The organism is Dechloromonas sp. ARDL1 (assembly GCF_051122455.1).
Classification (GTDB): domain Bacteria; phylum Pseudomonadota; class Gammaproteobacteria; order Burkholderiales; family Rhodocyclaceae; genus Azonexus.
The window spans coordinates 169704-399591 of sequence record NZ_CP168939.1 but is presented as its reverse complement, the minus strand read 5'-3'; the positions used below and the strand labels follow the sequence as shown (position 1 = coordinate 399591).

The following is a 229888-nucleotide window of genomic DNA, read 5'->3' as shown; positions in this document are numbered from 1 at the left end:
TTACTGACTTAGGGAAAAAACTTCTTTCCGGCCTTAGAAAGTTCCGTCTCAAGCAGGCAAAGACCAAAGAAACAGAGGCCCCGTCAGAGCATCCATCAACAACAGGCGAGTAAGCCACGATCTTAACTTAGTGCCATTCGGGTCAGCCCCCATTTTCTCTACCGCTTTCGACTAGGTCTTTCCCGATGCGTTCTGGTTGCTGGCCCTAGGTTCATCCAGCATGTGAGGTGCCCCCCGTAATCAGTGCCACCGGCAATTTAGTAAAGTCCGTTTTCGAGAAGGAGAATGGACTTGAAGAAGCGGTTTTCAGAAGAGCAGATCATCGGTTTTTTGCAGCAGGCGGAAGCCGGCGTGGCGATCAAGGAACTGTGCCGGCAACACGGCTTCAGTGACGCCTCGTTCTACAACTGGCGGGCGAAATTCGGCGGCATGTCAGTTCCGGATGCGAAGCGCCTGAAGGAACTGGAAGCCGAGAACGCCAAGCTCAAACGCCTACTGGCCGAATCGATCCTTGATGCCGAAGCTCTCAAAGCGGCCTTGGGCCGAAAGCGCTGAGCCCCCAGCAAAAGCGTGAGTCAGTCATGGTGATGCGGAAAGCGACAGCAATTTCCCAACGCCGTGCCTGCCAGCTGGTGGGTTTGTCACGCACGGTCCTGCATTACGTATCGAAGGCGCAGCCGGAGAACGAGCAGTTGCAAGCCAGGCTGGTCGAACTGGCCGGCGAGCGCCGCCGGTTCGGCTATCGCCGCTTGCATGCGCTGGTTCGGCGAGAGGGCGTTCGAGCCAATCACAAACGGATTTATCGGCTCTACAGTGATGCCGGTCTGTCAGTTCGGCGCCGCAAAAAGCGACATGGTGTGGCTGTTGAGCGGCAGGCACTGGAACGCCCTACCGAGCCCAACCAAGTTTGGTCGATGGATTTTGTCAGTGACGCGCTGGCCAATGGCCGCCGGATCAAGGTGCTGACCATCGTCGATGATTTCAGCAAGGAGGCCATCGATCTCGCGGTCGACTTCGGCATTTCAGGCCATTACGTTACGCGTGTTCTTGATCAGGCGGCTCGCTTCCGGGGCTACCCCAAGGCCATTCGAACTGACCAGGGACCAGAATTTACCGGCAAAGCGCTCGACCAGTGGGCCTGCCAGCATGGCGTTCAGCTCAAACTGATCCAGGCCGGGAAACCCACGCAGAACGCGTTCATCGAGAGCTTCAACGGACGCTTCCGAGATGAGTGCCTGAATGACTATTGGTTTACGAGCTTGCCACAGGCTCGTATCCTGATCGCCGCCTGGCGCCGGGACTACAACCAGCATCGGCCGCACAGCGCATTGAATTATCAAACCCCGGCAGAGTTCGCGGCCGAGCATCGGGCAACCACCTCTGCCCAGCCAGCCGCCGAAGAATGTCTTTAACGGTACAACCCAAGGACTTTTACTAAAACGCCCTTGGCACTAAAACCGGGGGCACCTCACATGAGCCAGCCTTCCGGCGAAACCGGTCAGGCAAATTGCCCGGCAACCCAGCCGGATGACCAGGCCCACTGGAAGTTATAGCCGCCCAGCCAGCCGGTGACGTCGACCACTTCCCCGATGAAGTAGAGGTGGGACGATCCCTTGGTTTCCATCGTCTTTGACGAGAGGACCGCAGTCGACACGCCGCCCAGGGTGACTTCTGCTTTGGCGAAGCCGAGCGTACCGGATGGCATCAATGGCCAGACGTTGAGCGCCCGGGCGATGGCATCGAGATCGTGATTCGACAGTTCGCTGATCGGCCGGCTCTGGTGTTTTTTTTCCCTCTTGCAGCAGGCACCATTCCCGCGAAACGGCGCGGCAGGTGTTCGGAGAGCAGGCTGCATAACATTAGGGGTCTGCCCCCTATTGATCACTGCAGACCACCGCCACCCAGATGGCCCCCGCCACGCGCGGTACTGCCGTCTCGCTGTTCGCCCCCCGCTTCTTCCTCGGCCAGTCGCTCGGGGTCATGGGCGCAACGCACATCCTCGCCACGGCTGGCATCGTTCCGATGCTGCTAATTGCTGCCGTGGCGACACCCGCGATTGGCCTTACGCTGGCCTGGCTGCTGGCACTACATCGGCGCAAGACGGCTACTTGATAGCGTAGTGTTTCGCCATACCGAGGGCGAATGCAGGTGAGAGTCAGCCACTCAATCTCGGGAGATCACCTCAACATCAGGCTTGAGCCTTGTTATTCCACATGGTTCACGGCACGATGACATGAGTATTCTTTTCTCGCGCTTCATGAGCGACTCCCCCAGCGGTTCGCACCTTCGACATCAATGGAGACCCTATGCAGAAACCTGTGGCCTATTTCGTAGCTTTTCTGATCATCATCGGTTTGTACGGCTGCGCCGCAAAAGTGACCAAGGAAGAAGATTCGGGCATGCCGCGCGCCGAGAAAAAACTTGGACTCAGTCCTTCCGCCACCAACAAAGTGGTATTCCTTATCGACGGAAATGACTCCGTGAAATCAGGAAAGCACTGGGAACTCTTTCTTGAAGACTGGAACAGTTCGATGACTGCTGCAACAGCGGAAGCAAACATCGGTTTCATGAAGATCGGCAGTGAGGAAAAGATACCTTCAGAAGTGGCAACCCTTGTTCGTGTCACCGTAAACGACTATCGCTATATGGCTCAATGGGCAAGGTACCTGGTGGGGGTTATGGCGGGCAATGCGTTCATGGACGTAACTGTAGAGTTTCTTGAACTACCATCGCACAAACAGCGGGGGACACGCAGCTACAAAACCTCAACCAGCGGCGGTCAAGGAATCTTCTCAGCGGCGTCACCAAAGCAAATTGAAGCAGTTTCAGTCGAGATCGTCAGCGAAATCAAGGGCGCCAGCGCCCGGCAATAACTAGGTAGCAAAACCGTGGTCCGTCCCCGAATATTCGATGGAGAAAATCCATGCCATTTCCACCAGAAGAACGCGAGGCATTACTGGGCGTAAAGGGGGTTGGCCCTACCGTGGTGGCTCGCCTTGAACAAATGGGGGTTGAATCATTGCTCCAACTCAGCAAAGCCAATGTAATGGATATCGTGTCTCAAGCCTCGACGATCGTCGGTTCCACTTGCTGGAAAAACAGTCCACAAGCTCGTGCCGCCATTCAGGCCGCAATAGTGCTGGCGCAGTCGCATCATGCGCGATAGTGGCCTGAACCCGGCTTTCATCCCGGGTGGCTTCGGCTTTTGGCGATGCGCTTGCCGAACCGTGGCCTATACAGCCTGATTCCGCCCTCTGAAAAACACTTCAGGCAAACTGCCCGGCAACCCAGCCGGATGACCAGGCCCACTGGAAGTTGTAGCCGCCCAGCCAGCCGGTGACATCAACGACTTCGCCGATGAAGTAGAGGCCGGGCGCTCCCTTGGCTTCCATCGTCTTTGACGAGAGGGCCGCAGTCGACACGCCGCCTAGGGTGACTTCGGCCTTCGCGAACCCCAGCGTGCCGGAGGGCATCAGCGGCCAGGCGTTGAGCGCCCGGGCGACGGCATCCAGATCGCGATTCGACAGTTCGCTGATCGGCCGGGTCTGGAATTTTTCGCCCCCCTGCAGGAGACACCACTCCTGGGCGAAGCGGCGTGGCAGGTGTTCGGCGAGCAGATTGGGCAGGTGAATGCGGCCCTGACGGTGCTCGGCCAGCCATTCACCGGCATCGCGACCGGGCAGCAGGTCGATTTCCACCGGCAGTTTCTTGCCCCCGCCGTACTCCTGCATTTGCCAGTAGCTCGACACCTGCAGGATGGCCGGGCCGGAAAGGCCGCGGTGGGTGATCAGCACGTTTTCGCGGAAGGCCGCGCCTTCGAAGCAGGCGGCGGCATCGAGCGTGGCGCCGGCCATCGGCTTGAGCGGGGCGAGCAGTTCCGGCCCCAGCGCCAGCGGCACAAGCGCCGGTTTCGGGGCGATGACAGGAATGCCGAATTGCTCGGCCAGCTTGTAGCCGAAGGGACTGGCACCGATCTGTGGAATCGACAGCCCGCCCGTGGCGACAACCAGCGACTGGCAGGAAAAAGTCCCGCTCGCCGTGCGCAGGGTGTAACGCTTGTGCTCGACATCCGGGTGGCGCTCGACGCCGTGCACCGCGCAGTCAAGCGCCCAGCGCACCTGCACGGCATCGCAGGCATCGCGCAGCATGTCGATGATTTCAACCGCCGAGTCATCGCAGAACAACTGCCCGTGTTCGCGCTCGTGATAGGGGATTCGCCGCTTCTCGACCATGGCGATGAAGTCGTACTGGCTGAAGCGGGCGAGCGCCGAACGGCAGAAATGCGGGTTCTGCGACAGATAATTGTCGGCGCTGACTGTCCGGTTGGTGAAGTTGCAGCGCCCGCCGCCGGAGATGCGGATACGCTCGCCGATTTTTGCTGCGTGATCGACCAGCAAGACCCGCCTTCCCCGCGCACCGGCCTGGGCCGCGCACATCATGCCGGCTGCGCCGGAACCAATGATGATGACGTCGAAATGCATGGGGAAATCCGATCGGAAAGAGGCGCTGGATAATAAGGCAATCGGGATGTCCATCATAGGGGAGACGCCTGCTTGCCGCTGCCTTGCACCGAAAAGCCCCCCTTCTCTTCACGCTCGCTTCACACGCCTTCACCGGCACTTCGGAACCCGTTCACACCCGCCGCCCACACTGACGCCCAATTCAACCCAGGGAGCCAGAAATGGACAAGAAACTGCTCTTCAAGTTGGCGGCGATTTTCTTCATGTCGCTGCTATTGCTGGTGCCGCTCGGCCTGATCGAGGGCCAGATCCGCGAGCGCAGCCAGCGTCAGAACGAGGTGCAGGCGAGCATCGCCAACAGCGCGGCGGGCGAGCAATTGCTGGTGGCGCCGGTGATCGCCGTCTCGTACCGCGAACAGGTCGATGTCGCCATGCCCCGCGAGGGCAACCCGGAACAGACGACGGTGCGCACCCGCATCGTCGAGCGCACGCTGCTCGTGCCGCCGGAAAAACTGGAAATGCTCGGCGAGACGGCGGTGGAAACGCGTAACCGGGGCATCTACCAGGCGCGGCTGTTCCGCCTCGGCCTCGGCACCAGCGGGCGTTTCCTGCTCAAGCCGCTGGCCGAACTGCCCAGCGGCGGGCGCATCGTGTCGGCTCGGGCCCGGCTGTTGCTCGGCATCGCCGACCCGCGCGGCGTCAATAACGACCCGGAAGTGACGATCAACGGCAAGATGCATCGCTTCGCTTCGGCGAGCAGCAAGAATGAGCCGCCGGCTACGGCCACCGCCCCCGACAGCACCGCCGCTCAGGCCGCGCCGACCAACCGACTGGCCATCGACCTCGGGCCGCTTGATCTGCAGCGCGAAAGCCGCTTCGATTTCAGCTTCCCGCTGCAGCTGACCGGCACCACCCGGCTAGCCATTGCACCGACCGGCGAGGCCAACCACATCGAACTGAAATCCGCCTGGCCGCACCCGAATTTCGGCGGTCGCTTCCTGCCCACCGCGCGTAGCGTCGGCAAGGACGGCTTCACCGCCCGCTGGGACATCTCGCATCTGGCCCGCAATTTCGAGGCGACGCAGAAGCCGGGTAGCGGCGAGGTGCTGAGCATCGATTTCGTCGATCCGGTGAATGTCTATCTGCAATCGGAGCGCGCGGTGAAGTACGGCGTGCTGTTCATCGTGCTGACCTTCGCCGGCTTCTTCCTGACCGAAATCCTGCGCCGGGCGCCGATCCACCCCATGCAATACCTGCTGGTCGGGCTGGCGCTGGCCATCTTCTTCCTGCTGCTGATCGCGCTGTCCGAACACCTCAGTTTCGTGCTCGCCTACGCGGCATCGGCGGCGGCGTGCATCGGGCTGATCGCCTTCTACCTCGCCGGGGCGCTGGGCGGCGCACGCCAGGGTTTTGCCTTCGGCGCCGGGCTGAGCGGCCTGTACGGTGTACTCTACGGCGTGCTGCTTTCCGAGGACAACTCGCTGCTCATGGGCAGCCTGCTGCTTTTCCTTGCCTTGGGCGCCACCATGCTCGCCACCCGCCGCGTCGACTGGTATCGCCTGAGTGGCCAGATCAGCGGCCCGGACCAGGCATGAGCGCCGCGTTCCGCCGGGTGGCCACAACCGCCGCCCGGCTTGCGGGCTGGCTGGTGCCTCCGCTGCTGCTGATCCACGCCTGGCACCTCAAGCACCCGCTGCTGTTCTGGCTGCGCGACTGGGAAACCGGGCTGCTGCTCGGTACGGCGCTGCTCGGGTTGATCTGGCGGCGGCACCTGCCGCGGCACATGGTCTGGGTGCTGGTCGCAGTGCTGGCCGTGACGCTGTGGCGCGAAGCCGAGTACCGCGCCCAGCGCGATGCGGTGCTCGACGCCGGAGAAGCGATGCAGGCGGTGGGCCGGCATTTCATCGTCGGCTATACCGACTTCGAGGAGGTCAAGCTGCTCGCCGCACGCGGCCTCATCGGCGGCATCTACCTCGCCCGGCGCAACCTGCGCGGCCGCGAACTGGCCGAGGTGGCGGCCGAGATCGAAGCCCTGCAGGCCATTCGTCGGCGGGCCGAACTGCCGCCGCTGATCGTGGCCGGCGACCAGGAAGGCGGGCCGGTGTCGCACCTGTCGCCGCTGCTCGAAGCGATGCCGCCGCTGGCCAGCGTGGCCGGCCACGGCGATGACGCCGGCTATCGCTACGGGCTACAACAGGCAGCAGGGCTGGCGGCGCTGGGGGTGAATCTCAACTTCGGCCCGGTGGTGGACCTGCGTCCGCCCGGTGCCGACAACCCGCACGACCGCCTGACCCGACTTTCGGCACGCGCCATCTCGAACGATCCGGCCACCGTCAGCATCGTGGCCGGCGGCTATATCGACGGCCTCAATGAAAGCGGCGTGCGGGCAACGATCAAACACTTCCCCGGCCTGGCGCGCGTCCGAGCCGATACCCACCTGTTCGCCGCGCGGCTCGACGACACACCCGACGAACTGGCCGCCGACTGGCAACCCTTCCGGACCCTCGCCCACCACCCCGGTACGGCGATGATGCTCGGCCACGTCACGCTAGCCGCCATCGACCCCGAGCGCGCCGCCTCGCATTCGAGCGCCGTCGTCGACGGCCTGCTGCGCGGCGACTGGGGTTACGAGGGGGTGCTGGTCACCGACGACCTGAACATGGGCGCCGTGTTCGACCTCGGCATCGGCCGGGTGGCGGCCGAGGCACTCGCTGCCGGCGTCGATCTGGTACTGGTCTCCTACGACCCGCGCCAGGTCTATCGTGCCCTCCACGGTGCGGCGCAGGCTTTGAAGGACGGGAAAATTGGCCGGCCCAAGCTGGACCGCAGCGCAAGGCGCCTGGACGATTTCGCAGTCCGGCCACGCCCTCCATTACGCCACGCCGGCAATGCCAAACTCATCGAAACGGGGTCGTTTCGTGCGCAGGAGGCCCCGGCCGATTCCTGATCCGCAACCATGAACTCACCCGGTGACCGCATGCAGCCGATCCCCTTGTCCGGCACGCCCCCGCTGACCGGCCCAGACCCCGAGCAGAAACGGCGCGGGATTCTCGACTGCTTCCACGCCACCTTCGACCGCTACGAGCAGTTGTTCGAAGTCCTGAGCTGCGACGAGGCCTACTAGCGCAAGCCGATTTCGCTGCGCCACCTGCTGATCTTCTATTTCGGCCACACGGCGACCTTCTTCATCAACAAGCTGTTGCTCGCCGGGCAGATCGAGCAGCGCATCAACCCCCATTTCGAGTCAATGTTCGCCATCGGCGTCGATGAAATGAGCTGGGACGACCTGCTGTGTGCCAATAGGCACCGTGCATACCCGCCTCAACCCCGGCGGTCTGCTCGTGCTCGCCTCGCCCAACACCTGGCTGGAGGAACATACAAAGCACGAGGACTGGATCGGCGGTTTCAAGAAGGACGGCGAGAACTTCACCACGCAGGATGGCTTGAAGGCGCTGCTCGGCCAGCATTTTCGCCTGCCCTCCGGCCCCGAATCGCTGCCCTTCGTGATCCGCGAGACCAAGTACAAGTTCCAGCACACGCTGTCGGAAGTAACGAGCTGGGAACGCCGCTGAGCGGGGATTCGGCGTGGCAGCTGGCTGCGCGGTGCTAAAATCCCCGCTCAGCCCATTTGCCAATTGATTTCGCTCGATGCGCCAGCTCACCCTCGACCTGCTGCCGGAAAGTCCGCCCTCGCTGGACAACTTCGTCCCCGGCACCAACGCCGAGACCGTCGCGGCGCTGACCGAATGGCTGGCCGGCGGGCGTCCGGATACCTCGTTCTGCCTTTACGGCGAATCGGGCTGTGGCCGTTCCCATCTATTGCTGGCTACCGGCTTCGCCTACGTCGATGCCGCGCTCAATCCTTCGCTGGCCGGGATTAGCGCCGGCGAAACGCTGGCCGTGGACAACGTCGACCAGCTCGATGCCGACGGGCAGGTGGCACTGTTTGCGCTGTTCAACCAGATGAAGATGGACGGCGGACGGCTGCTCACCGCCGCCCCCCAGCCTCCGGCCCACCTGGCGCTGCGCGAAGACCTGCGTACCCGCCTCGGTTCCGGCCTGATCTACCGCCTGCAACCCTTGTCCGATGCCGAAAAGGCGGATGCCATCGCCACCCTGGCCAAGGAAAGGGCGCTCAAGCTGTCGCCGGAAATGATCGGCTACCTGCTGCGCCATGTCTCGCGCGACATGCGCACCCTGGCCATGCTGGTCGTCGCCCTAGACCAATACACCCTTGAACAAAAACGCCCGGTCACGCTGCCCCTGCTGCGCGAACTGCTTTCCCTGGAACACGACGCATGAATCTCGCCCTTTTCGACCTCGACAACACCCTCCTCGCCGGCGACTCGGATTTCGAGTGGGCGCAATTCCTGATCTCCAAAGGCGTCGTCGACCGCGAGGTGCAGGAAGCCAAGAACATCCAGTTCTACGAGGACTATAAGGCCGGCACGCTCGACATCTACGAATTCCTGGCCTTCCAGCTGGCCCCGCTGGCCCGCCACAACCGCGCCGAACTCGACGCCTGGCACAAGGAATACGTCGAACGCCACATCCGGCCGATCATGACCGTCAAGGCGCGCACGCTGGTCCTCGAGCACCTGGCCGCCGGCGATCTGTGCGCCATTGTCACCGCCACCAATAGCTTCGTCACCGGGCCCATCGCCCGCGAATTCGGCATCCACCACCTGATCGGCACCATCCCGGCAGTCGATGTCGCAACCGGCGCCTTCACCGGCCAGCCGACCGGCACGCCGTCATTCCAGGGCGGCAAGATCACCCGCGTCGAGGGCTGGCTTGAATCGTTGGGCCTGTGGTGGGGCGCTTTCGACAACAGCTATTTCTACAGCGACTCGCACAACGACCTGCCGCTGATGCAGAAAGTGACCAAGCCGGTGGCCGTCGATCCCGACGAAAAGCTGCGTACCCACGCCGAGGCCAACGGCTGGAGCATCCTGAGCCTGCGCTGAGATCATGCTGCGCATCCCCTTCCTGAGCGCGGAGGCGCCTTACGCGATCATCGCGATGGCCCTGCTGCTGATGGTCATCCTCCGCCCGCTCCGGGCGATGCGCCCCTCGCTGATCAACACCAGCGTCTTCTTCCTCGCCTGCCTGATCGGCGACGTGCTGGCCGGCCTGGTTTCCGGCGGCTCCACCAGCAGGGCCGCAGCCGGTTGGCTACGCCAGCTGGCCGTCTTCGGCGAAGGCCTGGCGGTCATCCGTTTCGCCGGCCTGGCCTTCTTCAATGTCGCGCTGCCCCGGATGAACCTGCGGATTTCGGGCATCCTCGGCGACATCCTGGTCATCATCGCCTACATCGGCTGGGCCTTCTTCCGCCTCAATCTCGCCGGCGTCGAACTCAACCACCTGTTTGCCAGCACCGCCATTCTCACCGCCGTGCTGGCCATTTCCATGCAGGACACCCTGGGTAACCTGCTCGGCGGCGTCGCCCTGCAAATGGACAATTCGCTGGAAATCGGCGACTGGATCCGCATCGACGACCTCTCCGGCCAGGTCACCGACATCCAGTGGCGTTTTACGGCGCTGGTGACACGCAACGGCGAAAAGGTCGTTGTGCCCAACAGCCAGCTGATGAAGGGCCGTTACTACGTGCTCTGCGACAAGCACCAGCCCCAGCCCGGCTGGCGCCGCAGCATCGGTTTCAACGTAGACCTCGCCGTCCCGCCCGGCAAGGTCATCGACCTGATTCAAACCGACATTGCCGATGCCAACATCCCCAACATCGCGCTCGACCCCGCCCCGAATTGCGTGCTGATGGATTTCGGCCCCGGCTACGCCCACTACGTGCTGCGCTACTGGCTGCTCAACCCGAAACTCGACGACCCGACGGACTCCGACGTCCGGGTGCATATCCTGGCCACCCTGCAGCGCAACGGTATCCGCCTGGCCACCGACGACCACACCATCCATCTCGTCGAAGAAGGCGCCAAGCACCGCAAGGAAGTGGAAAGCCGCGAAATGCGGCGCCGCCTGCTGGCCATCGACGGCATCGAGTTGTTCGCCCGGCTGGCCGATACGGAAAAGCAACACCTCGCCGAACACCTGGTCAAGGCTCCCTTCGCGCGTGGCGACATCATCACCCGCCAGGGCGCCATCGCCCACTGGCTGTACATCATGGTCAGCGGCGAGGCCGAAGCCTGGTGGCAGCCGCCGGAAGGCCCCCGCCGCCTGCTGGAAAAGCGCGGCCCGGGCAGCGTCTTCGGCGAAATCGGCCTGATGACCGGCGCACCGCGCCGCGCCACCGTCATCGCCAGCACCAACGTCGAAGCCTACCGACTGGACAAGGCCGGCTTCCAGTCCATCATCGAGCAACGGCCGGAACTGGCCGATATGCTGTCGAGCATCCTCGAACGCCGCCTGCAGCGCTTTGCCGAACTGGAACAGGGCTATTCCCAGGGACAGAACGAACTGGTCCGCAATACCCCGGGTAGCGCCGACATCGGCCGCAAGATCCGCGACTTCTTCGGGCTCGGCTGATGGCGCATCGGAAAAATCCGTGAATAATCACCGGCTTCCGGTAAAATCTCATCTTTTTGCAGCGCCTTCACGCTGCCCGAACGGTAATACGTGATCCGCAAACTCATTTCCCGCGTCTTCAGCGGCAAAAAACCCAGGGCCAACCGCCACGAGCCGGCCGTCATCCCCGTCTCCAGCCACGGCATCACCCGCGACCGCATCAGCAGCGGCAGCCGCCGCGTCTGCGAGACGCTGCAGAGCCACGGCCACAAGGCCTACGTCGTCGGCGGTGCCGTGCGCGACCTGCTGATCGGCGCCGACCCCAAGGACTTCGACGTCGCCACCGATGCCACGCCCGAGGAAGTGCGGCGCTACTTCCGCCGCTCGCGCATCATCGGCCGCCGCTTCCAGATCGTGCACGTCATGATGGGCCAGGAAACGCTGGAGGTGACCACCTTCCGTGGCGCACTCGGTGACGACGTGAAGAAGGACGAACACGGTCGCGTGCTGCACGACAACGTTTTCGGCTCGCAGGCCGAGGATGCGGCCCGCCGCGACTTCACCGCCAACGCCCTGTACTACGACCCGGCCACCGAAGCGGTGATCGATTACCACCACGGCGTCGGCGACCTCAAGCAGAAAACCCTGCGCATGATCGGCGAGCCGCGCGCCCGCTACCGCGAAGACCCGGTACGCATGCTGCGCGCCGTCCGCCTGGCGGCCAAGCTCGGCCTGTCCATCGATCCGGAAGCGAAAAAGCCGATCCGCGAAATGGCCGTCCTGCTCGAAAACGTGCCGCCCGCCCGCCTGTTCGACGAAATGCTCAAGCTGTTGACCTCGGGCCACTCGGTCAAGTGCCTGACCCAGTTGCGCGACGAGGGCCTGCACCATGGCCTGTTGCCCCTGCTCGACGTCATCCTCGAACAGCCGCTGGGCGAGAAGTTCGTCATGCTGTCGCTGGCCAACACCGACGACCGCGTGCGGCGCGGCAAGGGAACCTCCCCCGGCTTTCTGTTCGCCACGCTGCTCTGGCACGAGGTGCTGGCGCACTGGGAAAAGCTCAAGGCCAAGGGCGAGCCGAAGATTCCTGCCCTCTATTCAGCGATGGACACCGTGCTCGACGTGCAGGGCGAAAAACTCGCCATCACCCGCCGCATTGCCGGGGATATCAAGGACATCTGGGCGCTGCAGCCGCGCTTCGAACAACGTGCCGGCAAGCGCCCGTACGCCCTGCTCGAACAGCCGCGCTTCCGCGCCGGCTACGATTTCCTGGTGCTACGCGCCCAGGCCGGCGAACTTGACATGGAGATCGCCGAATGGTGGACGCGCTTCCAGAACGTCGAGGGCGACAAGCGCGCCGACATGCTGCTGCCCGAACAGGCCGGCGACAAGAAGAAGCGCCGGCGCCGCAAGAAACCGGCCAACACCGGCGCTTCCAGTCACCCCGCGAGCGAATGAATACCGCCTACATCGCACTCGGAGCCAACCTCGACGATCCGGCCGCGACCGTCCGCGCGGCCTTTGCCGCGCTGGCCAACCTGCCGGACAGCCGCATCGTCCACTGCTCCTCGCTGTACCGCACTGCCCCAGTCGGTATTGCCGACCAGCCGGAATTCATCAACGCCGTCGCCGAGCTGGAAACCAGCCTGGCGCCGGAGGCCCTGCTCGATGCCCTGCTCGAGATCGAACAGCGCTTCGGCCGCATCCGCGCCGAACGCAACGGGCCGCGCACGCTCGACCTCGACCTGCTGCTCTACAACGACCAGTACCTCGACCTGCCGCGCCTGACCCTGCCGCATCCCCGCCTGCACCTGCGCGCCTTCGTGCTCCAGCCGCTGGCGGAAATCGCCCCCGATCTCGTCATTCCCGGGCGCGGCACCGTCGCCGCCTGGCTGCCGGCCGTCGCCAATCAGGGCATCGTCAAGTTGTGAGCTTGTTCGGCCTGCACATCCCCGTGCTGTGGCAGACGGTGATGCTGCTCACCTTGTCGAACGTTTTCATGACCTTCGCCTGGTACGCCCACCTCAAGAATCTCAATGACAAGCCCTGGTGGATCGCCGCGCTGTTTTCATGGGGCATCGCGCTGTTCGAGTACCTGATTCAGGTGCCGGCCAACCGCATCGGCCATACCGAACTCGACCTCGGCCAGCTCAAGATCCTGCAGGAAATCATCACCCTTACGGTGTTCGTTCCCTTCGTTGTCTTTTACATGAATCAGCCACTCAAGCTCGACTACTTGTGGGCGGCTCTGTGCATCCTGGGCGCCGTTTATTTTGTTTTCAGGTCATAAAGCCCGCCAACCGACGCAACCGCTCATATCGGCCAGACGACCGCACACCGGTGCCGGGCGACCGCTGGCCTGAAGACCGAAAAGCAAGCGACGAATCTTTCTAGAATGAACGTCGAGCGCGCGGGACACTCTCCAGCTTCTGCTTTTTATGCTCCCAGGCGCCAGATTTGCCACCAAGACCAACATCGCCAGGAGTTTCGCCATGCTTACCCTATCGGAAGACGCCTTGGCGTTGATCGCCGAGCGCAAACAGCCGGTCCTCATTGACATGCCGCAAAGCATCGAAGGCTGCTGCCTGGAGATAACGCCCTGCCCTTCCGTGCGTTTCGGCACGCCACGCAACCGAAGCGGATATACGCTGAGGGAAATTCGGAATACTCAAGTTTTCGTACCGGACAGCCTCCCGAACACGCGACCGCTCACCATACGCACGCGCAACCTGCTCGGCCTCAGACTGCTCTTCCTCGATGGCTGGAGGCTCGTTTAGGATTCACCCGAGTCGCCACGGCGAGCAGCCTACAAGCCGAGCTTTTCCTTGAATTCGCCCAGTAGGCGCCGACTGACCGGTATCCGGTGATTGTTGCGCGTGACGATTTCGACTGCGCCAGCCTCAAGAAAATTGAGTTCCTTGATCTGATCCGGATTGACCAGATACTGGCGATGGCAGCGCAAAAACGGGGTTTTCTCTTCCAGCGTGCGCAACGTCAACTCGGTGAAATGCTCCGCCCCCTGATTGGTCGTGACATAGACTCCAGCCGTCTTCGAGGTCACATATTCGATATCGTCGATCTTGATCAACAGCACCCGATGATGCCCGGGACAGGGAATCTGCTTGAGCGGGGCGGCCGCGTCGAAAAGAAGCGGGCTGGGCGTGCGGTCATGACGCAGGCGCTTGAGTGTCAGCGCCAGGCGGGCCGGGTCGACCGGCTTCAACAGATAGTCGAACGCATTCTGGTCGAAAGCCTGCAGGGCATATTCGTCATAGGCGGTAAGAAAAACAACGCGCGGCATGCGCTCGGGGTCGAGCATACCCAGCATTTCCAGGCCACTGACGCGTGGCATCTGGATATCGAGAAAAACCACCTCCGGCTTGAGTTGGTTGATCGCCGAAATCCCCTCGATCGCATTCGAACACTGCCCAACGATACGGATATCTTTTTCCTGGCCCAGCAGGCGAGCAATTTCCTCGCGTGCCAGCTGTTCGTCGTCAACGATTAATACATTCATGCTTGATCCCCCTCGATTGTGGCAACGCTGTCACACGGCACGAGCGGCAAAATGAGCGTAATCCGGGTCAGCACCTCGGGTTCGCACACCACCTCCAGCCCGTAGGCGGAACCGTAGCGGTTGGCAATGCGCCGCCGGACCAGATTCATACCCAAGCCAGTGGCATTTGGATTGTCAGCATATAGCCCGGCATTGTCCTCCACACTCAGCAACAGTGCATTGTCGCGCGTCGTCGCCGAAATGCGAATGCGGCCAACCCCGAGCAATTGCGAGGTGCCGTGCTTGATCGCGTTTTCGACAATCGGCTGTAACAGGAAACCTGGCATGCGCACATGGCGCAACGGCTCGGGAATATCGAAATCGACCACGAGATTATCCAGGAAACGGGCTTGCTCGATTTCGAGATAAGCCGTGACGTGCTCGATCTCCTCGCTGAGGCACGCCTCCTCGCTCGGTCGCTTGAGGTTGTTGCGAAAGAAGGTGGAAAGATTCAGCACCAGCTGGCAGGCCCGCTCCGGGTCGCGCCGGATAACCGCGTAAAGCGTATTGAGGGCATTGAACAGGAAATGCGGATTGACCTGCGCGTGCAACAACTTGATCTCCGACTGAGCCAGCAGTTCGCGCTGCTGCATGTAGCGCCCGGCCAGTATCTGATTCGACAGCAGGCGCGCAATCCCCTCGCCCAAGGCCCGGTTGATGGTCGAAAACAGACGCGTCCTCGGCTCGTAGAGCTTGATGGTACCGATCACCCGCTTCTCCTCACCCACCAGCGGGATGATCAGCGAGGAAGCCAGCGGACATCGCGGACTGATCGAACAATGGTAGGCAAGCTCGTTGCCGTCGGCGTAAACGACTTCATTGTTCTCGATCGCCTTGCGGGTTAACGTCGAGTTGATCACCCTTCCCGGCAGATGATGGTCGTCGCCGATGCCGATAAATGCCAGCAGATTCTGCGTATCGGTAATCGCAACGGCACCGACACCGGTTTCTTCATAGATGATGCGGGCCACCCGGGCACTGGTATCGCTATTGAAGCCGCTGCGCAGCAAGCCTTCGACACGGGCGGCAATGGCCAGCGCCTTGGTCGAAAAGACACTGGACTGCTGCTCGTACAGATTGCGCCGTTCAAGGACGATGCTCATGAACATGCCCGCCCCCAGCACATTGGCAACCAGCATCGGCATGGCGATTTGCTCGACCAGATGCTTGGCCGCCGAAAAAGGCTCGACCAGAAGCAGAAGCACCAGCATTTGCGTGATTTCGGCGACCAAGGTCACCAGGGCGACGGGAACCGGATTGAACAACGTGCCGAAGCGCCCGCGCTGCATCATGTAGCGATGGAAAAGTCCGCCGATCAAGCCTTCAATCACCGTCGACACCATGCAGGCGAATGCCGACGGACCACCCAGCGTATAACGATGCAGACCGCCGGTAAAACCGACCGCCAGGCCGACCGACGGCCCGCCGAGCAACCCGCCGAGGACAGCTCCGATGGCGCGGGTATTGGCGATCGAGTCGTCAATCCACAGGCCGAGATACGTCCCCATGATGCAAAAGATGGAGAACACCACATAGCAGGTCAGCCGGTGCGGTAGCCGGATGGTGACGTGCATCAACGGAATGAAAACCCGGGTGCGGCTCAGCAGGTAGGCAATCACCAGGTAAACACAAGTCTGCTGCAACAGCGCCAGGGTGAGTTCAATCGAGTCGAAGATCATTTTCATATTCTACTGGCCTCCCGGTTCGGCAAAGCGGCTGCTCGCGCTGCTACAGCCGCGATCCCGAAGGTCAGCCCAAACGTACCGAGCAAGCATGCATTGCCTCCAGCAAGGCACGGGTCGCCGGCTTCAGTGCCGGGAAGCCGTTGTCGAAGCCAGCCCGATTCGCCAATTTCATCAGCAGCAGTGCAAGGCCGAGCATATCCGAATGGCGCAAGGAGCGATAACGCAGCGCTGTTGCCGACAGGTTTCGTTCAAATAACTGCCGAACAGCCATGTCGTCATTCACACCAATACCGATCAGGCTGAGGCGGCGCAGCAACTCCGCTTCGACGCGCCCAGCCTCTCTACCGTGGTTTCTCAACAAACCGGCCGCCGCGTCGACTCCATCGTTCACCGCGTATCTTCCCTGCATCCAGCCAACCTCTCAGCGCCGCATCGTACGAACAGCGAAAACCGGCCAACCAGCGCAGGCAGACCGCTCAACAACCACCATCGATTTGGCCCCGGCCAGCACCGACGGCTCAGGCGAACTCGACCAGAACGTCGCCGCTCTGGACAGCCTGGGTCGCAACGACTTTGATCGCGGCGACGACCCCGTCCCGCGGCGCCGTAATGTTCGTTTCCATCTTCATGGCCTCCAGGAGAAGCAGGGAATCGCCGGCCCGGAGGGTATCGCCTTCCTTTGCGAAGACTTTGACGACAACGCCGGAGACCGGGCTGCGGCAGAGCTTTTCATCGTCGGCCAGCGGCCGGTTGGGCGACTTGGCCGTCAGTACGCCCGGCGGCATCGCAGCACGCCCCGTCATGCTTGTCGAACCGACGGGATAGGCGGGCGGCAAGCTCGCGTTGTCGGCTTCGGCGACGTCGACATCGACCTCGTAGGTCTTGTCGTCGATGGTGATTCTGAGTTTCACGATGACTCCCGATCAATTGAGGCGGTGCGAAGCATGCGCCCCGATTCGCCCGACCTGCGCCCAGGCTGTGGAATGCACGACACGTACCTGGCGAATGCGCGCACGCACCCCCAGGAAAGCGGCGACGGCAGCGGCAATGACCAGCAGGGTTTCCTCGCTGGGCGCTGCACCTGCCGCCTCGCCCGACGCCGCCAGGCGTTGTTCGAGTTCATCGACCCGCCGGGCGAGTCTTCCGATCTCGGCGCGCATTTGCGCAATCAGTGCCGGCAGGTCGCCTTCGATAGGACTCTCTGTCATGCCGTTACCCTAAAGCGGCACCAGGCCGTGTTTCTTGTGCGGTCGCGGAAGGCGCTTGATCCGCAAGTACTCGAGGGCCTGGGCGATGTGGCGGCGGGTCAGCGCAGGTTCGATGACGGCGTCGACCAAACGCTGCTCCGCGGCGACATACGGATTGGAAAAGGTTTCGCGATAGTTGGCGATCAACTCGGCGCGACGTGCCTCCGGATTGGCGGCTTCGGCGATTTCCTTGCGAAAAACGATTTCTGCCGCTCCTTCGGCCCCCATCACGGCAATTTCGGCGCTCGGCCAGGCGAACACCCGATCGGCACCGAGATCCTTGCCGCACATGGCCAGGTAAGCGCCGCCGTAGCTCTTGCGCAGGATGACGGTGATCTTGGGTACGGTCGCCGCCGAATAGGCAAAAAGCAACTTGGCCCCATGCCGGATGATGCCCCCGTACTCCTGTTCGACGCCGGGCATGAAACCGGGCACATCGACAAAGGTGACGAGCGGAATGTTGAATGCGTTGCAGAAGCGGATGAAGCGCGCGGCTTTGGTCGAAGCATTGATGTCGAGCGCCCCGGCCATGACCGAGGGCTGATTGGCGACAATCCCCACCGTCGCGCCGCAAATCCGGGCGAAGCCGACCACGATATTGGTCGCATGACCGGACTGAACCTCGAGAAAATCGGCGAAATCGACGACCGCCTCGATGATTGCGCGGACATCGTAGCCCTGCTTGCCCTCGTCGGGCAGGATGCTTTCGAGCGCCGCGTTGGCTTCGATGGAACGGTCGCCCTCGACGATCGGCGGATCTTCCAGATTGTTCGCAGGCAGGAAACCGAGCAGCTTATGGCACAACGCAATGGCGTGGCGGTCGTCGTCGGCAATGAAATGGATCAGGCCGGAATGAACCATGTGCGCGTCCGCTCCGCCGAGGCTTTCCGCCGAGACGGTTTCGCCGGTGACCTGCTTGATGACCTGCGGCCCGGTAATGAACATCCGGGCCTGGCGGGTCTGGATGATGAAATCGGTCAGGGCCGGGCTGTAGGCGGCGCCGCCGGCGCAGGGGCCGCAAATCAGCGAAATTTGCGGCACCGCGCCGGACAACATCACGTTGGCATGGAAGACCTTGCCATAGCCAGACAGCGCGGCAATGCCTTCCTGGACACGCGCCCCGCCGGAATCGTTGATGAATACGAAGGGGGAGCCGGTTTTCAGGGAGGCCAGCATGATGTCCGCAACCTTGACCGAGTGCGTCTCGCCAGCCGACCCACCGGCCACCGTAAAGTCCTGGCTGGCCAGGTGCACGGGGCGACCGGCAATGGTTGCCGCGCCCGTAATCACACCATCGGCTGCGAACACCTTGCCCTGCATGCCAAACAAGGTTGCGCGGTGCGCCGCAAACTGGCCGATTTCCTCGAAGCTGTCGCGGTCGACCAACGCGGCAACCCGTTCACGCGCCGTCAGGCAGCCGGATTGCCGCTGGCTGGCCTGCTTTTCGGCACCGCCGCCGAGACACGAAACGGCCTGCCGCCGGCGAAGTTCTTCAATTTTTTCCTGCATGCGCTTCATGGTGCCCCCTTGTTTACGCACCGACCGGGGTCACCACAACCCGGTGGGAGTGCCCGTTCAATTTGACGTCGTAGGCCACGGGAGTGCGCAGCGGTACTGCCGCCCCGGGTACGGCGCCCGTCCCGGATGGCGCAACGTCGGGGGCGACCCCGAGATTCTTCGGCCCAAGCACGCGACTCGTGAAAAAGGCGGGCGCAACCTGTGGAAACATCGCGTAGGTCAGCACATCCTCGGCGCTGCCATTGCACCCGGCGAGCGCCGTCGCGGCAGCTGAAAGCGCCTCCCACTCCGGTTGCAGCAGATCGGCCGGACGCTGCACGATGGCTTTCTTGTGCGCGTGCTGCTCTGCCAGCGCCAGCACGGCCGGGTCGCGTTCGCCGGGGGCCTTGCCGTAATAACCGAGCATCAAATCGGCGAATTCGCTCGACATCACCTTGTAGCGCCCCATCAGGACATTGAATACCGCCTGCGTCCCGACGATCTGGCTGGAAGGCGTCACCAGCGGCGGAAAACCCGCATCCTCGCGGACTCGCGGCACTTCAAGCAGGACTTCGGCAAGGCGACTCTCTGCCTTTTGCTGCTTGAGCTGGCTTTCCATGTTGGAAATCATGCCTCCCGGAATCTGGCTGTCGAAGATATCGGTGTCGACGCCGTGGATGTTCGACATGAAAGCCTGATAGCGTGGCCGCAAGGCAGCAAAATGGTCCTTGATGCGCTGCAGGCGGGATTTGTTCAAGCGGGCCTCGTAGCCGCTGCCCTCAAGCATGGCGACCAGGCTTTCCGTCGGATTGTGGCCGGGCCCGAGGCTGAGGGAACTGATAGCGGTATCGACGCAGTCGGCACCGGCTTCGATGGCCTTCATCAGGGAAACCAGGGTAACGCCGGTCGTCGAATGCGTGTGTACATGGATGCGGACGGCCTCACCGCATCGTGTCTTGATGCCCTTGACGATATCGTAGGCAGCTTGTGGCCTGAGCAGCGCCGCCATGTCCTTCAGGCAGATCGAGTCGCAGCCGAGCTCGACCAGCCGTTCGCCCATGTCGACAAAGGTTTCGCTCGTGTGCAACGGACTGACGGTGTAGCAGATCGTTCCCTGGGCATGCTTGCCATTGCGCCGTACCGCGCCGACCGAGTGCCTGATGTTGCGGATGTCGTTCAGGGCATCGAAGATACGAAAGACATCCATGCCGTTTTCAGCCGCCTTGTCGACGAATCGATCGACGATCCCATCTTCATAGTGGCGATAGCCCAGCAGATTCTGTCCCCGCAACAACATCTGCAAGCGCGAATTGGGCAGCAAGCGGCGGAAGGTCCGCAGGCGCTCCCAGGGGTCTTCGTTCAGAAAGCGGATGCAGGCATCGAAAGTCGCTCCGCCCCAGCATTCGACCGACCAGTAGCCGGCTTGGTCAATGTCGGCACAGGCCGGCACCATGTCTTCCAGCGCCAGGCGGGTTGCGAGCAGACTCTGGTGCGCATCGCGCAAGGCCAGTTCGGTGACATCGATGATTTTGTTCATAGGCTTTTGCAGGACACCTCTTTAACGGACTCACCGCTTGCCTTGACTCGGCAACGAAAGAGCAGCCAATACACGGCACCGACCAGCAAGGCTCCGCCAACCCAGTTGCCCAGCGTTACAGCGGCCAGGTTGATCGCGAACTGATCGAGCGGAATCTCCGGTTGAACACCGCCATGCGCCGCCAGATCTTCCCAGAACGAAGCCGGGGCCCACCACTTGATGAACAGGCCGAAAGGAATGAAGTACATATTGGCAACGCAGTGTTCAAAGCCGGCCGCTACGAAGGCGGTAATCGGCATGAACATCGCCAGGATCTTGTCGGTTATGCTGCGCGCCGCCATCGCCACCCAGGCCGCCAGGCAAACCAGCACGTTGCAGAGGATGCCGAGGAAGAAAGCCCTGTCCGCAGCCAGCGTGCTTTTTGCAGTCGCCAGATAGAGCGCGCTGGCCCCGACCTCGCCGTGCCCGAACATGTACTGGCCGGAGAGGAAAACGAGAGCTGCCGCCCCCAGCGCACCGACGAAATTGCCGCACCATACGGTCGTCCACACCCGCAGCATGCGCCCGGTTTGCAAACGGCCGCTGGCCCAGGCCATGACCATCAGCGCATCGCTGGTAAACAATTGCGCACCGGCGACGACGACCAGCATCAGGCCGAGGGAGAAAGTGGCGCCCATCAGGAGCCGCGTGACCCCGTAGGGCAAATGGCCGGCCGCACCCGAGATGGTCACCGTGGCGAACAGGCCGCCGAGGGCGATGAATGCCCCGCCCAACACAGCCAGCCCGAAGATCAGCCACAGGCTTTGTCCGGCTTTTTTTGCGCCGAGATTCTCGGCGGCCAGGGCAATCGCCTCGGGCATCAAGGGGTCGATCGAAAACCCGGCAGCCGGCTCGGCGGCTGGCGAATTTGCCTGACTGTTTTCGACAACCCTCACTCCCGGGCTACCCGCTATCTTTTGCAACATCTGCATGCACTCCGCTTGCGCGAGCCGGGCGGCTCCCCACCCGGCACCGTCGCCCGACCGTCTAAGCGATCAGGCATTCCCCATCATCTGTCCAAGCACCTTGATCGTGTGCTTGGCGATCATCATTTCTTCGTTGGTGGGCAGCACGAAGACCGGTACGCTGGAATCGGCGTGCGCAATATCGTCGGCGTTTCCAGCATTCGCCCCGGCATCGATCTTCACGCCCAGCCATGCCAGCCGTTCGCCCACCCGGGCGCGAATCTGCGGCGAGTTCTCGCCGATGCCGGCAGTAAATACCAGGGCATCGAACCCGCCCATCGAGGCTGCCAACGCGGCCACCTCCTTGGCGACGCGGAAGCAGAACAGGTCGACCGCCCTAGCCGCCTGCGGCGACTCCGCCTCCTGCAGCACTTTCATGTCATTCGACAGCCCGGAAACGCCGAGCAAGCCGGATTGCTTGTAGAGCAGGTCTTCGAGTGCCTCCAGTCCCATCTGTTTTTCACGCATCAGATAGAGGATCACGCCCGGATCGATGCTGCCGCTGCGCGTTCCCATCGGCAGCCCGTCAAGTGCCGAGAAGCCCATCGACGTATCGATGCTCTGCCCGCCCTTGACCGCGCAAACACTCGACCCGTTGCCGAGATGGCAGATGACGATGTGTTTGTCAGCCAGATCGGGCCGGCGCGCCAGCAACTGCCCGGTCACGTACTCATAGGACAATCCGTGGAAACCGTAGCTGCACACGCCTTCGTCGGTCAATGCCTGCGGCAGCGCGTAGGTCCGCGCCAACCATGGCTGGGTGCTGTGAAAAGCGGTATCGAAACAAGCGACCTGCTCCAGGTCGGGAAACCGCTTGGCCAGAATGCGGATCGGAGCCAGATTATGCGGCTGGTGAAGCGGCGCCAGCGGAATCAGGCGATCAAGTTCATCGAGCAGGCAGGGACTGACACGCATCGGCTTGCCGAGAGCACGACCGCCGTGCACGACACGATGGCCGACCGCCACGATCTCGTCATCGACCAGGGTCGTTCGAATCCAGTGCAGCACGTATTGCAGCAAGGTATCGCGGCACCGGGAATCCTGCTCGTCCCAGACATGCTCGGCCAGCCGGCGGCGATCCGCCCCCCTCGCTTCGAACCTGGCCGTGCCGCCGATCCCCGAAACCTGGCCGGAGAGCAGCGTTTCCAGTTCGTCGCTGCTCGAATGTTGACGGAATGCCGAAAACTTCAGGCTGGAAGAGCCTGCGTTCAAGACAAGAAATGCGGCTTGTTTGGTCATGCTGATTCCTTTTGTATAGCAGCGTGCGCGGCTTGCGTTTTCCGATTGGCCCAAGCAGAAACGGGGTTCACGGTCACGACTCAATGGGCCAGCAAGCCGGCCTCGTGAAATATGCCGCGCACCCGCGCCAGTAACGCTTCGGAAGGCGGCTGAACGTGCTCCAGCCGGTAATTCAGGCCAAGATCGCGCCATTTGTGTTCGCCCAGCTTGTGGAACGGCAGCACATCGACGCGCTCGACATTGCCCAGGCCAGCGGCAAAGGTGGCCAGTGCCGTAATTTCGTTGGGGTTGTCGGTCAGCCCCGGCACCAGGACATAACGCAGCCAGACCGGTTTGTTGATGGCCGCGAGGTCTTCGGCGAAGCGAATCGTCGGCGCGATCTCGACGCCGGTCAGTTTGTGAAAGAGCCGCCCACTGGCTGCCTTGATATCGAGCAGGACCAGATCAAGATCGGACAGCAATTCGCTATCGGCCAGACTGCCCAGATAACCCGAAGTATCCAGTGCCGTATGCAGCCCCATCGCCTTGCAGCCATGCAGGATGGATTTGCAGAACCGAGCCTGGACCAGGGGTTCGCCGCCGCTCAAGGTGACTCCGCCACGCTGGCGGATGAAGCCCCGGTAGCTGGCGATATCGGCCAGCACATCCTCTACCGGCGTCAGGGTGCCATCCTGGCGATGCCAGGTATCCGGGTTATGGCAGTACAGACAGCGCATCGGACAACCGGAGAGGAAAAGCACGTAGCGAACACCGGGGCCATCCGCCGTGCCGAAAGTCTCGGTGGAATGCACCCAGCCCTCCAGGCTGGCCGGCCCGGCCGCTACCCCCGCAGGGGCAGCGGCAGCACGGCGCATGTTTGCGTTAATGGCTGGCATGGAAAGTACGGTTGATGACGTCAAGCTGCTGCTCGCGGGTCAGCTTGATGAAATTCACCGCATACCCCGAGACGCGAATCGTCAGTTGCGGGTATAGCTCGGGGTGATCCATCGCATGCAGCAGGGTTTCGCGATCGAATACATTCACGTTCACGTGATGCCCGTTGCTGGCGAAGTAGCCGTCGAGCATCGCCGCCAGATTGGCCACCCGCTCACCTTCGGTCGGTCCCAGCGCACGAGGCACGATGGTGAAGGTATAGGAAATGCCATCCTGCGAGCAGTCGTAGGGCAACTTGCAGACCGACGCCATGGAAGCCAGCGCCCCCTTGTGGTCGCGGCCGTGCATCGGGTTGGCGCCCGGCGCGAAGGGTTGTCCGGTCTTGCGACCGTCCGGCGTATTGCCGGTCTTCTTGCCATAGACCACGTTGGACGTAATGGTCAGTACCGACATGGTGGGAACGGCATCGCGATAGGTGCGCTGCCCTTTCAGGTAACCCATGAAGGTTTCGACCACCCAGGTGGCGATGGCATCGACCCGGTCGTCGTTGTTGCCGTAAGTCGGGAAATCGCCGTCAATCGCGAAATCGGTCGCCAGGCCGCGTTCGTCGCGGATGACTGAAACTCGGGCGTAACGCATCGCCGACAGCGAGTCGGCCACCACCGACAAGCCGGCAATGCCGCAGGCCATCGTGCGCAGGATGTCGCGGTCGTGCAGCGCCATCTCAATCCGCTCGTAAGCGTACTTGTCGTGCATGTAATGAATGGCGTTGAGCGACTTCATATACACGCCGGAGAGCCATTCCATCATCGGCAGGAACTTGCCGACGACTTCATCGTACTCCAGCACGTCACCGGAAATCGGCGCGAATTCCGGGCCGATCTGCTCGCCGGTCAGTTCGTCGCGACCGCCATTGATGGCGTACAGCAGGGTTTTCGCCAGATTGGCGCGAGCGCCGAAGAACTGCATCTGCTTGCCGATGCGCATGGCCGAGACGCAACAGGCGATACCGTAGTCGTCGCCCCAGAGCGGCCGCATCAGGTCGTCGTTCTCGTACTGGACGGAACAGGTATCGATCGAGGTCTTGGCGCAAAACTCCTTGAAGCCTTGCGGCAGCTTCTCCGACCACAGGACCGTCAGGTTCGGTTCCGGCGCCGGGCCGAGGTTGTAAAGGGTATGCAGGACGCGGAAGCTGTTCTTGGTCACCAGCGGGCGGCCATCTTCGCCGACGCCGCCAATCGATTCGGTGACCCAGGTCGGGTCGCCGGAAAACAGTTGGTCATACTCCGGCGTACGCAGGAAGCGGACGATGCGTAGCTTGATCACCAGGTCGTCCATCAGTTCCTGCGCTTGCGCCTCGTCGAGCAGGCCGGCGGCCAGGTCGCGCTCGATGTAGATGTCGAGGAAGGTCGAGATGCGGCCAATCGACATGGCGGCACCGTTCTGTTCCTTGACCGCGGCGAGATAGGCCAGGTAGGTCCATTGCACCGCTTCCCGCGCATTGGCTGCCGGGCGACCGATGTCGCAACCGTATTTGGCGGCCATCTGCTTCAACTCGTCGAGGGCGCGGAACTGCTCGGAAATTTCCTCGCGCTGGCGAATCACGCTCTCGGTAAATTCGACATTGTCGAGTTCGTGAAACTCCTGCTTCTTGAAGGCGCGCAACGCGTCAATCCCGTACAGCGCTACCCGGCGGTAGTCGCCGATGATGCGGCCACGCCCGTAAGCGTCGGGCAGACCGGTCAGGATGGCCGACTTGCGGGCCTTCATGATTTCCGGCGAATAGACATCGAAAACGCCGCTGTTGTGGTCCTTGCGGTACTTGGTCCAGATTTCGCTGACTGCCGGATCGCTCTTGAAACCGAAGGCTTCGAGACCGCCTTCGACCATGCGCAAACCGCCATTGGGCATGATGGCGCGCTTGAGCGGCGCATCGGTTTGCAAACCGACGATGATTTCGTTGGCCTGGTCGATATAGCCGGCGTCATGCGCCAAGATGCTGGAAGGACGATCGACCGAGACGTCGAGCACGCCCTTCTTCTGTTCCTGCTTCAACAGTTCCTGCATTTTTGCCCAAAGGGCGGTGGTACGCGCCGTGGGTGCAGCGAGGAAGGAACCGTAGCCGGCGTAAGGAGTGTAGTTGGCCTGAATGAAGCCCCGAACATCAACCTTAGTGGTCCATTCGCCCTGGGTAAAACCTTCCCACGGTTCCTGGCGGCTGCCGATCTTGAATAGTGCGTTCATGAGTTGCTCCTTGAAAGTAATCTGCTTGTGGCATGCGGATGCCCGACTGATTCAGGCGAGACACCCGGTCATTCCGGAAACGGCCGGGTCGGCCGTTTCCCTTTCATTCGGCGCTCAGTGGCGGTAACCACGGCGAGCGTTGTTCAGACTGCTTGGGTCAGCATGGCAGGCGGGATCGCCGAAGACTCGCCGCGGGCTTTCCACAGAACTGCCCAACGCTTCAACGATGCGACCAGGATGACGAAGCCGAGAATCAGCATCGACGAGGCGATCACCGCGTTGAACAGGCTGTACCCCTTGCCGGCGGCGTTGAGATAGACATTGCTGATCATCCAGTAGCCGGCGTAATTCACCGTCACGAAGAGATAGGCCAGCGGAATCAGGCAGGTCAGCGCGTAAATCCGCTTCTTCGAGAGGCGCATGACGATGGTGGCACCGATCATCAGGCCAACCGAGGCCATCAACTGGTTCGATACGCCGAACAGGGCCCACACCGAGCTGATGTCACCGGAGAGCAGGAGGTAGCCCCACAGGACGCAGGCGATGATGCTGGCGGTGATGCCGGCCGGCAGGGAGTTGAGATTCTTCATGGCCGGGAACAGGTCGCCCAGCAGGTCCTGGATCAGGTAACGCGAGACACGGGTTCCGGAATCGACGGCAGTCAGGATGAAGACGGCTTCGAACATGATGACGAACTGGAAGAAATACGCTGCCAGGTCGGAAAACCACGAGATCTTGGTGAAGATATAGGTCATGCCGACCGCCAGGGTCACTGCACCGCCGGTACGGCCATAAAGATCGAGGCCCATCTTTTCGCTCAATTCGGGCAGATCCACAACCTGCATACCCAGGGTCTTGAAGACTTCGGGCGTCGAGTTGATGGCGAAGTAATCGGCCGGATGCAGCGAGGTCGCGGCGATCATTGCCATGACGGCAACCATGCACTCAGCCAACATGGCACCAAAAGCAACCGGGCGAATGTCGGTCCATTTATCAACCAGCTTCGGCGTCGTTCCGGAACCGATGAAAGCATGGAAACCGGAGATGGCACCGCAGGCGATGGTGATCGAAATGAACGGCCAAACCGAACCCTTGAGGATCGGGCCACCGCCATGAATGAACTCGGTCAGCGCCGGGAACTGGATGGTCGGATTGATGAAGACAACACCGACGACCAGGGCAGCAAAAACGCCGATTTTCATGAAGCTGGAGAGGTAGCCGCGCGGCGTCAGCAGCATCCACACCGGCAAAGCGGTCGCGAAGAAGGCGTAGATCGGCAGCAGCCAACACACGGTCGTCTTGTGCAGCGTCAGCCAGTCGCCAAGAGCGGTCCCCTGCAAATGCGGGCCGGCCGCCACTGAAGCAACCACGGCGGCAACGCCGAGGTAGGTAGCCCACTTCGACGAGCCGAAGAAACGCTCATACAAGCCGAGGGCAATGGCGATCGGCACGGTCATGAAGACCGCGAAGGTTCCCCAGGCATTGCGCTCCAGTGCGTGCACCACGACGATGGACAAGCCGGCCATCGTGATGGTGATGATGAACAGCATCGCCAGGCCGGTACTCCAGCCGGCCACCGGTCCGAGTTCGGCCTTGGCCACTTCCGACAGCGATTTGCCCTGATGCTTCATGGACGCGAAGAGCACGACCGTATCGTGCACCGCGCCGCCGATCACGGCCCCGACCAGCAACCAGATGAACCCGGGCAGATAGCCGAATTGCGCCGCGAGAACCGGACCTACCAGCGGCCCCGCAGCGGCAATGGCTGCAAAGTGCTGCCCGGCGTTAACCCACTTTTTGGTGGGGACGTAGTTTTTCCCATCCTGCAATACGTGCGACGGTGTTACTTCGTTGTCATCCGCAGCCAAAACCTTGTTGACGAAGAATATCCCGTAAAAGCGATACGCCAGCGCAAGGACACAGACTGTGACGATGACAAAATAGATCGCTTGGTCCATTTTAATCTCCTCAATATGTCGTGAACAGTTATTCACAAGCGACATACTAGGAGTCGAAAAATCACCCTTTCCGGTTTTCGGGAGAACGGTAATTAATCGGGAGCCAACGGCAAAATTCCGCATCCGAAAGGCGCCATACTTTTCGCCGCCTCAAGCTACTCCTGACGCGGAATGTCTCGCGCCCTTCACCATCTTTTACATGAAACAGCCGCTCAAGCTTGACTACTTGTGGGCGGCTCTGTGTATCCTAGGCGCCGTTTACTTCGTCTTCAGGACCTGAATGTCTACTCAAGTCGTCACCCGCCGCCTGACCCAGGGCGACCTCGCCAAGCTTTATGCGGCTGGCGAGAAGATCGTCATGTTCACCGCCTACGATGCCAGCTTCGCCCGCCTGCTCGACGGCGCCGGCGTCGAGTCCCTGTTGATCGGCGACTCGCTGGGCAACGTGATCCAGGGGCACGACACCACGCTGCCGGTCACCGTCGCCGACATCGCCTACCACACGGCCGCCGTCAAACGCGGCTCTGACCGCGCTTTCATCATTGCCGACATGCCCTTCGGCAGCTACCAGGAATCGCCGGAACAGGCTTTCCGCAACGCCGTCACGCTGATGGCGGCCGGCGCCCAAATGGTCAAGCTGGAGGGCGGCGGCGATATGGCGAAGACTGTCAAATTCCTCGTCGACCGCGGCATCCCCGTCTGCGGCCATCTCGGCCTGACGCCGCAATCCGTGCACGTCATGGGCGGCTACAAGGTCCAGGGCAAGGGCGAAGCCGCCGCCCAGCGCCTGAAGGACGATGCGCTGGCGCTGCAGGAAGCCGGCGCGACCATGATCGTCCTTGAAGCGATTCCCGCCGTATTGGCCGCCGAAGTGACGGCCATGCTGCACATCATCACCATCGGCATCGGCGCCGGCAAGGATTGCTCGGGCCAGGTGCTCGTCGTGCACGACGCCTTCGACATCCCGCCCGGCAAGAAAGCCAAGTTCGTCCGCAATTTCATGGAAGGCGCTTCGTCCGTCCATGACGCAGCCTGCCGTGCCGTCGCGGCCGTCAAGGATGGCACCTACCCCGGCCCGGAACACACCTACGCGGCCTGATCCCGGATAGCCGGGCACCAGACCCGGCCTTTCGACGCAAGAGACCTCAACATGCACATTCATTCCAGCATCGCCGACCTGCGTTCGGCCTTGAAGAACCGCGGCCGCATCGTTTTCGTGCCGACCATGGGCAACCTGCACGCCGGCCACATCAGCCTGATGGAACAGGCCCGCGCCCACGGCGACACGGTCGTCGCCTCGATCTTCGTCAACCGACTGCAATTTGGCCCGAACGAGGACTTCGACAAGTACCCGCGCACCTTCCAGGCCGACTGCGACAAGCTGGCCGCCGCCGGCGTCGACGTGCTGTTTGCGCCGACCGAAGCCGATCTCTATCCGGAACCGCAAGAGTACGTCGTCGAACCGCCGGCCATCCAGCACGTGCTCGACGGCGAATTCCGTCCGGGTCATTTCCGTGGCGTCGCCACCGTGGTACTCAAGCTGTTCAACATCGTCCGGCCTGACACCGCGCTGTTCGGCAAGAAGGACTACCAGCAGCTGATGGTCATCCGCAACATGACCCGCCAACTGGCCTTGCCGATCGACATCATCGGCGGCGAAACGGTCCGCGCTGCCGACGGACTGGCCCTGTCGTCGCGCAATGGCTACCTCAGCGACGCCGAGCGTGCCGAAGCGCCGCGCCTGTATCGTCTGCTGAATGAAATCCGCGAGGCAGTGCGCCACGGTGAAACCGATACCGGCAAACTGGAGCGATCTGCCGTTGCTGCGCTCGATGCGGCCGGCTGGAAGACCGACTATGTTGCCATCCGACAACAGTCGGACCTGGCTGTCCCCAAAGGCGTAAACGCCCCGCTGGTGGTGCTTGCCGCCAGCCGCCTGGGAGGCACCCGGCTCATTGATAACATTGAGATTTGATGCGGGCTGAATATCCATAATTATGCCCGTTGACAGAGGGGCTATTGTCGTTACAATGCGCTTCCCCCAACCTTCTGGATGAGTGAAACCATGCAGAGAACGATGCTGAAATCCAAGTTGCACCGCGTGACGGCGACCCATGCCGACCTGCACTACGAGGGTTCCTGCGCCATTGATGAAGACCTGCTCGAAGCGGCCAACATCAAGGAATACGAACAGATCGACATCTGGAACGTAAATAACGGTGAGCGTTTCACGACCTACGCCATTCGCGCCGAGCGCGGATCGGGCGTCATCTCGGTCAATGGTTCCGCAGCCCGCCGCGCTGCCCCGGGCGACATCCTGATCATCGCCACTTTCGCCGTGTACAACGAAGTCGAACTGGCCAAGCATGAGCCGGACCTAATCTACGTCGATTCGCAGAACCGCATCGTACGTCGCGGGCACAAGATTCCGGTCCAGGCCGCCGCCTGATCGCGAATTTATTCACGCCCCAGAGAAAACCCGCCGCATGGCGGGTTTTTCTTTTCTGTACAATGCCCTACAAAAATTTACACACCAAAGTTGGAGACAAACAATGGGCGTTGTTTTCGCAAAGACCCAAAAAGGGCATGACGAAATCGCCACGAAGGCCGGAGGGCTGTCGCCGCGCGTGCGACGAATCCTGATCTTCGTCGATGGGAAGCGGTCAGTCGAGGAGTTGCGCAGCATGCTCCTTGCCGATGACCTCCAGCACACGCTGGGCATGCTCGAGGAAGAAGGCTATATCGAGTTCCACGATCTGAAAGCCTCCCCGCAGGCAGCCACATCGCCGGTGCCGGCCGCACTGCCGTCGATCACGGCCTTCGGCGACCTACCGGCCGAGCCGGACCCTGTTCGTCTGCAGATGGCGCGCAATTTCATGACCAATACGCTCAATGCCTTCGTCGGTTCGCTGGGTACCAGCGGCCTGCTCGACCGCATCGACAAGAGCGATGGCCACCAGGCACTGCGCGACCTGTACGACGAGTGGTATCACGCCATCGTGATGTCGCGCGACGGCAAGCGCGAAGCCGAGTCGCTGCGCGCCAAGCTGCTCAACGTCATCTAGACGCCAGCTACCCCCGAAAAAAAAGGCAGCCGAGGCTGCCTTTCCGTGTTCGCTCAGCTTTCCGTCGTAGCAGCGGCTTTCGGCTTGCGCGGCCGCGCCGGTCGCTTGGCCTTGGCCGGCTTGCCTTCGTCGGCAGCCTCTACAGGCTGCGCTGCCTCGGCCGGGGCATCGGCCGCTTCGGATGAGGCGCTCTTGCGCGGGCGACGGCCAGCGCGGCTCGGCTTGCTTTCCGCCTCGGGTGTGGCGACCTCGGGTGCGGGCATCGCCTCCGCCACCGCTGCCGGCTCGGCCGCTTTCGCTTGCTCCTTGTTCCGGCCACCGCGACCGCGCCGGGTATCGCGACGTGGCTTGGTATCGACGGCATCGGTTGCCGGAACGACTACGGCTGCGGGCGCTGCGTCGACAGCCGGCTCGGGCTCGCTGACAGGAGCGGCAACGGAAGCGGGCTCGATCGCCGCTTCGCTGGCCGGCGCACGTTCGCGATCCCGGCCGTTGCGCCCGCGGCGTCCGCCCCGGCGGCGCTGGCCGCCGCCGGCCTCCGCTTCGGAAGCAGGGCCTTCGGTTTGCACCGGTGGCTCTTCGGTGGCTTCAACCACAACCGGCTCGACGGAGGCCGTTTCCACCGATACGTCGCCTTCGATGGCCACTGCCGGCCGCACCGGCGCCCGGAAGACGAAGGCGCCCTTCTCGTCGCGTCCAAAACCGAGCAGGCCACGGCTTGCCGCCTCTTCCAGCAGATTACCGAAGCTGCGGAAACCGTAGTAGCTCTCGTTGAATCCCGGATTGCGGCGCTTGACCACTTCCTTGAGCACGGACGCCCAGATGCGTTCGCTCTCGCCACGGTCGGCAATGAGATCGACAAAGGTTGTCGTCACCAGCTCGACGGCCTTGGCCTTGCGCTCCTCCTGCTTTTCGCGGCGCTTGGCTTCCTCCTCCGGCGAACGCTTCTCGCGCTCGCGGCGCTGGCCGCCACGGCTGGCCTCGCGGTCGCGGACCAGGTCGTCGTAATAGATGAATTCGTCGCAATTGGTGATCAGCAGATCGGAGCAGCTTTGCTTGACGCCGACGCCGATGACTTTCTTGGCGTTCTCGCGCAGCTTGGAGACCAGCGGCGAGAAGTCGGAATCGCCGGAAATGATGACAAAGGTATCGACGTGCGACTTGGTATAGCACAGGTCGAGCGCATCGACGACCATGCGGATGTCGGCCGAATTCTTGCCCGACTGGCGGACGTGCGGGATTTCGATCAGTTCGAAATTGGCCTCGTGCATCGCGGCCTTGAACCCCTTGTAGCGCTCCCAGTCGCAGTAGGCCTTCTTGACGACGATGCTGCCCTTGGCGAGCAGGCGCTCGAGCACGGGGCGGATGTCGAATTTTTCGTATTGTGCGTCGCGCACGCCGAGGGCAATGTTCTCGAAATCACAGAAGAGCGCCATGCTGGCGGTGTCGTTGGATGCGGCCATGAAATGCTTTCAACTTGAGGAGGACGAAGTATACCGCCGATGGCCCTCCCGGCAGCGTGGAATACCCTGCCACGATGCGGAACAAGAGCCCATTCCAACGGCAAGTTTCGGGCGTATGATGAAGTTGCTGCAACGCAGCACCCGCAGCACTGCAGCAAGCCGGCGGAGAACCGGCAACCGTCTCAGGGGTTTCGCATGAACAGCATGCTCACCATTGACGGCAATGAAGCCGTCGCCAACGTGGCCTACCGCGTTTCCGAAGTGATCGCCATTTACCCGATCACACCCTCGTCCGGCATGGGCGAACTCTCCGACGAATGGGCCGCCCAGGGCCGCAGGAACCTCTGGGGCACCGTCCCCACCGTCGTCGAGTTGCAATCCGAAGGCGGCGCCGCCGGCGCCGTCCATGGCGCGCTGCAGACCGGCGCCCTGGCCACTACCTTCACGGCATCGCAAGGCCTGCTGTCGATGATTCCCAACATGTACAAGATCGCCGGCGAACTGACGCCGACGGTTTTCCATGTCGCCGCCCGCGCCGTGGCCACGCATGCGCTGTCCATCTTCGGCGACCATTCCGACGCGATGGCGACGCGCGGCACCGGCTTCGCGCTGCTCGCCTCGAATTCGGTACAGGAAGCGCAGGACATGGCAGCCATCGCCTCGGCTGCCACGCTGGCCGGGCGCATCCCGGTGCTCCACTTCTTCGACGGCTTCCGCACCTCGCACGAAGTCGCCAAGATCGCGCCGCTGGCGGATGACACGCTCAAGGCCCTGTTCGAGCCATCGCAGATCGACGCCCAGCGTCGCCGTGCCCTGTCGCCGGAACATCCGGTGCTACGCGGCACGGCGCAGAACCCGGATACCTTCTTCCAGTGCCGCGAGGCGCAGAATCCATGGTTCGACGCCTTCCCCGGCATCGTGCAGCAGACCATGGACCGCTTCGCCGGGCTGACCGGGCGCACCTATCGGTTGTTCGATTACGTCGGTGCGCCGGATGCCGGGCGCGTCATCGTCATCATGGGTTCGGGCGCCGAAACCGTTGAGGAAACCGTCGACGACATGAATCGGCGCGGCGAAAAGGTCGGCCTGCTCAAGGTCCGCCTCTATCGGCCGTGGGCGCCGGAGGCCCTGCTCGCCGCCCTGCCGCCCTCGGTCTTCGCCGTCGCCGTGCTCGACCGCTGCAAGGAGGCCGGCGCCGACGGCGAACCGCTGTTCAAGGACGTGCTGGTTGCGCTGGCCGAGGATGCGGCTGGCGAGACACCCCACTTCGGGCGCATGCCGAAAGTGATCGGCGGCCGCTATGGGCTGGGCTCCAAGGAGTTCACGCCGGCCATGGTCGTTTCCATCTACGCCGCCTGTGCGCTAGCCTCGCCGAAGCGCCGTTTCACGGTCGGCATCGATGACGACGTCAGCCACCTGTCGCTGACTGTTGATCCGAGCTTTCGCACCATGGCCGCCCGCGAGCATTTCGCCGCCGTCTTCTACGGTCTCGGCTCGGATGGCACGGTGTCGGCGAACAAAAATTCGATCAAGATCATCGGCGACGAAACCGAACGCTACGCGCAGGGCTATTTCGTCTACGACTCCAAGAAGTCCGGCGCGATGACCGTATCGCACCTGCGTTTCGGGCCGCAGCCGATCCGCTCGGCCTACCTGACCGCTGACGGGGACGCACGCTTCGTCGCCTGCCATCAGGCGCACTTTCTCGAACAGCATGATCTGTTGGCGCACGCCGCGCCGGAAGCCGTCTTCCTGCTCAACACCGACGTACCGCCCGAGCAAGTCTGGGATCGTCTGCCGGCCCGCATCCAGCAGCAGATGATCGCCAAGCGCATCCGCTTCTACGTGATCGACGCCTACAAGGTGGCGCAGGAAGCCGACATGGGGCGGCGCATCAATACCGTGATGCAGACCTGCTTCTTCGCCATTTCCGGCATCCTTCCCCAGGAACAGGCCATTGCCGCGATCAAGCACGCCGTCGAAAAAACCTATGGCCGCAAGGGCCGACGTATCGCCGAGTTCAATTACCGCGCCATCGACAGGACCGTCGCCTGCCTGCATCGCGTAGCACTGCCCGAGCCAGCCAGCCCGGCAGCTGAGCCCGCCAGGGGAAAGGCCGCCGACGATTTCATCCACCGCGTCACACTGCCGCTGATCGCCGGCCACGGCGACCGGCTGCCGGTTTCGCTGTTCCCGGTGGACGGAACCTGGCCGACCGGTACCGCACGCCACGAAAAGCGCAATTTGGCGCTGGAAATCCCGGTCTGGGACGAAACATTGTGCACGCAATGCGGCAAGTGCGTTTTCGTCTGTCCGCATTCGGCGATTCGCGCCAAGGTTTTCACCGCCGACCGGACGACCGGTGCACCGCCCAGCTTCAAGCACGTTCCCGCACGCAGCAAGGACTACCCGGCCGGCACCCGCATGAGCTACCAAGTGGCCCCCGAGGATTGCACCGGCTGCACGCTGTGCGTCGAGGCCTGCCCGATCCGCGACAAGTCGAACATCGCGCACAAGGCGCTCAACATGGCCGCCCAGCCCCCCTTGCGCGCCGCCGAGGTCGCCAACTGGGAATTCTTCCTCACCCTGCCCGACCTCGAGCGACAGATCGCCAAACGCACTGCCCTGCCCGGCGCCATGCAGCTGCAACCGCTGTTCGAGTTCTCCGGCGCCTGCGTCGGCTGCGGCGAGACACCGTACATCCGGCTGGCCACGCAGCTGTTCGGCGACCGGATGCTGGTCGCCAACGCCACCGGCTGCTCGTCGATCTACGGCGGCAACCTGCCGACCACGCCGTATTGCAAGGACGCCGACGGCCGCGGCCCGGCGTGGAGCAACTCGCTGTTCGAAGACAACGCCGAGTTCGGCCTCGGCATGCGCCTGGCCACCGACAAGCTGGCCGATGCGGCACGCACGCAATTGCAGGCGCTGGCGCCGCAACTCGATCCGGCGCTGGTGAGCGCGCTTCTCGACACCGAGCAGCGCAGCGAAGCCGGCATCCACGCACAGCGCGAACGGGTCGCCGAACTGCTCGCCGCGCTGCAGACCATCGCCACGCCCGAGGCGACCCAACTGGCCGCGCTGGCGGAATACCTGGTCCGGCGCAGCGTGTGGATCATCGGCGGCGACGGCTGGGCCTACGACATCGGCTTCGGCGGTCTCGACCATGTGCTGGCTTCCGGCCAGGATGTAAATATCCTCGTGCTCGACACCGAGGTCTATTCCAACACCGGCGGCCAGAACTCCAAGGCAACGCCGCTCGGAGCGGTCGCCAAGTTCGCTGCCGGCGGCAAGCCGAACCGCAAGAAGGATCTGGCGCGCATCGCCATGGACTACGAAAACGTCTTCGTCGCCCAGGTCGCCTACGGCGCCAAGGATGTACACACGCTGAAGGCTTTCCTCGATGCCGAAAGCTACCCCGGCGTATCGATCATCATCGCCTACAGCCCCTGCATCGCCCATGGCGTCGATCTGTCCTGCAACCTGCGCCAGCAGGATCTGGCGGTGAAGTCCGGCCACTGGCCCCTGCTCCGCTACGACCCGCGTCTGCGCCAACAAGGGCGCAACCCGCTGTCGGTGGATAGCGCGGCGCCGTCAATTCCGTATCGCGACTTTGCCCAGCACGAAGCCCGTTTCACGGTGCTGGAGCGGCTGCGCCCGGAGGCGGCCGAGCGCTTGATGAACGAAGCCGAAACGGTAGCCCGCAACCGCCACCGGGAATATGCCGACCTCGCCGCACTGGCGCTGCCCGGTGCCGAAAAGCCTGCCACGGAGGAGAACAAGAATGCCTGACCTGAGCACCCGATACCTCGGCCTGCACCTGAAGAACCCGATCGTTCCATCCTCCACGCCACTGACGCGCGATGCGGCCGCGCCGCTCCATTTGGAGGATGCAGGCGCCGCCGCCATCGTCATGCACTCGCTGTTCGAGGAGGATGTGCGCAACGACGAAAGGATGATCGACCGCTTCCTGATCCACCCGGAACCCTCCGGCGAAGCGAGCGGCCACTTACCTGGCCGCCAGGACTACGAAAGCAAGCTCGACCGTTATCTGGCGCAGATCGGCTACCTCAAGGAGCGCCTGGATATTCCGGTCATCGCCAGCCTGAACGGCGACTCGCTGTCCGGCTGGGTGGAACTCGGCCGCGAACTGGAGGCCGCCGGGGCCGACGCACTGGAGCTCAATGCCTGGCATCTGCCGGGAACGGTGTTCGAGACGGCCGGCGGCGTTGAGGACCGCTACATCGCCTTGCTCGCCGAGTTGAAAGCCGTCGTCCGGATACCCGTCTGCCTCAAGCTCTCGCCTTTCTTCTCGGCCCTGCCCAATTTCGTCCGCCGCGCGGAAAAGGCCGGAGTCGCCGGCGTCTCGCTGTTCAACCGCTTTTTCCAGCCGGACATCGACCTGGCCAGCCTGACGGTAGTCGACCGGGTCCAGCTATCGACCTCGGCCGACAGTTTGCTGGCCATGCGCTGGATCGCCATCCTGCGCGGCCAGACGCCGATCACGCTGGCTGCGTCGGGCGGCATCCACAACGCAGCCGACACGCTGAAGATGCTATTCGCCGGTGCCGATGTCACCCACGTGGCGAGCGGCATCCTGCTCAAAGGCCCGACGCTGATCGGGCAGATGCTGAAGGACATCGAACGCTGGCTCGCCGAGCATGACTACGATTCGGTCGCGCAACTCCAGGGATCGATGAGCCAGCGCAATCACCCCAATCCTTCGGCCTATGCGCGGAGCGCCTATCTAAACGCCATCGACAGCTTCACGCCGCCCGCCGGAGTCCGCTACTGAGCAGGATTTAGACACATTCTTGCCGCATTTTTAGCAGGCATCAAAGCAGCAAGTCACTCCCCCACCTACCATCGACCCGCCAAACAATTTCCGAAAGGGGGAAAGACAATGAGTGGCGCTTTCACTAAGTCGATGGCGCGGAACATTTTCTACGGGGGGACGATTTTCTTCTTCCTGTTGTTCCTAGCGCTGTCATTCGATACTCATTCGCAACTGCCGAAGCGCGACATGCGGGCCAACATCACGCCGCAAATCGCCGAAGGCAAGAAGCTGTGGGAAGTTAACAACTGCATCGGCTGCCACACCCTGATGGGTGAAGGTGCCTACTTCGCTCCGGAACTGGGCAACGTCGTCGTCCGCTATGGCGACGAAGGCGTCAAGGCATTCATCAAGAGCCGTCCGAAGGAAGGCATCCCGGGCCGCCGCAGCATGCCGCAGTTCAATTTCACCGACGAGCAGCTGGACGCCATCGTGGCCTTCCTGAAGCACGTCAATTCGATCAACGACGCAAACTGGCCGCCTAACAGCCAGGGCTGATCGAGAGGAGAACTGAACATGCAATTTAAATCCCAAGCGGTTGCAAAACCCTATTTCATCGCGGCTATCGGCCTGTTTGTCGGTCAAATCCTGTTCGGCCTGATCCTTGGCCTGCAGTATGTGCTCGGCGACTTCCTGTTCCCCGCCATTCCGTTCAACGTGGCCCGCATGGTCCACACCAACCTGCTGATCGTGTGGCTGCTGTTCGGCTTCATGGGCGGCGCGTACTACATGATCCCGGAAGAATCCGAGACCGAACTGTTCAGCCCCAAGCTGGCGCTGGCCATGTTCTGGATCTTCCTGGTCGCCGGCGCGCTGACCATCGTCGGTTACCTGGCGGTTCCGTACGCCACGCTGGCCGAACTGACCGGCAACAACCTGCTCGAAACGATGGGTCGCGAGTTCCTCGAACAGCCGCTGCCGACCAAGCTCGGTATCGTGGTCGTCGCGCTGGCCTTCCTGTTCAACATCACCCTGACGGTGCTGAAGGGCAAGAAGACCTCCATCTCGATCGTGCTGCTGCTCGGCTTGTGGGGCCTCGCCGTCTTCTTCCTATTCTCCTTCTACAACCCGGTGAACGTCGTTCTCGACAAGTTCTTCTGGTGGTGGACGGTGCACCTCTGGGTGGAAGGCGTATGGGAACTGATCCTCGGTTCGTTCCTGGCCTTCGTGCTGATCAAGACGACCGGTGTTGACCGTGAAGTGATCGAAAAGTGGCTGTACGTCATCGTCACCCTGACGCTGATCACCGGCATCATCGGTACGGGTCACCACTACTTCTGGATCGGTACGCCGGAATACTGGCAGTGGTGGGGTTCCATCTTCTCCGCACTGGAACCGATCCCGTTCTTCGCCATGACCGTCTTCGCCTTCAACATGGTGAACCGTCGTCGTCGCGAGCACCCGAACAAGGCCGCCGTCCTGTGGGCCCTGGGTACCGGTGTGATGGCTTTCCTGGGTGCTGGCGTGTGGGGCTTCCTGCACACCCTGGCTCCGGTCAATTACTACACGCACGGCACGCAGATCACCGCCGCTCACGGCCACATGGCTTTCTATGGCGCCTACGCCATGGTCAACCTGATGATGATCTCCTACGCCATGCCCATCCTGCGCGGCCGTGCTGCCAACAGCAACAAGTCGCAAGTGCTGGAAATGTGGTCGTTCTGGCTGATGACCGTCGCCATCGTGTTCATCACCCTGTTCCTGACCGCCGCCGGTATCCTGCAAGTCTGGCTGCAGCGCGTCTCCGACGCTCCGCTGCCCTTCATGGTGGCCCAGGACAAGATCGCCCTGTTCTACTGGATGCGTGAATGGGCAGGCGTTGCCTTCCTGATCGGCCTGATTGTCTACATCGCCAGCTTCTTCGTCGGCGGTGACGAGAAGGAAGCCGCGTAAGCGACGATACCTCCAGGTAGCACCCCAAAGGCGCGGCTCTTCGGACCGCGCCTTTTTTCTTTGGGCCATATCAAGGTTTGGCCCGGCAGCGGCGGCTACGATGGCGGCCATGACGAATACACAGGCAGCATCCCCTCCCGAGGCTCCACCCGGCCGCCGCCTGCCCGGCGACCTGGCCATCTGGTTCTTCATCCTGGCCGAGATGCTGGCTTTCGCCGTGTTCTTCGCTGCCTATGCCTTCGCCCGGGCCAGCAATGTCGAGGAGTTCAACCTCTACCAGCACACCCTGGACCGCAACCTCGGTGCGCTGAACACCTTCCTGCTGATCACCGGCTCGTGGTTCGTCGTGCTCGCCGTGCAGGCAGCGCACAAGGACAACCGGGGGGCCATCGCACGCAATCTCCTGCTCGGCTGGCTGTGCGGCGGCGGTTTCCTGGTCGTCAAGGTCATCGAATATGCCGCCAAGTTCGGGGCCGGCATTTCGATGTCGACCAACACCTTCTACATGTTCTATATCTCGCTGACCTTCTTCCACTTCATGCACGTCATCCTCGGCATGGTCATCCTGACCGTACTCTGGGTGCAGGCACGCAAGGGCGTCTATGGCAGCCACGACGCGCACGGCCTGGAAAGCGGCGCCGCTTATTGGCACATGGTTGATCTGCTGTGGATCGTGCTTTTCCCGCTCGTTTATGTGATGCGCTGACATGGAACTGCTCAAGAACCCCGCCCATCGCGCCTGGATCATCCTGATGGTCGCCACCGTCGTCACCTGGTACCTGGGTGAAGTCGGAGCCGCCGGGACTGCGTCGATCATCGCCATGCTGCTCATTGCCTTCGTCAAGGGCCGACTGGTCATCCTCGATTTCATGGAGCTTCGCGAAGCACCGCGGATGTGGCGCATCCTGCTCGAAGGCTGGCTTATACTCGTCTCCAGCTTGATTCTGCTTGCTTACTGGATTTCCCTCAAATGACCGAACTGCCCTTCTACGAACCTTCCGGCAACGAAATTTCCCTGTTCGAACACGCCTTCAACCAGCACCTGCCGCTGCTCATCAAGGGCCCGACCGGCTGCGGCAAGACGCGCTTCGTCGCCCACATGGCGGCGCGCCTGAAGCTGCCGCTGTACACCGTGGCCTGCCACGACGACCTGACCGCCGCCGACCTGGTCGGCCGCCACCTGATTTCCGACAAGGGCACCTACTGGAGCGACGGCCCGCTGACCCGCGCCGTACGCGAAGGCGGCATCTGCTATCTCGACGAAGTGGTCGAAGCACGCAAGGACACGACCGTCGTACTGCACCCGCTGGCCGACGACCGCCGCATCCTGCCCATTGACCGTACCGGCGAGACGCTGGAAGCGCCGCCCAACTTCATGCTGGTGGTGTCGTACAACCCGGGCTACCAGAACCTGCTCAAGGGCCTGAAACCCTCGACCCGCCAGCGTTTCGTGTCGATGAGCTTCGATTTCCCGAGCGCCGAGCGCGAAACCTCGATCCTGATCGGCGAAACCGGTTGCGACGCCGATCTGGCCAAGCGCCTGGTTGGCATCGCCAAGGCTTTCCGCGCCCTCAAGGACCGTGATCTGGAAGAAGTCGCCAGCACCCGCCTGCTGGTCTATGCCGCGACGCTGATCAAGTCCGGCTTCGATGTCTCCGCCGCCTGCCGCGCCGCGCTGGTTGAAACACTGACCGACGAGCCGGAGACGGTCGAGGCGCTGATGGAAATCGTCAATGCCACGTTCGGACGCTGATACCGGTTTCGAGGAGCGGATTCCCGGCCAGAACCTGGCCGTGATCGCCGAGTCGCTGTTCCTCGGCAACCTGCTGGTCGCGCCCGGTGTTTGCTTCGCCATCCTGCTCTGGCTGTGGATGCGCAACAAGGATGACGCCCCGGCCCTGGCCCGCCATCACCTCAAGCAGGCCACCTACGTCAGCCTGTGGGGCGGCCTGCTGATCGTCACGCTGAGCGCGCTGTTCATCGCCTTTGGCGGTTTGCAGTGGGAATGGACGTGGGTGCTGGTGATCATGTATTTCACCTGCATCCACTCGACACTGGTCTGCTTTGGCGCCTATGCACTCTCCAAGGCACTGGCCGGCCAATTCTGGTGCTATCCACTGATCGGCCTGGCCATCGACCACGACCCGGCATGAAGAAGCCAGCCTTGCAACGCGCCCGGCTGCTGGCGCAGATGGGCTTTTTCGCGCTGTTTGCCGTCACCCCGATATTCGACCTCTTTCGTTACGACCTGACGGAAAAGCACGCCTATTTCCTGACCATGCCGTGGCACCTCGGCATCGATGAGCTCATCGCCGGCACGGGCGACCCGAAAATAGCCGCCGTCAATATCATCCTCTTCCTGTTCTTACCCGTCCTCGGCACGCTCGCCCTGATCATCGGCGTCGCCTGGAAATGGGGGCGCCTGTACTGCGGTTGGCTGTGCCCGCATTTTTCCGTAGTCGAAACCATCAACCGCCTGATGCTGTTTGCTACAGGCAAGCATTCAGTCTGGGACAAAAAGCAGACCCCACCCTGGGAACCAGACGGTACGCCGATGCCACGCGACTGGCGCTACTGGTTCGCCGTCGTGCCGGCGGCAATCGGCTTCGCCTTCGCCTGGGCCGTCGTCGGCCTGACCTACCTGATGCCGCCCTTTCAGGTCTATGGTGGTCTGCTGAATTTCACGCTTTTGCGCGGCGAGGTGATATTCCTGTGCGCAGCGACAACAGTCCTGACTCTGGAATTTCTCTTCGCTCGCCACCTGTTTTGCCGATTCGGCTGCGCCATCGGGATTTTCCAGAGTTTTGCGTGGATCGTGAACAAGAAGGCGATGGTCGTCGGCTTCGACCGTCAACGCATCACCGATTGCGCCAACTGCATGAAGGGCTGCGGCACGGCAGCCAATACCACGCTGGCCCGCCAGGGCCTTCACGCGATCAAGGATGCGGAGCCTGGTCCGCCTTCCGGCAGCGCCTGCGATGCGGTCTGTCCCATGCGTCTGAAGCCACGTAACGTCAAGCGCTGGATGTTCGCCTGCACGCAATGCGGTCAATGCATTTCGGCCTGTGCAACGACCAATCGCGACAACCCTAAAGGCCAATTGCTGCGCTGGGTGAGCAACGATGCGGCACGGCGCAACGAGGCCGGTTTTTCAGCCCTATCAAATACAGACGAGGATGCTGGAGGCAAAATGGAGCAACCTACTTCGCAATGATTGAAACATGAAAGCTTGTCTTTACGCCGCTGGTGGTGTTGCTCATCCTCATGATAGTACCCGCCATCACTCCGGTTCGCGCCTAGCCAACGACGCATATCCGGCGCTTTCATCTTGCTCCAAGCATCGCGAAACAGGTCGCTGACATGGAAGAATTCATCGGCAAAATCTGGCATAACTGGGTGACCAAGGCCGCCGGGGGACATTACCCGCAAGCCGCGGTCAAACTGGTTGATGTCGAAAAGACGGCGGGCATCCTGTTCCGCGCTTTCGGCGGCGACCCGGGGCTCAAGGTCGCGGCTGCGACGGCCGAGCAGCACGGTGCCCGCCGACGCTGGCTGGAGCGCCTCGCCGGCAGTAACGAAAAAATCACCCAGGGCCGACGCGATGCCGAAACCTTGCGCCTACCGCCCGAAATTGCCGCCTTCCCGGAAAAGTCGCTGAACCGCGACCTCTACCTCTGGCTTTCGGCCATTGCCGCCTGCGATATCGCCCAGAACCAGCCGTGGTTCCTGCGCAACCAGATTGCCGCCCAAACCACGCTGCAGCGCTACCCTGGACTGCGCCCACGCTACGAGCGGCTGGTCGAGGCGCATATCGCCGGCCGCATCCCGCCCGCCGACTTGCTGCCTGACGAGGCCGCGCAGGAAGAAGCCCTGCGCCAGGCACTGCGTACGCCGGGCAGCGTGGAAGGCCTGCCGCCGCTCAATTCAAAGAAATCCCGCCCACCGCAGCCGGTGCTGCTCTGGCTGATTGCTGCCGAGGAGCGCGTAGCCGGCCGGGTTGCCGACCCCAACGGGGAACTCCCACCGGAAGGCAGTGGCAATACCGAAGCCACTAAGGAAGCGCACAAGGCCGAGCAAGTCGATACCCCGGACAACAAGGCGCCCATGCTTGCCATGTTCCGCGCCGAAAGCCTGCCAACCTGGGCGGAATACGTGCGCGTCAACCGTGCCTTCGATGAGGATGAAGATCCGAATGCCAAGGATGCCGCCAAGGATCTCGATCAACTATCGCTGACCCGCGATGGACAGACTGCCAAATCGCGCGTCAAGTTCGACCTTGACCTGCCTTCGGCCGCCGAGGACGACACGCCAATCGGCCCGGGCATCGCCCTTCCGGAATGGGACTACCGCAAATCGCTGATGCAGGAGAAGCATTGCCTGATCCAGCCGATGATCGCCCACGATGCCGAACCCGCCGCCTTGCCGCAGGAACTGGCAGCGACGGCGAAGAAGCTGCGCGGCCAGTTTGCCGCCCTCGCCCCGCAACGGCGCTGGCTGAAGGGGCAACCCGACGGCCCGGAACTTGATGTCGATGCCTGCGTGCGCAACCATGCGGACCGCGCTTCGGGGCATACGCCGGAATCCGGCGGCTATCTCGCCCAAGCCCGATGCGAACGCGACCTGGCCTGCCTGCTGCTTGCTGACCTGTCGATGTCCACCGATGCGCCGATCTCGGACAGTCACCGCATCGTCGACGTCATTCGCGATTCGCTGCTGCTGTTTTCCGAGGCGCTGACCGCCACTGGCGACCGCTTCGGCATCTACGGTTTTTCCTCGCTGCGCCGCCAGAACATCCGCTTTCATCTGCTCAAGGACTTCGGCAAGCGCTACGACGCTGCGGCACGCGGTCGCATCCTGGCCATCAAGCCCGGCTACTACACCCGGATGGGTGCAGCCATCCGCCAATCGGCCAATATCCTGGCCGAACAGCCGGCCAGCCGTCGCCTGCTGCTGATCATCACCGACGGCAAACCGAATGACCTCGATCTGTACGACTCTCGCTACGGCATAGAAGACACCCGCCTGGCAGTCCACGAAGCGCGCGCCATGGGCCTGACGCCGTTCTGCGTCACCATCGACCGCGAAGCGGGCGCCTATCTGCCCTACCTCTTCGGCCCGGCCGGATTCTGCGTCATTCGCAAACCCGAGGAACTGCCACGGCGACTCCCTTTGCTGTACGTACAGCTGACTCGCCACTGAATCCATAGTCACTAAGAAGTATTGCCAAAGTATTAGCTCGGTGCCACCATCGACTGTCCTCCTTCAGGCAAGATTGATCATGCATGGAAATCACCCCATCAATATCGAAGCGCTACTGACCCACGTACCGCTGTTCAACAGCCTGGCTCCGGAAGAGATTTCGCGGATCGCCAGGAGCACGCGTGAAATCCACGCCAGCAAGGGCGACATTCTTTTTCACAAGGGCGATCCCTGCTCGGGCTTTCACCTGCTGGTCTATGGCCAGATCAAGCTGGCCTTCACGTCGCAGCAGGGCAGCGAAAAGGTCGTCGAAATCCTGACCCAGGGGCAAAGTTTCGGCGAAGCCATCATGTTCATGGACAAGCCCTACATCGTCTTCGCCCAGGCCCTGACCGACTCGTTGCTGCTGCACGTTTCCAAGGCAGCGGTCTACGAAGAACTGCAGCGCGACCACAACCTCTGCCGCAAGATGCTGGCCGGCATGGCCATGCGCCTGCACCAGCTGATGACCGACGTTGAGTCGTATTCGCTGCACTCTGGCAAGCAGCGGATCATCGGCTATCTCCTCCGCGAGCTTCCCGAAGCGGACCACGACGGCATCAACGTCGCCGTTACCCTGCCGACCAACAAGGGCGTCATCGCCTCCCGCCTTAACCTGACCCAGGAGCACTTCTCGCGCATCCTGCACGAACTGACCGAACTCGGCCTGATTGTCGTCGAGGGCCGGAAGATCCATATTCCGAGCGTGGTCAAGTTGCGCAAGCACGAGGGCTGAGTAGCGCCTTACCCGGGCGCCGAATCACGATCCGGGTTCAAAGCAAAAGGGGCAACCGAAGTTGCCCCTTTTTCATTGCTCAATGGCGAGAATCAGTCGGTAACCAACTTGTTATTGGTCAGCAGCTGCTGGATGATCTGCTGATCCGTGCCACTCAGGGCCACGCCCTGCAGCGTGATCTGCTGATCGACCTGGGCTGCGCTGTAGCCACTGGAGAACCCTCCGGTCGAACTGATCCGGACGATGGTATTCGCACCCGATGCCTCGAAATGCAGGTAGTTCGCCAGGTTGCCGACATTGGTGCCGCTGTGTAGTTCGCCGACCAACAGATCGCGCAGGTCCAGCTTGTCCCCTGCATTTTCGTTGAAATCGGTGACCACGTCGGAAGCAGGCGCACCCGGCGTTCCCCGGTCTGCCAGCACCCAGGCAAAGGTATCGGCACCGGTACCGCCGGTCAGCGTATCGTTGCCCGCGCCTCCGATCAGCACATCGTTGCCGGCACCGCCACGCAAGGTATCATTCCCGACCCCGCCATCCAGCACGTCGTTCCCGCCCGTACCCAGCGTTCCTCCCAAACGATCGTCACCTGCCCCGCCCTTGATCAGATCGTTGCCCGAGGTGCCGTCCAGCACAGTCGTATCGTTACCGGTCGTCCCCAAGATGTCGGTGTAGCCATTGACCTCGTCATACAACGTATCGGTAGACGAGAACTTCGGTCGAACCTCCAGGTTGAGCGTCTGCGATGCCGAAGTCGCCTGATCACCGTTGGCGGTTTCAGTCGCAATGGCGGTCACACCAATACTCAGGGAACCTGTAACCGAATCGGCAAACCGCAATTGCGCACTCGCCAGTTCATTGGCACTGATCGTGATCACGCCGCCAACCGCAGCATAGGTCCCCGACCCGGTAACGATGGTAGCCCCCGCCGGAACACCTGCAAAGGCAAGGCTGAGCGTCTCCGAACCATCCGTATCGACCAGCCCGGCGGTCACGTAATTCGCCAGCGCAACGGATGTAATGCCACCACCCGCGTTACCGGCACTCACCCCTTGGAAGGCAATCATCTTCAGATCATCAATAAATGCCCCACGGCCACTGGTATGGAACTGAGAGGCATCGGTCTTGATCATCACCGTGTGGTTTGCGCCATCGCCGGTAAAGCTGAAAGTCAAATTCTTCCAGTCAATCGATGACTGGGGGCTGGTGGCGGCATACTGCTGGACCAGAACACCATCAACATACATGCCAATGCGCGTGTAATCGACACCAAAGCCCGGCCGACCAGCGTAATCGAAGGACAACTCGTAGACCGTACCGGCAACCGTACTGACCGAGCGGCTGATACCCAGCGTCTGAACCAGGGCTCCGTTGTTGTCGGCATTGTTGAGTTCCAGGAAATTATTGCCATTACCCGGGGCCGCGTGCACCGTATTGTTTCCGCCGTCCTGACGCTGCTGCGAATCGCGATCGGCCCAAACCTCGAAAACGTTGGTGCCGCCGGCGAACGAATCGGGGGTCGTAACCAGCGTCCAGCCCTCAAGCGTCGTCGATGCAACCGCCTCACTCGTCGCATCGCCGTTTGCGACTGTTTCCCAACTGTTCTCAAAGACCAGCAGCGACGACGGTGCCTTGACTGTCAGCGAGGGCACATCCGCAACCGGTTGAATATTGACCTGCAGGGAGGTCGAGGCGGAGGACTGGGCGCCAGTAGAGGTTTCCGTGGCCGTCGCGGTTGCCGTCAGGGTAATCGAGCCACTGGCATGGGTTGGCGCCGTCAGCTGCAAGGCTGACAGATTCCAACTGCTGACATTGACACTGCTTGCCCCCACGCTGCCGGTAAAGCTGTGGACACCATCCGTCAGGGTATAGCCAGCCGGAACACCGCTGATTGTCGTCGAAAGGCTTTCCGATCCATCCAGATCGGTTCTCGCCGAAGTCACGTTCAAAGGAACGGCCTGATCTTCACGAACGGTTACCGTCGAGGTTGAACTGACTGTGCGCTCGAACGCGATGGAATTGATCAGATAATCATCGTTAAGCCCCGGTGCTTTGAAACGCACCTCGTCGAACATTCCACCACCTGACGGCTGTAGCAAGATCGCCGGGTCGACTCCATCCGACCCACCCTGGTAAGTATTTGAACCGATCAGTACACCATTCCTGTAAAACTCCACCAACGCCGTCTCAGCGGGAGCCTTCCAGGCAAACGAGACATCGATTGACGACACCGCATTATCGAAGCGTACGACAATCGCCTCGCTGTTGTTTCCGCCGATCTCAGCTGGAGCGCCATCGCCAGAGCCGGATGGATTCCCCGCCACTCCAAAGCCGGAAGGTGCACCGTTCATACTGATCGTTCCCGGCCCGCCTGCACTCAACGCGCTGACCTGGAAGCCGTTCGTAGTCGTTGAGATATTTCCTGCAGTAATCGACTGCACGACAAAACCGGTACCGCTCATGCTGATGAGCGGCGTATCGACGACCGGAGCAATATTGACGCTGACGGTCCCTGTCGCACTCGCACCGCTGCTGTCCGTCGCCGAAATCTGGAAGCTTGCGTAAGTGCTACGCTGATCCCCCAAGCCTGCAGTCGGGAACATGCTGCCTCCCGACTCGTTGGCATCCGGAACGAAGCGGATATATCCCGCATCAACATCCGCCTTGCTGATCGCCTGCCCGGCACTCACTGTGGTCCATGTGGAGGTTCCGGTATTGAAGCGTTGCAGCACACCATCCGTCGGCAGAACCGTGACAGTAACCGAGGTGATTGTCGGACTATCGATATCGCTGACCCCGAAATTGCTCCAATTCAGCAACAAGGCCGTGTCTTCGGTACCAGAAACAGTAGCGCCGCTCACAACCGGTGCATCGTTGACCGGGGTCATGCTCAGGGTCAGCGTCGAGGTGTCGGTACCGCCCTTGCCGTCCGAGACGGTGTAGGTGATGACCGGGATGGCACCGGTGTAGTTGGCGACCGGGACGAAGCTGTAGCTGCCGTCGGCGTTGATGGTGATGCTGCCGACGTTGGCGATGGCGACGGCGCTACCGACTGCTTGGGTGCCGCTGATGCCGGCGATGGTGTAGCCGGTGATGCTCAGGCTGTCGCCGTCAACGTCGCTGGCGTTGTTGAGCAGGTCGCCGGCCGCGCCGTTGGCGACCGTCAGCGTCGTGTCTTCGGTGACCGTGTTGGTTTCGTTGCCGTCGACCGGTGCATCGTTGACCGGGGTCATGCTCAGGGTCAGCGTCGAGGTGTCGGTACCGCCCTTGCCGTCCGAGACGGTGTAGGTGATGACCGGGATGGCACCGGTGTAGTTGGCGACCGGGACGAAGCTGTAGCTGCCGTCGGCGTTGATGGTGATGCTGCCGACGTTGGCGATGGCGACGGCGCTACCGACTGCTTGGGTGCCGCTGATGCCGGCGATGGTGTAGCCGGTGATGCTCAGGCTGTCGCCGTCAACGTCGCTGGCGTTGTTGAGCAGGTCGCCGGCCGCGCCGTTGGCGACCGTCAGCGTCGTGTCTTCGGTGACCGTGTTGGTTTCGTTGCCGTCGACCGGTGCATCGTTGACCGGGGTCATGCTCAGGGTCAGCGTCGAGGTGTCGGTACCGCCCTTGCCGTCCGAGACGGTGTAGGTGATGACCGGGATGGCACCGGTGTAGTTGGCGACCGGGACGAAGCTGTAGCTGCCGTCGGCGTTGATGGTGATGCTGCCGACGTTGGCGATGGCGACGGCGCTGCCGACTGCTTGCGTGCCGCTGATGCCGGCGATGGTGTAGCCGGTGATGCTCAGGCTGTCGCCGTCAACGTCGCTGGCGTTGTTGAGCAGGTCGCCGGCCGCGCCGTTGGCAACCGTCAGCGTCGTGTCTTCGGTGACCGTGTTGGTTTCGTTGCCGTCAATCGGGGCATCGTTTTTACCGTTGATGGTGATGGTCAGCGTCGCGGTCGTCGTGCTGCCGTCGCCGTCGGTCAGGGTGTAGGTGAAGCTGTCGGTCAGCGGCGTCGAGTTGTCGTTGAGCGCATTGACCGTCGGGTTGGCGTTGTTCAGCGTGTAGGTGTAGCTGCCGTCCGCGTTCAGCACCAGCGTGCCGTAGCCGTTGGCGCTGACGAAGGTCCCCGCCGTCACCGGCGTGGCGTTGCTGTCGGCACCGACCGCATCGTTCGGCAGGACGTTGCCGCTTACCGTGTTCGGGCTGCTGTCTTCGGTGATGGTGTTGACGTCGGCGACCGCCACCGGCTTCGAGTCGGTGATGGTGATGCCCAGCGTGCCCGCGTTCGACACGCCGTTGGCGTCGGTCAGGGTCAGCGGGAAGTTGGCCAGGACGTTGGCGTTGCTGCTGTGCACGACCGGGTCGAAGGTGTAGCTGACGACGCCGGTGCCAGCGTTGTACCCGGTCAGTCGCAGGGTGCCGTCGGCGGTGGTGATGCTCACCGGGGTGCTACCCAGGGCGTTGAGTTGGGCCAGGGTCAGGACCGTGCCGCCAACGTTCAGGCTGGCGATGCCGGCTTGCGCGCTGATCGTGAAGCTGCCGGCCATCGCGCCGTCGGTTTCGGCAACGGTGAGTTGGCCCGGGGTGACGCCGTTCGCATCCGGTACCGTGATCACCGGCGTGCCGTCGGTGTGGCCGTTGATGGTGATGGTCAGCGTCGCGGTCGTCGTGCTGCCGTCGCCGTCGGTCAGGGTGTAGGTGAAGCTGTCGGTCAGCGGCGTCGAGTTGTCGTTGAGCGCATTGACCGTCGGGTTGGCGTTGTTCAGCGTGTAGGTGTAGCTGCCGTCCGCGTTCAGCACCAGCGTGCCGTAGCCGTTGGCGCTGACGAAGGTCCCCGCCGTCACCGGCGTGGCGTTGCTGTCGGCACCGACCGCATCGTTCGGCAGGACGTTGCCGCTTACCGTGTTCGGGCTGCTGTCTTCGGTGATGGTGTTGACGTCGGCGACCGCCACCGGCTTCGAGTCGGTGATGGTGATGCCCAGCGTGCCCGCGTTCGACACGCCGTTGGCGTCGGTCAGGGTCAGCGGGAAGTTGGCCAGGACGTTGGCGTTGCTGCTGTGCACGACCGGGTCGAAGGTGTAGCTGACGACGCCGGTGCCAGCGTTGTACCCGGTCAGTCGCAGGGTGCCGTCGGCGGTGGTGATGCTCACCGGGGTGCTACCCAGGGCGTTGAGTTGGGCCAGGGTCAGGACCGTGCCGCCAACGTTCAGGCTGGCGATGCCGGCTTGCGCGCTGATCGTGAAGCTGCCGGCCATCGCGCCGTCGGTTTCGGCAACGGTGAGTTGGCCCGGGGTGACGCCGTTCGCATCCGGTACCGTGATCACCGGCGTGCCGTCGGTGTGGCCGTTGATGGTGATGGTCAGCGTCGCGGTCGTCGTGCTGCCGTCGCCGTCGGTCAGGGTGTAGGTGAAGCTGTCGGTCAGCGGCGTCGAGTTGTCGTTGAGCGCATTGACCGTCGGGTTGGCGTTGTTCAGCGTGTAGGTGTAGCTGCCGTCCGCGTTCAGCACCAGCGTGCCGTAGCCGTTGGCGCTGACGAAGGTCCCCGCCGTCACCGGCGTGGCGTTGCTGTCGGCACCGACCGCATCGTTCGGCAGGACGTTGCCGCTTACCGTGTTCGGGCTGCTGTCTTCGGTGATGGTGTTGACGTCGGCGACCGCCACCGGCTTCGAGTCGGTGATGGTGATGCCCAGCGTGCCCGCGTTCGACACGCCGTTGGCGTCGGTCAGGGTCAGCGGGAAGTTGGCCAGGACGTTGGCGTTGCTGCTGTGCACGACCGGGTCGAAGGTGTAGCTGACGACGCCGGTGCCAGCGTTGTACCCGGTCAGTCGCAGGGTGCCGTCGGCGGTGGTGATGCTCACCGGGGTGCTACCCAGGGCGTTGAGTTGGGCCAGGGTCAGGACCGTGCCGCCAACGTTCAGGCTGGCGATGCCGGCTTGCGCGCTGATCGTGAAGCTGCCGGCCATCGCGCCGTCGGTTTCGGCAACGGTGAGTTGGCCCGGGGTGACGCCGTTCGCATCCGGTACCGTGATCACCGGCGTGCCGTCGGTGTGGCCGTTGATGGTGATGGTCAGCGTCGCGGTCGTCGTGCTGCCGTCGCCGTCGGTCAGGGTGTAGGTGAAGCTGTCGGTCAGCGGCGTCGAGTTGTCGTTGAGCGCATTGACCGTCGGGTTGGCGTTGTTCAGCGTGTAGGTGTAGCTGCCGTCCGCGTTCAGCACCAGCGTGCCGTAGCCGTTGGCGCTGACGAAGGTCCCCGCCGTCACCGGCGTGGCGTTGCTGTCGGCACCGACCGCATCGTTCGGCAGGACGTTGCCGCTTACCGTGTTCGGGCTGCTGTCTTCGGTGATGGTGTTGACGTCGGCGACCGCCACCGGCTTCGAGTCGGTGATGGTGATGCCCAGCGTGCCCGCGTTCGACACGCCGTTGGCGTCGGTCAGGGTCAGCGGGAAGTTGGCCAGGACGTTGGCGTTGCTGCTGTGCACGACCGGGTCGAAGGTGTAGCTGACGACGCCGGTGCCAGCGTTGTACCCGGTCAGTCGCAGGGTGCCGTCGGCGGTGGTGATGCTCACCGGGGTGCTACCCAGGGCGTTGAGTTGGGCCAGGGTCAGGACCGTGCCGCCAACGTTCAGGCTGGCGATGCCGGCTTGCGCGCTGATCGTGAAGCTGCCGGCCATCGCGCCGTCGGTTTCGGCAACGGTGAGTTGGCCCGGGGTGACGCCGTTCGCATCCGGTACCGTGATCACCGGCGTGCCGTCGGTGTGGCCGTTGATGGTGATGGTCAGCGTCGCGGTCGTCGTGCTGCCGTCGCCGTCGGTCAGGGTGTAGGTGAAGCTGTCGGTCAGCGGCGTCGAGTTGTCGTTGAGCGCATTGACCGTCGGGTTGGCGTTGTTCAGCGTGTAGGTGTAGCTGCCGTCCGCGTTCAGCACCAGCGTGCCGTAGCCGTTGGCGCTGACGAAGGTCCCCGCCGTCACCGGCGTGGCGTTGCTGTCGGCACCGACCGCATCGTTCGGCAGGACGTTGCCGCTTACCGTGTTCGGGCTGCTGTCTTCGGTGATGGTGTTGACGTCGGCGACCGCCACCGGCTTCGAGTCGGTGATGGTGATGCCCAGCGTGCCCGCGTTCGACACGCCGTTGGCGTCGGTCAGGGTCAGCGGGAAGTTGGCCAGGACGTTGGCGTTGCTGCTGTGCACGACCGGGTCGAAGGTGTAGCTGACGACGCCGGTGCCAGCGTTGTACCCGGTCAGTCGCAGGGTGCCGTCGGCGGTGGTGATGCTCACCGGGGTGCTACCCAGGGCGTTGAGTTGGGCCAGGGTCAGGACCGTGCCGCCAACGTTCAGGCTGGCGATGCCGGCTTGCGCGCTGATCGTGAAGCTGCCGGCCATCGCGCCGTCGGTTTCGGCAACGGTGAGTTGGCCCGGGGTGACGCCGTTCGCATCCGGTACCGTGATCACCGGCGTGCCGTCGGTGTGGCCGTTGATGGTGATGGTCAGCGTCGCGGTCGTCGTGCTGCCGTCGCCGTCGGTCAGGGTGTAGGTGAAGCTGTCGGTCAGCGGCGTCGAGTTGTCGTTGAGCGCATTGACCGTCGGGTTGGCGTTGTTCAGCGTGTAGGTGTAGCTGCCGTCCGCGTTCAGCACCAGCGTGCCGTAGCCGTTGGCGCTGACGAAGGTCCCCGCCGTCACCGGCGTGGCGTTGCTGTCGGCACCGACCGCATCGTTCGGCAGGACGTTGCCGCTTACCGTGTTCGGGCTGCTGTCTTCGGTGATGGTGTTGACGTCGGCGACCGCCACCGGCTTCGAGTCGGTGATGGTGATGCCCAGCGTGCCCGCGTTCGACACGCCGTTGGCGTCGGTCAGGGTCAGCGGGAAGTTGGCCAGGACGTTGGCGTTGCTGCTGTGCACGACCGGGTCGAAGGTGTAGCTGACGACGCCGGTGCCAGCGTTGTACCCGGTCAGTCGCAGGGTGCCGTCGGCGGTGGTGATGCTCACCGGGGTGCTACCCAGGGCGTTGAGTTGGGCCAGGGTCAGGACCGTGCCGCCAACGTTCAGGCTGGCGATGCCGGCTTGCGCGCTGATCGTGAAGCTGCCGGCCATCGCGCCGTCGGTTTCGGCAACGGTGAGTTGGCCCGGGGTGACGCCGTTCGCATCCGGTACCGTGATCACCGGCGTGCCGTCGGTGTGGCCGTTGATGGTGATGGTCAGCGTCGCGGTCGTCGTGCTGCCGTCGCCGTCGGTCAGGGTGTAGGTGAAGCTGTCGGTCAGCGGCGTCGAGTTGTCGTTGAGCGCATTGACCGTCGGGTTGGCGTTGTTCAGCGTGTAGGTGTAGCTGCCGTCCGCGTTCAGCACCAGCGTGCCGTAGCCGTTGGCGCTGACGAAGGTCCCCGCCGTCACCGGCGTGGCGTTGCTGTCGGCACCGACCGCATCGTTCGGCAGGACGTTGCCGCTTACCGTGTTCGGGCTGCTGTCTTCGGTGATGGTGTTGACGTCGGCGACCGCCACCGGCTTCGAGTCGGTGATGGTGATGCCCAGCGTGCCCGCGTTCGACACGCCGTTGGCGTCGGTCAGGGTCAGCGGGAAGTTGGCCAGGACGTTGGCGTTGCTGCTGTGCACGACCGGGTCGAAGGTGTAGCTGACGACGCCGGTGCCAGCGTTGTACCCGGTCAGTCGCAGGGTGCCGTCGGCGGTGGTGATGCTCACCGGGGTGCTACCCAGGGCGTTGAGTTGGGCCAGGGTCAGGACCGTGCCGCCAACGTTCAGGCTGGCGATGCCGGCTTGCGCGCTGATCGTGAAGCTGCCGGCCATCGCGCCGTCGGTTTCGGCAACGGTGAGTTGGCCCGGGGTGACGCCGTTCGCATCCGGTACCGTGATCACCGGCGTGCCGTCGGTGTGGCCGTTGATGGTGATGGTCAGCGTCGCGGTCGTCGTGCTGCCGTCGCCGTCGGTCAGGGTGTAGGTGAAGCTGTCGGTCAGCGGCGTCGAGTTGTCGTTGAGCGCATTGACCGTCGGGTTGGCGTTGTTCAGCGTGTAGGTGTAGCTGCCGTCCGCGTTCAGCACCAGCGTGCCGTAGCCGTTGGCGCTGACGAAGGTCCCCGCCGTCACCGGCGTGGCGTTGCTGTCGGCACCGACCGCATCGTTCGGCAGGACGTTGCCGCTTACCGTGTTCGGGCTGCTGTCTTCGGTGATGGTGTTGACGTCGGCGACCGCCACCGGCTTCGAGTCGGTGATGGTGATGCCCAGCGTGCCCGCGTTCGACACGCCGTTGGCGTCGGTCAGGGTCAGCGGGAAGTTGGCCAGGACGTTGGCGTTGCTGCTGTGCACGACCGGGTCGAAGGTGTAGCTGACGACGCCGGTGCCAGCGTTGTACCCGGTCAGTCGCAGGGTGCCGTCGGCGGTGGTGATGCTCACCGGGGTGCTACCCAGGGCGTTGAGTTGGGCCAGGGTCAGGACCGTGCCGCCAACGTTCAGGCTGGCGATGCCGGCTTGCGCGCTGATCGTGAAGCTGCCGGCCATCGCGCCGTCGGTTTCGGCAACGGTGAGTTGGCCCGGGGTGACGCCGTTCGCATCCGGTACCGTGATCACCGGCGTGCCGTCGGTGTGGCCGTTGATGGTGATGGTCAGCGTCGCGGTCGTCGTGCTGCCGTCGCCGTCGGTCAGGGTGTAGGTGAAGCTGTCGGTCAGCGGCGTCGAGTTGTCGTTGAGCGCATTGACCGTCGGGTTGGCGTTGTTCAGCGTGTAGGTGTAGCTGCCGTCCGCGTTCAGCACCAGCGTGCCGTAGCCGTTGGCGCTGACGAAGGTCCCCGCCGTCACCGGCGTGGCGTTGCTGTCGGCACCGACCGCATCGTTCGGCAGGACGTTGCCGCTTACCGTGTTCGGGCTGCTGTCTTCGGTGATGGTGTTGACGTCGGCGACCGCCACCGGCTTCGAGTCGGTGATGGTGATGCCCAGCGTGCCCGCGTTCGACACGCCGTTGGCGTCGGTCAGGGTCAGCGGGAAGTTGGCCAGGACGTTGGCGTTGCTGCTGTGCACGACCGGGTCGAAGGTGTAGCTGACGACGCCGGTGCCAGCGTTGTACCCGGTCAGTCGCAGGGTGCCGTCGGCGGTGGTGATGCTCACCGGGGTGCTACCCAGGGCGTTGAGTTGGGCCAGGGTCAGGACCGTGCCGCCAACGTTCAGGCTGGCGATGCCGGCTTGCGCGCTGATCGTGAAGCTGCCGGCCATCGCGCCGTCGGTTTCGGCAACGGTGAGTTGGCCCGGGGTGACGCCGTTCGCATCCGGTACCGTGATCACCGGCGTGCCGTCGGTGTGGCCGTTGATGGTGATGGTCAGCGTCGCGGTCGTCGTGCTGCCGTCGCCGTCGGTCAGGGTGTAGGTGAAGCTGTCGGTCAGCGGCGTCGAGTTGTCGTTGAGCGCATTGACCGTCGGGTTGGCGTTGTTCAGCGTGTAGGTGTAGCTGCCGTCCGCGTTCAGCACCAGCGTGCCGTAGCCGTTGGCGCTGACGAAGGTCCCCGCCGTCACCGGCGTGGCGTTGCTGTCGGCACCGACCGCATCGTTCGGCAGGACGTTGCCGCTTACCGTGTTCGGGCTGCTGTCTTCGGTGATGGTGTTGACGTCGGCGACCGCCACCGGCTTCGAGTCGGTGATGGTGATGCCCAGCGTGCCCGCGTTCGACACGCCGTTGGCGTCGGTCAGGGTCAGCGGGAAGTTGGCCAGGACGTTGGCGTTGCTGCTGTGCACGACCGGGTCGAAGGTGTAGCTGACGACGCCGGTGCCAGCGTTGTACCCGGTCAGTCGCAGGGTGCCGTCGGCGGTGGTGATGCTCACCGGGGTGCTACCCAGGGCGTTGAGTTGGGCCAGGGTCAGGACCGTGCCGCCAACGTTCAGGCTGGCGATGCCGGCTTGCGCGCTGATCGTGAAGCTGCCGGCCATCGCGCCGTCGGTTTCGGCAACGGTGAGTTGGCCCGGGGTGACGCCGTTCGCATCCGGTACCGTGATCACCGGCGTGCCGTCGGTGTGGCCGTTGATGGTGATGGTCAGCGTCGCGGTCGTCGTGCTGCCGTCGCCGTCGGTCAGGGTGTAGGTGAAGCTGTCGGTCAGCGGCGTCGAGTTGTCGTTGAGCGCATTGACCGTCGGGTTGGCGTTGTTCAGCGTGTAGGTGTAGCTGCCGTCCGCGTTCAGCACCAGCGTGCCGTAGCCGTTGGCGCTGACGAAGGTCCCCGCCGTCACCGGCGTGGCGTTGCTGTCGGCACCGACCGCATCGTTCGGCAGGACGTTGCCGCTTACCGTGTTCGGGCTGCTGTCTTCGGTGATGGTGTTGACGTCGGCGACCGCCACCGGCTTCGAGTCGGTGATGGTGATGCCCAGCGTGCCCGCGTTCGACACGCCGTTGGCGTCGGTCAGGGTCAGCGGGAAGTTGGCCAGGACGTTGGCGTTGCTGCTGTGCACGACCGGGTCGAAGGTGTAGCTGACGACGCCGGTGCCAGCGTTGTACCCGGTCAGTCGCAGGGTGCCGTCGGCGGTGGTGATGCTCACCGGGGTGCTACCCAGGGCGTTGAGTTGGGCCAGGGTCAGGACCGTGCCGCCAACGTTCAGGCTGGCGATGCCGGCTTGCGCGCTGATCGTGAAGCTGCCGGCCATCGCGCCGTCGGTTTCGGCAACGGTGAGTTGGCCCGGGGTGACGCCGTTCGCATCCGGTACCGTGATCACCGGCGTGCCGTCGGTGTGGCCGTTGATGGTGATGGTCAGCGTCGCGGTCGTCGTGCTGCCGTCGCCGTCGGTCAGGGTGTAGGTGAAGCTGTCGGTCAGCGGCGTCGAGTTGTCGTTGAGCGCATTGACCGTCGGGTTGGCGTTGTTCAGCGTGTAGGTGTAGCTGCCGTCCGCGTTCAGCACCAGCGTGCCGTAGCCGTTGGCGCTGACGAAGGTCCCCGCCGTCACCGGCGTGGCGTTGCTGTCGGCACCGACCGCATCGTTCGGCAGGACGTTGCCGCTTACCGTGTTCGGGCTGCTGTCTTCGGTGATGGTGTTGACGTCGGCGACCGCCACCGGCTTCGAGTCGGTGATGGTGATGCCCAGCGTGCCCGCGTTCGACACGCCGTTGGCGTCGGTCAGGGTCAGCGGGAAGTTGGCCAGGACGTTGGCGTTGCTGCTGTGCACGACCGGGTCGAAGGTGTAGCTGACGACGCCGGTGCCAGCGTTGTACCCGGTCAGTCGCAGGGTGCCGTCGGCGGTGGTGATGCTCACCGGGGTGCTACCCAGGGCGTTGAGTTGGGCCAGGGTCAGGACCGTGCCGCCAACGTTCAGGCTGGCGATGCCGGCTTGCGCGCTGATCGTGAAGCTGCCGGCCATCGCGCCGTCGGTTTCGGCAACGGTGAGTTGGCCCGGGGTGACGCCGTTCGCATCCGGTACCGTGATCACCGGCGTGCCGTCGGTGTGGCCGTTGATGGTGATGGTCAGCGTCGCGGTCGTCGTGCTGCCGTCGCCGTCGGTCAGGGTGTAGGTGAAGCTGTCGGTCAGCGGCGTCGAGTTGTCGTTGAGCGCATTGACCGTCGGGTTGGCGTTGTTCAGCGTGTAGGTGTAGCTGCCGTCCGCGTTCAGCACCAGCGTGCCGTAGCCGTTGGCGCTGACGAAGGTCCCCGCCGTCACCGGCGTGGCGTTGCTGTCGGCACCGACCGCATCGTTCGGCAGGACGTTGCCGCTTACCGTGTTCGGGCTGCTGTCTTCGGTGATGGTGTTGACGTCGGCGACCGCCACCGGCTTCGAGTCGGTGATGGTGATGCCCAGCGTGCCCGCGTTCGACACGCCGTTGGCGTCGGTCAGGGTCAGCGGGAAGTTGGCCAGGACGTTGGCGTTGCTGCTGTGCACGACCGGGTCGAAGGTGTAGCTGACGACGCCGGTGCCAGCGTTGTACCCGGTCAGTCGCAGGGTGCCGTCGGCGGTGGTGATGCTCACCGGGGTGCTACCCAGGGCGTTGAGTTGGGCCAGGGTCAGGACCGTGCCGCCAACGTTCAGGCTGGCGATGCCGGCTTGCGCGCTGATCGTGAAGCTGCCGGCCATCGCGCCGTCGGTTTCGGCAACGGTGAGTTGGCCCGGGGTGACGCCGTTCGCATCCGGTACCGTGATCACCGGCGTGCCGTCGGTGTGGCCGTTGATGGTGATGGTCAGCGTCGCGGTCGTCGTGCTGCCGTCGCCGTCGGTCAGGGTGTAGGTGAAGCTGTCGGTCAGCGGCGTCGAGTTGTCGTTGAGCGCATTGACCGTCGGGTTGGCGTTGTTCAGCGTGTAGGTGTAGCTGCCGTCCGCGTTCAGCACCAGCGTGCCGTAGCCGTTGGCGCTGACGAAGGTCCCCGCCGTCACCGGCGTGGCGTTGCTGTCGGCACCGACCGCATCGTTCGGCAGGACGTTGCCGCTTACCGTGTTCGGGCTGCTGTCTTCGGTGATGGTGTTGACGTCGGCGACCGCCACCGGCTTCGAGTCGGTGATGGTGACGTCGATACTGTCCGGGGCGCTGCGTCCGAGCAAGTCGGTGACCACGACCGGGATATTGTCGACCACCGGACCGTTGTGATTCTGTATGGAGGGATCGTAGGTATAGCTGACGACGCCGGTCAGCGGATCATAGCCCTGCAGCGTGAGCTGACCTCCGCCAGTGTTGACCGGGTGCGCTGCCAGATAAGCTGGATCGGCCAACTGGGCCACCGTAAAGGTCTGGCCGCCGATGGTCAGGCTGCCCAAGCCGGCCGGTGCCGTGATTGTGAAAGTGCCGGGCACAGGGCCACTGGCTTCGGCGACCGTCTTGTCGCCATCGCCCACCCCCGGATTGTTGGTATCGGGAATGCTGACCGTCGGCGTACCAGGAATGGTGGCGGTGGCCGCACTGGAAACCAGCGGAGCACCCTCGATGGTATCGAGCGGACGATCACGATTGGTAGCGAACTGATAGGCCTGCGGATCGACAGTTTCGACGATGCGCAGCAGTTCGACGAAGGTATGCCCTTCATTGCCGCCCTGCGGCCCGGCGCCGGCGGCCGTATCTTCAAGCAGATCGTCGAGGTTGGAACCCGACTTCAGGGCCTGGGTGATTGCCTGGAAGCCCTGCTTGTTGGTGGCGATGCCGCTGTCGGAAGCATCCGGAGGGACGGCGGCGGCGACTTCGGCATCAATCCTGGCGGTTTCACCGGGCCGGACAGTCATTTCACGACCATCGACCAATGCCAGGACGACATTCGCCCCCTGTGCGGCAACCACACTTTCGCCCTCGCGAATGGCATCGCCCACTTTGAGGCGGCGCATGTTACCGGCGCTGTCCTTGGCGTAAGCCTGACCGGACAGGACGGAAACCTTGGCGATGATTTGAGCTTGGGCCATGATCGAACTCCACACACTGATTAGCAATACTCAGAGTGTAGGGAGCGGAATGCCCGGCGCCTATTGAACCAAAGTACAGTTGATGTAAAAAAGCGTGAAGAATTCCACGCTCAACGCTTAGACTTGGACGCCGTTGATGCGCAGGGAGAGTTGCAGCCGGTCCCGCAAGCCTAGCTTTTCGAAGATCGCCGACATGTGCGCCTTGACCGTCCGTTCAGTAATCGACAATTGTTCGGCCACTTCGCGATTACTGGCGCCGCCCGCAACAAGCCGGGCGACCTGAACTTCGCGCTCGGAAAGCACGGTCGACCAATCGACGCGTGGCGGCCTTTCGCTGCGTGTTGCAAGGGCACGCGACGTTCCACCGACCAACCGACGCAGCAAAGACTGGCCTACCCACAACCCGCCGTTTCCAACCACCAGAGCGACCTGCCGCAAAACCTCGGGCGCGGCATGGGTGTTGCAGCAACCGGATGCGCTCCGACTCAGCGCATCGGCCACGATCTCGTCATCCGGCTCATCTGCCAGCAAGACCAGCAATTGCCACGCTTCGAGCGCAGGTGGCATGACCGAGGCGAGCGATTCGCCGCTGCGCAGACGAACCCAGAGCACGACCGGCTCACCCGAAGGGAGCAAGGATAGTTGTTCGCGCCGCATGACCCGGGCCTGGGGAAAGGCGGCAAGCCAAGCCGGCAACGGCAAAGCATCACGATCGACAAAGCAATGGTTCATCAGCGCTCCGTCATCGCCACATTTTTGGCGCGCAGCACCGGTTTCATCAGATAGCTCAGCACGCTCTTCTTACCGGTGAGGATATCCACCTCGGCGACCATGCCGGGGATAATCGGCAGGTTGGCATCGCCAAAGCCCGGCTTGTTAGTTCGCACGCGGACGGTGTAGAAAGCATTGCCCTTCTCGTCCATGACAGAGTCGGCGCCGATATGCTCCAGCGTGCCCTCCAGCCCACCATAGATCGAGAAGTCATAGGCGGTGAATTTCACCATGACTGGCTGCCCCGGCCGCAGAAAGGCGATATCCCGCGGCAGCACCCGCGCCTCGAGCAGCAAGGTATCCTCCAGCGGTACGATCTCGATCATATCCTTGCCCGGCTGAATCACGCCGCCCACGGTATTGACCAGGAGACGTTTAACCGTGCCCTTGACCGGCGAGCGGATCGACGACTGCTTGACGCGGTCGGACAGGGCGACGCTGCCTTCAGCCAGGCTGTTGAGCTTGGCTGTCGTTTCGGAGAGCTCCTTGCTGGCGTCGTTGCGGAAGGTCAACTCGACCTCCTCGATCTTGCGCTGGGCTTCGTTGATCGCGGCCTGGACCCGCGATATCTGGGCCGAAGCCATGTCGCGCTCACCGCGATAGCGCGACACATCGCGCTCGAGACGTAATACCTCGACTTCCGAAATCGCCCCGGAATTGATCAGGGGCTTGGTCACCGCCAGTTCCTTGGAAGTCAGTTCATACCCCTGGCTGGCTTGCGCGCGCCTGGCCTGCACCTCGTTCAGTTCCTGATGGCGCTGAGCCAGCTGCTGCCGGGCGATGGAGACCGACGCATTCATTTCGTCGGTACGTGCCTCGTAATACTGGCGCTCCTGGGCAACGATCTCCGGTGCAACCTTGAGCACATCCGGCGGCGGCACGAACGGCTTACCGTCGGCAATGGCCTTCAGTCGTGCCGACTTGGCGACCAGCCCGAGGTATTGGGCCTGGTTCTCCTTCACCGACGACACGAAGCGCGTCTCGTCGATCTTGATCAGTAACTGGTTCTGCTGGACGATTTCGCCTTCCTTGACTAGGATTTCGGAGACCAGGCCACCGTCGATGCTCTGCAGCACCTGGACTTGGCGCGACGGAATGACCTTGCCGTCACCGCGCGTCACCTCGTCAAGTTGGGCAACGGCAGCCCACAACACGAAAACAGCGAAAACGATGCCAATAGAGCGCAACAACACACGTGCGCGCAAGGGTTCCTGGCGCAGGATGGCGAGATCGGCGTCGGTGGCGAAATCAACGACCTCGACCTCCTCACGGCTGGGCAGCCGGCCGAGCACTTTCTCGACATGCGGAGCGCCGCGCTGAGCGGTCTTCTCCAACCAACCGTGCAGGGCAGCAGCAATATGCTTCAGGAGGCTCATGCAGCCCTCCCCACCCGGCCGCTCTGCAGGGCCTGGATCACCTGGTCGCGCGGCCCGTCGGCGACAATCTTGCCATCATCGACAACGATGACGCGCGTCGCCAGATCGAGCAGGCTGTTGCGATGGGTGACGATCAGCACCGTCTTGTGAGCCGCCATTTTGCGCAGCCGCTCCTTGAATTGCTGCTCGGAACTGAAATCCATCGCGCTGGTCGGTTCGTCGAGCAGCAGGATGGGTGGGTCCATCAGGAAAGCGCGGGCAATCGCTACGCCCTGGCGCTGGCCGCCGGACAAGGAATCACCCCGTTCGCCGATCATCATGTCGAAGCCGTCCGGGTGCCGATTGACAAAATCGGTCAGACCGCCCGCCTCGGCCGCGGCGACGATAGCTGCATCGTCGGCGTAAGGCGCCCCGATGGCGATGTTCTCGCGCAGTGTGCCGTAGAACAACGTCAGATCCTGCGCCACATAACCAATATTGCGCCGCAGGTCGGCCGGGTCGAGCTGCCGTAGGTCGACACCGTCGATGCTGACCGCACCTTCGGTCGGCAAGTACAGCCCGAGCAGGAGTTTCTGCAGGGTAGTCTTGCCCGAACCGACGCGCCCGATAACGACGACTTTCTCACCGGCGCTGATCTTGCAGTTCAAGCCTTTCAAGGCGGCAACCTGAGAATTGGGGTAGCTGAACTGGACATCGCGAAACTCGATATCGCCACGCAACTCCGGCCGATGAACAAAATTGGCTTCGCTCGGCCGCTCGACCGGGTTGTTCATGATCTGTTCCAGCGAGGTCAGCGCAACCTTGGCGTTGTGATACTGCATCAACAAACCCACCATCTGCCCGAGCGGCGCCACCGCACGCGAGGTCAGCATGGTGCAGGCGATCAGGCCGCCCATGCTGAGCTTGCCGTCGGCGATCAGGTAAACCCCGGCAATCACCACCACGACATTGACAATCTGCTGGATTTCCATTGCACCGTTGGTTGCCGCCGCCGACAGGAAGCGCATCTGGTTGTTGACCCGCGCCACGAAGGAAACCGACTTCTCCCACTTGGACTGCATGACGCCTTCCGCCCCCTGGGTTTTGATCGTTTCCAGCGCAGTCAGGCTTTCAATCAGCGTGGCGCTACGCTGGGCAGAAGCCCGATAAGTCGTCTCCGACAGGGCATGCATCTTGTGCTGAAGCACATAGGCATAGACAACGACCACGAGCAATGCCAGCAATACAGGCAGAACCAAAGGCCACGCAATCAAGGCGATGACCAGCACGAACAGCAGGGCAAACGGCAAGTCGATGAAGGCCGTCACCGATGCCGAGGTAATGAAGTCGCGTACCGATTCGAAGGAGCGAAGATTGGACGAGAACGCCCCGACAGCCGCTGGCCGCGCCTCCATGCGTACGCCGAGAACGCGCTCCATGATGCGTGCCGACAACTGCATGTCGATTCGCGCACTGGCCAGATCGATAAAATAACCGCGCAGCAGGCGCAACATCATGTCCACGCCGATGACCAAAATCACGCCCAGCGCCAGGACCCAGAGCGTTTCCATCGCGCGGTTGGGTACCACGCGGTCATAGACGTTCATGGTAAACAAAGGCATGGCCAGCGCCAGCAGGTTGATCAGCAGCGCCGCGCCCAGCACATCCCGATAAACCGGCCACTGCTCGCTCAGCGTACCCCAGAACCAGTGACGCAGCTTGACCTCGCCCACCTGCGGCGTGCGGGTGTCGAAACGGAAATGCGGGCGTGCGAAGATGGCAATGCCGGTGTAACGCGCCGCCAGGGCCTCGCGTGTCATCTGCACCGTACCCTGCCCGGTTTCCGGGAACAGCAGACGGGCATTTTCGCCTGTCTCATCCCAGCCGAGGAGTACGCAAGCCTCTTCGTTGACCAGCAGCAGGACAGCCGGCAGCAGCACCGCATCAATACGTTCAAGGGAACGTCGGCTGACCCTGGCCGACAGCCCGGCACGACCAGCGGCACGGGCAAATAGAGAGGGCGAGAGAACCCCCTTGTCGAGCGGCAATCCGGACACCAAGGCCGCCCGCGTACTGGGTCGGCCATGGATACGGGTCAGTTCGACCAGGCAATCCAGCAGCGGATCATGATGCAGAATGTCTTCCCGCAATCCTGTCGCCCCAATCCCTGCAGACCTGCTTGTATCCTCGCTCATGCCGCTCCCATATCGTTTTCGCGATTCTAGCGTGGCTTCGTGCAACAAACCCAAAGAAATGTAAAAAGGCGGCCGTAGCCGCCTTTTCCTAGAGGCGAAAGGAATCAGGCCATCAACGGCACGATCAGCAGCGCAACCAGGTTGATGATCTTGATTAGCGGGTTGACAGCCGGTCCCGCTGTATCCTTGTACGGATCGCCGACGGTATCGCCGGTCACCGCAGCCTTGTGCGCATCCGAGCCCTTGCCACCGAAATGGCCGTCCTCGATGTACTTCTTGGCGTTATCCCATGCGCCGCCACCCGTCGTCATCGAAATGGCGACGAACAGGCCGGTGACGATGGTTCCCACCAGCAGGCCGCCCAGCGCCTGCGGGCCAAGCGCCAACCCGACCACGATGGGCACGGCGACCGGCAGGATCGACGGAATCATCATTTCCTTGATGGCCGCCACGGTCAGCATGTCGACAGCGCGGGAATAGTCCGGCTTGGCCGTGCCTTCCATGATGCCCGGGATTTCCTTGAACTGGCGGCGCACCTCCAGCACCACGGCGCCAGCGGAGCGACCTACAGCCTCCATGGCCATGGCACCGAACAAATAAGGAATAAGACCGCCGATGAAGAGACCGATAATCACCATGTGGTTCGACAGATCGAAGGTAATGCCGGTCAGACCGGCGGCCTCCAGGCCGTGCGTATAATCAGCGAAAAGCACCAGCGCGGCCAGGCCGGCGGAGCCGATCGCGTAACCCTTGGTCACTGCCTTGGTGGTGTTGCCCACAGCGTCCAGCGGGTCTGTCACGTTGCGTACTTCCTTGGGCAGCTCTGCCATCTCGGCAATGCCGCCGGCGTTGTCGGTGATCGGACCGTAGGCGTCGAGAGCAACGACGATCCCGGCCATCGACAGCATGGAAGTCGCGGCGATGGCGATACCGAACAACCCACCCATGGCGTAGGCCGCGTAGATAGCGATACAAACCGAGAGCACCGGCAGCGCACAGGCTTTCATCGAGATGCCGATGCCGGCAATGATGTTGGTCGCGTGACCAGTCTGGCACGATGAAGCCACGTGCTTCACCGGCGCGTAGTCGGTACCGGTGTAGTACTCGGTGATCCACACCAGCGCCGCCGTCAGCACCAAACCGATGACCGAGCAGCCGAACATCGAGGCCGTGGTGATCTTGGCCGCCGCATCGCCGGCGCCGATCAGCCAGGAGGTAATCGGGTAATAGGCTGCCAATGCCAATACACCGGCGACGATCAGCCCGCGATACAGTGCGGCCATGATCTTGCCGCCTTCGGTCGCCTTGACGAACATGCAGCCAACAATCGACGCGATGATCGACACGCCGCCCAGGGCCAGTGGATAGAGCACCAGGTTCTCGCCGAGGCCGGCGAATTGCTTGATGGTCAGCGCCGCCAGCACCATGGTGGCAACGACGGTGACGGCATAGGTCTCGAACAGGTCGGCTGCCATGCCGGCACAATCGCCGACGTTGTCGCCGACGTTATCGGCGATCACCGCCGGGTTGCGCGGGTCGTCTTCCGGAATACCGGCCTCGACCTTACCCACCAGGTCGGCGCCGACGTCGGCTCCCTTGGTGAAGATGCCGCCGCCGAGACGGGCGAAAATCGAAATCAGCGAGGAACCAAACGCCAGGCCGACCAGCGGCTCAATCACGTGATGCAGATCGGCACCACCCACTGTCGCCTTGAGGAAGGCGTAGTAGCCGGCCACACCGACCAAGCCGAGACCGACCACCAGCATGCCGGTGATCGCGCCCCCCTTGAAAGCCACGGCCAGGGCCGGAGCAATGCCGCCTCGCGCCGCTTCGGCGGTACGCACATTGGCGCGAACGGAGACATTCATGCCGATGAACCCGGCTGCGCCGGAGAGCACGGCGCCGATCAGGAAGCCGAATGCAGTGAGCCACCCCAGCTTGGGCACCAAGCCGATGACGAGGAAGAGGATGACACCGACAATCGCGATGGTCTTGTACTGTCGGCTGAGGTAGGCCGCCGCCCCCTCCTGGACCGCCTTGGCGATTTGCTGCATACGCTCGTTGCCGGCCGGCAACGCGAGGATCTGTTGGCTGGAAATCCAGCCATACAGAACTGCCAACACGGCGCATCCGAGCGCCAGTAACAACGCTGTACTCATTACTCTCCCCTCCGTGGCTTACAAAAAAATCAAACGGCGTATGCCTCCAGCTTCTTCGGCACGGCCATGTTCTTCAAGCGGATGTAATCCGGCAAGCCGTCGCGGTACGGCGGCGGCTCTTCCCCGGCGATCAAGGGCTGCAGGTAGGTGCGGCAGGCCTCGGTGATATGGAAGCCATCCGGCGAAATAAACTCCGGTGGCATCTTGCGTTCGACGTTGGCAACCTCGGCCAGCGGCGCATCGCCAATCTGCCAGCGATACGGCTTGTCGGCCAGACGCTCGACCGTCGCCATCACGGCATTCTTCCCCTGCAAGGCCAGTTGGACGGCAGCGACGCCGAGGGCATGCGCCTGCTCGATGTCGGTCTTCGAGGCGAGGTGGCGGGCTGAGCGCTGCAGGTAGTCAGCCAGCGCCCAATGATATTTGTAGCCCAGCTTGTCCTTGATCAATTGCGCAACGACTTGCCCGACGCCCCCCAGTTGCGAGTGCCCGAAGGCGTCCTTGGTGCCGGACTCGGCGATCAACTTGCCATCGGAATCGGACAGGCCTTCAGAAACGGCAACCGTGCAGTATCCGTATTGTTTGACACATTCGTCGACGCGCGCCAGGAAGCGCTCCGGATCGAACGGCACTTCCGGAAACAGCAGAATGTGCGGCGGCTCGCCGGCGTTGCCGGAAGCCAGACCGCAGGCGGCGGTAATCCAACCAGCGTGGCGCCCCATCACTTCCAGCACGAAAATCTTGGTCGAGGTACGCGCCATCGAGGCAACGTCATAGCCAGCCTCGCGAATCGAGGTTGCGACATATTTGGCAACCGAACCGAAACCGGGACAGCAGTCGGTATGTGGCAGATCGTTGTCGACCGTCTTGGGAACACCAACGCAAACTACCGGATAACCCATCTTCTCGGCAATTTGCGACACCTTCCAGGCGGTATCCATGGAATCGTTGCCGCCGTTGTAGAAGAAGTAGCCGATGTCGTGCGCCTTGAACACTTCGATCAGGCGCTCGTACTGGGTCTTGTGCTGCTCGAGGCTCTTCAGCTTGTAACGGCAGGAACCGAAGGCACCGCCCGGCGTATGGCGCAGGCGAGCAATATCCTCGTCGGTTTCGAGGCTGGTGTCGATCAGATCTTCGGTCAGGGCGCCGATGATGCCATCGCGCCCGGCATAGACTTTCCCGATCCGCTCGGGATGACGGCGCGCTTCCTGGATCAGGCCGCACGCCGTCGAGTTGATCACGGCGGTAACGCCCCCTGACTGTGCGTAGAAGGCATTCTTCACCGCCATGCTCTGCTCCTTATTTCAGCGCGTCGAAAACGCTCTTGGTAATCGCATCGACGCTGCCGACACCGGCAACCTTGCGTACTTTCGGCGCCTTGGCATCGCCTTCGGCAGCCCACTTGCTGTAGAAGTCGACCAGCGGCTTGGTTTGCGAGTGGTAGATTTCCAGGCGCTTCTTGACGGTTTCTTCCTTGTCGTCGTCACGCTGGACCAGCGGCTCGCCGGTCACGTCATCCTTGCCTTCGACCTTCGGCGGGTTGAACACGACGTGGTAGGTGCGGCCGGAAGCCAGGTGGGCACGGCGACCGGCCATGCGGGTGATGATGTCGCTATCGGGAACGTCGATTTCGAGCACGTACTCGATCGGCACGCCGGCATCCTTCATGGCCTGGGCCTGCGGAATGGTGCGCGGGAAGCCATCGAACAGGTAGCCGTTCTTGCAGTCGTCCTGGGTCAGGCGATCCTTGACCATGCCGATGATGACCGCATCCGGCACCAGGCCGCCGGCATCCATGTGCTTCTTGGCTTCGAGGCCGAGCGGGGTGCCGGCCTTGACTTGGGCACGCAGCATGTCGCCGGTCGAGATTTGCGGGATACCGAACTCTTTGCAGATGAAAGTAGCTTGCGTTCCCTTACCGGCGCCCGGAGCGCCCAACAAAATCAACTTCATGAATAGTCCTCTGGTTTTTGACTCGGAATTCTTGTTTTCGGCCGTCGTAGCGGCCGTTCGATGAAATTTGGAAATTACTCGCTATTTCCGGCACGGTCAAACAGTTTGCGCATCCTTTCGGCATCCTCCGGCGTGTCGACGCCAGCTGCCGGCGCGGCATCAATCAGCGTGACGCTGATACGGTAGCCATGCCACAGCGCACGCAATTGTTCGAGCGACTCGAACTGCTCGGTCGGCGCCACGGACAGACCGGCATATGCCTTCAGGAAGCTGGCACGATAGGCATACAGGCCGACGTGGCGATAGGCCGGAAAACCGGCCGGCAAGGTTTTGCCGCCGCCCTCGCGGGCGAAGTGATCACGCGCATAGGGAATCGGCGCCCGGGAAAAATAGGCGGCATCGCCATCGGCCCGGCAGACAACCTTGACCACATTCGGGTTGAAGAAGTCAGCCGCCTCGGTGATCGGGTGCGCCACCGTCGCGATGTCGGCACCGCTGGCCGCCAGTTGGCGCGCCGTCTGCAGGATGACGTCCGGCTCGATCAGCGGCTCGTCGCCCTGCACATTGACGATGATGGTGTCGCTACCCCAGCCGCGTTGCTCGACCACCTCGGCCAGACGGTCGGTGCCCGTAGCATGATCGCTGCGCGTCATCAGTGCGGCCACCTCATGCGCCTCGGCTGCGGCACGGACATCAAGGTGATCAGTTGCCACCCAGATTTCCTCTGCCCCCGAGAGGCGAGCCCGCTCGGCCACCCGGACCACCATCGGCTTGCCGCCGAGATCGAGCAGCGGCTTGGCTGGCAGGCGCGTCGAGGCGTAGCGTGCCGGAATGACGACCTTGAAGGCCAGGCCTGACATTACTGCGCGTCCGCCGGCAGTTGACGGGCCTCGTCCTCGAGCATGATGGGGATGTCGTCGCGAATCGGAAAGGCTAGCTTGCACGGCTTGCAGACCAGTTCCTTCTCGCTCTTGCGGTGTTCGAGATTGCCCTTGCAAATGGGGCAGACGAGAATATCAAGCAACCTGGCGTCCACGGAGTTTCTCCACAATGTAATCAATAAGGGCCGGCGACAACTCGGCCTCGACGGGCAGGACCCATGCCTCGCCCATCGGCAGATTGGTGCATTTTACTGCATCCTTCTCGGTCATCAGCAGGATGCCGCCGTCGGCGAAAGCCAGGTCCGCCGTCGTATAGCGGTGATGATCCGGAAATGGATGCGTTTCGCAATCCAGGCCCAAGGCCTGCAAGGTCGCGAAGAATCGCTGGGGGTTGCCGATGCCGGCCAGCGCATGCAGCTTGCCGCGCGTCCGCAGGGCGGCTGCGCCGCAAGTTTGAGCCGGGTCGTCCAGCCGGTAGAAGTTGCCGGGCCGCAGGCTCATATCGAATCGCGGCACGGGCGACGACAAGGCGCCCGCCGGCAAGCCGTTGGCCACCACCGCATCGACCGAGCCCAGGCGAGAAAGCGGCTCGCGCAAAGGGCCGACCGGCAGGCGCCAGCCGTTGCCGATACCGCGCGCATCGAAGACGGCCAGTTCGACGTCGCGGGCCAGCGCATGGTGCTGCAAGCCGTCGTCGCAGAGCACGACATCGACTTCCGGATGCGCCAGGAGCAAGGCTTCGCCGGCCGCCGCCCGACTGCGCCCGACCCACACCGGGATGCCGCTGCGCCGGGCGATCAGCAGCGGCTCATCGCCCACCTCGGCCGGCGTGGAATCGGCCAGCACCGGACGCACCGCATCGCCGGAGCGCCCATAACCGCGACTGACGACGCCGGGATGCCATCCACGCCGCCGCAGCTGCTCGGCCAGCCACAGGGTCAAGGGGGTTTTCCCGGCCCCGCCGACGGTGATGTTGCCGACCACCACGACCGGCACCGGTAGACGCCTGGGTTTGGCCAACAGGCGATTCAAGCCGCTCAAGCCGGCATAGATGGCAGACAGGGGAGCAAAAAGCCACAACGCCGGCGTCAGCCGGCGTTGTTCAAACCATTGCCGCTGCAACCAGCGCGCAAACATCAGCGATTCTGCGTCGCGAACGAGATATGGGGATACCCCGCCGTTTGCGCCGCCTGCATGACATCGACGACGCTCTGGTGCGTCGCCTTGGCATCGGCATTGATCACGATCAGCGGATCATCCCGGCCGCCCGCGGCGCGGCGCAAGCCATCGGCGATACTCTTGACGTCGGAAGCCGCCAGCGGCGATTTGTTGATCAACACCTGACCATTGGCCGTCACGGCCACACTGACTTCGTTCGGCTGCTCGGCCTGCTTGCTGGCATCGGCCGTCGGCAGATTGATTTCCAGCCCCGAGAATTTGGCGTAGGTGGTGGTCAGCATCAGGAAAATGATGATCACCAACAATACATCGATCAGGGGGATCAGGTTGATTTCCGGCTCTTCCCGGCCACGACCGCGCTGAAAATTCATCGCTCAGGTCCGGTCGCCGTGCATGTACTCGACGAGACGGACAGCCTGCTGCTCCATCTCGACCACGAAACCATCGACCTGAGCACGGAAATGACGCCAGAAGACCAGGCTCGGAATGGCGATGACCAGGCCAAAGCCGGTGTTGTACAGGGCGATCGAAATACCGTGCGCCAACTGCTGCGGATTGGTTCCCGTCGGCGACTGCGAACCGAAGATTTCAATCATGCCGACGACGGTACCGAACAGCCCCATCAGCGGGCTGGTCGAAGCGATGGTGCCGAGCGTAGTCAAGTAGCGATTGAGGTCGTGCGCCACGGCATTGCCGGATTCCTCGATCGACTCCTTCATGATTTCACGGGATGCATTGACATTGCGCAGGCCGGCCGACAGAACGCGCCCAAGCGGCGAATGACGCTCCAACTCCTCCAGCAGCTTGTCGTTATTGGCGCCACGCTTGAATTCGCCCACGGCGCGCTGCAGCAGGCCGGCAGGCACCACCTTGACGCGGCGCAACGCGACCAGGCGCTCGATGATCAGGGCCACGGAGATCACGGATGCCAGCAACAGGGGCCAGATGGGCCAGCCGGCCGCCTTTACGATTTCAATCACTTGTGCCAATCCTCGATGGAAGTTTAGCCTGCAATTCTGCCCTGCCCTCCCGCATCAGGGCAAGCGGCGAACCATCGGGATTCCGCGGCTTATCCCCAAAACCTGTGGATAAGTCTGTGAATCTCTTGTCATCAAGCGCGCTAACTCCCCTGCAGCAAAGGACTTTGCCTGCTCTGCCAAAAAACGAGGCACACCGTTTGTCACGCAGAAAAATCAATTACTTAGATGTTTCTCTTCTATCAAGCCTGAACGCATGCAGCAGGCCAAGCGCTACAATGGCGCAATGTCGATCCCCCCCCCGCCTGCCGGCAGTTCCGTACTCAGCGTTTCCAGCCTCAACCGCCAGGTCCGCGACTGCCTTGAAACCGCCTTTCCGCTCACCTGGGTCGGCGGCGAAATATCCAACCTGACGTATGCGGCATCCGGGCATGTTTATTTCTCCCTGAAGGACGCTTCCGCCCAAGTGCGTTGCGTCATGTGGCGTAACCGTGCGCAGTTGCTCGGCTGGCGACTGGAAAATGGCCAGAAGATCGAAGCCCGGGCGCTGGTTTCCTTTTACGAGCCACGCGGCGAGTTCCAGCTCAATATCGAAGCCGTCCGGCGCGCCGGCCAGGGCGATCTGTTCGAGCGTTTTCTTCGGCTCAAGGCCCAACTCGAGGCCGAGGGCTTGTTCGCCGCCGAGGCCAAACGTCCGCTCCCCGCGTTTCCCCGCCGTGTCGCCATTGTCAGCAGCCTGCAGGCCGCCGCCCTGCGCGACGTGCTGACCACCTTGCACCGTCGGGCACCGCATCTGCGCATCACGCTCTTTCCCACGCCGGTACAGGGCGAAGGCGCGGCGTCCCGGATCGCCGAGGCGCTCGCTCAAGCCAGCGCCAGCGATTGCGATGCCACGATCCTGTGTCGCGGCGGCGGCAGCATCGAAGACCTGTGGTCGTTCAACGAGGAATGCGTCGCCCGTGCCATACGCGCCTCCGCGATCCCGGTCGTCTCCGGTGTCGGCCACGAAACCGACTTCACCATCGCCGATTTCGCGGCCGATCTGCGCGCCCCGACCCCCACCGCCGCAGCCGAGTTGGTCAGCCCCGACCGCGACGGCCTGCTCGCCGACCTGGAACGGCTCGGAAACCGCTTGCAACGACAGACCGAACGCTCCCTGGCCGACCGCCACCAGCAACTGGACTGGCTAGGATCCCGTCTAACCCACCCTGCCGACCGGCTGCGGCAGCGCCAGCAGGAAATCAGCGCACTCGGCACGCAACTGGATCATGCCTGGCGCAACAAAATCGACCGCCTGCGCCTGCTGACCGATACCCTGCAGCAGCGCAGGCAGGGAGCGCGTCCCCGCCTGGATCGCATGGACAAGCAGCTGGAACATGCCCGCTACCGACTCGGCAAACAGATCGCCTGGCGAATTTCCGATTGCTCAGGGAAACTTAATTCGCTCTCCAGCGGTCTGAGACAGCTGGACCCGCATGCCGTACTGCAACGCGGCTATGCGCTGGCCATCGGCCCGGACGGTCGCGCAGTCCGAAATGCCATCGATTTGACCTCCGGCGACACCCTTCGCTTGAGTTTTGCCCGTGGCACCGCCACGGCAAAGGTCGATCAGGTTGTCGCGACACCGGAAGCTGACTAGAATTTTCGTTTCACCCCTCAAATACAACGGAGAATACCAATGGAACATCAACTGCCCCAGCTGCCGTACGCCAAGGACGCCCTGGCTCCGCACATGTCGGCCGAGACCTTCGACTACCACTACAGCAAGCACCACAACGCCTACGTCGTTAACCTGAACAACCTGATCAAGGGCACCGAGTACGAAGCCCTCGACCTCGAAGCCATCGTCAAGAAGGCTCCGGCCGGCGGCATCTACAACAACGCTGCCCAGGTCTGGAACCACACCTTCTTCTGGAACTGCATGAAGCCGAACGGCGGCGGCGCCCCGACCGGTGCCCTGGCCGCTGCCATCGACGCCAAGTGGGGCTCGCTGGATGCCTTCAAGGCCGCCTTCCAAGCCTCTGCCGTCGGCAACTTCGGCTCTGGCTGGACCTGGCTGGTCAAGAAGGCCGACGGCTCGGTCGATATCGTCAACATGGGCGCCGCCGGCACCCCGCTGACCACCGGCGACAAGGCCCTGCTCTGCGTCGACGTCTGGGAACACGCCTACTACATCGACTACCGCAACCTCCGTCCGAAGTTCGTAGAAACCTTCCTGGCCTCGCTGGTCAACTGGTCCTTTGCCGAAGCCAACTTCGCCTGATTGACCCATAAAAGCAATGAAAGGGAGCCGTCGCGCTCCCTTTTTTGTTCCCATCGCTTTGCCGTCCATTTCCCGATGACCTCGCCGAATACCCGCCGCCTTCTCGCCCAAGAACTGGCCGCCGCTGCCGCGGCCTACCAGACCGCCGAGATCATTCCGCACTGCCCGGGCTGTTCGCAGCCTTGCTGCAAACTCGAAACACTGGTTCTCGACCTCGAGTGGAAGCAGATCAAAACCCTCTGGCAGGTGCGCGAATCGCGCCCGGTATTTGACAAGGCACTCTCCTCCGGCAAAGGCCCCGAGGAAATCCGCGAAAGCGGCGGACGTTACTACGTGCACGGCAAACCCTGCCCGGCCTACGATGAGCCCCGGGGGGCATGCCGAATCTACGGGCAACATCTGAAACCTGTTGGTTGCACCGACTTTCCGGTCTATGAAGACCGGGGCGATCTCATCGCCGATCTGCGCTGCGAAGCGGTCGACCTCAAGGCACTGAAAACCTGGATCACCCGCAGCCTCGGCCCCGCCGCTCGAATCACCCAGTCAGCGGACGATGAGTTCCCCTTCCTGGTGACGCTATCCGTGAGAAAACCGCGCAGTACGCGTAACTAACCCCCGCCCCCCTTGCACCCGCCGCATCGGCAATCCCCCCGGAAATGCATTAGCTTCGCAGCATCCCACGCGGCAGCTTCTTGACAGGGGCAGGAGCAATAGATGTCGGCTCAGCCTCCGACTGCGCAAGCTGAATACCCTGTGCACTCATTTCGGCCATCACCTCCGCTTCGCTGCGGCCGGATTCAATGGCGGCCGCACGAACCGGCGCCAGACCATCGGGGTTGCTGTCGAAATGCACCGAACAATCCCTCCGCGAACCGCACATCACTGATTTGGCGAGAACGCCGACATAATTCATCTCGAACGGCACGTTCATCAGGGGAATACTGATACGATCCCCGGCCAGTTGCTCCGGGCTGCCCCAGATCGTCCGCACCAGCGCAGGCAAGCGGCGATCCATGCGATTGGCGACTTCGGCAGCTCGCTGCGTATGACCATTGACCGGCGCACGGGCAAGCAGGCATTGGACCGTCAATTGAGCAGGTGCATACCAGCAAGCCCAGCGCGCACCTTCGTTTGCAGGATCGGCAATATCTGCGGAACTGCTGCCGGAAACTGCGAATAACAGCACCAACACGATGTGGCGAGCAACACGGCGAAAGACGTCCATGAAGAACCTCCGGCAATCCCGCTATCGTGGGGTGAAGCTGAAGCTTCGCCCGGTAGACCGGTGACTTTGCGACCCCGCCTTTCGGTCGGGTGTGCCTTTTTCGGACAAGAGCGAGCACAGCTTGCAACTGAACCCACCCCTTGAATGGTGATTTTGACAAACAAATCACCATTGACGTTATTTTTATGAATTAATTGATTTATGTCAACTTGCTGCCGCAATTTTTTTGGCAGGCCGGCTGCCAAAACCTAGCCGAGGCCAAGTATGTCCGGCAAGAACACTTCGGTAACCAGAACCTGCTGATCATCCAAGCGGTGCAATGACCGTCGCGCCCAGAGATGTCTAGGCGGCGAGCATAGGGCCGCAGCGCGCCGATACAGCGGGTGACGGCCGTCGAGGCGCAGGAATTCGATTCGCCCGCGCGTAAATCCAGGGTAAGCGAAAAGCAGCGACCCCAAGGAACGGGAGCCAAGACGCGCCATCCAGCGTGTCAGACGACCACTTCCCGAGGCCGCCAGCGTCGTGTGCGCAAAGATGACCGGCTTATCGTCACAGACGAGCACGACCTCGCGTACCCAGGCCAAGGCACCGTCGCAGCCGCCATCGATAGCTTCGTCGGCAAGCGCCTGGCCCTTGCCAAAGCGCAAGAGGCGAACACTGAACTGCCGGCTGGATTTCAGGCAGCGCGCCGTAAGCGAACCCGGCTCGGTCAGCCACGAACACAAAACAGGGGATTGCGGCCCGCCGGCAAGGCGCGACCGCCATTTACTACGCTTCATTACTGCGGACGCGGCGCCTTGTCGATGCCATTGATCTTCATGCCAGCCTTGATACCACGCTGCGCGAACCAACCGGCATTCATTTCCAGCGCAAAACGTGCTGGGCGGCGGGCACAGTGGTTGTCCTCGGTCTGCGGCTGCATGTCTTCAATATTGATGATCGTGCCGCTGGCATCCATGAAGGCCACCGACAAGGGCAACAGCGTATTGCGCATCCACATGCAATGCGTGTTTTCGTGACTGAACACGAACAACATGCCGTGCTGCGGCGGCATGCTCTTGCGATTCATCAGACCCAACTGACGGTGCGGGTCGGTCGCGGCGACCTCGGCCTCGATGCGGTACATGCCGCTCGTCAGCTCCAGCACGGGCATCGCTGATTGCGCCATGGCACTTCCGGCGAAGGTCAATACGGCCAGTCCGGCCATCACAATCTTGTTATTCATTCCAAGCGTCCTTGCAAATCCTTGTAGCTGCCATCGATCCGGCGCCATTGCCCGAGCGGCAGGCCGTCCAGGGTAGCCGAGCCAATCGCGGCCCGAACCAGTCGCAGCGTAGGATACCCGATGGCCGCCGTCATCCGCCGAACCTGGCGATTCTTGCCCTCGGAAATCCTGATTTCCAGCCACGCAGTCGGAATCGCAGCCCGGAAACGAATCGGCGGGTCGCGCTCCCATAATCCCGCAGGTTCTTCGATCCGGCGCACCCGGGCAGGCTGCGCCGTGAAATCGGAAAGCGCGATGCCGGCGCGCAGGCGATCCAGCGACACCTCATCCGGAATGCCTTCAACCTGCGCCCAGTAGGTTTTCACCAGTTTATGCTTTGGGTCGGCGATCCGCGCCTGCAACTTCCCATCGTCGGTCAGCAGCAGCAGCCCTTCGCTGTCGGCATCCAGTCGCCCGGCAACATAAACGCCCTTGAGTGAAATGAACTCGTTGAGCGCCCGCCACTTGCCTTCAGGCGTGAACTGGCTGAGAACACCGTAGGGTTTGTTGAACAGTAGCAGGGAGGACAAGGCGCGGGGAGGAAAACCGAAGAAGCTCTGATTTTCGCCGATTTCGACAACGAACAGTATCCGTCGATCATGCTTCGCCAAACGGAAAAAGCATTTGGTGCCTTGGGCGAGACTCGAACTCGCACAGCTTGCGCCACTACCCCCTCAAGATAGCGTGTCTACCAATTTCACCACCAAGGCTGGAATCCGGCTTCGCCGGAATGCGGGATACATCGGAGGGGCGCAATTCTAACCAAAAACGGCGGGCAGGTTAAGCGTTCATTTTGATCCCCCCTGCTCAGGCAGAAAACATCATCTACGCGCTGTGTAACTTTTGCTACATATCTCCGCTCGGCAAGCGTCTACCTTTGGCATCGCTACGCCCCGTAGTGCTCCCAAGGAGGAAACATGAACCCGCTGCGTTATTTCATCGACACCCATGATCGCGCCGATGGCACTTTTCCGGAAAAGCTGAGCCCCGAGGAATTCGAGGTTTTCTTCGTGCAATACCAACAGGCCTGTCAGGCCGAAGGGGTTGTCCCGATCAAGATTCATTTGAGTTACGACGAGGGACGCGCCTTTTGCCTGAATCTTGCCGAGGATGCAGAAGCGATCCAACGTGCCCATCAGCGACTCGGACTTCCATTCGACAGCATCACCGAGATCACCACGGCGACACCCGGCGACACGTTCTTCCGTCGCCCTGCCGCTGCCGGCGAAATACCTCGGAAATACTGAACAAGTTAAACACAGCGCCCCGGCCGGGCGGGTCGCCGAAGACCGCCCAGCAGTAAGGCAAGAAACACGGCGATGCCATGGGCAATTGCCGGCATTGCCAAGCACCCAACGATGCGGGTGCCGCCCCCGCCATCCGGTGGCGCCACGATTGATCGGAGCAAACCATGAAAAGCGGCCTGTCGGATCTCATGACCATCGGCATCCCTGCAATCCTGTTCGGCATGCTGGCTCTCGGAATGATGGTGCACCGGGAGCTTGGCCCCTTTGTCGGCTTGACCCCGGAAGGAAAATGGCTACTGACCGTAGCGCTGGGCATGGGAATACTGGCCTTCGTCCTCAAGCTGGGCGTCGCACAACTTCTCGTCCAATCCCCGGAAAACACCATTGACCGACTAACCCATACCGACTTCTTACATCAGGCTCGAGCGGACAGCGACAAAGGGGACTTTCTCAACCCAGCGCCGAATCGCCCTCGCCAGTATGTTTGGGCGACCTTGCCGACCACGGCCCCGGAACCGGCTGACAATCCCGGCACGCTCGCCAAAATCGCGCTGGGCAAGCACCTATTTAATGAAAAACAGCTCTCGGGCGATGCTTCCTTGTCCTGTGCCTCTTGCCACGACCTCTACGAAAAAGCCGGCAGTGACGCCCGTCGGACAGCCATCGGCATCGCCAACCAAGTTGGTGCGCGGAATGTGCCCACCATCTGGAATGCAGCCTTTCAGTCAGTCCTGTTCTGGGATGGTCGCGTACCTTCGCTGGAAGCGCAGGCCAAGGGTCCCATTCTCAACCCCATCGAAATGGGCATGAGCACACCGGCTGAAGCGGAACGCCGCCTGAATGCGGATCCGACCTACCGCGCCCGGTTTGCCCTGGCTTTCGGCGAAGGGCAGGCCATCACCTTCGAACGAATCGTTCAAGCCATTGCCGCCTATGAGCGCACCTTGATTACAGCCGACACGCCCTATGACCGCTATGTGCGCGGCGAAAGCACGGCCTTGAACCAGGCCCAATTGCGGGGCATGGCCCTCTTCGAGGCAGTCGGCTGCGTGCTCTGCCATCGCGGCCCGAATTTCAGCGACGCGAGTTTGCTCGATGGCGAAACGCCGCTTCGTTTCTTCCCCGCCAACCCCACGCCTTATGACGAAAAATACAAGTTGCTGACCGAATCCGGCGAACGCGGCGTTTGGCGCGTTCCTTCCCTGCGCAACGTCGCGCTAACAGGCCCTTGGCTGCACAACGGATCTGTCGACAAGCTGGATGAGGTCGTCCGCATCATGGCCAGCGCGCAACTCGGACGCTCCACCCAGTTGATGACCTGGTTGAACAAGGATAGTGCGCTGGACAAGGTGGACCGCTCCCCCTTAAGCGACCGGGATATCCACGATATTGTCGCCTTTCTCGAATCATTGAGCAGCGATGGCTTACGCAAAAAAATGGCGCCGACCACGCCATGAGCGCCGATGCAACCATCGGACTCGCGCCCCAAGGATATGCTCACCGCTTGTCGCAGCATGCCAATAAAATGCATGACGATTGGAGGTGCCTATGGAACACCTTGAACATTTCCCCCCCTTTTCCAGCCTGAGCAATGCCGGCAGGAAATTGCTGCGCGATGCGGCGATCAGCCGGCATCATCCTTCGGCGGCACACCTACTGCACAAAGGGCAGCGCACTTCTGGCGCCTATTTCGTACTCACAGGGCGACTGAGGGTATTTTCGATATCGCCCAACGGCACAGAGGCCACGCTCTATTTCATCGACCCCGGTGAAACCTGTGTTTTCGCATTGAACAGCCTGTTCAACGACCTGCTTTACCCGGCCTGGGTGCAAGCGGTCGATGAAACAAGCATCGCGCTGATCCCGGGAAATACGTTCCGCCGCCTGTTCTCCACCGAGCCTGTCATTCGCGACCTGACGGTGAAAACCCTGTCCACACTTGTTTTCCGCCTGATGGCGGAGCTGGAGGAAGTCCACTCCTACAAACTGAACCAGCGCCTTGCCAACCTCATCCTGGTGCACGCCTCGGCTGCCGGCGAACTGCACATGACCCAGCAGCAGATCGCCTTCCACCTGGGCACGACCCGTGAAGTTGTCGCCCGCCTTGTCCGCGAGTTCGTCTCGGCAGGCTTTGTCGAAACCAGGCGCGGCCTGACGTTGATCAAGGACGGCAATGGCTTGGCCGACTTGACTACCGGCCGCTAAGCCGACCCCTCGTCCAAGGAAGAGACGAGCGAACGACTTCAGTGGCTGGTTCCTTCCGACTTGGTGATCTTGTTCCAGATATTGTATTTGCCGACCGGCTTCTTCATCGGCAGGCGTTTCACTTCCTTGAGTGTCACGGCATCGTAGATGATCAGCGCGCCTTCCATTTCCCACAGGCTGGCCAGCACATACTTGCCGTCGCGGGTGAATTCGACGTGGGCGAAGGTCTTGCCCGGCTCCGGCTTCAGCTCGGCGACGACTTCCAGCTTGTCCTTGTCGATGATCTGCATGGTGTCCTTGAACTCGCGGCTCATCATCGAGTCGGTCCACGCATAGCGGCTGTTTTCGTGGCTGCGCATGAAGAAGCCGGGGCCGCGCGTCTTGATCTGCTTGATCGTCTTCCAGGTCTGCATGTCAATGATGCTGATGACACCCTCGTTGAGGTTTGGCGTGGCCATCACCGTGCGCTCCTGGCCGCTCGGGTCCTTCCACTTCCAGCTGATGCCGGAGCCGAGGTGCGGCATGCCGGGCAGTTCCAGATCGGCGACTTTCTTGCGGGCGTCGAGATTGACCACCTGGCCGCTGACAGCACTCTTCGCATCATTGCGCGAAGCACCCATCACTTCGTCGTAACCCTGGGTGAAGTAGAAGTCGTCCAGATAGTCATCGAGCTGGCTGCGCTGCGGATTAAGGAAGCCGGGAACGAAGCTGCCCTCGCGATACTTGAAGTCGTGGATCATGCCGGCCGGAATCTCATCGGCCTTGGGGTTGTACGACACCTCCCAAACCTCCTTCACATCCTTGAGCGCTGCAACGAAGCTCTGGCGCGGCAAGGCGTCATAAACGGCGGAAACACGCGAGCTTGTCTTGCCATCCTTGTCGGTGACCGGCAGGATTTTCTTGAGATTGAGGTCGGCGTCGAGGATGACCAGGCTGTGCGGCAGGTAGTTGGCCACCGCCACCCATTTGCCGTCGCCGGAAACCGCCGCGTTGCGGGTATTGATACCGGCACGCACCTCGGCGACAACCTTGAGGTTCCACAGGTCGTACTTGGTGATCCAGCCATCGCGCGAGGCGAAGAAGACGTAACGCCCGTCCGGCGTGAATTTCGGGCCACCGTGCAGCGCGAAGCGGGACTGGAAGCGGTGGATGGGTTCCAGCTTGTCGCCGTCGAGGATAGAAACGTGATGATCGCCGCTCTCGACCACGACGAACAGGTTGAGCGGGTCGGCCTTGAACACCGGCTTATCAGGCAACGGCTTGGCTTCAAGCACGATGCGCGAGGCAGTGATCTCCTTCTCGCCCCAGGCCGGCATCGGCGTGATCGGCGTATAGGCGTAATCGACCAGCGCCTTGATCTCATCGGCGGACAGGCGGTCGCCAAAACCGAGCATCTGCGTCGCCGGGCGCCCGTCCCTGATCACCTTTTCAGCCTCCCCCTTGCGCAGGCGCGCCAGGTTTTCCGGGATCAGCGCCGGCCCCAGGCCGCCCAGCCGGGCTTCGCCGTGGCAGGAAGCGCAATGCTGCTTGTAGGAAGCCGGCGCGTCGGCCGCCTGCGCCAGGTCGGCCATCGCCAACAGCGTGCAGGCCGCAAAGCCGGCCGGAATGAGCACTTTGCCCACGGTTTTCAGATTCATGCCGAGATCTCCTCGTCGCTCAAGTAGCATCCGGGGTCCTCGGCCCACGGGTTGCCGGTCAGTTGCTGGGCGCGGACGCGGGTATTGCCGTTGCAGATCGGCAGGTAGGCGCAGGTGGCGCAACGCCCCTCGACCGCCCGCGGATAGCGCTTGAGGCCCGCCATCAGGGCATCCGAGGTATCCGGCCAGATCTGCGAGAACGGCCGCTCCTTGACATTGCCCAGGGTGTGGTGCCACCACATGGTGTCGGGATGGACATTGCCGAGGTTGTCGATATTGGCGACGTTGATCCCCGACGAATTGCCGCCCCACTGGCGCAGCTTGGCCTCGACGTGCGCCGCCTTGTCGGGGAAGCGACTGCGCACCCAGTGCAGGAAATAGACGCCGTCGGCATCGTTGTTGCCGGTGGTGAATTCCTTGTCCAGACCGCGCTGCTGGTAGTCCCAGCAGGTATCGAACAGGAGGTCCATCGCCCAGCGCGTCAGCTTGTGCTGCGCATCGTCCTTGCGGTTCTTGTTGCCGCGCCCGGCGTAGTTCAGGTGCGAGAAATAGAAACGGTCGATGCCCTCGTCCTCGACCAGCTTGAGCAGGCCGGGCAGGTCGTGGGCGTTGTCCTGCGTCATCGTGAAGCGGACGCCGATCTTCAGGCCGAGGTCGCGGCACAGGCGGATGCCTTTCAACGAAGCCTCGAACGCCCCATCAAGACGGCGGAATTTGTCGTGGGTGGCACCCAGCCCGTCGAGCGAGACGCCAACATAGTTGAAGTCGCACTCGGCGATCTTGTCGATGTTGTTCTCGTCGATCAGCGTACCGTTCGACGACAACCCGACATAAAAGCCCTGGGCCTTGGCACGCTTGGCAATATCGTAGATATCCGGCCGCAGCAGCGGCTCGCCCCCGGACAGGATGAGCACCGGCACCCGGAAACCCTTGAGGTCGTCCATCACCGTGCACACCTGCTCGTAGGACAGTTCACCCGGGAAGTTGGTATCGGCCGAAATGGAATAGCAGTGCTTGCAGGTCAGGTTGCAACGCCGAATCAGGTTCCAGATCACCACCGGACCGGGCGGATTGCGCTTGGGGCCGAGCGGCGTCGGCGACGCGACTTCCTGCATGTATTGGGAGATGCGAAACATGAAAACCCTTTGTCGAGAATGGCTGCTATTGCATCGCAAGGCCGCGCCGGCAACCTTGACGTGTATCAACGGTATGCCAGCGCGGCGCGTCGCGCAAATCGACAGCACCCGGAATCAGGCCGCCGGTCATCGTAACCTGCGTGAGCGCGTTAACAGGGCTGGAACCATAAGCGGTATACTTTTTTGATGACTTCGAACGTGCAAAGCATTGCCGGCAATGAACCGGCCATCCCGGGTCGCTGGACGACCGACGTGGAATCCCGGCTGGATTCAGGCGAAAAAATTCAGGCCTGCCTGGAAACAGATCTGGACCAAGATTTGAAATTTTCCGACGGGCTGATCGTCATTACCGATCGGCGCCTTCTGGCCTGCCATGCCGGCGGCGGTAACTGGCAGGAATGGCCGCTGCGAGGCGGCCTGAAGCTCGACCACCACGACCACGCCGGCGTCGGCTCGCTGGAACTGATCGACGACAACGGACGCCTCGCCACCTGGCGCTATACGCTGGCCCGCAACCTGGCCGCCTTGCGCGTCATCGCCGAATTCGACCTGCACCGCGACAGCATCGCTTCCGGCAAGCCGGTCGTCCGTCCGAACGAAGAGGCATGCCCGAAGTGCAAGACCCCGCTGCCGCCGGGCGAGGACGAATGCCCGGTCTGCAACCGCGAATCGACCGTCTCTTCGTCGACCTGGACGCTGTTCCGCCTGTGGCGTTTCGCCCGGCCGTATCGCTGGCAGCTGTTCATGGGTTTTGCCCTGACCCTGGCCTCGACCGCCGCGACGCTGGTGCCGCCCTACCTGACCATGCCGCTGATGGACAACGTGCTGATCCCCTTCCAGAACGGCAAGCCGATCGACTGGGAACTGGTCTCGACGTACCTCGGCGGGCTGCTCGGCGCCGCCATCCTGGCCTGGGTCCTGGGCTGGATACGCACCTACATCCTGTCGCTGGTTTCCGAACGTATCGGCCGCGACCTGCGAACGCAGACCTACGAGCACCTGCTTGGCCTGTCGCTGGAATACTTCGGCGGCAAGCGCACCGGCGACCTGATGGCACGCATCGGCAACGAAACCGACCGCATCAACATCTTCCTGTCGCTCGACCTGCTCAACTTCGCCACCGATGTGCTGATGATCACGATGACCGCCGTCATCCTGTTCAGCATCAACCCGTGGCTGGCGCTGGTCACGCTGCTGCCGCTGCCCATCATCGGCTGGCTGATCCATTTCGTGCGCGAGAAGCTGCGCACCGGCTTCGAGAAGATCGACCGCGTGTGGGCCGAGGTGACCAACGTGCTGGCCGATACCATTCCCGGCATCCGCGTCGTCAAGGCCTTCGCCCAGGAAAAGCGCGAGGGCGACCGCTTCCGCGCCGCCAACGAGCACAACCTGCAGATGAACGACAAGCTGAACAAGACCTGGTCGCTGTTCACGCCAACCGTCACCCTGCTCACCGAAGTCGGCCTGCTCGTCGTCTGGGTATTCGGCATCTGGCAGATCGCCAAGGGTGATTCGACGGTCGGCGTGCTCACCGCCTTCCTCGCCTACATCGGCCGCTTCTACACCCGCCTCGACTCGATGAGCCGCATCGTCTCGGCCACCCAGCGCGCCGCATCGAGCACCAAGCGCATCTTCGACATCCTCGACCACGTTTCCAGCGTGCCCGAACCGACCAAGCCGGTACATCTGTCCGGCGTCAAAGGCCAGATCGAGCTCAAGAAGGCCGGCTTCCGCTACGGCACGCGGGCCGTCACCAAGGACGTCGACCTCGTCATCCAGCCGGGCGAGATGATCGGCCTGGTCGGCCACTCCGGCTCGGGCAAATCGACGCTGGTCAACCTGATCTGCCGCTTCTACGACGTCTCCGAAGGCCAGGTGCTGATCGACGGTACCGACGTACGCTCGGTACCGGTCGCCGAATTCCGCCAGCACATCGGCCTGGTGCTGCAGGAGCCCTTCCTGTTCTTCGGCACCATCGCCGACAACATCGCCTACGGCAAGCCGAACGCGACGCGCCAGGAAATCGTCGCCGCCGCCCGCGCCGCGCACGCCCACGAATTCATCCTGCGCCTGCCGCACGGCTACGACTCGCTGGTCGGCGAGCGCGGCCAGGGCCTGTCCGGCGGCGAACGCCAGCGCATCTCGATCGCCCGCGCCCTGTTGATCGACCCGCGCATCCTGATCCTCGACGAGGCCACTTCGGCGGTCGACACCGAGACCGAGAAGGAAATCCAGAAGGCGCTCGACAACCTGGTCAAGGGCCGTACCACCATCGCCATCGCCCACCGCCTGTCCACACTGCGCAAGGCCGACCGCCTGGTCGTCATGGATCGCGGCAAGATTGTCGAGATCGGCAACCACGATCAGTTGATGGAAGCCGAAGGTCACTACCACAAGCTGTACATGGCGCAGGCCCGCAACGTCGATACCGAGGACACGCTGCCGCGAGCGCCCGAACTTCCCAAAGCCCACGCGGAATAAACCATGGCCAACGTCAATTTCCAACTGTATTGCGACAACTTCGGCCGCCTGGTCCTCACCGATGCCCAAGGCGTCCGCCATGAAGGCGTCACCCCGGTACGTGCTTTCCCGATCGCGGCCCCTGACGAAGGCCTGTCGCTGATCAATTTCGAAGGCCACGAGGTCGGCTGGGTCGACCATATCGCCGACCTGCCGCCGGGCATGCGCGAGATCGTCGAAGCCGACCTGCGCAGCCGCGAGTTCGTGCCGGAGATTGAGCGCATCATCGGCGTCTCGGGTTTCGCCTGCCCGAGCACGTGGCAGGTGCAGACCAACCGCGGCCAGGCCGAACTTGTCCTCAAGGGAGAAGAAGACATCCGCCGCCTGTCGCAGACGCGCCTGCTGATCGCCGACGCCAACGGCATCCAGTTTCTGGTCCGCGACCTGACGACGCTCGACAAGCACAGCCGCAAGCTGCTCGACCGCTTCCTGTAGCGGCCTGCTTCGCCATTAGCGCAATAGACCACTGCCCGCCGTGTAACAGCCTGTGCAGAAGTGTGACAATTTTGCACGGGTGTCAGCCGCAAACGGCGTGAAAGCGTTAATAATGTCGAAATAACCTCGTGATCATTGCCGGGCCCACCGGCCAAAGCAGAACACATGAAAAAAAGACAAGACATCGTTTTCAAGGACTCGATCTCGCTCAAGGGGCCGAGCATCTGGACCTACCCGCCGTGCATCGAGACCTGGGTCGACATCGGCGAACTCGAGGACTACCCCTCGGACAAGATTCCCGGCCTCTACGAGCGCCTCGAGGCCTGGTTGCCCGGGCTGATCGAGCACCGCTGCAATTACGATGTCCGTGGCGGGTTCCTGCAGCGCCTCAAGGAAGGCACGTGGACCGGCCACATCCTCGAACACGTCGTGCTTGAATTGATGACCGTTGCCGGCCTGCCCGATGGTTTCGGCCGCACCCGCGAAACAACGACGCGCGGCGTCTATAAGCTGGTGGTCAGCAACTTCCACGAGGAATGCACCCGACTGGCGCTGGACATCGGCCGCGAACTGCTGCTCGCCGCCATCCACGACGACCCGTTCGATGTCGCCGAAGCGATCCGACCACTACGCCGCAAGGTCGACCGCAAGTACCTCGGCCCATCGACCGCCGCCATCGTCAATGCCGCCGAAGCACGCAAGATTCCGCACATCCGCCTACTCGACGACGGCAACCTCGTCCAGCTCGGCTACGGCGCCGCGATGCGCCGCATCTGGACTGCCGAAACAGACAGCACCAGCGCCATCGCCGAAACCATTTCACGCGACAAGGACCTGACCAAGGAACTCATTTCCTCGGTCGGCGTGCCGGTCCCCGAAGGCCGCGAAGTGGACGATGCCGACGATGCCGTCGATGCCGCCGAGGACATCGGCTACCCGGTCGTCGTCAAGCCGACCGACGGCAACCACGGACGCGGCGTGTTCATCGACCTGACCACCGCCGACGATGTCCGCAAGGCTTACGCCATCGCCGTCGAGGAAGGTTCCGGCGTGCTCGTCGAGCGTTCCATCCAGGGCATCGAGCACCGCCTGCTGGTGATCGGCGGCAAGCTGATTGCCGCCAACCGCAGCGACCTGATCACGGTTGCCGGCGACGGCAAGCAGACCGTCCAGGAACTGATCGACACGCAGATCAATACCGATCCGCGCCGCGGCTCGACCGAGTTGCACCCCCTGTCGATCATCCGAATCGACACCGCCGCGCAGATGGAGCTGGATCGCCAGAAGCTGACAGCAAGCAGCGTTCCGGCCGCCGGCCGCGAGGTGCTGATCCAGCGCAACGCCAACCACGCATTCGACTGTACCGACGAAGTCCACCCCGATACCGCCGCAATTGCTTCGCTGGCCGCCCGCGTCGTCGGCCTCGACATCGCCGGCATCGACCTCGTCTGCCAGGATATCGCCAAGCCGCTGGCCGCGCAGGGCGGCGCCATCGTCGAAGTGAACGCCGGCCCCAGCCTGCTCATGCACATCAAGCCCGGCGTCGGCAAACCGCGCCCGGTCGGCCAGGCGATTGTCGACAACCTCTTCTCCACCAGCCAGACCGGCCGCATTCCGCTGGTCGGCGTCTCCGGCACGCACGGCAAGACCGCAGTCGCCAAGCTGGTCGCCCACCTGCTCTACCTGTCCGGCGCCCACACCGGGCTGGCCTGCAGTGATGGCCTGTTCCAGAATCGCCGCCAGGTGCAGAAGACCGATGCCGCCAACTGGTCGGCCGGCCGCCGCCTGCTGCTGAACCGCGCCATCGACGCTGCCGTGATCGAGAATGGCCCTGAGGTGATTCTCGGCCAGGGCCTGGCCTACGACCGCTGTTCGGTGGGCGTCGTCACCAACATCGCTTCCGACGACGAAGACCTGTCGCGCTGGAACGTACAACCGACTGGTGGCGAGTATTACACGACGCCACGCTCCATCTACCGCACTCAGGTCGATGTCGTTCTTCCTTCCGGCTACGCCGTCCTCAACGCTGCCGATCCGTTGGTCGCCGACTTTGCCGAACTCTGCGACGGAGAAGTCATCTTCTTTACCGCCGACCCGTCCTGCCTGAAGCTCGCCGAGCATTTCGCCGCCGGCAAGCGTGGCGTCACCGTCGCCGACGGGCGCATCATCCTGCGCACGGGTGGCGACGAGATTCGCATCTGCCGCCTTGGTGACGTACCGACCATCGGCAAGGCCAAGAAGGCCGAGGACATCGCCAATGTACTGGCTGCCGTGGCAGCAGGCTGGGCGCTCGGCCTGACCCAGGAAGTCATCGCCACCGGCGTCAAGACCTACGGACTCGACCTGCCGGAACCGGAAGCCCTGCTGCCCATCCAGGCCAAGAAGCCGCTGCCGGCGGCCCTGAAGAAATAACAAGGAACATCGCGTCATGGACGTTTCCCGCATTCGTGCCCTGCGCGGCCCCAACCTGTGGAGCCGCCACACCGCCATCCAGGCCATCGCCAACTGCGAAGGCGCCGAAGTCGCCATCGCCGACCTGCCCGGCTTTGAAGTTCGCCTGCGCGAGCGCTTTCCGGAACTCGGCGACCTGATCCCCTCCGACCATCTCGACACCGTGTCGATGGCCCATGCCCTGGAATTCTGCGCACTGGGCCTGCAGGCCCAGGCCGGTTGCCCGGTCACCTTCAGCCGGACGACGCAGACCGTGGACCAAGGCGTCTATCAGGTCGTCGTCGAGTATTCGGAAGAGGATGTCGGCCGCCTGGCGTTTAAATACGCTGAAAAGCTCTGTCTGGCCGCGCTCAACGATACACCCTTCGATCTCGATAGCGTGTTGAAGGAACTGCGCGACCTCGACGAGGATATCCGCCTTGGCCCTTCTACCGGCGCCATCGTCTCGGCCGCTGTCGCTCGCGGCATCCCCTTCCGTCGGCTGACGCAGGGCAGCCTCGTCCAGTTTGGCTGGGGCAGCAAGCAGAAGCGCATCCAGGCCGCCGAAACCAGCTTCACCAGCGCCATCGCAGAATCGATCGCGCAGGACAAGGAACTGACCAAGAACCTGTTGCATGCTTCCGGTGTCGCCGTGCCTTTCGGCCGCCCGGTCGAAGACGAAGACGATGCCTGGGCAGCCGCCCAGGAAGTCGGCCTACCGGTGGTCGTCAAGCCGCAGGATGGCAACCAGGGCAAGGGCATCTCGGTCAACCTGACCAGCGAGGAACAGGTACGCAAGGCTTACCGCGTCGCCATCGAGTTCCGCGACGACATCATGGTCGAAAAATACCTGCCGGGCCACGACTGGCGCCTGCTGGTCATCGGCGACAAGCTGATCGCCGCCGCCCGGCGCGACCCGCCACTGGTCATCGGCGATGGCAAACACACCGTTCGCGAACTCGTCGATATCGTGAATAGCGATCCGCGCCGCTCGGACGGCCACGCCACCTCGTTGACCAAGATCCGCTTCGACGAAATCGCCATCGCCCGCCTGGCCGAGCAGGGTTATACCGCCGAGACCATTCCGCAACGCGGTGCCCGCGTCATCCTGCGCAACAACGCCAACCTCTCCACCGGCGGCACGGCAACCGATGTCACCGACGACGTGCATCCCGACCTCGCCGCCGCCGCCGTCGCGGCAGCGCAGACCGTCGGCCTCGACATCGCCGGCATCGATGTCGTCTGCGACACCATCCTCAAGCCGCTGGAAGACCAGGGCGGCGGCATCGTCGAAGTCAACGCCGCCCCCGGCCTGCGCATGCACCTCGACCCCTCCTTCGGCAAGGGACGCGATGTCGGCAAGGCCATCGTCGACATGATGTTCCCCAACGGCCCCGATGGAAAACCCGATAACGCCCGCATTCCCATCGTCGCCATCGCCGGCACCAACGGCAAGACAACGACCAGCCGCCTGATCGGCCGCATCTTCGAAGCCAACGGCCAGCGCGTCGGCATGACCAGCACCGACGGCGTCTACATCGAAGGCCGGCAGATCGACAACGGCGACTGCTCCGGCCCGCGCAGTGCCCGCAACGTGCTGATGCATCCGGACGTCGACGCCGCGGTGTTCGAAACGGCGCGTGGCGGCGTGCTACGCGAAGGCCTCGGCTTCGACATGTGCGATGTCGCCGTGGTCACCAACATCGGCATCGGCGACCACCTTGGCCTCAACTACATCACCACGGTGGATGAGTTGGCCGTGGTCAAGCGCGTCATCGTCGAAAACGTGGCACCGCACGGCATGGCTGTCCTCAATGCAGCCGACCCGCAGGTAGCCCGGATGGCCGCCCATTGCCCGGGCAACATCATCTTCTTTGCCCGCGACAAGGCCAATCCGGTACTGGCAACCCACAAGGCGCAGAACAAACGCGTCGTCTATGCCAACGACGAGGGCATCGTCTGCCAGGAAGGCCGCAAGAGCTATCGCATTCCGTTCTCCGCCATTCCGCTGACCCGCAACGGCAGCATCGGATTCCAGGTCGAGAATGCGATGGCAGCGACCGCCACCGGCTGGGCGCTGGGGCTGGACTGGGCGGTGATCGAGAAGGCGCTGGCCGGCTTCGTTAGCGATGCCGCCACTGCACCGGGCCGCTTCAACGTCTTCGACTACAGGGGTGCCACGCTGATTGCCGACTACGGCCATAACCCGGATGCCATGCAGGCGCTGGTCCAGGCGGTCGAAGGCATGCCGGCAGTGCGCCGCTCGGTGGTCATTAGCGGCGCTGGCGACCGCCGCGACGAAGACATCCGTCAGCAAACCGAGATTCTCGGCAATGCCTTCGATGATGCCATTCTTTATCAGGATGCCTGCCAGCGCGGCCGCGAGGACGGCGAGGTTGTCGCCCTGTTGCGCGATGGCCTGAAAGGTGCCAAGCGCACCAAGCGCATTGACGAAATTACCGGTGAATTCAATGCCATCGACTTGGCCCTGGAACGCCTGCAGCCGGGCGACCTCTGCCTGGTCCTGATCGATCAGGTCGAAGAAGCGCTGGCGCATATCACCCAGCGCATCGTCGAAACGGCTTGATCCGCCCCCAAGGAAAACAAAAAGCCCGGCAAATGCCGGGCTTTTTGTTTTTCATCAAACCTACCTGGCGCGAGGCGGCGGCGGTGTGCGCCCCTCGATGTGGCGGAAGGTGATGCGTCCCTTGCTCATGTCGTACGGTGACAGTTCGAGGGTAACCTTGTCGCCGGCCAGAATCCGGATGTGGTGCTTGCGCATCTTGCCAGCCGTATACGCAACCAAGGTATGGCCGTTATCCAGCGTGACGAGAAAGCGGGAATCAGGCATGACGTCGGAGACGACGCCTTGCATCTCAAGCAGTTCTTCTTTGGCCATGGCGGCCTCCATTCAGTGAATGAGGCGACCCGACGAAAGCCGGGCCACGGAGGAATGCGGACGCCGAACGGGCCCGCGCCAACGATCAGGCAGCCTGGATATTGCTGGCCTGCTTGCCCTTCGGGCCGGTGGTCACGTCAAAGCTTACGCGCTGCCCTTCGGCCAGGGTCTTGAAACCTTGCGACTGAATGGCCGAGAAATGCGCGAACAGGTCTTCACCGCCGCCATCCGGGGTGATGAAGCCAAAACCTTTGGAATCGTTGAACCACTTGACAGTACCTTGTGCCATATCTTGAATCTCCGAGTAAATTACGGGGCATAGCCCCTTGGGTGGGGCGAGATCAAGACGGCGAGGTAAGAATGGGGGAATGGCGCCGCAGAAAATACGGTAACTAAACCAACGAGACAACTACACTACTTGAAATTCGCTGCAGTGCACAATACGCACTATCCGGGTGGATGGCAAACAAATTCGGACATCACCCCCGAAATAGCACCCAAACTGCTTTCCATCCCGCCGGATTAGCCCGACTCAGGCACCAATACGCAAACCGGTTTTTTTCAGGATGCGCGTCGAATACAGGATATCGCTGCTTCGGCAGGCGGCACCGAGCAAGGCCTGAATATCCTGGGCCTTGGCCGCGCATTCGTCCCGCGAACTGCCATGCACCATGGCAAAAAGATTGTAGGGCCAGGCCGGCAAAGAACGCGGCCGGCGATAGCAATGCGTCACGAAGGGCAACGACCCGACCAGGCCGCCCAGACGATCGATTTCCGCATCGTCGACATCCCAGACCGTCATGCCGTTGGCAGTCCAGCCGATGGCGTAGTGATTGGGCACCGCACCGATCCGCCGGATCAGCCCCTGCGCGAGCATTCTTCCAAGCCGTTCGCTGACCTCGCTGGCCGAAATACCCAAGCCTTCTCCCAGCGCACGATATGGCTCGCTAACCAGCGGCAGGCCGCCTTGCGTGGCAACAATCAGCGCTCGATCGATGTCGTCGCCGATCATACCCGGGTCTCCAGCTGCATCTGCACGAAGTATTCCTTTTCCTTGGGAAAGGCATGAACTGGAAGACCGGTATCGGCCTCGATCTGCGCAATGGCTTCGGCAATCCCCTCCGGCTTCTCGGTCGCCAGCACGAACCACATGTTGAGCAGGTGTTCGCGCCGATAGTTGTGCGCCACCTGCGGCAAGGCATTGACCTGGGCGGCGACCGTCTCATAGCGCTCTTCGGGGACGGCCAGCGCCGCCAGAACGAAGGCGCCGCCCATCCGCTCGATCTGGAACATCGGACCGAAGCGTGTCAGCACCTTGTCGTCAAGCATCCGCTTCAGGCGCGCCAGCAGGTCGGCCTCGACTACGCCCAGGCGCTGGGCGACCTCGGCGTAGGGGCGCTCGCTCAGCGGAAAGTCGCCCTGCAGGGTATCGATGATGGCCCGGTCAATGGCATCGAGTTCAGGCATAACGCGCCCCGTTCTGCTTGAAGCGGGTGAGCGAGAAGAGAATCTCGTGCGCGCAATCATCGAGACCATGTCGCTGACGCAAGCCGGCAATGATGGCCTCGACTTCATCGCGCGCCTTGCCGTGGATCATGCAGAACAGGTTGTATGGCCAATCCGGCAGGCAGCGCGGCCGGCGATAGCACAGCGTCACCGCCGGCTCGTCGGCCAGGGCACGCCCCAGGGCATTAACCCGGTCATCGGGAATGTCGTGCACAAGCATGGCGTTGGCCCGGAAACCGAGTTCGTGATGACGGACGACGACGCCGAAACGTTTGATCGCCCCCTCCTCCAGCCAACTCTTGATACGGCCCAGCACGTCGCTTTCGGAACAACCGATGCGACTGGCGATTAACTGGAAGGGCCGAATGAACATCGGCAGCCCCTCCTGCAGAACGGAAATCAGACGGCGCTCGATCTCACCGATCGGCTGCACGGGGGTTACCGGCAAGACCGCCACTTCGCGCTTGCGCCTGTCGCCATCGAGCGAGAAACCCAGGTCGATGTGGAACTCTTCCAGCAAGGGCAAGGGCATCAGGCGATAGCCGGCAGCCTGCTCGATGGCGCCCAGCGTCGCCTGCAGGCGCCCCTCGCTGGCTGCCGTCACGACAAACCAGAGGTTGTAGCGATGCTCGCGCTCGTAGTTGTGGTTGACCTCCGGAAAACGGTTGACCGCTGCCGCCACCGCCGCCAGTTTTTCAGGCGGCACGGCCATCGCAGCCAGCGTCGAGGCACCGATCCGCTTGGGCGCGAAAACCGCGCCGACCCGGGAGATTTTCCCTTCCCGGCGCAGGTTGTCGAGACGCCCGAGCACCACCTTTTCGGCAACGCCCAAGCGCGACGCCAGTTCGGCGAAGGGGGCCGGACAGAGCGGGAAGTCGCGCTGGAAGTCGTTCAGCAGATGAAAGTCGAGCGTATCGTCCATCAGAAGCCAATGCGCACGGCGCGCGAAGTGAAGAAGATGCCGGAGGGGCTATCCGCCGGAATTTCACCCAGCTTGGCGAAACTCTCGGTGTTGTAGATCACGACCTTGTTGTCGTCGCGTGCCGATAGCCAGACATTCTCTCCGCGCGGGGCAAACTCCATGTGCAGGATGCCCTTGCCCGGCTCCATGTTGTGCACGACCTTGCCCGCCAGCGTATCGATGACATCGATCTTGCCGTTGTCCGGGAAGGCGAAGTTAACCCAGATCTGCCGCCCATCGGGGCGCGCCATCACGAAGACCGGCTGGCCGCGTACCGGAATACGCCCCACTTCCTTCCAGGTACCCACATCGACGACCAGCACTTCGTGCCGCCCGATCGCCGGCAGGTAGGCCTTGCCCTGCGCCACGGACCAGCCGCGCAGGTGCGGCATCTTGAATACGGGCAGCTTTTCCTCGCCGCGACCGTATTTTTCGAGAATCTTGCGGGCGCCCTTTTCCGGCTGCCAGAGGTCGAGCATGGCGACACCATCCTCGCCGAACAGGCCGGCCAGGAAATAGCGACCATCGGGGGTCACCAGGCCATCGTAGGGTTGGTTACCGGCCGGGAAGCGCCGTGTGACCGGTTGCCTCGGATCGCTGAAATCGGTGACCCGGATTTCGCCCCCCTCGAACAAGGCGTAGGCAAATTTGTTGCCCGCCGTGTCGGCCAATCCGACGACCTTGGAAAACTGTCCCGGCGCGTATTCGGCCGGCACCTCGGAGAGCAACTCAAGCGTTTCCGCATCGAAGGCCTTGATTCCACCGGGTGCGTAGTTCTGGGCCACGACGATACGGCCATCCTGCGAGATCGAACCGCCGATGGCATTGCCCGACTGGATGACGCGCTTGACGATTTTCGCTTCGAGCAGATCAATCTTGGTCAGCCCGCCATCGCGCCCGAAAATGAAGGCATAACGACCGTCGCGCGAATAGACGGCGGAGGCATGGGATAGATCGCCCAAGCCGGCGATACGGGCATAGGGCTGGCGCGTGGAGGTGTTGACCAAGGTGACATGGCCGCTCGAACGCTCGATGATCAGCCCCAGATCGCCGGTACCACGCAGTTGTGGCCCAGCGCAGGCAGAAAGCAGGAAAAGGAGGAACAGACTCAGCAACAGGCGCATGGTTATCTCACAGGGACTTATTCAGGGAAGGTAGTCATCAGTTTATTGACGATCCAGGCGGCTTCGGCTTCCGACATGAACTGCTTCCATGGCGGCATGGGTGTTCCCGGACGACCGTAGTAGATCGTTGCCGTCAATCCCTCGGCAGGCTTGTCACGCAACGTCTCCGGCAGCAAGGGAGGACCGAGTCCGCCTTTGAAGGTCATTCCGTGACAGGAGCCGCAATCCTGGCGCACCAGATGCACCAGCTCCTTCTGGCGTGCCGCATCGGGCTCGGCTCCCCAGGAGGCGCACGATAGGGCGAGCAAGACGAGCCCCAGTTTATTCGGAGACAACGACACTCCCTTTCATTTCCGGATGCGGCCCGCAATGATAGTCGTAGCGACCAGGCTTGTCGAAACGGCGCGTCCAGCTCTCTTCCGGGAACAGGCGCTCGGATTCGAGGCTGTTTTCGGCCGGAAAAAGGATGGAATGACTGGTTCGTTTCTCGCGATTCGTCCACCGGACGCTATCGCCGACGCCGATACGAACCTCGGCCGGCTCGAAACGATAGCCTTCGATTTTCACGTCAGCCGTTTGCGCGATTGCCGATGAAAAAAGGAGTGCCAGCACAGCCAGCACTCCCCCGTGACAGAAGCACCCGGATCGCAACGTCAGTCTTCCGGATGGCACGCTCATCTCACTGCTTGGCAGCCTTCACGTCGCCGTCGGCACCGAGACCGATGGTGTGACCGAAGGATACGTGGTGGAAACGGCCAGCGGCATTGTCGGCGTGGATGGCGATACCGAAAGGCACGGCCTTGCCCGGAGCAAGAACGGCGTTACCAGCCAGCTTGCGGGTAAAGGTGACGGTGTAGGTATCGCCCGCCTTGGCGCCTTCGGCCGTGGCACCGGCCTTGCCGCCTTCCATGTTGCGCTTGTCGGCGACGAAACCGTCAACCGATTTGCCGCTGCTCTTCCACTGCATCAAATCCATGGCGCCGGCGGCCACATGCTTGGTCTTGTCCTTTCCCTTCGGCATGCCCTTGACATCTTCATGGCAAGCGGACCAGCAGCCTGCCTGATCGGCCAACGGTACCTTGTCGTTCGGGAACATGACGGTCGCCTTGACCTCGTTGTCCTTGTCCGAATGATCGAAGCCACCGGCTGGCGCCTTGAAGGTCAGGCGGACGTAGAGGTTGCTCGCATCGTAGGCGGCCTGCACGGTAACAGGATAGGTCAGCGTCTTCGGGGCGCCCTTCGGCTCCAGTTCCTTGCTTCCCAAGCGCTTGGTATCCAGGCTGAGCTTGCCATCCTCGACGTGGCAACCGGCACAGGTTTCACCCTTTTTCAGGCCGCTGGCCCCGCTATGTTCGCCCTTGCCTTGAACCCATTCCATCGGCGTGGCGCCCGGGTGGAAAACGTGAATCGTGCTCTTGCCGACCTTGGCCCAGTCCGGGGCGGCGATCGCGGCTTGCGAACCCAGGGCCATGAAGGCACCGGCGACTGCCAGGGAAACGAAATGCTTGTTCATCGTGGTCATCTCCACAAAAGTGATACGAATTCGGCTTATTCAAAACGGCTTCGTTCTGTGCTGCTTCATATGCTACGGGGGCTTGCGCCCCCGTAGCTTTGCCTCAAATCAAACAATCAACAGCCGATCAATAGATGTCGTGCTGGGTGTTGTAGACGTTGAACTTGCCGGTCGGCGTGATCATCTTCGGATCGGTGATGACCTTCTTGACCTTCAGCGTAGCATCATCATAGACCACCACGGCAGACTGGTCGGTCTTGCCGCCCCACAGGGAGATCCAGACTTCCTTGCCGTCCGCCGAGTATTCCGGATGGACAGCGCGCTTGACGGCCTTGGTCGGCGGCAGGCCGGAATCCTTGGCGACGTTCAGGATGGCCTTCGGCTTGGACAGATCGGCCATATCCCAGACGGCAACCGATTCAGCCAGATCCTTGTCCGGGTTCTGCGGAGCGTCGGCCCAGAAGTGCTTGGACTTCGGATGGGTCTTGACGAACAGGTTGCCCGGAACGTGCTTCATTTCCTGGACGACCTTCCAGTTGTACTCCTTGTACTTGGCAAACTTCTTGTCGTCGGACGGCGTCGAGATCAGGGTCACGACATCGGCACCAAGGTGACCCGTCGCCCAGACCGGACCGAACTTCGGATGGACGAAGTTGGCGCCGCGCCCCGGGTGCGGGATCTTGGCGGTATCGACCAGCGCGGCCAGCTTGCCTGTCTTGGTATCGACCGCAGCGATCTTGTTGGAGGCATTCGCTGCCACCAGGAAGTAGCGCTTGGAAGCATCCCAGCCGCCGTCATGCAGGAACTTGGCGGAACCGACGGTAGTCGTCTTCAGGTTTTCGATGTCGGAGTAATCGACCAGCAGGATCTGGCCGGTTTCCTTGATGTTGATGACCCATTCCGGCTTGATGAACGAAGCGACGATGGATGCAACGCGCGGTTCCGGATGGTATTCGCCATCGACGGTCATGCCGCGGGTCGAAACGACCTTGCGCGGCTTCAGGGTATCGCCGTCCATGATCACGAACTGGGGCGGCCAGTAGGAGCCGGCGACCGCGTACTTGTCTTCGAAGCCCTTGAACTTGGAGGTATCGACCGAGCGGGCGTCGAAGCCGATCTTGACTTCAGCCACGACGGCCGGTTTTTCCATCCACAGGTCGATCAGGCTCAGGCGACCATCGCGACCGATGACGTACACATAGCGACCGGAGGCGGAGAGGCGGGAAATGTGAACCGCGTAGCCAGTCTTGACGATGGAGCGGATTTCCTTGGTATCACCATCGATCAGGGCAACTTCACCGGTGTCACGCAGGGTGACCGAGAACATGTTGTTCAGGTTGAAGTTGTTCATCTGCTTCTTCGGACGCTGGTCGACCGGAACGATGACCTTCCAGGAATCCATGGTGTCCTTGAAGCTGTACTCCGGCGGAACGTCCGGGGTGTTCTGGATGTACTTCGACATCAGGCTGATTTCTTCCTTGGTCAGGATGTCGTCGAAGTTCACCATGCCGCCATCGGTACCGTAGCCGATGATCTTTTCCAGACGCTGCTGACCCAGCTTGAGGGTGCCGCCTTCGGTAACGTTACCGTCCTTGTCCTTCTTGGACCAGTGCGGCTCGAGATTCTTGCCGGTGGCGCCCTTGCGCAGCACGCCGTGGCAGCCGGCACAACGTTCAAAGTAAATCTTCTTGGCCTGTTCCTTCTCGGCTGCCGTCATTGCCGGGGCGGCCTTGGCGGCCTCCTGAGCAAAGGCGGAACCCATGGCGGCAGCCATGGCGGTCAATGCAAGCATCCCCACTACAGATTTTTTCATCTTTCCTCTCCTAGAACGAAAACGGGTCGCGTCCATAAATCCCCAAAACGCGATGTCCGCTAGGTTGCGCTTCAGCGCTTTCCCCATCCTTGATACTCATCAATCTTTTTCCCATAAGAAATTCTTTATATTCAAAGACAAATAGTTCTCATGAACTAGTTAACTACACCTTTTGAACTATATTTTCTCAATTCCTTGATCCACGCTATTGGCAGGCACGAACGAGCGCATTAGGATGCCCGCCCAAAGGAAGAGAGAAACCATGAATAATTCGTCACAATTGCAAGGTGGGAAAGTCTGGCTGATAGGTGCCGGGCCAGGCGACCCCGATCTCCTGACCATCAAGGCTGCGCGCCTTATTGCGCTGGCCGATGCCATCGTCTACGACCACCTGGTCGGCAACGGCATCATGGATCTGGCCCGCTCCGACGCCCGCATCATCTACGCCGGGAAGGAGTCCTCCAAGCACACCATGCCGCAGGGTGACATCAACCAGTTGCTGGTCACCCTCGCCCGCGAAGGCTTGTCCGTCGTCCGTCTCAAGGGAGGCGACCCCTTCATTTTCGGGCGTGGCGGCGAAGAACTGGAAACCCTGGTCGCTTCCGACATTCCCTTCGAGGTCGTACCCGGCGTCACCGCGGCTGCCGGCTGTGCCGCCTATTCCGGCTTTCCGCTGACACACCGCGATCATGCGCAGGCCGTCACCTTCGTAACCGGCCACCTCAAGGACGGTACGGTCAACCTCGACTGGCCAGCCCTCGCCCGGCCCAACCAGACGGTGGTTTTCTACATGGGCATAGGCGCTGCCGAGGAAATCTGCAAGCAGATGATCAATCACGGCCTGCCCTCGATGACACCGGCGGCGGTCATCCGTAACGGCACCCAGGCTGACCAGAAGACCGTACTGGCGACGCTGGGCACCCTGCCGCATCGCCTCGCCGAGTCCGGCATCAAGCCGCCGGCCTTGATCGTGGTGGGCAGTGTCGTCGGACTGCACGAAAAACTCAGCTGGTTCGAGAAGCGATGAAATACCTGTTATTGCTGGCCGCGCTGTTTTCAGTCTCCGCGCACGCCTACACGCCGGACGAGTTACGCGGCGACTGTCAGGCCGCCGAGGAGCTGTATGCCAAACAGAAGAACAGCGACCCCCTCCAATCGATACGCAGCGCCCGCTGCATTGCCTACGTCGCCGGCTTTGCCGACGGCTATGCAGTCAGCGACTATCTGGCCGGTCAGGTCGGCATGAAACTCAACGCCATCTGCCTGCCCAACGACCCGGATTTGTCGATGCGTCTCGTCCGCGCCGTCGTCATTCATGTCGAGCGCGTGCCGCCGAACACCACGATGAGCACCGCAACGCTGGTTGCCGGCGCGCTGGCAAAAGCTTTCCCATGTACGGAATCGCTTGAATCGAAGAAGTGATTCAGGGATAATCCGGCCTCCACTCGCCCCGGTGGCGGAATCGGTAGACGCAGCGGATTCAAAATCCGCCGCCGAAAGGTGTGCCAGTTCGAGTCTGGCCCGGGGCACCAGTTTCAAGACAAAGCGGCTTTCCTCCAGGAAGGCCGTTTTTGTTTGTTCTTCCCGATTGATTGGATCGCGCCATGTCGATGACCGTCGACGACTTCGACTTCCACCTCCCTCCCGAGTTGATCGCCCAGCACCCCGCCGCCGAGCGCACGGGCAGCCGCCTGCTGCACGTCAACGGGGCAACGCATGTCGACCGGCGCTTTACCGACCTGCCCTCGCTCCTGCGTGCGGGCGACCTGCTCGTGTTCAACGACACCCGCGTCATCAAGGCACGTTTCTTTGGCGTCAAGGAAAGCGGCGGGCGCGTGGAAATCATGCTCGAACGGATTGTCGATGCGACGCACGCCATTTGCCAGATACGCGCCAGCAAAGCACCCAAGGCGGGCGGCAAGCTGATCCTGGCCGATGCGTTCAGCGTCACGGTGACCGGCCGGGCCGGGGCCGGCGATGACTTTTTCGCGCTGGAACTCAATGACGCCGGCGACTTCTGGGAACTGGCCGAGCAATACGGCAAGCTGCCCCTACCGCCCTACATCGAGCACCCGGCCGAAGGCGCCGACGAAACGCGTTACCAGACCGTCTATGCCCGCGAACCCGGGGCGGTCGCCGCTCCCACCGCCGGCCTGCACTTTGACGAAGCCATGCTGGAAACCTTGCGCCAACAGGGCGTGAACACCGCCTTCCTGACGCTGCACGTCGGCGCCGGCACCTATCGCCCGATGCGCGTCGAGAAGATTGCCGACCACCAGATGCACAGCGAGCGCTTCGAGATTCCCGCAGCCACAGCAGAGGCCGTGGCCGCCACCCGTGCGGCGGGCGGGCGGGTCATCGCCGTCGGCACGACCAGCCTGCGCGCCCTTGAATCGGCCGGCAATCCCGACGGCACGGTGCGCGTTGGCGGGGCCGAAACCGACATTTTCATCACGCCAGGCTACCGTTTCCAGGTGGTCGACCGGCTGATCACCAATTTCCACCTGCCGAAATCGACGCTGATGATGCTGGTCTCGGCCTTTGCCGGCTACGACGCCATTCGTGCCGCCTACGCCCATGCCGTGGCCGAGCGCTACCGTTTTTTCAGCTACGGCGACGCGATGTTGCTCGAACGCACCGGCCAACCCGGTTAACGATAGCTGCCAAAGACCGCTGCCTTGCCGTCGCGGCGCACCAGCAGCACATCGTAGGGATCGCGCCGGCCGCCATAGGCCGGCCCGTCCATGCCCGGTGAGCCGACCGGCATGCCGGGCACAGCCAGGCCGATAGCCTGCGGTTTCTCGGCCAGCAGACGGCGGATGTCGGCCGCCGGCACATGACCTTCGAGCAGGTAATCCCCGACGCGGGCGGTGTGACAGGAGGCATAACGATCGGGCATACCCAGCTTGCGCCGGGCGCCATCGAGGTCGCCGACCTCATTGGCCTGCACGGCGAAGCCCTCGCGTTCGAGATGGGCGATCCAGTCCTTGCAACAGCCGCAGTAAGGGCTTTTCCAGACCTCGACCCGCGGTTTGGCCGGGGCCGCCCAAACGGGAAGGGTGGCGGCAGCGAGCACGGACAGCAACAGGCGACGGCGCGCCAACAGCGGTGATTTCATCATCTTTCCTTTCATCACAGTCGGATCACGGCGCCACGGCACGCGCCTGCAGCGGCTTGCGGCCCGGCCATTCGACGAGAATCAGCAGCTTGGCTCCGCTGGGCAGGCTGCCCGCCCCTTCCAGACGGTTCGGCGCCACCGGGGTGAGCGCCACCTCGCTCTTGGCGCTGCCGGCGAGCACGGTCAGCTTGCCCTTGGCGCCGGCCATATCGACCGGGGCACCGTGGCTGGAGGCATGAACGACGACCTTGTTGCCCTGGCCGACAATTTCGAACTGCGCCTCGCCCGCCTCGGCAACAACGCCACCGAACTGGGGCTTGCCATGCTCGGCGTGGGCATGGGCGGGCAGCGATGCGACATTGAGCGCCAGCAGGGCTGCGACGACGGTCAAGCGGATTTTTTGGCTCATTTGCAAATCTCCTTGCGGTTAGAACGCTTCATGGGAAGCCTGCTGGACCAGTCTCTCAGCCGGTTTTCGGCCGAACAACCAGAACAGGGCGGGGGTTACGAAGGTATCAAGCAGGGTTGAACTGATCAGCCCGGAAAAGATCACCACGGCCACCGGATGCAGGATCTCGGTGCCCGGCTGCTCGGCCTCGAAGAGCAGCGGCGCCAGCGCGAAGGCGGCGACCAGCGCGGTCATCAGCACCGGCGTCAGGCGTTCCAGCGAGCCACGCACGATCATCGGCACGCCGAAGGTCTCGCCCTCGAAGCGCATCAGGTTCAGGTAGTGGCTGATCTTGAGGATGCCGTTGCGGGTGGCGATGCCGGCCAACGTGATGAAGCCGATCAGCGCCGCGACCGACAGCGGCTGCCCGGACAGCCACAGGCCGATGACGCTGCCGACCAGCGCCAGCGGCACGTTGGCCATGATCAGCGCGGCCAGCAGGGCCGAGCGGTAGCGGCTGAAGAGCACCATGAAGATCAGTGCCGTAGAGCCCAGCGCGAGCACAGCGATCAGGCGAGCCGCCTCCTCCTGTGCCTGGAACTGGCCGCCGAGGGTGATGAAATAGCCTTCCGGCAACGGGAATTGGGCAACCGCCGCACGCAGGTCGGCGACCACGTCAGACAGGGCCCGTCCCTGGGCGTTGGCCGAGATGACGATGCGCCGCCGGCCTTCATCGCGCGTGATCTGGTTCGGCCCGTCGGCATCCTCGATGCTCGCCAATTTGGCAAGGGGCACGCGCCCGGCCGGGGTCTCGACCAGCAGGTTGGCCAGCCCATCGAGCGAGCGCGCCGGCTCAGGGAGGCGGACGACCAGGTCGAAGCGGCGGTTGCCCTCGACGATCTGCGTCACCTTCTCGCCATCGACCAAGGTCTGCAACGTGCGCGTCAGTTGTGCCGTCGAGATGCCATAGCGCGCCGCCGCGTCGAAATCGACGCGCACCTTGATCTGCGGCGCCAGTACCTGCTTTTCGATCTCGAGGTCGGCCAGCCCCGGTATCTTCGCCAACCGCGCGCGCAGCAGGCCGGCCTGGGCGCGCAGCGTGTCGAGATCTTCGCCGACGATCTTGATGGCAATCTGCGCCCGCACGCCGGACAGCATGTGGTCGATACGGTGGGCGATCGGCTGGCCGAGGCTGAGGCTGGCCGGCAGCTCTTTCAGGCGCTGGCGAATCTCCGCATAGACCGCCTCCTTGGGTCGCCCGCCCGGCTTGAGCTTGATCTCGAACTCGGTGACATGGACGCCCTCGGCATGCTCGTCGAGTTCGGCCCGGCCGGTGCGCCGGCCCATGTGCTCGATCTCGGGCAGGCCGCGCAGCGCCTGCTCGGCCGCCGTGGCGACGCGAATCGACTCGGACAGCGTGGCGCCCGGATTGAGGCGCAAGCCGAGGGTGATCGAGCCTTCGTTGAACGGCGGCAGGAAGGTGGTCGGAAAGAACGGCACCGCCAGCGTCGCCAGCACGACGGCGACGCCGGCGGCGACGACGGGCAGGCGCGGCGCCGCGAGCACCCGCTCCAGCGCCTGCCGGTAGGCGGCCTTGAGCCGGAGGACCAGCCGCGTTTCGCCGTGATCGTGGCGCACCAGCGCCGGCAGCAGATAGCTCGACAGCACCGGCGTCACCAGCACCGACACCGCCAGCGAGGCCAGGATGGCGACGATATAGGCGATGCCGAGCGGCACGAACAGCCGCCCCTCGATACCGGGCAGGGCAAACAGCGGGACGAAGACCAGCGCGATGATCAGCGTCGCATAGACAATGGCGGTGCGTACCTCCAGCGACGCGGCGATCACCGTCGCGCGCACCGAGTACGGCTGGCCGCTGGCCGCCTTTTCGCGCAGGCGGCGCAGGATGTTCTCGACATCGACGACGGCATCGTCCACCAGCTCGCCGATGGCGATGGCCAGACCGCCCAGGGTCATGGTGTTGATTGACAGCCCGAACCACTTGAAGACCAGCACCGCCGTCAGGATGGAAAGCGGAATCGCCGTCAGCGAAATCAGCATCGTCCGCAGGTTGCCGAGGAAGAAGAACAGCACGCCGGCGACGAAGCAGGCAGCCATCAGCAGCTTGAGCTGCAGGTTGCCGAGCGAGGCCTCGATGAAGTCGGCCTGGCGGAAGATCACCTGCGGCGCGCTCAGGCCCGCCGGCACGCTGCTTTTGAGATCGGCCAGCGCCGCCTCGATGCGCCGGGTGAGGTCGACGGTATCGGCCGTCGGCTGCTTCTGGATACTCAGAATCACCGCCGGGCTGCCCTCGCGGCCGTCGTCGAAGCCGCCGTCGCCACGCTTGATCGCCGCCGCGAAGCCGACATCGGCCACCTGGCGCAACAGGATCGGCTGGTTGCCGGATACGGTCGGGCGCGCCGTGATCGCCAGGTTCTTCAAATCCTCCAGACGCGCGCTGCGACCGAGGTGACGGATCAGGTATTCGCGCCCGTTCAGTTCGAGAAAACCGCCCGACGTATTGGCGGCGAAGCCACGCACCGCCGCCTCGATCTGGTCGAGTCCGATGCCCAGCTCCATCATCCGCCGCGTATCGGGCTGCACCTGGAATTGGCGAACCTCGCCGCCGATCGGGATGACTTGCGAGACGCCGGAAATCGCCATCAGGCGCGGCCGCAGCACCCAGTCTGCGTACTCGCGTGCCGCCTTGGGGTCGGCCCCGTCACCACGGATGGGGATGGCGACAAGCATGATCTCGCCCATGATCGACGACACCGGCCCCATGCGCGGCACGCTGCCCGGCGGCAATGCCGAGTTCATTGCCGACAGTCGCTCGGTCACCATCTGCCGGGCGCGATAGACATCGACATTCCAGTCGAAGGTGAGGTAAACAAAGGACAGGCCGGCGCTGGAAATCGAGCGCACGGTGGCGATGCCCGGCAGGCCGCTCATTGCTGTTTCGAGCGGAAAGCTGATCAACTGCTCGACCTCCTCGGGCGCCATGCCGCCGGCCTCGGTCATCACCGTCACCGTCGGCTTGTTGAGATCGGGAAAGACATCCACCGGCAGGCGCGTCGCCTGCACAGCCCCCCAGATCATCAACGCGGTCGCCGCCACCAGCACGAATAGCCGGCTGCCCAGACTTTTTTCGACAAGCCACTGAAACATGCCGTGCTCCTAACGAATCTGCGCGATCAGGCTGGCGCCCTGGACGACGACCCGGTCGCCCGGCTCCAGGCCACCCGTGACCAGCACCCGCAGCCCGTCCAGCGGCTCGCTGCGGATCGTCCGCGCCGCAAAACGCTCCGGCGCCGTCTTCACCCAGAGAATCACCTGATTCGCCGTGTTGCGTGCCAAGGCCGCTGCCGGCAACGGCAGGCCGGATACTGTTGCCTTGAGCTGCACCTGAACCTTGACCGGCTGCCCGAGCGGCAGGGCCAGACCGGCCCCTGCGGCGTGGTTTTCGAAGATCAGCGGCAGGGCCTGTTCGCGCAGACGGCGCGGCGCGCCGACGAAAGCCAACGGCACCGAGCGACCGGCGACGGCTACCGTTGCCGCCGCTACCTCGCCGAGCGGAACCGACTCGAAGGCCGTCGCCTCGATATGCAGGCTGTCCGGATCGATGACCTCAAAAATCAGCTCCTTCGGCTCGACCACCTGCCCGACCACCGCATTGCTCGCTGCCAGCACTCCGCCGACCGGCGCCACCAGCGCCTCGCGCCCGGATAGGCCACCACCGACCGCCGCCATGCGCCCCTTCAGACTGGCCACCTCGCTCTCGGCGGCATCGATGTCCTTTTTCGGCACCGTATCGGCCAGTTCGTTGAGGCGGGCCAGCCGCCGCTCGGCCAGGCCCAGGGCAGCCTTCAGCTCGGCGAGCAAGGCCGCCTGGTTGGAACGCTCGATGGCGCCGGAAGCCGGCACCACCCAGGCCAGGATGTCGCCCTTCTTCACCCGGCTGCCTGCCGCCGGCAAGCCGTGCGCCCCGGCCGGTTCGATGCGGCCGGGAATCATCGCCTGCACGCGCCCGCCCAGATGCGGGTCCATGATCACGCGCCCCGGCAATTCCAGCGTTTTGGGCAGCGTTTCCGGCTGCACCTTGAGCGTCAGCACGCCCATGCCGCGCTGCGCCGGCTTGGGCACGAAAACCGTGCCGTCCGGCAGACGCTGCGGGGTGTCACCCAGCGGGCGGGCGCTTTTCTTTTCGTCGGCGTGGTCATGGCCTTCGTGCGCCACCGCCACGACATGAAGACCGGCCAGGAAGGCCAGCGCGAATAGCTGCTTTTTCATTGCGCCCCCCCCTGCGTCCGGCGACGCAGCCGCCAGACAAGCAATCCGCCCGCACCGAGGGCCAGCGCCAGCCAGCCCGCCGGCTGCCAGGCCAGCGCCGCCGACATGCCCTCTTCCGGCGCCTGGACATGCAGATCGCCACTCAGCAGATCGCTGTCGCCCCCGGCAACCAAGGTCAAGGCCACGGCATATTCGCCGGGGCGACGCAGCGGCTGCAGCCACTTTTCGTCGGCCACCCAGTAGTCGCCACGCTCCGGGCGGAAATGCGCCTTGACCGAACTGCCGCCAACCTCCAACTCCAGTTCGGCATTGAGCACCGGCGCGTTGCTCTCGGCGCGATCGACATACCAGCTCATGCCCTCGGGCATGATTCGCCCCACTGCTTCGAAATGCTCGCTTTCGGCCACGACGACCGACATCGGCGGCACCTCGCCGGCCGTCACGGCAGCCGACAGCAGCAGCCCCGCGAAAACCGTCATTGATCGTATAAGAATCATGTTGATCTTCCTCATTCCGGCAACAGGCCAAGACTCTGGCGCAGTTGCGAAATACCCTGTCCCAGGGCGATACGGGCACGCCCGAGGGCACGCTCCGCTTCAAATGCTTCGGCTTCGATACGCAACCGCGCCGGGAGATCGGTTTCGCCCAGGCGGAAGGATTTCTCGTAATAGCCGCGATTTTCGCGTGCCAGCCGGGCACGCTCCTCGGCGGCCGCCAGTTGCTGGCGTGCCGCCGCGACCTGCCGGCGGCCGGCGTCGGCCTCCCGCGCCAACCGCTCGCGCAGGCGCTCCAGCTCCACCGAGGCTTCGATGGCCTCGGCATTCGCCGTGGCCACCCGGGCATCGTGACGCGGGCCATCGCCGAACGGAATCCGCAAGGACAGCGCCCAGGTCTGGTCGGCGCGCTCGCCGTCGGCCGCACGGTCGCGCCGCGTCGACACGGCCAGCTCCGGGTTGCTGCGCGACTGTACGCGTGCCAGCTCGGCATTGCGGCGAGCCAGTTCGGAGCGCCCCTGCCACTCGCGCAACAGCGGATGCGCTTCGCCGGCTTGTGCCGGTACCGTCTCGTGTTGCCAGCCCGTCGCCACGGCCGGCGCACCGGTCAGGCTTTCCAGGCGGTAACGGGCCAGCGCCTCGGCGGCGTCGGTCTCCGCCTGCTGGGCGCGGACCAGCGACAGCACGCCTTCGGCCTGATTAAGATCGGCCCGCGACAGGTCGCCGGCCGCGAAACGGCGGGCGACGTCATCACGCAGGCGGGTCGCCGCGCCAAGGCGGTCGGCGGCAAGCGCGACTTCATTCTGCTGGGCTTGCCAGCCCCACCAGGCGTCACGAACGAGCTGCGCCAATTGCAGGCGCAAGCTGTCGGCCCGCCCGGCCAGTGCCGTTCCCTCTGCCTCGGCAGCGGCACGCGCGCCGCTGCGTTCGCCAGGCAGCCAGAGCGGCAGCACCAAGCCGAGATCGTTCTCAAGGGCACCGCGATTGCGATTGAACTGGTCGCTGCGCACGCCCAGTTCCAGGCTCGGGGCCGCCGCCGTCAACGCCGACGCTGCCCCGAGGCGGCCGTCGACGGCGCGTTGACGCTCGCCCAGCGCGGCAGCTGCCGGCTGGCGTTGCCAGGCCTCGGCAAAAGCCTTGGCCAACGACGTTTCGCCATGCGCCGGCAGGGCCAGGCTGAACGTCAGGGTAATTGCGATGCAAAAAGCGCTTCGCATGGGATTTCCTCCGGTTGCAATGGAACAACCGGCGGCATGCCGCACCGGCCCGTCAGGGCCTCAAACAGGAATAGGAAGTGTCAGGACAAGCCGCCGCGACTCAGGCGGCAGCCTTGGGCGGGCGTTCCAGCCCGTCGGGAATACGCGAGGCGAAACGATCGGCCCGACCGTCCAACGCGAACGAATCGGCCGTCGCCATGACTGCCAGCCCCGACGCCGCCAGGCCTGCCGGCAGATGTCCAAGAATGTGGCCGGGGCAGCAATGGTGCGCCTGATCGTCGCAAGCCGCCTGATCGTCGTGTACGGCAGCGGTAGCATGCCCGTCATGCCCGGAATGTTCATCGTCCCCGACCGATAATGCGCCGTGTTCGTGCGGCGCCGTGGCATCGAGCAGTTCCCAGCCGAAACTCGGCGAGAAAACGGTCGATAGCATGACCAAACGGTCGATAGCATGACCAGCAACAACAGGCGGGAAATCAGGCGTTTGAACATGGGAATTCGAAGAATGAACGCGCAAACTATACAATCTCGCACCGCACAAGCAAATAGCTGTTACAAAAAGCCCACACGATGCAATTCGAACTCCTGAAAACCGATGGCGCCGCCCGCCGGGGCACGCTGACCCTCAACCACGGCGTTGTCCAGACTCCCGTCTTCATGCCGGTCGGCACCTACGGCACGGTCAAGGCGATGACGCCGCAATCGCTGAACGACATCGGCGCCCAGATCTGCCTCGGCAACACCTTCCACCTGTGGCTGCGGCCGGGGCTGGATGTCGTCCAGGCGCACCGGGGCCTGCACGATTTCATGAACTGGCAAAAGCCCATCCTCACCGATTCGGGTGGCTTCCAGGTCTTTTCGCTCGGCGCCCTGCGCAAGATCACCGAGGAAGGCGTCAAGTTCAGCTCGCCGCACGACGGCGCCAAGCTCTTCCTGTCGCCGGAAATCTCGATGCAGATCCAGCACGTGCTGAATTCCGACATCGTGATGATCTTCGACGAATGCACGCCCTACCCGGCGACCCGCGACGAGGCGGCGAAATCGATGCGCCTGTCGATGCGCTGGGCACAGCGTTCGCGTGACGAGCACAACAAACTGGAAAACAGCAATGCCCTGTTCGGCATCATTCAGGGCGGCATGTACGAAGACCTGCGCGACGAGTCGCTGGCCGGACTGGACAATATCGGCTTCGACGGCATGGCCATCGGCGGCCTGTCTGTGGGCGAACCCAAGGAAGACATGGCGCGCATCCTCGAACACGTCGCCCCCAGGATGCCAGCCCACAAGCCGCGCTACCTGATGGGCGTCGGCACGCCGGAAGACCTGGTCTTCGCCGTCAAACGCGGCATCGACATGTTCGACTGCGTGATGCCGACGCGCAATGCCCGCAACGGCCACCTGTTCACCCGCTTCGGCGACATCAAGATCAAGAACGCTCGGTTCAAGACCGATACCGGCCCTCTCGATCCGTCTTGCTCGTGCTACACCTGCACCCAGTTCAGCCGCGCCTACCTGCACCACCTCTTCCGCTGCGGCGAGATCCTCGGCGGCATGCTGAACACCATCCACAACCTGCATTTCTATCAGGTGATCATGGCCGAGATGCGCACCGCCATCGAGGCCGGCACACTCGATGCATGGTCGCTCGCCTTTGCCCGCGACCGATCCTCGGGCCGGTGATAGAATCCTTCGTTTCGTTTTCAAGCACTCCGGAGTTACAACAATGATCAGTCTTGCCCACGCCCAAACCGCTGGCGCCGCCGCCGACCCCACGGGTGGCTTCATGCAGCTGCTGCCGATGATCCTGATGTTCGTCGTGCTGTGGTTCCTGATGATTCGTCCGCAAATGAAGAAAGCCAAGGAACACAAGGCGCTGCTGGCCGGCCTGGCCAAGGGAGACGAAGTCGTTACCCAGGGCGGCATCGTCGGCAAGGTGACCAAGGTCGGCGAGAACTACGTCTCCGTCGAAATCGCCGAAGGCACCGAAGTCGTCGTCCAGAAGCCGTCGATCGGCCTGGTTTTGCCCAAGGGCACGCTGAAGTCGCTGTAATTCACCCCGGAAGGCGGCGAGGTTGACACCATCGCCGCCTTTTTCGCTTTAAAGCCGCCATGAATCGCTACCCACTCTGGAAGTACGTCACCGTCGCCATCGCGCTGGTGCTCGGCTTCATCTACACTCTGCCCAACTTTTTCGGCGAATCGCCGGCGGTGCAGGTTTCGAGCGCCAAGGCCACACTCAAGGTCGATCAAAAGACGCAGAACCGCGTCGAGGAAGCCCTGAAGGCAGCCAATGTCGCCCATAACGGCATCCAGCTCGACTTCAACGGCGTCAAGACGCGCTTCAAAGATACCGATACCCAACTGAAGGCCAAGGACGCCCTGGAAAAGGCGTTCAATCCGGACGCCGCCGACCCGCAATACGTCGTCGCCCTGAACCTGCTGGCTGCCTCGCCGCAGTGGCTGACCTCGCTGCACGCGCTGCCGATGTACCTCGGCCTCGACCTGCGCGGCGGCGTGCACTTCCTGCTCCAGGTCGACATGAAAGGCGCGCAGACCAAGCGCCTCGACTCGACCTCGGCCGACCTGCGCACGCTGATGCGCGACAAGAACCTGCGCCATGGCGGTGTCAATCGCGAGGGCGACCGCATCGTCATCAAGTTCCGCGATACCGAAACGCAGAACAAGGCCCGCTTTGCCATTTCCGAGAGCCAGCCCGACTTGCAGGTCGTCGAAGCCGGCGACGCCAGCGAGCCGCGCCTGATCGCCACGCTGAAGGTGCAGGCGCAACAGAAGATCGGCGAATCGGCGCTGAAGCAGAACATCACCACCCTGCACAACCGGATCAACGAACTCGGCGTCGCCGAGCCGGTAATCCAGCAGCAGGGCCAGGACCGCATCGTTGTCCAGCTGCCGGGCGTGCAGGATACGGCCAAGGCCAAGGACATCCTCGGCCGCACCGCGACCTTGGAAATCCGCCTGGTCGACGACACCCCTGGCGCGCTCGACGCCGCACTGGCGGGCAATCCGCCCTTCGGAACCGAGGTTTACACCGAGCGCGGCGGCCAGCCGTTGCTGGTCAGGAAGCAGGTCGTCCTCACCGGCGACCGCCTGACCGATGCCCAGCCCGGCTTCGACAACCAGACCCAGGAACCGGCCGTGCACCTGACGCTGGATTCCGCAGGCGCCCGCATCTTCAAGGATGTGACCCGCGAGAACGTCAACAAACGCATGGCCATCCTGCTCATCGAGAAGGGCAAGGGCGAGGTCGTCACCGCCCCGGTCATTCGCACCGAAATCGGCGGCGGCCGCGTGCAGATTTCCGGCCGCATGACAACCAGCGAAGCCAACGACACCGCCCTGCTGCTGCGCGCCGGCTCGCTGGCCGCACCGATGGACATCATCGAGGAACGCACCATCGGCCCGTCGCTCGGTGCCGAGAACATCCAGAAGGGTTTCCACTCGACGATGTGGGGCTTCGCCGCCATCGCCGTGTTCATGATTCTCTACTACCAGATGTTCGGCTTCGTCTCCGTGCTAGCTCTGGCCTCCAACCTGCTGTTCCTGGTCGCCATCCTGTCGCTGCTGCAGGCCACGCTGACCCTGCCCGGCATCGCCGCCATCGCGCTGACGCTGGGCATGGCCATCGACGCCAACGTGCTGATCAACGAACGGGTGCGCGAGGAACTGCGTGCCGGCATGCCACCACAGGCGGCCATCTCGGAAGGCTACGAGCGGGCTTTCGGCACCATCCTGGACTCCAACATCACCACCCTGATCGCCGGCCTCGCCCTGCTCATCTTCGGCTCCGGCCCGGTGCGCGGCTTCGCCGTGGTGCACTGCCTGGGCATCCTGACCTCGATCTTCTCGTCGGTGGTCGTCTCGCGCGCCCTGGTCAACCTGATCTACGGCCGCCAGAAAAAGCTGACCAAGGTCGCCATCGGCCAGGTGTGGAAGCCCGGCGTCGCCGCCGGCACGCAGAAATAAGGAATCACGGACATGGAATTTTTCCGCATCAAGAAAGACATCCCGTTCATGCGCCATGCGCTGACGTTCAATGTCATTTCGCTCGTCACCTTCATCCTGGCCGTGCTCTTCCTGTTCACCAAGGGGCTGCACCTGTCGGTGGAATTCACCGGCGGCACGCTGGTCGAGGTCAAGTACCAGCAGGCTGCAGACCTCGAGAAAATTCGCGGCGCACTCGGCAAATCGGGCTTCTCGGACTACTCGGTGCAAAACTTCGGCTCGTCGCAGGACGTCATGATCCGCCTGCCGCTCAAGGGAGAACAGAATACCTCGCAGCTCGGCGAAGCGGTCATGAAATCCCTGGAAGCGGAAGCCCCGGGTGCCGCGCTGTCGCGTGTCGAGTTCGTCGGCCCGCAGGTCGGCAAGGAACTCGCCGAGAACGGCGCCATGGCGCTGTTGCTGGTCGTCATCGGCATCGTCATCTACCTCGCCTTCCGTTTCGAATGGCGCTTCTCGGTGTCGGCCATCATCGCCAACCTGCACGACGTGGTGATCATCCTTGGCTTCTTCGCCTTCTTCCAGTGGGAGTTCTCGCTGTCGGTGCTGGCCGCCGTACTGGCCGTACTCGGCTACTCGGTCAACGAATCGGTCGTCGTCTTCGACCGCGTCCGCGAAACCTTCAAGAAGGTGCGCGGCCTGAGCACGCCGGAAGTCCTCGACCACGCCATCACCAGCACGATCAGCCGAACCATCATCACCCACGGCAGCACCCAGTTGATGGTACTGTCGATGCTGATCTTCGGTGGCGAGACGCTTTACTACTTCGCGCTGGCCCTAACCATCGGCATCTGCTTCGGCATCTACTCGTCGGTGCTGGTTGCCAGCCCACTGGTCATGTGGCTGGGCGTTTCGCGCGAGCAGTTCATCAAGCAGAAGAAGGTCGTCGAAGGCGCCAACGAAGAAGGCGCTGTTGTCTAAACATCGCCGCATCCGCTGCCAAAGGGGAACCCACGGGTTCCCCTTTTTGTTGTTTTACGCCACCTGGGCCAAGGCACCTCCACAAAACATGCCATAACTGTCACAATTGCGACACTCCCCCAAAACAATCGAGGCAAGTTTCTTGTACGGACTCGTCAATCGCGCATTGCAGGAATTCATTTGCCAACACCATGGTGACGCAAGCTGGCAGGCCATCAAGACCATGGCCAGCGTGGATGTCGAATTGTTCGTTCGCATGGAGTCCTACCCCGATGACATCACCTATCGCCTCGTCGGCGCAGCATGCGAGTCGCTGAACATCGCCCCCGCCACCCTACTTCGGAACTTCGGTCGTCATTGGGTACTGTTCACCGGGCAGGAAGGGTACGGCTCCCTGCTCGATGGCGCTGGCAGTTCTTTGCAGGAAATTCTGTCCAATCTCGATGACCTGCATGTCAGGGTCGGTCTGATGTATCCCGCGCTCAAACCGCCATCCTTCAGTTGCGCCAATGTCAGCGATGACGGGCTGACGCTGCACTATTTCTCGGAACGCCCAGGACTGGCTCCCATGGTGATCGGTTTGATCGAAGGACTGGGCGAACGCCTTGGCAAGTCCCTAACGATCAGCCAGACCAGCGACCGGAACACAGGTGCCGACCATGACAGTTTCGACATCCGGATAGCCTGACATGGAACAGGGTTCCCCGTTACCACTCGGCGAGCTATTTCCCTTTTTGATCGAGCTGGACGACGGCCTGCGCATCGTGCAAATCGGCCCCCTGATGCGCAAAGCCTACCCGGCACTACAAGCCGGCGATTCGCTGGCCAGTACCTTCCAACCCATCGGCAAGAGCGGCGAATTCGTTGGTTTCGATCAACTCGCCACCGAACACCGGCGCCCCGCCGCAATACGGCAGAACCGCTCCCCAGCCTTGGTATTTCGCGGCGAATGGTTTGCCAGCAGCACATCGCGCAAGCTATTTTTCCTTGGCTGGCCCTGGGTCACCGACCCGGACGAACTAACCAACCTGGGAATTCCGCTCCATGCCCTACCGGCCCACAATCCGCTCGGCGATCTGCTCTTGCTGCTCAAGACCAATCGCAATACGCTCGCCGATACCCACGCCTTGACCGAGGCACTACGCCAACGAACCCTGGAATTGGAAAGCAGCAATCGTCGCCTTCAGGACGAAGCGGCGCTGATTCGTGCCGTCGAGGAGGCCGAACGAGCCAACCGCGCCAAAAGTACTTTTCTGGCTAACATGAGCCACGAACTGCGCACACCGCTCAGCGGCATTATCGGGATGGCATCGCTACTGATGAAACGCAGCGATGATCCGAAAACATGCGACCAGATCGGAAAAATACTTAGTTCGTCCAACCATTTGCTCGCGGTCATCAACGACATACTCGACATTTCCAAGATCGAAGCCAACCGGATGTCCCTGGAGTCGGTTCCATTCACCCTGTCGGGCGTCATCAACAATGTCCAGAACACCTTGCTTCTGAGAACCGACAGCAATCACGGGATTGATGTCCGGATCATCATTTCGCCGGAGCTTCTCAACCGGGTACTGACGGGTGACCCGCTAAGACTGGGACAGATACTGATCAACCTGCTCGGCAACGCCATGAAATTCACACCGCATGGCCATGCCGCAGTGCGAGCTGACATCACAAGCACCAAGGGCGATGACCTGACCGTGCGCTTCGAAGTGGAAGACACCGGAATCGGCATCCAGCCGGAAGATCAGGAGCGGCTGTTTCTGGCGTTCGAACAAGCCGACAGTTCAACCAGCCGGCACCATGGCGGAACCGGTCTCGGCCTCGCCATCTGCAAACGCCTGGTCGAGTTGATGGGAGGCCGTATTGGGGTCAGGAGTCAACCTGGACACGGCAGTACCTTCTGGTTCACGGTGAGGCTCAGCGACCCACACCAATCCTCGCTCCCGCTCCCCCCAAACGTTTCCGGACCGGCAACCGAAGAAACCATTCGCGAAAAATTCGGGGGAACACGCGTACTGATTGCCGACGACGAACCGGTCAGCCAGGAAATTGCTCGCGAGTTGCTTGAACATGCGGGCCTTGCCGTCGATGTCGCCAATGACGGCAGGGAAGCCCTTGAGCTGTCATGCCAAAATGCCTATGCGCTGATCCTGATGGACATGCAAATGCCGCGCATGAGCGGCACTGACGCCACACGCAGCATCCGCAGCCAATCGCTGAACATCGCAACGCCTATTCTGGCTACAACCGCCAACGCCTTCGACGAAGACCGCCAGGATTGCCTTGATGCTGGTATGAACAGCCACCTGCCCAAACCAATCAGCCCCGTGAAACTCTACGAAGCCGTTCTACACTGGCTCCAGCACAGCGCGGACCGGCGCGACTGAGGCGCGAACATCCCCTGGCGCTACCAGGTCGGCACTTCCCCCACCGCCGACGGCGGCACCTCTGGCAACCAGGCGCCGCTGGCTGCGTAGATCGCCGCCAAGGCAATCGCCAGCACGACGAGCAGCGCAAGGAAACCGCCGCCGCGGGCGGATTCGCCATCCGCATCGTCTTTCCATCCGGTAATCATTGGCTTGATCAGGTTGTGTTTCTTGACGTGGCCATAAAAAGCGATGGCGACGATGTGCAGGGCAACGAGCCCAATCAAGACATTCGATAGCAGGTGGTGCACGCCCGTCAGGCGGTTGCTGAGTTCACGGCTGACCAAATCGGCGAGCGGACCGGTAAACGCAATGTCGTCATTGGCCAGCAATCCGCTGACGACCTGCACCAGCAGCAGAACGATCAGACCGAAAACCGACAGCGCACCAAGCGGGTTGTGCCCCTCACCACGCCATCGGCCGCTCAGATAGGCCTTGATCTTGGCAGGCGTCGGAAAAAAATGGGCAAAACGCGCGTAGGTCGAGCCGACCACGCCCCAGACCACACGAAACGCCAGCAGGCCGGCGATCAAGATGCCGATCTTTCCATGCCACTCGATCAGATTGCCCCCCATCTGCCCGGTAACCACGGCTGCGATCACCGATGCCATCAGGAGCCAGTGAAACAGGCGCGTCGGTAGGTCCCACAGGAAAATCCGCTTGCTGTTCATACCCTGCCCTTCCTCGTTAAATGAAACAGGCGCCCAAAGGCGCCTGCGTGCAAATCGGAGCGAGCGGCCTCTTACTTCTTGGCCTTGAAATCGTCGTGACAGCCTTTGCAGGTGCCACCCAACTTGCCCAGTTGAACACCGATCGCCGCCGCATCCCCGCTCGCCGCAACCTTGGCCTTTTCGTTGGCTTCCTTGTTGAACTCAGTGGCCGCCTTGCCCAGCTTCTCCTTGTCCGTCCAGATATTGGACTTGGCGCGTGTCGGCTCCCAGCCCGTGCCTTTGTCGGTACCTGGCAGGTAGAGCGCCCCCATGCCTGAATTGGCGATGGCCTGGATGGCGTTGGCCGCCTTGATGACCTCTTCCTTGTTGAAGTTACCGCCTTCGACATTCATCTTGATGCGCTGCATGTTCCAGGCCATGAAACCATAGCCTGACTGGCGGAACTTGATCGCATCCTCGGGTTTGACCTGGGCAGCAGCGGTACCAGCCAGTGTAAGGGCCAGCAGAGACAGCAAGAGCTTGGATTTCATGAGTTATTCTCCGTTGTTGGGTTGACTACACCGATGTATACGCAGCCAAGTCGACAGTTATTCCAAAACGCTGTCGACCGGGCCAGGAAACCACACTCTATCAGCCGCACGCTGTATTTCAGTAACCTATGTCACCGAGATGGGGTCACACCGCGAATACGTGCTTGACGCGCAACGCCGGGGCGCCGGACTCGATGGCCAGCAGGCGGGCAATGTTCGGATGTTTTCCCGGGTTGGCACGCTCGTCCTCGGTGTGCTCGGCAAAAATTTCCAGGCCTTTCTTGGCCGCCTCGGCATTGATTGAGCCATAGGTCTGCGCCAGGTGATTGTAGACCGCCAGCGAACCCTGGCTACCAGCCTTGTTTTCGATGCTGGCCGCCACGTTGCCGTCGGCATCGAGCAGGTTGATGGCCGCCAGATGCGAAATGCCCGGCAGTTTCTTCAGATTTTCGGCAAAAGACATTTATTTCCAGTCCCTTTTGGCTTTGACCAGGCCAATGATCAGCCCGGTGGTGAAAGTGGCGATGGGCACGGTGAAGGCGATGGCCTTGATGCCGCGCTCGGCGCCGAAATGGAAGAGCAGCCAAGCCATCGGCAGCATGCCGAGGAACAGGCCGATCGCCCCGCCACGGATGCCGCCACGGATCACTTCCCGATCCGTGGTTTTCCGGTCACCGGTGCAGTGCGGACAGTAGATGGCGTCCGCCGGCACTTCCTGGCCGCACTTGCTGCACTTCATAAGTGGCTGCCACAAAATGGAGCGCAACGCCCCTGACGCGCCGCGCCGATGCCCCGAAGGAAACCCTTCAGGGGGACGAAGGCAGTACGAACCAGTACGACAAGAAGGCGCAACAAAGTCAGAGCCATTTTGTGGCAGCCACTCAGATGCGCTTGGCCAGTTCGGCGGCCTTGCCGGTGTAATCCCACGGCGTCAGCTTAAGCAGCTCGGCCTTGGCGGCCTCCGGAATCTCCAGCGTGGACACGAAGGCCTGCATGCCTTCACGCGAAACGCGGGTACCGCGGGTCAGTTCCTTAAGCTTTTCGTAGGCGTTCGGCACGGCGTAGCGGCGCATCACGGTCTGGATCGGCTCGGCCAGCAGCTCCCAGTTGGCATCAAGGTCGGCCTTCATCAGGTCGGCATTGATTTCCAGCTTGCCCAGGCCCTTGAGCAGCGAGTCGTAGCCGAGCAGCGTATAGCCCAGGCCGACGCCCATGTTGCGGAGCACGGTGGAGTCCGTCAGGTCACGCTGCCAGCGCGAGATCGGCAGCTTTTCGGCGAGGTGCTTCAAGACGGCGTTGGCCAGGCCGAGGTTGCCTTCGGAGTTTTCGAAGTCGATCGGATTGACCTTGTGCGGCATGGTCGACGAGCCGATTTCACCGGCCTTGACCTTCTGCTTGAAGAAACCGAGCGAGATATAGCCCCAGACGTCGCGGTCGAGGTCGACCAGAATGCTGTTGGCGCGGGCAAAGGCGTCGAACAGTTCGGCCAGCGCGTCGTGCGGCTCGATCTGGATGGTGTAGGGGTTGAAAACGAGGCCGAGCGACTCGACGAAGCGCTTGGCGAAGCCTTCCCAGTCGTAGCCCGGGTAGGCCGCGAGGTGGGCGTTGTAGTTGCCGACGGCGCCGTTGATCTTGCCGAGCAGTTCGACGGCGGCGATGCGGGCGCGGGCACGCTGCAGGCGGTAGGCGACGTTGGCCATTTCCTTGCCCATCGTCGACGGCGTTGCCGGCTGGCCGTGCGTGCGGCTCATCATCGGAATGTCGGCGTAGGTGTGGGCCAGCTCGCGCAGCTTGGCGATCACCTTGTCCAGCGTCGGCAGCATGGCCTGCTCGCGGGCGCCCTGGCACATCAGCGCGTGCGACAGGTTGTTGATGTCTTCGGAAGTGCAGGCGAAGTGAATGAACTCGCTGACCTTGACGACTTCGGCGTTGGCCTTGGTCTTGTCCTTGATCCAGTATTCCAGCGCCTTGACGTCGTGGTTGGTGGTGGCTTCGATGGCCTTGACCTCGGCGGCCTGCTCCGGCCCGAAATTGGCGACCAGCGCGTCGAGCTCGGCGACGGTGGCCGGCGAGAAGGCGGCGATTTCGGTGAAATGCGACTCGGCAGACAACGCCTTCAGCCATTCAATCTCCACCTTGAGGCGGGCGCGGATCAGTCCGAACTCGGAAAAATGCTCGCGCAAGGCGTCAACCTTGCCGGCGTAGCGGCCATCGAGCGGGGAAAGGGCAGTCAAGGGATCGAAAGTCATATGCACATCCTTTTCAGTAAGCCGGCAATTTTACCTTTCCCGCCATGCGCTGCCCATACGCTATAATCGAATCCCCCAAACCAGAGAGCGCACGATGAAGCTGATCGGCTCCCATACCAGCCCCTACACACGCAAAGTGCGTATCGTGCTGGCCGAAAAAAAGATCGAATACGATTTCGTGGTCGAGTCGCCGTGGACACCCGGCAACAAGGTGGCGGACTACAACCCGCTGGGCAAGATTCCCGTACTGGTCTTAGACGATGACACGGCCCTCTTTGATTCGCGCGTCATCGTTGAGTACATCGACAACGTCACGCCGAACAACAAGCTGTTCCCCGCCCCGAATCGCGAACGTATCGAAGTCAAACGCTGGGAAGCCCTGGCCGATGGCCTATGCGATGCTGCCGTCGCCGCACTGCTGGAGCGCAAACGCCCAGCCAACGAACAAAGCGCCGACTGGATCGACCGCCAACTCGCCAAGGTAAAGCGCGCCCTCGCCTTCATGTCCGAAGAGCTGGACGACAAGAGCTTCTGCATGGGAACGCACATTTCGATGGCCGATCTGGCGCTGGGTACGGCACTCGGCTACCTGAACTTCCGCTTCCCGGAAATTGCCTGGCAGGCCAGCCATCCGAACCTGTCCAAGCTGTACGACAAATTGATGCAGCGCCCGGCCTTTGCCGACACCATTCCGCACGAATAAGCGAACCGCACAGCCAAACACGGGGCGCCAGAGGCGCCCCGGTTGTTTCTAGCCACTGAACCAAAATTCTTTTGGTCTGTCTCCCTCTTTGCCGGGAACACCCAGAGGATATCGCGCATGATTTCTCCCCCCGAAGCGGCATCGCCGATCGATGCCATCGCCCATGCACTCACTGTCGCACTCGGTGCCCGCGACCACTACACACGCGTGCACTGTGACCGCGTCGTCCAGCTGTCGGAAACGCTAGGCAAACACCTGGGCCTAACCAGCCGGGAACTGGAACACCTGTCTCTGGGGGCGCGCTTCCACGACCTGGGGAAAATTGGCATTCCCGACACCGTCCTGCGCAAGCCCGAACCCTTCGAAACCCATGAGTGGGAATGCATGAAGCAGCACGTCCTGATCGGCGAACAGATCGTTCTCGCCATCAACGGCGGACGAGCGAGCAGCGTGGCGCGCACAGTCAGGCACCATCACGAGCACTTCGACGGCTCGGGCTATCCGGACGGCCTGAAAGGCAGCGCCATTCCGCTCGACGCCCGCATCATATCGGTAGTGGACAGCTATGACGCGATGATCGCCCGCCGCCCCTATCACGATGCACGCAACCACCGGGCAGTCATGGATATTCTGGCCAGCGAGTCGGGCAGCAAGCACGACCCGGATCTGGTTCACGCCTTTGGCGCCGTGATCGAAAACCGCTGATCCTGGGCGACCCGGCGCGCCTCTTAGAAGCGGTAACAAAATGAAGCGCAGTGGTCCTGGGCTAGGGGTGCCGACGCAGACAGTACGACGCGTACGGTAAAGAGGCGCAACAACGCCACGATCATTTTGTTAGCGCGTCATTAGCGGATGATGCCGCCCCCGAGACAAACACGGCTTTCATAGAGGACCACCGACTGTCCGGGCGTCAGAGCCCACTGCGGCTCGGCGAAACGGATTTCGCAGGATGCCGCATCAACGCGCTCCACCTCGCAGGGCTGATCCGAGGTCCGGTAGCGCGGCTTGGCGGTATAAACCCAGTGCGTATGCGGCGCTTCGCCCGACACCCAGCTCAGTTGCTCGGCGACCAGTGACTCCTTGAGCAAGGCCGGATGATCATGCCCTTGAACGACATACAACACATTCTTGTCCATGTCCTTTCCGGCCACGAACCACGCATCGTGATCGCCGCCGCCGGCTGTGCCCTTTTCCTTGACGCCGCCGATATGCAGCCCCTTGCGCTGGCCGATGGTGTGGTACATCAAACCGTCGTGCTCGCCCATCGCCTTGCCGTCGTCAAGCCGGCGAATCTCGCCCTTCTTGGGCGGCAAGTAGCGTGACAGGAAGTCCTTGAACGGGCGCTCGCCAATGAAACAGATACCGGTCGAATCCTTCTTGGCGGCGACATGCAAGCCTTCCGCTTCGGCAATCTTGCGCACCTCGCGCTTGTACAGGTCAGCCAGCGGAAACAGGGTCTTCGACAACTGTGCCTGGTTGAGGCGATAGAGGAAGTAGCTCTGGTCCTTGGTGCCATCCTCGGCCTTGAGCAACTGGAACCGGCCGTCGAATTCGCGCACACCGGCGTAGTGGCCGGTGGCGATCTTTTCGGCCCCCAGCTGCATGGCGTGATCGAGGAAAGCCTTGAACTTGATTTCGGAGTTGCACAGGATGTCCGGATTCGGCGTCCGCCCGGCCTGGTATTCGCGCAGGAACTCGGCGAATACCCGCTCACGGTATTCGGCGGCGAAATTGACCACTTCGACATCGATGCCGATACGGTCGGCAACGCTCATCACATCGATCAGATCCTGGCGCGACGAGCAGTATTCCTCGGTATCGTCGTCCTCCCAGTTTTTCATGAACAGGCCGATCACATTCCAGCCCTGGTGCTTGAGCAGCAGCGCGGCCACGGAGGAATCGACACCGCCGGACAAGCCGACGACCACTGTTTTCTTAGACATCGGGCCCAGCCCCTTTCTTCCACTCTTCCAGCGGCAACACCACCGCCGGTTTTCCATTATCGACGAACCAGCTATCGACGACGAAGCGTCGCTGCTCGCCTTCCTGATTCTTTTCCTCGATCACCGCCGACCAATGCACCGGCACCAGACCGGCAAAATAACGGACTTCCGGCTCCAGCACGCGATGCCAGCGCAGGTAGCCGCGGCGGGACAGCAACTGCAGCAGGCGAGTGGTCGACGTCGAATGATCGATGCAGTCCATCTTGCCCGGCACATCATCGTCGTCGAAGTTGCCGCCACGGTCGTTGCGAATATCCGACTGCTCGCCCCCCCACTCGTACAAACGACCGATGGCTACTGCCAGCACGCCGCGTTCGCTCGCCGAGTCGGTCGCGGCAAACATGAGCCGACGTACCTGCCCGAGCTGTCCTTCGGTGTACCGCACCACGACCTGATGCTGGCAGCCATAGCCATGGCAGATGCCAACCGTTTCATCGGCGAATGCGGCACCGCAGAGCACCACGAGCAGCAGACAGCAGGCGTGCAGCATCAGCCGTAATGCACCAGCATGTCGAGCGGGTAACGCTTGCCAGCCAAGTAGTCCTCGCAGCAGCGCAGGATCAGCGGGCTGCGATGACGCGCCTGCGTGGCCTTCACTTCGTCCAGCGTCAGCCAGCGGGCTGCCACGATCCCGTCGTCCAGTTTCCGGTCCGCCTCGAATCCCCGCAGCTCGCCCCCGAAGGCAAAACGCAGATAGGTCGTGTCTTCCTTGGTCGGATGCTTCCAATGATAGACGCCGACCAAGTGCGTCGGCTTGAAGTGGTAGGCCGTTTCCTCGAGTGCTTCGCGCACCACCGCATCGACCAGCGGCTCGTCCTCTTCGAGATGCCCGGCCGGCTGGTTGAAGGCCAGGCCGGTATCGGTTTCCTCCTCGACCAACAGGAATTTCCCGTCGCGATAAACGACGGCGGCAACGGTAACGTGGGGCTTCCAGACCATGGCAAGACTCGAACGGCAAAAGCGTTATTTTAGCGTCTGAATTCGGCTAGAATTATGGGCTTTTACACACGGCAACACGGAGAATCACCATGTCCATGTCGGATCGCGACGGTTTCATTTGGCAGGATGGCAAGCTCGTGCCCTGGCGCGAAGCGACCACCCACGTCCTCACCCATTCCCTGCACTATGGCATGGGTGTATTCGAGGGCGTCCGTGCCTACAAGACCGAACGCGGCACGGCGATTTTCCGCCTGAAGGAGCACACCGAGCGCCTGTTCCGCTCGGCCCACATCTTCCAGATGCAGATGCCGTACTCCGCCGAGGAACTGAACGAAGCGCAGAAGGAAGTCATCCGCGCCAACAAGCTCGAATCCGGCTATCTCCGCCCGCTCGCCTTCTACGGCTCCGAGAAGATGGGTGTTTCGCCCAAGGGCGCCAAAGTGCACGTCATCATCGCCGCCTGGCCTTGGGGCGCCTACCTTGGCGAGGAAGGCATGCAGCGCGGCATCCGCATCAAGACCTCGTCCTACACCCGCCACCACGTGAATATCACCATGGTGCGCGCCAAGGCCTCGGGCAACTACATGAACTCCATCCTCGCCAACAACGAGGCGACGACTGACGGCTACGACGAAGCCCTGCTCCTCGATCCGGAAGGCTATGCCTGCGAAGGCGCCGGCGAGAACCTGTTCATCGTCAAGAACGGCAAGCTGTACACGCCGGACCTGACCGCCTGCCTCGAAGGCATCACCCGCGCCACCGTCATGCAGCTGGCCGGCGAACTGGGCATCGAGGTTATCGAGAAGCGCATCACCCGCGACGAAGTCTATTGCGCCGACGAAGCCTTCTTCACCGGCACCGCCGCCGAGGTAACGCCGATCCGCGAACTCGACAATCGCCAGATCGGTGTCGGCCATCGTGGCCCGATCACCAAGGCGCTGCAGGAAAAGTATTTCGACGTGGTCTATGGCCGCTCCGCCGCGCACGCCGACTGGCTGGCCGTCGTCTAATCAGGGAGAAAACCATGTCCGACAAGAAGACCATCGAAGTCACCGCCCACGACCTGCCGCTGCACTGCCCGACGCCGAATGCGCCGCTGTGGAGCCAGCATCCGCGCGTCTTCCTCGACGTGCTGAAAACGGGCGAAGTCACCTGCCCGTACTGCAGCGCCAAGTACGTCTTCACCGGCGAAGCCCCCAAGGGCCATCACTAAGACACGGACGGCGGGCCGCAAGCCCGCCGTTTTCGCATGAAGAGAGCCCTGATCGTCGCCCCGTCGTGGATCGGCGACACCATCATGGCGCAGCCGCTGTTCGCACGGCTGTGCGCCCGCCATCCCGGTTTGCATCTCGACGCCCTGGCCCCGCGCTGGGTCGCGCCCGTGCTGCACCGCATGGCCGAAATCCGCGACGTCATCGACAGCCCGTTCGGACACGGCCAGCTGTCGCTCAAGACCCGCTGGCGCCTGGCCCGGCAACTGGCTGCGGGAGGCTATGATGCCGTCTATGTCCTGCCCAATTCACTGAAATCGGCCCTGGTCCCGTGGCTGGCCGGCATTCCGCAGCGCGTCGGCTTTACCGGTGAATCGCGTTACGGGCTGATCAACGTCCGCCACGATCTCGACAAGCAGGCGCTGCCGCTGATGGTCGAGCGCTTCATGCAGCTGGCAGAAACGCCGGGTACGCCGCCGCGCAAGCCGATCCCCTATCCGCGCATCCACTCCAGCCCGGAAGATCGGCAGCGCACGCTGGTCGAACTCGATTTGAGCAAGCCGGAGCGCGTCGTCGCCTTCTGCCCGGGCGCCGAATATGGCCCGGCCAAACGCTGGCCGACCGCCCATTTCGCCACGCTGGCCCGGCAACTGGCCGCCCAGGGCTGTGCCATCTGGCTGTTCGGATCGCCCAAGGATCATGCGGTTGCCGAGGAAATCGCCCAGCTCGCCCCCGGCCTGTGCCGCAACCTGTGCGGCGCCACAACGCTCGGCCAGGCCGTCGACCTGCTGGCGCTGGCCGATCTGGTGGTGTGCAACGACTCCGGGCTGATGCATGTCGCCGCCGCCCTCGACCGCCCCATCGTCGCACTGTACGGGTCGTCATCACCCGGCTTCACCCCGCCGCTGTCGGATCGCGCCGACATCATCAGCCTGAATCTCGACTGCAGCCCCTGCTTCAAGCGCGAATGCCCGCTCGGTCACCTCGATTGCCTGAACAAACTGATGCCCGAACGAGTTCTCGCCCATTGCAGAAAATGGATATCGCCATGAGCAAGCCCGGCCATTTCGCCTCGCCCGACGATGTCGAACACGCTTTCTATGATGCCATCGCGCATGGCGATGCCGACCTGCTGATGCTGGTCTGGGCCGAGGATGAAGACACCGTCTGCGTGCACCCGACCGGCGTCCGCCTGCGCGGCGAAGCACCGATTCGCGAAAGCTGGCGCAGCATCTTCGCCAGCGCCCGCATCAAGGTCCAGCCGGAATCGGTCGCCCACTGGCAGGGCAGCGTCATGGCCATCCATCACCTGACCGAAGTCCTGTTCGTCGGCGACGACCCCAGCCCGCACGGGCCGCTCCACGTCACCCACGTCTACGTCCGTGGCGCCCACGGCTGGCGCATGGTCAGCCGGCACGCCTCGGCCGCCGACGATGGCCACCAGGCAATGGCCGACGCCATTCCGCACACGCTGCATTGACACCCTACCGCGCCCCCGGCTGGCTGCCCGGCGGCCAGGCCCAGACCCTCTGGCCGCTGCTGATCAAGCCGAAAGCCATCCCCCTGCGCCGCGAGCGCTGGGAGACGCCGGATGGCGACTTCATCGACGTCGATCACCTCGATGGTCCGCCCGAGTCGCCCTTGCTGGTACTTTTCCATGGACTGGAAGGCAGCGCCCGCAGCCACTATGCCATTTCGACCGCCCGTGCCTGCCGCCGCATGGGCTGGCGCCTGGCGCTACCGCATTTCAGGGGCTGCTCCGGCGAACTGAACCGCCGCCCACGCGCCTACCACTCCGGCGATTCAGCTGAAATCGACTGGATCCTGCGTCGCCTGCATCAGGACAACACCGGCCGTCGCCTGCACGCCGCCGGCATTTCGCTGGGCGGCAATGCGCTCCTCAAGTGGGCCGGCGAACAACAGCAGGCTGCCGCCTCGCTGGTCAGCGGCGTCGCCGGCATCTGCGCCCCGCTCGATCTGGCCGCCTGTGGCCACCAACTGGCGCGCGGCTTCAATCGCATCTACACCCGGCATTTCCTCGACACCCTGAAATCCAGATCGGCAGCCCGCCTGGCGCGCTTCCCTGGGCTTTTCGACGAAACGCGCATGCGCCGTTCGCGCAATCTATGGGATTTCGACGACGCGGTCACCGGCCCGGTACACGGCTTTGCCGGCGCCGACGACTACTGGGCACGCTCATCGGCCATCGCCTGGCTGAAAACGATCGCCGTCCCTGCCCTGGTGGTCAATCCCAGAAACGATCCCTTCCTGCCGGCGTCCGCCCTGCCCGGCCCGAACGACATCAGCCCCTGCGTCCGCCTCGAGCAGCCGGCCACCGGCGGCCATGTCGGCTTCGTCAGTGGTGCCTTTCCGGGAAATCTGGACTGGCTGCCGCAAAGGCTCTTACACTTCTTCACATCCGAATTGTCCTAAGCAAACACCGTCATGAATCAACTCCCAGCCGAAATTTTCAAGGCCTACGATATCCGGGGCATCGTCAACAAATCACTGACCGCCGACGTCGTCCGCCAAGTTGGGCACGCGCTGGGTTCGCTGGCGGTCGAGCAGGGCCAGACCGCCATCGCCGTCGGTCGCGACGGCCGCCTGTCCGGCCCTGAACTGGCGGACGCACTGATGGACGGTATCAATGCCGCCGGGGTGGACGCCATCGACGTCGGCTGCGTACCGACCCCATTGACCTATTTCGCCGCCTACGAACTGGGCTGCCACTCCTGCGTCTCGGTCACCGGCAGCCACAACCCGCCCGACTACAACGGCCTGAAGATGGTCATCGGCGGCACCACGCTGGCACTGGATGCCATCCAGGACCTGAAGAAACGTATCGAGGCCGGCAACCTGAAACACGGCCAGGGCCAGCGCCGCAGCACCGATATCACGGCGGCCTACGTCGCCAAGATCGTCGGCGACGTCAAGCTGGCCCGACCGATGAAGATCGTCATGGATTGCGGCAACGGTGTCGCCGGCGCCATCGCCCCCGAACTGTTCAAGCGTCTCGGCTGCGACATCGTCCCGCTCTATTGCGAGGTCGACGGCAACTTCCCGAACCACCACCCGGATCCCTCCAAACCGGAAAACCTGGCCGATGTGATCAAGGCCCTCCAGGAAACCGACGCTGAAATCGGCATCGCCTTCGACGGCGACGGCGACCGACTGGGCGTCGTAACCAAGGATGGCGAGATCATCTTCCCCGACCGCCAGTTGATGCTGTTTGCCGCCGACGTGCTGTCGCGCGTGCCGGGCGGCCAGGTCATCTACGACGTCAAGTGCACGCGCCTCCTCGCCCCGTGGATCAGGCAGCACGGCGGCGTGCCGCTGATGTGGAATACCGGACACGCGCTGGTCAAGGCCAAGCTCAAGGAAACCGGTGCCCCGCTGGCCGGCGAGATGTCCGGCCACACCTTTTTCAAGGAACGCTGGTATGGCTTCGACGATGGGCTGTACACCGGCGCCCGCCTGCTTGAAATCCTCAGCAAGGCGGCCGACGCCAACCCGGTATTGAAGAACCTGCCCAATGCGCCGTCTACGCCGGAACTGAATATCAAGATGGCCGAGGGTGAACCGTTCAAGCTGATCGACAAGCTCAAGGCCGAAGGCAAGTTTGCCGGCGCCGAGGAAATCATCACCATCGACGGCGTCCGCGTGGAGTACGCGGATGGCTTCGGACTGGCCCGCCCGTCGAACACCACGCCGGTGGTCGTCCTTCGCTTCGAAGCCGACAACGCGGTGGCCCTGGAGCGCATCCAGGACGGTTTCCGGCAAGCGCTCAACGCAGCTTGGCCAGGCATCCAGCTGCCATTCTAAGGAGCTTTCGTGAGCGAATCAGCCTCCGACCAGTTGTTCCTCGGACGCCAACCGATCCTGGACCGCGACCAACAGCTGTTCGCTTATGAACTACTTTTTCGTAGCAGCGGCAACAACTTTGCCGAAGTCACCGACGGCGTCCAGGCCACGGCCACCGTTATCGCCAATGCCTTCACCGAGCTCGGCGTTGCGGCAGCACTGGGCAAGCACCGGGGATTCATCAATGTCGACGAGCAGTTTCTGTTCAGCGACATGCTTGAGTTGCTTCCCCGCCATGCAGTCGTTCTGGAAATCCTGGAAACTGTGCCGCCCACGCCAGCCGTCATCGAGCGCTGCCGCGCCTTGAAGGCCGCTGGTTTCACGCTGGCGCTCGACGATGTCGTCCAGCTTGAGCCGGCCTTCGCCGAACTCCTGGCCCTGGTCGATATCGTCAAGGTCGACATCCAGCCGCTGTCGCGCGTCCAGTTGATGCAGTTGAGCATGAAGCTCAAACCCTTGGGAAAACAACTGCTGGCCGAGAAAGTCGACTCGCGCGAACAGATGGAACAGTGCCTGAAATTGGGCTTCACACTCTTTCAGGGCTACTACTTCGCCAAACCGACCATCATCGCCGGCAAGAAGCTGGACCACTCGCAGCTGTCGTTGATGAAACTGATGGGATTGCTTCTTGGCGATGCCGACACCTGCGAACTCGAAGCAGCGCTGAAGCCGGAGCCGGGCTTGACCGTGAACCTGCTGCGCATGACCAATTCGGTCGGCGCCGGCTGCGTTGAGCGCATTACCTCGCTGGGTCATGCCATCACCGTCCTCGGCCGACGGCAGCTCCAGCGCTGGCTGCAATTGCTGGTCTTCGCCTCGGGCAAGCAAAATGCGACGGGCAATCCGCTCCTCCAGATGGCAGCTACGCGCGGCCGACTCATGGAGTTGCTGGCCAACGAACTCAGCCCCGACAACAATGGGCTGGCCGACCGGGCCTTCATGGTCGGCATCATGTCCTTGATGCCCGTCCTCGTCGCTCAGCCGATAGATGAAATTATCGCCCCCCTCGGCCTCACCAGCGACATACGGGATGCGCTATGCCACGGCAGCGGCCGACTCGGTGCCTTGCTGCGCATCACTGCCTGCAGCGAGAGCGGCGACACGCTGGAACTGGGCGCAGCACTGGCCGAGGTGCCGGGCCTGAGTGCGAAAGCCATCAACCGGGCGCAGACCGTGGCACTGCAATGGGCCAACGAAATCCTCCAGGAACAATCGTCCTGAGTTTCGTTACAAAACTGCCACAGCCTGGCAACAGCCGGCCCAACGAGGCGAGCCTATAATCCAGAGGGTCATCTACTTCACGGTATTCCATGGATAGCGAACGCCCACACCAGCCATTCGGCCACAACGCACTCGGCAGACCGCCTCAAGGTCCGCTCGCCAAAGTGATCGCCTTCGTGCTGAGCGCCGCCTTTCTCGTTCTGGCTTTCATGTTCTCGGTGCTTGCCCTGGCCGTTGTCTCCGTCCTCGGTGTCATGCTGGGTGGCTGGCTGTGGTGGCGGACCCGGAAATTGCGTCAGGAAATTGATCGCCAGCGGGCCGAGCAATGGAGCGGCACGGCACAGGAAAGTCCGTTCCGCCCCACGCCGGAGCGTTCAGCGACTGTCATCGACGGCGAAGCAACTCGCATCGCCGACGATGCGGCGGGTGCCGCCGCTCGCCGGCAGGAAGACTGACCGGCGAAGGACTGGGCGCTTAACGCAGCTTAGGATTGAGCGAGCCGCGGTTATAGTCCTTGTCGCCCGGCATCACAGTTCGCCCGACGCCGAACAATCCCCCTTGGGCCTCGGCGTTGCGTACCTTGTTCTCCGGATATTCGGCGGCAATTTTCCGGGCGACTTCAGCCTTCTCCGTGTCGACGAATACCCAGCGTCCGTTCGGGAACAGACGAACCGGGTAGCCGTCGGCAGTGACCGCCTCTATCGGCGCGCGCTCGGGCTCGGCGGCGACGCACAACCCCGCCGCCAGAACCAAGAGTACGCCGGGCAGCGCTTTCAAAGTTTGGCGTCGACCCAGCCCGGTACGGAAGCCAGCGCTGCCGGCAGGTTTTCCGGCTGGGTACCGCCAGCCTGCGCCATGTCCGGACGACCGCCGCCCTTGCCGCCAACCAGCTGGGCGACCATGTTCACCAGTTCCCCGGCCTTGACCTTGCCGGTCAGGTCGGCAGTGACGCCGGCAATCAGCGTGACCTTGCCGTCGGCAACCGACGACAGCACGATGGCGGCCGATTTCAGCTTGTCCTTCAGCTTGTCCATGGTTTCGCGCAACGCGGTAACGTCGGCGCCGTCCAGAACCGCGGCCAGCACCTTTGCCCCCTTGACATCAACCGCCTGGCCGAGCAGATCGTCGCCCTGCGATGCAGCCAGCTTGGACTTCAGGCGAGCCAGTTCCTTTTCCAGCGCACGGACGTTGTCCATGATGCCGACGACGCGCTCCGCGATTTCCTCCGGCGTCGTCTTCAACAGTGCGGAAATACCCTGGACGCGGTTTTCCTGCACCTGCACATAGGTCAGCGCGTTGTTGCCGGTGATCGCCTCGACGCGGCGCACGCCGGCGGCGACGCCGGCCTCGCTGACGATCTTGAACAGCCCGATGTCGCCGGTGCGGCCGACATGGGTACCGCCGCACAGCTCCTTCGAGGAACCGATGGCGACGACACGCACTTCGTCACCGTACTTCTCGCCGAAGAGCATCATGGCACCGGATTTCTGGGCGTCGTCGATGGCCATGACGCGGCTGTCGGTGGCGGCGTTGGCGAGAATCTCGGCATTGACGATTTCCTCTACCTCGCGGATTTCCTCGGCGGTCATCGGCTGGCTGTGCGCGAAGTCGAAACGGGTCTTGTCCGGATCGACCTGCGAGCCCTTTTGCTGCACGTGGCCGCCCAGCACTTGGCGCAAGGCTTTGTGCATCAGGTGGGTGACCGAATGGTTGCGTGCTGTCGCGGCGCGCGACACGGCATCGACGCGGGCGGCGACTTCCTGGCCGACGGCCAGCTTGCCGGTCTTCAGCACGCCATGGTGGCCGAACACGGAGGCCTGAATTTTCAGCGTATCCTCGACCGCGAAGATGCCGCCGACGCCTTTCAGTTCGCCTCGGTCACCGCACTGGCCGCCGGATTCGGCATAGAACGGGGTGTTGTCGAGAACGACGACACCGAGATCGCCTTCGTTCAGCTCCTTGACGGCCGCACCGTCCTTGTACAGCGCCAACACCTTTCCCTTGGCGTCGAGCGATTCGTAGCCGTGGAAGGTGGTTTCCTGACCGGCGTAGTCGAGTGCGACAGCCATCTTGAACTTGCCGGCGGCGCGGGCCTGCTCCTTCTGGCGGGCCATGGCGGCGTCGAAAGCGGCGCCGTCGACGGTGACGTTGCGCTCGCGGCAGATGTCGGCCGTCAGGTCGAGCGGGAAGCCGTAGGTATCGTGCAGCTTGAAGGCGGTTTCGCCGTTGAAAACGGTGGCGCCCTTGGCGGCCATATCGGCCAGTTCACCATCAAGGATGGCCATGCCGTGCTCGATGGTCGCGAAGAAGCGGTCTTCTTCCTGCTTCAGCGTGGCGACCACCTTGGCCTGGTTTTCCTTGAGTTCCGGATAGGCTTCGCCCATCTCGGCAACCAAGTCCGGCACCATCTTGTGGAAGAAGGCGGCGCGGGCGCCCAGCTTGTAGCCGTGACGAATGGCGCGGCGGATGATGCGGCGCAGGACGTAGCCACGACCCTCGTTGCCCGGAATGACGCCATCGGCGAGCAGGAAGGAGCAGGCGCGGATGTGGTCGGCCAGCACCTTGAGCGACGGGCTGTTCATGTCGGCGTCACTGGTTTCGCGGGCAGCAGCGGCGATCAGCTTCTGGAAGAGGTCGATCTCGTAGTTGGCATGCACATGCTGCAGCACGGCGGAGATGCGCTCCAGGCCCATGCCAGTGTCGACAGAAGGCTTGGGCAGCGGATGCATGACCCCGGCTTCGTCGCGGTTGAACTGCATGAACACGTTGTTCCAGATTTCGATGAAGCGGTCGCCATCTTCTTCCGGCGATCCCGGGGGGCCGCCCCAGATGTGGTCGCCGTGGTCGTAGAAGATCTCGGTGCACGGGCCACAGGGGCCGGTGTCGCCCATCATCCAGAAGTTGTCGGACGCGTAGCGGGCGCCCTTGTTGTCGCCGATGCGCACGATCTTCTCGGACGGCACGCCGACTTCCTTGTGCCAGATGTCGTAGGCTTCGTCGTCCTCGGCATAGACCGTGACCATCAGCTTGTCCTTGGGCAGTTTGTAGACTTCGGTCAGCAGTTCCCAGGCGTACTTGATGGCGTCGCGCTTGAAATAATCGCCGAAGCTGAAGTTGCCCAGCATTTCGAAGAAGGTGTGGTGACGCGCGGTGTAACCGACGTTTTCCAGGTCGTTGTGCTTGCCGCCGGCCCGCACGCATTTTTGCGAGGTGGTGGCGCGGGTGTAGGGGCGCTTGTCGAAACCGAGGAAGACATCCTTGAACTGATTCATGCCGGCGTTGGTAAACAGCAGCGTCGGATCGTCGTGCGGAACGAGCGACGAGGAGGCGACGATCTGATGCCCCTTGGAGGCGAAGAAGTCGAGGAATTGCTGGCGGATTTCAGAGCTTTTCATAAGCTGGCAGCCTTCGCGGCGGTGGAATTCGAAACCGTCCATTTTAAATGAAAGTGCCAGCCTTCAGTGCAGGAGCATGGCCCGCTACGGTGACGACGGCGCAAAAAGAAAAACCCGCTCGGCGGCGGGTTCCCGTGTCTGCTCTCAGCATTCAGCGTTGGCGCGGTCGATCCATGCGGCCATCGTGGTTGTAGTCGTGCTGACGGTCGTGTTTCTGGCGGTAGATGCGGTCGCCTTGCACGTTCTGCGCATGCTGAATGCGGTTGCGTTCCTGGCGAGTCACCGTGCCATCCGCCTTGGCGCGGTTTTCCATGTTGTCGACATGCTGCTGGCCGCGCTCCAGACGGTTCGCCTCGCGCGGGGTCAGGCTGCCCGAAGCGATGCCCTGATCGATGCGACGCTCCTGATTGACCTGACGCTGGTCGATACCCGGCGTATTGGCCTGGGCGAAAGCAAGGGTGGGCAGAACGACGACGATGGCAGCAAGTGCTTTGACGGTTTTCATGTTTTCCTCCTGAGATGTAGGGCGAACTCCCTGAACACCATTAGAAGTGAAAGCGCGTTAAAAATCAGCCACCCAAATGCAAGCCTTTGTAAGCACTTGTTTCGGATGCAAACAAATCGAGTCGGTCGGTAAACAGGGAGCTGACGCCCTTCTCGAAGAGATTTCTTGCCTGCTCCGGATCATTGACGGTGTAGCACAACACGGGAACGGCGGCTTCCTTCAGTGTGGCAAGGGTATCGTCAGCCAGGTGCCTGGCGTTGCAATGCAGCGTGACTGCCCGCAGACGCACCATTTCCTGTTGCCAATCCGCGGGAATCTGCTCGAACAGCAGACCTCGCGGCAGATCGGGCGCCAGATCGCGAGCAACTTCGACAGCCTCGAGGGAAAACGACGACAGCAAGGGCATCACCTCGGCTCCATGCCACAAGGCGCGCGCCTGACGGGCCACCGTTTCGGCTGTCTGGCGCTCAAAGCCGCCGGCCGGCTTGATCTCGACATTAGCCAGCAAGCCGTATTGGCGACACAGCGCCGCCGCCTCGGCAAGGCGCGGGATGCGCTCGCCATGACCGACATCGAGCGCGAACAGTGCGCTATCCGGCGTATCGCAGACGCGCCCGACGCCGTTGGTCGTCCGCTCCAGCGTTTCGTCGTGAATGAGAACCGGAGTCCCGTCTCCCGACAACATGACGTCGAATTCGACCGCCCGATAACCGAGCCGCGCCGCCAACCGGATTCCGGCCAGGGTGTTTTCCGGCGCGAGCGAACCGCCGCCGCGGTGGGCAAACCAGCGCGGCAGCGGCGGCATCATCAGAAGGGCTGCGCCTTCTTCAAGGCCGGCTTGGCGTTCAACACGGCGTTGCCGCGCGACACCGCCGTATCGAGCGCGGCCTTGGCAGGTTTCTTGTCCGACCAAACGGCTTCCAGCTCTTCGTTGGTGATGATGCGAATCGGGTCGGCATCGGTCACATGCGGAACATTCGCCGTACCGCGCCCCTTCATCGAGGCATACGCCACTTCAAGCGTCTTGTCGCCATCCTGCAGCAGCGTGCTCCGGGCCGCCGAGCGCGCCGCAGCCGTCAGCGGCAAACCGCCGTAGATACGGACCATTTCGATCTGCATTTCCGGCGAAAGCAGGAAAGAAACGAACTTCGCCGCCTGCTTGTATTCGGCTGCCGACTTTCCGGCCCCCACCCACAGTGAGCCGCCGTCGGCCAAGGTGTGCTGGCGGCCGCCATAGACGTCGTCATGGTAAGGCAGCGGCGCCACGCCCAGTTCGACACCCTTCGCATCGCGAAAATCCACGTGCTCGCGGGAATCGGTGGTGATCATCGCGCACTCGCCGGCATGGAATCGGGCACTGGCTTCGTCGCGACGCCCGAAGACCTTGAAGTAGTTAGCCTTGGCCCAGGTTGCCATCATGGCGATGTGCTTGACCTGCGGCAGTCCGTTGAAGGTCAAGACCCCCTTGTCACTGACCGCAGGAACCCCGGAAACGGCACTCACGTTATCGACATGGACCCAGACCGGCCATGACGAGGTGTAGGGACAGGCATAGCCGGCATCCTGGAGCTTGTCGAGCACGCCTTGCATCTCGAACCAGGTCTTCGGCGGCTGCTCGGGGTCCAGCTTCGCCTTGCGGAAGGCATTCTTGTTGTAGAACAGTACCGGCGTCGAATAGACCAGCGGCAAGGCGACCAGACGCCCCTTGCCATCGACCGTGCCGGCCTTCAGATCGGGAGAGAGGTCGGCCAGCTTCAGCGGCTGGCCTGCCTTGGCCATCATCTCGTGCAAGGGCACGAAGCTCTTCGGCTGAACCAGAATATCACTCATGTCATAACGACGAACCAGATTCAGGCCAGCCGGCTTTTCACCTTTTTCGAGACGGGACAGCTTCAGATTGCCCCCGGTTTCCTTATTGAAGCGATCAACCACGGCTTGCAGTTGCTCCTCGCTTGCCGGGCCGAGATTGTGCGCGAGCTCGAAGTCGGCAGCCGGCGCCGGTGCAGCTTTGGCCGCAGGCTTGGCGGCCGTCTTGGTAGCCGGCTTGGCCGCCAAGACGGGGGCACAGGCAAAGGCCAGGGAAATGGCGATGGCGGAAGGGAGAATACGATGCTGCATGGGTACTCCGGGAGCGTAAAGCGCTTGATTATACCCGTCAAAATCAGGGCATCGCCTCTCCCTGCTTTTTACAAATATGCGAGAATCGCGAACATGAAAACGTACATCCTAACCGCCATCGCCGTCATCGCGCTTACTGCGTGCGACCAGATCGGCCAGAAGCTTGGCCTGGAAGACCCCGCCAAGAAGGAGGCGCGCATGGAGCCGGAAGCCAAGGCTGTCGGCAGTGCCTGCCGACAATCGGGACGCGCCATCGAAGACTGCTATTCGATCTATGGCTGGCTGCCGAAAGCCGGCATCTACGCCGGCTGGCGCGAAATGGACGAATACATGCGGGAAAACAAGCTGGAAACGGTCGCCCCGCAACTACCGCCCCCGGAGCCTCCTGGCGCCAAGAGAAAGGCAAAGAAGGAGACGACCGAAAACGCCACGGCGAGCGACGCCAAGGCGGAAGTCAAGACAGAACCCAAGGCCGACAGCGAGAAGAAGGCGGACAAACACTAAGCAGCCCACCACGTCATTTTCCTCTCGGAGCGTAGCGATGCCATTCCCGGATTTCATGGGTGGAATACGTGGAAAACTGATCAGCATCTTCGTGCTGATCAAGGTGATTCCGCTTCTGCTGCTTGCCTGGTTCGCCTGGTATGCCACGAGCCGCCTGGGCAACGACGTATCGGCAAAAGCCGGGAGCATGGCCGACGCCATTCTGGTGACCATGAAATCGATGGGCAAGACCGTCACCGACGACTCGATACGCGCGCTGGACTTGCGTTCGCGGGAAGCGATCGAGGCGCTGACGACGGATACAGCCAAGGAAATAGCCGCTTTTCTGTACGACCGCGACAACGATATCCGCCAGGCAGCCACCCTCCCCCCTTCCGAGGAGGCTTTCGCACAGTTTCTGAACGAACACCAACGCGACATCTATCAGCACGGAAAATGGCGCCTGGCCGATGACGGAAAATCATGGACTCCCGAGCAAGCGGTCGCACGCGAGACCAAAGCCACCCGCAAGCCACTGCCCGACAACGCCAAGGACTTTCACACGCGCCCCCCAGAATATCTGGGAGAACGCCAGCGCCGTCCACTATTTGTCGAAATAACCTTCGTCGATCTCGCTGGCAATGAAAAGATCAAGGTCACGCAAGGCGACCTGACCGACAAGCGCCGGCGCAACATTGCCGACCCGGCCAATACCTTTGTGAAGGCCGAGCAATATTTTGCCGAGCTGGGCAAGCTCAAACCGGGGGAAATCCATGTCTCCAACGTGATCGGTGCCTATGTACCGACGCATACCATTGGCCCCTATCTTCCGGCCGTTCTCGAAAAAGCCGGAAAACCCTTCAGCCCCACGGATTCGGCCTATGCCGGAACCGAGAATCCACTCGGCAAGCGCTTCCGCGGAATTGTCCGTTGGGCCACGCCGGTCGTCAGGGGGGGGCGGATCACCGGCTATGTCACATTGGCCCTCGATCACGACCACATCCGCCAGTTCTCCGATCGCCTGATGCCGACGGAGGAACGTTTCACCCCGATCGCCGATGCGATCAAGGGGAACTACGCATTTCTCTGGGATCACAACAGCCGCTCGATCTCCCACCCCCGCGACTACATGATCGCCGGTTACGACCCGCTGACCGGCCGTCCGGCCACGCCATGGATGGACGAAGCGCTCTACGCGGAATGGCAGGCCAGCGGCAAACCCGCCGACGAATTCCTTGCCGGCATCCCACCATTCCGCGACCAGAACCTGCAACGCAAGCCGGCGAAGGCACTGATCGAGGCAGGCACCGTCGGCCTCGACTGCCGCTACCTCAACTTCTCCCCGCAATGCGACGGCTGGAATGCCCTGACCGAACATGGCGGATCGGGCTCCTTCGTAATCTTCTTCTCGGGCTTGTGGAAACTAACCACGGCGGCTGCAATCCCCTACTACACCGGTCAATACGGCAAAACGCCACAAGGCTTCGGTTTCGTCACCATCGGCGCCAACGTCGATGACTTCCACAAGGCGGCTACCGATACGGCAACACGGATCAATGCCTTGGTCGAACAGAAGGACGCCGACTTCAAGAACCGCCGCAGCGCGCTGCTCGATCACATCAGCGACAGCCTGGCCGCCACCGCATTCGGCCTGTGGGGATCGACCCTGCTGATGGTCGCCGTCGTCATCGGCATCGCAGTCTGGATGGCCGGGCTGCTGACCCGGCAGATCACCGGGATGATCGACGGCATTCACGATTTTCAGGCGGGCAACCTCGGGCGCCGGCTGGATGCACGCGGCACCGACGAAATGGGCGAACTGGCCCGCTCCTTCAACCATATGGCCGACTCGGTCGAGGAGTCGTTCAAACGTCTCGATGAGGCACGCGAAAAAGCCGAGGAAGCCAGTCGCCAAAAATCAGCCTTCCTGGCGACGATGTCGCACGAGTTGCGAACCCCGCTCAACGGCATACTGGGTTTCGCCGAACTCCTGAAGCTCGAACTGAAAAATCCATCACATCAGGAATACGCTGCCATCATCGAACAGAGCGGCAGCCACCTGCTCAGCCTCGTCAATGAAATACTCGACCTGGCCAAGATCGAATCGGGCGAAATGCTCTTCCAGTCCGCTCCGACGGCAATTGCTGATCTTGTCGACGAATGCGCAGTACTGCACCGGGTTCCCGCCGAAAGCAAGGGACTCCGCTTCGGCGTGCATCTCGCCGATGAACTGCCCGCCCAATTCCCGACCGACCCGGTACGCCTGCGTCAGATACTCAACAATCTACTGAGCAATGCGGTCAAATTTACGGCTCGCGGTGAAATCTCGCTCGCGGTCAGCCGGATTGGCAATGAAATTGCGTTTGCAGTAAGCGACACCGGCCTGGGCATCCCCGTGGAGAGCCAGGAAACAGTTTTCGAGAAATTCAAGCAACTGGAGCACTTCCTGACCCGGGAACAAGGCGGAACAGGACTTGGGCTCGCGCTCGTCAAACAACTCGTCGAGCACATGGGGGGCAGAATCGCGCTGACCTCCGAAGTCAACGTCGGATCGACCTTTACCGTATTCCTCCCCCTTGGAGCGACCAATGACTGACCAACCACTTGCCTTGGTCGTTGACGATCAACCGACCAATCGTCTGCTTGCATCGGCGCTGCTCAAGCGTCTGGGCTGGGATGTCAAGGAGGCTGCGGATGGATTGAGTGCCCTGGCTTTGGCAAGACAAAACGCTTTCCGCCTGATCCTTCTCGACATCAGTATGCCCGGGCTATCCGGCGAGGAAACCTGCGCCCAGCTCAAGGCATGTGCCGTGTCGCCGCGACCGACGATCATTGCCTACACGGCGCATGCTTTTCAGGAAGATCAGGATCGCCTGAGGAGCCTCGGCTTCGACGACGTGCTCGTCAAACCGATCAATCGGCAGCAGCTTGAAACGATGGTCGGCAAACTTTGAGGGCACCGGCTTTCTGACAAAAATCACGCTCTCCGCCACCGGCGCCCCATGTATTCTGACCGAGCGCAGACGGTAGGCGTATAATTCCGGCCCATGTCTGAAATCAATACCTTAGCCGGCGACGCAGCCGGCACTCCGGCTGCCGAAGCAGCTCCCGAAATCACCTTCGCCGACCTCGGCCTGGCCCCCGAACTGCTGCGTGCCGTTACCGACGAAGGCTATACAAAACCGACTCCGATCCAGGCCAAGGCAATTCCGCTCGTCATCAGCGGCAAGGACATCATGGGCGGTGCCCAGACCGGCACCGGCAAGACCGCCGCCTTCACGTTGCCCATCCTGCAACGTATTCTGCCCTTCGCCAGCAGCAGCCCCTCGCCGGCCAAACACCCGGTACGCGCCCTGATCCTCGCACCGACCCGCGAACTGGCGCTGCAGGTCTTCGAATCAGTCAAGGCCTACAGCAAGCATACGCCGATCCGCGCCATGTGTGCCTTCGGCGGCGTCGACATCAAGCCGCAGATCGCCGAGCTGAAAAAGGGCGTTGAAATCCTCGTCGCCACGCCGGGCCGCCTACTCGATCATGTCGAGAACAAGAGCGTCAGCTTCAATTCCGTGCAGGCGCTGGTCCTCGACGAAGCCGACCGCATGCTCGACATGGGCTTCATCCCCGACGTCACCCGCATCCTCAAGATGCTGCCGGCCCAACGCCAGAGCCTGCTGTTCTCGGCCACTTTCTCGGAAGAGATCAAGAAACTGGCCGATACCATGCTCAGCTCGCCGGTATTGGTCGAGGTCGCCCGCCGCAACCAGGTATCCGACACCATCACCCACCGCGTTCACCCGGTATCCGAATACGGCAAGCGCGGGTTGCTGACCAAGTTGCTGAAGTCTGGCGAAATCCGCCAGTGCATCGTCTTCATGCGCACCAAGCAGGGTTGTTCGCGGCTGACCCGCGAACTGCAACGTGCCGGCATCCACGCCGATGCCATCCACGGCGACAAGAGCCAAATCGATCGCATCAAGGCGCTCGATGCCTTCAAGGCTGGCGAAACGCACGCCCTGATCGCCACCGACGTCGCTGCACGCGGCCTTGACGTAGACGATCTGCCCTACGTCATCAACTACGAACTGCCGCATACGCCGGAAGACTACGTGCATCGCATCGGCCGTACCGGCCGCGCCGGCAAGATGGGCAACGCCATCTCGCTGGTCAGCGCGCACGAGGTCGGCTACCTGGTCGATATTGAAAAACTCATCAAGCGGCCGATCGAACAAGTCGAAGTAGCCGGCTTCGAACCGGAACCCGAATACGAGTACCCCCCGGGCAACAAGCGCAAGCGTTCATTGGCACCGCCGCCGAAGGCACCGCTGGCCCACAAGCCGGAACGCCACGAGCGCGGCGAACGCCGCCCATCGCGCCGCAACCCGATGATCGCCGCCGACGGCTTCGATTTCAGCAAACCTTACGAGGAAACCTCCCCGCGCGGCGAGATTCCGGACTCGCCCAAGGCACCGCCCAAAGCCGATCCGCACAAGCCAAAACGCGTTGTGGCTGCGCTGCTCGGCGGATTGGGCCGCAAGTAAGGCAAACACACGTAAACAAGAACGGCGCCATCCAGGCGCCGTTCTTGTTTTGATCTTAGCGCGCTCAGAGACGCGAACGAGGAACGAAACCCGGTGGCGGCGCCGGCTTCTTGGGCGGCAAAGCCTCGATCAGCTTGATAATGGCCAGCGACAGATTATCCCCGCCGCCGTTGGCACGCTGCCGGGCCTTGTCAATGAGGATTTCGCAAGCCTGGCGTGCCGAGTTCTCGGCTACCAGCGCACCCAGTTCGCGGTCATCAAAGTAGGCCCACAAGCCGTCCGAACACAAAACGAAGGAATCGCCGGCGGCCAGTTCGGTAAACTCGTCGAGAGTGATCTTGGGCTCATCCTGTCCGCCGAGCGAAGCCAGCAGGACATTGCGGTTAGGATGCGTAAGCGCCTGTTCGGCCGTAATCTTTCCGGTCGCCACGAGATGTTCGACGTACGAGTGATCGACGGTACGACGCACCAGTTGCTTGCCCCGGAAATGATACAAACGACTGTCGCCGCAATGCCCCCAGGTGACTTTTCCCGGCTGGAGCAGCAACATGACCGCCGTGCTGTGCGGATCCATTTCGTTCATGAAGCGCGACGCCTTGATCATGGTGTGCGCCTCGAACATACTGTTTTCCAGCATGCCTTGCGGGCATTCGTCGGCACCAAGGAAATGATCGAGATTGGTTTTTGCGGTATGGATGACCTGCTCTGCGGCCAGCGCGCCGCCCGTATGCCCCCCCATGCCGTCGGCGACAACAGCCAGCGCCACACCCTTGCGGCGTGCATGCGGCAAGATCGCCACACGATCCTGCTGCTCCTTGCGATCTCCTTGATGTTGCGCAGCGCACGCATCGACAGCTATCGACATTCCTCCCCCTTTTCGGCCGCAAGGGCATCACGAATGGCTGAAAGCTTGATTAACACTGTTGCAACGTCGTTTTCCGGGCAATCACGGCGCATTGGCTACTCCCTGAAAGCGCTCGAGAACGATATCGACGAATTCCGGCAAGGTATCGTCGCTCAGCCCCAGTTCAGGTAGTACATCGCCGCGAATGGCATCCCACTCCGGGTTGTCCATGCGCTGATCGACGCAATGTATCTCGATGGCCAGCTGCAGGATGGCAACCATGCTGCGCGCCTCGTGAGCCCCCAGATCGTTGATCGAATGATGGTAGCGAATGGCATCGCAGATGAACTCCGGAAGGCACCAGTGACGGGCGACAAGATAGCCGACCACACAATGATCGGCGTTGAACTTGCTGTCTTCGTCAGCCAGATCGATCCATTTTCCCGGGGCCCCCAGCTGCATCTCGGCACAATAGGTTGGGAAACGCTGCATCAGCAGCGGCACGCCGCAGTCGTGGAATATTCCTGCCAGATAAGCCTGATCCGGAAAAATGTTGCACACGGCGACACGCTCGTCGGCGATCAGCATGGCCATCTGGGCGATGGTGTGCGAGCGTGCCCAGAAGGCCTCGTAAACCTGACGGTTCTTCTTGACCCCCCCGAGCCCGGCCAGCGAAATGGCCTGCACCAGATTGAAGGTCTGACGCACGCCGACGGCATGAAGAATCTCCTCAACCGAGCTCATCGGCGGATGCTGGCGATACGCGGAGTTTCCCACAATCTTGAACAATATTGCCGTCAACCCTGGATCCTGATTGATGACGCGAGCCAGCAAACGGACATCCATTTCCTTGCGCGCCATCAGTTTGCGCAACTCGTCGAGTACGCGTGGTTGAGGCGGAATCTTCACGCCTCCCTCCAGCAATCTCTTGATCCGCCCGGCCCCCTGCTCGTCCAGCGATTTCGTAATTTCGAAAACAGAATTTGTGGCCTCAGCCATCACACCAAACCCTCGTCTATCAGTTCTATCCAGTGCCTGACCGGCAAACTGCTTCCGGCCTGCAAATGCGTCAGGCAGCCGATATTCGCGGTAGCCACCAGCGCCGGCCCGCCAGCCATCAGCGCATTCAGCTTATTGTCGCGCAACCGCCCGGCCAAGTCCGGCTGGAGCAGCGAATAGGTACCCGCCGAACCACAACAAAGATGGCCATCGGCCACCGGCGTCAGAATATAGCCCACCGCCTGCAACAGCGTTTCGATCACCCCACGAATTTTCAAACCGTGCTGCAGCGTGCATGGAGAATGAAACGCCAGCCTCCCCCGCTCCCCTGCGCGCACGGCAAGAAGCGGCAACAGTGTATCTGTTTCTGCCACAAGAATCTCGGCAGGATCGCGGCAGAGCGCACTAATTTTCCGTGCCTTTTCGGCGTAGGCCGGCTCATCGGCCAGAACATGCGCGTAATCCCTGACCTGAACACCGCAACCCGAGGCAGTCATCACAATCGCCTCGATCCCGGCTTCGACGTGCGGCCACCAGGCATCGATGTTACGACGCATGTCGGCCTTGCCATCCGCTTGCGCATTCAGGTGAAAACGTACGGCACCGCAACATCCGGCCTTCTCCTCCTCGAACAGCGTAATGCCGAGACGATCCAGCACGCGCGCCAAGGCAGCGTTGATATTCGGCGCCAGCGATGGCTGGACACAGCCGGCCAGCGCGAGCATACGCCGCTCATGCGTCCGCTCTTTCGGCCAGGGGAGGCCAACGGGCAGCGCTGGCGGCAGCTTGTCGGCCAGCACCGAAGGTAGTAGCGGTTTCATCGCCCGGCCAATGGCAAGCGCCGGGGCAAACAATGCCGGATTGGGCAGGACCGTCTTGAGCAGCGTGCGCGTCAGCCTGTCGCCCAGGCGGCGGGGCAGTTTGTCTTCCACCACCATGCGACCGACATCGAGCAGATGACTGTATTTGACTCCTGACGGGCAGGTCGTTTCGCAGGAGCGACAGGTCAGGCAGCGATCAAGGTGAGTGCGCGTCTTCTCGCTCACGGGCTTGCCCTCGAGCACTTGCTTGATCAGATAGATTCGGCCCCGCGGGCCATCCAGTTCATCGCCCAGCAATTGATACGTCGGGCAGGTTGCCGTACAGAAGCCGCAATGCACGCATTTGCGCAGGATTTCCTCGGCTACCTGACCGTCATGCGTCGCCCGCAGTTCGTCGGTGAGTTTGGTATCCATCAGAACTCCGCGTACAAACGACCAGGATTCAGTATCCCCCTCGGGTCGAAGTATTTTTTGAGGCGTCGGTGCAGCGCCAGCATGGCCGGCGATAGCGGGGCGAAAGCCCCCTCCAGGCAGCGCAACGACTCGGGGGCGCGATAGAGCACCGCGTGGCCGCCCAGACGCGCTGCTGCGCCCCGTACCGCATCCTGCTCTCCGGCATACCAGCGCAGCGCGCCGCCCCACTCGACGGCACGCAAACCCGACACCCCGGGGTCACCGGCCGTAGATGGCAGCGCAAGACGCCACAGGATGTCGCTGGCGAATACAGGGTGCGTCTGTTCGCGTACCGACTCCCACAAACCATTGCCGTCCGCCAGCTCGCTTCCGCCCAGTTTGCCGATTGCCGCATCGACCGCGGCCTTCGCTCCGGACAAGCGCAGCCAGAGCTGCCCCTCATGCCAAAACGATGCGGATATAGGCAACGGCTGCCCGCCCCAGCGATTGAGCCGGGCAATCGCCTCCTCCACATCCAGCGCGAACACCAGTGTCCGCTCCGCCGTCGGCTGCGGCAGCACCTTGAGAGTAACTTCGGCCAGTACCCCCAGAGTTCCCAAGCTGCCGGCCAGCAGGCGCGAAACGTCGTAACCGGCGACGTTCTTCATGACCTGACCGCCAAAGTTGAGCACCTGACCCGTGCCGTCTACCAGCCGGGCGCCGAGCGTGAAATCGCGCACAGCCCCGGCCTGCTGTCGGCGCGGACCGGACAAGCCGGCAGCCACGCAACCGCCGACTGTGGCTCCCGAAAAACGTGGCGGCTCGAAAGCCAGCATCTGCCCTTGTTCCGCCAAAGTCGCCTCGATCTCGGCGAGCGGCGTACCGCAACGCGCGGTGATGTATAGCTCGGTGGGCTCGTAGGCTACGATACCGCGGTATCCGGCTACATCCAGCGGGATCCCGGAGAGCATCCCGCCGTAGAAATCCTTGCTGCCGGCACCGCGGATACGTAACGCGGAGTGGTTGTCGTACGCCGTCCGGACGCCCTCAACGATGGTATCTAGCGTCATCAGAAACGCTCCAGTTCCGGAAACGTGAGTTCGCCACGATGCACATGCATGCGGCCGTATTCCGCACAGCGATGCAGACTCGGTACGGCCTTGCCGGGGTTGAGCAAGCCCCGCTCGTCGAATGCATGCTTGATGCCACGAAAGGCATCGAGTTCGGGCGTCGCATACTGGACGCACATTTGATTGATTTTCTCGATCCCCACGCCGTGTTCGCCGGTAATCGATCCGCCCAGAGCGACCGACAATTCCAGTATTTCGGCGCCGAAGGCCTCGGCCCTTTCCCAGTTGCCCGGCTCGGAAGCGTCGTACATGATCAAAGGATGTAGATTGCCATCCCCGGCATGAAAAACGTTGGCGCAACGCAATCCGTATTTGTGCTCCATCCCGGCAATCGCCGACAGCATCTCGGCCAGTCGCTTGCGTGGGATGGTGCCATCCATGCAATAGTAATCCGGCGTGATCCGCCCGACCGCCGGGAAAGCCGCCTTGCGCCCGGCCCAGAAACGAAGGCGCTCGGCTTCCGACTGCGAAACGCTGATGTTGCTGGCCCCTGCCTGTTTCAGCACCTCGGTGACGTGGGCGATTTCCTCCGCCACCTCTTCCGGTGTTCCGTCCGATTCGCACAGCAGGATGGCCTCGGCATCCAGGTCGTAACCTGCCTTGACGAAGGGCTCAACCGCTGCAGTCGCCGGCTTGTCCATCATTTCCAGACCGGCCGGGATGATGCCGGCAGCGATGATGGCGGCGACCGCATCACCTGCCTTGGCGACATCGTCGAACGAAGCCATCACGACCTGCGCCAGTTCCGGCTTGGGCACCAGTTTGACGGTCACCTCGGTAACAACGCCCAGCATGCCCTCCGAACCGATCAGCAGCGCCAGCATATCGTACCCCGGCGAGTCCGGGCCTTCCGAGCCAATGTCGAAGACCTCACCCTCAATGCTGACCACACGGATGCGCAACACGTTATGGACGGTGAGTCCGTACTTCAGGCAATGCACGCCGCCCGAGTTCTCCGCCACGTTACCGCCCAGCGTGCAGGCAATCTGCGATGAGGGATCCGGGGCGTAATACAATCCATGCGGCGCGGCCGCCTCGGAGACGGCGAGATTGCGCACCCCGGGCTGGACGACGGCAAGCCTGGCCAACGGATCGACACGCAAAATCCTGTTGAAGCGCGCCAACGACAGCACGACACCCTGAGAATGGGGCATCGCCCCGCCGGAGAGCCCGGTGCCGGCGCCGCGAGCCACCACCGGCACGCCCAGCTGGTGGCAGGTGCGCAGGATGTCGATCACCTGTCCCTCGGTCTCGGGCAAGCAAACGGCCAGCGGAAGCTCGCGAAACGCTGTCAGTCCGTCGCACTCGTAGGGGCGCAAGTCTTCTTCGTCAGCCAGCAGACAACGATCCGCGAGATAGAGTCGCAAGCGCTTGAGCAGGCTTTCCTTGTCGACCGAAAACTGAATATCGTTCATTGCACTCATGACGGCGGGGTCACCTGATCAGGACGGCGCGATTAGCGTTGATGTTGCCAAGGCTTGGCACGGTAAACAGCAAGCGGCCGTGCTCTGAAAAACAATACCATGCATCGTGCCGAGCAGACGATGGCGCTTTGGCTCATCTGGGCAACCAGGCAAGACCAGCCTCGGTCGTAGCCAGCGGTTTGTATTCGCATCCCACCCAGCCCGAATAACCCAGACGATCCAGCAAAGCGAACAAGTAGGGATAGTGAATCTCTCCAGTGCCCGGCTCATGACGACCGGGATTGTCGGCAATCTGGACATGGCCGATCAGATCGATGTTGTCTTCTATCGTGCGCGCCAGATCGCCCTGAATAATCTGCGCGTGGTAAAGGTCGAGTTGGAGTCGGACGTTGTCGCGGCCGATGCTTTCGATCAAGCGCAGCGCCTTGTCGACATTATCGAGCCAGTATCCGGGCATATCGATCCGGCTATTGATCGGCTCGACCATGACGGTGGTGCCAATCGTCGCAAAACGATCGGCCGCATAGCGCAGGTTGGCGACATAAACGGCTTCCAACTCAGTCTCGGCAACGCCCCAGGGGCGCAAACCCGCCATGCAATGCACGCGCTCGCAGTCGAGTAGCATCGCGTAGTCCAAGGCCTGTTCGACCCCCTCCACGAACTCGCCCTGACGGCCGGGCAAACACGCCACCCCACGCTCGCCGTTAGCCCAATCGCCAGGCGGAAGGTTGAACAACACCTGTTCCGCGTCAGCAGCCTTCAGGCATTCGGCAAGCTCTCGGGCAGGCCAGTCATAGGGAAAGAGGTATTCAACCCCCTCAAATCCAGCTGCGGCTGCGAGGTCAAAACGCTCCCGGAAGGAATGCTCGGTGAACAGAAAGCTCAGGTTAGCTGCGAACTTTGGCATGGGCGGAACAGTCTCTTTCACGGCCTGTCAGTATAATCCGCACCATGCAAGGAGAAACATCGTGACTGAGAACAGCAACGTAAACGAGCGCAAAGGGAACCGTCTGTCCAAGATCGTCACCCGCACCGGTGATGCCGGGACGACCGGGTTGGGCGATGGCAGTCGGACAACCAAAGACAGCCTTCGTATTGATGCCATCGGTGAGGTCGATGAACTGAATTCGACCATTGGGCTTCTGCTTTGTGAGGAATTGCCCGATCCCGTCCGTACCGCGCTGCTCGATATCCAGCACGACCTGTTCGATCTGGGTGGCGAGCTTTGCCTCCCCGGCATGGCCATCATGAAAGACGCTCAGGTTGCCCGCCTGGAGGAACTCGCGGAGGTGTTCAATCGGGAACTCCCGATGCTCAAGGAATTCATCCTACCCGGAGGAACCCGACCTGCCGCCATCGCCCACCTTTGCCGCACCGTGTGTCGACGCGCGGAACGCACCATGGTTCGACTACACAGTGCCGAAGCACTTTCGGAAGCAGCACGGCGTTTCATTAACCGCCTCTCCGACCTTCTGTTCATTCTTGGCCGCCTGCTCAACCGCGCTGGTGGACGTGGCGACGTACTCTGGCAGAAAGCTAAGAACGCCGGGTAAACTTACACTCAGGGCTGTACTTTCACATAAACGCCGAGTTGAATCGTGTACCGCGTTGTAACCCGCTACCGCAACGGAACCGAGCGCCCCATCATTGAGCATGGTCCATGGCACCCCTCTCGGCAGCACACCGAATATTGGGCAGAACAATTGCGTCTGGCCGGATATATCGTAGAAATCGACAGCCAGGCAGGCAAAGTGCCGGAGGACAACGCCGATCTGGCCTCTGCACTGGCTAGCATGGCATGATATAGGCACCAGCCAAGGGGCGAAGCGCTTGGCGTATCAACGGGAAACCATCTCCAAGGAGCCAGCACCCGATGAGCCTTCCAGAATTCAATACCCTGACAATCGCGCTCAGCGAGCATATCGCCGACATACGCCTTAATCGCCCTGAGAAGTCGAACGCCCTCAATGCGACGATGTGGCAGGAAATTCGACAGGTCTTTGAATGGGTTGATTGCTCGCCAGATGCGCGCGTCGCCATCCTGAGCGGCGAAGGGAAGAATTTTTGCGCGGGAATCGACCTAGCGATGCTGACCGGAATTCAACAGCAGATCGCCAACCCGGATGGTGCGCGCAGCCGGGAAACCTTGCGCCACATCATCCTCGACCTACAAGCCTGTCTAAGCAGCATCGAACGATGCCGGAAACCTGTCCTGGCGGCAATCCACGGCGCCTGTATCGGTGGTGCGCTAGATCTCGTCACCTGCTGCGACATGCGCTATGTCGCCAGCGATGCCGCGTTTTCAATCAAGGAAATCGACATCGGCATGAGAGCAGGACCCGGCTGTTTGGACAGATTTTCGACGGTGATAAGTGGAGCCCTGCGGGTGTAGCGTTATCCACGGTGACGGTTGCCGAAGGTCCGTTCAGACCGTAGGCGGCCGGCGCGGTGGGTAACGCGGGTTTCATGCGGCGAGGGGTTCCTGCGGCAAGCCGGCGAAGTAAATCATGTCCGGTGTCTTGCCGGCAAATGCCTGATGAGGCCGCCGGCTGTTGTAGAACGTGATGAACTGCCCCAGGCTCGCCTTGGCGTGGGATACGGACTCATAGGCTTTGAGATACACCTCGTCGTACTTGATGGTCCGCCAGAGGCGCTCGACGAAGACGTTATCACGCCAGCAACCCTTGCCGTCCATGCTGATACGAATGCCGTTCGCTTTGAGCTGCCCGGTGAATTCGCTGCTGGTGAACTGGCTGCCCTGGTCGGTGTTGAAGATTTCCGGCGTGCCGTAACGCGTTATCGCTTCCTGCAATGCCTCGAGGCAGAAGTCGGTGGTCAGCGTGTTCGATAAACGCCAGGCCAGAACCCGGCGACTGTACCAATCAACGATGGCGACCAGATAGACGAAGCCTCGGCGCATCGGGATGTAGGTGATGTCGGTCGCCCACACGTGATTGGGCCGCTCGATGCTCAGGTTGCGCAGCAGGTAGGGATAAATCGGGTGGGCCGCATGCCGACGACTGGTGTTCGGCTTGCGATACAAGGCTTCGATGCCCATCTGCCGCATCAGCCGGCGGATCCGCTTGCGGCCGACGGGCTGCCCCTCATTTCTGAGCAGGTCGCGCAGCATCCGGCTTCCGGCGAATGGGAACTCCAGATGCAATTCGTCCATCCGGCGCATCAGCGCCAATTCCTCGGTTGAGGTCGGTTTCGGCGTGTAGTAGGCCGTCGACCGTGCCAACGCCAGAATCTGGCATTGCCGGACCACTGGCAGGTCGTGATTGCGGTCAATCATCTTCTTGCGCTCAGCATGCCCGCCTTGGTGAGCGCCTTTTCTAAAAAATCGTTCTCCAACGTCAGCTGACCAATCTTGGCCTGCATGGTCTGGATGTCCGGTCCTATTTCCTTCGCCGGCTTCTCGCCAAACACAACCGACGAACGTTCCAGCAGTTGCATCTTCCAGTCCGTAATCTGGTTCGGATGCACATCGAATTGCTGCGCCAGTTCAGCCAGCGTCTTGTCGCCCTTCAAGGCAGCGATCGCCACCTTGGCCTTGAATTCCGGCGAGTGATTCCGCCGCTTCCTTCTCGTCATGCTCTTGCTCCTCATTCAAGCCGCTACGCGGCCGTGGGTGAAGCAAGGCTATCACTTATCCTACTGTCCGATTTTCCGGGGCCGGCTCTTCGAGGGCGTTTTGCGCGAGATCTAGTGACGTTTATTGACTCAAGCGCTTCAAAGCAAGTTGTCCTGTGTTCTGGGGGGAGGGGACTTTCTTGATGTTTTTGGAGTAAGCGTTCTAGAAGCTGAAAGCACAAAGCCCCAGACGGCTGACCGGCTGGGGCTTTGAATGGGGAGTCTGGCGTTGACCTACTTTCGCGAGCGGAAGCTCACTATCATTGGCGCGATGCTGTTTCACGGTCCTGTTCGGGATGGGAAGGGGTGGTACCAGCAGGCTATTGACGCCAGACGTAACTTGTAACGCTGCGGTTGCAGCGCAAAACTGGAAGAAGGTGTTGTGATTGTTGGTATGAGTTGTTGTAGAGATCCAAGGTTATAGGATCAAGCCGTACGGGCAATTAGTATCAGTTAGCTTAACGCATTACTGCGCTTCCACACCTGACCTATCAACGTCGTGGTCTTCGACGACCCTTCAAGGAGTTCAAGACTCCGGGATATCTCATCTTAAGGCAAGTTTCACGCTTAGATGCTTTCAGCGTTTATCTCTTCCGAACATAGCTACCCGGCGATACGACTGGCGTCATAACCGGTACACCAGAGGTTCGTCCACTCCGGTCCTCTCGTACTAGGAGCAGCCCCCTTCAAATATCCAGCGCCCACGGCAGATAGGGACCAAACTGTCTCACGACGTTTTAAACCCAGCTCACGTACCTCTTTAAATGGCGAACAGCCATACCCTTGGGACCGGCTACAGCCCCAGGATGAGATGAGCCGACATCGAGGTGCCAAACACCGCCGTCGATATGAACTCTTGGGCGGTATCAGCCTGTTATCCCCAGAGTACCTTTTATCCGTTGAGCGATGGCCCTTCCATACAGAACCACCGGATCACTATGACCTGCTTTCGCACCTGCTCGACTTGTGGGTCTCGCAGTCAAGCACGCTTTTGCCATTGCACTTTATGGGCGATGTCCGACCGCCCTAAGCGTACCTTCGTACTCCTCCGTTACCTTTTGGGAGGAGACCGCCCCAGTCAAACTGCCTACCATGCACGGTCCCCGGTCAGGATTCACTGACCAAGGTTAGAACCTCAAACAAATCAGGGTGGTATTTCAAGGACGACTCCACCGAGACTAGCGTCCCGGTTTCACAGTCTCCCACCTATCCTACACAAACCGGTTCAAAGTCCAATGCAAAGCTGCAGTAAAGGTTCATGGGGTCTTTCCGTCTTGCCGCGGGGAGATTGCATCTTCACAAACATTTCAACTTCGCTGAGTCTCAGGAGGAGACAGTGTGGCCATCGTTACGCCATTCGTGCAGGTCGGAACTTACCCGACAAGGAATTTCGCTACCTTAGGACCGTTATAGTTACGGCCGCCGTTTACTGGGACTTCGATCAAGAGCTTGCACCCCATCACTTAATCTTCCAGCACCGGGCAGGCGTCACACCCTATACGTCCACTTTCGTGTTTGCAGAGTGCTGTGTTTTTATTAAACAGTCGCAGCCACCATTTCACTGCAACCCCATCGGCCTTCGAGAGTAAATCTCTACAACCTACCGGGGCACACCTTCTCCCGAAGTTACGGTGTCAATTTGCCGAGTTCCTTCTCCTGAGTTCTCTCAAGCGCCTTAGAATTTTCATCCTGCCCACCTGTGTCGGTTTGCGGTACGGTCGACTCTAGACTGAAGCTTAGTGGCTTTTCCTGGAAGCTTGGTATCAATCACTTCAGCACCGTAGTGCCTCGTCGTCACGCCTCAGCTTAGCCCCCCGGATTTGCCTAAGGGGCACGCCTACACGCTTAAACCAACTATTCCAACAGTTGGCTGACCTAACCTTCTCCGTCCCCACATCGCATCTAGAATCGGTACAGGAATATTGACCTGTTTCCCATCGACTACGCTTTTCAGCCTCGCCTTAGGGGCCGACTCACCCTACGCCGATGAACGTTGCGTAGGAAACCTTGGGCTTTCGGCGAGGGAGCTTTTCACTCCCTTTATCGCTACTCATGTCAGCATTCGCACTTCTGATATCTCCAGCATCCTTTACAAGACACCTTCACAGACCTACAGAACGCTCCCCTACCATATCTTTCGATATCCGCAGCTTCGGTGCACAGTTTGAGCCCCGTTACATCTTCCGCGCAGGACGACTCGACTAGTGAGCTATTACGCTTTCTTTAAAGGGTGGCTGCTTCTAAGCCAACCTCCTAGCTGTCTATGCCTTCCCACCTCGTTTCCCACTTAACTGTGTCTTGGGGACCTTAGCTGGCGGTCTGGGTTGTTTCCCTCTTGACAATGGACGTTAGCACCCACTGTCTGTCTGCCACACTCGCACTTTCCGGTATTCAGAGTTTGCCATGGTTTGGTAAGTCGCGATGACCCCCTAGCCATAACAGTGCTTTACCCCCGGAAGTGATATGTGACGCACTACCTAAATAGTTTTCGGGGAGAACCAGCTATTTCCGGATTTGTTTAGCCTTTCACCCCTATCCACAGCTCATCCCCTAACTTTTCAACGTTAGTGGGTTCGGACCTCCAGTACCTGTTACGGCACCTTCATCCTGGCCATGGATAGATCATCCGGTTTCGGGTCTACGCCATGCTACTAAACGCCCTTATCAGACTCGCTTTCGCTACGCCTCCCCTATTCGGTTAAGCTCGCAACATAACGTAAGTCGCTGACCCATTATACAAAAGGTACGCAGTCACCCCACAAGGAGGCTCCCACTGTTTGTATGCATGCGGTTTCAGGTTCTATTTCACTCCCCTCCCGGGGTTCTTTTCGCCTTTCCCTCACGGTACTGGTTCACTATCGGTCGATCACGAGTATTTAGCCTTGGAGGATGGTCCCCCCATGTTCAGACAAGGTTTCACGTGCCCCGCCCTACTTTTCGCTAACTTAGTACCACGGATCTGTTTTCAAATACGGGGCTATCACCCACTACGGCCGGACTTTCCATTCCGTTCTCTTAACAGTTCCGCTATCACTAGCAGGCTCTTCCCCGTTCGCTCGCCACTACTTGGGGAATCTCGGTTGATTTCTTTTCCTCCGGCTACTTAGATGTTTCAGTTCACCGGGTTCGCCTCCTGACCCTATGTATTCAGATCAGGATACTCATTGCTGAGTGGGTTTCCCCATTCGGACATCGGGGGATCAAAGCTTCATTGCCAGCTCCCCCCCGCTTTTCGCAGGCTTGCACGTCCTTCATCGCCTGTGATCGCCAAGGCATCCACCACATGCACTTAGTCGCTTGATCCTATAACCTTGTGCTCTCGTTAGAGAGCGGCTACAGGCAACTCATTTGTGCTGTCTCGTACTAGCTGTAATACGAGAACAGATGCAATCACAACGTGTATCAGCAGCTCATCACTGCGATACACAACCTTCTTCCGTTTTGTTAAAGAGCGTAGCAATTTGATTTCTCAAAAGCCAAAGATAAACATCGCTGCTTATCTTTGGGTTTTGGTGGAGGATGACGGGATCGAACCGACGACCCCCTGCTTGCAAAGCAGGTGCTCTCCCAGCTGAGCTAATCCCCCGTAAAGCATGCATTACTTTGTTGCTCGGTCAGTTGCATAGCGCTGCTATGCGGCCTTTCCTTGCGCCTCGTACTGCAAGCTTTCTTGATGACGTTGGTGGGTCTGGTTGGAATCGAACCAACGACCCCCGCCTTATCAAGACGGTGCTCTAACCGACTGAGCTACAGACCCTCGTCTGTTTGCTACTTCTGAACAACCGATAAGTTGTGGGTGCCAGGATGCTTCTCTAGAAAGGAGGTGATCCAGCCGCAGGTTCCCCTACGGCTACCTTGTTACGACTTCACCCCAGTCACGAACCCCGCCGTGGTAAGCGCCCCCCTTGCGGTTAGGCTACCTACTTCTGGCGGAACCCGCTCCCATGGTGTGACGGGCGGTGTGTACAAGACCCGGGAACGTATTCACCGCGACATGCTGATCCGCGATTACTAGCGATTCCGACTTCATGCAGGCGAGTTGCAGCCTGCAATCCGGACTACGATCGGCTTTCTGGGATTGGCTCCACCTCGCGGCTTGGCAACCCTCTGTACCGACCATTGTATGACGTGTGAAGCCCTACCCATAAGGGCCATGAGGACTTGACGTCATCCCCACCTTCCTCCGGTTTGTCACCGGCAGTCTCGTTAAAGTGCCCAACTAAATGATGGCAATTAACGACAAGGGTTGCGCTCGTTGCGGGACTTAACCCAACATCTCACGACACGAGCTGACGACAGCCATGCAGCACCTGTGTTCCAGCTCCCTTTCGGGCACTCCCAAATCTCTCCAGGATTCTGAACATGTCAAGGGTAGGTAAGGTTTTTCGCGTTGCATCGAATTAATCCACATCATCCACCGCTTGTGCGGGTCCCCGTCAATTCCTTTGAGTTTTAACCTTGCGGCCGTACTCCCCAGGCGGTCAACTTCACGCGTTAGCTACGGTACTAAATGGTTTTACCCACCCAACACCTAGTTGACATCGTTTAGGGCGTGGACTACCAGGGTATCTAATCCTGTTTGCTACCCACGCTTTCGTGCATGAGCGTCAGTATCGGCCCAGGGGGCTGCCTTCGCCATCGGTGTTCCTCCACATCTCTACGCATTTCACTGCTACACGTGGAATTCCACCCCCCTCTGCCGTACTCTAGCTTCGCAGTCACAAAGGCAGTTCCCAGGTTGAGCCCGGGGATTTCACCTCTGTCTTACGAAACCGCCTGCGCACGCTTTACGCCCAGTAATTCCGATTAACGCTCGCACCCTACGTATTACCGCGGCTGCTGGCACGTAGTTAGCCGGTGCTTCTTATTCCGGTACCGTCATCCACACAGGGTATTAACCTATGCGATTTCTTCCCGGCCGAAAGAGCTTTACAACCCGAAGGCCTTCTTCACTCACGCGGCATGGCTGGATCAGGGTTGCCCCCATTGTCCAAAATTCCCCACTGCTGCCTCCCGTAGGAGTCTGGACCGTGTCTCAGTTCCAGTGTGGCGGATCATCCTCTCAGACCCGCTACAGATCGTCGCCTTGGTAGGCCTTTACCCCACCAACTAGCTAATCTGATATCGGCCGCTCAATCAGCGCAAGGTCTTGCGATCCCCTGCTTTCCTGCTCACAGAATATGCGGTATTAGCGTAACTTTCGCTACGTTATCCCCCACTGAAAGGTACGTTCCGATACTTTACTCACCCGTTCGCCACTCGCCGGCGGACCGAAGTCCCCGCTGCCGTTCGACTTGCATGTGTAAGGCATGCCGCCAGCGTTCAATCTGAGCCAGGATCAAACTCTTCAGTTCAATCCAACAAACTCGCAAATTCACTGACGGTAGATTTCTCTACCTCGATGGATTGCTCCATCTTTTTTCACCAGTGCGTTTGCCTTAATACTCTTTTGCAACTTGCGTCGCTTCGCATCAAGACACCCACACTTATCGGTTGTCCAATTTGTTAAAGATCAGTGCCGCGCCGTTTCGTTCGATTCGTCAGCAGCAGAGAGGCGAGATTATGAAGCACCCCCCAACTCCAGTCAAGCTACTTCAGAAATTATTTTTCAACAACTTCACAAGCAACTTGACTTTTTCCAACTTCAGAAACAAAACGCTTGGCTTTGCCAAGCGTTCAGTTTTTTGGTTGCGGGGGCAGGACTTGAACCTGCGACCTTCGGGTTATGAGCCCGACGAGCTGCCAACTGCTCCACCCCGCGTCCGTCAGAGGGGCGCATTATCCAGACCCCACCCAAAGCCGTCAACAACTATCTCGCAAAATCGGAGTTATTTTTTTTCAACCCATTGCACAAGCGAAGACCACTGCTCCAAGTCTCGGCGGTTTTTGGCGCGCGGGGGATCGAATACCGTAGCGCCAGCGGCAGCAACGTTGACGTAGTTCTGGGTGTTGCGCACATACGCGACGATGGGGATATCAAAATGCTTCAGAAACTCCTCAAGCATGCTCGCCGCTTTTGTACGCGGATCGACCCGCATGGCGACGATCCCGACTTTTGCACGCACACCACGAATCTCAGCGCGAATGGAGTTAAGAAAGTCTTCGGTGGCCGCCATGTCAAATACCGAAGGCACAAGAGGAACCAGCACCTTGTCAACCGTTTTCAGGTAATCCGATAGCTTGTACCCCTGCAGGCCGGCCGGCGCGTCGACAATGACCCAATCCGCTTCACGCGGCAAACTGAGCGAGATCTGGTTTCCACCGTAATAACCGGTAATAGCAGGCAATACCGGATCACGAAAGGCCATCCAGCGCAGAGAGGATTGCTGGCGATCCAGATCACACAGGGTGGTCTTCTTGCCCTGATTCGCAAAATAGCCTGACAGATTTGTCGCCAGCGTGGTTTTTCCGGCCCCTCCCTTTGGATTTGCAACCAGAACAGCTCGCATGAAACCCTCCCTATATACATGTATTCGTGCCAGCGATTATATTCGCCCCCTCAATCGGGTCATAGATGCATAGAATGTAGCTTTCACACCAGACAATCCACCATGGTTACTAAAGTTGCGACTGATCGCCAGGGCATTCAATCGGTTGAGGTTGGTTTTCGCCTGCTCAAAGTTCTCGCGTCCACGAACCGCCCGATGATGTTACGGGACATCGCCAAAGGGGCGGGCATGCCAGCCGCAAAAGCCCACCGCTACATGGTGAGTTTTCTGCGCATTGGCATCGTCGAGCAGGACTCCAGCAGCGGCCGTTACGATCTGGGTGCCTATGCACTGGAACTTGGGCTGTCCGGGCTGGGACGCCTGGATCCCGTGCGCTTGTCGGGGCCTATTCTCGAAACGCTCTGTGAAGAGATACACGAAACCGTGGCTCTGGCGGTCTGGGGAACGCATGGCGCGACCATTGTTCGCATCGCCGACGCAGGAGGTCCGATCACTATCACCCTGAGAGCCGGCACCACTTTGCCACTATGCAAGTCGGCAACGGGCAGAGCTTTCGCAACTTTCTACCGCTCGCCTTATTTGAAGAAGCTGCTTGATGACGAACTCAAAGAGATTGCCGCGTCGAGCAATACTGCTGTGACCACCGTACGTCGCCAGCTGGAAAAAACCCTCTCGGAAATCCGCGAGCATGGTATCGCCCGCGCAACCGGCAGTTTGACACCGGGCATCAACGGTTTTAGCGCCCCCGTCTACGATCACACCGGGAATATGGTCGCCGCAATTACTTCGCTGGGAGCCATCGGAGAATTCGACGTCGAGTGGGAAAGTGCAACAGCAAAAGCAATGATTGCTGCGGCAAAGGCCTTGTCGCATCGCTTAGGCCATGGCGGAATCGCCGAATAATGCCGCTGGTGCCCCCGAACGGAATCGAACCGCTACCTGATGATTACAAATCAACTGCACGACCTTCATGCTACGGGGGCCCGTTGCGATGGGCCGCAATTATAGCCTGATCATCGAATATGAGCACACTGACGAATCCATTCGAGATTGCCCGAGAAACGCTGCGACTGTTGGCAGCCCGACGGATTGCGCCCACACCGGACAATTACCTGACCCTTTATCATGAAATTTCCGGAACCAAGGCAACGGCCCCCGGATTTCCCGAGACACAGCTCAGGGCACTTGCCACAGCACTCCCCAGAATCTCTCCAGACCAGCTTCGCCTGGCCAGACAACTCGACGACGCGGTCAAGGCTGCCAATTGGGATGCCTACAAAGGACATCTCGTCGAGTTCGTGACGGCACTTTCGAGCAGCCAGAAATTAGCCTGGTCCGAACTTATCGCCGACCTACTGCGTCAGTGGGATGCCAAGCACCAGGGGCTCACATCCGCACGCAAGCGCGAATCGCTCGAACACGTCCTTGCGGGCAGCGGAGCCAATCCGGAAACCTTGTTCAACCGCCTGCAGGGATTGCTTAAATCATGGGGGCAGGGACGCGAGCAGGAAAAAACCGAGACGAGCGCTGAAATACCCGTTGAAGGCGGCTCGCCCCCACCGACAGGGGCGACTGCCCCCGCTCAGGTCGAAGACCTGCTACCTGAACTGCGCGAGCTATTCGCGTTTACACTCGAAACGGCGATTGCCACGCAACTTCTTGAAACCCCTGCCTTATCGGTTGACGCCAAAGCGCTGGCTCAGGATATCCGCACAGCCGACACGGCCAGCCAGCTTGCCGAGTTTCTGACACGCCTGAAGCGTTTTGCCTTCAAGCTGGAACTGCTGGCCGAAGACCAAACCGAACTGCGCCAAAGCCTGCTCAGCCTCCTCAGGTTGCTGGTCGAGAACATTACAGAGCTCACGCTCGAAGATCATTGGCTGCACGGACAAGTCGAAGTCGTCAGGGAAATCATCAGCAAGCCGCTTTCGCAACGTGCGCTGGATGATGCCGAAAGGCGCCTGAAAGAGGTTCTGTTCAAGCAGAGCCAGCTCAAAGCCAGCCTGTTCGAGGCCAAGGAAGCGATCAAGCAGATGCTGGCGGGTTTTGTCGACCATCTTGCCGATTTTGCCGAGGTGACATCCGACTACCACGACAAGATCGAAGGCTATGCCGGGAAAATCAGTTCAGCCAAAGACATCACGGAACTGGGCGGCGTCCTCGACGAGGTGATGCGCGAAACGCGCGCCGTTCAGATCAATGCCCAGCGCTCGCGCGACGAATTGCGCTCCACTCAAGAGAAGGTCAAGGAATCCGAGGCACGCATCAAGGAGCTCGAACAGGAACTCGAGGCCACCAGCGATCTGGTGCGTCACGACCAACTTACCGGCGCACTCAATCGGCGCGGCCTGGAGGACATTTTTGCCAAGGAATCGGCGCGTGCCAAACGCCACGAAACCCAACTGTGCATCGCCCTCCTGGACATCGACAACTTCAAGAAGCTAAATGACAGTTTGGGACACGATGCAGGGGACAAGGCTTTGATCCACTTGGCCAACGTCTGTCGCGAAACCCTGCGCCCCCAGGATACCGTCGCACGTTATGGCGGCGAGGAATTCATCATCCTGCTCCCTGATACCCGTCTCGACGAAGCAGTTACAGCCCTGACCCGCCTGCAGCGGGAACTGACCAAAAAATTTTTCCTGAGTGGCAACGAAAAAGTGCTCATCACCTTCAGCGCGGGCGTAACACCGCTACATCCCGACGACGAACAGCACAGCGTGATCAAACGGGCCGACGAAGCCATGTATCAAGCCAAGCAGACAGGAAAAAACCGGGTGGTTGCAGCAAATTAAACAACTTCTATCGCTACGAAATGACAGCTCCCGACACCCCCATCGCTCTCTGCCCCGACCACTACCCGCACTTCCAATGCACCGGCTCCCGATGTGAAGACTCTTGCTGCATCGGTTGGCGCGTCCATCTGGACAAGAAAACTTACCATTATTACAAGCAGAACCAGCACAAAGCATTGCGCAAACTGTTCGAACTGTCGGTCAAACGCAGTGAAACGAAAGGGGATGACAAGCACTTTGGCGTCATTTCAATGAGCGAACAAGGGCGCTGCGCTTTTTTGGACCAAGATAATCTTTGCCTGATTCAAAAGAACCTCGGCCACCAGGCACTCAGCAAGGTTTGCGCAACTTTTCCCCGGAGAGCAAATCAGCTAGGAATCCAGGTGGAGTATTCCCTGTCAATTTCGTGCCCGGAAGCAGCTCGGCTGATTCTTCTGAATCAACAACCGATGGTCTTTGTGCAAACCGGCATCGATACCTCTCTCGATAACATTTCCTCTCTTGCCGGTGCTCTGAATAACGATACAGCCCTGATGCAGTTGAACGATCTACGTGCGTTGGTTATCGGAATATTGCAGTGCCGTAATTTGACAATCGATGCGCGACTGATCTTGATCGGACTATTGCTCGAAGATTTTCAGTCCGCACTTCAAGCCCCCCCGGCATCTGCGGGACAGCTTCAGGAAGAAGTACTCCAGCGCTTTGTCGCGCTGCTGGGTAGCCCGGAAGCCCTGCAAAAGGAAATAGATCAAATCAATCCCAATCTGGTGTTGAAAATGGCTTTGGTTACAGCCGTCATCGGCAACATCCCGACCTCGGCTCACAATAACCGCTTCCGTAACCTGCTAACCGAAGCCGCGGAAGGGCTGGCCTTCAAGGATATGAACCCGTCCTCCGACCGCGAAAGGATTGCTTGCCACACGGAAGCGCACCTGCGCTACTACGCGCCGTTTTTCGATCAGCACGCCTACATTCTGGAAAACTATCTGGTGCATTACGTTTTTCACTCGCTGTTTCCGTTTGCCAGACAAACCTTGCTGACCCAATACCAAGAACTGATCTGCAACTACCTTGCAATCACCACCCTACTGGAAGGCCAGGCAAGCTTTCACAAGGGGATGACCGAAGAACTTGCAGTTACTACGATTCAGTCCTATTCACGATTCGCCGGACACTACACTCACTTCAAGGAAACGATCTCCCGGGTCATCGAAGAACAAGGACTGGACGACATGCGTCAACTTTTCATGTTGTTGGCACGCGAAAAAAGCTGACCACGGCTCTGAACAGTTCCGCCCGCAGCGCTATCCCCGCGTACGCCCGACGCATTTGAAACGGAGACAGAAATTGAAAGCAGTGATTCTGGCAGGTGGCTTGGGAACACGGATTTCAGAAGAAACGCACCTGAAACCCAAGCCAATGATCGAGATCGGCGGCAAGCCGATCCTTTGGCATATCTTAAAAATGTACTCCCATCATGGAATCAACGATTTCATCATCTGCTGCGGCTACAAGGGATACGTTGTCAAGGAATACTTTGCCAACTATTTCCTGCACATGTCCGATGTCACATTCGACCTGAAAAACAACCTGATGGAGGTGCATGAGCGTCACTCGGAACCCTGGCGTGTCACCTTGGTCGATACGGGGGAACATACGGCAACCGGGGGACGCCTCAAGCGTATTGCCAAGTTCCTCAATGCCGGAGAACCCTTCTGTTTCACTTACGGCGACGGCGTATCCAATGTGGACATCTCATCACTCATCAGTTTTCACCGGAACAGCGGGAAATTGGCGACCGTAACAGCCGTCCAACCGCCGGGGCGCTACGGTGCGCTGGAAATTGGCGAAAGCGGTGTTACCGAATTCATCGAGAAGCCGCAGGGCGACGGTGGTTGGATCAACGGGGGATTTTTCGTTCTGCAACCGGATGTGCTTCAGTACGTTGCAGATGATTCGACCATGTGGGAGCGTGAGCCGTTGACGGCGTTGGCCGACTCCGGACAGTTGGCCGCCTACCAACACCGTGGTTTCTGGCAGGCGATGGACACGCTCAGGGATAAGATCCACCTGGAGTCGCTTTGGGAAAACGGTGCCGCCCCATGGAAGGCCTGGCCTTAAATATGGACGCCTACGCTGGCCGCCGTACACTAATCACCGGCCACACAGGGTTTAAGGGAAGCTGGCTCAGTCATTGGCTGCTGCGCTTGGGCGCCAGTGTTCATGGCATTGCTCTCCCGCCAGAGGGCAACCCCAATCTTTTCGACGAACTGTGCCTGGCTAAGCGCATGGACCACCGGCTTGGCGATGTACGCGACCGTGCGTTCATCAACCAAGTGATCGGTAGCGTCAAGCCTGAAATCGTTTTTCACCTTGCCGCGCAAGCCTTGGTCCGGCGTGGCTATCGGGAACCAGTCGAAACCTTTGGCACCAACGTCATGGGGACCGCCCATGTGCTGGAGGCCTGCCGGGCGACACCATCGGTGCGCGCAGTAGTGGTTGTCACCTCGGACAAATGCTACGCACCAGACAACGATCACCCAGGCTATCGGGAAAGCGATCCGCTCGGGGGCCTGGATCCTTACAGTGCAAGTAAAGCCTGCCAAGAATGGGTGGCCCAGTCCTGGCAGGCCAGCTTTGGCGCCTGTAGCGATGCACCGCTGATTGCCACCGTCAGAGCCGGCAATGTTATCGGCGGCGGCGACTGGGCTGAAGACAGGCTGGTTCCCGATCTCGTGCGTGCTGTGCACGCTGGTCTGACGGCAAATATCCGCAACCCGTCGGCGATCCGTCCATGGCAACACGTGCTGGAGCCGCTCTCTGGCTACTTGTCAGTCGGCGCGCGCCTTCTGGCCGGAGACCGCGATGTCGCCCGCGCCTGGAACTTTGGTCCCGACGACAACTCGATGCGCCCGGTCGCCGATCTGTGCGCAGAGTTGAAGCACGAACTGGGTGGTATCTGGTCGCCTTCGGCCGGGGCGCACCCGCACGAAACTGCTTGCCTGCGACTCAACAGCCAGGCTGCCCGCGAACTACTCGGTTGGCAGCCGCGCTGGGATTTTGCGGAAACGCTCCGGATCACCGGTTCCTGGTATCGCCGACATGCTGATGGCGCCTCTGCGATCGATCTTTGCAACGAACAACTCAATCAGTATGAATCACCCCATGGATAAGAACGACGGCAGGGATGCCATTCGACTGGCGATCAGCCGCTACCTGGCCGACAACGAGACTGCCGACCAATTCATTCCAGGAACAACGCCAATCCCCCCATCCGGCAAGGTCGTTGGCGAGCCGGAAATCCAGGCCATGGTGGAGGCCTCGCTGGATGCTTGGCTGACCACCGGGCGATTCAATGCCGAATTCGAAGCACGACTGGCGAACTATCTGGAGACAGGACGATGCATCACCGTCAACTCCGGATCGTCGGCCAATCTCGTCGCGATCTCCAGTCTTTTTGCTGCTCAGCTTGGGCAACATGCACTACAAGCTGGCGATGAAATCATCACCGTCGCCGCCGGCTTCCCGACGACAGTCAATCCACTGATCCAAAACGGGGGCATCCCGGTCTTTGCCGACGTTTCACTCGACACCTGCAACATCGATACGTCTCAGCTACATGCCGCACTGTCGCCGAAGACCCGCGCCATCGTGTTGGCGCACACCTTGGGCAACCCATTCGATCTCGCCTCCGTCATCCGTTTCTGCATCGAGCACAATCTCTATCTCGTCGAGGACTGCTGCGATGCGCTTGGCGCCCGATACACCCTGCCAAACGAACTGTCGGCCTGGCATGCGCGCTCACCCACCGATGCCGACCCAAGCAAATGGACGCGGGGAACCCCGGCAGCTACCCGCAAGGTTGGCAGTTTCGGACACATCGCGACGCTCTCCTTTTACCCCGCACATCACATCACCATGGGGGAAGGAGGCGCTGTTTTTTCGCGACACCCGGAATTGATGCGCATCGCTGAGTCGATACGCGACTGGGGTCGCGACTGCTGGTGCGCCCCCGGTCGCGATAACACCTGCGGCAAGCGCTTCTGCTCACAGCACGGGCAGATGCCCTATGGCTACGACCACAAGTACATCTACGCCAACCTCGGCTACAACCTGAAAATCACCGACATGCAGGCGGCTTGTGCCTTGGCTCAGCTTGATCGACTACCTGGCTTCATCGCGCAGCGGCAACACAACTTTGCCTACCTTCATGCCCGTTTGCTGCCGCTTGCCGAACATCTCCAACTCGCCTCGCCAACCCCGGGAAGCGAACCTTCGTGGTTCGGCTTCCCGATGACCCTGCGCGATGCCGGGGATGGCACACGACTCGAGTTATTGCGCTACCTGGACCAATACCGAATCGGTACACGCCTGCTGTTTGCTGGCAACCTGACACGACAACCCTATTTTGCCGACCGAGCCTTCCGCACCGCCGGCGACCTGATCAATACCGATCGTGCCGCCGAGAACACTTTCTGGGTAGGCGTCTGGCCAGGCCTCGGTGAGGCTCATCTGGACTACGTGGCAACGAAGATAGAAAACTATTTCGGAGTCGGGTTTTGAGCCAACTCGAATTCTCATTCCGGCAAACCGCCTTACCCGGCTGTATCGAGATATCGCCCCCCTGCCACGACGACCTACGTGGTCGTTTCGTCAAAATCATGCAGCACACGGTATTCGACCGCTTGGGACTACCCGTGGATTTCCCTGAAGTCTTCTACTCGATATCGCACCGGGATGTTATCCGAGGCCTGCATTTCCAGACCCCCCCCGCCGACCAGGGAAAACTCGTCTACTGTACGAATGGCAAGATACTTGACGCTGTCGTCGACCTGCGTGCTGGTTCCCCGGTTTACGGCCGACACATCTTGCTCGAACTCGATGCAATGCGCGCCAACATGCTCTACATCCCGCCCGGAATCGCTCACGGATTCCGCACTCTGAGCGAATCGGCGACGGTGGTTTACCACGTCAGCAGCGAATACGCCCCTGAATGCGACAGGGGAATCCGCTGGGACTCCGCTGGCATCGACTGGGGAATCAACACCCCCACCCTGTCGGTCCGTGACAAGCAACACCCCCCGTTGTCAGACTTCGACACCCCTTTCCACTACGGGGCGCAGTGCTGATGCGTATCCTGGTTACCGGCGCCAGCGGCTATCTCGCCCGACATCTGATCCCCGCCCTGCTCGATGCGGGGCACTTGGTTGCCTGCCTGACGAGAGACCCCGCTGCACTCCCCAAAAACTGGACAAATCTGCCAACCGGCATTGCCGACCGCTCAGGCCACGGCATCAGATCACTCTGCGCCACCTTCAAACCTGACGTTGTCGTTCACCTGGCCGCCGGCTATAAGGCCGAACATTGCTTCGATGATATTGCCGGACTGATCGACGCCAATATCCTGCTCAGCACCCATCTCATGGAAGCCATGCATGAAGCCGGCTGCCATTCCCTGGTCTGGGCCGGCACAGCCTGGCAGCACTACGAAGGAGCGGATTACCGCCCGGTTAACCTTTATGCTGCCATGAAGCAGGCTGTTTCGACACTGGCGGAGTACTACCTCGATAAGGCAGGACTGCGCCTGCTCGAGTTGCACCTATACGACAGCTATGGCGAAGACGACCCGCGCCAGCGCCTGCTCAACCAGCTTCAGGCCAGCGTCGCCTCAGAGCGAGCGCTCGCACTGTCCCCCGGCGAACAGCGCCTGCACTTGGTCCATGTGGACGATCTGGCTCAAGGCTTTCTCATGGCTTGCACGCAAATAGCGAAACAGCCAGCTGGCACACGTCGTATTTTCCGCCTCCCATCGGCATCGGCCGTGACCATCAGGGAACTCGTCGCGCTCTTCGATGCCGCAGACCCAGCCCGTCCCGCCCACGTAAACTGGTCAGCCCGCCCCTACCGGCAACGCGAGGTATTTACACCATGGGAATCCGGGGAAATTCTCCCCGGCTGGCGACCGTCAATTGACTTGGCGAGCGGACTCCGGCGCCTTAGACTGCAGCAGGCAGGAAACCGGTAACTTGAAGGGCCGCGCGATATCCCGCAGCCCTCGGTGAACCTCCTCGCCATCCGCTTGTCTCATCAACCATTTCCTCATATAGGCCCTACAGCATGAACGATTCGATGGCTGCGCTGGATAGCGAGTTCGATCGCCTGGTGATCACCGGTCGGGCAGACCCTCGGGTCACTGCAGATGTCATCCGCCATCTGTCCGGGAAAAAGCTTCATGTCTACGGTGCTCTTGGCCGCAGCGCCACGCTGCTCATCCGTCGGCTCGACGAACTGGGAGTGCGTATAGCGGGCGGATTCGATCGCAAAATACAGCATGGCAGCGACACCTCGGTTGGTTTCGAAGTTCTCCCGTCGGCCAGCGTCGCCAGTTTGGACAGCGATGATCTGCTCATTCTGGCCTCCGGTTCGGCCCAGCTTTTTCAATCGATGGCGGCCGAAATCGCTGTCCTGTGCAACGGTGCGCCCCCGCAATTGCTCGACGGACGCAAGCTGACCTATGTGCTGCAAAACGTCCATTGCGGCAAACTCGCCGAACACGGCGAGTACGAAGATCTGCTGACCTGCGTCAGCTACCACACAAAGCCGTTCAAATGCGACTTCTTCCGGCGTGCGACCGAAAGGTTGGCCTCCGAAGATGTTCCACAAACGATCAAGAGCACGGGATCGACCTTCAACAGCGTTGGCTACCTCGTCAGCGAATGGTGCAACCTGCGCTGCGCCCAGTGTTGCGAGGCCGTACCCTACCTCGACAGCAAGGAGATGGTGCCCGCCGACGAAATCGTTGCCGACCTGCGCAAGCTGACGGAATCCATTAAATTCCTGCATCGCCTCGACATCGTAGGCGGCGAGCCCTTCGCTCACAAGGATATTGTCGACGTCATCCGCAAGATCAAGCAGTTGCCGGGAATCGGCTATATCGCCGTGTTCACCAACGGCACACTGCTGCCATCGGATGAGCTTTGCCAAGTACTGGTTTCCCCCCGCATCATCGTCACCAACTCGGATTACAGCCAAAGCCTGACCAGCGAGAAGAAGCAGAAGATCGAAAACACCAATGAAAAGCTTCGACGCTTTGGCGTCAAGGTTATCCAGATTTCCGACCGCTACTGGTTCGATCTCATCAAATTCAAGCAGAACGGACTCCCCGATGCCGATCTGATGCGCAACTACGCCGACTGCTTCCTCGAGAGTTGCCGACGCCTCTATCGCGGCACGTTGTACCACTGCGCCTTCCAGGCCAACGGCGTGAAGTTGGGCCTCATCCCAAAAAACAATACCGTCGAGCTCTACGCGGGCGATGCCCGCCAAGTCCGAGAACAACTCGACATATTTGAGCACGAGAAGATGATCGACTCCTGTCGGTACTGCGCGCTCCCGGTTGGCGCCAAGGAAGTCGTCGCCGCTGCGCAGTTATCTGGACGTACGATTCCTATCATCGAACGTTGAGTGCCTTGCCGACACCACCCCTTAAAACCCGGCGCCAGCAGCAATTACGAACCGCGCTGGGCAAACGGCACCCGAGAGCGATAGCCCTTTACGGCCTGGGTGTAGCCGCAAAGGACATGCTGGATCAGCTGTCCGACTTGCCGGTGGTCGGGTTGATGGACAAGGACCCAGCCAACATCGGCCGACGCTTTTACGGCAGTCTCGTGCTGGGCGAAGCCGAGCTCGTATCGCTGCAGGTGGACACGATTGTCATCGCAGCCTCCGACATCTACTGGCAGACCATCGCCAGCCGTATCGCCCCTCTTTGCCAACAACTCGGCATCACCACCCTGCTCCCTGACGGCAGTACGCCGAATCCAGCTGGCAGCCGCCCCCCCCTAGAGCTGCCGGAGGGCAGTGAACTGGCAGCGCGTCTGGCAGGCCATGACGTCATTTCGTTCGACCTGTTCGAAACCCTCGTGGTCCGCGCCGCATCACATCCTGACGACATACTCCACCTGGCTGTTGCACGCAGCGGTGTGCCAACCAACGTGCTCACCGCCCGCAAGGAGGCCGAAGCTGTCTGCACAGAAAATGCCGGGCGCTTTGCCTATCCGCTCTCCCGAATCTACGATGAAATGCACACCGGGCGGGGAATTCCGGCTGACGTCGCTGAAACACTTCACCGCGCTGAAATTGCAGTGGAAATTGAACTCTCGGCTCCCCGCACTCCCGTCCTAGACATCCTGAATCAATGCCGACGCGATGGCATGCGCATTGCCATCGTCACCGATACCCATCTGCAGCGCAGTACCATCGAATCCATTTTGGCGCGCTGCAATATCGGACCAGTAGACCTGCTGCTGATCTCCAACGAGGAACATGCCTCCAAGGCAGACGGACACTTGTTCGACATCCTCAAGGTTCGCCTCGACGCTCGCCACATACTCCATATTGGCGACAACCCGGCTTCCGATGAATTACGCGCCATCGAACACGGTCTCGATGCCTGCCGACTCATGTCGCCCAACGACCTGCTCGCCCAATCGACCCTGATGCCCGCGCTGAGCGATGCTCTGACGCTTTCCGACGGCTTGCTTCTCGGTCTGGTATCGCGCCGGCTGATGGAAAATCCATTTTCCGCAATCGCTCCCGACAGGCGGCCGACAGTCGACAGTTTTGAATTGCTCGGCTACTGTTTTTTTGGCCCAGCCTTGCTGGTCTGGCTCGGCTGGCTGATTCGCCGCCTGCAGCAAACACCGGCAGACCACCTGCTTTTCCTGGCCCGCGAAGGATATGTCCTCGCGCCCCTCTACAACCGCCTGCGCGAGGCCCTTGGACTACAGGAAAGTCTGCCGACAGGCACCTATTTTGCGACATCCCGGCGCATGGCCTGTGTCTCAGCGCTGCGTACCACCGACGACGTCCGCGAACTCCTGCGCGACAACTACTCGGGCAGTTCCGATGGCCTGCTGCGCCTTCGTTTCGGACTATCCAAACCGAACGCAAGCGCGGACGATCACCTCACCCACGCCGATACGGCAGCGGCCGCCCTGATCGAAAAACGAATGGCCGAAATCCTTGCCAATGCAGAAGATGAACGCGAATCCTACCAGGCCTACGTGAATCGCCTCGGAATCATGAAGCAGACTCGTATCGCCGTTGCCGATCTCGGAATCAAGGGCTCTATCCAGCATGCGCTGCAACGCATGCTGGATCGCCCACTGGACGGCTATTACATCACGGGCACCTTCGGCAAGGACAACCCGTTCAACATGACGGAAAACACTGCCTGCCTGTTTACTCCGCTCATAAACGGGCAGGAAAGCAATATCTACAGACACCACATTCTCTGGGAGTCAGTCCTGGTTGCACCGGAAGGCATGTATGTCCGCGCATCCCGAGACGGCAGCATGGTCAACGCACCTCCCGGCATGAATCAGTCCCGCTTCCCGGAAAAAGCAGCAATACATGCCGGCATAGCCGCGCTCATCGGAGACTGGATGGCTCTTGGCCACGACCCCACCGCCGAACGGGTCAATCCAGCGCTGGTCGACCGGCTTTTCGGACAAGTCGCCAGCCAGGACATCGTGATGAGCGAAGAGTTGAAGGCCTCGTTCTATGTAGAAGAACGCTTCAGCGCAGAAACCGAGAGAAAAATATGGGACTGAATCCAGCGGGAACCCAGCCATTTGTTGTCTACGGCGCAGGTAGCGCAGGCAAGCAGCTCGTCAGGCTACTGGATGAACTGGGACTCCCCGTTTTAGCATGCATCGACAAACATGCCCCAACCATCCATGAGATCAATGGCCACCCGGTTTGGTTGCCTCAAAGGCTGGCCACCTTTAGGCCGGAAATACCGTTCGACCTCGTTGTTGCGGTCAACTCACGACACGCCTTCGAAAGTATCCGGGATGAACTCGCGGCAGACTATCCGCAGCTCCCCGCCCCTATATGGGGGCGAGCCCTGGCCGACCGAATGGCCTCGGAAAGATGCCATCGCAAGCTGCAGAACAACAAAGGGATAGACCTTCTTGAATGCATGGGCTGCCGAGCAGACCCGAGCCACTGCACTGCCTTCCGCGAAGCGGCGCGCAAGGTCGCGCCACAACAGCCAACTGAAATGGGCAGCTCCCCGGGCAAATTGAATGATTTTGCCTATTTCATCACCAACCGCTGTACCCTCAATTGTCAGCACTGTGTTGAAGCGCTGCCATATTACGAAGCACGGCAAACGGAGTCATGCGAACGTATCTTGAAAACAGTACGTCGCGTTGTAGCCGCCAGTGGATACATTGACCGCTTTTCACTGACCGGTGGCGAAACCATGTTGAATCGTGAACTTCCGGAAATCATTCGCGGAATTCTTGCGACACCGGGCATCGGCTTTGTCTATCTCTATACAAGCGGAACAGTGGTTCCATCATCAGAATTACTACGTCAACTCGCCAATCCGCGCATCGCTGTCAACCTCTCCGATTATGGGGAACACCTATCCGGCAAACTGAAAGACAATTTCGAACGCTGCCGTACCTTGTTTGACGAACACGGCATCGCCTACCGCCTGCTGGAAAACAAACTTTGGTTCGATCTCGGGACGTTCGCCCCCATGAATCTGGATGCAGCGGCGCTCCGGAAGTCGTTTGCCAATTGCGCCTTTACGCATTGCATTTCAGTGTCCGGCGGCGTCATGTACCGTTGCCCCCATCAATTGGCTGGCATCCAGTTGGGTAGATTGTCCTCTCCTCCCGGAGAAACTGTGGACATTGACCATCTCGATGACCACTCCCTAAGGAAAGCACTCGATTCGCTCGTCGAACTCGAAAGCATCGACGCTTGCAACCACTGCCTTCTTACCGGCGGAGCCCATGAAGTTCCCGCAGCCATTCAGGTACGCCGGCTAACGCGACGCATCACACCAGAAGCCCCGCCCCGCGACCGATAGCCAAATTGCTCCGCATCGATTGACTAGGGGCGGGCCTGCGATCATCCTATTTATCCAAATCAAGACGAGCCCGCCATGTCCGCCCAGATCAAACCCCGCATCAATCTCGAAAACCGGACGCCGCTGGAGACAGTCATTCCGCTGGCAACCCCATTCGTACTCTTCGTCGACCCGGTCAATACCTGCAATTTTCAGTGTACCTTCTGCCCCACCGGAGACCGCGAGTTGATCAAATCGACCGGTCGTTGGCAGGGGCGGCTAGATTTCGAGATCTACAAAAAAATCATCGATGATCTCGCAGATTTCGATCAGCCGCTCAAGGTACTGCGCCTCTACAAGGAGGGAGAACCGCTGCTCCATACGCGCTTCGCCGACATGGTGCGCTATGCCAAAGCCAGTGGCCATGTCCAATACATCGACACCACCACCAACGGCTACCTGCTGACGCCCGACAAGGTCGGTCCCATCCTCGATGCCGGCATCGATCGCATCAACATTTCGGTGGACGGCATGTCCAGCCAGCAGTTCTGGGATTTCACAAAGACACACGTCGACTTTGACAAGTTCGTAAACAACATCCGCAAGCTATACGAACGCAAGGGAGATTGCGAAATTTGCATCAAGATTCCGGGCGATATCCTCAGCGAAGACGACAAGATGCGGTTTTTCGGAACCTTCGGTGAAATGGCCGACCGCGTTTTCATCGAAAATTTCGCACCATGCTGGCCGACGTTCGATGTCGAGGAGAGAGCCGGTATCCAGATCACCGAAGGTATCTACGGCAATACCATCGAAGAAGTTTCCACCTGCCCTTATATTTTCTATTCGATGGCAGTCAACACTGACGGTACGGTCAGCCTGTGCTTCCTCGACTGGGCACGCAAACTCGTCATCGGTGACGCACGAACAGAATCGCTGAAGGACATCTGGAATGGAGAAGCGATGCATCGTCACCGCATAGCGCACCTCAGGGGATGCCGCAAGGACGATCCGACATGCGCTGCCTGCGGCCAACTCAGCCACTGCCTGCCGGACAACATCGACGCCCATGCCCCCATGCTGTTAGAGCGCATGAACCGTTCGTCCGGATAAACGCGACCATGTTCAGAAACAACTGCCACAATTTTCCCCCACTGGCTCAAATGAATGGCCGATGATCAACATCCTGCATATCACGGCTCACCTTGGCGGTGGCGTCGGCAAGGTTCTCTCACGAATGGTCGAGCATTCCGCACGCCAGGGCGGGATTCTCCGGCATACCATCGCTTGCCTCGAAACTCCTGAAAAAACTCAGTTTGCTGATACGGTCGCGGCCAATGGCGGCCAGTTACTGATAACGCCTTCACGCGCCTCGCTCGACATGCACATTCGGCAGGCCGATATCGTGCAGGTGGAATGGTGGCACCACCCTGAAGTGACGGCACTGCTCGCCTCGGCAATGAAAGCCCCCATGCGACTGCTTGTGTGGAGCCACATATCCGGCTTGCATACACCGGCATTGACGCCGGACTTTGTCTCCTTGCCAGCCCGCTTTCTCTTTACATCGCCATGCAGTGCAGCAGCCCCTCGCCTGGCCATGCTCAGCGATGCTGCCCGGCGACGCACGGCAACGGTTTTCAGTTCAGGAGGGTTCGATGATCTGCCGCCAGTACCGGAACGCAGCTCGAATGAACCGCCGCGTGTCGGCTATCTTGGCTCCCTTACCCCTGCCAAGATGCACCCCCGATTTCTCGACTTCATCGGCGCAGTGGACGATCACCAGATTTGCATTGACCTGGTCGGCGACAGCGCGCCAGGCATGAAACTGATTGAGGAAGCAGCTCAGCGTGGCCTGGCAAACAGACTGCGGTTGCGCGGTTATCAAACCGATGTTGCCGATGTTCTGGCTCACCTCGACATCCTCGCTTACCTGCTCAACCCTCAGCATTATGGAACCACTGAAAATGCCTTGCTCGAAGCGATGGCGATGGGCGTGGTCCCGATTGTTCTGGATAACCCGGCCGAGCGTTGCCTGGTCGACCATGGGCGTACCGGCCTGGTCGTAACCAATCCGACTAGCTTTGCTGAAGCCCTGCGCTTCCTCATGACGCACCCCGAAGAGCGATCCTCGCTCTCGGCCGAAGCCGCTCGCACCGTCCGGTCGCGCTTTGCGATCGAAGTCACTTATCGCTCGCTCCTCGGCCACTACATGGCGCTGATGACCGAAGACAAATGTCGTTACGATTTTGCAACGGTCCTTGGCACGCAAGCGGCTGATTGGTTTTTATCCGCGCAGGGAGAAGAAACTTGGCGTTTCAAGGATAACTGCCCGGTGGACTTGTCCGGCAATCCGCCTTACGCGCTGCGCGAAAACGCCAAGGGCTCAGTGTTTCACTATGCCCGCAGCTTTCCCGAAGACCGCCGACTGGCTGGCTGGGCGGCCAGCATGACACCACTGACATGATGCACTACCCCCTTCCCGATATCGAGAATAGCCGCAGGCTCGCCTTACAGTTGTTTGCCGGAGCGCCAGCCACGCCCACCGCCGGTGCCCAAAGCCCCCTGATCCTTTACGGTGCGGGCAACCTGGGTAACATGGCCCTGCGGCTCCTGCAACAACTGGCGATCGAAGTTCCCTATGTCGTCGACCGCCACCCTCCAGCCAGCGGCCAACTTCTGGGAGTCCCGGTCATCGTGCCGGAGGCCGTGCCCGTAGCCGACCGCCAGAACTTGAGAATTGGCGTCTGCGTGGTCACGGCACCGTATGAGCCTATTCGCGAATCCCTGAACGCGGCCGGATGGCGAAACGTCCATCCGGTTTACGACCTGCTCCAGCCACATGCCGCAACAACCTTGATGGAGAATGGCTGGTTCCTGCCAAGGCCAGACAGCTTGGCTCTGTCGCAAATATTAAACTTGCTCGACGCGTGGCATGACGACTGTTCTCGCGCCGCTCACCTGCAGTTTCTGGCATGGCGTTACGCGCGTCAGGAATGGATGTTCGATGGCGCTCCCGTCAACGTCAATGACCGTTACTTCATCTCCGAGGTCGTTGCTGCGCTTGGCGACAAAGAGTATTTCATCGATGCCGGCGCCTACGACGGATCGGTTACGGAACGCTTTCTGAAGGTCATGGCCGGGCGCAAGGTGCAAGCCACCCTGATCGAACCCGATCCGGTCAATCGAGAGCGACTTGCCAGACGCTTCGCCACCAACAGCGAGGCTGCGGAAATACGCCTCCTGGACTGCGTTCTCGATGAACAAACCGGCCCAGGCCGATTTGCCAGCGGCCTGGACCTCGGATCACGAATTCATCCAAGCGGCATACAAGGAACTCCGGCACAAGCACTCGACGATCTTGGCCTGCGCATCAGCTTTGCAAAATTCCATCTAGAAGGCCATGAACTACCGGCCTTACGCGGCAGCTTGGCAACCTTGCGCCGGGAGCGGCCGATTCTCGCCGTGACGGTATATCACAATGCCGATGGCGCCTGGCCGACGGCGTGCTTCCTGGCAGAAAATCTCGCTCGATATCGACTGATGATGCGTTTACACGGATGGTGTGGCACTGCCGCAGTCCTCTATGCCATTCCAGAAGAACGCCTGAAACGACGTGAGGCATAATCCTCGACGAAAATCGATAATGACATGGCAACGTAGTCACTCACGTTGCCTGACCGGCACCCCCTACGCCCTCAACTTTTTTCTGGATCACCCATGACCCAACCTTTGGTCACCGTCTATTTTCTGACTTACAACCGGCCTCACCTTTTTCCCGAGGCCCTGTTATCGATCCAGAACCAGACTTTCCAGGACTACCAGGTCCTCGTAATCGACAATGGCTCCACACCGCCGATTACATTGCCAGACGAAATTGCCCGCGACCCTCGCTTCCGCTACCTTCGGATCGACGACAATGCGCTCGGCCGACCAATCAGTCTGGACATTCTTTCCTCCATCACGACACGCTACACCGCCTATCTTTTCGACGACGATCGCTGGGCGCCGGACAAGCTCGAAAAACAGGTGGCGTATCTCGAGAACACCCCGGAAACGGTCGCCTGCTTCACCTATGCGCGATTGATAGACGAATTCGGCAGGCATCTGGTCAATGCCGAAGCGAGCAACCCTTTCGGCGTTCCTAATCGCAGCCGTGGCGAATGGGTCAGGCAATTCTTCCTGCGGGGCAACTGCCTGTGTCAACCCTCCATACTCGTTCGGGCGGAGGCCTTGGCCCACAGCATGCCGCCAATGCCTTACATTCAACTGCCTGACCTTGCACAATGGGTGAATCTGCTCACCTACGGCAACATCCACATCATCGAGGAGCCTCTCACGCTCTTCAACTGGGCAACGGATGGCTCAAACGAAAGCGCCATCAACACACGTGCATCGTCGAATCGGCTCAATTACGAACACTCACGCATCTATCATCAATTCCTGGCCTTGCCCCGTGACATTCTCTGCGAGGCTTTCGGGCTCCCTCCAGATGCCACTGAAGAAGACGTCCGGATTGCCATGTTTCACGGCGCCGTCAGTTGCGCGGACGAACCCCACTTCCGCTTTGCCGCTGAATTGGCCGAAGAACGCTTTGCACACCATTATCGGAATGGAGACCACGCGGCGGCCGCCTTCTGGGGTAAATGTTTCAGGACCGGTGCCAGTCAGTCCATCGACCTTCCCCCCACAACGATACCGCAAACCCAACATGTCGCCCCGGCAGACAAACGCTATCAGGCTTGGTTAGCACAACGCCAACTGCTGGAGACCGATGGCTTGTTCTGTACTGCACCGAACGGCGACACCCTCCCCGTATTCCACATCGTCCTGCGCCTGTTTCATGGCGAAGAGCACCTTCTGGCCAACACCCTCGATAGCCTGGGCGGACAGATTTATCCGCACTGGCACCTGGACATCGTTTCGCCCATGCCAAGCCCCGCGGGGATCGACGAGATACCTTGTGTCGGCTGGCACAGCCTTGACACATCGAGTCGCGCCAAGGAAACGATCGATGGACTGGTCACATCGGCGCAACATGATTGGATTCTTGAACTCCCACCCGGCGCCGTTCTCGACCAACTCTACCTTTGGCGCTTGACCAAGGAAGGAGAGGACACCACTGCAATGACCTTCTTCTCCGATGATGACTGTTATGCAGAAACCGGCGAACGCCATACGCCGCGCTTCAAACCGGGCTGCAACCCGCTCCGGATGCAGGCGAGCGACCTCGCCGGCCCTGTCGCCATGCGAGCCGATGCCTGGCAATCCATCGGCGGCGCGAGTCCGCTCGACAACAGCCCATGGTTCCACCAACTCCTCAGACTGGCCCATCGCTTCGGATGGCCGGCGATACGCCACATCGACGACGTGCTGATCAGCTACCCCAACAGCTTTCCGCACCACGTCGAAAGTTGCCAGGCTGCACTGAACGAGTATCTGCTTGCTCGGGGACAACAAGCCCGCTTTCTTCCTGTCGGCGACGATTGCTGGAATATCTCCTACCAACAAGCGGTCCTCCCGCCCGTTACCGTCGCGGTACTGTCCCGGGGCCAGGTCGACCTGCTCACACGCTGCATTGACAGCATCGCGCAAAAAACCGCCTATCCGACCATTGAACTCCTGGTCATTTGCCAAGACTGCACTGCAGACCCTGAGTTGCCGAACTATCTGGATGAACTCCGGAAAAAGCAGGTAAGGGTAACCGTTGCTCCCCACGCCCCGGGAAACCATGCCGCGCGCTGCAATCTCGCGATGCGCACGGCAACGCACGACCTCGTCGTACTGATTCAGGAAGAGGTGGTCATACTGCATGATGAATGGCTCACGGAACTGGTTCGTCTGGGGAGCCTCTCCGAATTCGGCGCCGTCTCGCCACGCATGTACACCCCCGGAGCACCTGCCATTACGAGCGCAGGGGCTGTATTAGGGCTGGAAGGAACTGTCGGCAGCCCCTTCGCTCGTTCAACCAGGCTGAACGACACGGCGTATCAGCACTGCATTCATCTGGCACGAGACGTCAGTGCGCTGGCAAACGGTATGTTTCTGGTAAAAAAGGCGTCCTATCAGCAAATTGGCGGCATGGACGACAACGAACTGGGAGACCATCTCTGCGAAGTCGACCTCGCCATCAAACTCCGGCAAATCGGCTTACGCATCGCATTCCAGCCAAGGGCCACCGTCGCATTCTCCGGAACATCCCTAACCCCGGACGAACAACTCGAGTCAGGGCGAGCCGCAATGGCACTTCAACGTGCAGCCGCCGAAGATGTTCTGCTCAAACGCTGGGGGCGCCAGGCACTGGTCGACCCGTATTGGAACAACAACATGTCACGCCGTGAATCGGCGCTCCGGATCGAAACCGAATTCCGGCCTCAATGGCAGTACCTGCCGTCGCCAGTACCGCATTTTCTGGTGCGTACACTGAACAATGGGCAAGGCCATTTCCGTATCACCGCACCACTCCGCGCCCTGCGTACAGTCGGCCGCGCGAGCGAGTGCATCTGGCACCAGGAAGGCACCCGCACCCCTTCACCGGCCGAACTGCTGGCCCTGAATCCCGACACACTGATCGTTCAGCACTACATTCAAAATCAGCACCTCTCGGCGCTGAATCAATGGCACAAGTTACCTGACCGGCCATTCATCGTGTTTGCAGCAGACGATTTGCTAACCAATTTGCCTGAATCCAACCCTTTGCGCCGCAATATCCCCCCCAACTGTCGCGCATCATTGAAATATGCGCTCGACCGTTGCGACCGCATGGTGGTATCGACTGAATTTCTTGCCGAAAGCTACCGCGGGTTCATCAAGGATATCCGTGTCGTTCCGAACTGTCTGGAACAGAAAGTGTGGCTCCCGTTGCACAGTCGGAAGCGTACAGGCAAGAAACCCCGGATCGGGTGGGCCGGCGGCTCGACGCACCAGGGTGATCTCATTCTCCTCAAGGAAGTCATCGCGAAAACACGCGATGAAGCGGACTGGATTTTCTTTGGCATGTGCCCCGAGGAAATCCGCCCGCTGCTGAGCGAATACCATCCGCTATATCCATTCCACGAATACCCGGCACGGCTGGCAGCCCTCAATCTGGATCTGGCGGTCGCACCGCTCGCAGATCATCCCTTCAACCGGGGGAAAAGCAACCTTCGCCTGCTCGAATATGGAATTCTCGGCATCCCCGTCGTCTGCACGGACATCGATCCCTACAGGAACAGCCCCGCCTGCTGCGTTCCCAACACACTCCACGCGTGGCTTGAAGCCGTTCGTGCCCGGATAAACGATGCTGACGCGAGAGACCAAGAGGGGTGTGAAATAAAGGACTGGGTAAAACGACACTTCCTTCTGGAAAACAATCTGGATCAATGGCTTAGCGCCCATCTTCCGTAAAAAAGGCAAAAAGCAAAAAATTCTAAGAAATTTTCTAAAGTTTTCCCGGGAGGTGTCGTTAAGGAACTTGTCAGCGAATTAATCGCCGTACAACCGGGACAACAGAACGCGGTAATGCAAGTAGGTCGCTCCCAGTACCAACATACTTAGGAGAATCAAAATGGCTGTCATCAACACCAATGCCTATTCGCTCAATGCGCAACGCAACGTCGCCAAGAACGACGTCGGCCTGGCTTCCGCCCTTGAGCGCCTGTCCTCCGGTCTGCGCGTCAACTCCGCCAAGGACGATGCCGCCGGTCTCGCCATCGGTCTGAACATGGACGCCTACTCGCGTACCATCAGTTCCCGCATCCGCAACAATTCCGACACAATCTCCGCGAACCAGATTGCTGACGGCGCACTCCAGTCACTCGGCGACATCGCACTGCGTGCCCAGGAACTGGAAGCCCAGAAAACCAACACCCTGCTCGGCACGACCGAAAAAGGCTACATCGACAAGGAAATCTCGGCTCTGGCGACTGCGGCTACCAACATTGTCAGCAACGCGACCTTCAACGGTACCGCCCAGGTGTCCCTGTCCTTCACGTCGGCCACCATCGGCACCACCGCCGCCCTGACCTCGATCGCTTCCGCTCGTGCCGATGCCGGCGCAAACATCAACTCCGCCCAGTACCAGATCGAAGCCGACCGCGCCGCCTACGAAAACCAGATGGCCGCCAAGAGCCGTATCATGGACGCCGACTTCGCTGAAGAAACCGCCCGCCTGTCTCGCTACCAGGTTCTGCAACAGGCCGGCATGGCGATGGTTTCGCAAGCCAACGCTGTTCCGCAAAACGTCCTGGCGCTGCTGCGTTAATCACGGATCTCCCTAATCCGATAATGGGTGCAGCGGCGGAAACGCCCTGCACCCATTCTGCCATTCACACCGGGAGTACATATCATGAGCATCGGTGCAATTCAGGATAGTGGAAACATGGGAGCGGCCGCCGCAGTCAGGTTGCCAACCAACACGCAGCAAACCAGGCCAACCCAGGCTGCCCCCCAGGCAAACCGGGCTGATACGGGAAGCGATCAATCCGCAAACCAGAATCGCCAAGGCGGATCGCTCTCAGTCGAGCAAGCGGTTGAACGCTTGAAGCAGTTTGTGTCTACAGCGGATGCGGATATCAATTTCGCTATCGACAGCAATTCTGGCGTATCGGTTGTAAAAATCGTGGACCGGAGCACCAAGGACGTCATCAGGCAAATTCCTTCCGAAGAAGCAATCAGTCTGGCCATGGCCTTGGATAAACTGCAAGGCTTGTTCGTTCGCGAAAAGGCCTGATTTTTGCTTGAATTCAGGGTCTGCAATTAGGAGTATCGATCATGGCAAGCGTATCTTCCCTCGGCGTTGGCTCCGGGCTCGACCTGGAGTCTATGGTCACCAAACTGATGAGCGCGGAGCGTGCGCCCATCGATGCCCTGACGACAAAAATCACCTCGGCACAAGCCAAGATTTCACTGTTCGGCACGCTGAGCACCAAGCTCTCGGCTCTGCAGACAGCCGCCGATACCCTGCAATTCCCCAGTCGCCTGGCGGCAACCAAGGCCACCAGCGGCGACACCTCCATCGTGACCGCCACCAGCGCCTTTGGCGCCACCGCAGGCACGTACGGCATCGAAGTCACCCAACTGGCCTCCGCCCAGAAAAGCTTCACTCAGGAATACAGCGCCGGCACCACCTTTTCCCCCGGCAGCCTCAGTTTCACAGTCGCGGGAACGCCGGCTGCATCCATCGATCTGAACGAACCAGGAAAAACCAGCTATACGCTGGATGAGGTGCGCGACAAGATCAACGCAGCCAAGATCGGCGTAACGGCAACCGTCGTCAATACATCGAGCGGCGGACAGCGCATGATCCTGACCAGCGACAACTCCGGCGCGGCAAACGGCTTCTCGCTGACCTCGGGACTCACCGCCTCAGGTGGGCAAGCCAATCTGGACGGCGCCAACTTCGATACGACCACCGTTGGCCTGGCTCGCGCAAGCGCACAGGACGGCCTCATCAAGATCGACGGGATCGAGGTCTCATCGACCACCAACGTGTTTACGAACGTTGCCGGCCTCAGCATTACCGCCAACAAAGTCAGCACGCCGGGGGTTTCCACCTCGCTCAAGGTGGAGACCGACAACGACAAGGTTGTCTCGGCGGTCAAGGCCCTGGTTGACGCGTACAACGGCATTGCCAGCACAATCAAGAGCAACAGCGCTTACAACAGCAGCACCAAGACGGCGCAACCGCTGAATGGTGACTTCGCAGCCCGCACGATATCTTCTGGCCTGTCCGGCACCCTGACCACCGTGCCGACCGAGCTCTCCAGCGCGACCTACACGACATTGAGCCAGCTCGGCGTTTCCCTTACCCAGACCGGCCAATTGACGCTAGATGAAACCAAGCTTCGCCAAGCGCTCAGCAAAGCGCCATCGGACGTACTCACCACGTTGCAGGCGTACGGAAAGGCATTCAGCAACTCTGCGGGTGGCATGCTGAACAACGATGGCGTCCTGACCAAACGGGTCACCAGCCTGAACGATGCCGTCAAGATATACAAAGACAACCAAGCCGCGCTTGAAGTGCGCATGGTTGCCATTGAAAAGCGCTTCCGCGCCCAATTCACCGCCATGGATAAACTGGTGGCCCAGTTCAAGTCGACGAGCAGCCAGCTTACGCAAATGTTCAACAAATCCGGCTGATGACAACAACCGAGCTTCGCCATCACGTAAGATAGTCGTCCCGTTGCCTCCATTCGCCTGTCCTTGCCATGTTTTCTGACCCGATTGCCTCCTACCGCCGCATGGACCTTGAGTCCGACGTATTGGGTGCCGATCCGCATCGACTCATCGTGCTCCTGTTCGATGGCGCTGAGGCGGCCCTGAACAGAGCACAGGCCTGTCTAGCCGCCAAGGATATCAACGGCAAATCCGAAGCCTTGGTCAAAGCCATCGAAATCATCAACGATGGCCTTGCCGCCAGCCTGAACACGGAGTCAGGCGGTGAACTGGCAGGCAACCTCAAAGCGCTCTACGACTATATGGTTTCCCGTCTGATTCATGCCAATGCACACCTGGACCCAATCGCCGTCTCCGAGGTCCAGAAGTTGCTCGCAGAAATCGCCGGAGCGTGGCGAGAGCTGGGCGTCAAGCTCAGACAGCCGTCGCAACCGGGCTGAACCCAAAGGACTCATCCACATGCTCGCGCCGGGAGCCTCCTCAAAACCTGATTTGACTGCCATCGCTTCGCTACTGACCCAGCTAATAGCACAAGCGGATGCGGGGAACTGGGAAGCCGTCGTACTCATGCAGCCCGAGGTGAGCAAACGGCTGGCTGAGCTTGAGCGCCAATACCAAACACCGGTCGCTGCCATTAACACGCCTGCGGCAGATCAAACCCGGCTAGCCGAAATAGTCACGTTGATCAACAGGGCGGAATCAGCATGCGCCACACGGCGCGACCAGATAGCGCCGCTGGTCGGTAGCCTGAAAGCACTCCCCGACGCGATCAAGGCATGATCCCCCCAGACGTCGCCAGCGCGCTGCGACTGCAACTTCCGGATCAGGCCCGCATTGCGGCAGAACAGCCGCAAAACCAGCCGGTTGCCTCCATCCAGCGCCTGACCGATGCGCTGACCAATCTGGCGCCCGGACAGCGCATCATGGCCGAAATACAGGCCTTGCTACCGAACGGCACCTATCGCGCCGTCGTCGCCCAACGCAATGTCACACTGGCGCTCCCTTTCTCCGCCAAGCCCGGCGACGCCCTTGAACTGGAAGTCGCCGAGACCAACGGCAAACTTACGCTGGCTTTCGTCGCCAATCGTGCGGATGGCGGTGGTGCCACAGCATCGCCCTACGAATCGGTACCGACCACATTGAGCCCGACAGGACGACTGATCGGCCAGCTGATCGGCAACAAGGAAAATGAAGGTCAGCGAGCGGCACCCGCGCCGCTCAATGGCAGCCAACCCCTGGTGACCGACATGCCGAAAACCGGTGCGGAACTCGCACCGGTACTCAAGCAGGCGCTGACCCAAAGCGGCATGTTCTACGAAGCACATCAAGCACGCTGGGTGGCCGGCCAGATACCGACCGAAACCCTGAAACTGGAACCACAAGGAAAACTTTCCTCTACAGCGCAGCCGCTGAATGCGGCAGCCGCCACCGAGGTGCAAAACGCTGCTGCGCCCAACACCGCAAACCCAATGAATACAAGCGGGACTGTCGGTAACACACCGGAGGCCAGAACGGTCGGCAGCCACGTACCAGAAGGCGTAGCCTCGCTGGTTCGGCAACAGCTGGACGGCTTGGCAACGAACAATTTCACCTGGCAAGGGCAGATATGGCCCGACCAGCAAATGCAATGGGAAATTGCCGACGCCCCCGATCGCCAAGGAGCAGGAGAGCTTGACGCGGAACGGGAATGGCAAAGCCGACTCAAGTTGAGTCTGCCTTCGCTGGGCTCGCTGGACGTCATGCTGCGCCTGCAACCGGGGGGTAAAGTCGCCCTTGCAGTAAATGCGGATTCGGACGGCACCGAGGATCGTCTGCGCGGAAATATCGAACGACTGCAACAGCAACTGTCATCGGCCGGCCTTGAGCTTGCCCAGATCAGCATCAGCCATGAGCCATGAGCCCGGCAGCGAATGACTCGGTGCGCGAGGCAATCGCCCTCGCCTACAGCCAAACCGATGCAGCCCCGCGGGTGGTGGCCAAGGGCAAAGGACTGATTGCGGAAAAAATCATCGCGCGAGCCAAAGAACATGGCGTCTATGTCCACGAATCGCCCGAGTTGGTCGCGCTGCTAACCCAGGTCGACCTGGATGAGCATATCCCACCGCAACTCTACATGGCGGTTGCCGAGCTCTTGGCATGGCTGTATCGCATCGAACACGGAGAAAGCGCACCAGCACGCGATGTCTGACTGGAAGCCCCATCAACGGATATGCATGAAGCAACGCAATGCTTTACCATGACCGGATTTCGCTCGACAGTGATTAATGGCATGCCTTCAAGTTTCAACGAACAGACGCCACGCGAATTCGAAATTGACCGGTTCGACGAGTACGCCCAATACGCGCTGGATCAACCGCAGGAAATTCACCACTACCTCGGCCAACTGGCAAGACATGGTGAACTGATCAGCGCCTACCTCGACGATGGACGCCAGAGCTTCCTGACCACCCTGCTGGCGATCGACACAGAGCGCGGCGAACTGTTTTTCGATCCGCCGCAGTCGCCGGAACAATCCATCGCTGCCCTTCAGGCGCGCCAAATCACCTTCATCGTCAGGATCGATCGAGTCAAGGTGCAGTTCCGACTGAACACCCTGCAGGCGACAAGCCACGACCAACGCCCGGCGCTCAAGGCAGCAATACCGTCCATGCTTCTGCGCCTGCAGCGGCGCGAGCATTTTCGACTGGAACCACCGGGCGGCATACCCATCCGCTGCAGCATTGCCATCGCTGGCAAAAACTCCGGTACAAACAGCCACGACCTGCCCGCCCTCGACATCAGTGGCGGCGGCATAAGCCTGGAAGCGCCGATCGATTTGCTCGACGACCTCGAGCCGGGAAGCATATTCAAGGATTGCCGCCTGGAAATTCCAGAAGAGTGCGTTTTGCAGATCAACCTGCAAGTGCGCAAGGTCGTGGAAATCTCATCACCGGAGGGTCCGCACACCCTTCGTATCGGCTGCTCTTTCGTCGGCGTCCCCGCCATGCGGCTGGGCATGATCGAGCGCTACATCACCCGCATCGAACGCGAGCGCACCGCCAGGAATTCCGGACTGGTCGATTAGACCTGGATGTTCATCACATCCTGATAGGCAGAAACCAGCTTGTTACGTACCTGAACCATTTCCTGGAATGACACGCTGGCCGTCTGCAAGGCGATCATCACCTCATGAAGGTTCTGGCTGGTATCGCCGGCGGCAAGTTTTTCCGCCATCTGGTTGGCCTGCCGCTGGGTTTCATTCACCTTGTCGATGGAGCTCTGCAAAACCTGGGCAAAATCGGGACCGCCGGCAGCCGGCGCGGCGGGTGCCGCGGCCTTGCCGGATGCTTGTGCCGCCGTGCTGCGCAGCGCAGTCAACATTTGTTCGATGCCGTTCGTATCCATGATGTGCTCCAACCCATACGGCAATTAACAAGCAATTCTCAGGCCAATTAACCTTCGAAATACCCTTCATCGCGATACTGCTGCAGTTTATAACGCAAGGTACGCTCCGATATACCCAAGCGTTCGATCGCCTTTTTACGCGAGCCCCCCACTTCAGCGAGCGTACGCAAGATATGGTCGCGCTCCAAGTCCTTCATATTATCGACCTTTTTTGCCGATTCCGTCATGCCAGCCGAAACAACGGCGGCAGCGGAAATCGGGGCCGCAAGCACCGCCGCCTCGACCGGCCGGACCACCAGATTCAAGGCTTCCGGCCCGATGACACCGCTCGACGCCATGATCAGGGCCCGCTGGATAACGTTTTCCAGCTCGCGAATATTACCCGGCCAGGCATGGGCGGTCAGCGCCGCTTCGGCACCGGGCGACAGCGACATGCCGGTTCGCCCGAAGCGGCCGCCATGTTCAGTCACGAAATGCCGGGCAATGGCAACGATGTCCTCCGGGCGCTGCCGTAGCGCGGGAATGGCAATGGGAAATACGTTCAGGCGGTAATACAGGTCTTCCCGAAACACGCCCTTGGCAACCGCCTCCGCCATATCGCGATTGGAGGTTGCGACAATGCGGATATTCAGCGCTACCGGTTTCTTGCCGCCGACCCGCTCTACTTCACGCTCCTGCAACACCCGCAGTAATTTGGCCTGGAGCGCCATGGGCATCTCGGTCACCTCGTCGAGCAGCAGCGTACCGTCCTGAGCCTGCTCAAACTTGCCGGCCTGCGCCTGCTGGGCACCGGTAAACGCCCCTTTCTCGTAGCCGAACAAGGTTGCCTCAAGCAGGCTGTCCGGTATCGCCGCGCAGTTGATGGCGACGAAAGGCCCTTCCCGGCGCGCCGAATGACGATGAATGTAGCGAGCGACCACTTCCTTGCCAACGCCCGACTCACCAGTAAGAAGCACCGTTGCGTCGGTCTGCGCGACCCGCTGGGCGATGGCGAACAGTTCGCGGCTGGCCGGATCGTTGGCGACAACGCCCGCCCCGCCCTCCGACGCCGGCAATTCGTATTTGTTGATATGGGCAAGCAGCGCCTGCGGCTCAAAAGGCTTGAGCAGGAAGTCACATGCCCCCGAGCGCATGGCATCGACCGCCTTGTCGACCTCGGCATAGGCTGTCATCAGAACCATCGGCAGGTGCGGCAGGCGCGCGCGAACTTCCTTCAGCAATGTAATGCCGTCCATCGGCATCATACGCACATCGCTGACCACGATGGAAAATGCCCGCTCCCCCAGTACCTTGAGCGCAGCCTCGCCGCCATCGACCGCGACATAAGCGCGCCCGGATAATTCGAGCGTATCGCCGATGGCCTCACGCAGGCTGGGATCATCCTCGACAACGAGGATGGGCAAGCGATGATCAGACATTCTCTTCTCTTTCTCTCTCTACCGGAGCAACCGGCAGGGTCAATACGAATTCGGCCCCTTCGCCCGGCTCGGACACCAGATCGATCGTCCCGCCATGAGCACGCGCCACACCGAGCGCAATCGCCAGCCCCAATCCCGTACCCTGCCCCTTGGTGGTGAAGAATGGCTCGAAGATGCGTGCCTGGGTCTCCCGGGAAATACCCGGGCCGCTATCGCGCACCCCGATCAACAACAAATCGCCTTGCCGATTGCCGGACAGGCAAATTTTGCCGCCCCCCGGCATGGCTTGCATGGCGTTCTCCAACAAATTGACCAGGGCACCGAACAAGGCCTTGCGGCTACCGACGATGGCCGCCCCCTGACAGGCGTCGTTCACAGCAAATTCCAGTCCATGCGCACGCATCAGCGGCTCGACGGTCTGCGCCGCTTCGGCGAGCAGATCGCCAGCCCCGATCACATCGCGGCCGATGCTTTCGCCGCGAGCGAAGAGCAAGACATCCTGAATCAGCCGCTCCAAGCGCCGCAGCTGTCCGCTGGCCTTTTCCGAAAAACGCGCCCGCGCATCGTCGCTCATGCCTGGCTGACCGAGATTCGACGTGTAAAGCAGAGCGGCAGCAAGTGGCGTCCGCAACTGGTGGGCCAGCGATGCCGCCATCTCACCCATGGCTGCCAGTCGCTGATTGCGCTCCAACTCGGTCTTCATCTGGTGCGCCGCCGTCACATCGTGCACCAGCAATATCTTTCCACCGGCCGACGGCAATGCGCTCTCGGCGATCGAAACCCGCCCGCCGCCGCACAACCATTCGCCAACGGCCAATGTCGGCTCAAGGTGATCGCGCGCCACATCGCCCCAATGACGACCGACGGCGCTCTGCCCGAAAAGGGCAATCGCGGCCGGGTTAAGCGCCACCACGACGGCATTGGCGTCGAGCAGAACAACACCGGCCGGCAGGGCGTCGAGCAGGGACGAGAGACGCTCGGAGAGTGCTTCCTTTTCCTGAAATTGCCGCCGCAACTCGCCGTTGGCCACCGCCAGTTCCTCGGTGAGCGACGTCACACGCGCCTGCAACGCTTCATATGCCTGGGTCAACTCGGCCGAAACCTGGTTGAACATGGCGAAGGCACGCTGTAATTCGGCTGTCTTGTTGTCTGGCTCTGGCGTCACGGGAATTGCCTGGGCGAATGGCATTGAAAAAAGATAGGGTGAATTCAGGCGCGGTAATAGTAGAATATTTCTAGGAAAATTTGGCTTCTCAATTGATTCTTCTTCTGTTTCACCGAATTTCAACCGAATATTGATGGCAGCAACTACCGAGACGACAGCAGGCAATGCACCGGCCACAAATCCGGCCGAGCGTCTGCGCGACGCCTTCAACCGGCTCGGCAGCCAGCAGAAGATCGTCCTCATGGTCGCCCTTGCCGCCATCATCGCGGTCATCATTGGTACCATCCTGTGGAGCCGCCAGCCTAACTGGAAAGTCCTGTTTTCCAACCTGAACGAGAAAGATGGCGGCTCAATCGCCGCCGTTCTCGAGCAGCAAAACATCCCGCACCGCTACAGCGATACCGGCGCCCTGCTCGTTCCCGCCGAACGCGTCCATGAAGTTCGCCTGAAACTCGCCTCGCAAGGCCTGCCGCGTGGCGGCATGGTCGGTTTCGAACTGATGGAAAACCAGAAATTCGGGGTCAGCCAGTTCGCCGAGCAGGTCAATTACCAGCGCGGCCTCGAGGGTGAATTGGCCCGTACCATCCAGTCCATCGGCTCGGTTCAGTCGGCCCGCGTTCACCTGGCGATTCCCAAGCCCTCGGTTTTTGTTCGCGAAGAGCAGAAGCCGACAGCCTCCGTGATGCTCAACCTCTATCCCGGTCGCAATCTGGAGGCCGCTCAGATCGCCGGCATCACGCACCTAGTGTCGTCAAGCGTACCGCAATTGCCGGCCGCCAACGTTACCGTCATCGACCAGAGCGGCGCGCTGCTGTCCCAACTCAAGAGCAAGTTGACCGAAGCCGGCCTCGATCCTGCGCAGATCAAGTATGTACGCGAGGTTGAGAACAGCATCATCAAGCGTATCGACGAAATACTCGCCCCGCTCCTCGGGCAGGACAATTTCAAGGTACAAGTTGCCGCCGACGTGGATTTCTCGCAGACAGAGCAGACCGCCGAGAGCTTCCGCCCGAACAACACGCCGGAAAGCAGCAGCATCCGTAGCCAGCAAAGCAATGAGTCGGCCAACGTCAATCAGGCGGCCGGCGGCGTTCCCGGCGCGTTGACCAACCAGCCGCCGGTGCCGGCTACCGCCCCGCTGACCACGCCGGCCACCGGCAACGTACCGGGCCAACCCGGAAAGCCAGGCGAGTTACAAGGCAAGCTCGATGCAGCAGGTGTCACGGCCCCGCTGAATGCCGCCGGCCAACCGATCAGCACCAGCAAGAACACCACGATCAATTACGAGCTGGACAAGACCATCCGCCACACCCGCCAAGGTATGGGCAATATCCGCCGCCTGTCTGCAGCGGTTGTCCTGAATCACCGCAAGGAGGTCGACAAGGCCGGCAAGCAGATCACGAAACCGCTGCCCGACGCGGAAATGAAGCAGATCAACGAACTGGTGCGCGAAGCGATGGGTTATAGCAAGGAGCGCGGCGACACCCTGTCGGTCGCCAACGCGCCCTTCACCGCCGTCGATAAGAGCGACAACGAACTGCCGGTCTGGAAGGATCCGGAGAATGTCTCGTTTGCCAAGGATATCTTCAAATACCTGCTGATCGCGGCCCTCATCGGCTTCCTGTACCTGAAGGTCATTCAGCCGCTGCTCAAAACGATGTTCCCGCCGCATCACGAAGGCGAGCGGCATGGCGCCGGAGAAGGGCCGGGGGGTATCTTCGGCGGAGCGCTCCAGGGCGAGGAAGAAGGTGGCGACGAGGGCGCCACCCAGGTGCACATCGACCATTACGCGGTCAAGGTTCAAAAGGCACGGGACATAGCCGACAAGGACCCGAAGGCCATTGCCAACATGATCAAGGACTGGATGGGCGTCAATGGCAACTAGCCCCGAGGAAGGACTCGAAAAGAGCGCCACGCTGCTCATTGCGCTCGGTGAAGATCGTGCGGCGGAAGTGCTCAAGCACCTGGGGCCACGCGAGGTCCAGAAGATCGGCCACGCCATGGCGTCGCTCAAATCGGTTCCCCGCGCCAAGGTCGAAGGCATCCTGGACGAGTTCCTCCAGATATCCGAAGAGCACGCGGCCGTCCATGTCGATACCGACAACTACGTCCGCTCCGTGCTGACCAAGGCGCTGGGCGACGACAAGGCTTCCAACCTGATTTCGCGCATCCTGCAGACAGGTGAAACCTCGGGTATCGAGGGCCTGAAGTGGATGGACGCAGCGACCGTCGCCGACCTGATCAAGAACGAACACCCCCAGATCATCTCCACCATTCTGGTGCATCTGGAACACGACCACGCCAGCGAAATCCTCAATCATTTCACCGAGCGCCTGCGCAACGACGTGGTTTTGCGAATCGCCACCCTCGAAGGCATTCAGCCTGCCGCCTTGCGCGAACTGAACGAAGCCATGATGCGCATCCTCGCCGGCTCGGCGAGCGTCAAGCGGACCGCGATGGGCGGCGTGCGGACTGTTGCCGAGATCTTGAACTTCATCGGCACGGCCAATGAGACCTCGGTGGTAGACGCCATTCGCGAATACGACCCCGATCTCGCCCAGAAAATTCTCGACGAGATGTTCGTCTTCGAGAACCTCATGGATATCGACGATCGCTCGATCCAGCTGATCCTGCGCGAAGTCCAGTCTGATTCTCTGATCCTGGCCCTCAAGGGCGCCTCTCCCGAACTGCGCGAGAAAATCTTCAAGAACATGTCGCAGCGTGCCGCCGAAATGCTGCGCGAGGATCTGGAGTCGAAAGGCCCTGTCCGACTCTCCGAAGTGGAGGCCGAACAGAAGGAAATCCTCAAGATCGTTCGCCGTCTGGCGGACGAAGGCCAAATCGTCCTCGGCGGAGCCGGTGGCGAACAGATGGTTTAAGCGATGTCGCGCATCATTCCCAAGGAGCAGTTGGCCGGCTATCAACGCTGGCAGATCGGCTCCTTCGACAAGCCCGCCGCGCCAAGCGCATCGGTAACCGGCGAAGCGGGTGGAGCGCCGACAATCCAGACCACGACCGAATCCGGTTCAATTGATACGGATACGGTCGTCGACATCCCCTTCCCAACCGCTGAGGATCTAGCACGCATCAACGATGCCGCACGCACCGAAGGCTACCAGATCGGCTACGAGGAAGGACTGGCCGCAGGCCAAGCCGAATTTGCCACACGCACGGCGGAGCAAGCCGAACAGTTTTCGACGATCATCGGCAACCTTCAGGTTTCACTGGCCCACCTCGATCAGGAAGTATCTGACCAATTGCTCGACCTCGCCCTCGAGATCGCCTCACAAGTGCTCCGCAGCACGCTCAAGGTCGAGCGTGAACGCCTGCTGCCGACCATCCGAGAAGCCCTGGCCGAGTTGCCGATGCACCACGGAGCGATCTCGCTACACCTCAACCCGGCAGATGCCGAAGCGCTCTCCGCAATTCTCAAGGACCAACTGACCCATACCGGTGCCCATGTCGTTCCGGACACAGCGGTAGCCGAAGGCGGCTGCCAGGTCAGGGCAGGCAGCAGCGAAATCGATGCCTCGATCGAAACGCGCTGGCGGCGCGTCCTTGAGGCGATCGGCATTGAACCGACAGAATGGCTGACCAAGACCTGAGCACTCCGCCGCCCGACCATATCGGTCGCTGGCGGCGTTTTCTGGCCAACTGCCAAGCTGCCGCGAGCCAAGCGCAACCCCTGTGGGCAACCGGCCGCCTGACGCGCATCAACGGATTGGTCATGGAGGCTTCCGGCCTCAAGCTGCCGCTCGGCAGTACTTGCCGCATCATCCCCGGCAGCGGAACGCCGGTGGAAGCCGAAGTCGTCGGCTTCGCCGGCGAAAAAATCTACCTGATGCCATCCGACGACGTCTTCGGCCTCGCCCCCGGCGCCCGCGTCGAGGCTGTCGATGTGCCACAAGCCGGACCGCGCGTGGACGTTCCCCAATTCAAGCGGCGCCGCGCGATCGATCGAGCCAAGCAGGTGCCGGTGGGAGACGAACTGCTCGGACGCGTCGTCGATGGCGTCGGACGCCCGCTCGACAACAAGGGCCCTCTCGCCATTTCGATCACGCGTTCATTGCAGAGCCGCCCGTTCAACCCGATGATGCGGGCAGCCATCGACCAGCCGCTCGACGTCGGCATCCGGGCGATCAACGCCCTGCTCACCGTCGGACGCGGCCAGCGAATGGGCTTGTTCGCCGGATCCGGCGTCGGCAAGTCGGTTCTCCTCGGCATGATGGCGCGTTATACCGAAGCCGAAGTCATCGTTGTCGGCCTGATCGGCGAACGGGGACGCGAGGTCAAGGAATTCATCGAACAGATCCTCGGCGAGGAAGGCATGCGGCGCTCCGTCGTCGTGGCTGCACCGGCCGACACCGGGCCGCTCATGCGCCTGCAGGGCGCCGCCTACGCGACGACCATCGCCGAGTACTTCCGCGACCAGGGCAAACAGGTCCTGCTGATCATGGACTCGCTCACCCGCTTCGCCATGGCCCAGCGCGAGATTGCGCTCGCCATCGGCGAACCGCCGGCCACTCGAGGCTACCCGCCATCGGTTTTCGCCCGCCTCCCGCAATTGGTCGAACGCGCCGGCAACGGCCCGGAAGGCGGCGGCTCGATCACCGCCTTCTACACCGTACTGGCCGAAGGCGACGACCAGCAGGACCCGATTGCCGACTCGGCACGCGCCATTCTCGACGGCCATATCGTGCTCTCGCGTACGCTGGCCGATGCCGGGCACTACCCGGCCATCGACATCGAACAGTCGATCAGCCGCGCCATGGTCAACCTGATCGATGCGCCACATCTCGACCAGATACGCAAATTCAAGGTGCTCTTCGCGCGCTATCAACGCTCTCGCGACCTGATCTCGGTCGGCGCGTATGCGCCGGGCTCCGACCCCGTACTTGACCAGGCCATCGCCCTCTACCCGAGAATGGAAGGCTTCCTGCAACAGCAGCTTGCCGAACAGGCAGACTTTCCGGCCAGCCTCGAATCACTCAGAACGCTGCTTTGATAACCCATGGCCCAGACATTTTCGCTGCAACCCTTGCTCGATCTGATGCAGAGTCGCACCGACGAAGCCACGCGAACCCTTGGCAAGTTGATTGCAGCCGAGCAAAGTCAGCGCAGCCGCCTGCAGATGTTGGAGCAATATCGAGAGGAATACGCCCAACGGTTGCGGGAAGCCGTCGCTCAAGGCATCACCCGGCTGGTCATGCTCAACTATCAGGATTTCCTGGCCAGAATCGACGAAGCCATCGAGCAGCAACGGCTCGCCGTTAAGGACTCCGAGCGCAACACCAAGGCCGGGCAGGAGCATTGGCAAAGTCAGAACAAGCAATTGAAGGCGATCGACACCCTGTCCCAGCGACACGATGCCCGCGAGCGCTATCGTGAAAACAAGATCGAGCAGAAATTGCAGGACGAGTTCTCCACACGCAAATACGGCACCAAGGATCCTGCCGACCCGGACGCCTGACAGGCACACATATTGCTGACAGCTGGCTGAACAATCTTTTCAAGGATCTGGCCATGGGCCTGAGTGTCATTTCGCAGCTGGCGACCGTCGCCAGCGCAAACCCTGCCACCGCCGCAGGCGCCGCAAACAGTGCGCCGCCAGGGGATTTCGCCGCCCTGCTGTCAGGCCAATCCCTTACAGCGCTCATAGCGGGAAGCGATACCACGCTTACCCTAAAAATCGCGGCCGACGATACGAGCAAACAGGACTCACTCACGGGCGATGCAACTGCCGACGCCGGCGTATCCGTACTCGATCCGGCAGCGCTCATCGCCATGCTCGGCTCAACCCAGACCCAGCCCACGATCCGCAGCGATGTTTCAAATGGCGCATTGAACGACGAAGCGCTCGCCAATGGCTCGGGCACCCCATGGGTAGGCGGAAGCGAGCCGAAACTGCGGGACATGCCCGCCTCCGACAAGATGCTGTCCTCACAGAACAAGCTGCAGGGTGTGCTGAACACCACAGAACAATTGACGAATGATTCTGCACCGGCAAGCAAAGCGGCGCTCGATACGGCAAATATTGCCGCCGCCGGCCAGCAAGCCGCCAGCAGCCTCCCGGCCTTCAGTGAAGCGATTGCCGCCTCGCTCCATCAACGGGGCGTCGCACCAGGCACACAGCCGCACGCGAGCAGCATCCCAGCTCCCCTGCATAGCCAGGCATGGTCACAGCAGTTCAGCGAGAAGGTGGTCTGGATGGCCAACCAGGAGGTGCAAAGCGCCCAGATCAACATCAACCCGCCACAACTCGGCCCCGTGCAGATCACCCTGAATCTGAGTGGCGATCAGGCAACCGCCATATTCGCATCGCCCCACGCCGACGTGCGCCAAGCAATCGAAAACTCGCTCCCCCAACTGAAGGAAATGCTCGCCTCCGCCGGCATCAGCCTCGGTGACGCCAATGTTGGGGCAAATCTGGCGCAACAAAACCAGAACAGCCCGCTCCCGACGCCAAACAGAACCCAAGCAACGCTTGAAAACGCTATACTCCCGGCCAATGACAATGCGCCAGGCGCAGGTGTCGCAACGCCCCTGCAGCAAGGCCGGGGCCTTGTAGACCTGTTTGCCTGACGGACCAGGAAACGCCAGACAGGAGGGAACATGGCCAAGGATGCCAAGCCAGCGGAAGAAGGGGCGGAAGTCGCCCCGAAGAAAAGCAAAAAACTGTTGATCATCATCTTGGCTGTTGTTCTGGTGGTTGTCCTGGCCGGCGGCGGTGCGGCCTTCATGCTGCTCAAGAAGGGCGATCACGAAGAAGGCGATGAAGAAGTCGCCGAAGAAACTGCAAAACCCAAGAAGAAGGATAAGAAAAAGGAGGCCCACGCCGCACCGGTCTTCGTCAATCTCGACCCCTTCACGGTCAATCTGGTTCCTGAAACCGGCGATCAGTACCTGCAGGTAATCCTCTCGCTCGAACTCGAAGATCCCGCAGCCGACCCGCAACTCAAGGCCTTGACGCCCAAGATTCGCAACAACATCACCTTGCTGCTGTCTTCCAAGAAGGCGTCGGAGTTGTTGCCGAAGGAAGGCAAGGAGAAACTGGCCGAGGCGCTCAAGGACGAGATCAACTCGGTAATCGAGCCACCCAAGAAGAGCAAGAAGGGCGAGGTTGCCGCTCCCGAAGGCCCGGTCAAAGCCGTTCTTTTTACTTCTTTCATCATCCAGTAAGGAGCCATGGCAGGCGACTTTCTCTCTCAGGATGAGGTTGACGCGCTACTCAAGGGCGTCACCGGTGAGACGGACGAACCTGAGGACAGCGCAGGTGAAGGCGGAGGTGTTCGCGCCTACAACATCGGCACCCAGGAACGGATCGTCCGCGGACGGATGCCGACCCTGGAATTGGTCAACGAACGCTTTGCCCGTTACCTGCGCATCGGTCTGTTCAACTACATGCACCGGAATGCGGAAATTTCGGTCGGTCCGATCCGCGTCCAGAAATACAGCGAGTTCATCCGCAACCTTGTCGTCCCGACCAACCTGAATCTTGTCGTTGCCAAGCCTTTGCGCGGTACGGCGCTTTTCGTATTCGACCCGAACCTTGTTTTTCTGGTGGTCGACAACATGTTCGGGGGCGACGGACGCTTTCACACACGCGTCGAAGGACGGGACTTCACACCGACCGAGCAGCGCATCATCCAAGGCCTGCTCAACGTCGTCTTCACCGAATACAGCAAGTCCTGGAAACCGGTTTACGACATCAGCTTCGAATACATCCGCTCGGAGATGAATTCGCAGTTCGCCAACATCGCGACCCCCTCCGAAATCGTCGTATCGACTACCTTCACGCTGGAATTCGGTGGTGCGACGGCAGACATGCACATCTGCTTTCCCTATTCGATGCTGGAGCCCATTCGCGACCTCCTGTACAGCACCATGCAAAGCGACCAGCTGTCTTCGGACAAGCGCTGGATTGGCACCCTGCGCAAGCAGCTGCAAGGTGCCGAAGTGGAAATCGTGGCCATGCTGGGCTCGGGGAGGGTATCGTTGGGACAGATCCTCAAACTCAAGGTCGGGGACGTCATTCCCCTGCACATCCCTGACAAGATCGAAGCCTTGGTCGATAGCGTTCCGTTGATGGAATGCACCTACGGCCAGCAGAATGGTCAATACGCTTTGAAGGTCGAGCGATTCATCGCCGCCTCGCCGGAACATCCCAATACGGAACCGGCACCAGGAGAAAACAATGGCTGACGAAATGGAAAACATCGAGAGTAACGCTGCCGAAGATCAGATCAGCGAAGACGACTGGGCTGCCGCCATGGCCGAACAAGCCGTTTCCGACGCCCCGGCCGAGCAGGTCAATGCCCAGCCGGCGAACATTTTCCCCTCGTTTGGCGGAGCCGGCGGCAATGCCGGGATGATGAACGAACTCGACATGATCCTGGATATTCCGGTTCAGATCACCGTTGAGCTAGGGCGCACGAAGATCACTATCAAGAACTTGTTGCAGCTTGCCCACGGCTCTGTCGTCGAACTCGACGCCATGGCCGGCGAGCCGATGGATGTCATGGTCAACGGCACCCTGATCGCCCAGGGCGAGGTTGTCGTGGTCAATGACAAGTTCGGCATCCGCCTGACCGACATCATCACGCCATCCGAACGGATGCGTAAGCTCAATCGCTGAACGCGCTGTGGAGTTTCGATTAAGATAGCGGGCTACGACCTCCGCTAGCGAAACCCGCCTTGTCACGCACTCTACTCCTGCTCCTCCCGGCCGCCGCCCAAGCCGGCGAAGCCGTTCAGCCGGGCGTCTCGCCAGGGACCTACCTGCAGGCCGGTTTTGCCCTCGCCCTCATTGTCGCCCTGCTCGCGGCAACCGCCTGGCTGGCCCGCAAGGTATCAGCCGGCAAGGGCTTCGGGCAGGCCGGCATGAAGGTTATCGGCGGCGTCGCGCTCGGTCCGCGCGAGCGCATCGTGCTGGTCGAAATCGGCAATGACTGGTTGGTCATCGGCATTGTGCCCGGCCAGATTCGTACGCTGCACCGACTGGATAAGGGCAGCCTGCCCGAGGCGCCGCCCGCCTCGGCGTCCGAAAAACCGTTTGCCCAATGGCTGCAAACCGTCGCCAATCGCTCGCACCATGATTAAGCGCCTGCTTGCCTCGCTCCTGCTGTTGCTACCTGCCGGACTGGCACTGGCCCAGGCCGCCGGCGGCCTGCCGGCGATCACCAGCTCGCCGGCCGCCGGCGGCGGAACAACCTACTCGCTGACGATCCAGACGCTGCTGTTGATGACGGCGCTGACCTTCATCCCGGCCTCAGTGCTGATGATGACCGGCTTTACGCGCATCGTGATCGTGCTCTCCTTGCTGCGCCAAGCGCTGGGTACGCAAACCACGCCGCCCAATCAGGTCATCGTCGGGCTGGCGTTGTTCCTGACTTTCTTCGTCATGAGCCCGGTGCTCGACAAGGTCTATACGGAAGCCTATCTCCCGCTGTCGGAAAACAAAATTAACGTCATGCAGGCAGCCGAACGGGCAGCAGCGCCGATGCGCGGCTTCATGCTCAAGCAGACGCGCGAAGCCGACCTGGCGCTGTTCGCCGGCATCGCGAAGATCGACAAGATAGAGAAGCCTGAAGACACGCCGCTACGCATTCTGATACCCGCCTTCGTGATCAGCGAACTCAAGACCGCCTTTCAGATTGGTTTCATCCTGTTTATTCCCTTCCTGGTGATCGACATGGTGGTCGCCAGCCTGCTTATGTCGATGGGTATGATGATGATGTCCCCGGTGATGGTTGCCTTGCCGTTCAAGTTGATGCTCTTCGTTCTGGTCGATGGCTGGCACCTGATCATCGGCTCCCTGGTTCAGAGCTTTACGCCATGACGCCGGGAACCGTCATGGAAATCGGCCGCCAGGCCATTGAAGTCACTCTGCTGATTTCGGCGCCGCTACTCGTCACAGCGCTGGTTGTCGGCCTGATCATCAGTATTTTCCAGGCCGCGACACAGTTGAACGAATCGACCTTGCAATTCGTTCCCAAGCTGGTCGCCATGTTTGTCGTCTTGCTACTGGTCGGCCCGTGGATGCTGCAGTATCTGATCGACTATATCCAACGCCTGTTCGGCAGCATTCCACAACTTATCGGCTAACCCATGATCAGCGTTGGCTCCGCCCAGATCGATGCCTGGATCGTCGCCTTCATTTTTCCGCTGAGCCGCATCCTGGGCTTCATCGCGACGGCCCCACTGTGGAGTACCGCCGGAGTACCTAAACGTATCCGTCTGACTATCGGCATTGCCATTGCCGTCGCCCTCGCCCCCGGTTTGCCACCGATGCCGGAGGTACAGCCTGCTTCGCTGACCGGACTGTGGATCATGGCGCAGCAGATGATGATCGGCATCGGCATGGGCTTTGCCGCCAAGATTGTCTTTACCGCGTTTCTATACGCGGGTGAATTCATCGGAAACCAGATGGGGCTTGGGTTTGCAACCTTTTATGATCCATTGAGCGCATCGCAAACGCCCGTCGTCTCGGAATTCTTGAACCTGATTGCCTTGCTGCTCTTCCTGTCGATAAACGGCCATCTGCTCTATCTCGCAACCCTGGCCCAAAGCTTTTCGGCCATTCCCATCAGCAGCATACCGGTCGGTGCGGGCTCCTGGCTGAACATTGCCGAACTCGGCAGCAAGATATTTTCAGCCGGGCTGCTACTCTCCCTGCCGATCATGGCGGCACTGATGATCACCAACGTCGCGCTGGCCGTATTGACGCGTGCCGCACCACAACTGAACCTTTTCGCGCTGGGCTTCCCCCTCACATTACTCGGGGGCTTCCTGATCCTGGCCATCAGCTTGAATTACCTGGCCTCGCCATTTCAGGGCATTTTCCTGGTCGGACTCGAGTCTATGCTCGGGGTGATCGTTCCCGGCAAACCGTAGCACTCAGTTCAACATGAACGAGTCGGCCTGCTGGGGCTTGACCAGTTTGATCGTTCCTTCGGCAACACGCCGGGCACCGATGGTCTGCGAATCGATACCTTCGTTGTATTCGAGAATCTGGTAGCCGCCAAAACCCTGCTCACGCTGTATCTGGTTGGCCCTGCGCTTGAGTATCTGGATCGATTCGCCCGAGCCGCCGGTATGGTAACGCTTCATCTTCATCGAAAAACGATACGTCTCGTCATCCAGACGCGCCTCCTCGATTTCCCAGTTCGGCGCCAGCGGGTCGTAGTAGGCATAGACTGCTGCACCAACCAACAGTGTCGTCAGCGATACCGAGGTATGCGCTGTCAGGCGAATCGCCTGATCGGGAATCAGCGGCGAGCCGCCCGTTCGACCGGTATTAGTGCAAGCGGACAGCGTGACACAAACGAGCAGCCACGTTAAAACGCTCTTTTTCATAGGATATTGAACAAGCTCAACTGGCTGATTTCCTTGAACGTCGTTTGCGCTGCTTCAAGCTGCACCTTGTAGTTCGCAAAGCGCGAAAGGGCTTCGGTGTAGTTAAGATCCTGCAGATCGGAAAGACGCTGGGTGTACTGCAGGTCGCGATCCTTGCTACCCTCGATCAAGGTCTCCAGAGCGTTCTGGCGCGCCCCAACTGTCGCGCGCACATTGGCGACGTGGGAAATGGCCGAGCGCAGGTCGCCGATGGCCTGGTTGTACGCGCCAGCCGTATAGGGAACGCCGCTGGTTGGATCAAGAATGTCGATCATGTTCTGCAGACTGTCGAAAACGCTGCGGCCAACGACATTGCCTGAGGCATCCTTGACACGCATGAATACGTCGAGGCCATTCTCGCTGACAGCCATTTCGGCAGACTGGGACACCAGCAACGACTGTTGCCCAGCATCGCCATTGTAGTTAACCAGCGTCCCGCCACCCAGCGCGTAGGGTTGCGTCGCACCGACATTGGACTGAAAAGGCTGGGTCGTGGACTTGAAACCGGCAAAGATATAGAGGCCGGTCCCATCCTGGGTATTGGCCAGGCTGACCAGATTCTGCATGCGCTTTTTCAACTCGGCAGCGAGCATGCCTCGATCCGAGGCGCTGTAGGTCGGATTGCCCGCATCGCTTGCCCGCGCGAAGATCGCGTCGAGTTCGTTGTTCACGCTGCTCAGCGTTCCCTCCAGGAAGGTCAGTGACGACAGTGCAGTATTCTGGTTGTCGAGCATCTGGGCAGTAACGCCCTTGGACTGCTCCACCTTGAGCGCTTCCGAGGCCGCAATCGGGTCATCGGCCGGCGTCAACACGCGACGCCCTGTGGACAGCTGATTCTGGGTCTTGTACAGATCAAACTGCCGGTCCTGGATACCCTGCTTGCCGCTGGTGAAAATCATCGATGTACTGACGCGCATGAATTTTCTCCTTATCTACCCAGCGACAGGATGGTATCGAACAGCTGATTGCCGATCTCCAGTATCTTGGAGGATGCCTGATAGGAGCGCTGGAATTTCAGCATTTCAGCGGCTTCTTCATCCAGATTGACCCCGGAAAGCGCTTCGCGGGCTGATGTTGCCTGCTTGAGCACGGACGTCTGGGCATCCATCTTGACCTTGGTTTCCCGGGTCATGATGCCGTTGTCGGCCACCAGACGGGCAAAGGCAGCCTGGTAGGTTGCCGTGCCGCCGGAAACGGTGTTCTGCGTCTGCAGTTTGGCAAACAACACCGCGTTCCGGCCGTCCTGAACCCCTGCCGTGTTCTGCTGCACCGTAAACTGGTCGCCAACAGCCGGGCTACCTTTGATATCGAAGTTCATGCCGGAAAAGGCAACATTGGATAGCGTCGCCCCTCCTTTAACCAAAACGGTCCCGGCAACACCGATATCGGGTGCGGGGGCAGGCGATCCGTTGGCATAGGAATAGGTCACATCCCATGTACCGGGTACAGCCCCCGCAGTTGCGGTCGCATTCAACCCATTGGAATAGCTCGCAGTCCAGGGGCTCGGAATACCATTGAGGGTGGTGGCTGTCGCACTCAGCGTCACAGGCAATCCGGCTGCGCTGTAGCCCGTCGTCACGCTACCTTGCGAGATAGTCATCGAACCGGTATTGGTCTGCGCTGGAGCTGTACGGACCGGGGCAGCAGCTGCAATCAGCCGAGGGTCGGAGGCAATCCGGCTATCAACATTGATCGTCATCGCCGCATCGGCTACCGGCTTGATCACGAAGGTATCGCCACTATTGCCGACTGCACCGATAGTGACCGCCACGCCATCGACCGTGACCGAGCCGGCACCGCTGCCGCTGGCGACCGTCTGCTTATCACTCAGGCGGGTGATGGTGTAGGCACCGGCGGCACCGAAGGTCACCTGATAGTTGCTGTTGGTCAGATTGGTATAGAAGTTTCCGGAATTACTTGGTGCGGCAAAGCTTGCTGATACGGAACCAGCGCCTGTGTTGCCGGCGTTCGGCAAAACCATGGGAGAGGGTACGGAGAAAAAATTGCCGACGAAGCCAACACTCCCCGAAATATTGCCCTGCAGATCCTGACCCAGCGTGTGCTGGGCGTTGAAGGTGAGCGCCACGGAGGCAGCAATGCGGCCCAGCTCGTTGCCCACCGAATCCAGTGAACGATTGCGAAAATCAACCAATCCGCCCAGCTGTCCGCCGACAATCAGCGAGTCCGGCATCTGCAGCGTCCCGCTGTTGGTCTGCAGGCCAACGACGATCTTCGACGGGTCCGACGTCGAGGCGGTAGCCGTCAGCTGCATCACTTGCGAGCCGACAACCAACTGCTGGCCATTACCGATGTAGACGTTATAACTGCCGTTGGAATTGGTGCTCGTCTGCACCCTGATTCGCTTGTTGAGTTCGCTGACCAGTTGATCGCGCTGGTCGAGCAGATCGTTGGCCGGCTGTTGATAGGCGGCTTCGGCAACCACGATCCGTTGATTCACATCGGCGATCTGGGCTGCATACGCGTTGATTTCGCTGACGGCATCCGTGATGCGGCCATTGACCTCGTCGGAAATTTCGCTGATGCGGCTCTGGATGTCTTGAAAACGGGTGACGAGGGTCTGCGCACTGCTGATCATCGACTGCCTAGCCGGCAGGAGCGATGGGTTTGAGGCAACCTGCTGCACGCCAGCAAAAAAGCTCTGCAGCGCGGGCGAGAGACCGGCATTGGGATCGGCCAGCAAGTTGTCGATCTGGCTGATTTCGCTATAGAAGGCATCCAGCTGGCTGACCTGGGTCTGGGCGGTATTCACCTGCGAATTGACGTAGCTGTCGTACATCCGCTTGATGGTCTGGACATGAACGCCCTGCCCCATGGCGCCAGCCCCGGTATTGACCGCGATATTGGTCGCCTGCGTCGTTACCTGGCGGCTATAGCCCGGCGTATTCGCGTTAACTACGTTGTGCTCGACCGTCAGCAAGCCCGCTTGTGCTGCCGCGATACCACTGACGCCAATGCTGAAAATTCCTGTACCCATCATGTCACCTCTAAGAGGTTAACGGCCAAACCACCGTAAAGTTTAGGCGGCCATCAACCGATCAGTGCCTGCCGCAACGCGGGGCCGTTGATGATGCGCGACAACTTGTCGGCATACATCGGATCAGTGGCATAGCCAGCCTGCTGCAAACGTTTCGCAAACTCCGTGCCATCCTGAGATCCAATCACCGAACCGAAGCGCGCGTTATTGCGCAACAGGTTGGCGTAATCGCGGAAAGCCTCCTCGTACGAGCCGTAAGCCCGAAAGCGCTCGACCGACTGCTGCGGCTGGCCATTGACGTACTCGGTTGTCGTCGCGTCCGCCGTTGCGCCAGCCCAACTCTTGCCAGCCTTGATGCCGAACAGGTTGTAGCTGGGTGAACCGTCGGCCCGGCGAATCTCGGAACGCCCCCAGCCGCTTTCCAATGCGGAGTGGGCCACCAGGAACTGAGGCGGCACGCCGGTCGAGCGCGAAGCCTCTACGGCATGCGGCCAGACCCGGTTGACGAACTCCTTCGAACTGGCCGGCGCATCAAGCGCAACGGCCGGCGCTACCGTCGCGTCGGCGCGCGGATAAGCAGCAGAGGTCGGCAGATTACCGAGAATGGTCTTGTATTGCAGGTGGCGGCCATCGGAAGCGGCAAGCGGCAAGTCGCCGGCGGCAGCGTTTGCCGCCCCTGCCGTATTGGGATCAGAAGAGGCGCCAACCATCGTGCGCCCCAGTTGCTGCTCGATCAACTTGGCGAACCCGACGCCCTTGCCGCTGGAGGACAGATTCTGCGCCATCTGCTGGTCAAGCAGGCTGGTGTAGAACTTCGATTGCTCGCTGTTGAGCATGCCGTCGTCCGGCACGGTATCGCGCATGCTCTTCATGACCATTTGCAGGAACATGGTCTCGAATTGCTGCGCAGCCGCCTTGAGCCCTTCCTGCGGATTTTTGGCGAACTGGCTGCGCAAATCCTGCGCCGACTGGACGTCGAAAGCCGCCCGATTGGGCGTGTTCTGTATTTTCATCGACATCGTCGGGATCAGATGATTTCGAGATCGGCGCGCAGTGCCCCGGCAGCCTTCATCGCCTGCAGGATGGCGAGCAGATCAAGCGGATTCGCCCCCAGCGCGTTCAAGGCCTTGACCACATCAGCCAGGTTGGCGCCAGCCTTGACACTCATCAGGCTGCCGTTGTCCTGCTTGACCTGAATGTCGGCCCCCTGCCCGAATTGCGGCTGGCCGGCATCAACCACCACCGACAGGCTGCCGTGCGCAACGGCGCAGGCCTCCAGCGTGACCTTCTGGTTCATGACCACCGAACCAGTACGTGGATTGACGACGACCTTGGCCATACCGGCTACCGGCTGGACATCAAGATTCTCGATCCGCCCCAGAAAGGCGACACGGGCGTCGGCATCTTCCGGGGTACGTACGGCGATGCGCCGACCATCAATGGCCTGGGCTGTACCAGACCCCACGCTTCGGTTGATGGCATCGACCAGCTTCTGCGCGGTACCGAAATCGGCTGTCGACAACTCGTAATAAACCATGCCCCCTTGCCCAAGCGCCGTCGGTACGGCACGCTCGACGCTGGCACCGCCGGGGATGCGCCCCGCCGACAAGTGGTTTACGGTCACCTTGGAGCCACCCGAGGAAGCCCCGGCGCCACCGACCATGACATTGCCCTGAGCGATAGCGTACACCTGCCCGTCGGCCCCCTTGAGCTGCGTCATTAGCAACGTGCCGCCGCGCAGGCTCTTGGCATTGCCCATTGACGACACGGTGACATCGATACTCTGCCCTTGCCGCGAAAAAGGCGGCAGGTTGGCGGTAACCATGACCGCCGCCACGTTCTTGAGCTGCAGTTTCTGCGACTGCTCCTGAGTCAGGTTAACGCCCAGCTGCGACAGCATGTTGGCGATGGCCTGCGTGGTGAACGGCGTTTGCGTGGTCTGGTCGCCGGTGTTGTCGAGACCAACCACGATGCCGTAACCAATCAACTGGTTGTTGCGCACGCCCTGAATGCTGGCCAAATCCTTGATCCGCTCGGCCAGCGCCGGCTGACACCACAGCGGCAGCAGACAGGCGGCCAGAATTGCCGTCTGCCGGAACAGTTTGCCGCTTTTCGTCTTCATGATGCGCCTCCGCAAGAAATTCCTTAGAACGGCATCACACTAAGGAAGAAGCGTGCCAGCCAGCCCATGACCTGGCCTTCGGCCAGTTGGCCGGAAGACTTGTATTCGAACCGGGCATCGGCAATCCGCGACGACTCGATGGTATTGAAGGCATCGACAAAGCTCGGGTTGATCACCCCGGAAATACGAACGAATTCCTGCTCATTCCCGATCGCCACCTGCTTCTCGCCCGAAACCAGCAGGTTGCCGTTGGGCATGACGTCAATCACAGTTACCGACATGTTGCCGGTGAAGATGTTGTTGTTCGCTGCTTCGCCCTTGCCGCTGAAGGCATTGGCGCTTTCAGCCTCGAGATTGAGTCCGACTAGCCCTTTGCCCGGCAGCTTGTTCAGACCGGACACCGATGCCGAGGCCGTATTCGATTTATCCAGCTTGTTGTTGGACTTGGTAGAGGCTGTCGTGCTTTCGGTAATCTTGACTGTAATCGTGTCGCCCACGTAACGGGCGCGGCGATCCTCGAACAGCGGCCGACTGCTGGCCGCCTGGTAGATGGCACCATTGCCACTCGGCATGTCGAACCGCGCCGACGGGCGTGCCGTCATCGGCTGATGCACATTGGTCGGCGGCACCGTGGAGCATGCTGACGATGCCAACAGGATGATCAAAATCGGGATCAGCGCTGGAGTCAAGATAGGGCGTTTCATGTGCTCACCTTACTGCTTACAGCTGGGTCAGGCGCCCGAGCATCGCGTCGGAGGTCGACACCACCTTGGAATTCAGTTCGTAGGCCCGCTGGGTCTGGATCATGGTGACCAGTTCCTCGGCCACATTGACGTTGGAGGTCTCCACGTAGCCTTGATTGACAATGCCGGCACCGTTGGTTCCGGGCGTGTTGGGCGTCGGCGTGCCGCTGGCCGCGGTTTCCTGGAACAGGTTCTGACCCATGCTCAGCATGCCGGCGGGGTTGATGAAGGTGGCCAACTGGATGCTGCCAATTTGCGTCGACGCCGCCGAGCCTGGCTGAGTCACCGTCACGGTACCGTCGGTACCGATCGACATGCTCAGCGCGTTGGCTGGAATCGTGATGTTCGGCTGTAGCGGATAACCGTCGGAAGTAACGATCTGCCCCTGGTTATCCTTTTGAAAAGAGCCGTCCCGCGTATAGGCTGTGGTGCCATCCGGCAACAACACCTGAAAAAAGCCGTTGCCTTGAATCGCGATATCGAGGGTGTTGTCGGTCTTCTGCAGATTGCCCTGCGTGAAGATGCGGGCGGTGGACACCGGACGAGCCCCCGTACCCAACTGCAGTCCAGCTGGTACCTGAGTCTGCTGCGACGACTGGGCGCCGGGCTGACGCATGGTCTGATAGAGCAGATCCTCGAACACTGCGCGCGAACGCTTGAAGCCGTTGGTGCTGACGTTCGCCAGGTTGTTGGAAATGACGTCCAGCTGGGTCTGCTGGGCATCCAGTCCGGTACGGGCGATCCACAGGGAACGAATCATGATTCAGGTCCTATCAGGCATTCAGCGACAGCAGCTGATCGGCGCGCTGGGCGTTGGTATCGGCTGTCTGCAACATCTTGATTTGCATTTCAAACTGACGCGACAAGCTGATCAGATTGACCATCGCGTCGGTGACATTCACATTGCTGCCTTCCAACGTGCCAGACACCAGCTTGACGTTGGCGTCGGCATCGGCCGGCTGGTTGTTGCGGAGGCGGAACAGACCGTCCGAACCGCGCACCAGATCGGATTCCGGCGGATTGACCAGCTTGATCCGTCCGATCGCATTGGCGTTGTTGGGCGTGCCAAACGCAGGAATCACCGAGACTGTCCCATCCGGTGCGATCTCGATGTTGTTGTCGGGCGGAATGTTGATCGGCCCACCATCGCCAGCGACGTTGTACCCGCTCTTGGTCTGCAGCAGACCGGTGACATCGACATCTAGACTACCGGCCCGGGTGTAGGCCTCGCTGCCATCGGGCAACTGGACGGCGATCCACCCCCGGCCGCGCACTGCGACATCGAGGTTGCGGCCGGTAAACATCAGCGGCCCTTCGTCCATCACGTCGCTGACCGAAGCATCCACCGTGAAGGCCCGTGTCGGCATGCCTTCGCCGATCACCGGCACGGCGCGGAAGCGATGCTCCTGAGCCTTGAAGCCGATAGTGCTGGCATTGGCCAGGTTGTTCGCGGTACCGGCCTGCTGCATGAACACATGCTTGGCGCCGGTCATCGCGGTGTAGATCAGACGATCCATGTCAGCGACTCAATCGATGGTTTAGCGCAGGTTCACCAGCGTCTGCATGACCTGATCCTGCGTCTTGATCGACTGGGCATTGGCTTGGTAGTTACGTTGTTGGGTAATCAGATTGACCAGTTCCCCCGTCAGGTCGACGTTGGACTCTTCGATGGTCGAGGAAGAAATGACCCCCAGGTTCGAAGTACTGGGCGCGCCGACCAGCGCCGGCCCGGATACGGATGTTTCCGACCACTGGTTGTTGCCGAGCGCCTGCAGGCCATTCGGATTGGTAAAGTTGGCCAGCACGACCTGCCCTTGGGCAAAGGTCTGGCCATTGCTGTAGCGGCCTTGTACTACGCCGTCACTACCGATTGACAGGCCGATCAGGTTGCCGGCAGCGTAACCATCCTGCTCCAGGCGGTTGGTACCGAACGGGCTGCCGAACTGTGTGGTGCCGGTAAAGTCGATCGGGAAGGTTTGCGTGGCTTGCGCACCGTTGGGTGGCTTGCCCTGGCTGGCGACGACGTTGCTGACATTGACCGTCACGTTCATCGGCGAACCGGCCGTGATCTGCCCGTTGGTACCGAAAGTCAGCGTCCCGATAGGACCGGCGGCGCCGTTATTCTGGTTGGTCGTCCCGTCGACGTTGGCATAGACATCCCACTGACCCGATACCGCTGTCTTGCGGAAATAGAAGGTCATGGTGTGGTCGTTGCCGAGGGAGTCGTACATCGACAGGGCGGTCGAATAGTTGTAGGTCAGCGGGTCCGGCGTGAAGGCCGTGGTTGAGCCGGCGGCACCACCGTTAACCCATGGCGAAGTCGGCGTGGACTGCCGCGAATCCAGGTTCAGGTTGGCCTTGACGCCATTGAAGCTGCTGCTGGTGTTATAGCCCGTCGCCTTCGGTGCCAGCGCGGAAGCGGAAATCTGCAACGGGGCCGGTGTCGAAGGCACAATGACACCGGACAGTGCGGCATAACCAGTAAGTTTCAGATTCTGGTCATTGACGATATAGCCATTCTTGTCCAGGTGGAACTGACCATTGCGGGTATAGGTCGTCGCCCCGTTCTGGTCCATCTGGAAGAAACCTGCGCCATTGATCGAGATATCGAGCGCATTGCTGGTCGCCGTGATATTGCCTTGGGTAAATTGCTGCTGAACGGCACCGAGATTCACACCGATACCGATCTGGCTGGCTCCGGCACCGGCAAGCGAGGCGGCATAGACATCGCTAAAATGGGTGACCGAAGCCTTGTAGCCGACCGTGCTCGAGTTGGCAATATTGTTGCTGGTCGCGTCAATTGCCTTGGAGGCCGTATTCAGGCCACTCAATGCTTGTTGGAATGCCATTGCTGTTACCCCTTACAGAATTTGCTGGACATCCTTGAAGGCCACATCGCCCAAGGAACCCAAATCAAGGATGAATCCGTCTTTGCTGCGAGTAACAGCAGAAACCGTGCCAATCTTCATTGCCGTAGCGTCGACCTTCTTGCCATCCGCGCTGGCAGCAATGGAAAAGGTGTAATTCCCCTCCTTCATTGCATTACCGGCCTCGTCCTTGCCATCCCAGGAGAAGTACATGATGCCGGCCTCCTGGGCCCCCAACTCTTTCGACTGCACGATCTTGCCGCTAGCGTCCTTGATGGTGAGCGTCACCTTGTCGGCGGCAGCGGCAAGCGAGGCGCCGGCGTATGCCGATTTGCCGGCAGCGAGCGGCAAGCTGTTGCCGGCAACCATCACATTTTTGCCGATGATGCCTGCCGCCTGCAGGCCCTGCGCCTCGTTGTAACCGCTCAGCAACTGGCTCAGCGTGGCGTTCAGTTTTTCGATGCCATTCACCGTATTCAACTGGGCGAGTTGGGTGGTCACCGCCGCGTTGTCCATCGGATTCAGAGGATCCTGGTTCTTGATCTGGGTCATCAGCAAGGTCAGGAAGCGATCCTCCATTTCCGCGGTCGTGCTGGTCGACGTGGTCTTCTTGCCACTGTTGCCGTTGATGGTGGAAAAGATATCGGCAGCCGTGTTCGTTGTCGTGTTGGTGACGCTGGAAGCCATTTTTTTCTCCTGTACGAGTCTTAGCCCTGGGCGATCTGCAGAGTGCGCAGCATCATGGCCTTGGCGGTATTCATGACCTCGACGTTGGTCTGATACGAACGCGAGGCGGAAATCATGTTGGTCATTTCCTCGACCACATTGACGTTGGAAAACGCGACATATCCCTTGTCATTAGCAGCCGGGTTTTTGGGGTCGTAAACCATACGCGGCGGCGAAGCATCATCGACCACCTGGCGCACCCGAACCCCCTTCGAGAGTTCGCCAGCACCACCCATCGGTGTAGCCTCGAAGACAACCTGTTTGGCACGATAGGGATTGCCGTCCGAAGAAACGATGCTGTCAGCGTTGGCCAGATTGGAAGCCACGGCATTAAGACGCATCGACTGCGCCGTCATGGCGCTGGAAGAAACCTTGAATACATTGAACAGGCTCATCTTCGCTCCTTAGGCGTTGGTTGAAGCCATGGCGCTGCGCATACCCTTGAACTTATCGCTGATCAATTGGGTCAGTATCTGGTACTGCATGGCGTTCTCGGCGATCTGCGCGCGCTCGACATCCATATCCACCGTGTTGCCGTCCACAGCCGACTGGGTTTCCTTGCGGAACTGAAGCACTGCCGGTCCGCTGGCCGAACCGCCCGCGATATGCCCCGACGAGGTGCGCGCCAGCGCCACGCCACCGGCCTGCATGCGGCCACCCATCGCGTTCTGCATGGCGGCCTCGAAGTTGAAATCGCGCGCCTTGTACTGCGGGGTATCGGCATTGGCAATATTGGACGCCAAAACCTGATGACGCTGGGTACGCAGGTTGAGCGCCTGACTGTAGACGGAAATACTTTGTTCGATGCTTGCCATGATGAACTCCGGATGATCAGTCTGTGGATAGCACGCTCCGTGCCATGGCCGGCGAACGGCAAATCAGTCACTTTCCGGCAAGACCTTCGGCAATTCTTGCCGGAAGACATGCAGCATCCTGATTGCTCAGGCAAAATGTACGGATGACCCGATACTTGGCTTCCCTGTTTTTCCTCGCGCTCGCCGTCACCGGCCACACGGCGGAAACCGATCTCGTCCTCGATACCGCCGAGCGCTACGTCCGGCAACAAACGCTGGGCTTGCCAGGCAAAGTGCAGGTCAAGATGGGCACTCTGGACGTTACCCGCCTGCCTCCGTGCACCGCTCACGAAGCCTTTTCACCCTCCGGAACCCGGCTCAGCGGCAAGACCCATGTCGGCGTGCGCTGCCTGGGACCGGCCATCTGGAGTGTGCTGGTACCCGTGCATATCGCCATCACCGGTAACTACCTCACTACAAGTCGCCCCCTTGCGGCCGGCCAGACCATTTCCGCCGGCGATCTGATCGTCAGCACCGGCGACTTGAGCGCCATGCCCACCGGTATTCTTGGTGACCCGCAGCTCGCTATCGGCAAGACCTTGCGTAACTCGCTGGGCGCCGGGCAGCCGCTACGATCAGACCAACTCATCGCGCCGCTGGTTATCCGGCAAGGGCAGACCGTACGCGTCATCTCGACAGGCCCGGGATTTGCTGTCAGTTCCGAAGGGAAAGCCATGAACAATGCCGCCGAGGGACAGATTGCACAGATTCGGATGAGTTCGGGACAAACAGTCAGCGGTGCGGCCAAAGCTGACGGTAGTGTAGAAATATCTTTTTAGGCTAAAGTTCTGCCTCGAACGGTCGTTAACAGGATTGAGAAAAAAGTTTTGAGATGATCACCATGAAGATCGACAACAGTTACAAGCCCACGACGACCGGCCTTTCGAGCAAGCCATCGGCGCCTCAAACGGCTATCGCAACGCCGGCACAGGATGCGGTTAGTCTGAGCCAGGTGGCTGGCAGCCTGAATGCGGGTGCCAATCAGCCCCCGGTTAACACGGCACGTATCCAGGAGATCAAGCAGGCCATTTCGGAAGGACGTTTCAAGATCAATCCGGAAGCAATCGCTGACCGCCTGATCGAATCGACCCGCGACCTGCTGGGCCGCGACGGCAAGCACCAGGTTTGATGCCTGACCTTGCCGGCATCCTGGCTCGTGAAATTGAACTGGTTTCCCGGTTCATTTCGCTGCTCGATCAAGAACAGGACAGCCTGAAAAAGGCCAATGCCGACGCCCTGCAAGCGATCACGGCAGAAAAGATGCCATTAATTGCGCAAATGAACAGTGCCGAAGGTGAGCGCATGGCAGCCATCGGCGCCACCGGGCAGCCCGGAGCCAAAGCCAGCATGCAGCGCTGGTTGGAAGACAACACCGCAGATGCCGCCGTTGCGAAAAACTGGCAGCAACTTCTGGAATTGGCCCGCGAAGCCAAGGCACTGCATGACCTGAACATTCAGTTGGTCGAAATGCACCTTAGGAACGCAACGGAAGCGCTCGCTATCCTGACCCAACCGCCGGAATCCTCAAGTCTCTACGGGGCCAGCGGCCAGACCATGGGCAGTTCGGGCAGTCGTATCGTCGACTCGGCCTGAGCAAGCAGGACAGCCCGCTCACTGCCCCGGACGCAGTTCCTTCACTTCCGTCGGCTCCTCCGGACGGTTTGAATCGATCAGGATACTGACGCGGCGATTCCTGGCCCTTCCCTCTACGGTCGTATTCGTTTCCAGGGGCCGTGTTTCGCCATAACCGATGGCAGTCAGGCGTTCGGCGCCGACACCGCCTTCGTTGAACAGTCGCAGCACGGTGGTGGCCCGCATGGCCGACAACTCCCAGTTCGACGGGAATTGTGCCGTGGCGATCGGCACGTTGTCGGTGTGCCCCTCAATCGTGATCGGAAAATCAGAATCAGCTAGAACCTGGGCGATCGCCTGCATTGCACTGATCGATGCTGCTTGCAACCTGGCCTGACCCGCCGGAAAAAGAATGCTGTCGTTGATCTCGACCGTGACGCCGCGACTGGTTTCGAGCAACTTCACTTTGCCCTGCGCAATCAAGGGCTGCAGTGCATTCTTGATATCGTCGGCGACATTTCGCATCTTCTGTCGCTGCTCGCTCTTTTTTTCTTCCACCTTCTTCTGATCGGGTAGCTTGTCGGGCTTGGCAATCGGCTTCACCGGCAGCAACGGCGCCCCCTGAATGGTCGCAATCGGCTGCCCCCCCGGTTGCCCTGTCGTATTTTTAAAAGCGTTGGTCAGCGAATTGGACAGAACCTTGTATTTCCCCTCATTCACCGACGAGATGGCATACATGACCACGAAGAAAGCGAAAAGCAGGGTGATGAAATCGGCGTATGACACCAGCCACCGCTCGTGGTTTTCATGCTCTTCCTCGCGGCGACGCCGAGCCATCAGTGCAGATAGCCCTTGAGACGACCTTCGATGATGCGCGGATTGTCGCCCACCGCGATACCGACCAGTCCGTCGACCAGCATTTCACGGGTCGCCACCATGCGGCCGATGTAATACTTCAGCTTCCCGGCAATCGGCAGATAGACCAGATTGGCCAAGCCTACGCCATAGATCGTAGCGACAAAGGCAACCGCGATACCGGCCCCCAGTTTGGTCGGATCGGACAAATTTTCCATCACGTGGATCAGCCCCATGACCGCACCAAGAATGCCGATGGTCGGCGAGTAGCCTCCTGCGGATTCCCAGATTTTGGCGGACTGCCGCAGCTCATCCTCGTAGGTGTCGATCTCCACTTCGAGCAACTCTCGGATACGCTCAGGGTCGGCGCCATCGACCAAGAGCTGCAGGCCGCGTTTGGTGAATTCGTCCTTGACGCGAGGCATCTGGTTTTCCAGCGCCAGCAGGCCCTCGCGTCGCGAAAGTTGGCTCCACATCAGTATTTGCTCGATCAGCCGCTTCTGCTCGATGACCGGTGGAACCCACACCCACTTGACCATCTTCATGCCCCGTCGAAAAACATGGATAGGGCTTTGCAGTAGGACGGCACCCAGCGTGCCGCCGAGAACAATCAAAAGAGCGGTCGGCTGAACCAGCGAGCCGACATGCCCACCTTCGAGATACTGGCCGCCGACAATGGCGAACAATCCAATGGCCAGACCGGCCAGACTGATCTTATCCACCCGCACGCTCCTTGCGTCGTTTGGCTGCCTTGGGCACTTCCCCCACCATGCGGGTTCGCAACCGGGCAATAGCCTGGCTATGTAGCTGGCAGACCCGTGACTCACTGACCCCCATGACCTCACCGATTTCCCGGAGATTGAGGTCCTGCTCGTAGTAAAGCGCCATCATCAGCTTCTCACGCTCGGGCAGATCACCAATGGCTGACACCAGCAGCGCCTTCATGCCTTGATCTTCAAGTATCGCAGCCGGATCGGCGTTGTTGTCGGTGAAGTGACGCTCCAGAAAGTCGTCATCGCCCTCACCGGAAAAATCCTCGAAATAGACGAGTTGGTGACCGCGCGCGTCGTGCAGGGTTTTCTGATAATCGGCGAGAGAAAGGCCCAACGAATCGGCTAGTTCGCGCTCGGATGGCGCCCGCCCGTACTCATGTTCGAGCTGATTGATCGCTGTTTCGATACGGCGCAATTCACGCCTGAGATTCCGGGGCAACCAGTCGTTTTCCCGCAGGCCGTCGAGCATCGCGCCGCGCACTCGCTGCGTGGCATAGGTTTCGAACTGCGCCCCGAACCCTTCCTGATAACGGTCGATGGCATCCAGCAGCCCGATCATCCCGTTCTGGACCAGATCATCGAACTGAACGCTGGGCGGCAGGCGCGCCATCAAATGGTAGGCGACACGTTTCACCAGCGGCACGAAGCGCTGAACCAACTGTTCCCTGTCTGGCTGCCCGGCAGCGGTATACATCAGGCTCGTAATACGTTGGGAGTTATACGTTGGCTCAAGTGTAGCAGTTGCTGCATGAACTGTTCGACTCCGCCGGCCTCGCTTTCGCTGCGCTGCCAATACAGCATGTCCGAGGCGATATCGCGGAACGCTGTAGCTGCTACCGAATCCGGAGCCTGCACCAGCACCGGGCGACACAACTGAGCGGCTAGACGAAGGGACTCATCCAGCGGGACGGCTCCGGCATAATCCAGGCGAGCAATACCGCGCTGAGCGGCGACCTGAGCGATGTTCTCGTAGATCGATCGGGCATCGGGCTGGCTGCGCACCTTGTTCACCAGAATGCGGAAATGCTTCCGGGAAAAAGCATGGCTCACTTTCTTGATGAGCGAATAGGCTTCGGTGATCGATGCACTGCTTCCAGAGAGAACGACCACCGCCTCCTGAGCCGCGATGCCAAACGGAGAAAATCCGTGAGGATGCGCTGTACTGGCATCGACCAGAATCACATCGACAGGCCGGTCGAGACCCGACATGGCATCGAGCAGGGTCTGCTGCTGATGCAGGGACAGACGTCCCAGTTTCTTCACCGCACGCGCTGCCGGCAGGACGCGAAGACCGTGCATCGGCTGCAGCAGCACTTGCGACAGTGGCAATTCGCGCTGCACCACATTGAGCAGATCGCTGCGGGCGACCAAGCCAAAGGTGGCGGCGATGTCATCGCCCGGCGCATGCTCGTCGATGATCAGCACCTCCTTGCCAAGACGCGCCAAGGCCACGCCGATGTTGGCCACGGCCACACTGCGTCCGACACCTTCGCAACCGGCAACAAAGGTGACTACTTGCAGTTGCTGCCCGCCCCCGAGAAGCCGACGCAGGCCGGCAGCCTGGTCGACGCGAAAATCAGCCACGACGCCCTCCCGCCGCAACCATACCGGCGTTCGCCATCATCATGGCCGGTTCGATCCCGTCATACTTGTGGGGCGAGGCTTCCGGCACGTCCTTGAAAGCACGATGCAGCAGATAGCTCCGGTTCGGGAGATGAATATCTTCGGGCACGCGCTGCCCATTCGAGACGTAGAGCAGCTTCAGGCTGTGACGCATGATCACGTCGAGTGCCGTGGCAAGACTGGCCGCCTCGTCGATCTTGGTCAGGATACAGCCAGCCAGCGAATCGCCGGCATAGGCACGCACCACGTCATCCAGAGTATCGCCGCGCGCGGTCGAATTGAGCAGCAGCACCCGCTGCACGTCGCATCCGGCCAGCATGTCGGTCAATTCGGGAACCAGCTTGTCCTTCTGGCTCATACCCATGGTATCGATCAACACCATGTGCTTGTGCTGCAGTTCGCTGAGTGTCTGGCGCAATTCTGCGGCATCCTTGACCAGATGCACGGACACTCCGAGGATACGTCCATAGATGCGCAATTGTTCGTGGGCACCGATCCGGTAACCGTCGGTGGTGACCAGGGCCACCTTGCTCGGCCCGTGACGCAGCACACAGCGTGCGGCCAGCTTGGCGGTTGTGGTAGTCTTGCCCACGCCGGTCGGCCCAACCAGCGCATAGACACCACCTCGATCGACGATGTCATTTTCGTTGCCCAGCGTCATCAGCGAACGATCGGCCGCGCCCTTGACCCAAGCCATGGCTTCGACAGCACTCATGTCCACCGGCAGATCGGACAACAGGTCGCGAGCGAACTGCGGCGAGAACCCGGCATCGAGCATCTGGCGGAGAATGTCGGTCTTCACCGGCTCCGAACGCGCCACCTCGCCCCAGGCGAAGCCGGCCAGATGTTGCTCGACGATCTTGCGTAGCGAACGAATTTCCTCCATGACCTCCATCGGTACGACTTCGGCTTCGGCCCGCCGCGATGCGGCAGGCGGCTGCGGAATTGCCGCAGCGACGGGGGGGACAACGGGCGCCGGACGGGGCTGCACGGGAGGCTGCGATGGGCGGGACATTTCTAGATTGCGCAACGCGCCGGTCTTGGGGATACCGGCATTCACGGTTGCCGCCGGCTTGGCCAGGAAAGCATGATTCACAGTCGGCCTGGTCGCCTGCTGCGGCGCCGATGGCACGGCTACCGGCGGCGTTGGCTGCGAAATGCGGGCGCGGGCCGAATTGAGCACAACCCGATAATCATCCTCGACATCGACCTTGGGCTGCGGACGTTGCTGCGCCGGAGCGCTGTCGGCGACCGGTGTCGGTACGATCATGGCCATATCCCTTGCGGCGACGGCCATGATCTCCACCCCGCCGGGAACTCCTCGGTTGGAGAGAATGATCGCGTCGTTGCCCAAGGTCTCTTTGACCTTCCTCAAGGCATCCCTTGCGTTGGCGGCGATGAATTTTCTGACGTTCATGTTCTACCTCCGATGATCGAGGTCACCTTGATGATTCGGGCTTCAGGCACTTCATTGTGCGAAAGCACCTTGAGTTGAGGAATGGTGCGGCGCAAGAACCTGGACAGCAGCAAGCGCAGACTGCCAGGAACCAACAATACGGCGGGCAAGCCCAGGCTTTCCTGGCGCCCGGCAGCAGTTGCGGTCTCACGAATCAGCGTATCCGCCAAACCGGGCTCGAAACTGGTGTTTTCCGAGCCGCCAGCCACCGCCTGGGTGAGCAGGCGCTCCAACGTCGGGTCCAGCGACATGACCTGCATTTCGCCAGTCCCGGGGAAAAGCTGCTGGACGATGGCACGCCCCAGCGCCATGCGCACCTGAATGGTGAGGTCGTCCGCGTTCTGGGTCCGCGTTGCATGATCGGCAACGGTTTCGATGATGGTCCGCATGTCGCGGATATGGACGCCTTCTTCGAGCATGCCTTGCAGGACTTTCTGCAAGGTGCCGAGCGGCAGGACCTTGGGAACCAGATCCTCGACCAGCTTGGGCATTTCCTTGGCTAGATGGTCGAGCAACTGTTGCACCTCCTGGCGCCCCAGCAACTCGGCCGCATGCGTCAGGATGAGATGATTCAGATGCGTGGCAACGACCGTCGAGGCATCGACGACGGTATAGCCGTAAGCCTGCGCCTGATCGCGCTGCGCCGCATCGATCCATGTTGCCGGCAGGCCAAATGCCGGATCCTTGGTGCTCACGCCGTTCAATGTGCCGGCAACGCGCCCCGGATTGATCGCCAGATACTGACCGGTATAGGCCTCGCCCTGGCCGATCTCCACCCCTTTGAGCAAAATTCGGTAGGTATTCGGCTTCAGTTCCAAGTTGTCGCGGATATGAACCGGCGATACGAGGAAACCAACCTCCTGCGCGAATTTCTTGCGGATGCCACGTATACGGCGCAGCAACTCGCCGTCCTGCGACTTGTCGACCAGCGGAATCAGGCGGTAACCAACCTCCAGCCCGAGCACATCGAGTGGCGCCACATCAGCCCAACTGGCCTCAAGCGCCTCTTGCACGGGCGCCGGGGCAACATGCACGGGAGTTTCGACGATGCGCTTCTCACGCTGCATCATGGTCCAGGAGAACCAGCCCAGGATAGCCGCAAGCAGGAGGAAAACCAGATTCGGCATCCCCGGGATGAGGCCCAGGAAACCGACGATGGCTGCCGTGATGGCGATCACCTTGCCGTTGCGGAACATCTGCCCCATGACTTGCTGGCCAATGTCACGATCGTCGGATACACGGGTCACCACCATGCCGGCGGCGATGGAAATGATCAGTCCCGGAATCTGTGCCACCAGACCGTCGCCTATGGTCAGCAGCGTGTAGTTCTTGGCCGCCTGGGCAAGTTCCATGTTGTGCTGGAGAACGCCAACGATCAGGCCGCCGACCACGTTGAGCAGCATGATGATGATGCCGGCGATCGCGTCACCGCGCACGAATTTGGACGCACCGTCCATCGAACCGAAAAACTCTGACTCGCGGGAAATGTCGGTCCGCCGCTTGCGCGCCTCCTCCTCACCGATCAGGCCGGCATTGAGGTCGGCATCGATGGCCATTTGCTTACCCGGCATTGCATCGAGCGTGAAGCGTGCGGAGACTTCGGCAACCCGCCCCGCGCCCTTGGTGATCACGACAAAATTGATGACCACCAGGATCAGGAAGACCATGATGCCAACAGCGAAATTTCCGCCAACCAAAAAGTGACCGAATGCCTCAATCACCTTCCCGGCCGCATCCGGACCATTGTGGCCCTCAAGCATCACGACTCGCGTCGACGCCACGTTCAGCGACAGACGGAGCAAGGTCGTCACCAGCAAAACCGTCGGAAAAACGGAGAAATCGAGTGTCTTCTGGGTATTGACGGCGACCAGCAGGACGAGCACCGAGATCGCGATATTAAAGGTGAAGAACACATCCAGCACAAATGCCGGCAGCGGCAACACCATCATCGCCAGGATCATCAGGATCAGGACCGGCGCCGCCATCTGGGTCAGATTCAGACGCCCCAGCAAGTTCTGCATGCTCATTGACGAGGCGGCCATTTAGTTCGCCTCCGGAATAAGCTCGGGTGGGACCGGCAAATCGCGCGGCGGAACCGGATAGGTGCCCCCCGCTTGGCGCCAGTTAGCCAACTGGTAGATATAAGCAAGAACCTCCGCGACTGCGTTATACAGGGCGGAGGGAATTTCAGCGTCGATATCGGTATGCTTATAGAGCGCTCGCGCCAACGGCGGCGCTTCCATGATCGGTACTGCATTCTCGGAAGCCACCTCGCGGATCTTCAAAGCGACCGCGCCAACCCCTTTGGCAACCACCTTGGGTGCCGCCATTCCCGCCTTGTACGAAAGCGCCACCGCGTAGTGCGTCGGGTTGGTGACCACCACATTCGCCGTGGGCACGGCAGCCATCATCCGCTTACGCGCTGCTTGCATCTGAAGGCTGCGGATACGCCCCTTGACGTGCGGGTCGCCCATCATCTCCTTCATTTCCTGCCGAACCTCTTCCTTGGTCATCTTCAGCTTGTCGAAGTACTGCCAGAGCTGGAACGGAACGTCGGCAGCAACAACCAGCACTAAGGTGGCAACCAGAATCAGAAACGAGAATGCAATCATATGACCGGCATGCGCCAGCCCCGCCTCTAGCGGCTCACCCAGCAGACCGAACAACTCGTCGCGTTCCTTCCAGATCAACAGGGCCGCCACACCGCCCACCAGGGCCGCCTTGAGAACCGCCTTGAGCAATTCCATCAGGCTGGCCCAAGAAAACATGCGACCAAACCCACTCAAGGGATTCAAGCGCTTCAGATCCGGTACCAGCGCCTTGGGCGAAAAAACCCACGCATTCAGGAAAAAAGGCGGCAGGATAGCCGCAACCAGGAGCAAGGCCAGCAAAGGGGAAAATATAAATAGCGCGTCGCTGGAAATATCGGCCAACCGAGGAAGCATCAAACCCGGCTCACGTATGAACTGCGACTCGATGACGAAACCCTTCTGCATGAGTGCCATTGAGCGCTGCGCAAACCAGCCGCCCATCATCCAGATGGTTGCAGCAGCTACAGCCAGGACCAAAAAGGTACCAAGTTCACGGGAATGGGGGACCTGACCCTGCTCGCGGGCTTGCTCGATTCGCCTACCAGTAGGCTCTTCGGTTTTCTCGAGGTCGCTATCTTCCGCCATAGCCGTATCTAGTTGGTGTTGCGGCTATTATAGGAAAAAACGAGAAAAATTAAATAGGTACACCACTTTTTTTAGATTGTTTCTCAGATGCCAGACGCAAGCCCATGACATCAGAGTAAACATCCAAAAAGAAAGAGAGGGCCGCAGCCCTCTCTCAACTCGTTGACTCGGAACGGGAATCAGGCGAAGTCGAGCGCCCTCACTGCCGACCCGATGTCCACATGCTGTCCGATATCGCTTAGCAATTCCTTCATATCCAGAATCAGCACAATCTGGCCATTGGACAACGTCGTCACCCCGGCAACGCCCTTGGGTCGGAAGTCCTCAAGCGACTTGATCACCGCGTCGTCGCGCCCTGCAAAGCTGTCGACACCGAGAATGAAGCTTCGCTCCGCCGTCTGCATGAAGACACCGTATTCAGGATAGTGCTCCCGCGGCCAGCCCAAGAGACGGGACAGGGTAATGACAGGCAGGACTTCGCCGCGTACCACCAGCGTCTCCTTGCCACCCACCTCTTGAATGCGACTCTGCTCAATCGGCAGAATTTCGCGGACCAGCGACAAGGGCAGCGCAAACGGCTGATCCCCCAGCAACACCAGCAACACCGGCAGAATAGCCAGCGTCAGCGGCAAGGAAATCATGAACACCGACCCTTTGCCCGGCTCTGAGCGAATTTCGATCGAGCCGTTGAGCTTCTGGATATTGGTCTTGACCACATCCATACCGACCCCCCGCCCGGAAACGTCGGAAATCTGGGTTTTTGTCGAGAACCCAGGCAGGAAGATCAGGTTCAGACTCTGACGCTCGTCTAGCGTGTTGGCCTCCTCCTCGGAGATCAGCCCCTTTTCGATGGCCTTGGCACGAATACGTTCAGCGCTCATGCCCTTGCCGTCATCGGCGATGATCAGGACGATGTGGTCACCCTCCTGACGCGCCTCCAGACGCACCAGACTCTTCGACGGCTTGCCGGCGGCCTGGCGCTCAGCCGGCATTTCAACCCCATGATCGACCGCATTGCGAATCAAGTGAATCAGCGGATCCGCCAAGTCTTCGATCATCGTCTTGTCGACTTCGGTTTCCTCTCCAGCAAGCACCAACTCCACATCCTTGCCCAATTGGCGGGCCAAGTCACGAGCGATACGGGGGTATTTCTGGAACAGGCGGCCGATCGGCTGCATCCGGGTTTTCATGACCGAGTTCTGCAGATCGGAAACCAGCAGATCAAGCTGACTCACCGCCTGATCAAGGGCATGTAGTGTTTCAGAATCGTTTTTTCCGGCCAAGATATCGGCGCGCAAACTGGTCAGACGGTTTTTGGTCAGACCGATTTCGCCAGACAGGTTGAGCACTTGGTCGAGGCGCGAAGTATCGACGCGAATTGTGTTCTCGCGAACGCGCTCTTCGGCTCGCCTGGCGTTGACAGGCTGCCCTCCCGGTCGATCCGTTGCCCGGCGACCGTACGGAGAAGCGGGGGCCTGTTGAGATGCGGGCTGAGCGGGCACGCTGGCTGCCGGAGTTACCGCAATCTCGCCTGCCGCCGCTTCCGCCTTGGTAATCAATTCGCTGACCGGCGCTTGGGCAACCGCTTGGCCTGTAACGGCAGCGTGCAGCAGACTCCAGTCCGGCTCCTCTGCCGCCGTGGATTGCTCCGAAGTAGCCTCTTGCACCGCCGGTGCAGCAGCGGCAGCCATTACCGGCTGCTCGCCGGCTAGCGCCCCTTGCAATGCAGCAATCACCTCCGGATCGGCAGGTTGCGGCTGCACCATTTGCCCCAGTTCGCCGAACATCTCGCGAACCCCCTTGGTAGCCGCCATGATGACGTCCATCAACTCAGGGGTCAGCTCCAGTTCGCCATTGCGCAACCGATCGAAGAGGTTTTCCGTCAAGTGGCAGAGTGTCACCAGCTCAGTGGCATTCAGAAAACCGGCACCACCCTTGACGGTATGGAAGCCACGGAAAATATCGTTGAGAAGCCCGCGGTCGTCCGGCATCTTTTCGAGATCAACGAGTTTGTTGTCAACATCGGACAACAGGTCGCTGGCCTCCTGCAGGAAATCCTGTAGCAGGTCTTCCATTCCGCTAAAGTCACTCATAGTGCCCCCCCTCAGAATCCGAGGCTATCGAGCAAGTCATCGACCTGCTCCTGGTTGACCACGACATCGTTACGCCCTTCTGCATTGACGACCGGCCCGTTCATCAAGCTCGCCACCTCCTCGGTCCGCCTAGTGGCCGGCAAAACATCAATCAGCGCCCCCATCAGCCCTGCCTCAAGCTCTTGGGCCAGAAGCACGACTTTCTTGATTACCTGCCCCGTCAGATCCTGGAAATCCTGCGCCATCATGATTTCGGTCAACTGGGCATGAGTCGCGCGCGTATTGGTCGGCACTTGATTCTTCAGGTAAGCACGAGTTTCCTCGGCCAATTGCTTGAACTCCGCAACACCGAGCTGGTTGTCAAAAACCTTGTCCCAGCGACCAGCCAGTTCTGCCGCGCCATTTTCGATTTCATCGACCAAGGGGCCCGCAATGTCGGTGGCGTTGAGTACGCGGCAGGCAGCCTGCTCGGTCAGATTGGCCACATAGGCCAAGCGGTCCTTCGCATCAGGCAAGGCGGTAACGGTCTGCTCCAGTAATTTGTCATAGCCCAGCTCCCGCAACGTATCATGCAACGATCGAGCCATGTGACCGAGGCGATTGAATACGGCCTCTTGCTGCGGCCAGTCTTCGGGAGCTGCACCCAGCGAAGGCGATGCGGCCGCCACTTCTGGAACAGCGCTGGTCACCTTGGTTTCTGCGGAAACACTGTCGAAAAGCGCCTGCAGGTCGTCAGAGTCGCCATCGGTCGACACCGTCGGCGCCGATACTACAGGAGCGGGCGCAGCAGCCGCTGGAGGCGGGAAATCGGCGGCAATGGAGTCGAATAGAGCCTCAAGATCAGCGGAATCGTTATTGGCAGCCATGATATCCCCTTAGGCCTGACCCATCTTTTCGAAAATCTTGTTCAGCTTTTCGGAAAGAGTACCCGCCGTGAATGGTTTGACGATATAGCCGCTTGCACCGGCCTGCGCCGCAGCAATGATGTTCTCCTTCTTGGCCTCCGCCGTAATCATCAACACCGGCAGATGCTTGAGATTCGGGGTTGCGCGAATGGTTTGCAGCAGAGTCAACCCATCCATGTTGGGCATGTTCCAGTCCGTCACGACAAATTCGAAACCGCCCCCCTGCAATTTTTGCAAGGCAATCGCACCATCTTCAGCTTCGTCCACGTTGGTATAGCCCAACTCCTTGAGGAGGTTTCGGACAATACGACGCATCGTGGAAAAATCATCCACCACCAGAAATCTCATTTTGGGATCAGCCATCAACTACTCCGGTAACTCTGTTTGTTATCGTTCAATCAGCGGGCGCAAGGTATCGGCCAATGCCTCGGCATCAAACTTGGCCACGTACGCATCCACCCCTACCGACTTGCCCATCGCACGATTCGCTTCCGACGACAAGGAAGAGTGCATGACGACCGGCACGCCATCGAAGCGCGGGTCCGACTTGATATTCTTGGTCAACACATAACCATCCATCTCCGGCATCTCAGCATCGACAAGAATCAGACGTACATCGTCACGAATGTTCCGTCCCATCTGGGAAGCATGCGCAGCCAAGCCCTGCAAGCGGGTCCACGCCTCCATGCCGTTCGTAGCATGTTTGTGACGCACCCCCAACTTGTCCAGCACCTCGGAAATCTTCCGCCGCGCCACGATCGAATCATCGACAAAAAACACACTGGTGTCAGGATCGACGCGTGCAGGGGGAATATCGATGATCATCGCCTCGCCAAATGCGTTGGCGAGAATCTGCTCGACATCGAGAATCGAAACCAGACCACCTCCATCCAGCTCGATGACAGCCGTGATCAGTCCCTGGTTGGCAGAGAGCACACTCTCCGGCGCTTTTACCCGCTCCCAATCGACACGAATGATGCGGTCGACATCGTGCACCAGAAAACCCAGCGTACGCTTGGAATACTCGGCCACCATCATGGTTTTTCCACGCCCCGGCTGCGTATCAAGCTGCAGAAAAGGCGCAAGTGAAAGCACGGGAATCACATTGCCGCGCAATGAGATGAGGCCTTCGACACCACGTGGCATGTTGGGTGTCTTGGTGATGTGGGGGGTCCGCCCTACTTCGCGCACTTTGAAAACGTTGATCCCGAAAATCTCGCGCGTACCCAGCGAAAACAACAGGATTTCCATTTTGTTCGAGCCAGCCAGTCGAGTCCGGGCATCGACACTATCCAGCAAATTCTTGCTTTCAACGAGATTCATCTTCTTCTCCCGCTCACTCAATCCACGGCAACAGACGTCGTTTCAACCCCGAGGCGACGCGCCAGTGTTTCCGACAAACGCAGTGGCTCGAATTTCGGCACATATTCGTCTACGCCTACCGACAGACCCAACTTCTGATTCGACATCCCGGAGAGTGACGAATGCATGATGACCGCGATGCCATTGAAGCGAGGATCCGACTTGATTCTCTTGGTGAGGATGTAGCCATCCATTTCCGGCATTTCGATATCGGTGAGAACAAGGCTGATGATCGACGCGGGAGATTTGCCAACCGACTGCGCATAGGTTGCGACCTTTTCCATCTCCTCCCACATCTGACGACCGTTGACTGCAGCCACGCCTTTGACCCCCATTGCAGCCAAGGTGCGCTCGATCTGCTTGCGTGCGACGCTTGAGTCATCGCAGTAAAACACCGTGCAATCAGGCCGATCAATCGTCACGACATCCCGGAACATGATTTCCTGATCGATGCTGGTGGTTTCTGACAACACCTTCTCAACGTCCATCATCATGACAAGCCGGTTATCCGCCAATTCGGTGACTGCTGTAACCAGACCGCCCGTCTGGGCGGTGAGCATCTCCGGAGGTACCCGCATCTTGCTCCAGTCAAGACGCAGAATGGTATCTACGCCCTCGACCAAAAAGCCCTGGGTATGCCCGTTGTATTCGGTCACGATCATGATTTCGCGCGGCGTATCTGCCGTGATACCCGAATACTTTGCCAGGTCGATTACCGGAACCAGTGCGCCGCGCAAACTAACCATTCCTTCGACGGAGGATGGCATATCTGGAGCGGCTGTAATAGCCGGCGTACGCATAACTTCGCGAACCTTGAAGACATTGATGCCGTATGTTTCCCGGCGCCCCGTGCGCTGATCAACCCCGAGGAAAAACAGCAAAATCTCCAACTTGTTGGTCCCCGCCAACTTGGTCCGTGCATCAATATTCTTTAATAGTTCCGACATCGCATTCCTCTCGCACGTCACCTGCTGCCATCCAATCAGGCCGCCAGCCTGCTGAGCCCCATCGCAACAAGGTCGTTTACTCAGCTATTCGCGGGCATCCATCCTACCAACTACCAACGACATCAACTGTCGTTTTTTTAGGAAATTTGAAACAATTTACCAAAATTTGCAATATCTAGCACCTGCTTTACGTTACCGCGAACCCCAAGCAAACTGACCTCCTTGTTGGCACCACCCAATTTATCACGCAACATCAACAACATACCCAACGCCGAACTGTCCAGATAGTCGACGCCGGAAAAATCAACGACGACTGAACGAACGGAGGCATCGCCCACCAAGGGCTCATAGGCCCCTCGAAATTCACGATGGGTATTGAAATCGAAACGACCGACCAATTTGATCGTCGCCTTACCGGAGTCTTTGAGAATGCTCGCTTGCATCGGTATTCCTATTCAAAATAGCCAAATTTCACATCAGTTTAATACTATACACACGCGGAACAAGCCCAAGGGCGCATCACAACGCGGCAGCAGCCAAAACCCTGCGGGAAATTTCCTCGAGCGAATACTGCTCCTCAACGCCGCCGATCAGAAATGCCTCCCTGGGCATGCCATATACGACACAGCTGCTTTCATCCTGACCGAAAGTTCTCGCGCCGGCCTGGCGCATGCGTAAAAGCCCCTGGGCGCCATCTTTTCCCATGCCGGTCAGAATGACCCCAACGGCCCTTTTACCAACCAACGCTGCTGCCGAATCGAAAAGCACGTCAACGGAGGGACGATGCCGATTGACCGGAGGTGTTGCTGCCAACTCGGTGACATAACCGCTCGCCCCTCGCTTGATCGTCATATGTGAGTGCCCCGGCGCAATATAGACAGTCCCGGACTCCACCTTCTCGTTCCCCTGCGACTCGATGATTCGGGGTGCACACAAGCCATCGAGACGGCGTGCAAACGACGCGGTGAATGACTCGGGCATGTGCTGCACGATCAAGATAGGGGGGCAATCCGCCGGTACGCCCATCAAAAAGTCCTTGATGGCCTCCGTTCCGCCCGTGGAAGCGCCGAGAAACACAATCTTTCCACTAGCACCGCTGCTTAAGGTTTTTGGCAAGATTGCAGTTTTCATGGTCGGGGCGACAAGCGGCGCTGAGACCGGACGACGCAAACGCGCCCCTTTGGCGGCACGAATTTTCTCGAGCAGTTCGTCAGCATAGGCCTCCATACTTCGCCCGCCATCGGAACGCGGCTTTCCTATGAAATCGATGGCTCCCAGTTCCAAAGCCTTCAAGGTCGTCTCAGAGCCGGCCTCGGTAAAGGAAGAAACCATGACAACCGGCATCGGCCTCAGACGCATCAGGCGATCAAGAAACTCCAGACCATCCATCTTCGGCATCTGGACATCCAGAGTCAGGACGTCCGGATTCAAGGTCTTGATCAGTTCCCGCGCGGTCGGAGCATCCGGCGCGGCGCCGACAACCTCGATATCCGGCGCCGAATTGATCATTTGACTCAGTAAGCCACGCATCAATGCGGAATCATCAACAACCAGAACTCTTGTCTTTTGCGGCATCTAGATCACTGTAAGGGAAATATTTGTCGAAAAATCGGCCTTAAATGAACAGTTCAACGTCGCCCTCGAGACGGGAACCGGACAGTCTGACCTTGTAATCGTTTTCACGGCTGAACAAGGTGTCGTTATGCACGCGGTGCAGCTTCTTGACCAAGACCTTGCCGCTTTGGGGGAAATAGTAGACTTTCCGCGGATATGAATCCAGCAGGTCCTTTGCAACGATGGGGATCTTTTCGGTCTTCAGGAAATTGAGAACAAATTCGGCATTGCGCGCACCAACATTGCTGCTCGACAAACTGGCCATGACCGCGCCGCCACCAAAGACCTTCGCCTCCAGACGATTTCGCCGCGCCCCCAGCTTGAGCAGGTGATTGATCAACACCTCCATGGCATATGTCCCGTAACGGGCCGACGTGCCAATGGTATCTCTCCCGCCATCATCCGACAGCATGAAATGATTCATGCCGCCGATACCGGAATCACAGTCGCGAATGCAGGCTGCAACACAGGAGCCAAGCACCGTCACGAGCAGCGCGTCATCGCTGGCGACGAAATACTCGCCTGGCAGTATTTTGGCAGCCTCCAGCCCGAACTTGCGGTCGAAGTAGCGATTTGTGGCGAGATTTTCATCGTAAGCGTGTTGCACCGACACTTTTCCCTAACGTGCCCGGGCCAGCGTGTATACCGTCTTGCCCTGGGATTTGAAGAGATCCGCTGCATGCAGGAAACTTTCCGAATGCCCGGCAAACATCAGACCATCCGGCTGCATCATCGGCGCAAAGCGCGCAAGTATCTTGTACTGTGTTGGCTTGTCGAAATAAATCATGACGTTTCGACAAAATATGACATCAAGAGGCCCCTTGACCGCGTAGCTCTGGTCCAGCAGATTGAGGCGCTGGAACTGGATCATGCTCTTCAGCTCAGGTCGCACTGAGACGTAGCCCTCCTGTGCGCCCGTTCCACGCAGGAAAAACTTGCGCAAGCGTTCCGGTGCCAGTTTTTCGACCCGTTCGATCGGATAAACCCCTTTCTGTGCGGTAGCCAGAACATTGGTATCGAGATCCGATGCCACAATCGAAACATGCGAACAATTGCTGCCAAAGGTTTCCGCCACCGTAATCGCAATGGAGTAAGGCTCTTCTCCCGTCGATGCGGCTGAACACCATACGCGGATCGGACGATGACTGCCCAGTTTGCGAAGGTGTTCCGCAAAAATTGGGAAATGGTGTGGTTCGCGGAAGAATGAGGTCAGATTGGTGGTCAGCGAATTGACGAAACGCTCCCATTCGTCACCGCCATTTTTTTCCAGTGCATCGAGATAATCGGCAAAGGTTTGCTTTCCTGTCGCCCGTAAACGACGCGCCAGCCGCGAGTACACCATGTCCTGTTTGACCGGCGACAGGGAAATTCCCGCGTGCTGATAAATCAGTTTACGAACCCGCTCGAAATCCGCCGTCGAAAAGGAAAACTCTCGCGTGCTGCTCTCTCGCTGCGGAAGCGTAGCTGAAACAGCGGATCTCAATGGCAATACCGGTTTGCGCAAGTCGGCCATGATCAGAACTCTTCCCATTCGTCGTCAAGACTGGCTGGCAAAGCGGGCGCCTTCTTCCGGCGTACGGATTCGCTACGCTCAAGCGGCACATGCGAGCGCGGCGCGCCAAGTCGGGGAACACTCTCTGTCCCGCTCAGCTTGAAAACGGCGACTGCCTGCGCCAGGTTGTGCGCCTGTTCCTCCAGGCTCTCGGCTGCGGCAGCAGCCTCCTCCACCAGTGCCGCGTTCTGTTGCGTCACTTCGTCCATCTGACTGACCGCCCGGCTAACCTGCTCGATCCCCGAACTTTGTTCGCGACTGGCATCCGAGATGTCGGCCATGATCTTCGCCACCCGCTTGATGCTGGTGACCACTTCGTCCATCGTCCGCCCTGCCTGATCAACCAAGCGGTTGCCGGTTTCAACCTTTTCCACCGAGTCGGAGATCAGCCCCTTGATTTCCTTGGCCGCCGCCGCGCTGCGCTGCGCCAGATTGCGTACTTCGGTCGCCACTACCGCGAAGCCTCGCCCTTGTTCGCCGGCTCGGGCCGCTTCAACTGCAGCATTGAGCGCCAGGATATTGGTCTGGAAGGCAATGCCGTCAATCACGCCAATGATGTCGGCAATCTTGCTGCTCGACTGGTGGATCGCGCTCATGGTGTCGACCACCTGACTGACCACTTCGCCTCCCTTGACCGCGACCTGTTGTGCCGTACCCGCCAGTTCGTTGGCCTGTCGGGCATTGTCGGCATTCTGCTTCACCGTGCCCGTCAGCTGCTCCATGCTCGAGGCCGTCTCTTCCAGGCTGCTCGCCTGCTCTTCCGTCCGGCTTGAAAGATCCTGATTGCCCGATGCAATTTCTTTAGCCGCCGTGTTGATGGCATCGGTCGCATCCTTGATCTGCGTAACGATTTCCTGAAGACGCAGCACCGTTGCATTCGTGTCATCCTTCAGTTGCCCGAAGGTTCCCGCATAGTCCGCATTGATCGTCTGCGACAGATCTCCGCCCGCCATGGAGGAGAGCACCCTGGCCACATCCTCCAATCCTCGCTGGCTGGTGTTCAATAACCGGTTGAGATCCTGGGCCAGGCTACGGAAAAATCCATCCTTGTCCTCCTCAATGATGCGCGTCGAGAAATCGCCGTTCGCCGCGGCCCCCACAATGGCTGCCACCTCCTTCTCAACAGCGATCTCGTTCGTACGGTCACGCCATTCGCCGACAGTACCCAGACGCTGCCCCCGGTCGTTGATGATCGGATTGGTCGTCACCAGATACACCCTGTTGCCAATATCCATTTCGGAACGCCGCGTCTCGGCCAAAGTCTTGAGTCTGGCAATGGCCTCTTCGCGCCCCTCACGGTAGAACACCCCCACGTCACTACCAACCAACTTATCGGCACTGAAACCGGGGATGTAGACACGCAGAGCATCCTCCATTTCGCCAACCGCTTTCAGGAGTGCTTTGTTCGCATAGATGATCCGCCCGTCCGGGTCGGCAATACGCACTGGACTGCTCACACAGTCGAGACCAATCTTGATCCTCAGGTTCTCATCTGATACACGCTTGGCCTCAGCCACGTTGAAGCCCTGCTGAACCTGCATGGCCTGCAGACCTTGCAACACCTGCCCCATTTCGTCGTTGCGTGTGGTATCGACATTGCGGGTGTAATCGCCATTGGCCAGCGACCGGAACGTAGCAACAACCTCGCCAATCGGCCGGGTCACGGCCAGAATCAGGGCACGCGCGATCAACACGCTCAAGGCCAGCGTGATCACACCGGTGACCAACATCCACAGACGTGCAGCCGAGAAAGCGCTGTGCGCTTGTGCAACCTGCTGCCCAGCCGCCTTCGTCTGATAAGCGAGCAGGTTTTCAATTGCCAGGGATGCCTCGGCGTAGGCCTTGTCCGCCTTGTTCTGCCGAATATCATTGGCCTCGGTGAAGCGTCCTTCTGCCAAGGCATTGCGGGCCGGCAGAACCCCCTCGGAAATAAAGCGTTTCTGGGATGTCTCGAAGGCATCGGCTAACTTGACATGCTCCGGAGCATGCCCCGGGTGACGATAGCCAGCCCAATATTCCCCAATTGCCGCGATGTTTTTGTCGATCGCCGTTAAGTGGGTATCAATCCCGTGGTCGTGTAACTTAGCAAAGGGGTTCGCGGGATCATGTTGCAACGCGGAGAGCATCTGAGCCCGGCTATCTGCCATCAGCTTCGTAATAATGGCAATTTTCTCCAGCCGAACAACCCGGCGCTCGTACAAATCCTCAAGTCGTTCGTCTGTGGCGGCCATCCCCCAAAGCCCCAGGGTGGCAACCGCTATCAGTGCCAGCAAGATCACACCAAAGCCAGTCATCATCCGGGCCTTCAAGCTCAAGCCCGAAAGCAGCCCCGGCCCTCCCTTGACGACGGCTCCGTGTTGAATGCGCAGATTGCCAGCACGCTTTTCCCGAAACAAACGATATGCCTGATCGGCAGCCTGCACCTGTTCAGCAGAAGGCTTACGACGCACCGACATATAGCCATCGATATTGCCGCCGGCATCTCGCGTTGGCGTTGCCGTGGCAACGACCCAATAGTAATCGCCGTTCTTGCAGCGGTTCTTGACCATCCCGGTCCACGGGCGCCCTAACTTGAGATCCCGCCAAAGGTCCTCAAAGGCCTCACTCGGCATATCGGGGTGGCGAACCAGATTATGCGGCTCACCGATCAGTTCAGCCTCTGCGAAACCACTGATTTCAATGAAATCATTATTGATATAGGTAATACGCCCCTTGAGATCGGTCTTCGAAACGATCAATGAGTCCGGCCGGAGCACGACCTCTTTGTCGGTAACGGGTAAATTGGTTCTCATTATTGATTCCTCGATCGTTTTTCTGTCGGTATCGATACCGCTGCTCAGAACTCCGCCCACTCGTCGTCATCCGGAATGGATGGCGCAGTGGATTTACTGGCCGCAGAGGTCAGGCGAACGGGCTCCTTATGCTGCAATGCCGGACGAGGCACTGCCTTCGCTACCCGAATCGGTGGTTGGGGCACAGACAACTGTGGAGCGCCCCCTCCTTGCTGCAACACGAAAACGGCGACTGCCTGCGCCAGGTTGTGCGCCTGTTCCTCCAGGCTCTCGGCTGCGGCAGCAGCCTCCTCCACCAGTGCCGCGTTCTGTTGCGTCACTTCGTCCATCTGACTGACCGCCCGGCTAACCTGCTCGATCCCCGAACTTTGTTCGCGACTGGCATCCGAGATGTCGGCCATGATCTTCGCCACCCGCTTGATGCTGGTGACCACTTCGTCCATCGTCCGCCCTGCCTGATCAACCAAGCGGTTGCCGGTTTCAACCTTTTCCACCGAGTCGGAGATCAGCCCCTTGATTTCCTTGGCCGCCGCCGCGCTGCGCTGCGCCAGATTGCGTACTTCGGTCGCCACTACCGCGAAGCCTCGCCCTTGTTCGCCGGCTCGGGCCGCTTCAACTGCAGCATTGAGCGCCAGGATATTGGTCTGGAAGGCAATGCCGTCAATCACGCCAATGATGTCGGCAATCTTGCTGCTCGACTGGTGGATCGCGCTCATGGTGTCGACCACCTGACTGACCACTTCGCCTCCCTTGACCGCGACCTGTTGTGCCGTACCCGCCAGTTCGTTGGCCTGTCGGGCATTGTCGGCATTCTGCTTCACCGTGCCCGTCAGCTGCTCCATGCTCGAGGCCGTCTCTTCCAGGCTGCTCGCCTGCTCTTCCGTCCGGCTTGAAAGATCCTGATTGCCCGATGCAATTTCTTTAGCCGCCGTCGTAATTGCCCCGGCTGCATCCTTGATCGAGGCGATGATCTGCTCAAGGTTGTCCACAGTCGTATTGGCATCATCCTTCAGGGTACCGAGCATCCCTTGGTAATCCGCATCGATCTTCCGCGTCAGGTCACCTTGAGCCAACCGCGCAAGCATGGCGCCGACATCGCCAAGGGCTCGCGTATTGGCCTCCAGCAAGGCATTGATCCCCTCAGAAATCTGCCTAAAGAAACCGCTCATCTTGTCGCTATCCAGGCGCCGACTGAAGTCGCCGCTGGCGGCGGCGCCGATGATGCTTGCCACCTCCTGCTCGACGAGAACCTCGGCAGTACGATCCAACCACTCGACCACCGTTCCCAGTCGTTCACCATCAGGATTCAGGATGGGTGTGGCAATCAGATTGAAGTGCCTGCCACCGATAGTCATTGATGCACGGTGCGTTCCCTTCAGCGTTGCCAGCAAATTGCGCTGATGGTTGGGCTGTTTGTGGTAGATGTCGAAACTCGACCCCAGAATCGTATCGGCTCGAAAATTCGGTAGTTGGGTACGAATATCGCTCTCCGCAGCACGCATCATCGACAACACGGCCGTGTTGCAATAAATGATCTGGCCGTCGGGGTCCGCAACCATGACACTGTTCGAACTGACGTCCAGCGCTACCTTGATCCGCAAGGTGGCATTCGCAGCGTCACGCTCTGCGGTCAGCCGACTACGCAACTGACTCTGCATTTCCTCCAGACGCTTGATCATGTGGCCGATTTCATCATTGCTGGCTGCGACCAGGGAAACATCGAGGCGACCGCTGGCGATTTGGTCGAGCGCGTGCGATACCTCAAGAACCGAACGATTGACACGGCGCAGGATAACGAAGCCAGCCCCGGCCGCCAGTGCGATCAAGGCACAGGCCAAAGCCAGGACCAGCAGGCGCTGCTGGTGGGCTCTGTCGCTCCGCTTTTCCAATGCCTGGTCCAGATAGTGGTCCGCGCTATCGTAGAGTTTGAACAAGGCGTTGATACCCTGCGTGGTCTCATCAAAATAACGTGCTGGCTCGTAGCTCAAGACATCAGCCCGCAGGATGTTGCGCTGAATATTGGCCACGAAGGTATCAATACCAACCTTCGCTGCGTCAAAAGCACTCGCCAGTTGCTCCCGCGCCCCCGGATCCTCTGCCAGCACCTTGTCGCCATCGGCCATCATCTGTTTCTGGCGAAGGGAGACCTCGGCAAAACCGCCGATCAAGGTATCGCGTTGAAGCTGACTGATCGCCTTCTCCGACAGAACGACCGAACCCATTGCACGCGCCTGTCCCATGCGCTCGGTGACATGCGGCAGTTGCAGGATGGTTAGATCCACCGTGTAATAGGTAACAACCTCCGGATCGAGCACGAGTTCCGACTGCTCAGCCACCTTATCCATGATCGTCATCAAGCGTGCGATCAACTCGGTATGGCGCTTTGAGTTCTCCTGCGGCGCAAGCGTCGAGAACTCCCCCTTCAGGTTTTGCCAGCTCGACTTGAATTCATTCCAGTCGGCAAGATGGCCAAGCTCCGACTCCTTGGCTGCAATCTGCGCATCAGCCTTCGTGATGGCCGCATCCGTTCCTGCTCGTGCGCTGTCGGCGCGTTCCTTGAACTCCTGCTTGCCGAGCAGCAACGAAGTCGTCGCCCCACGATGACGTTGCGCGTCCTGCAACACGAAACGCAACTCCCGGTGCACCGCCACTCCGGCACGCTCCTTGTCCACCAGGCGCACCTGCTCGTTGAGCCCGCCAACCAAGGGCACCATGGGTACAGCGACGGCAATGGCCGTCAGTAAGCCCAATCCTATGAATTTATTCGCCAGCTTTTCGGATTTCATCGAAATATTCCCCACTCCGGATGCGTTTGTAGGATTGCTGTCCGCTACGTCAATCGCCTCATGCCGCAGCGCTGTCAATCAGCTCCATATCGGCACTGGTCATGAGACGCTCGATATCGGTCACGATCATCATCCGGTTGTCCACGGTCGCCAGGCCGAGGATGTACTTGGTATCGAAGGTCGCGGAAAAGTCCGGTGCCGGTCGAATCTGTGCGCGAGTCAGGGAAATGACATCCGAAACGCTATCGACCACCGTACCGATCACTCTGCCGGCGACATTCAGAATGATGACGACGGTAAAGGGCGTGTATTCAATCTTGCCCAGATTGAACTTGATACGCAGATCGACGATGGGGACGATTGTTCCCCTCAGGTTGATCACGCCCTTGATAAAAGCGGGAGCATTGGCAATCAGCGTCGGGGGTTCATAGCCCCGTATCTCCTGGACCTTGAGGATATCGATCGCATACTCCTCGCTCCCCAGGGTGAAGGTCAGATACTCACTGGCAACCAGATCCTCTTCCCCCGCCGCGCTTCCGCCCTGCGTCATCGCTTCCATCTCATGCTCCTCAATTCAGCCGTCAGCCGGCTTTCTGCACACTGCTCTTGGCCATGCCGGCAATCGCCGACACGTCCAGAATCAACGCCACATGGCCATCGCCCATGATGGTGGCACCGGAAATCCCCTGCACCCGCCGATAATTGGCCTCCAGGCTCTTGATCACGACCTGATGCTGGCCCACCAGGGCGTCAACATAGAGTGCCGCCTTGATGCCATCCGCATCGATCACAACCATGATTCCCTGCGTGAAATCGGCTGCGCACGGCTTGATGTTGAACACCTCGTGCAAGGCAACCACGGGCAAGTATTCGCCCCGAACCTGAATAACCCGAGCCTGGTTGGAGAGCGTCT

At 60.9% G+C, this 229888-nt stretch carries 212 protein-coding genes, 6 tRNA genes, 3 rRNA genes, 1 pseudogene and 1 riboswitch (2 of these 223 only partly in view); of the genes and pseudogenes, 108 read left to right on the top strand and 114 right to left on the bottom strand.

Features of this window, described 5'->3' with window-relative positions; genetic code table 11:
* Together AB6Q56_RS01930 and AB6Q56_RS01925 are read left to right on the top strand one after the other, a co-directional pair.
* Positions 1-113, top strand: the 3' portion of a protein-coding gene (locus tag AB6Q56_RS01930) for a hypothetical protein (protein ID WP_434515516.1). 487 nt of this gene lie to the left of the window's left edge; 113 of the gene's 600 nt are visible here — the last part of the coding sequence; its start codon lies beyond the left edge, outside the window; its stop codon occupies positions 111-113.
* Between the two features lie 178 nt (positions 114-291).
* Positions 292-1412 (top strand): IS3 family transposase gene (locus AB6Q56_RS01925; RefSeq protein WP_434517116.1). Its coding sequence is split into 2 segments (ribosomal slippage): positions 292-541 and positions 541-1412, totalling 1122 coding nucleotides; the frame shifts between segments, so codons are not numbered across the junction.
* Positions 1413-1498: 86 nt separating this feature from the next.
* Here the strand turns inward: AB6Q56_RS01925 and AB6Q56_RS01920 are convergent.
* Positions 1499-1855 (bottom strand): NAD(P)/FAD-dependent oxidoreductase, encoded by a 357-nt coding sequence (locus AB6Q56_RS01920; protein WP_434515515.1) that lies wholly within the window; start codon positions 1853-1855, stop codon positions 1499-1501.
* 50 nt (positions 1856-1905) lie between these two features.
* Here AB6Q56_RS01920 and AB6Q56_RS01915 point away from each other — a divergent pair, with 50 nt between their 5' ends.
* The 3 genes from AB6Q56_RS01915 (at position 1906) to AB6Q56_RS01905 (ending at position 3166) form a co-directional block, all read left to right on the top strand.
* Entirely contained in the window at positions 1906-2112 is a 207-nt protein-coding gene (locus tag AB6Q56_RS01915) for a hypothetical protein (RefSeq protein ID WP_434515514.1), read from the top strand.
* A gap of 194 nt (positions 2113-2306) precedes the next feature.
* Complete coding sequence (locus AB6Q56_RS01910) at positions 2307-2873, top strand: hypothetical protein (protein WP_434515513.1); 567 nt, start codon at positions 2307-2309, stop codon at positions 2871-2873.
* A 50-nt stretch (positions 2874-2923) separates the two neighbouring features.
* Entirely contained in the window at positions 2924-3166 is a 243-nt protein-coding gene (locus AB6Q56_RS01905; protein ID WP_434515512.1) for a hypothetical protein, read from the top strand.
* A gap of 100 nt (positions 3167-3266) precedes the next feature.
* Here the strand turns inward: AB6Q56_RS01905 and AB6Q56_RS01900 are convergent, their stop codons facing one another.
* A complete protein-coding gene (locus AB6Q56_RS01900; RefSeq protein ID WP_434515511.1) occupies positions 3267-4481 on the bottom strand; it encodes an NAD(P)/FAD-dependent oxidoreductase in 1215 nt (404 codons plus the stop codon).
* A gap of 200 nt (positions 4482-4681) precedes the next feature.
* Between AB6Q56_RS01900 and creD the strand changes: the two genes are divergently transcribed.
* The 11 genes from creD (at position 4682) to AB6Q56_RS01845 (ending at position 13711) form a co-directional block, all read left to right on the top strand.
* Entirely contained in the window at positions 4682-6055 is a 1374-nt protein-coding gene (gene creD / locus AB6Q56_RS01895) for a cell envelope integrity protein CreD (RefSeq protein WP_434515510.1), read from the top strand.
* A 53-nt stretch (positions 6056-6108) separates the two neighbouring features.
* A complete protein-coding gene (locus AB6Q56_RS01890; RefSeq protein ID WP_434515509.1) occupies positions 6109-7407 on the top strand; it encodes a glycoside hydrolase family 3 N-terminal domain-containing protein in 1299 nt (432 codons plus the stop codon).
* Positions 7408-7416: 9 nt separating this feature from the next.
* Positions 7417-7584, top strand: coding sequence for a hypothetical protein (locus AB6Q56_RS01885; RefSeq protein WP_434515508.1), 168 nt, complete (start codon positions 7417-7419; stop codon positions 7582-7584).
* 184 nt (positions 7585-7768) lie between these two features.
* Positions 7769-8032 (top strand): hypothetical protein, encoded by a 264-nt coding sequence (locus tag AB6Q56_RS01880; protein ID WP_434515507.1) that lies wholly within the window; start codon positions 7769-7771, stop codon positions 8030-8032.
* A 76-nt stretch (positions 8033-8108) separates the two neighbouring features.
* Positions 8109-8762, top strand: a complete 654-nt coding sequence (gene hda / locus AB6Q56_RS01875; protein ID WP_434515506.1) for a DnaA regulatory inactivator Hda — start codon at positions 8109-8111, stop codon at positions 8760-8762.
* Positions 8759-9427, top strand: a complete 669-nt coding sequence (locus AB6Q56_RS01870; protein WP_434515505.1) for an HAD family hydrolase — start codon at positions 8759-8761, stop codon at positions 9425-9427. The genes hda and AB6Q56_RS01870 overlap by 4 nt, the downstream gene beginning before the upstream one ends.
* 4 nt (positions 9428-9431) lie before the next feature.
* Entirely contained in the window at positions 9432-10955 is a 1524-nt protein-coding gene (locus tag AB6Q56_RS01865; RefSeq protein ID WP_434515504.1) for a cyclic nucleotide-binding domain-containing protein, read from the top strand.
* A 90-nt stretch (positions 10956-11045) separates the two neighbouring features.
* Positions 11046-12392 carry a polynucleotide adenylyltransferase PcnB gene (gene pcnB / locus AB6Q56_RS01860; RefSeq protein WP_434515503.1) on the top strand — a complete coding sequence of 449 codons (1347 nt, stop codon included), beginning with the start codon at positions 11046-11048 and terminating at the stop codon, positions 12390-12392.
* Positions 12389-12865, top strand: a complete 477-nt coding sequence (folK, locus tag AB6Q56_RS01855) for a 2-amino-4-hydroxy-6-hydroxymethyldihydropteridine diphosphokinase (protein WP_434515502.1) — start codon at positions 12389-12391, stop codon at positions 12863-12865. The genes pcnB and folK overlap by 4 nt, the downstream gene beginning before the upstream one ends.
* Before the next feature lie 41 nt (positions 12866-12906).
* Positions 12907-13224, top strand: coding sequence for a DMT family protein (locus AB6Q56_RS01850; protein WP_434517115.1), 318 nt, complete (start codon positions 12907-12909; stop codon positions 13222-13224).
* A 202-nt stretch (positions 13225-13426) separates the two neighbouring features.
* On the top strand, positions 13427-13711 hold the full coding sequence (locus AB6Q56_RS01845) for a CC/Se motif family (seleno)protein (protein WP_434515501.1): 285 nt from the start codon (positions 13427-13429) through the stop codon (positions 13709-13711).
* Positions 13712-13740: 29 nt separating this feature from the next.
* On the opposite strand, the gene btsR is transcribed toward AB6Q56_RS01845, so the two are convergent.
* From btsR to AB6Q56_RS01785, 12 genes are all read right to left on the bottom strand, one after another.
* On the bottom strand, positions 13741-14451 hold the full coding sequence (btsR, locus tag AB6Q56_RS01840) for a two-component system response regulator BtsR (protein ID WP_434515500.1): 711 nt from the start codon (positions 14449-14451) through the stop codon (positions 13741-13743).
* Positions 14448-16175, bottom strand: coding sequence for a LytS/YhcK type 5TM receptor domain-containing protein (locus AB6Q56_RS01835; protein WP_434515499.1), 1728 nt, complete (start codon positions 16173-16175; stop codon positions 14448-14450). The genes btsR and AB6Q56_RS01835 overlap by 4 nt, the downstream gene beginning before the upstream one ends.
* A 64-nt stretch (positions 16176-16239) precedes the next feature.
* Complete coding sequence (locus AB6Q56_RS01830; RefSeq protein WP_434515498.1) at positions 16240-16566, bottom strand: hypothetical protein; 327 nt, start codon at positions 16564-16566, stop codon at positions 16240-16242.
* 127 nt (positions 16567-16693) lie between these two features.
* The gene (locus AB6Q56_RS01825) at positions 16694-17086 is read right to left on the bottom strand and encodes a DUF2118 domain-containing protein (protein WP_434515497.1); all 393 of its coding nucleotides are present in this window, start codon (positions 17084-17086) and stop codon (positions 16694-16696) included.
* A 12-nt stretch (positions 17087-17098) separates the two neighbouring features.
* Positions 17099-17383: a hypothetical protein gene (locus tag AB6Q56_RS01820; protein ID WP_434515496.1), complete on the bottom strand. Its 285-nt coding sequence runs from the start codon at positions 17381-17383 to the stop codon at positions 17099-17101.
* A 9-nt stretch (positions 17384-17392) separates the two neighbouring features.
* The gene (locus tag AB6Q56_RS01815; protein WP_434517114.1) at positions 17393-18931 is read right to left on the bottom strand and encodes an acyl-CoA carboxylase subunit beta; all 1539 of its coding nucleotides are present in this window, start codon (positions 18929-18931) and stop codon (positions 17393-17395) included.
* 22 nt (positions 18932-18953) lie between these two features.
* Positions 18954-20456 (bottom strand): methylmalonyl-CoA carboxytransferase subunit 5S, encoded by a 1503-nt coding sequence (locus tag AB6Q56_RS01810; RefSeq protein ID WP_434515495.1) that lies wholly within the window; start codon positions 20454-20456, stop codon positions 18954-18956.
* Positions 20453-21427 (bottom strand): formate/nitrite transporter family protein, encoded by a 975-nt coding sequence (locus AB6Q56_RS01805; protein ID WP_434515494.1) that lies wholly within the window; start codon positions 21425-21427, stop codon positions 20453-20455. Before AB6Q56_RS01805 ends, AB6Q56_RS01810 begins: the two co-directional genes overlap by 4 nt.
* Positions 21428-21490: 63 nt before the next feature.
* Positions 21491-22699, bottom strand: coding sequence for an acetate/propionate family kinase (locus AB6Q56_RS01800; protein WP_434515493.1), 1209 nt, complete (start codon positions 22697-22699; stop codon positions 21491-21493).
* An 80-nt stretch (positions 22700-22779) separates the two neighbouring features.
* Entirely contained in the window at positions 22780-23574 is a 795-nt protein-coding gene (gene pflA / locus AB6Q56_RS01795; protein WP_434515492.1) for a pyruvate formate-lyase-activating protein, read from the bottom strand.
* Positions 23561-25816 (bottom strand): formate C-acetyltransferase, encoded by a 2256-nt coding sequence (pflB, locus tag AB6Q56_RS01790; RefSeq protein ID WP_434515491.1) that lies wholly within the window; start codon positions 25814-25816, stop codon positions 23561-23563. Before pflB ends, pflA begins: the two co-directional genes overlap by 14 nt.
* A 143-nt stretch (positions 25817-25959) precedes the next feature.
* Positions 25960-27774, bottom strand: a complete 1815-nt coding sequence (locus AB6Q56_RS01785; protein WP_434515490.1) for a carbon starvation CstA family protein — start codon at positions 27772-27774, stop codon at positions 25960-25962.
* A gap of 181 nt (positions 27775-27955) precedes the next feature.
* Here AB6Q56_RS01785 and AB6Q56_RS01780 point away from each other — a divergent pair.
* From AB6Q56_RS01780 to AB6Q56_RS01760, 5 genes and pseudogenes are all read left to right on the top strand, one after another.
* Positions 27956-28054: pseudogene (locus tag AB6Q56_RS01780) on the top strand (DMT family protein); the annotation flags it as partial.
* Positions 28055-28873 carry a 3-methyl-2-oxobutanoate hydroxymethyltransferase gene (gene panB, locus AB6Q56_RS01775; RefSeq protein WP_434515489.1) on the top strand — a complete coding sequence of 273 codons (819 nt, stop codon included), beginning with the start codon at positions 28055-28057 and terminating at the stop codon, positions 28871-28873. It abuts the pseudogene before it with no gap.
* Between the two features lie 51 nt (positions 28874-28924).
* Positions 28925-29749, top strand: coding sequence for a pantoate--beta-alanine ligase (gene panC, locus AB6Q56_RS01770; RefSeq protein WP_434515488.1), 825 nt, complete (start codon positions 28925-28927; stop codon positions 29747-29749).
* A 90-nt stretch (positions 29750-29839) separates the two neighbouring features.
* Positions 29840-30223 carry an aspartate 1-decarboxylase gene (gene panD / locus AB6Q56_RS01765; RefSeq protein WP_027459146.1) on the top strand — a complete coding sequence of 128 codons (384 nt, stop codon included), beginning with the start codon at positions 29840-29842 and terminating at the stop codon, positions 30221-30223.
* Between the two features lie 103 nt (positions 30224-30326).
* A complete protein-coding gene (locus AB6Q56_RS01760) occupies positions 30327-30839 on the top strand; it encodes a hypothetical protein (protein WP_434515487.1) in 513 nt (170 codons plus the stop codon).
* Positions 30840-30892: 53 nt separating this feature from the next.
* Here AB6Q56_RS01760 and AB6Q56_RS01755 read toward each other — a convergent pair whose 3' ends face one another.
* The gene (locus AB6Q56_RS01755) at positions 30893-32302 is read right to left on the bottom strand and encodes an NYN domain-containing protein (protein WP_434515486.1); all 1410 of its coding nucleotides are present in this window, start codon (positions 32300-32302) and stop codon (positions 30893-30895) included.
* Between the two features lie 195 nt (positions 32303-32497).
* On the opposite strand from AB6Q56_RS01755, the gene nifJ reads away from it, so the two are divergent.
* The 11 genes from nifJ to AB6Q56_RS01700 all read left to right on the top strand — a co-directional run bounded on the left by nifJ (position 32498) and on the right by AB6Q56_RS01700 (position 45003).
* Positions 32498-36094 (top strand): pyruvate:ferredoxin (flavodoxin) oxidoreductase, encoded by a 3597-nt coding sequence (gene nifJ, locus AB6Q56_RS01750; RefSeq protein WP_434515485.1) that lies wholly within the window; start codon positions 32498-32500, stop codon positions 36092-36094.
* A complete protein-coding gene (locus AB6Q56_RS01745; protein ID WP_434515484.1) occupies positions 36087-37097 on the top strand; it encodes a dihydroorotate dehydrogenase-like protein in 1011 nt (336 codons plus the stop codon). The genes nifJ and AB6Q56_RS01745 overlap by 8 nt, the downstream gene beginning before the upstream one ends.
* Positions 37098-37205: 108 nt before the next feature.
* Positions 37206-37634: a c-type cytochrome gene (locus AB6Q56_RS01740; protein WP_150429390.1), complete on the top strand. Its 429-nt coding sequence runs from the start codon at positions 37206-37208 to the stop codon at positions 37632-37634.
* Positions 37635-37652: 18 nt separating this feature from the next.
* Positions 37653-39029 carry a cbb3-type cytochrome c oxidase subunit I gene (locus tag AB6Q56_RS01735; protein WP_434515483.1) on the top strand — a complete coding sequence of 459 codons (1377 nt, stop codon included), beginning with the start codon at positions 37653-37655 and terminating at the stop codon, positions 39027-39029.
* A 109-nt stretch (positions 39030-39138) separates the two neighbouring features.
* Positions 39139-39735: a cytochrome c oxidase subunit 3 gene (locus tag AB6Q56_RS01730; protein ID WP_434515482.1), complete on the top strand. Its 597-nt coding sequence runs from the start codon at positions 39139-39141 to the stop codon at positions 39733-39735.
* A gap of 1 nt (position 39736) precedes the next feature.
* Complete coding sequence (locus tag AB6Q56_RS01725; RefSeq protein WP_434515481.1) at positions 39737-40003, top strand: cytochrome C oxidase subunit IV family protein; 267 nt, start codon at positions 39737-39739, stop codon at positions 40001-40003.
* The gene (locus tag AB6Q56_RS01720; protein ID WP_434515480.1) at positions 40000-40782 is read left to right on the top strand and encodes a CbbQ/NirQ/NorQ/GpvN family protein; all 783 of its coding nucleotides are present in this window, start codon (positions 40000-40002) and stop codon (positions 40780-40782) included. Before AB6Q56_RS01725 ends, AB6Q56_RS01720 begins: the two co-directional genes overlap by 4 nt.
* A complete protein-coding gene (locus AB6Q56_RS01715) occupies positions 40763-41182 on the top strand; it encodes a hypothetical protein (RefSeq protein WP_434515479.1) in 420 nt (139 codons plus the stop codon). Before AB6Q56_RS01720 ends, AB6Q56_RS01715 begins: the two co-directional genes overlap by 20 nt.
* Complete coding sequence (locus AB6Q56_RS01710) at positions 41179-42243, top strand: 4Fe-4S binding protein (RefSeq protein WP_434515478.1); 1065 nt, start codon at positions 41179-41181, stop codon at positions 42241-42243. The genes AB6Q56_RS01715 and AB6Q56_RS01710 overlap by 4 nt, the downstream gene beginning before the upstream one ends.
* A 146-nt stretch (positions 42244-42389) precedes the next feature.
* A complete protein-coding gene (locus AB6Q56_RS01705; protein WP_434515477.1) occupies positions 42390-44228 on the top strand; it encodes a nitric oxide reductase activation protein NorD in 1839 nt (612 codons plus the stop codon).
* A 79-nt stretch (positions 44229-44307) separates the two neighbouring features.
* Positions 44308-45003, top strand: coding sequence for a Crp/Fnr family transcriptional regulator (locus tag AB6Q56_RS01700; protein ID WP_434515476.1), 696 nt, complete (start codon positions 44308-44310; stop codon positions 45001-45003).
* A 92-nt stretch (positions 45004-45095) separates the two neighbouring features.
* On the opposite strand, the gene AB6Q56_RS01695 is transcribed toward AB6Q56_RS01700, so the two are convergent.
* The 12 genes from AB6Q56_RS01695 to AB6Q56_RS01640 all read right to left on the bottom strand — a co-directional run bounded on the left by AB6Q56_RS01695 (position 45096) and on the right by AB6Q56_RS01640 (position 70812).
* Complete coding sequence (locus AB6Q56_RS01695; protein WP_434515475.1) at positions 45096-59339, bottom strand: retention module-containing protein; 14244 nt, start codon at positions 59337-59339, stop codon at positions 45096-45098.
* Between the two features lie 117 nt (positions 59340-59456).
* Entirely contained in the window at positions 59457-60071 is a 615-nt protein-coding gene (locus AB6Q56_RS01690; protein ID WP_434515474.1) for a helix-turn-helix transcriptional regulator, read from the bottom strand.
* On the bottom strand, positions 60071-61486 hold the full coding sequence (locus AB6Q56_RS01685; protein WP_434515473.1) for an HlyD family type I secretion periplasmic adaptor subunit: 1416 nt from the start codon (positions 61484-61486) through the stop codon (positions 60071-60073). Before AB6Q56_RS01685 ends, AB6Q56_RS01690 begins: the two co-directional genes overlap by 1 nt.
* Positions 61483-63660, bottom strand: a complete 2178-nt coding sequence (locus tag AB6Q56_RS01680; protein ID WP_434515472.1) for a type I secretion system permease/ATPase — start codon at positions 63658-63660, stop codon at positions 61483-61485. Before AB6Q56_RS01680 ends, AB6Q56_RS01685 begins: the two co-directional genes overlap by 4 nt.
* Positions 63661-63764: 104 nt before the next feature.
* Positions 63765-65819 (bottom strand): sodium-translocating pyrophosphatase, encoded by a 2055-nt coding sequence (locus tag AB6Q56_RS01675; protein ID WP_434515471.1) that lies wholly within the window; start codon positions 65817-65819, stop codon positions 63765-63767.
* A 29-nt stretch (positions 65820-65848) separates the two neighbouring features.
* Complete coding sequence (locus tag AB6Q56_RS01670; protein ID WP_434515470.1) at positions 65849-67108, bottom strand: 6-phosphofructokinase; 1260 nt, start codon at positions 67106-67108, stop codon at positions 65849-65851.
* A gap of 10 nt (positions 67109-67118) precedes the next feature.
* Positions 67119-67772, bottom strand: a complete 654-nt coding sequence (gene adk, locus AB6Q56_RS01665) for an adenylate kinase (RefSeq protein WP_434515469.1) — start codon at positions 67770-67772, stop codon at positions 67119-67121.
* 74 nt (positions 67773-67846) lie between these two features.
* Positions 67847-68632 carry a 3-deoxy-manno-octulosonate cytidylyltransferase gene (gene kdsB, locus AB6Q56_RS01660; RefSeq protein ID WP_434515468.1) on the bottom strand — a complete coding sequence of 262 codons (786 nt, stop codon included), beginning with the start codon at positions 68630-68632 and terminating at the stop codon, positions 67847-67849.
* Positions 68632-68808 (bottom strand): Trm112 family protein, encoded by a 177-nt coding sequence (locus AB6Q56_RS01655; protein ID WP_434515467.1) that lies wholly within the window; start codon positions 68806-68808, stop codon positions 68632-68634. The genes kdsB and AB6Q56_RS01655 overlap by 1 nt, the downstream gene beginning before the upstream one ends.
* Positions 68789-69790 carry a tetraacyldisaccharide 4'-kinase gene (gene lpxK, locus AB6Q56_RS01650; RefSeq protein ID WP_434515466.1) on the bottom strand — a complete coding sequence of 334 codons (1002 nt, stop codon included), beginning with the start codon at positions 69788-69790 and terminating at the stop codon, positions 68789-68791. The genes AB6Q56_RS01655 and lpxK overlap by 20 nt, the downstream gene beginning before the upstream one ends.
* Positions 69790-70203, bottom strand: coding sequence for an ExbD/TolR family protein (locus AB6Q56_RS01645; RefSeq protein WP_434515465.1), 414 nt, complete (start codon positions 70201-70203; stop codon positions 69790-69792). The genes lpxK and AB6Q56_RS01645 overlap by 1 nt, the downstream gene beginning before the upstream one ends.
* Positions 70204-70206: 3 nt before the next feature.
* Positions 70207-70812, bottom strand: a complete 606-nt coding sequence (locus tag AB6Q56_RS01640) for a MotA/TolQ/ExbB proton channel family protein (RefSeq protein WP_434515464.1) — start codon at positions 70810-70812, stop codon at positions 70207-70209.
* Positions 70813-71095: 283 nt separating this feature from the next.
* Between AB6Q56_RS01640 and xseA the strand changes: the two genes are divergently transcribed.
* The 3 genes from xseA to AB6Q56_RS01625 all read left to right on the top strand — a co-directional run bounded on the left by xseA (position 71096) and on the right by AB6Q56_RS01625 (position 73684).
* Positions 71096-72448 carry an exodeoxyribonuclease VII large subunit gene (gene xseA / locus AB6Q56_RS01635; protein WP_434515463.1) on the top strand — a complete coding sequence of 451 codons (1353 nt, stop codon included), beginning with the start codon at positions 71096-71098 and terminating at the stop codon, positions 72446-72448.
* A 39-nt stretch (positions 72449-72487) separates the two neighbouring features.
* Positions 72488-73072, top strand: coding sequence for a superoxide dismutase (locus AB6Q56_RS01630; RefSeq protein WP_434515462.1), 585 nt, complete (start codon positions 72488-72490; stop codon positions 73070-73072).
* 75 nt (positions 73073-73147) lie between these two features.
* A complete protein-coding gene (locus tag AB6Q56_RS01625; RefSeq protein ID WP_434515461.1) occupies positions 73148-73684 on the top strand; it encodes a YkgJ family cysteine cluster protein in 537 nt (178 codons plus the stop codon).
* A 49-nt stretch (positions 73685-73733) separates the two neighbouring features.
* Here the strand turns inward: AB6Q56_RS01625 and AB6Q56_RS01620 are convergent, their stop codons facing one another.
* The 5 genes from AB6Q56_RS01620 to AB6Q56_RS01600 all read right to left on the bottom strand — a co-directional run bounded on the left by AB6Q56_RS01620 (position 73734) and on the right by AB6Q56_RS01600 (position 76271).
* Positions 73734-74297 carry a hypothetical protein gene (locus AB6Q56_RS01620; RefSeq protein WP_434515460.1) on the bottom strand — a complete coding sequence of 188 codons (564 nt, stop codon included), beginning with the start codon at positions 74295-74297 and terminating at the stop codon, positions 73734-73736.
* Positions 74298-74305: 8 nt separating this feature from the next.
* Positions 74306-74403: riboswitch (cyclic di-GMP riboswitch) on the bottom strand.
* A 142-nt stretch (positions 74404-74545) separates the two neighbouring features.
* Positions 74546-75076, bottom strand: a complete 531-nt coding sequence (locus AB6Q56_RS01615; protein WP_434515459.1) for a chorismate--pyruvate lyase family protein — start codon at positions 75074-75076, stop codon at positions 74546-74548.
* Positions 75076-75522 carry a DUF192 domain-containing protein gene (locus AB6Q56_RS01610; protein WP_434515458.1) on the bottom strand — a complete coding sequence of 149 codons (447 nt, stop codon included), beginning with the start codon at positions 75520-75522 and terminating at the stop codon, positions 75076-75078. Before AB6Q56_RS01610 ends, AB6Q56_RS01615 begins: the two co-directional genes overlap by 1 nt.
* On the bottom strand, positions 75519-76091 hold the full coding sequence (locus AB6Q56_RS01605; protein ID WP_434517113.1) for a pseudouridine synthase: 573 nt from the start codon (positions 76089-76091) through the stop codon (positions 75519-75521). Before AB6Q56_RS01605 ends, AB6Q56_RS01610 begins: the two co-directional genes overlap by 4 nt.
* 95 nt (positions 76092-76186) lie before the next feature.
* A tRNA-Leu gene (locus tag AB6Q56_RS01600) sits at positions 76187-76271 on the bottom strand.
* 207 nt (positions 76272-76478) lie between these two features.
* Between AB6Q56_RS01600 and AB6Q56_RS01595 the strand changes: the two genes are divergently transcribed.
* The 3 genes from AB6Q56_RS01595 (at position 76479) to AB6Q56_RS01585 (ending at position 79013) form a co-directional block, all read left to right on the top strand.
* Positions 76479-76808 carry a DUF4242 domain-containing protein gene (locus AB6Q56_RS01595; RefSeq protein WP_434515457.1) on the top strand — a complete coding sequence of 110 codons (330 nt, stop codon included), beginning with the start codon at positions 76479-76481 and terminating at the stop codon, positions 76806-76808.
* 164 nt (positions 76809-76972) lie between these two features.
* Complete coding sequence (locus tag AB6Q56_RS01590; RefSeq protein ID WP_434515456.1) at positions 76973-78265, top strand: cytochrome-c peroxidase; 1293 nt, start codon at positions 76973-76975, stop codon at positions 78263-78265.
* A 91-nt stretch (positions 78266-78356) separates the two neighbouring features.
* Complete coding sequence (locus AB6Q56_RS01585) at positions 78357-79013, top strand: Crp/Fnr family transcriptional regulator (RefSeq protein ID WP_434515455.1); 657 nt, start codon at positions 78357-78359, stop codon at positions 79011-79013.
* Between the two features lie 38 nt (positions 79014-79051).
* Here AB6Q56_RS01585 and AB6Q56_RS01580 read toward each other — a convergent pair whose 3' ends face one another.
* Positions 79052-80650, bottom strand: a complete 1599-nt coding sequence (locus tag AB6Q56_RS01580) for a cytochrome D1 domain-containing protein (RefSeq protein ID WP_434515454.1) — start codon at positions 80648-80650, stop codon at positions 79052-79054.
* Positions 80647-81786, bottom strand: a complete 1140-nt coding sequence (gene nirJ, locus AB6Q56_RS01575; RefSeq protein ID WP_434515453.1) for a heme d1 biosynthesis radical SAM protein NirJ — start codon at positions 81784-81786, stop codon at positions 80647-80649. Before nirJ ends, AB6Q56_RS01580 begins: the two co-directional genes overlap by 4 nt.
* A 186-nt stretch (positions 81787-81972) precedes the next feature.
* Here nirJ and AB6Q56_RS01570 point away from each other — a divergent pair, with 186 nt between their 5' ends.
* The 4 genes from AB6Q56_RS01570 (at position 81973) to cphA (AB6Q56_RS01555) (ending at position 89758) form a co-directional block, all read left to right on the top strand.
* The gene (locus AB6Q56_RS01570) at positions 81973-84267 is read left to right on the top strand and encodes an ABC transporter transmembrane domain-containing protein (protein WP_434515452.1); all 2295 of its coding nucleotides are present in this window, start codon (positions 81973-81975) and stop codon (positions 84265-84267) included.
* A 3-nt stretch (positions 84268-84270) separates the two neighbouring features.
* The gene (locus AB6Q56_RS01565) at positions 84271-84741 is read left to right on the top strand and encodes a DUF1854 domain-containing protein (protein ID WP_434515451.1); all 471 of its coding nucleotides are present in this window, start codon (positions 84271-84273) and stop codon (positions 84739-84741) included.
* A 165-nt stretch (positions 84742-84906) separates the two neighbouring features.
* Positions 84907-87153: a cyanophycin synthetase gene (gene cphA / locus AB6Q56_RS01560; RefSeq protein ID WP_434515450.1), complete on the top strand. Its 2247-nt coding sequence runs from the start codon at positions 84907-84909 to the stop codon at positions 87151-87153.
* A 16-nt stretch (positions 87154-87169) separates the two neighbouring features.
* Positions 87170-89758 carry a cyanophycin synthetase gene (gene cphA, locus AB6Q56_RS01555; RefSeq protein WP_434515449.1) on the top strand — a complete coding sequence of 863 codons (2589 nt, stop codon included), beginning with the start codon at positions 87170-87172 and terminating at the stop codon, positions 89756-89758.
* A 60-nt stretch (positions 89759-89818) separates the two neighbouring features.
* On the opposite strand, the gene infA is transcribed toward cphA (AB6Q56_RS01555), so the two are convergent.
* From infA to AB6Q56_RS01505, 10 genes are all read right to left on the bottom strand, one after another.
* Entirely contained in the window at positions 89819-90070 is a 252-nt protein-coding gene (gene infA / locus AB6Q56_RS01550; RefSeq protein ID WP_434515448.1) for a translation initiation factor IF-1, read from the bottom strand.
* Between the two features lie 85 nt (positions 90071-90155).
* Positions 90156-90359 carry a cold-shock protein gene (locus AB6Q56_RS01545; RefSeq protein ID WP_434515447.1) on the bottom strand — a complete coding sequence of 68 codons (204 nt, stop codon included), beginning with the start codon at positions 90357-90359 and terminating at the stop codon, positions 90156-90158.
* 243 nt (positions 90360-90602) lie between these two features.
* Positions 90603-91082, bottom strand: a complete 480-nt coding sequence (gene ahbB, locus AB6Q56_RS01540) for a siroheme decarboxylase subunit beta (protein WP_434515446.1) — start codon at positions 91080-91082, stop codon at positions 90603-90605.
* Positions 91079-91537, bottom strand: coding sequence for an Lrp/AsnC family transcriptional regulator (locus tag AB6Q56_RS01535; RefSeq protein WP_434515445.1), 459 nt, complete (start codon positions 91535-91537; stop codon positions 91079-91081). Before AB6Q56_RS01535 ends, ahbB (AB6Q56_RS01540) begins: the two co-directional genes overlap by 4 nt.
* On the bottom strand, positions 91530-92498 hold the full coding sequence (ahbB, locus tag AB6Q56_RS01530; protein ID WP_434515444.1) for a siroheme decarboxylase subunit beta: 969 nt from the start codon (positions 92496-92498) through the stop codon (positions 91530-91532). Before ahbB (AB6Q56_RS01530) ends, AB6Q56_RS01535 begins: the two co-directional genes overlap by 8 nt.
* Positions 92498-93661 carry a cytochrome D1 domain-containing protein gene (locus AB6Q56_RS01525; protein WP_434515443.1) on the bottom strand — a complete coding sequence of 388 codons (1164 nt, stop codon included), beginning with the start codon at positions 93659-93661 and terminating at the stop codon, positions 92498-92500. Before AB6Q56_RS01525 ends, ahbB (AB6Q56_RS01530) begins: the two co-directional genes overlap by 1 nt.
* Positions 93662-93678: 17 nt before the next feature.
* Positions 93679-93996 (bottom strand): c-type cytochrome, encoded by a 318-nt coding sequence (locus AB6Q56_RS01520; RefSeq protein ID WP_434515442.1) that lies wholly within the window; start codon positions 93994-93996, stop codon positions 93679-93681.
* The gene (locus AB6Q56_RS01515) at positions 93983-94273 is read right to left on the bottom strand and encodes a plastocyanin/azurin family copper-binding protein (RefSeq protein ID WP_434515441.1); all 291 of its coding nucleotides are present in this window, start codon (positions 94271-94273) and stop codon (positions 93983-93985) included. The genes AB6Q56_RS01520 and AB6Q56_RS01515 overlap by 14 nt, the downstream gene beginning before the upstream one ends.
* Positions 94274-94340: 67 nt before the next feature.
* The gene (locus tag AB6Q56_RS01510; protein ID WP_434515440.1) at positions 94341-95174 is read right to left on the bottom strand and encodes an ethylbenzene dehydrogenase-related protein; all 834 of its coding nucleotides are present in this window, start codon (positions 95172-95174) and stop codon (positions 94341-94343) included.
* Positions 95175-95301: 127 nt separating this feature from the next.
* On the bottom strand, positions 95302-96987 hold the full coding sequence (locus tag AB6Q56_RS01505) for a cytochrome D1 domain-containing protein (protein WP_434515439.1): 1686 nt from the start codon (positions 96985-96987) through the stop codon (positions 95302-95304).
* 262 nt (positions 96988-97249) lie between these two features.
* On the opposite strand from AB6Q56_RS01505, the gene cobA reads away from it, so the two are divergent.
* From cobA to queA, 4 genes are all read left to right on the top strand, one after another.
* Positions 97250-98014 (top strand): uroporphyrinogen-III C-methyltransferase, encoded by a 765-nt coding sequence (cobA, locus tag AB6Q56_RS01500; RefSeq protein ID WP_434515438.1) that lies wholly within the window; start codon positions 97250-97252, stop codon positions 98012-98014.
* Positions 98011-98409: a Rap1a/Tai family immunity protein gene (locus tag AB6Q56_RS01495; protein ID WP_434515437.1), complete on the top strand. Its 399-nt coding sequence runs from the start codon at positions 98011-98013 to the stop codon at positions 98407-98409. The genes cobA and AB6Q56_RS01495 overlap by 4 nt, the downstream gene beginning before the upstream one ends.
* A 25-nt stretch (positions 98410-98434) precedes the next feature.
* Positions 98435-98519 (top strand) — tRNA-Leu (locus tag AB6Q56_RS01490).
* Between the two features lie 72 nt (positions 98520-98591).
* Entirely contained in the window at positions 98592-99641 is a 1050-nt protein-coding gene (gene queA, locus AB6Q56_RS01485; RefSeq protein ID WP_434515436.1) for a tRNA preQ1(34) S-adenosylmethionine ribosyltransferase-isomerase QueA, read from the top strand.
* Here the strand turns inward: queA and AB6Q56_RS01480 are convergent.
* The 7 genes from AB6Q56_RS01480 to AB6Q56_RS01450 all read right to left on the bottom strand — a co-directional run bounded on the left by AB6Q56_RS01480 (position 99638) and on the right by AB6Q56_RS01450 (position 106927).
* Positions 99638-100108, bottom strand: coding sequence for a DUF411 domain-containing protein (locus AB6Q56_RS01480; RefSeq protein ID WP_434515435.1), 471 nt, complete (start codon positions 100106-100108; stop codon positions 99638-99640). The genes queA and AB6Q56_RS01480 overlap by 4 nt on opposite strands.
* A 22-nt stretch (positions 100109-100130) precedes the next feature.
* Positions 100131-100514: a hypothetical protein gene (locus AB6Q56_RS01475; protein WP_434515434.1), complete on the bottom strand. Its 384-nt coding sequence runs from the start codon at positions 100512-100514 to the stop codon at positions 100131-100133.
* An 18-nt stretch (positions 100515-100532) separates the two neighbouring features.
* Positions 100533-103661, bottom strand: coding sequence for an efflux RND transporter permease subunit (locus tag AB6Q56_RS01470; RefSeq protein WP_434515433.1), 3129 nt, complete (start codon positions 103659-103661; stop codon positions 100533-100535).
* Between the two features lie 9 nt (positions 103662-103670).
* A complete protein-coding gene (locus AB6Q56_RS01465; RefSeq protein ID WP_434515432.1) occupies positions 103671-104783 on the bottom strand; it encodes an efflux RND transporter periplasmic adaptor subunit in 1113 nt (370 codons plus the stop codon).
* Positions 104780-105280, bottom strand: coding sequence for a hypothetical protein (locus AB6Q56_RS01460; RefSeq protein ID WP_434515431.1), 501 nt, complete (start codon positions 105278-105280; stop codon positions 104780-104782). The genes AB6Q56_RS01465 and AB6Q56_RS01460 overlap by 4 nt, the downstream gene beginning before the upstream one ends.
* Positions 105281-105291: 11 nt before the next feature.
* A complete protein-coding gene (locus AB6Q56_RS01455; RefSeq protein WP_434515430.1) occupies positions 105292-106494 on the bottom strand; it encodes a TolC family protein in 1203 nt (400 codons plus the stop codon).
* 100 nt (positions 106495-106594) lie between these two features.
* A complete protein-coding gene (locus AB6Q56_RS01450; RefSeq protein WP_434515429.1) occupies positions 106595-106927 on the bottom strand; it encodes a hypothetical protein in 333 nt (110 codons plus the stop codon).
* Positions 106928-107064: 137 nt separating this feature from the next.
* Between AB6Q56_RS01450 and tgt the strand changes: the two genes are divergently transcribed.
* The 6 genes from tgt (at position 107065) to AB6Q56_RS01420 (ending at position 113828) form a co-directional block, all read left to right on the top strand.
* Positions 107065-108174, top strand: a complete 1110-nt coding sequence (tgt, locus tag AB6Q56_RS01445; RefSeq protein WP_434515428.1) for a tRNA guanosine(34) transglycosylase Tgt — start codon at positions 107065-107067, stop codon at positions 108172-108174.
* 43 nt (positions 108175-108217) lie between these two features.
* Entirely contained in the window at positions 108218-108544 is a 327-nt protein-coding gene (yajC, locus tag AB6Q56_RS01440) for a preprotein translocase subunit YajC (protein ID WP_434515427.1), read from the top strand.
* A gap of 59 nt (positions 108545-108603) precedes the next feature.
* On the top strand, positions 108604-110478 hold the full coding sequence (gene secD / locus AB6Q56_RS01435; protein WP_434515426.1) for a protein translocase subunit SecD: 1875 nt from the start codon (positions 108604-108606) through the stop codon (positions 110476-110478).
* 12 nt (positions 110479-110490) lie between these two features.
* Positions 110491-111435 carry a protein translocase subunit SecF gene (secF, locus tag AB6Q56_RS01430; protein WP_434515425.1) on the top strand — a complete coding sequence of 315 codons (945 nt, stop codon included), beginning with the start codon at positions 110491-110493 and terminating at the stop codon, positions 111433-111435.
* Between the two features lie 142 nt (positions 111436-111577).
* Entirely contained in the window at positions 111578-112123 is a 546-nt protein-coding gene (locus AB6Q56_RS01425; protein ID WP_434515424.1) for a heme NO-binding domain-containing protein, read from the top strand.
* A gap of 1 nt (position 112124) precedes the next feature.
* Complete coding sequence (locus AB6Q56_RS01420) at positions 112125-113828, top strand: ATP-binding protein (protein WP_434515423.1); 1704 nt, start codon at positions 112125-112127, stop codon at positions 113826-113828.
* A gap of 20 nt (positions 113829-113848) precedes the next feature.
* Here the strand turns inward: AB6Q56_RS01420 and AB6Q56_RS01415 are convergent, their stop codons facing one another.
* The 5 genes from AB6Q56_RS01415 to purB form a co-directional block, all read right to left on the bottom strand.
* Positions 113849-114538 (bottom strand): cytochrome b/b6 domain-containing protein, encoded by a 690-nt coding sequence (locus tag AB6Q56_RS01415; protein WP_434515422.1) that lies wholly within the window; start codon positions 114536-114538, stop codon positions 113849-113851.
* 71 nt (positions 114539-114609) lie between these two features.
* Positions 114610-115068: a c-type cytochrome gene (locus tag AB6Q56_RS01410; protein WP_434515421.1), complete on the bottom strand. Its 459-nt coding sequence runs from the start codon at positions 115066-115068 to the stop codon at positions 114610-114612.
* Between the two features lie 145 nt (positions 115069-115213).
* Positions 115214-115531, bottom strand: a complete 318-nt coding sequence (locus tag AB6Q56_RS01405; RefSeq protein WP_434515420.1) for a DUF2322 family protein — start codon at positions 115529-115531, stop codon at positions 115214-115216.
* Positions 115532-115807 carry a zinc-ribbon domain-containing protein gene (locus tag AB6Q56_RS01400; protein ID WP_434515419.1) on the bottom strand — a complete coding sequence of 92 codons (276 nt, stop codon included), beginning with the start codon at positions 115805-115807 and terminating at the stop codon, positions 115532-115534.
* A 142-nt stretch (positions 115808-115949) separates the two neighbouring features.
* Entirely contained in the window at positions 115950-117317 is a 1368-nt protein-coding gene (gene purB / locus AB6Q56_RS01395) for an adenylosuccinate lyase (protein WP_434515418.1), read from the bottom strand.
* 94 nt (positions 117318-117411) lie between these two features.
* Here purB and AB6Q56_RS01390 point away from each other — a divergent pair, with 94 nt between their 5' ends.
* Together AB6Q56_RS01390 and AB6Q56_RS01385 are read left to right on the top strand one after the other, a co-directional pair.
* A complete protein-coding gene (locus tag AB6Q56_RS01390; protein ID WP_434515417.1) occupies positions 117412-118020 on the top strand; it encodes a glutathione S-transferase in 609 nt (202 codons plus the stop codon).
* 117 nt (positions 118021-118137) lie between these two features.
* Entirely contained in the window at positions 118138-118725 is a 588-nt protein-coding gene (locus tag AB6Q56_RS01385; RefSeq protein ID WP_434515416.1) for an HD-GYP domain-containing protein, read from the top strand.
* A gap of 140 nt (positions 118726-118865) precedes the next feature.
* Here AB6Q56_RS01385 and mnmA read toward each other — a convergent pair whose 3' ends face one another.
* From mnmA to AB6Q56_RS01370, 3 genes are read right to left on the bottom strand one after another with little or no spacing between them, the layout of a single operon-like run.
* On the bottom strand, positions 118866-119963 hold the full coding sequence (mnmA, locus tag AB6Q56_RS01380; RefSeq protein ID WP_434515415.1) for a tRNA 2-thiouridine(34) synthase MnmA: 1098 nt from the start codon (positions 119961-119963) through the stop codon (positions 118866-118868).
* On the bottom strand, positions 119956-120513 hold the full coding sequence (locus AB6Q56_RS01375; protein WP_434515414.1) for a hypothetical protein: 558 nt from the start codon (positions 120511-120513) through the stop codon (positions 119956-119958). Before AB6Q56_RS01375 ends, mnmA begins: the two co-directional genes overlap by 8 nt.
* Positions 120513-120962, bottom strand: a complete 450-nt coding sequence (locus AB6Q56_RS01370; RefSeq protein ID WP_434515413.1) for an NUDIX hydrolase — start codon at positions 120960-120962, stop codon at positions 120513-120515. The genes AB6Q56_RS01375 and AB6Q56_RS01370 overlap by 1 nt, the downstream gene beginning before the upstream one ends.
* Before the next feature lie 89 nt (positions 120963-121051).
* Between AB6Q56_RS01370 and AB6Q56_RS01365 the strand changes: the two genes are divergently transcribed.
* From AB6Q56_RS01365 to AB6Q56_RS01330, 8 genes are all read left to right on the top strand, one after another.
* Positions 121052-121972 carry a branched-chain amino acid transaminase gene (locus AB6Q56_RS01365; protein WP_434515412.1) on the top strand — a complete coding sequence of 307 codons (921 nt, stop codon included), beginning with the start codon at positions 121052-121054 and terminating at the stop codon, positions 121970-121972.
* A gap of 14 nt (positions 121973-121986) precedes the next feature.
* Positions 121987-122175, top strand: a complete 189-nt coding sequence (locus tag AB6Q56_RS01360) for a zinc-finger domain-containing protein (protein WP_434515411.1) — start codon at positions 121987-121989, stop codon at positions 122173-122175.
* Positions 122176-122211: 36 nt separating this feature from the next.
* A complete protein-coding gene (gene waaF / locus AB6Q56_RS01355; protein ID WP_434515410.1) occupies positions 122212-123225 on the top strand; it encodes a lipopolysaccharide heptosyltransferase II in 1014 nt (337 codons plus the stop codon).
* Positions 123222-123653 (top strand): YybH family protein, encoded by a 432-nt coding sequence (locus AB6Q56_RS01350; protein WP_434515409.1) that lies wholly within the window; start codon positions 123222-123224, stop codon positions 123651-123653. Before waaF ends, AB6Q56_RS01350 begins: the two co-directional genes overlap by 4 nt.
* Entirely contained in the window at positions 123650-124606 is a 957-nt protein-coding gene (locus AB6Q56_RS01345; protein ID WP_434515408.1) for a YheT family hydrolase, read from the top strand. The genes AB6Q56_RS01350 and AB6Q56_RS01345 overlap by 4 nt, the downstream gene beginning before the upstream one ends.
* A gap of 12 nt (positions 124607-124618) precedes the next feature.
* Positions 124619-125995, top strand: coding sequence for a phosphomannomutase/phosphoglucomutase (locus AB6Q56_RS01340; RefSeq protein WP_434515407.1), 1377 nt, complete (start codon positions 124619-124621; stop codon positions 125993-125995).
* 9 nt (positions 125996-126004) lie between these two features.
* Positions 126005-127255, top strand: a complete 1251-nt coding sequence (locus AB6Q56_RS01335) for an EAL and HDOD domain-containing protein (RefSeq protein WP_434515406.1) — start codon at positions 126005-126007, stop codon at positions 127253-127255.
* A gap of 89 nt (positions 127256-127344) precedes the next feature.
* Positions 127345-127710, top strand: coding sequence for a hypothetical protein (locus tag AB6Q56_RS01330; protein ID WP_434515405.1), 366 nt, complete (start codon positions 127345-127347; stop codon positions 127708-127710).
* 19 nt (positions 127711-127729) lie between these two features.
* Here the strand turns inward: AB6Q56_RS01330 and AB6Q56_RS01325 are convergent, their stop codons facing one another.
* The 5 genes from AB6Q56_RS01325 to AB6Q56_RS01305 form a co-directional block, all read right to left on the bottom strand.
* Positions 127730-128032 (bottom strand): hypothetical protein, encoded by a 303-nt coding sequence (locus AB6Q56_RS01325; protein ID WP_434515404.1) that lies wholly within the window; start codon positions 128030-128032, stop codon positions 127730-127732.
* The gene (alaS, locus tag AB6Q56_RS01320; protein ID WP_434515403.1) at positions 128029-130650 is read right to left on the bottom strand and encodes an alanine--tRNA ligase; all 2622 of its coding nucleotides are present in this window, start codon (positions 130648-130650) and stop codon (positions 128029-128031) included. The genes AB6Q56_RS01325 and alaS overlap by 4 nt, the downstream gene beginning before the upstream one ends.
* Positions 130651-130801: 151 nt before the next feature.
* The gene (locus tag AB6Q56_RS01315; protein ID WP_434515402.1) at positions 130802-131155 is read right to left on the bottom strand and encodes a hypothetical protein; all 354 of its coding nucleotides are present in this window, start codon (positions 131153-131155) and stop codon (positions 130802-130804) included.
* Positions 131156-131219: 64 nt separating this feature from the next.
* Entirely contained in the window at positions 131220-131963 is a 744-nt protein-coding gene (ugpQ, locus tag AB6Q56_RS01310) for a glycerophosphodiester phosphodiesterase (protein ID WP_434515401.1), read from the bottom strand.
* On the bottom strand, positions 131963-133273 hold the full coding sequence (locus AB6Q56_RS01305) for an extracellular solute-binding protein (RefSeq protein ID WP_434515400.1): 1311 nt from the start codon (positions 133271-133273) through the stop codon (positions 131963-131965). Before AB6Q56_RS01305 ends, ugpQ begins: the two co-directional genes overlap by 1 nt.
* A 93-nt stretch (positions 133274-133366) precedes the next feature.
* Between AB6Q56_RS01305 and AB6Q56_RS01300 the strand changes: the two genes are divergently transcribed.
* The 4 genes from AB6Q56_RS01300 to AB6Q56_RS01285 all read left to right on the top strand — a co-directional run bounded on the left by AB6Q56_RS01300 (position 133367) and on the right by AB6Q56_RS01285 (position 138294).
* On the top strand, positions 133367-133777 hold the full coding sequence (locus AB6Q56_RS01300; protein WP_434515399.1) for a hypothetical protein: 411 nt from the start codon (positions 133367-133369) through the stop codon (positions 133775-133777).
* 37 nt (positions 133778-133814) lie between these two features.
* Complete coding sequence (locus AB6Q56_RS01295) at positions 133815-136352, top strand: sensor histidine kinase (RefSeq protein ID WP_434515398.1); 2538 nt, start codon at positions 133815-133817, stop codon at positions 136350-136352.
* Positions 136345-136710, top strand: coding sequence for a response regulator (locus AB6Q56_RS01290; protein ID WP_434515397.1), 366 nt, complete (start codon positions 136345-136347; stop codon positions 136708-136710). Before AB6Q56_RS01295 ends, AB6Q56_RS01290 begins: the two co-directional genes overlap by 8 nt.
* A gap of 159 nt (positions 136711-136869) precedes the next feature.
* The gene (locus AB6Q56_RS01285; protein WP_434517112.1) at positions 136870-138294 is read left to right on the top strand and encodes a DEAD/DEAH box helicase; all 1425 of its coding nucleotides are present in this window, start codon (positions 136870-136872) and stop codon (positions 138292-138294) included.
* 64 nt (positions 138295-138358) lie between these two features.
* On the opposite strand, the gene AB6Q56_RS01280 is transcribed toward AB6Q56_RS01285, so the two are convergent.
* The 6 genes from AB6Q56_RS01280 to hyi all read right to left on the bottom strand — a co-directional run bounded on the left by AB6Q56_RS01280 (position 138359) and on the right by hyi (position 144812).
* The gene (locus AB6Q56_RS01280; RefSeq protein WP_434515396.1) at positions 138359-139159 is read right to left on the bottom strand and encodes a PP2C family protein-serine/threonine phosphatase; all 801 of its coding nucleotides are present in this window, start codon (positions 139157-139159) and stop codon (positions 138359-138361) included.
* An 81-nt stretch (positions 139160-139240) separates the two neighbouring features.
* A complete protein-coding gene (locus AB6Q56_RS01275; RefSeq protein ID WP_434515395.1) occupies positions 139241-140047 on the bottom strand; it encodes an HDOD domain-containing protein in 807 nt (268 codons plus the stop codon).
* 89 nt (positions 140048-140136) lie between these two features.
* Complete coding sequence (gene glcF / locus AB6Q56_RS01270; protein WP_434515394.1) at positions 140137-141372, bottom strand: glycolate oxidase subunit GlcF; 1236 nt, start codon at positions 141370-141372, stop codon at positions 140137-140139.
* Positions 141372-142421, bottom strand: a complete 1050-nt coding sequence (glcE, locus tag AB6Q56_RS01265; protein ID WP_434515393.1) for a glycolate oxidase subunit GlcE — start codon at positions 142419-142421, stop codon at positions 141372-141374. The genes glcF and glcE overlap by 1 nt, the downstream gene beginning before the upstream one ends.
* Complete coding sequence (locus tag AB6Q56_RS01260) at positions 142421-143905, bottom strand: FAD-linked oxidase C-terminal domain-containing protein (protein ID WP_434515392.1); 1485 nt, start codon at positions 143903-143905, stop codon at positions 142421-142423. Before AB6Q56_RS01260 ends, glcE begins: the two co-directional genes overlap by 1 nt.
* Positions 143906-144038: 133 nt before the next feature.
* Positions 144039-144812 carry a hydroxypyruvate isomerase gene (gene hyi / locus AB6Q56_RS01255; RefSeq protein ID WP_434515391.1) on the bottom strand — a complete coding sequence of 258 codons (774 nt, stop codon included), beginning with the start codon at positions 144810-144812 and terminating at the stop codon, positions 144039-144041.
* A 61-nt stretch (positions 144813-144873) separates the two neighbouring features.
* On the opposite strand from hyi, the gene AB6Q56_RS01250 reads away from it, so the two are divergent.
* From AB6Q56_RS01250 to AB6Q56_RS01240, 3 genes are all read left to right on the top strand, one after another.
* Positions 144874-145458 (top strand): cob(I)yrinic acid a,c-diamide adenosyltransferase, encoded by a 585-nt coding sequence (locus AB6Q56_RS01250; RefSeq protein WP_434515390.1) that lies wholly within the window; start codon positions 144874-144876, stop codon positions 145456-145458.
* A 45-nt stretch (positions 145459-145503) separates the two neighbouring features.
* Entirely contained in the window at positions 145504-145707 is a 204-nt protein-coding gene (locus AB6Q56_RS01245; RefSeq protein ID WP_434515389.1) for a hypothetical protein, read from the top strand.
* 71 nt (positions 145708-145778) lie between these two features.
* A complete protein-coding gene (locus AB6Q56_RS01240; protein WP_434515388.1) occupies positions 145779-146297 on the top strand; it encodes an enoyl-CoA hydratase-related protein in 519 nt (172 codons plus the stop codon).
* 72 nt (positions 146298-146369) lie between these two features.
* On the opposite strand, the gene AB6Q56_RS01235 is transcribed toward AB6Q56_RS01240, so the two are convergent.
* The 8 genes from AB6Q56_RS01235 to AB6Q56_RS01200 form a co-directional block, all read right to left on the bottom strand.
* Positions 146370-147499, bottom strand: a protein-coding gene (locus AB6Q56_RS01235) for an IS3 family transposase (RefSeq protein ID WP_434513533.1) whose coding sequence is annotated in 2 segments (ribosomal slippage) — positions 146370-147250 and positions 147250-147499 — 1131 coding nt in all. Because the reading frame shifts where the segments join, the coding sequence is not laid out codon by codon here.
* 260 nt (positions 147500-147759) lie between these two features.
* Positions 147760-147872 (bottom strand): 5S ribosomal RNA (gene rrf / locus AB6Q56_RS01230).
* Positions 147873-147960: 88 nt separating this feature from the next.
* A 23S ribosomal RNA gene (locus AB6Q56_RS01225) occupies positions 147961-150841 on the bottom strand.
* 207 nt (positions 150842-151048) lie between these two features.
* Positions 151049-151124, bottom strand: a tRNA-Ala gene (locus tag AB6Q56_RS01220).
* A gap of 94 nt (positions 151125-151218) precedes the next feature.
* Positions 151219-151295: transfer RNA gene (locus tag AB6Q56_RS01215), tRNA-Ile, on the bottom strand.
* Positions 151296-151354: 59 nt separating this feature from the next.
* Positions 151355-152892 (bottom strand): 16S ribosomal RNA (locus AB6Q56_RS01210).
* Together the 16S, 23S and 5S rRNA genes with 3 tRNA genes alongside form the textbook arrangement of a ribosomal RNA operon.
* A gap of 331 nt (positions 152893-153223) precedes the next feature.
* Positions 153224-153299 (bottom strand) — tRNA-Met (locus tag AB6Q56_RS01205).
* 67 nt (positions 153300-153366) lie between these two features.
* On the bottom strand, positions 153367-153987 hold the full coding sequence (locus AB6Q56_RS01200; protein ID WP_434515387.1) for a ParA family protein: 621 nt from the start codon (positions 153985-153987) through the stop codon (positions 153367-153369).
* A 102-nt stretch (positions 153988-154089) separates the two neighbouring features.
* Here AB6Q56_RS01200 and AB6Q56_RS01195 point away from each other — a divergent pair, with 102 nt between their 5' ends.
* On the top strand, positions 154090-154890 hold the full coding sequence (locus tag AB6Q56_RS01195) for an IclR family transcriptional regulator (protein WP_434515386.1): 801 nt from the start codon (positions 154090-154092) through the stop codon (positions 154888-154890).
* Positions 154891-154896: 6 nt separating this feature from the next.
* Here the strand turns inward: AB6Q56_RS01195 and AB6Q56_RS01190 are convergent.
* Positions 154897-154970: transfer RNA gene (locus AB6Q56_RS01190), tRNA-Thr, on the bottom strand.
* A gap of 39 nt (positions 154971-155009) precedes the next feature.
* On the opposite strand from AB6Q56_RS01190, the gene AB6Q56_RS01185 reads away from it, so the two are divergent.
* The 22 genes from AB6Q56_RS01185 to AB6Q56_RS01080 all read left to right on the top strand — a co-directional run bounded on the left by AB6Q56_RS01185 (position 155010) and on the right by AB6Q56_RS01080 (position 180865).
* Positions 155010-156782 carry a diguanylate cyclase gene (locus AB6Q56_RS01185; protein WP_434515385.1) on the top strand — a complete coding sequence of 591 codons (1773 nt, stop codon included), beginning with the start codon at positions 155010-155012 and terminating at the stop codon, positions 156780-156782.
* A 20-nt stretch (positions 156783-156802) separates the two neighbouring features.
* Positions 156803-158056, top strand: a complete 1254-nt coding sequence (gene fliB, locus AB6Q56_RS01180) for a flagellin lysine-N-methylase (protein WP_434515384.1) — start codon at positions 156803-156805, stop codon at positions 158054-158056.
* 82 nt (positions 158057-158138) lie between these two features.
* Positions 158139-158903: a glucose-1-phosphate cytidylyltransferase gene (rfbF, locus tag AB6Q56_RS01175; protein ID WP_434517111.1), complete on the top strand. Its 765-nt coding sequence runs from the start codon at positions 158139-158141 to the stop codon at positions 158901-158903.
* A complete protein-coding gene (gene rfbG, locus AB6Q56_RS01170; protein WP_434515383.1) occupies positions 158885-159955 on the top strand; it encodes a CDP-glucose 4,6-dehydratase in 1071 nt (356 codons plus the stop codon). The genes rfbF and rfbG overlap by 19 nt, the downstream gene beginning before the upstream one ends.
* A complete protein-coding gene (gene rfbH / locus AB6Q56_RS01165) occupies positions 159948-161345 on the top strand; it encodes a lipopolysaccharide biosynthesis protein RfbH (protein WP_434515382.1) in 1398 nt (465 codons plus the stop codon). The genes rfbG and rfbH overlap by 8 nt, the downstream gene beginning before the upstream one ends.
* Positions 161342-161911, top strand: coding sequence for a dTDP-4-dehydrorhamnose 3,5-epimerase (gene rfbC, locus AB6Q56_RS01160; RefSeq protein WP_434515381.1), 570 nt, complete (start codon positions 161342-161344; stop codon positions 161909-161911). Before rfbH ends, rfbC begins: the two co-directional genes overlap by 4 nt.
* Positions 161911-162807, top strand: coding sequence for an NAD-dependent epimerase/dehydratase family protein (locus AB6Q56_RS01155; protein WP_434515380.1), 897 nt, complete (start codon positions 161911-161913; stop codon positions 162805-162807). Before rfbC ends, AB6Q56_RS01155 begins: the two co-directional genes overlap by 1 nt.
* Positions 162808-162899: 92 nt before the next feature.
* Complete coding sequence (locus tag AB6Q56_RS01150; RefSeq protein ID WP_434515379.1) at positions 162900-164246, top strand: radical SAM protein; 1347 nt, start codon at positions 162900-162902, stop codon at positions 164244-164246.
* Positions 164247-164362: 116 nt separating this feature from the next.
* Positions 164363-166396, top strand: a complete 2034-nt coding sequence (locus AB6Q56_RS01145) for a hypothetical protein (protein WP_434515378.1) — start codon at positions 164363-164365, stop codon at positions 166394-166396.
* Positions 166387-167670, top strand: a complete 1284-nt coding sequence (locus AB6Q56_RS01140) for a radical SAM protein (protein ID WP_434515377.1) — start codon at positions 166387-166389, stop codon at positions 167668-167670. The genes AB6Q56_RS01145 and AB6Q56_RS01140 overlap by 10 nt, the downstream gene beginning before the upstream one ends.
* A gap of 75 nt (positions 167671-167745) precedes the next feature.
* Positions 167746-168762, top strand: coding sequence for a radical SAM/SPASM domain-containing protein (locus AB6Q56_RS01135; RefSeq protein ID WP_434515376.1), 1017 nt, complete (start codon positions 167746-167748; stop codon positions 168760-168762).
* 61 nt (positions 168763-168823) lie between these two features.
* On the top strand, positions 168824-170113 hold the full coding sequence (locus AB6Q56_RS01130; RefSeq protein WP_434515375.1) for a glycosyltransferase family 4 protein: 1290 nt from the start codon (positions 168824-168826) through the stop codon (positions 170111-170113).
* Entirely contained in the window at positions 170110-171273 is a 1164-nt protein-coding gene (locus AB6Q56_RS01125; protein ID WP_434515374.1) for an FkbM family methyltransferase, read from the top strand. The genes AB6Q56_RS01130 and AB6Q56_RS01125 overlap by 4 nt, the downstream gene beginning before the upstream one ends.
* Positions 171274-171366: 93 nt before the next feature.
* Positions 171367-175032 carry a glycosyltransferase gene (locus tag AB6Q56_RS01120; protein WP_434515373.1) on the top strand — a complete coding sequence of 1222 codons (3666 nt, stop codon included), beginning with the start codon at positions 171367-171369 and terminating at the stop codon, positions 175030-175032.
* A gap of 160 nt (positions 175033-175192) precedes the next feature.
* Positions 175193-175888 (top strand): flagellin, encoded by a 696-nt coding sequence (locus AB6Q56_RS01115; protein ID WP_434515372.1) that lies wholly within the window; start codon positions 175193-175195, stop codon positions 175886-175888.
* Positions 175889-175972: 84 nt separating this feature from the next.
* A complete protein-coding gene (locus AB6Q56_RS01110) occupies positions 175973-176356 on the top strand; it encodes a flagellar protein FlaG (RefSeq protein WP_434515371.1) in 384 nt (127 codons plus the stop codon).
* 41 nt (positions 176357-176397) lie between these two features.
* Entirely contained in the window at positions 176398-177765 is a 1368-nt protein-coding gene (fliD, locus tag AB6Q56_RS01105) for a flagellar filament capping protein FliD (protein WP_434515370.1), read from the top strand.
* 68 nt (positions 177766-177833) lie between these two features.
* On the top strand, positions 177834-178241 hold the full coding sequence (fliS, locus tag AB6Q56_RS01100) for a flagellar export chaperone FliS (protein WP_434515369.1): 408 nt from the start codon (positions 177834-177836) through the stop codon (positions 178239-178241).
* Between the two features lie 19 nt (positions 178242-178260).
* Complete coding sequence (locus AB6Q56_RS01095; RefSeq protein ID WP_434515368.1) at positions 178261-178581, top strand: hypothetical protein; 321 nt, start codon at positions 178261-178263, stop codon at positions 178579-178581.
* Positions 178578-179699, top strand: a complete 1122-nt coding sequence (locus AB6Q56_RS01090; protein ID WP_434515367.1) for a flagellar hook-length control protein FliK — start codon at positions 178578-178580, stop codon at positions 179697-179699. The genes AB6Q56_RS01095 and AB6Q56_RS01090 overlap by 4 nt, the downstream gene beginning before the upstream one ends.
* Positions 179696-179989: an EscU/YscU/HrcU family type III secretion system export apparatus switch protein gene (locus AB6Q56_RS01085; RefSeq protein WP_434515366.1), complete on the top strand. Its 294-nt coding sequence runs from the start codon at positions 179696-179698 to the stop codon at positions 179987-179989. The genes AB6Q56_RS01090 and AB6Q56_RS01085 overlap by 4 nt, the downstream gene beginning before the upstream one ends.
* A gap of 48 nt (positions 179990-180037) precedes the next feature.
* On the top strand, positions 180038-180865 hold the full coding sequence (locus tag AB6Q56_RS01080) for a flagellar brake protein (protein WP_434515365.1): 828 nt from the start codon (positions 180038-180040) through the stop codon (positions 180863-180865).
* On the opposite strand, the gene fliE is transcribed toward AB6Q56_RS01080, so the two are convergent.
* The 3 genes from fliE to AB6Q56_RS01065 are packed head-to-tail and all read right to left on the bottom strand — an operon-like array spanning position 180862 to position 183768.
* Complete coding sequence (gene fliE / locus AB6Q56_RS01075) at positions 180862-181185, bottom strand: flagellar hook-basal body complex protein FliE (protein WP_434515364.1); 324 nt, start codon at positions 181183-181185, stop codon at positions 180862-180864. The two genes, AB6Q56_RS01080 and fliE, sit on opposite strands and share 4 nt — an antisense overlap.
* A gap of 47 nt (positions 181186-181232) precedes the next feature.
* Positions 181233-182603: a sigma-54-dependent transcriptional regulator gene (locus AB6Q56_RS01070; RefSeq protein WP_434515363.1), complete on the bottom strand. Its 1371-nt coding sequence runs from the start codon at positions 182601-182603 to the stop codon at positions 181233-181235.
* On the bottom strand, positions 182596-183768 hold the full coding sequence (locus tag AB6Q56_RS01065; protein WP_434515362.1) for a sensor histidine kinase: 1173 nt from the start codon (positions 183766-183768) through the stop codon (positions 182596-182598). Before AB6Q56_RS01065 ends, AB6Q56_RS01070 begins: the two co-directional genes overlap by 8 nt.
* Before the next feature lie 133 nt (positions 183769-183901).
* Here AB6Q56_RS01065 and fliF point away from each other — a divergent pair, with 133 nt between their 5' ends.
* From fliF to fliR, 13 genes are read left to right on the top strand one after another with little or no spacing between them, the layout of a single operon-like run.
* A complete protein-coding gene (fliF, locus tag AB6Q56_RS01060; RefSeq protein WP_434515361.1) occupies positions 183902-185653 on the top strand; it encodes a flagellar basal-body MS-ring/collar protein FliF in 1752 nt (583 codons plus the stop codon).
* Positions 185643-186647 carry a flagellar motor switch protein FliG gene (fliG, locus tag AB6Q56_RS01055; RefSeq protein ID WP_434515360.1) on the top strand — a complete coding sequence of 335 codons (1005 nt, stop codon included), beginning with the start codon at positions 185643-185645 and terminating at the stop codon, positions 186645-186647. The genes fliF and fliG overlap by 11 nt, the downstream gene beginning before the upstream one ends.
* Before the next feature lie 3 nt (positions 186648-186650).
* Positions 186651-187373, top strand: a complete 723-nt coding sequence (locus tag AB6Q56_RS01050; protein ID WP_434515359.1) for a flagellar assembly protein FliH — start codon at positions 186651-186653, stop codon at positions 187371-187373.
* Entirely contained in the window at positions 187355-188773 is a 1419-nt protein-coding gene (gene fliI, locus AB6Q56_RS01045) for a flagellar protein export ATPase FliI (protein WP_434515358.1), read from the top strand. The genes AB6Q56_RS01050 and fliI overlap by 19 nt, the downstream gene beginning before the upstream one ends.
* 6 nt (positions 188774-188779) lie before the next feature.
* Entirely contained in the window at positions 188780-189238 is a 459-nt protein-coding gene (gene fliJ / locus AB6Q56_RS01040) for a flagellar export protein FliJ (protein WP_434515357.1), read from the top strand.
* A 53-nt stretch (positions 189239-189291) separates the two neighbouring features.
* On the top strand, positions 189292-190350 hold the full coding sequence (locus tag AB6Q56_RS01035) for a flagellar hook-length control protein FliK (protein ID WP_434515356.1): 1059 nt from the start codon (positions 189292-189294) through the stop codon (positions 190348-190350).
* Positions 190351-190380: 30 nt separating this feature from the next.
* On the top strand, positions 190381-190947 hold the full coding sequence (locus AB6Q56_RS01030; protein ID WP_434515355.1) for a flagellar basal body-associated FliL family protein: 567 nt from the start codon (positions 190381-190383) through the stop codon (positions 190945-190947).
* 6 nt (positions 190948-190953) lie between these two features.
* On the top strand, positions 190954-191970 hold the full coding sequence (gene fliM / locus AB6Q56_RS01025; protein ID WP_434515354.1) for a flagellar motor switch protein FliM: 1017 nt from the start codon (positions 190954-190956) through the stop codon (positions 191968-191970).
* Positions 191963-192403: a flagellar motor switch protein FliN gene (gene fliN, locus AB6Q56_RS01020; RefSeq protein ID WP_434515353.1), complete on the top strand. Its 441-nt coding sequence runs from the start codon at positions 191963-191965 to the stop codon at positions 192401-192403. Before fliM ends, fliN begins: the two co-directional genes overlap by 8 nt.
* A gap of 59 nt (positions 192404-192462) precedes the next feature.
* Positions 192463-192867: a flagellar biosynthetic protein FliO gene (gene fliO, locus AB6Q56_RS01015; RefSeq protein WP_434515352.1), complete on the top strand. Its 405-nt coding sequence runs from the start codon at positions 192463-192465 to the stop codon at positions 192865-192867.
* Complete coding sequence (fliP, locus tag AB6Q56_RS01010; RefSeq protein WP_434515351.1) at positions 192860-193606, top strand: flagellar type III secretion system pore protein FliP; 747 nt, start codon at positions 192860-192862, stop codon at positions 193604-193606. Before fliO ends, fliP begins: the two co-directional genes overlap by 8 nt.
* Positions 193603-193872 carry a flagellar biosynthesis protein FliQ gene (gene fliQ, locus AB6Q56_RS01005; RefSeq protein ID WP_434515350.1) on the top strand — a complete coding sequence of 90 codons (270 nt, stop codon included), beginning with the start codon at positions 193603-193605 and terminating at the stop codon, positions 193870-193872. Before fliP ends, fliQ begins: the two co-directional genes overlap by 4 nt.
* Positions 193873-193875: 3 nt before the next feature.
* A complete protein-coding gene (gene fliR / locus AB6Q56_RS01000) occupies positions 193876-194661 on the top strand; it encodes a flagellar biosynthetic protein FliR (RefSeq protein WP_434515349.1) in 786 nt (261 codons plus the stop codon).
* Positions 194662-194664: 3 nt separating this feature from the next.
* On the opposite strand, the gene AB6Q56_RS00995 is transcribed toward fliR, so the two are convergent.
* The 12 genes from AB6Q56_RS00995 to flgB are packed head-to-tail and all read right to left on the bottom strand — an operon-like array spanning position 194665 to position 205430.
* Complete coding sequence (locus tag AB6Q56_RS00995; RefSeq protein WP_434515348.1) at positions 194665-195123, bottom strand: hypothetical protein; 459 nt, start codon at positions 195121-195123, stop codon at positions 194665-194667.
* Positions 195120-196079 (bottom strand): flagellar hook-associated protein FlgL, encoded by a 960-nt coding sequence (gene flgL / locus AB6Q56_RS00990; RefSeq protein ID WP_434515347.1) that lies wholly within the window; start codon positions 196077-196079, stop codon positions 195120-195122. The genes AB6Q56_RS00995 and flgL overlap by 4 nt, the downstream gene beginning before the upstream one ends.
* A gap of 11 nt (positions 196080-196090) precedes the next feature.
* A complete protein-coding gene (gene flgK, locus AB6Q56_RS00985; protein WP_434515346.1) occupies positions 196091-198160 on the bottom strand; it encodes a flagellar hook-associated protein FlgK in 2070 nt (689 codons plus the stop codon).
* 50 nt (positions 198161-198210) lie between these two features.
* The gene (gene flgJ, locus AB6Q56_RS00980; RefSeq protein WP_434515345.1) at positions 198211-199176 is read right to left on the bottom strand and encodes a flagellar assembly peptidoglycan hydrolase FlgJ; all 966 of its coding nucleotides are present in this window, start codon (positions 199174-199176) and stop codon (positions 198211-198213) included.
* Positions 199177-199184: 8 nt separating this feature from the next.
* Positions 199185-200279, bottom strand: a complete 1095-nt coding sequence (locus tag AB6Q56_RS00975; RefSeq protein ID WP_434515344.1) for a flagellar basal body P-ring protein FlgI — start codon at positions 200277-200279, stop codon at positions 199185-199187.
* A gap of 23 nt (positions 200280-200302) precedes the next feature.
* Complete coding sequence (locus AB6Q56_RS00970) at positions 200303-200983, bottom strand: flagellar basal body L-ring protein FlgH (protein WP_434515343.1); 681 nt, start codon at positions 200981-200983, stop codon at positions 200303-200305.
* 16 nt (positions 200984-200999) lie between these two features.
* Complete coding sequence (flgG, locus tag AB6Q56_RS00965) at positions 201000-201782, bottom strand: flagellar basal-body rod protein FlgG (protein WP_434515342.1); 783 nt, start codon at positions 201780-201782, stop codon at positions 201000-201002.
* Positions 201783-201795: 13 nt separating this feature from the next.
* The gene (flgF, locus tag AB6Q56_RS00960; RefSeq protein WP_434515341.1) at positions 201796-202539 is read right to left on the bottom strand and encodes a flagellar basal-body rod protein FlgF; all 744 of its coding nucleotides are present in this window, start codon (positions 202537-202539) and stop codon (positions 201796-201798) included.
* Between the two features lie 21 nt (positions 202540-202560).
* Positions 202561-203871, bottom strand: coding sequence for a flagellar hook protein FlgE (flgE, locus tag AB6Q56_RS00955; RefSeq protein WP_434515340.1), 1311 nt, complete (start codon positions 203869-203871; stop codon positions 202561-202563).
* A gap of 12 nt (positions 203872-203883) precedes the next feature.
* Entirely contained in the window at positions 203884-204576 is a 693-nt protein-coding gene (locus tag AB6Q56_RS00950; RefSeq protein WP_434515339.1) for a flagellar hook assembly protein FlgD, read from the bottom strand.
* 20 nt (positions 204577-204596) lie between these two features.
* On the bottom strand, positions 204597-205010 hold the full coding sequence (flgC, locus tag AB6Q56_RS00945; RefSeq protein WP_434515338.1) for a flagellar basal body rod protein FlgC: 414 nt from the start codon (positions 205008-205010) through the stop codon (positions 204597-204599).
* 9 nt (positions 205011-205019) lie between these two features.
* Positions 205020-205430, bottom strand: a complete 411-nt coding sequence (gene flgB / locus AB6Q56_RS00940; RefSeq protein ID WP_434515337.1) for a flagellar basal body rod protein FlgB — start codon at positions 205428-205430, stop codon at positions 205020-205022.
* A gap of 143 nt (positions 205431-205573) precedes the next feature.
* On the opposite strand from flgB, the gene flgA reads away from it, so the two are divergent.
* From flgA to AB6Q56_RS00925, 3 genes are read left to right on the top strand one after another with little or no spacing between them, the layout of a single operon-like run.
* Positions 205574-206248, top strand: a complete 675-nt coding sequence (gene flgA / locus AB6Q56_RS00935; RefSeq protein WP_434515336.1) for a flagellar basal body P-ring formation chaperone FlgA — start codon at positions 205574-205576, stop codon at positions 206246-206248.
* A gap of 53 nt (positions 206249-206301) precedes the next feature.
* The gene (gene flgM, locus AB6Q56_RS00930; RefSeq protein ID WP_434515335.1) at positions 206302-206598 is read left to right on the top strand and encodes a flagellar biosynthesis anti-sigma factor FlgM; all 297 of its coding nucleotides are present in this window, start codon (positions 206302-206304) and stop codon (positions 206596-206598) included.
* Entirely contained in the window at positions 206598-207062 is a 465-nt protein-coding gene (locus AB6Q56_RS00925) for a flagella synthesis protein FlgN (RefSeq protein WP_434515334.1), read from the top strand. Before flgM ends, AB6Q56_RS00925 begins: the two co-directional genes overlap by 1 nt.
* Before the next feature lie 18 nt (positions 207063-207080).
* On the opposite strand, the gene motD is transcribed toward AB6Q56_RS00925, so the two are convergent.
* From motD to AB6Q56_RS00825, 20 genes are all read right to left on the bottom strand, one after another.
* Positions 207081-207878, bottom strand: coding sequence for a flagellar motor protein MotD (gene motD / locus AB6Q56_RS00920; RefSeq protein ID WP_434515333.1), 798 nt, complete (start codon positions 207876-207878; stop codon positions 207081-207083).
* Positions 207878-208618, bottom strand: coding sequence for a flagellar motor protein (locus tag AB6Q56_RS00915; RefSeq protein ID WP_434515332.1), 741 nt, complete (start codon positions 208616-208618; stop codon positions 207878-207880). Before AB6Q56_RS00915 ends, motD begins: the two co-directional genes overlap by 1 nt.
* Entirely contained in the window at positions 208611-209363 is a 753-nt protein-coding gene (locus AB6Q56_RS00910) for an RNA polymerase sigma factor FliA (RefSeq protein WP_434515331.1), read from the bottom strand. The genes AB6Q56_RS00915 and AB6Q56_RS00910 overlap by 8 nt, the downstream gene beginning before the upstream one ends.
* Entirely contained in the window at positions 209363-210253 is an 891-nt protein-coding gene (locus AB6Q56_RS00905) for a MinD/ParA family ATP-binding protein (protein WP_434515330.1), read from the bottom strand. Before AB6Q56_RS00905 ends, AB6Q56_RS00910 begins: the two co-directional genes overlap by 1 nt.
* Positions 210246-211709: a flagellar biosynthesis protein FlhF gene (gene flhF / locus AB6Q56_RS00900; RefSeq protein ID WP_434515329.1), complete on the bottom strand. Its 1464-nt coding sequence runs from the start codon at positions 211707-211709 to the stop codon at positions 210246-210248. Before flhF ends, AB6Q56_RS00905 begins: the two co-directional genes overlap by 8 nt.
* Complete coding sequence (gene flhA, locus AB6Q56_RS00895) at positions 211706-213790, bottom strand: flagellar biosynthesis protein FlhA (protein ID WP_434515328.1); 2085 nt, start codon at positions 213788-213790, stop codon at positions 211706-211708. Before flhA ends, flhF begins: the two co-directional genes overlap by 4 nt.
* A complete protein-coding gene (gene flhB, locus AB6Q56_RS00890; protein ID WP_434515327.1) occupies positions 213791-214924 on the bottom strand; it encodes a flagellar biosynthesis protein FlhB in 1134 nt (377 codons plus the stop codon).
* Positions 214925-215103: 179 nt separating this feature from the next.
* The gene (locus AB6Q56_RS00885; RefSeq protein ID WP_434515326.1) at positions 215104-217017 is read right to left on the bottom strand and encodes a chemotaxis protein CheA; all 1914 of its coding nucleotides are present in this window, start codon (positions 217015-217017) and stop codon (positions 215104-215106) included.
* Positions 217018-217028: 11 nt separating this feature from the next.
* A complete protein-coding gene (gene cheZ / locus AB6Q56_RS00880) occupies positions 217029-217883 on the bottom strand; it encodes a protein phosphatase CheZ (RefSeq protein WP_434515325.1) in 855 nt (284 codons plus the stop codon).
* 9 nt (positions 217884-217892) lie between these two features.
* Positions 217893-218285, bottom strand: coding sequence for a chemotaxis response regulator CheY (cheY, locus tag AB6Q56_RS00875; RefSeq protein ID WP_150430486.1), 393 nt, complete (start codon positions 218283-218285; stop codon positions 217893-217895).
* 24 nt (positions 218286-218309) lie between these two features.
* Positions 218310-219245: a chemotaxis protein gene (locus AB6Q56_RS00870; RefSeq protein ID WP_434515324.1), complete on the bottom strand. Its 936-nt coding sequence runs from the start codon at positions 219243-219245 to the stop codon at positions 218310-218312.
* Between the two features lie 17 nt (positions 219246-219262).
* Positions 219263-220231, bottom strand: a complete 969-nt coding sequence (locus AB6Q56_RS00865) for a chemotaxis protein (protein WP_434515323.1) — start codon at positions 220229-220231, stop codon at positions 219263-219265.
* A 137-nt stretch (positions 220232-220368) separates the two neighbouring features.
* Positions 220369-220674: an STAS domain-containing protein gene (locus AB6Q56_RS00860; protein ID WP_434515322.1), complete on the bottom strand. Its 306-nt coding sequence runs from the start codon at positions 220672-220674 to the stop codon at positions 220369-220371.
* A 76-nt stretch (positions 220675-220750) separates the two neighbouring features.
* The gene (locus AB6Q56_RS00855) at positions 220751-221806 is read right to left on the bottom strand and encodes a protein-glutamate methylesterase/protein-glutamine glutaminase (protein ID WP_434515321.1); all 1056 of its coding nucleotides are present in this window, start codon (positions 221804-221806) and stop codon (positions 220751-220753) included.
* Between the two features lie 40 nt (positions 221807-221846).
* On the bottom strand, positions 221847-222452 hold the full coding sequence (cheD, locus tag AB6Q56_RS00850; protein WP_434515320.1) for a chemoreceptor glutamine deamidase CheD: 606 nt from the start codon (positions 222450-222452) through the stop codon (positions 221847-221849).
* A 12-nt stretch (positions 222453-222464) separates the two neighbouring features.
* Positions 222465-223358: a CheR family methyltransferase gene (locus AB6Q56_RS00845; RefSeq protein WP_434515319.1), complete on the bottom strand. Its 894-nt coding sequence runs from the start codon at positions 223356-223358 to the stop codon at positions 222465-222467.
* A 2-nt stretch (positions 223359-223360) separates the two neighbouring features.
* Positions 223361-226249, bottom strand: coding sequence for a methyl-accepting chemotaxis protein (locus tag AB6Q56_RS00840; protein WP_434515318.1), 2889 nt, complete (start codon positions 226247-226249; stop codon positions 223361-223363).
* Positions 226234-228975 carry a methyl-accepting chemotaxis protein gene (locus AB6Q56_RS00835; protein ID WP_434515317.1) on the bottom strand — a complete coding sequence of 914 codons (2742 nt, stop codon included), beginning with the start codon at positions 228973-228975 and terminating at the stop codon, positions 226234-226236. Before AB6Q56_RS00835 ends, AB6Q56_RS00840 begins: the two co-directional genes overlap by 16 nt.
* Before the next feature lie 58 nt (positions 228976-229033).
* Positions 229034-229534 (bottom strand): chemotaxis protein CheW, encoded by a 501-nt coding sequence (locus AB6Q56_RS00830; protein WP_434515316.1) that lies wholly within the window; start codon positions 229532-229534, stop codon positions 229034-229036.
* Positions 229535-229556: 22 nt separating this feature from the next.
* Positions 229557-229888: the final stretch of a chemotaxis protein CheW gene (locus AB6Q56_RS00825; RefSeq protein WP_434517110.1), read on the bottom strand. Its footprint extends 1936 nt past the window's final position; 332 of the gene's 2268 nt are visible here — the last part of the coding sequence; its start codon lies off the right edge, out of view; its stop codon occupies positions 229557-229559.

What these genes read in the sequence shown, in the direction of transcription:
- fliS (WP_434515369.1), top strand. Translation starts at nt 177,834, where the DNA reads ATGTTTTCTGACCCGATTGCCTCCTACCGCCGCATGGACCTTGAGTCC.
- AB6Q56_RS01675 (WP_434515471.1), bottom strand. Translation starts at nt 65,819, where the DNA reads ATGAGTACAGCGTTGTTACTGGCGCTCGGATGCGCCGTGTTGGCAGTT.
- AB6Q56_RS01390 (WP_434515417.1), top strand. Translation starts at nt 117,412, where the DNA reads ATGAAGCTGATCGGCTCCCATACCAGCCCCTACACACGCAAAGTGCGT.
- flgL (WP_434515347.1), bottom strand. Translation starts at nt 196,079, where the DNA reads ATGCGCGTCAGTACATCGATGATTTTCACCAGCGGCAAGCAGGGTATC.
- AB6Q56_RS00995 (WP_434515348.1), bottom strand. Translation starts at nt 195,123, where the DNA reads ATGAAAAAGAGCGTTTTAACGTGGCTGCTCGTTTGTGTCACGCTGTCC.
- AB6Q56_RS01885 (WP_434515508.1), top strand. Translation starts at nt 7,417, where the DNA reads ATGAACTCACCCGGTGACCGCATGCAGCCGATCCCCTTGTCCGGCACG.
- nirJ (WP_434515453.1), bottom strand. Translation starts at nt 81,786, where the DNA reads ATGTTTCGCATCTCCCAATACATGCAGGAAGTCGCGTCGCCGACGCCG.
- AB6Q56_RS01630 (WP_434515462.1), top strand. Translation starts at nt 72,488, where the DNA reads ATGGAACATCAACTGCCCCAGCTGCCGTACGCCAAGGACGCCCTGGCT.
- AB6Q56_RS01760 (WP_434515487.1), top strand. Translation starts at nt 30,327, where the DNA reads ATGGGCGTTGTTTTCGCAAAGACCCAAAAAGGGCATGACGAAATCGCC.
- AB6Q56_RS01625 (WP_434515461.1), top strand. Translation starts at nt 73,148, where the DNA reads ATGACCTCGCCGAATACCCGCCGCCTTCTCGCCCAAGAACTGGCCGCC.
- AB6Q56_RS01135 (WP_434515376.1), top strand. Translation starts at nt 167,746, where the DNA reads ATGTCCGCCCAGATCAAACCCCGCATCAATCTCGAAAACCGGACGCCG.
- AB6Q56_RS01545 (WP_434515447.1), bottom strand. Translation starts at nt 90,359, where the DNA reads ATGGCACAAGGTACTGTCAAGTGGTTCAACGATTCCAAAGGTTTTGGC.
- AB6Q56_RS00975 (WP_434515344.1), bottom strand. Translation starts at nt 200,279, where the DNA reads ATGAAGACGAAAAGCGGCAAACTGTTCCGGCAGACGGCAATTCTGGCC.
- AB6Q56_RS01385 (WP_434515416.1), top strand. Translation starts at nt 118,138, where the DNA reads ATGATTTCTCCCCCCGAAGCGGCATCGCCGATCGATGCCATCGCCCAT.
- AB6Q56_RS01535 (WP_434515445.1), bottom strand. Translation starts at nt 91,537, where the DNA reads ATGCCTGAACTCGATGCCATTGACCGGGCCATCATCGATACCCTGCAG.
- AB6Q56_RS01815 (WP_434517114.1), bottom strand. Translation starts at nt 18,931, where the DNA reads ATGCAGGAAAAAATTGAAGAACTTCGCCGGCGGCAGGCCGTTTCGTGT.
- AB6Q56_RS01145 (WP_434515378.1), top strand. Translation starts at nt 164,363, where the DNA reads ATGCTGGATCAGCTGTCCGACTTGCCGGTGGTCGGGTTGATGGACAAG.
- secD (WP_434515426.1), top strand. Translation starts at nt 108,604, where the DNA reads ATGAATCGCTACCCACTCTGGAAGTACGTCACCGTCGCCATCGCGCTG.
- nifJ (WP_434515485.1), top strand. Translation starts at nt 32,498, where the DNA reads ATGAACAGCATGCTCACCATTGACGGCAATGAAGCCGTCGCCAACGTG.
- AB6Q56_RS01450 (WP_434515429.1), bottom strand. Translation starts at nt 106,927, where the DNA reads ATGCTATCGACCGTTTTCTCGCCGAGTTTCGGCTGGGAACTGCTCGAT.
- panC (WP_434515488.1), top strand. Translation starts at nt 28,925, where the DNA reads ATGCACATTCATTCCAGCATCGCCGACCTGCGTTCGGCCTTGAAGAAC.
- flgA (WP_434515336.1), top strand. Translation starts at nt 205,574, where the DNA reads ATGACCCGATACTTGGCTTCCCTGTTTTTCCTCGCGCTCGCCGTCACC.
- AB6Q56_RS01910 (WP_434515513.1), top strand. Translation starts at nt 2,307, where the DNA reads ATGCAGAAACCTGTGGCCTATTTCGTAGCTTTTCTGATCATCATCGGT.
- flgK (WP_434515346.1), bottom strand. Translation starts at nt 198,160, where the DNA reads ATGATGGGTACAGGAATTTTCAGCATTGGCGTCAGTGGTATCGCGGCA.
- waaF (WP_434515410.1), top strand. Translation starts at nt 122,212, where the DNA reads ATGAAGAGAGCCCTGATCGTCGCCCCGTCGTGGATCGGCGACACCATC.
- glcE (WP_434515393.1), bottom strand. Translation starts at nt 142,421, where the DNA reads ATGACGCTAGATACCATCGTTGAGGGCGTCCGGACGGCGTACGACAAC.
- AB6Q56_RS01525 (WP_434515443.1), bottom strand. Translation starts at nt 93,661, where the DNA reads ATGCGCCTGTTGCTGAGTCTGTTCCTCCTTTTCCTGCTTTCTGCCTGC.
- fliM (WP_434515354.1), top strand. Translation starts at nt 190,954, where the DNA reads ATGGCAGGCGACTTTCTCTCTCAGGATGAGGTTGACGCGCTACTCAAG.
- secF (WP_434515425.1), top strand. Translation starts at nt 110,491, where the DNA reads ATGGAATTTTTCCGCATCAAGAAAGACATCCCGTTCATGCGCCATGCG.
- AB6Q56_RS01470 (WP_434515433.1), bottom strand. Translation starts at nt 103,661, where the DNA reads ATGTTTCAGTGGCTTGTCGAAAAAAGTCTGGGCAGCCGGCTATTCGTG.
- purB (WP_434515418.1), bottom strand. Translation starts at nt 117,317, where the DNA reads ATGACTTTCGATCCCTTGACTGCCCTTTCCCCGCTCGATGGCCGCTAC.
- AB6Q56_RS01185 (WP_434515385.1), top strand. Translation starts at nt 155,010, where the DNA reads ATGAGCACACTGACGAATCCATTCGAGATTGCCCGAGAAACGCTGCGA.
- AB6Q56_RS00885 (WP_434515326.1), bottom strand. Translation starts at nt 217,017, where the DNA reads ATGAGTGACTTTAGCGGAATGGAAGACCTGCTACAGGATTTCCTGCAG.
- AB6Q56_RS01590 (WP_434515456.1), top strand. Translation starts at nt 76,973, where the DNA reads ATGAAAAGCGGCCTGTCGGATCTCATGACCATCGGCATCCCTGCAATC.
- AB6Q56_RS00830 (WP_434515316.1), bottom strand. Translation starts at nt 229,534, where the DNA reads ATGGAAGCGATGACGCAGGGCGGAAGCGCGGCGGGGGAAGAGGATCTG.
- AB6Q56_RS01900 (WP_434515511.1), bottom strand. Translation starts at nt 4,481, where the DNA reads ATGCATTTCGACGTCATCATCATTGGTTCCGGCGCAGCCGGCATGATG.
- flgJ (WP_434515345.1), bottom strand. Translation starts at nt 199,176, where the DNA reads ATGTCGATGAAAATACAGAACACGCCCAATCGGGCGGCTTTCGACGTC.
- AB6Q56_RS01410 (WP_434515421.1), bottom strand. Translation starts at nt 115,068, where the DNA reads ATGAAATCCAAGCTCTTGCTGTCTCTGCTGGCCCTTACACTGGCTGGT.
- motD (WP_434515333.1), bottom strand. Translation starts at nt 207,878, where the DNA reads ATGGCTCGGCGTCGCCGCGAGGAAGAGCATGAAAACCACGAGCGGTGG.
- AB6Q56_RS01240 (WP_434515388.1), top strand. Translation starts at nt 145,779, where the DNA reads ATGAGCCTTCCAGAATTCAATACCCTGACAATCGCGCTCAGCGAGCAT.
- AB6Q56_RS01050 (WP_434515359.1), top strand. Translation starts at nt 186,651, where the DNA reads ATGTCGCGCATCATTCCCAAGGAGCAGTTGGCCGGCTATCAACGCTGG.
- rfbG (WP_434515383.1), top strand. Translation starts at nt 158,885, where the DNA reads ATGGAAGGCCTGGCCTTAAATATGGACGCCTACGCTGGCCGCCGTACA.
- AB6Q56_RS01510 (WP_434515440.1), bottom strand. Translation starts at nt 95,174, where the DNA reads ATGAACAAGCATTTCGTTTCCCTGGCAGTCGCCGGTGCCTTCATGGCC.
- AB6Q56_RS01480 (WP_434515435.1), bottom strand. Translation starts at nt 100,108, where the DNA reads ATGATGAAATCACCGCTGTTGGCGCGCCGTCGCCTGTTGCTGTCCGTG.
- pflB (WP_434515491.1), bottom strand. Translation starts at nt 25,816, where the DNA reads ATGAACGCACTATTCAAGATCGGCAGCCGCCAGGAACCGTGGGAAGGT.
- AB6Q56_RS01475 (WP_434515434.1), bottom strand. Translation starts at nt 100,514, where the DNA reads ATGAGCCAAAAAATCCGCTTGACCGTCGTCGCAGCCCTGCTGGCGCTC.
- panD (WP_027459146.1), top strand. Translation starts at nt 29,840, where the DNA reads ATGCAGAGAACGATGCTGAAATCCAAGTTGCACCGCGTGACGGCGACC.
- AB6Q56_RS01800 (WP_434515493.1), bottom strand. Translation starts at nt 22,699, where the DNA reads ATGACCAAACAAGCCGCATTTCTTGTCTTGAACGCAGGCTCTTCCAGC.
- fliE (WP_434515364.1), bottom strand. Translation starts at nt 181,185, where the DNA reads ATGGATACGAACGGCATCGAACAAATGTTGACTGCGCTGCGCAGCACG.
- AB6Q56_RS01110 (WP_434515371.1), top strand. Translation starts at nt 175,973, where the DNA reads ATGAGCATCGGTGCAATTCAGGATAGTGGAAACATGGGAGCGGCCGCC.
- AB6Q56_RS01805 (WP_434515494.1), bottom strand. Translation starts at nt 21,427, where the DNA reads ATGCAGATGTTGCAAAAGATAGCGGGTAGCCCGGGAGTGAGGGTTGTC.
- AB6Q56_RS01030 (WP_434515355.1), top strand. Translation starts at nt 190,381, where the DNA reads ATGGCCAAGGATGCCAAGCCAGCGGAAGAAGGGGCGGAAGTCGCCCCG.
- AB6Q56_RS01915 (WP_434515514.1), top strand. Translation starts at nt 1,906, where the DNA reads ATGGCCCCCGCCACGCGCGGTACTGCCGTCTCGCTGTTCGCCCCCCGC.
- hyi (WP_434515391.1), bottom strand. Translation starts at nt 144,812, where the DNA reads ATGCCAAAGTTCGCAGCTAACCTGAGCTTTCTGTTCACCGAGCATTCC.
- tgt (WP_434515428.1), top strand. Translation starts at nt 107,065, where the DNA reads ATGCAATTCGAACTCCTGAAAACCGATGGCGCCGCCCGCCGGGGCACG.
- AB6Q56_RS01620 (WP_434515460.1), bottom strand. Translation starts at nt 74,297, where the DNA reads ATGGACGTCTTTCGCCGTGTTGCTCGCCACATCGTGTTGGTGCTGTTA.
- flgE (WP_434515340.1), bottom strand. Translation starts at nt 203,871, where the DNA reads ATGGCATTCCAACAAGCATTGAGTGGCCTGAATACGGCCTCCAAGGCA.
- AB6Q56_RS01785 (WP_434515490.1), bottom strand. Translation starts at nt 27,774, where the DNA reads ATGGACCAAGCGATCTATTTTGTCATCGTCACAGTCTGTGTCCTTGCG.
- AB6Q56_RS01460 (WP_434515431.1), bottom strand. Translation starts at nt 105,280, where the DNA reads ATGATTCTTATACGATCAATGACGGTTTTCGCGGGGCTGCTGCTGTCG.
- AB6Q56_RS01720 (WP_434515480.1), top strand. Translation starts at nt 40,000, where the DNA reads ATGACCGAACTGCCCTTCTACGAACCTTCCGGCAACGAAATTTCCCTG.
- AB6Q56_RS01735 (WP_434515483.1), top strand. Translation starts at nt 37,653, where the DNA reads ATGCAATTTAAATCCCAAGCGGTTGCAAAACCCTATTTCATCGCGGCT.
- fliJ (WP_434515357.1), top strand. Translation starts at nt 188,780, where the DNA reads ATGGCCCAGACATTTTCGCTGCAACCCTTGCTCGATCTGATGCAGAGT.
- AB6Q56_RS01740 (WP_150429390.1), top strand. Translation starts at nt 37,206, where the DNA reads ATGAGTGGCGCTTTCACTAAGTCGATGGCGCGGAACATTTTCTACGGG.
- AB6Q56_RS00845 (WP_434515319.1), bottom strand. Translation starts at nt 223,358, where the DNA reads ATGGCCGACTTGCGCAAACCGGTATTGCCATTGAGATCCGCTGTTTCA.
- AB6Q56_RS01290 (WP_434515397.1), top strand. Translation starts at nt 136,345, where the DNA reads ATGACTGACCAACCACTTGCCTTGGTCGTTGACGATCAACCGACCAAT.
- AB6Q56_RS00865 (WP_434515323.1), bottom strand. Translation starts at nt 220,231, where the DNA reads ATGTCGGAACTATTAAAGAATATTGATGCACGGACCAAGTTGGCGGGG.
- AB6Q56_RS01565 (WP_434515451.1), top strand. Translation starts at nt 84,271, where the DNA reads ATGGCCAACGTCAATTTCCAACTGTATTGCGACAACTTCGGCCGCCTG.
- hda (WP_434515506.1), top strand. Translation starts at nt 8,109, where the DNA reads ATGCGCCAGCTCACCCTCGACCTGCTGCCGGAAAGTCCGCCCTCGCTG.
- btsR (WP_434515500.1), bottom strand. Translation starts at nt 14,451, where the DNA reads ATGAATGTATTAATCGTTGACGACGAACAGCTGGCACGCGAGGAAATT.
- AB6Q56_RS01685 (WP_434515473.1), bottom strand. Translation starts at nt 61,486, where the DNA reads ATGAGCCTCCTGAAGCATATTGCTGCTGCCCTGCACGGTTGGTTGGAG.
- AB6Q56_RS01495 (WP_434515437.1), top strand. Translation starts at nt 98,011, where the DNA reads ATGAAATACCTGTTATTGCTGGCCGCGCTGTTTTCAGTCTCCGCGCAC.
- AB6Q56_RS01615 (WP_434515459.1), bottom strand. Translation starts at nt 75,076, where the DNA reads ATGAAGCGTAGTAAATGGCGGTCGCGCCTTGCCGGCGGGCCGCAATCC.
- AB6Q56_RS01260 (WP_434515392.1), bottom strand. Translation starts at nt 143,905, where the DNA reads ATGAGTGCAATGAACGATATTCAGTTTTCGGTCGACAAGGAAAGCCTG.
- AB6Q56_RS01865 (WP_434515504.1), top strand. Translation starts at nt 9,432, where the DNA reads ATGCTGCGCATCCCCTTCCTGAGCGCGGAGGCGCCTTACGCGATCATC.
- AB6Q56_RS01115 (WP_434515372.1), top strand. Translation starts at nt 175,193, where the DNA reads ATGGCTGTCATCAACACCAATGCCTATTCGCTCAATGCGCAACGCAAC.
- flhA (WP_434515328.1), bottom strand. Translation starts at nt 213,790, where the DNA reads ATGGCCGCCTCGTCAATGAGCATGCAGAACTTGCTGGGGCGTCTGAAT.
- AB6Q56_RS01670 (WP_434515470.1), bottom strand. Translation starts at nt 67,108, where the DNA reads ATGGCGGTGAAGAATGCCTTCTACGCACAGTCAGGGGGCGTTACCGCC.
- AB6Q56_RS01415 (WP_434515422.1), bottom strand. Translation starts at nt 114,538, where the DNA reads ATGAACAGCAAGCGGATTTTCCTGTGGGACCTACCGACGCGCCTGTTT.
- AB6Q56_RS01700 (WP_434515476.1), top strand. Translation starts at nt 44,308, where the DNA reads ATGCATGGAAATCACCCCATCAATATCGAAGCGCTACTGACCCACGTA.
- flgM (WP_434515335.1), top strand. Translation starts at nt 206,302, where the DNA reads ATGATCACCATGAAGATCGACAACAGTTACAAGCCCACGACGACCGGC.
- fliB (WP_434515384.1), top strand. Translation starts at nt 156,803, where the DNA reads ATGACAGCTCCCGACACCCCCATCGCTCTCTGCCCCGACCACTACCCG.
- AB6Q56_RS01330 (WP_434515405.1), top strand. Translation starts at nt 127,345, where the DNA reads ATGGATAGCGAACGCCCACACCAGCCATTCGGCCACAACGCACTCGGC.
- AB6Q56_RS01835 (WP_434515499.1), bottom strand. Translation starts at nt 16,175, where the DNA reads ATGAAAATGATCTTCGACTCGATTGAACTCACCCTGGCGCTGTTGCAG.
- fliQ (WP_434515350.1), top strand. Translation starts at nt 193,603, where the DNA reads ATGACGCCGGGAACCGTCATGGAAATCGGCCGCCAGGCCATTGAAGTC.
- AB6Q56_RS01920 (WP_434515515.1), bottom strand. Translation starts at nt 1,855, where the DNA reads ATGCAGCCTGCTCTCCGAACACCTGCCGCGCCGTTTCGCGGGAATGGT.
- mnmA (WP_434515415.1), bottom strand. Translation starts at nt 119,963, where the DNA reads ATGTCTAAGAAAACAGTGGTCGTCGGCTTGTCCGGCGGTGTCGATTCC.
- AB6Q56_RS01360 (WP_434515411.1), top strand. Translation starts at nt 121,987, where the DNA reads ATGTCCGACAAGAAGACCATCGAAGTCACCGCCCACGACCTGCCGCTG.
- AB6Q56_RS01585 (WP_434515455.1), top strand. Translation starts at nt 78,357, where the DNA reads ATGGAACACCTTGAACATTTCCCCCCCTTTTCCAGCCTGAGCAATGCC.
- AB6Q56_RS00910 (WP_434515331.1), bottom strand. Translation starts at nt 209,363, where the DNA reads ATGTATACCGCTGCCGGGCAGCCAGACAGGGAACAGTTGGTTCAGCGC.
- AB6Q56_RS01405 (WP_434515420.1), bottom strand. Translation starts at nt 115,531, where the DNA reads ATGTCTTTTGCCGAAAATCTGAAGAAACTGCCGGGCATTTCGCATCTG.
- AB6Q56_RS01340 (WP_434515407.1), top strand. Translation starts at nt 124,619, where the DNA reads ATGAATCAACTCCCAGCCGAAATTTTCAAGGCCTACGATATCCGGGGC.
- queA (WP_434515436.1), top strand. Translation starts at nt 98,592, where the DNA reads ATGTCGATGACCGTCGACGACTTCGACTTCCACCTCCCTCCCGAGTTG.
- AB6Q56_RS01455 (WP_434515430.1), bottom strand. Translation starts at nt 106,494, where the DNA reads ATGCGAAGCGCTTTTTGCATCGCAATTACCCTGACGTTCAGCCTGGCC.
- AB6Q56_RS01570 (WP_434515452.1), top strand. Translation starts at nt 81,973, where the DNA reads ATGACTTCGAACGTGCAAAGCATTGCCGGCAATGAACCGGCCATCCCG.
- AB6Q56_RS00970 (WP_434515343.1), bottom strand. Translation starts at nt 200,983, where the DNA reads ATGAAACGCCCTATCTTGACTCCAGCGCTGATCCCGATTTTGATCATC.
- AB6Q56_RS01820 (WP_434515496.1), bottom strand. Translation starts at nt 17,383, where the DNA reads ATGACAGAGAGTCCTATCGAAGGCGACCTGCCGGCACTGATTGCGCAA.
- AB6Q56_RS01755 (WP_434515486.1), bottom strand. Translation starts at nt 32,302, where the DNA reads ATGGCCGCATCCAACGACACCGCCAGCATGGCGCTCTTCTGTGATTTC.
- AB6Q56_RS01150 (WP_434515379.1), top strand. Translation starts at nt 162,900, where the DNA reads ATGAACGATTCGATGGCTGCGCTGGATAGCGAGTTCGATCGCCTGGTG.
- AB6Q56_RS01420 (WP_434515423.1), top strand. Translation starts at nt 112,125, where the DNA reads ATGGAACAGGGTTCCCCGTTACCACTCGGCGAGCTATTTCCCTTTTTG.
- AB6Q56_RS01140 (WP_434515377.1), top strand. Translation starts at nt 166,387, where the DNA reads ATGGGACTGAATCCAGCGGGAACCCAGCCATTTGTTGTCTACGGCGCA.
- yajC (WP_434515427.1), top strand. Translation starts at nt 108,218, where the DNA reads ATGATCAGTCTTGCCCACGCCCAAACCGCTGGCGCCGCCGCCGACCCC.
- cobA (WP_434515438.1), top strand. Translation starts at nt 97,250, where the DNA reads ATGAATAATTCGTCACAATTGCAAGGTGGGAAAGTCTGGCTGATAGGT.
- ahbB (WP_434515446.1), bottom strand. Translation starts at nt 91,082, where the DNA reads ATGATCGGCGACGACATCGATCGAGCGCTGATTGTTGCCACGCAAGGC.
- AB6Q56_RS01155 (WP_434515380.1), top strand. Translation starts at nt 161,911, where the DNA reads ATGCGTATCCTGGTTACCGGCGCCAGCGGCTATCTCGCCCGACATCTG.
- fliR (WP_434515349.1), top strand. Translation starts at nt 193,876, where the DNA reads ATGATCAGCGTTGGCTCCGCCCAGATCGATGCCTGGATCGTCGCCTTC.
- AB6Q56_RS01295 (WP_434515398.1), top strand. Translation starts at nt 133,815, where the DNA reads ATGCCATTCCCGGATTTCATGGGTGGAATACGTGGAAAACTGATCAGC.
- AB6Q56_RS00855 (WP_434515321.1), bottom strand. Translation starts at nt 221,806, where the DNA reads ATGCCGCAAAAGACAAGAGTTCTGGTTGTTGATGATTCCGCATTGATG.
- AB6Q56_RS01400 (WP_434515419.1), bottom strand. Translation starts at nt 115,807, where the DNA reads ATGAAGTGCAGCAAGTGCGGCCAGGAAGTGCCGGCGGACGCCATCTAC.
- cphA (WP_434515449.1), top strand. Translation starts at nt 87,170, where the DNA reads ATGGACGTTTCCCGCATTCGTGCCCTGCGCGGCCCCAACCTGTGGAGC.
- AB6Q56_RS01300 (WP_434515399.1), top strand. Translation starts at nt 133,367, where the DNA reads ATGAAAACGTACATCCTAACCGCCATCGCCGTCATCGCGCTTACTGCG.
- AB6Q56_RS01305 (WP_434515400.1), bottom strand. Translation starts at nt 133,273, where the DNA reads ATGCAGCATCGTATTCTCCCTTCCGCCATCGCCATTTCCCTGGCCTTT.
- AB6Q56_RS01580 (WP_434515454.1), bottom strand. Translation starts at nt 80,650, where the DNA reads ATGAATCTGAAAACCGTGGGCAAAGTGCTCATTCCGGCCGGCTTTGCG.
- AB6Q56_RS01465 (WP_434515432.1), bottom strand. Translation starts at nt 104,783, where the DNA reads ATGAAAAAGCAGCTATTCGCGCTGGCCTTCCTGGCCGGTCTTCATGTC.
- flgG (WP_434515342.1), bottom strand. Translation starts at nt 201,782, where the DNA reads ATGATTCGTTCCCTGTGGATCGCCCGTACCGGACTGGATGCCCAGCAG.
- AB6Q56_RS01070 (WP_434515363.1), bottom strand. Translation starts at nt 182,603, where the DNA reads ATGTCTGATCATCGCTTGCCCATCCTCGTTGTCGAGGATGATCCCAGC.
- AB6Q56_RS01365 (WP_434515412.1), top strand. Translation starts at nt 121,052, where the DNA reads ATGTCCATGTCGGATCGCGACGGTTTCATTTGGCAGGATGGCAAGCTC.
- AB6Q56_RS01710 (WP_434515478.1), top strand. Translation starts at nt 41,179, where the DNA reads ATGAAGAAGCCAGCCTTGCAACGCGCCCGGCTGCTGGCGCAGATGGGC.
- AB6Q56_RS01610 (WP_434515458.1), bottom strand. Translation starts at nt 75,522, where the DNA reads ATGAATAACAAGATTGTGATGGCCGGACTGGCCGTATTGACCTTCGCC.
- AB6Q56_RS01810 (WP_434515495.1), bottom strand. Translation starts at nt 20,456, where the DNA reads ATGAACAAAATCATCGATGTCACCGAACTGGCCTTGCGCGATGCGCAC.
- rfbH (WP_434515382.1), top strand. Translation starts at nt 159,948, where the DNA reads ATGGATAAGAACGACGGCAGGGATGCCATTCGACTGGCGATCAGCCGC.
- ahbB (WP_434515444.1), bottom strand. Translation starts at nt 92,498, where the DNA reads ATGGACGATACGCTCGACTTTCATCTGCTGAACGACTTCCAGCGCGAC.
- AB6Q56_RS01200 (WP_434515387.1), bottom strand. Translation starts at nt 153,987, where the DNA reads ATGCGAGCTGTTCTGGTTGCAAATCCAAAGGGAGGGGCCGGAAAAACC.
- AB6Q56_RS01280 (WP_434515396.1), bottom strand. Translation starts at nt 139,159, where the DNA reads ATGTCGATAGCTGTCGATGCGTGCGCTGCGCAACATCAAGGAGATCGC.
- AB6Q56_RS01695 (WP_434515475.1), bottom strand. Translation starts at nt 59,339, where the DNA reads ATGGCCCAAGCTCAAATCATCGCCAAGGTTTCCGTCCTGTCCGGTCAG.
- flgF (WP_434515341.1), bottom strand. Translation starts at nt 202,539, where the DNA reads ATGGATCGTCTGATCTACACCGCGATGACCGGCGCCAAGCATGTGTTC.
- AB6Q56_RS01715 (WP_434515479.1), top strand. Translation starts at nt 40,763, where the DNA reads ATGCCACGTTCGGACGCTGATACCGGTTTCGAGGAGCGGATTCCCGGC.
- panB (WP_434515489.1), top strand. Translation starts at nt 28,055, where the DNA reads ATGTCTACTCAAGTCGTCACCCGCCGCCTGACCCAGGGCGACCTCGCC.
- fliG (WP_434515360.1), top strand. Translation starts at nt 185,643, where the DNA reads ATGGCAACTAGCCCCGAGGAAGGACTCGAAAAGAGCGCCACGCTGCTC.
- folK (WP_434515502.1), top strand. Translation starts at nt 12,389, where the DNA reads ATGAATACCGCCTACATCGCACTCGGAGCCAACCTCGACGATCCGGCC.
- AB6Q56_RS01850 (WP_434517115.1), top strand. Translation starts at nt 12,907, where the DNA reads ATGCTGCTCACCTTGTCGAACGTTTTCATGACCTTCGCCTGGTACGCC.
- fliF (WP_434515361.1), top strand. Translation starts at nt 183,902, where the DNA reads ATGGCAGCAACTACCGAGACGACAGCAGGCAATGCACCGGCCACAAAT.
- flgB (WP_434515337.1), bottom strand. Translation starts at nt 205,430, where the DNA reads ATGGCAAGCATCGAACAAAGTATTTCCGTCTACAGTCAGGCGCTCAAC.
- AB6Q56_RS01725 (WP_434515481.1), top strand. Translation starts at nt 39,737, where the DNA reads ATGGAACTGCTCAAGAACCCCGCCCATCGCGCCTGGATCATCCTGATG.
- flhF (WP_434515329.1), bottom strand. Translation starts at nt 211,709, where the DNA reads ATGAACGTCAGAAAATTCATCGCCGCCAACGCAAGGGATGCCTTGAGG.
- AB6Q56_RS01085 (WP_434515366.1), top strand. Translation starts at nt 179,696, where the DNA reads ATGAGCCCGGCAGCGAATGACTCGGTGCGCGAGGCAATCGCCCTCGCC.
- AB6Q56_RS01705 (WP_434515477.1), top strand. Translation starts at nt 42,390, where the DNA reads ATGGAAGAATTCATCGGCAAAATCTGGCATAACTGGGTGACCAAGGCC.
- fliN (WP_434515353.1), top strand. Translation starts at nt 191,963, where the DNA reads ATGGCTGACGAAATGGAAAACATCGAGAGTAACGCTGCCGAAGATCAG.
- adk (WP_434515469.1), bottom strand. Translation starts at nt 67,772, where the DNA reads ATGAAGTTGATTTTGTTGGGCGCTCCGGGCGCCGGTAAGGGAACGCAA.
- AB6Q56_RS00835 (WP_434515317.1), bottom strand. Translation starts at nt 228,975, where the DNA reads ATGAAATCCGAAAAGCTGGCGAATAAATTCATAGGATTGGGCTTACTG.
- AB6Q56_RS01125 (WP_434515374.1), top strand. Translation starts at nt 170,110, where the DNA reads ATGATGCACTACCCCCTTCCCGATATCGAGAATAGCCGCAGGCTCGCC.
- fliD (WP_434515370.1), top strand. Translation starts at nt 176,398, where the DNA reads ATGGCAAGCGTATCTTCCCTCGGCGTTGGCTCCGGGCTCGACCTGGAG.
- flgC (WP_434515338.1), bottom strand. Translation starts at nt 205,010, where the DNA reads ATGAGCCTGTTCAATGTATTCAAGGTTTCTTCCAGCGCCATGACGGCG.
- AB6Q56_RS00870 (WP_434515324.1), bottom strand. Translation starts at nt 219,245, where the DNA reads ATGAATCTCGTTGAAAGCAAGAATTTGCTGGATAGTGTCGATGCCCGG.
- AB6Q56_RS01095 (WP_434515368.1), top strand. Translation starts at nt 178,261, where the DNA reads ATGCTCGCGCCGGGAGCCTCCTCAAAACCTGATTTGACTGCCATCGCT.
- AB6Q56_RS01870 (WP_434515505.1), top strand. Translation starts at nt 8,759, where the DNA reads ATGAATCTCGCCCTTTTCGACCTCGACAACACCCTCCTCGCCGGCGAC.
- AB6Q56_RS01080 (WP_434515365.1), top strand. Translation starts at nt 180,038, where the DNA reads ATGACCGGATTTCGCTCGACAGTGATTAATGGCATGCCTTCAAGTTTC.
- AB6Q56_RS01195 (WP_434515386.1), top strand. Translation starts at nt 154,090, where the DNA reads ATGGTTACTAAAGTTGCGACTGATCGCCAGGGCATTCAATCGGTTGAG.
- kdsB (WP_434515468.1), bottom strand. Translation starts at nt 68,632, where the DNA reads ATGTCAGGCCTGGCCTTCAAGGTCGTCATTCCGGCACGCTACGCCTCG.
- AB6Q56_RS01595 (WP_434515457.1), top strand. Translation starts at nt 76,479, where the DNA reads ATGAACCCGCTGCGTTATTTCATCGACACCCATGATCGCGCCGATGGC.
- pflA (WP_434515492.1), bottom strand. Translation starts at nt 23,574, where the DNA reads ATGCCAGCCATTAACGCAAACATGCGCCGTGCTGCCGCTGCCCCTGCG.
- alaS (WP_434515403.1), bottom strand. Translation starts at nt 130,650, where the DNA reads ATGAAAAGCTCTGAAATCCGCCAGCAATTCCTCGACTTCTTCGCCTCC.
- lpxK (WP_434515466.1), bottom strand. Translation starts at nt 69,790, where the DNA reads ATGTTTGCGCGCTGGTTGCAGCGGCAATGGTTTGAACAACGCCGGCTG.
- AB6Q56_RS00925 (WP_434515334.1), top strand. Translation starts at nt 206,598, where the DNA reads ATGCCTGACCTTGCCGGCATCCTGGCTCGTGAAATTGAACTGGTTTCC.
- creD (WP_434515510.1), top strand. Translation starts at nt 4,682, where the DNA reads ATGGACAAGAAACTGCTCTTCAAGTTGGCGGCGATTTTCTTCATGTCG.
- AB6Q56_RS00860 (WP_434515322.1), bottom strand. Translation starts at nt 220,674, where the DNA reads ATGCAAGCGAGCATTCTCAAAGACTCCGGTAAGGCGACGATCAAATTG.
- infA (WP_434515448.1), bottom strand. Translation starts at nt 90,070, where the DNA reads ATGGCCAAAGAAGAACTGCTTGAGATGCAAGGCGTCGTCTCCGACGTC.
- fliP (WP_434515351.1), top strand. Translation starts at nt 192,860, where the DNA reads ATGATTAAGCGCCTGCTTGCCTCGCTCCTGCTGTTGCTACCTGCCGGA.
- AB6Q56_RS01680 (WP_434515472.1), bottom strand. Translation starts at nt 63,660, where the DNA reads ATGAGCGAGGATACAAGCAGGTCTGCAGGGATTGGGGCGACAGGATTG.
- fliI (WP_434515358.1), top strand. Translation starts at nt 187,355, where the DNA reads ATGGCTGACCAAGACCTGAGCACTCCGCCGCCCGACCATATCGGTCGC.
- AB6Q56_RS01905 (WP_434515512.1), top strand. Translation starts at nt 2,924, where the DNA reads ATGCCATTTCCACCAGAAGAACGCGAGGCATTACTGGGCGTAAAGGGG.
- AB6Q56_RS01745 (WP_434515484.1), top strand. Translation starts at nt 36,087, where the DNA reads ATGCCTGACCTGAGCACCCGATACCTCGGCCTGCACCTGAAGAACCCG.
- AB6Q56_RS01035 (WP_434515356.1), top strand. Translation starts at nt 189,292, where the DNA reads ATGGGCCTGAGTGTCATTTCGCAGCTGGCGACCGTCGCCAGCGCAAAC.
- AB6Q56_RS01090 (WP_434515367.1), top strand. Translation starts at nt 178,578, where the DNA reads ATGATCCCCCCAGACGTCGCCAGCGCGCTGCGACTGCAACTTCCGGAT.
- ugpQ (WP_434515401.1), bottom strand. Translation starts at nt 131,963, where the DNA reads ATGATGCCGCCGCTGCCGCGCTGGTTTGCCCACCGCGGCGGCGGTTCG.
- AB6Q56_RS01645 (WP_434515465.1), bottom strand. Translation starts at nt 70,203, where the DNA reads ATGAATTTTCAGCGCGGTCGTGGCCGGGAAGAGCCGGAAATCAACCTG.
- AB6Q56_RS00950 (WP_434515339.1), bottom strand. Translation starts at nt 204,576, where the DNA reads ATGGCTTCCAGCGTCACCAACACGACAACGAACACGGCTGCCGATATC.
- AB6Q56_RS01690 (WP_434515474.1), bottom strand. Translation starts at nt 60,071, where the DNA reads ATGAACCATTGCTTTGTCGATCGTGATGCTTTGCCGTTGCCGGCTTGG.
- flhB (WP_434515327.1), bottom strand. Translation starts at nt 214,924, where the DNA reads ATGGCGGAAGATAGCGACCTCGAGAAAACCGAAGAGCCTACTGGTAGG.
- cheZ (WP_434515325.1), bottom strand. Translation starts at nt 217,883, where the DNA reads ATGGCTGCCAATAACGATTCCGCTGATCTTGAGGCTCTATTCGACTCC.
- AB6Q56_RS01120 (WP_434515373.1), top strand. Translation starts at nt 171,367, where the DNA reads ATGACCCAACCTTTGGTCACCGTCTATTTTCTGACTTACAACCGGCCT.
- AB6Q56_RS01505 (WP_434515439.1), bottom strand. Translation starts at nt 96,987, where the DNA reads ATGAAAAAATCTGTAGTGGGGATGCTTGCATTGACCGCCATGGCTGCC.
- AB6Q56_RS01350 (WP_434515409.1), top strand. Translation starts at nt 123,222, where the DNA reads ATGAGCAAGCCCGGCCATTTCGCCTCGCCCGACGATGTCGAACACGCT.
- xseA (WP_434515463.1), top strand. Translation starts at nt 71,096, where the DNA reads ATGTCGATCCCCCCCCCGCCTGCCGGCAGTTCCGTACTCAGCGTTTCC.
- AB6Q56_RS01845 (WP_434515501.1), top strand. Translation starts at nt 13,427, where the DNA reads ATGCTTACCCTATCGGAAGACGCCTTGGCGTTGATCGCCGAGCGCAAA.
- AB6Q56_RS01130 (WP_434515375.1), top strand. Translation starts at nt 168,824, where the DNA reads ATGATCAACATCCTGCATATCACGGCTCACCTTGGCGGTGGCGTCGGC.
- AB6Q56_RS01375 (WP_434515414.1), bottom strand. Translation starts at nt 120,513, where the DNA reads ATGCTGCACGCCTGCTGTCTGCTGCTCGTGGTGCTCTGCGGTGCCGCA.
- glcF (WP_434515394.1), bottom strand. Translation starts at nt 141,372, where the DNA reads ATGGATACCAAACTCACCGACGAACTGCGGGCGACGCATGACGGTCAG.
- AB6Q56_RS01730 (WP_434515482.1), top strand. Translation starts at nt 39,139, where the DNA reads ATGACGAATACACAGGCAGCATCCCCTCCCGAGGCTCCACCCGGCCGC.
- cphA (WP_434515450.1), top strand. Translation starts at nt 84,907, where the DNA reads ATGAAAAAAAGACAAGACATCGTTTTCAAGGACTCGATCTCGCTCAAG.
- AB6Q56_RS01315 (WP_434515402.1), bottom strand. Translation starts at nt 131,155, where the DNA reads ATGAAAACCGTCAAAGCACTTGCTGCCATCGTCGTCGTTCTGCCCACC.
- AB6Q56_RS01370 (WP_434515413.1), bottom strand. Translation starts at nt 120,962, where the DNA reads ATGGTCTGGAAGCCCCACGTTACCGTTGCCGCCGTCGTTTATCGCGAC.
- cheY (WP_150430486.1), bottom strand. Translation starts at nt 218,285, where the DNA reads ATGGCTGATCCCAAAATGAGATTTCTGGTGGTGGATGATTTTTCCACG.